Here is a 230686-nt window from a genome sequence, read left to right as displayed (position 1 = left end):
GCGCCAGACCTCGCCCTGGGCACCTGCTCCGATCCGGGCCTCCATGATGTAGGAGCTTCCGAGGTGACGAGGGGCGGGGCTTTGGGACATGAGGGCTCCGTGTCGCTCAAGGACTGTCAGACTTCACAGAGACCTTATCGCGAGATTCACCCCCAAACGGGCCGCTCGGTCAGGAGCCGACCGTGAATCGCGCCGCCCTGGACGCAGGCTTCCATGACCTGAATTCCGGTAGGGGTCACTGGTGACTAGAGTGGAGCCCGTGAGCAAGCAGATGACAACCTCCGACCCGCTGGTGTGGATCGACTGTGAGATGACGGGCCTGAACCTGAGCGCTGACGCGCTGATCGAGGTCGCCGTCGTCGTCACCGACTACGAGCTCAAGCCACTGGCTGAAGGAATCGACGTGCTCATCACACCTCCCGCCGCCGCGCTGGAGCAGATGGACGACTACGTGCGGAACATGCACACCTCCTCAGGCCTGCTCACCGACCTGGAGGACGGTCTGACCATGGAGACGGCCCGCAAGACGGTTCTGGACTACGTGACGTCCCTCGTGCCCGAGCCCCGCACCGCCCAGCTCGCGGGCAACTCGGTGGGCACGGACAAGGCCTTTCTGGCGCGCGACATGCCTGAGCTCATCGAACACCTTCACTACCGGATCGTGGACGTCTCCTCCCTCAAGGAGCTGGCCAAGCGCTGGTACCCCAGGACCTTCTTTCACGCGCCGAAGAAGGCCGGCGGGCACCGTGCGCTGGCGGACATCCTGGAATCCATCGATGAGCTGCGCTACTACCGCGCAGTCCTGTTCCCCGACGGCGAGGGACCGAGCTCGCAGGAGTGCAAGGAGGCAGCCGAGCGCGTCCTGGCCGAACCGACCAGGTGACGAGATCGAGGACGATCGCGGAGCGGCCCCGTGAAGTGACGCAGTGCACCGAGTTCAGTTTGGTGTGCGAGGAGTCAACCGGATACAGTACCGACTCGTTGCGGCTGTGCCGCACATGGTGGCTGTAGCTCAGTCGGCAGAGCGCCTGGTTGTGGTCCAGGAGGTCGCGGGTTCAAACCCCGTCAGCCACCCCATCGACTGAGACCGCCCGGCTGGCACCGGCCTCGGCCTCCCAGTCTGCAGCGAGACCCACTTACGCGCCTCGGGAACGCCCCCGACAGTGAGTGCGTCGACTACGTGACCGCAACGCCCTGAGCAGCAGGTCGCTCGGACGCCCTGACGTTCAGGATGCCTGCCGAGCCGATCCTTGATGCTCTCACAACCTCACGTCTGAGAAAGTCCCTCCCATGCAACGACGCGACTTCCTACTCTCCCTGGCCGCCGGGACGGCCGGCTGCCTCAGCGCCTGCACCGCGGTGCAGTCGGCGCCCCGAGCCGACTCCTCGAGCTCATCCCTGACACAGGCCACGGCCTCGGCACCCACGCCTGCGTCGCAGGCGCCCTCCCCCACACCCTCCCCCACACCGTCACTCAGTCCGCTCCACCTTCAGGACGGACCGCCCCCACTGCCCGCTCCCACGCCGGCGGACTCGCTCATCACCGGGCTGCCGGAGAACGTCGGCAACGTCGTGGCCATCACGGTTGACGACGGCGTCGACTCCTCCGTCGTGGACGCATACCTGGACTTCGCCAAGGACTCGGGAGTCCGCCTGACCTTCTTCGTCACGGGTGTCTACCCGAGCTGGACAGACAACCGGGACAAGCTGAGGCCCCTCGTGGAGTCGGGGCAGGTCCAGCTGGCCAACCACACCTGGACGCACCCGGATCTGACGACGTTGTCAGAGGGAGCGCTCATTGACGAGCTCACCCAGTGCGAGAACCTTCTGCGCAACACCTACGGCGTCACCGGAGCGCCCTTCATCCGTCCTCCCTACGGCAGTCGCAGCTCCTTCACCGACTCGGTCTGCGCAAAAGCGGGCTACACGACAGCGGCCCTGTGGTACGGCTCATTCGGGGACTCCGGGCTGCTGACGGAGGACGTACTTCTCGGTGAGGCTCAGAAGTGGCTGCTCGCGCAGCACATCGTCATCGGTCACGCGAACTTCCCAACCGTCACGCACCTCTATGGTCAGATCATCGACATCCTGCGTCAGCGGTCCCTGCTGACCGCCACGCTCGACGACGTCTACTTCGGCCCCGGGCACAGCCGTCGCGCCTAACGGCTCACAGTGTCCGAGCCTCCTCGACGTCGTAGCACTCCTGCATCCGCGAGGAGTCGATCTCCGGGGTCCGCGGCAGATAGACGATCTCGCATCGCCCTTCAAGCTGCTCGTTGAAGGTGTCGACCCAGTCATCACCGATGACGAACACATCAATGCCGTACTCATCGATGTCCCGGCTCTTCTGCCCCCAGGTCTGCTCGGGAACGACCAGGTCCACGTACCGGATGGCCTCGAGCATCGACTTGCGCTGCTCATAGGAGAAGTAGGCCTGCTTCCCCTTGGACGCGCTGAACTCATCGGTGGACAGAGCGACAATGAGATAGTCACCCATCGCCTTGGCTCGACGCAGCAGCTCGATATGCCCGTAGTGGAGCAGATCGAAGGAGCCGTAGGTGATCACGCGTTTCATCAAGATTGTCCTCGGGTCAGGGCCATCAGTTTTTGTATGAATCACACAAGAACCGATCGCATTGTCGTTGGTTGCGCGTATGGCGGTTGAACGCGCTTGCCGTTAAGTCTAGGCAGTCCCCACCCCCGAAACTCCCCTTGTTATCCCTCCGCAGCAGGTCGCGGACTATGGCGACGATCACCCCTTATCACTTAACCCAATGAATGCGCCGAACTGCGGTCCATCCCTGACCGCGTGGCATCAGCAGCTGAGGCCATCATGTGACCGAACCCAGGTATTCCTTGGTATCACAACGATGACAGGGGGTTTCAGCGTCGTCACAGCGAGCCTTGTACATCACAGTCTGATTGCAGACAAGCGCATCATGGCGGCAGTCGCTTTTCCAGTTCTTCGGCACAACTACCGTTATCAGAAAGCGAATGAAGAAGGCCTATCTCCCGGGCCTCACCCATCCCAGCAGCCTGGAGGTCGCCCGTGGTCGCAGCCGCTCCTGCTCGAGCCTTCACGGCTCGTTCCCGCGCAGCATCAGCCGTCCCGCCACTGACCACGTCCACTCCTTATCTCCCCACCGATTTCTCGGCAGTGCGTCGAGACATGACTTCCTGGACGCTATGGCTCCTCCTGGCGACTCTGATCAGGACACTGCTGTCGACGCATCGAATTCTCTATCCTCGTATGCTGCTGATAGGAATCACGACCGCGGTCCTCATTCAGCTGACGGCGTGGTGCGTGACATGGCGGTACTGGCCATGGGCCTCCACACGAGTGATGCCGTTCATCATCGTCGCAGGGGCGGGATTCGTGGCCGGGTCCTGCTTCCTTGACCTCGTTGCCGGAGTCCACCTGCTGCCGTGGACAGCCAGTGTCAGCGGATCGATCATCGCCGTGGCAGACCAGTGGCGCTACCGACTGCGGTGGCGGGCTCGAGCACAGCGAGCCCTGGAGCCGGCCTCATGACCATCGTGCTCCTGGGCGGGATCGGGGCCACCTCCGTCGTCTCCGCGGCTCTCACTGCCACCGCAATTCCACTTCTGAAAAGGGCACACGTCATCGACGTGCCCGAGGAGAGGTCCCTGCATCACCACCCCGTCCCCCGCGGCGGCGGACTCGCCGTCGTCCTAGCGGTCCTGCTCACCGTCGGGACGACCATCCTCATAGCGATGCAGCGGCTAAGCGCCATCCACGTGATGGCAAGGCTCGATGTTGTCCTCATGGGGCTGACAACGGTACTCGCCTTCGCACTGGTCGGCTTCATCGAGGACCTGTTCTCCCTGTCGGTGAGGACCCGCCTGGCCCTCCAGCTCGCCCTGGGAATGGGACTCGGGCTGATGGCGTGCGGCGCCTTCGAGGCCTCGCGATGGTGGGCACTGGTGGTCTGCATGGGCACAACCGCGTTGGTCAACGCCACGAACTTCATGGATGGCGCCAACGGCCTGGCCTGTGGTCACGCCGTGACAACCTCCCTGTGGTACCTCCTGGTCGCGACGGTGGTTCCGGTTCCCGGACTGGGACTCGTCATGATCGCGGTGGCTGGGGCGAGCCTCGGGTTCCTCCCCTTCAACGCGCCACGGGCCAGGGTGTTTCTCGGCGACTCCGGATCCTACGCGCTGGGCGGGGCATGGGCCTTCGCGGTCACGGCCTGCCTCGCCCAGGACGTGGCGCTGGAAGCGGCGCTCGCACCGCTTCTCGTGTTCCTCACGGACACCGGCTACACCCTGTGGATGCGAGTAAGAGCAGGGCAGCACTGGTACGAGTCGCACAAGCTTCACGTCTACCAGCGCCTGGTCTGCGCGGGCTGGCCGCACTGGGCAGCGGCTCTTCTGGTGACTCTGGCCGCCGTCTCCTGCTCCGCCCTGGCGGCAGGCAGCCTGCTCACCCGTGGTCCGTCCTGGGAGCCGCGGGTTGGCATGGCCACGATCCTGCTCCTCTACCTGAGCATGCCCTCCATCATCGGAGCACCGTCCCCTTTCCCCGCACCGCGCAAGGCGGGGTGAGGACGTGCGGATCCTTCTCCTCATCCACTACTGGGTTCCCGAGGTCGGAGCCCCTCAGCGGCGCTGGAACCGGTTGGCCGATTCCCTGGTCTCGTGAGGTCATGAGCTGGCCGTTCTGGCCCCCGGCCCCCACTACCCGACTGGTCGTCTCCTCAAGGGTGGCAGGCCGTACCTTCCCGGCTCGGTCAGCCGAGACGTCACCGGAGCCATGGTGCACCGCACCGCCTTTCTCCCCTACGACAGCGGATTGCGGGGACGCAGCGTCGATCAGCTGGTCGCTGCTGCCGACTCCGTGCGCCTGGGGGTGAGTCGATTCTGCGGGGCGAACCGCCCCGACGTCGTCCTCGGCTCTGTTCCCGGTCTTCCCACGCTCCCGGCGGCACTCACCGTTGGCAGGGTGCTGCGCCGTCCGGTCGTGATGGAGCTGAGAGACGCCTGGCCAGACCTGCTCATGTCTGCCGAGCAGTGGACGTCTACTACCCGGCCGCCGTCCGTGGCACCGGAAGCGCGCCCGCACCAGAGGGCGAGCCTCGTCGGCCGGGGTGCACGCGTCCTCCTGCCACCGCTGGTGACCCGGCTGGAGCGAGAAGCCGCGGCCGTGGTGACGACGACGGACTCCTTCGCACGGGTCCTGCGCTCCCGCGGGCTGCGCCGTGTGGTCACGGTCCGCAATACCGGCGGTGGCGTTGCCTCAGGCCGAGGACTCGTCGGCAGGAGGGACTCGGACGGCGTCCTCCACGTGCTCTACCTGGGGACGGTGGGGCGCGCACAGGGGCTGGGCTGCGCGGTGGAGGCCGCGTCGATCGCCCGGCGGCGAGGGGCCCGGCTGGTGCTGCGCATCGTCGGCGACGGCGCGCAGTACGGTCAGGTCGCGGCGCTGGCCCGCAGGCTCGGGGCGCCGGTGGAGATGCACGCCGCCGTTCCCTGGAGCCAGGTGGACCGGCACTACGCCTGGGCCGACACGGCCCTGGTCAGCCTGCAGGACTGGCCGGCCATGTCGTTGACGGTTCCGTCCAAGCTCTACGAGATCATGGCTGTGGGGCTGCACGTGAGCGCCTCGGTCGATGGTGAGGCTCGGCGCATCGTGGAGGACGCCGGTTGCGGCGACGTCGCTGCGCCGCAGGATCCAGAGGCGCTGGCCGCCTTGTGGGCGTCGCTGGCCGCAGACCGCAGCCGCCTGCGCGTGACGGGCGGGCAACGGTGGTTGACGGACCACGCCGACGCCGAGGAGATGGCGGACCGCTACGAGGACCTCTTGAAGCAGGTGACCAGTGACTGACGTCCAGATCCTGAGGAACCTGTCGTTGCTGGGCGCATCCGCCGCCCGACAGCTGGTCGAGGACCCGGTGCTCCTGGCCCTGCAGGGGGCGCGTCGGCTGCCGGGGCCCTGGCGTGACCGGGCTGCCCGAGCACTGGCCATCGGGGCAGGAGATCATGAGGTGCGCCGGGCGCTGTCCGAGCTCATGGCCGACAGACACGACTCAGCCAGGCGGGCGCTGAGGCGGGCCTCACCGCGATCGGCCATGGGGATCAGGCTCGCCGCTGAGCTGGCCGTCCAGCTCGGTGGAGCCGAGCTGAGCCGCATCGACGTCGATCGATGGAGCCCGTCGGTGCGTGCACGGGACCTGTGGGCTCGAGGACACCTGAGCGCCGCGATCAGTATCCTCAAGGGTGTTCCGGGCACCGGGGCGCACCGGGCCCGTCTGCGTTCCCAGCTGGCCATGATGAGCCCGGGCTTTCAGCTTCCCCGGTTGACTCCCTCACCCGGTTGGAGAGTCCCCGACCCGGCAGAACCGCTCCGGGTCCTTCATGTGCTGACCAGCTCGCTGCCGCACACCCAGTCCGGCTACACCATGCGCTCGCACGCCATCCTCCGGGCGCAGGCCATGGCCGGCGTCGATGCACGCGCGGTGACGCGCATCGGCTACCCCGTCATCATCGGCAGGCCCACGGCGCAGGAGACCGACGTCGTCGACGGCGTCATCTACCGGCGGATTCTTCCCGCTCGTGCCCAGGCCTGGCCAGCAGCCCGGCTGACACAGATGAGCCGCCTGCTGGCCCGCGAGGTGGAACGCTTCGCCCCACATGTGCTGCACACGACCACCAACTATCTCAATGCCCTGGTCACCCATGCGGTGGCCCGCTCCTACGGGCTGCCCTGGGTCTATGAGATGCGAGGAGTGCTGGAATGCACCTGGGTGGCCGGCAGGCCGTCCTGGCAGGAGGACGAGGCGCTGAGCTCTGAGCGCTTCGCACTGCTGCGCGACAAGGAGACCGAGATGGCCGGGCAGGCCGACGCCGTCGTCGTCCTCTCCCGGGTCCAGGCGGAGGACCTGATCGCCCGCGGCGTCGATTCCGACCGGATCACGGTCGTGCCCAACGCCGTGGACCAGGAGACCCTCACCTCTCCCCGGCTCTCGCCGGCCGATGCGCGGGCGAGGCTCGGTCTGCCCCGCGAGGGTCTGTGGGTGGGGAGCGTCTCCTCGCTGGTCGGCTACGAGGGGTTCGACGTGCTGCTCCGGGCGGTGGCGCGCTGCCGTGACCGAGGGGTCGATCTCCGGTGCGCCATCGTGGGCGACGGTGTCAGCCGCCCCGGACTGGTGGCCCTGGCCGGAGAGCTGGGGCTGGGTGAGTCCGTGTGCGCAGTTCCCGGACGAGTCGATCGTGTATCGGCCCTGGACTGGTACCAGGCCCTGGACGTGTTCTGCGTACCGAGGCTGGATACGCCGGTGTGCCGGCTGGTGACGCCGATCAAGCCGATGACGGCGATGGCGCTGGGACGGCCGGTGGTGGCCTCGGCCCTTCCGGCGCTCAGGGAGCTCACCGCGCCCACGTCGAACCGGTCCTTCCCGGCCGGCGACGTGGAGGCGCTCGCCCGGGTGCTGGCCCAGATGGCAGCCGAGTCAGGCGGGAGACCGACGGAGACCGGGGGCAGCCGCCCGTCCCGGGGGGCGGATCCAGCCTCCTGTCCGACACCGCCGGAGCTGCCCACCTGGGCCGGCAACGCAGTGCGTCAGATCGAGATCTACAAGGAGCTGATATGAGCGAGGCCTCCTGGGCGACGTGGTCGGGCGGGCAGCCGTTCTGGGGAGACAGGTCGGAGGTCATTGTCAGCGTCGTCGAGCTCAGCGAGCTGTCCCCGGTGGGCCGGCGTCCCCCGCTGCCGAGCTATCTGCACCAGCTCTGGCAACGACGCCACTTCATCTGGGCCGATGCCCGGGCCAAGGCGTTGAGCTCCCAGCGAGGCACGTTTCTGGGAAACGCGTGGCTCATCGCCAAGCCGATGCTCGACGCCATCGTCTTCTTCATCGTGTTCGGGCTACTGCTGCAGACGAGCCGCGGTATCGACAACTTCGTCGGTTACCTCATCATCGGAGTCACGTTCTTCCCACCGCTGCAGCGGGCGGTGACCGGCGGCAGCCAGGTGATGGTGGCCGGCAAGAACCTCATTCGGGGTTTCTCCTTCCCTCGAGCCGCCCTGCCCGTGTCGTACACGATTCGCTGCGCGATCGACCTGGTTCCGCCAATGATCGCGGCCCTCGTCCTGGTAGCGGTTCTTCCCCCTCACGCCTGGCCGAGCTGGCACTGGTTGCTCGCTCTCCCGGTCTTCGCTCTCCAGATGCTTCTGATCCTGGGGCTGGTACTCGTCACCTCCCGTATCACGACGACGATCCCGGACATGCGGAACATCTGGCCGTTTCTGACCCGGTTCTGGTTCTACGTCTCGGGTGTCTTCTTCTCCTACGAGCGTTTCATCGACCACCCTGTGGTGCTCAGAGCCATGGATCTCAATCCCGGGTATCTCATGATCACGATGTATCGAGACGCGATCTTGTACCAGCGTGTTCCGCAGGCGCGAATGTGGCTCATTCTCAGCGCGTGGTCACTGGGGCTGACGCTGACTGCCCTTGTGCTCTTCTGGGAGAAGGAGGAGGACTACGGTGCCGAGCGCTGAGAGCAGGCCGCGTAACGGCCGGAGGATGCGCCGCGTGGACGACTCGGAGGCGCCGACGATGGAGCTCCCCGTCATCACGACGGCACCCGATGCCGCCTCCCATCCCGCAGTCATGACCGCGGCGGACAGTGGTGGGGCCGGAATCGGTACGGCGACCGTCGTCGCTGACAACATTCGGGTGCGGTACCGAGTCCCCTCCACCGACGCCGAGGACCTGCGCGGCGCGCCACCGACGCAGAAGGTCCTCCTGGGAATGACGGGACAGAGGCCAAGGGTGAGGGTCGATGCCCTCAAGGGCGTCTCCTTCGTGGCGCGCGCCGGGGAGTCGATCGGGATCCTGGGGAGAAACGGAGCCGGCAAGTCCACCCTGCTTCGCATCATCGCCGGTCTGGAGACACCGACATCGGGGATGGTGAGCGCCCGTTCCACCCCGGTGCTCCTGGGCGTCAGTGCCGCGCTCGTCCCGGACCTGTCAGGGGAGCGGAACGTGCGCCTGGGGTGCCTGGCCATGGGCTTGGAGCCCAGGGAGATCGAGTCGGTCCTGCCGGAAGTGATCGAGCTGGCCGGAATCGGGAAGGCCGTCTACCGCCCCATGAAGACCTATTCCTCGGGCATGGCGTCACGACTTCGTTTTGCGATTGCCGCCGCTGCGAACCCGGACATTCTTCTCATTGATGAGGCGCTGTCCACCGGCGACGCCGCGTTCAAGGAGCGCAGCGAGAACAAGATGACGCAGCTGCGGCGCGGAGCCGGAACGGTCTTCATCGTCAACCACGCCGCGCAGGTCATTGAGGAGATGTGCACCCGGGCGCTGTGGCTCATGGACGGCGAGCTCATCGGGGACGGCCCCGGACCGCAGATCGCCCATGACTACCGATGGTGGTCCTGGAACATCGCCAAGGACAAGCCTGAGAAGGCCGCCAAGATTCTGGCCACGTGCCGGGAGAAGTGGAAACCGGCGGGCGTGCGGATCCAGCGATCAGAAAGTCGCACGCTGCCCTACCGACACGCTCGAGGAGTATGACCATGCATGCTGAGAAGAACAGGTCAACCGGACGAGTCACCGTCTACGGCTCCTGCGTGGCCAGGGACGTGGCCGGCGAGATGGAGAAACGGGGCTGGAGCGTCGAGCGTTACATCGCCCGCCAGTCGCTCATCAGCGCGGGGCGCCCGGCGGATGCCGGCGACCTCAACCTGTCGCTGCTGACGTCGCCGTTCGCCCGACGCTCCTTCCTGTCCGACATGGTGGGTAACCTGGAGGCGCAGCTGACGGCTGTCGCCGCCTGCACCGATCTGCTGCTGTGGGACCTGACCGACGAGCGTCTCGGCGTCCTGGAGACGGCCCCCGGGGCATTTCTGACGCGCTCGACGGAGGCCCTGACGGCCGGTCTCTACGAGGGGCTGACCGCCAGGTTCCTGGAGCTGGGAACGGCGGAGCACCTGCACCTGTGGAGGCCGGCGCTACTGCACTTCCGCGGTCTTCTGGAGCGGCTCGACCTGACGAGCAGGACAGTGCTGATCAACGTGCCATGGGCGACGAGAACCACGTCCGGCGAATCGACGGTCCCGAGCTGGGGACAGACGGCGATGGAGGCCAACTGGGTCATGACCCGCTACCTCGATCTTGTCCGCCAGGAGACCGATGTGCGAGTCCTCAACGTACCCGATGAGCTCGTCGTCGCCGACAACGCGCATCACTGGGGATCGGCCCCCTTCCACTACGTCGGCACCGTGTACTCATGGATCGCCGACGAACTGGAGGTCGCTCGATCACCGCGCAGCCTCGCTCCGGCGCTCTGAGCCCGAGTCCCGTCTGGTCGTCGCGCTCACCCTTTGACGGGGATGTCGGTGATTCGGAAGGGGTTGTTGGGGCGGGTAGGGCGCTTGGCGGGTTCGAGGTCGAGGGTGACGGTGTCCTGTCCGGTGTCGGGCCACACCACCGTCAGGGTGGTGGCGTCGCCGTCACCCAGCTTGTTGTCGGCGGTGATCTCGCTCAGGGGGCGGTGGGTCCCTTGGGCGGTGGCGTAGTCAACCGGGTAGTAGCGCGTCTGGGCGGTCAGCAGGCTCAGCCCCGTGATCGCACCCAGCAGCTTGGTGTCCTCCTCACCACGGGCGCTTCCGGCCAGCTGGGTCGGCTGCAACCAGTCCGAGGGCCCGACATCTGTGCCCCCAGGCCCACCGGTGGCCTGGACCTCGCCGACAAGGTACTTGCCACGGCGGGACACCTCCTTGAGCACGAAGGTCAGCTTGTCGTCCCCGCTGCCGCGTTTCACCGTGACCTCCTCACCACCCTTGGCCACCGGCCCCTCGGCCTTGGGAAGATCACCACCTCCCTGCCCCGCACCGGCAGGCGACTTCGATGAGGTCGACTCGGTGGGCACCAGCGTGATCTCCACACGCCGGTTGAGCTGACGGTTCTCATCGGAGTCGTTAGGCACCCGCGGCTCACCCTCACCCTTGCCCGAGACACTCACCGAGTAGGCCGACATGTTCGTCAGCTGCCCCAGCCGGTCGGCCACGGCCTGAGCCCGACGCTGGGACAGGTCCTGGTTGTGAGCGTCATCAGCGACGTCATCGGTGTGCCCCACGATCGTCACCTGCCCACCCGGATAGGCCGCCAGCTGATCAGCCGCCTTCTTCAGCGTCGTGTCGGCCTGGGCGCTCAGCTCGGCCGAGTCCGAGTCGAACAGCACGTCGGAGGCCAGGTTGATCACCACCGACTTACCCGTCACCCGCGTGTCCAAGGCCCCGTCCACCGCCGCCGTGAAGGTCTCCAAGGCCACCGGATCCGGGGTGCTTTCGGTGTCGTAGGTGTACTCCAGCGCCTTCTTGGCCTCCTCGGACAGCTCGCCGTCACGCACCACCGGCACGCCCTCGAACAGACCCGACTCGGGCACCAGGACGTTGATGGTCTTGGCGTCGACCGGCTTGAACAGGGCGTGCAGCGTGGCGTCGGGCTCCTCCTTCGTCAGCCCGGTGCTCTCGGAGGAGGCCTTGAAGGTCTCCTGGACAGTACCGGCGTCGAAGTCCACCAACCGCACCCCATCAGCACCAGTGAAGCTTCCCGTGCCGCTCCAGGCCAGGTGCACATCGAACTTCTTGCCGTCAGACGACAGGCCGCCGGAGCCCATCTTGTCCAGGTGCACGGCCAGAGGCACCACCATGACGTCGTCGGAGACCACCGCCGGCCCCACCGTGACCTTCAAGGTCGCCCCCACGGTCGTCACCGTCCGAGTCACACCCTGCCCCGAACCACCCGACACCCCCGCAGAACCCGAGCCCGACGGCGACGCCCCAGCCGAGCCCGATCCTGTCCCTGCGCCGCCGGACGCCGCCGAACCCCCGCCCTTGCCACCACCCCGGCCCAGGCATGCGGCCAGCACCGGAACCCCCAGAATCGACCAACCACCCACCAGCAGCACACGCCGAGACACACGCCCCATAACAGCCTCTCCTCCTTGCTCTCCTTCATGGCAGAACCAGCCGCACCCTTCCGCGCCACCCGGCCGCGAAGACGCACCCGATCAGGACAACCACCACACTAGATCACGACACCGCGGCAATACCGGAGATCAGCGGAGACGATCCAGGTGGATGGTCGATTTGAACGGGGCGTCCCGAGTCGCTCAACGCAGTGTCTCCGCCAGGCGGGGTCTCCTGGGCCACAGGGGGATACGGGGGACGTCTCCTCCGGAGTATCGCTGCACCGCCGCGCTTCCGGTGAGCACCCAGCCGACGTCGGTTCCGGCGTAGCGCAAGGGCTTCGCCTGCACGCTGGGCGGCTCATCGGTGTAGAGCTCGATGACCTCACCGTCGCGTACCACGGCGACCTCCGGCAGGCTCTTCCAGAGCAGGAGCCGAGCCCTCGCTGAGGCGCCAAGGTTCCCCCAGGGGCTGCGGATGACCTGCTCGACGTCGAGTCGCTGCGCCAGCTGACGCATCTCGGCGGCATGCGTCTGGCCCAGTCCGGAAGGCTGCGTGGGCATCCTCCCGGCGTCCACGACCCCGAAGTACCAGCCGAGGTCGTACAGAATCGTCTGCTGCGCCCAGGCAGCACCTCCGGCGACGTCGAGAAGAGCGTGGTAGCGCGTGCGTATCTGATCGAGGTAGCGTCCCGGCCGCGACCAGGAGGTCTGAACCGCGGACTCACCTGAGGCCCGCTTGTCATAGTGGTAGACGGCGTCGGGCACGAAGACGATACGACCGGATCCGGCCCGGATGCCTCCCAGGTAGAGGGCGTCCTCGAAGGTGGGAGCCTCACGGTCCTCGGGGAATCTGGCCGCGAGCGCCCGGTCGGAGCGGATGAGGCACTCGTGGACGGAGAGCTGGATGGCCTGCGGCCGGCGCGCGGCATCGACGCGAGCGGTGCCGCTCTGGAACCGGAAGTCCAGGGGGTGCCACGTCCGGCTGCCACCCTGGTGGATGAGGGTACGGCCGCTCAGGAGGAGGTCACCGTGACGCCTGGCGCCCAACAGCCGGGTGAGGAAGTCCGGGGCGAGCCAGTCATCGGGATCGGGGAAGCCGATCCACTGTCCCCGGGCGTGCTCCATCCCCAGGTTGCGGGCTCTGCCCTGTCCACCGTTCTCGGTCTCGACGATCTCGACGTCGAGGTCTGTTCGTCGGGCCCAGGCGCGGCACACTCGGGGCGACTCGTCGCGGGCTCCGTCCAGGACGAGCACGACCTGGAGCCGGCTGTGCGGATAGTCCTGGGCATCGAGTGAGTCGAGGAAGCGCGGCAGGCAGGGGGCCACGCCGTAGACGGGGCTGACGAGGCTGACCCGGGGCGGGCGGTAACGCCCGCGGGACATCCCCGGTATCAGACCGATCATCAGATCATGTCGCGCTGGAGCAGCTTGGTGAGGCGGGCGCAGGCTCCGGCGTCGCGCAGGATAAGGTCCTCGGGAGCGACAAGGCGGCCGGAGACGACATCATCCACTGCCTGATACACCTGCTCCAAGGTGTCGACGCCGATGGCGCCGACGGCCTCGTGGCGGGAGCGGTAGTGGTCCGTGTCCGGCCGGCCGTGGGGGTCCCAGACGATACCGACGCAGCCGGCGAGCATGCCCTCGTCGAGAACGGAGGACCGGTCGGAGACGACGGCCCGTGAGCGGGCCAGCGCCTCGGGGAGCTCTCGTCCCGTGACGGCGGGAACGCCCAGGGCCCTGAACCATTCGGGGGCGTTCAGTACGAGCTTGGGGTGGGCGAAGAGGACGGCCCGGTGTCCTGCCTGGGTCAGGCCCGCCGCCAGCTCGAGCCACGGCCGGTAGAGCGCGTCGAGGAGCCCGACGGCATCCGGGGCCGCCTCCAGGGCTCGCGAGACCTCCGGGTCCCAGGTGGGGGCCAGAAGGATGCGGTCACGTTCCTGTCCCAGGAGCTCGTAGAGGTGGTCGTGGCGCGGAAATCCGGTGAGCCACACCTCACGGTCCGTGAGCGTGTAGGAGGTGTGGTCCGCCGTCAGCCCCGCCTGCTCAGGCGCGGTGGCACACACGACGACGTCCAGGCGGGCGCCGTTGAACCAGCGCCACATGTCTCGCATGGTCACGCCGTGCTGGAGGAAGACGAGGCGCTGATCGGGGCTGGTGCCCGCCCCTGTGAGCCGATGCTTGATGAGGGGGTCACCGATGTCGGACAGGAGGAAGGTCTCCGCCCCGGTCCATGCGGCATCGAAGCCGGGGGCGGTCGGATCAAGGAGGACGAAGCCGTCCTGCGCGAGTCGGTCCCAGTCCGGGCTGGTGCGCTCGATGACGAAGATGTGCCGGACGTTGGGGGCGTGAGTGCGGGCATAGCGGTACAGCGGCTCCGCGTTGTCACCGGCGCTGTTGTGGCGGTCCATGTAGAGCCAGGTGCGGGGCCAGTCGGTCGGAGACGAGGCCGTGTACGGCGATGGCGCCGAGGAGGACACCGAGGCCGGCGCCGAGGACGATAAGGAGGAGGCGGAAGCTGTCGAGGTCGATGACGCGCTGGTCTGCTGCGGCTGCTCCTGCGCGCTGCCGCGGCCGAGGACCCCGGCCAGGCGCCGGCGCAGCCCGGAGGACAATGATCCGTGGCGGCGCTGACCGGGGATCGTCTCAGGCGGCCGGGGGTCGCCCGGGTAAGGAGCCACCGGAAGCTCCTGACTGTTGATGACGGCGGTGATCTCCCCCTTGGGCAACCAGACGATGCGCTCGTGGAGCACCACCTCGTCAAAGTACCGGTGATCGACCATCTTGGTGCTGGTGGGGCCGCTCCAGGCTCCGTCCACCTTCCACTGCTCCGTGGGCGTGGCGCCGGTGTAGAAGTAGGTGACCTTCTGGTCGCTGCGGAACCTACGCCCCGAGAACAGGATCGGTGCCGGCATGGGGCCTGCGGCCATGGCCATCAGGGCTGTGCGGCGCCCTACTGCCAGCGGCGTGGAGCAGTACGCCTCGATCTGAGCGGCGGGAACGCGCTGGGTGACAGCACGCAGTAGTCGGGCCACCTCGGCGCGCTCGGCGGCCGTGAGCCCGGCCGCGGGGTAACGCAGCCCCCGGTCGGCCTCGGTCACCTGGATCAGCCGGTGAGTGATGAGCTGGTAGACCCAGGCGGGAGGGGGACCGTCGGCCTGCAACCACGCGGGGAGAATCGTGCCCAGCAGGTGGCGGTAGTGGTCGATCTCTCCCCAGGCGCCGGGGGGCGGCGAGGCGTGGCGGATGACGGCTGGGCCGTCGTGGAGACCGACCCGGTTGCCGGTGGACACGATATGGGCGATGAGCCCGCTCAGACCGGCGTTCTCGCCGTCACCACCGGCGCCGTCGGCGTCATCGACTCCGCGGAGCGGTCCCGGCCCGCCCCAGTCCGGCAGACCTCGGCGGGGGACGGTGAGTACCACTCCGCTGATGGTCTCGGGGAAGATGTAGGGCTCAGCGGTCAGGTCCGCGCTGCGGCTGCCGTGAGTGAAGCGCCACTGCATCCGGTCGTCCCGGGTGCCGTCGGGACGGATGACGGCGGTCGGTGTCAGAAGGACCCCGACGGCCTCGTCCGGGCCGTGCCGGTCAAGCGAGGCGAGGTAGCCGGGTTCGACCCGATCGCCGGCCCTCAGGAACAGGACCCGGGTTCCGGCGCTCAGTGGCTTGAGAGCCTGGGCCACCGCCGTCGGATCGGGGCACCCGATGGGGACGATCCCGGTTTCGGGCGGGTCCTGCTGAAGGGAGTCGAGCGTGTCCTGACCACCTGCGGAACCGATGATGATGACGTGCAAGGTCTCGGCGCTGCGGGTGTTCATGAGGTGGGTATCTCCATTTCGTGGGGTGGTCCCCAATGACTAATGGTGGACGTCGCAAGCACCTCCGTGTTGGAGATGTCCCAGGTGTGTCCGAAAGTCGTTCCACGCCGTTGGACGAACCCGAACCGGGAGGCCGAATAGATACGAGCCCCGGAACGTACGCAGTCACTGAGGAAACCAGTATCCTCCCCACGGGTTGTATCGGGAAAACTGACGGCGCGTGCCAGGTCCGTACGGGCCACCAGCGTAGGTCCGGAGACGAAGGTCGTATAGCGGTGCTCCCAGTCGGCGAAGCGCAGTACCGTCAGGTCCGGACCGGTCAGGTGCAGGTAGTGGGCGTGCTTGCCGACGACCTCGGCACGGGCGTAGTCGGCTGCGGCGAGGGACTCGAAGAGGTAGTGCCCGCCGTAGAGGTCGTCGTCGTCGATCTTGGCGACGTAGTCGGCATCGACCCGCGTCAGCATGAGGTTGTAGCAGGATCCCAGGGACGTGCCGGTCTCTGCCGTGATCCAGTCGATGTCGAGCCCCAGCTCACGGGCCCGGGACCTGCTGCTGGCACTGGGTGTGAAGCCATGGGTGAGGATGACCGGGGCCATCGTCACCCGCTGCTGACAGGCCAGGGTCTCCAGGACGTGGTCGACCCGCTCCGGACGCATGGTGGCCACGAGCGGTGCGATGGTGGGCCGAGATCGGGCCCGCTCCCCCATGCCGACGGCGCGCAGGACGGTGTCCACACGGTGGCTGTAGGTGTGGTGGGCCCAGATCTCACGCTGCGCCAGGTAGGTCATGTACTCGCCGAGGACCGGGTTGGCCACGAGAGCGCGCACGGTGTGACCGGCCTGCGCACGGTCACCGACCTTGGCCAGGGCGCCCGGGGGCAGGAGGCGGTCGGTGGCGGGCGTCGCCGTGGTCACCACGGGGGTGCCGCAGGCGAGGACCTCGAGGACGCGGCGCGGAAGCATGGAGGGGCTGCTCACCACGGAGCTGACGTTGAGGAAGACGGCGTAGGCGCGGTAGGCGCTGAGCATCTGGGGGTAGCTGAGGCTGCCGCGCACACGGGCGTCCCAGGGCTCCGGGAACTGGTAGGCGTCCTCGCCGTCCAGGTACCGGGAGAAGATGTCCAGTCCGTGGGGCAGCCGGGCCGAGGCGTCGAGAGCACCTCCCAGGATGATGTCCATCTGCTCGCGTCGTTCCGGGTACTTGTGGGCGAAGTAGGTCCCGGCGAAGGCGACGTCCCGCAAGGGGACGGGCATACCCTCGTCATCCAGGAGGCGGATGGGGTTGTGGATCGTGGGCTGGACCGCGAAGGGCAGGACCCCGATGCGGTCGTGCCCCAGGTCGCGCCGGTAGCGCTCAACCACTGCCTCATCGGTGGTGAAGACCCAGTCGAACAGTCGGGCGGTCGCGATGGCCTCGTCGTAGTGGGCGGGGTCCTCCTTGTTCCAGAAGACCGTTGGGATCCCTTGTCCTCGCATCGCCGTGACCATCTCGCTGAGGTGGTCCGAGGGCCCCTGGGGACCGATCACCTGGAAGCGCCAGGCGTCGTCGTTGCCGTGCCAGGCGGACTCCACGAAGAGCAGGTCGATGGGGGTCTCGTCGAGCTGTTCGCACCAGTGGGCGGGGGTCAGGGCGACGGCGCGCCACTCGTAGCGCAGGGCGAGCGCCGTGAACTCGTCGGCGATGACTCCGACGGTTACGTCGTGGCGCGGCCCGGTCTCCTCCGGCGAGGGCAGGGGCCACTGGGGGAAGGTCGTCTGATCCCGGCGCCCGTGAGCCCACCGACGGGGGCGGGACCAGGAGGTGGCTCGACCGCGGCGCAGGTGCTCGCTGAGCCCCTTCAGTCCTGAGTGGCGCAGGTGCCACAGCGCGCGTCGCAGCTCAGGGGCGGGCCGATTCGCGGCTTGCGGGTCGTGGGCGCTCATTTCTCTCCTCCTCGCTCATCCGGGGAGCCGGGCGGCGCCGCTTCCGGTGCCCCGCCGCCCGGCTCCGGGAGGGCACCGGGACCGAGCAGTGCGCTGAGGGTGTCCGCCAACGAGCTCGCATTGTGCTGCTCGACGTCGAAGGTCCCGCGAGCGCAGGAGGGATCAGCCAGGGCGTCACGAATCGCCTGAGCGATGTCCTGGGCGGAGGTTCCGCTCAGGCGCCCGTAGCCGAGGGCGACGAGCTCTCGGTTGCCGGGCAGGTCCGAGGCCACGACCGCGGTCCCCAGGGTCATGGCCTCCAGGAGGGTCACCGGCTGCCCCTCGTGCAAGGAGGGCAGAACGAACAGGTCCGCTCCGCTCAGTACCGGGAAGGGGTTGTCCAGCTGGCCCAGAAGCGCGATGCTCCTGCTGAGCCCCAGGGAGTCGATCTTGGCCCGTAGCGTCCCCTCGAGCACCCCGGACCCGACGATCGCCAGGCCGATGCTCAGGCCGTTGCCGCAGGCTCCGTCCTGCTGGCGCAGGAGCGCGACCGCCTCGATGAGAGTGGCCTGGTTCTTCTCCATCGACATCCGCCCCATGGTGGCCAGGACGATGTCGTGCTCGCTCTTCAGCGCCGTGAAGGCGTCGGGGAGCGGCTCCTCGGCCCCGGTGAGCACCCGCTCGACGTCGAGGAGATTACGGGCTGAGAGCTGACGGCCTGAGAGGTCTGTGCCCAGACCGGCCAGCCCGGCGCGGTTGTGACGGGCCAGTCCCGGACTGACTGCGACGACGGCGTCGATATCACCGTAGAGGGAGAAGACGCGTCTGAGGTTGGGGTACTTGTCCCGGCACTCGTTGTCCATCTGGTTGTGCTGGTAGCACGAGCTGCGGGCCCCGCGGCGCCCCCAGGCGGCGATGAGAGACACCCAGGTCTCGGCGTAGCCGTCGTACTCGATGGCGGCGTCGGGCACGAAGTCCCCCAGGATGCGGCGCGTCTCGCGCTCGTAGTAGGCCCAGTAGGCGTCCCAGAAGCTCTGCGAGGTGTAGACGGGATGACGGGCGAAGTCGTTGATGCAGGAGCGTTCGTGGATCCGCCAGGGAGCCGCTCCGGGTTTGCAGATGACGTGGACGTGGCTGGGCAGTCGGTGGAAGATCCTCTGACGGTCCTCGTTGGCTCGTAGGACTGAGGGCTCGACGATGAGATTGACGGAGTAGCGCGCGGGGTCGAGTGCCTCCAGGAGCGCGAGGAAGGCCGAGGCGATCCCGTTGGGGATCATGGAGGCGTGGAACAGGAGCGTGCGGCGCCGCGGCACGCGCTCGTCGTGGGCGTGATCGACGGCGTGGTCTGTGATCACGGCACGCCGCCCGAGGTCCCCGAGGTCCCCGAGGTCATGGTCGTCGTCGAAGAAGAACCGGGTCAGCCGTGCTGAGGCCAGCCCGTCCTCGTAGGGACAGTATCGGGCCAGAGCCTCCTGGTCCGGGATCCCCTCCCCGTCCAGGGCACGACCGATGGCCGAGGCCAGCTCGCCGCGGTCGTGGCAGGCCAGCCCGGGGACCTCCTCGGGATCCAGGTACAGGCCCCGCTCAGCCCGGTAGTCCTCAAGGTCGTGCATGTAGAGCACGATGGGACGCCTCTGGGGGAGGAAGTCGAAGAGGATCGAGGAGTAGTCGGTGACCAGGACGTCGACGGCGGCCAGCAGCTCGTTGGTGTCGATGTCCTTGGGCACGACGCTGACCGGAAGGTCCACGCCGGCCAGGAGCCTCTCCGAGAGGCGATGCGCCCGGTAGACCACGAGCACGTCCTGTCGGCAGGACATGGCGGCCAGGTCGGCGACCAGGGCCTCGCGGTCCAGCTCCCGCTTGCTGACACCACCGCGCCAGGTGGGGGCGAACAGGATCAGACGACGTTCGTCGTCCTCGGCCATTCCCAGGCGGCCTCTGAGCGCCTTGCGGTCCTGAGGGCTCATGGTCAGTGAGGCGTCCAGCCGGGGGGAGCCGGTGATGATGGTACGGCCCCGGTAGACGTCGAGCAGATCGTGGTCCTCGATGAGAGCCCAGCGGGTGAGCTCATTGGGGGCCATGAGCGTGGTGCTCAGCTGGAAGTTTCGCTGCAGGTTCTCGTAGTCGAGCAGGCCGCCCCTCATGGATCGCCCCAGGGCCTTGAAGGGGGTGCCGTGCCAGGTGTTGAGGTAGCGCTGCTCGGGGCGGCGGACGAAGTAGGGCGCGAAGGAGACGTTGTTGACGAGGTAGCCGGCCGTGGCGAGGTACTGCATGTACTCGGCGCTGTGCAGCGCGACGAAGACGACGTTACGACGTCCCAGCAGGTCTGCCGGGATGGCGCCCAGGTCGTTGACGGCCCAGACGTGGATCAGGTGGGAGTACTCGGGCCGGTCGACCATCCAGCGGAAGACGGCCAGGGGGTGGCAGCCGATGGAGGCGCCGTGGTTGGACTCCCACAGCACCAGGTGGGGGCTGAGTGGGAGCACCTCAAGGGCCTCGGCGTAGCGGATGTTGCGGGCGGCTCCCGCGGTGCGCCCGTAGGCCCGCGGGTCCAGGCCGTCCTTGCAACCGAACTCCTCGGCCTGCTCGAGGATCTCGCAGGCGAGGGACGTCTGCCCGGCGGCCTGCGCCAGCCGGGCCAGGACCAGGCGGCGACTCCGGTCACCCTTGAGGACCAGGGGGAGAACCCGACGGATGGAACGTACCGCCTCGTGCACCGCGGCGGACGAGGCGGACGTCTTCGAACCAGCACCAGGACCGCCCGGAGCGAGCCTCAGCCTGAGATCGATGATGGCGGACTCCACGAGATCCTCCGGACGCTGACGCGGCATGGTCGCGCTCTTGGAGCGGACGAGGCCGAGGAACCCGCCTGCACCACGATGCGGCGACGGGGAGACCGGCTCAGGAACCGGGCCCAGGTAGGCCCAGAAGGACTCGAGCGCCTCGTCGTAGCGCCCCAGCCGGGCCAGGCAGACCCCGCGGCGATAGCTCCACCAGCTGCCGTGGGGACTCTTCAGCGTCTCGAGGGCCTTCAGGTAGGAGAGCTCCGCCGTGACGAGATCACCGGCACGTTCCGAGGCGAGCCCCAGCTTGTAGAGGCGGTGCCCGTTTCCCGGTTCCAGCGAGGTGGCCAGAGCGTGCTGCCCCTGAGCCTTCTGGTACTCGCGCAGACGGTCGAGGCAGTAGGCCAGGTCCGACCGGGACAGGTCCTTTCCCGGGTAGAGCTCGAAGAGCTCGAGCGCGAGCCTCCAGTCACCCCGGGTGCAGGCGAGATGGGCCGGGCCCTTGCTGAGGGCCTTGCCGCCGGCTGCCTTGCAGGCGGCCGAGAACTTGGTGGAGGCGGTGGCCCGGTCGCCGTCGCGGTGAGCGATGAGACCGTGCTCGAACAGCTCCTGCGCGTCGAGCTCTCCGACATCGGCCAAGGCCTTGAGAGTGCACCTGGCCGGGCCGTTCTGGCCGAGATGGAGCTGAGCCTGAAGGATCCTGCGCAACCAGGCGGCGTCGGTCTCGTGCTCGGGCAGGCCGGAGAGCAGGATCTCCAGACGCTGCCACTGCGGGGCGCTCGCGGGCAGGCAGGCGAGCAGGTTCTCCGAGTAGCGCCGATCTCGCACCCCCGAGGAGATGGCGCGTGAGAAGAAGACTGAGGCCGCAGCCGGATCGTCCTGCCGCCTGAGGAGACGCCCGGCACGGTAGGCGGCCTCCCCGCAGGTGGGATCGTGGTCCGCCACCTCGATGTAGGTTCTCAGGGCGTCCTCGAGCCGGTCCTCGCGCTCGGCGATAACCCCCAGACGCAGCCTGGTGACGGCGTCATGGGCGCTCGCCGGCAGCTTCTCATACAGGTGCCTGGCCTCTACCAGGCTGCCTTCCTCATACGCCCTGGCGGCGGCGTAACGCACGAACCTGCTGGCCACCGGCAGCTCCGACCGACCAGAGACGACACGGCCTATCCGTCTGAGGACAGCATCCCTGGTGCTCATAACCGTCCTTGTTCCGCTATGGGTTCCACTATGTCCGCTGTGGGTTCCGCTGCGACTCTCGTTGAGAGCTCAGCGCAGACGCATGTCGTTCTTGATCTGAGTCGTCGAGACCTCAGGAGTACGAGGAAGGTAGACGATCTCGCACAGCCCCTGGAGCTGATCATCGAACTCACCGCTCCAGTCATCACCCATGACGAAGACATCAATGCCGTACATGGCAATATCCTCGGTCTTCTGCCCCCAGGTCAGCTCGGGCACTACGAGGTCGACATATCGAATGGCCTCCAGCATTGACTTGCGCTCCTCATAGGAGAAGTACGCCCGTTTCCCCTTTCCAGCATTGAACTCATCACTGGACAGCGCCACCACCAGAAAGTCACCGAGCGCCCGCGCACGCTTCAGCAGCGCGATATGACCGTAATGGAGCAGGTCATAGGTGCCATAGGTGATCACACGCCTCATGGAGTCACTTCCTGGTCGAATGTCCGGGAGCCGCCCGCCTGATGGGACACGGGGCAAACCGCCATGAGTATTACCTAGCCGTAAGCCGTTATCGAAGGCGTCACAGAAACGATGCGATACTGATATATGGTCGAAATATATGAGGCGATTCTTCGAGGCGCGCCTCCGTCCAGGAAATGTCGCCCATCAGTCCAGGAAACGTGTGATCCACTCTCGAATCCACGCCAGGTTGTCAAGGATCGGTGAGGGATCCACCTCGGGCGGCGCCTTGCGAGCCGTAGCGGCGTCGGCACCGCCCAGGATCCGGGACAGGTGGGAGGCGAGCCGTTCCTGCTCAAGGGCAACGGGACGTCCTGACCTCCGGGGCCAGTCGTCGTACAGGCCTCTTTCGACGTCGCGGTAGTGCTCCAGGTCTGGCGCATAGATCACGGCCGGCTTACCGGTCAGGGCGAAGTCGAAGAAGATGCTCGAGTAGTCCGAGACCAGGACGTCGGCCGCCACCATGAGCTCCTCGACGCTCGGGTACCGACTGACGTCAATCATCCCCTTGCCGGGTCTCGTCCTGTTCATGTGGTGGCTGCGCATGAGGATCACCGTGTCAAGACGGTCGGCCAGAGCCGGAGCGTCCGCCCATATGCTGCTGAGCTGACCATGGCGCCCGCCCCTCACGTCCGCGTGACGCAGGTCCTCGCGCCAGGTCGGGGCCCAGAGGACGGTCCGCCGCTCCTCACCGATACCGAGCTCGCGACGCACCCGCCTTCTCAGGTCCGCACCCCCGAGCATCCTCACGTTTCGGGGGTACTCCCCCACCCGGACCTCTCCGGAGTATCCCAGCGCCCGCTTCAGGCGTTGGCCGGCTTCCTGGTTCTGGGCGAGCAGCAGGTCCCACTGGGGGACCTGGCGGCTCATGAGCCGGCGGTACCGCAGACTGACGGCTCCCGGGGCGGCGTCGTGCAGCAGTCTCTTGACCGGGGTGCCGTGCCACGTCTGGAGCAGGCGCTGCCCCTCGCGCTTCGAGAACCACTGCGGGAGGTGGTCGTTGGTGACGATGACGCGTGAGCCGCGCAGCGCCTCCGTCCACTCCGGTGATCCGACGACGACGGGAACCGCCCCCGCCGGAACCGGGACCGTCCCATCGACCACCGACCACCACAGCGGCACGGTCACGCCGTGAGCGGCCAGGTCCTCGCAGATCGCGGCCGGGTTGTCTCCCCCACGACGTCCACCGAAGGACTCCAGGAAAACTCCCGGTCTTAAATCCGGTGCCTCACGCTCAACCAGGACCCAGCGGCCTCTCGTCGAACGTTCCTGCAGCGTCAGCGGGGGAATGACGGCGAGGGCCACGGACCCGTCTCGACGGGTGATGATCCGGGCGCGGCGCGCGGGGCGACCGGTGACGCCCCCGACGACACCGCGACCCGGCACCACCCGGCTGCCGGCAGGTTCCGGGGCGACGGGCACCTCAGTGGCAGGGCCGTCCACCTCATGCCCTGCCAGGCAGGTGCCCTCAAGGGGGCGGTGCAGTGCTCCCCCGGTCCCGGTCCGCCAGAGCAGTGCGTAGGTACCCAGCTCGACGTCGGGATCGGCCAGGTCGAGCCTGACCGACCACCTGTTCCCCGGTGCCAGGGCGGCGGGCGTCGTCCTGCGGGCGCTGCTGCAGGCCAGGACGATGTCCAGGTCCTCTGGAGCTCCCGCCACCGTTCCGGTCAGCACAAGCGTTGCGTCGGCGGACAGAAGGGCTCCGGTGACAACGACGGCGACCTGCTCCTGCGGTGGCACCGCGCTCCCCCGGTTCCCGGTTTCCGCTGGGGAGACCTCAAGCAGCCCGCGCTCACCGGAGGCGACCAGGCACCGCCCGGACTCCGGCGGCCCCGGGCGTCGCCTGCTCGAGCCGGCCGGTTGCGGCATCCATGCTGAGACCGTTCGTCCCGCCACGCGGGTCACCACTCGGAACCAGGTAGTGCGGTCGGGCCGGACCGTCAACCGCACCGTGATCCCCGATGCGAGGTAGGAGCGCCACGGGTCCCCGGCCTCCAGGTCGGCCCGGGGCGCCTCGCAGCGCTCCACCTCGGTGCGCGCCAGACCCCTTCCGGCCTCGTCGACGGCTTCAATGACCGGAAGGTCGGTCAGGCTCGGATCAACCCCCGGCACCCAGGCGCAGCCGTTCACCTCCAGGGTCCTGGGGCCGACCCAGCGGGCCGTGTCGGTGCTGACGTTCAGCCTGAGGTCGACGTCCCGGATCTCGGTGAGTCGGCCGGGCACCTTGATCTGCCTCACAAGGCACGGGTCGGGGAGCAGCGCACCCTTCTCAAGGGTCAGGGGAACAGAGACGAGGTCCTCAGCTCTCCGGCCGAGCAGCTCCTCAAGCTCCTCGGCCCTGGCCGGCTCGTCTCGGGTGAGGAGCCACAGCGCCACGCGATCGAGCAGCTCGATCGACTCCCAGAGGGGGTCCTCAGCGGCTGGGAGCACGGTCCGCGCGGCGCTCCGGAGCCTGCCGCCGAAGTCAGGGTGCTCCTGCCGCGAGCGCGCAGCCAGGCGCACGAGGTCCCGGCCCAGTCGTCCGACGACCAGGCTCCGGTGCACGGCCGCCGGCGCGCGAACGGTCATCTGCGCCAGGGCGCCCACCTCCTCCAGGAGAGCCTCGGGGGCGGCCTCCAGGCTCGCCCCGACAGCCGCCGACCCGGCACGCCAGGTGTAGACCTCCTGGTCCAGCAGGTCGATACGCCTCCCGGACACAAGCACCGCAAGAGCTCTCACAGCCAGGGACGCCCGGACGGAGCCGGTTGCACCGCCCGCCTTCGACAGCGCCCACAGCCGTGGCGGAGCCATCACCGCGCCGGACACCAGGTCCTCAACCACCTCAGGCACCTGGGCAAGTCGTTGGCCCCTGCGCGGTGCCTTCGGGGCAGCGGCCCGTATCCTCGAGGCGGCTGGAGAGGTCAACGGGCGCGAGCGGGCGACGACGACGTCGGAGCCCGAGAGGTCCAGGGACCGCGTCATCGACTGGTAGGCACCGGCCAGAAGGGCGTCTCCACCGTCGATGATCGTGGCCAGGCGTCCTCGGGCCCGTCTCAGGGCGGCATCCAGGTCGCTGCCCGGGTCTTGGTCCGGGTCGCAGCGCAGGACCCGAACGCGCCGGTCCCTGGCGGCCAGGCGAACCGCGACCTGCTCACCAGCGCTCTCCCGCTCGACGACGACCAGAACCTCCAGGTCCTTGACGCTCTGGTTGAGCACTGAGCGGATCGCCCCTTCCAGGTGGGGACCAGCTCCTGCCGCCCTGACGATGGCACTGACCCGGGGCCGGTGCACCGCGCGCAGGGCCGCACCGATAACACCTGAGTTGGCTCATTTAGTGTCGTGGTGGATGTTGTTGAGGGCTTGGATGAGGTCGGGTGGGAGTGGGGCGGCGGCTGTGAGGGTGTGTCCGGTGATGTTGATGGTGATGGTGCGGTAGCGGCGGGCGGTGGTGATCAGGCGTCTGGTGGTGATCAGGCGTCTGATGGACCAGCCGGTGGTGTTCTCCAGCCATCGGGCCATGGCCAGGGCGGCGGTGACGATGGTCAGGTGGGCCTCGATGGACTGGCGCAGGTGGTGGTAGATGGGGCGTGCTCTCAGGTCGGACTTGGACATGCGGAAGGACTTCTCGATGTTGTACAGGCGGTGGTAGGCACCGATGACCGTCTCGGGGTCGGGGTTGGGCAGGTTGGTGACGTATCCCTTCCACCCGGCCAGGGTCCGGGCCCGTGTCTCCAGGTCGCGGTTGATGCTCCTGGTGGCGCCGGACAGGTGCACGAAGCGGTTGCGTTTGACGGGGATCTTTCCTGCGACGGCTTTCTCGGCCTTGGCGACCTGGGTGTCGATCCCGTGTAGCGTGCGTCGGGCCCTGTCGGCGCTGTAGCGGTAGCAGATGGTCTCGTCACGGCGCTGGTCGCTGGCTCCGGCGGGCCAGGGCTGGGTCAGGGTCAGCCCGTCGGGGACGTCCTGGTCGGGGTGGCTGTCGTGCCAGGAGCTGATCACGTGGGGGACGCGTGAGGTGCGTGAGCCCAGCACGTAAGACAGGCCGGCTGCCTCCAGGGCCTGCTTGTTGGCGGCGCCGATCATCCCGGCGTCGGCGACGACCACCACGTCGTCGAGGTTGTAGGCGTTCATGAAGTCGTTGATCGTCGGGATCATGGTGGCGGTCTCGGCCTTGTTGCCCTCAAAGGCCTCGGCCCGTAGAGGGAACCCGGTCTCGTCGGTGAGCAGCCCTACCGTGATCTGCGGCTCCAGGCGTCTTTCCTTCGAGAAGCCCGGCTCGCGGAAACCGTCGGCCTTGTCGGTCTCGAAGTACAGGGTCGTCACGTCGAACAGGACCAGCGAGGCCCGGTCGATGCGGGCGCGTCCGGCCAGCAGGCGCGACAGGCCCCGGGTGAACTCCTCAGCGGCGTAGCGGGGCAGATGACGCTTGACCGTGGCGTAGGACACCGGCGTCAGACCTGCCTCGGCCAGGACCCGCAGGGAGCCCTGCTTGCTGGTCGGCTCGATCAGCCTGGCGGTAACGAGCTGGCGGAAGACCTCGTCAGCACCACCGAGCCCGTCCAGGCCCACTGCCTTCCAAGCCGCTTCCAGCGTCTCCAGGAGCACTCCCATCCGGTTGGAGGTGATCGGCGCTACGCGCCCGGCCCCAGCCAGCGCCTGCGGTCCCTTTCCCCCGACGTCCGCACCGTTCAGGCCCGGCAGGTCAAGGCCGAGCTGGCCAGCGTTGAGACGCTGCCTGGCGACCTCCTTAAGCGCCGCCAGCTCAGCATCGTCATGGGCTGAGCCGATGTGCTCGATGCTGCGGGCTCCTTTGCGGGAGGAGTACACGATCTGCACCGCACGGGCCCCCGACGCCGTCCTGACCGCGCGAACGTACGGACTCATACCCCCACGTTAGTGCGCACCCCCACCCACGCAACCCGCACAATCCCAACCACAACCACACCCCCAGCGACCCAACCACCCCGCAATGAGCCAAGTCAGGTTCCAGGTGGGGACCAGCTCCTGCCGCCCTGACGATGGCACTGACCCGGGGCCGGTGCACCGCGCGCAGGGCCGCACCGATAACACGTCGCGCACTCACCGCCGGCCTACCCCGTCAGGTGACGATCCTGGTGGCCCCAGAGCCCCGTGGCGTCGATGACGACCCTCCCCTGAAGCAGCCCCGGGTCGAGATCGGCGAACTCCCGGTGACTGACGAGGACCACGACGACGTCGGCCTGCTCAACGGCCTGCCGGCATCCGGTCAGCCGTACGTTGGCGCGCTGCGCCAGAGATGATGGGAGCGTGGTGGCGTGCGGCTCAGCGACCAGGACCCGGGCATGGGTGAATGAGCGGCCACCTGCTCGGTGATCGCCAGGGCCGGGGACTGGCGCAGGTCGTCGACGTCGGCCTTGAAGGTCAGGCCGAGCACCGCCACCGTCGGCGCTACCAGCCCCTCCAGCGCCCGGTGGATGCGCTCGACGTAGTAGGCGGGTCGGGAGTCGTTGACCTGCCTGGCGGTACGGATGAGCCGGGCCTCCTCGGGCGCTGAGGAGACCAGGAACCAGGGATCCACGGCGATGCAGTGGCCGCCCACCCCGGGACCGGGCCTCAGGATGCTGACGCGCGGATGGCGGTTGGCCAGGTCGATGAGCTCCCAGACATCGACACCGACCCTGTCGCAGATGAGGGCCAGCTCATTGGCGAAGGCGATGTTGAGGTCGCGGAAGGAGTTCTCCGCCAGCTTGGCCATCTCGGCGGTGATGACGTCGGTGAGGAGCAGGTCGCCCCGGCAGAAGGTGGCGTACAGGTCCCGGGCCAGTCTCGCGGCCTCGGGGGTCAGGCCGCCGATGACCCGGGAGTTGGTCACCATCTCGGCCATGATGCGGCCCGGCAGCACTCGTTCGGGGCAGTGGGCGACGTGCACCCGGGCGCGTCCGCCACTGCCGTCCAGGGAGAGGTCCGGACGCATCGAGATGATCGCCTCAGCCAGGTCACGAGTGGTGCCCGGCGGGCAGGTCGACTCCAGGACGATGAGCTCTCCCCCGGTGAGGCGAGGGGCGATCTGTCCGATGGCGGCCTCGACCAGGGAGAGATCGGCCGAGTGGTCCTCCCGCGCCGACGGCGTCGGTACCGCGATGACGTAGTTCCGCGCCGACGACATCATCGTCTGGGCACGCAGTCGGCCGGCCTCAACCTGCTCGGCCAGGACGGCGGCGAGCCCGTCCTCGAGGAAGAGGAGCTCCCCGCGGTTGACGGCCTCGACACGTTCCCGGGCACGGTCCACTCCGACGACGTCGAGCCCGGCACGGGCCAGGACGGCCGCCGTCGGCAGACCGATGTACCCCAGTCCGATAACGGCGACGTCGACTACTCCAGCAGCGTCAGTCATGAGTCTTCCGTGAGTCTTCCGTGCATCTGCGCGCGCCCCGGGGGACGAGTCCCCGGTCCGCCCGGCCTTCTGCCGTCAGTTCACCGTGGCGGGAAGCAGCTCGACGGCATCGGGGTGCTCGGCGAGGTAGGCACCCACCCGGTCCTCGGCAAAGGCCTTGAACAGCGGCGCGTCGGCATCGGCGTCGAGCAGGACGATGGACTGACCGTCCGCGGAGGTTCCCGTGCCGGCGGTCGGCGCGGTCATGAACTTGATGTCGTTGCTGTGCAGGTTCCGCGTCCCCAGGGCCAGGGACTGCATCTGGTTGATGGTGAAGGACTCGTCCACGGCGACCGTCCGGGTGGCGGTCTTGAGGAAGGAGTAGAGCTGCGTGGGGCTCGACAGGGTGCCGTTGGACAGGACCCTGCTCACGATGGAACGCATCCAGGTCTGCTGACGCTTGACACGGTCGAAGTCACCGCCTGGGAGGGAGGAGCGCTCGCGGGTGTAGGCCAGGGCCTGAGTGCCGTTGAGAGTCTGCGGCCCGGCTCCGAACTCCTGACCGGCGATCGTCTGAGGCGTCTTGAGGTTGATCCGTACCCCGCCGATGTCGTCGGTCAGGGCGACGAAGGACTCGAAGTTCGCCACCGCGAAGTGATCGATGTGAATACCGGTGAGGTTCTCCACAGTGTGGATCGTCAGCGAGGGGCCGCCGTAGGAGTAGGCGGCGTTGATCTTGCCCTGGCCGTGGCCGGGAATGTCCACCCAGGAGTCGCGGGGGATCGACATGACCGAGACTGTCTTCCGGTCACCGCTGACCTGCAGGATCATGATCGCGTCCGTACGCTGCGCGCCCTCCTCCCACTGGGAGGGGTCGGAGGCGCTGGTACGGGAGTCGGTCCCCAGGACCAGGATGTTGGTGGCGGGTTCCTGGCCGGCCGGCACCGACTGCTGTGGCGCTCTCGTGGCGATACCTGCGAAGGGATTGGCGATGGTCTCGATGCCCGAGGCAATGGAGTGACGCACCCACAGGGCAACGCCTCCGGTGGCCAGGGTGAGGACCAGGAAGATCGCCAGGACGCTGAGAAGGGCGATCCTCCAGCCTCGGCCGGGGCGCCTGCGGGGAGTACCCGTCGGCGCCGCCTCGGCGCTGGATGAGGCCTCGGTATCGCCGTCGGCGCTGTGAGAACTCGGGACGGTGTCAGCGTCCCCCTTCTCGGCCGGGGCGCTTCCAGAATCTGGCAGGTGGGGCTGCATCATGAGGTAACGGCATCACATATTTTCAAAGCGCTTTTCCCGGATCCTCTATCTCCTAAGGATTTCGGGGAAAACTTCATGAAATGAGATGCAATTGAGACTGACGTCATCTCCCTGTCACCGTTGAGAACAGTACTCAGAGTATCTTTCCGTTCGATCAGAAGAATGTTGTCCGATTACTTCACGAGCGGGGAGGCGCAAGCCGGTACATCCACCCGTAGGGGTCCTCGGCGCGACCGGACTGGATGGAGGTGAGCCGGTCATGGATCTGCCGGGTGACCTCGCTGCCCTCGATGCGGGCGTCGAAGCCCTCCCCCTTGAGGTGCCCGAGGGGCACGACGACAGCGGCGGTGCCGCAGGCGAAGACCTCAGAGACACGGCCCGACTCGATGTCCGCGAGGAGCCCCTCCAGACTGATGGTGTCCTCGACGACGCTGCGGCCGGAGTCGCGCAGCATGCGGATGATGGCGCTGCGGGTGGAGCCCTCGAGGATCGTCCCGGTCAGGCGGGGAGTGCGCACAGAGCCGTCGGCGTCGACGACCATGATGTTCATGCCGCCGAGCTCCTCGAGGTTCTTCTGCGAGACGTCGTCAAGGAAGCAGACCTGGTCACAGCCCTGCGCGTAGGCCTCCTGCTGGGGAAGCAGGGAGGAGGCGTAGTTGCCCCCGGTCTTGGCCGCGCCCGTTCCGCCGCGCCCGGCACGGTGGTACTCGGTGGTCACCCAGATGGAGATGGGCTCGAGGCCGTTGGTGAAGTAGGGGCCGGAGGGGGAGGCGATGACGTAGTAGTCGACCACCTTGGAGGGACGCACGCCAAGGAAGGCCTCGGAGGCGAAGGCGAAGGGACGCAGGTAGAGCGACTCGCCCTCGCCCGAGGGCACCCAGGCGACGTCGGCGCGCACCAGGTCCACCAGGGACGCCACGAAGTCCTCCTCCGCCAGCTCGGGCAGGGCCAGACGCCGGGCGGAGGCGTTGAGCCGAGCCGCGTTGTAGCGAGGGCGGAAGGTCCACACCGAGCCGTCGTCGTGCCGGTAGGCCTTGATCCCCTCGAAGATCTCCTGGCCGTAGTGGAGGACGGCGGTGGCCGGGGACAGACTGAGGTCGCCGTAGGGAACGACGCCGTAGTCACCCCACCCCCTGTCCTGGGTCCAACGCGCGTGGGCCATGTGATCGGTGAAGTAGTCGCCGAAGTGGAGACCCGCCAGAATCGCCCTGCGCTCATCCTCCGCGACGGGCGACGGGTTGGCGGTCAGAGGGAAGCGACCGGCGATCGCGTCGGCCTCGGGAACGGGAACCTCCGCGGCGCGGGCCAAGGAGGTGGATGCGAAGTCGGTTGAGGTGGCGTCTGTCTCGGACATAGGCCCACCCTACCGCCGAGGCCACGACCCGGACACAGCCTTCCCACATCCTGGCTCGCAGACGGACCGGCCACCAGGCCTCGGCCACGCGCATCAGTGCGATGGCGTATCCGCCCCCTGCGCCACGGCAGCGGCAATGGCGTCACCGACCTGGCTGGTCGTGCGCTCGGCACCATCACCACGGGCAGCCATGTCGGCCTTGACCCCGGCCTCGACCCGGGCAGCCGCCTCGGGCAGCCCCAGGTGGTCGAGCATGAGACCCACGGCGCTGATCGTGGCGGTCGGGTCGGCCTTGCCCTGTCCAGCGATGTCCGGGGCCGAGCCGTGCACGGGCTCGAACATGGAGGGGAAGGCTCGCTCCGGGTTGATGTTGCCCGATGCCGACAGCCCGATGCCGCCGGTGACCGCACCGGCCTCGTCGGTGAGGATGTCCCCGAAGAGGTTGTCGGTGACGATGACGTCGAAGCGGCCGGGGTCGGTCACCATGTAGATGGTGGCGGCGTCCACGTGGCAGTAGTCGACGGCGACCTCGGGGTACTCGGCGCCGACGGCCTCGACGATGCGGCGCCACAAGCCACCGGCGTGAACGAGCACGTTGTGCTTGTGGACGAGCGTGAGGTGCTTGGCCGCCCTGGCCTGCGCCTTGGCGAAGGCGTAACGGACCAGGCGCTCCACCCCGTAGGCGGTGTTGACACTGACCTCGGTGGCGATCTCGTGCTCCGTGCCCTGGCGCACCACTCCCCCGTTGCCGCAGTACAGGCCTTCGGTTCCCTCTCGCACGACGAGGAAGTCGATGTCGCCGGGATCGGCCAGCGGCGTCGGTACTCCCGGGAAGTAGATCGAGGGACGCAGGTTGACGTAATGGTCCAGGGCGAAGCGCAGGCGCAGAAGCAGGCCGCGCTCGAGGACGCCGGAGGGGACGGACGGATCGCCGACGGCGCCCAGCAGGATGGCGTCATGACCCTTGATCGCCTCAAGGTCCTCATCGGTGAGGGTCTGCCCGGTCCGGTGCCAGCGCTCGGCCCCCAGGTCGAAGGTGGTCGGTTGAATCTCGACCCCGGTCCCCTCCAGCGCCCGGTCAAGAACCTTGAGCCCCTCGGGAACGACCTCCTTGCCGATGCCGTCGCCCGGGATTACTGCCAGCTTGATGGTCTGCGTCATGAGGCCACCTTAGAGCACGGTCACGATATGAGACGAGAGCTCCACATGATGGGAGCCATGCACACTCGCCTTTCGACCGACGGTCGGTTAGTCTTGTTCCAGCCACCCCAAGGAGGAGCCATGCCGCGCATCCATCGTCCCGCTGCGCAACGTCGTGAGGAGATCCTCGACGCCGCGCACACCCTGTTCACCACCAAGGGCTTCCAGCCCACCACCATGGAGGACATCCTGAAGGTCGTGGGCATCGCCAAGGGGACGCTCTACTACCACTTCCCCAGCAAGGAGCAGATTCTCAAGGCTCTTGTCCTGCGCATCGTCGGCCAGGTCGAGCAGCGGGCCCGCGAGATCGCCGTCTCGTCGGCTCCCGCGATGGACAAGCTCGTGGCGATCCTGGGGGCGATGCGGGTCGAGGACACCGAGACCGAGCTCGTCGAGCAGTTCCATGCGCCGGGCAACGCGGAGTTCCACCTGCTGTCCATCACGGCGATGATCGAGCATCTGACGCCGGTCCTGGCCGACGTCGTCGCCCAGGGAGTGAGTGAGGGGGTCTTTACCACGGAGCGGCCCTACGACGCCATCGAGCTGCTCCTGAGCGCCTCCGGAATCCTTCTGGACCATGAGATCATGAACTCCGGCCCGGACGAGCTCGCCCTCCGCCGCGAGAGTCTCATGTGGGCGAGCGAGGTGCTTCTGGGCGCCCGGCCCGGGAGTCTCAACCTCCTGGTAGAGGCAGAGTCGTGAAGCGCGTCGGGCTGCTGGTCCTGGGATCGTTCATCAACTCCCTGGGAACGGGACTGACCGCCTTCGGACTGGCCATCATCATGCTGCGCACCTATGGAACGGCTTCCTCGGTGGCGGCCGTTCAGATGAGCGCCTTCGCTCCCGTCGTCCTCCTGGCGCCCTTGGCCGGGGCTCTGGCGGACCGCTACGACCGCCGCCTCATGATGATCATCGGCGACGCCGGCTCGGTGCTCGGTCTGAGCATCATCCTCTTGGCCCTGTCCTCGCCCCGCCCCTCCCTGGCCTGGGTCTGCGCAGGAGCCGTCCTGTCCTCCTGCCTGGCGGCCCTCACCGAGCCGGCCCTGCGGGCCAGCGTCACCGATCTGGTGACCGAGGAGGACTACGTGCGCTCCTCCGGCCTTCTCCAGCTCGCCTCGGCGGCCAAGTACCTGCTGGCCCCCGCCGCCGCGGGCTTCCTCATGCCCCTCGTCGGCGTGCGGGGACTCGTCCTGCTCGACGCCAGCACCTGCCTCGTCACCGTGGCCTGCACCATCACGGTGCGCCGTGCCCTGGCCGCGGAAGCGCCGCAGCGCGACGCCGTTCAGCAGGGTGATGACCACGATGTCCTGGCGGGGTGGCGAACCATCGTCTCCTCCCGCGGCCTGCGCACGCTCGTGACCCTCATGACCCTGGCCACCCTCGCCATCGGAGTCATCCAGGTCCTCATCAAGCCGATCCTCCTGCCGATCGTGAGCACCTCCGAGATGGGCGTGATCGAGACGGTCTCCGCCACCGGAATGCTCGTGGGAGCGGGACTGGTGACCGCCTGGAAGAGCGCTCAGCCGACGACGCTGCTCGCCGTCGGCCTGGCAGGAACCGGCGCCGCGATGGTTCTGGTGCCGCTGAGGCCGGGCGCCTGGTGGGTGGCCGCCTGCGGATTCCTCACCTTCGCGAGCCTTCCTCTGTCTCAGGCCGGGGCGGAGGTCCTGGTGCGCACCCGGGTCGACAACGCCCGGCAGGCACGGACCTGGGGCACCATCAGCCTGGTCACCCAGATGGGCTACCTGCTGGCCTACCTGTGCTCCGGGGTGCTGGTCGACAGGGTCCTCCAGCCCCTCCTGGCCCCGGGGCAGCCGCTGTCAACCGGTCTCGGAACCATTGTCGGCACCGGCCCGGGACGCGGGGCCGCCCTGCTCGTCGGGCTCATGGGGCTGGTCATGGCCCTGGTGGCCCTCAACGTTCGTCTCCGGCGCCGCCGGCTCGCCTGAGCCGCGGGACAACCGGGACAACGGAGACAGATGGCGGTGCCTCCGACGACCTGAGCCGTCGGAGGCACCGCCTCGAGCAGTCTCAGCGGACCTCAGCGGGCCACGGAGCCCTCGGTGTAGTCCTTGTCAACATCGGCGCGCCAGGCGAACATGGAGCGCACCTCACGGCCGGTGGCCTCGATCGGGTGGGCCTCGCCCTCAGCCCGGAGCTTCTTGAACTCGGGGGCGCCGGCGGCCTGGTCGTCCATGAAGCGCTTGGCGAAGGTCCCGTCCTGAATGTCGGCCAGGACCTCCTTCATGTGCTCCTTGACGTCAGGCGTGATGACGCGCGGGCCGGAGACGTAGTCGCCGTACTCGGCGGTGTCGGAGCAGGACCAGCGCTGCTTGGAGATGCCGCCCTCGTTGATGAGGTCGACGATCAGCTTCATCTCGTGGCAGACCTCGAAGTAGGCCATCTCGGGCTGGTAGCCGGCCTCGACCAGGGTCTCGAACCCGTACTGGATGAGCTTGGAGACACCGCCGCACAGGACGGACTGCTCACCGAAGAGGTCGGTCTCGGTCTCCTCGCGGAAGGTGGTCTTGATGGCTCCGGCTCGCGTGCCGCCAATGGCCTTGGCGTAGGACAGCACGAGGTCCCAGGCGGTGCCGGTGGCGTCCTGCTCCACGCAGACGAGCACGGGGACCCCCCGGCCGGCCTCGAACTCGCGGCGCACGGTGTGGCCGGGGCCCTTGGGGGCCACCATGACGACGTCGATGTCCGCAGCCGGCTTGATGTAGCCGAAGTGGATGTTGAAACCGTGGGAGAACAGCAGGGCGGAACCGGCCTTGATGTTCGGCTCGATCTCCTCGCGGTAGAGGGCGGCCTGGACCTGGTCGGGGGCCAGGACGGTGATGACGTCCGCCCAGGCGACCGCCTCGGCGATCGGCTTGACGGGCAGACCGGCCTCCTCGGCCTTGGCCACCGAGGACGATCCCTCGCGCAGGCCGACAACGACCTCGACGCCGGAGTCGCGCAGGTTCAGAGCGTGAGCGTGCCCCTGGGAACCGTAGCCGATGACGGCGACCTTCTTGGACTGGATGACGGACAGGTCGGCGTCGTCGTCGTAGAACTTCTCAGCTGCCATGATTGCTTCTCACTTCTCCTTGAGTTGATCGGTGATGGATCGTGGGCCGCGCGTGATCGCCACGGCACCGGACTGGACAATCTCTTTGACGCCGTACGGCTGGAGAGCCGTCAGCAGAGCCTTGACCTTGGATTCTGAGCCGATGGTCTCGATGACCACCGACGTGGGGGCGACGTCCACGACGTGGGCGCGGAACAGGTCGACGACCTGGAGCACCGCGGTGCGGTTGGCGTCATCCGCGTGGACCTTGATGAGGTAGAGCTCGCGCTCGACCGAGGTGTCGGGATCCAGCTCAACGATCTTAAGGACGTTGACCAGCTTGTTGAGCTGCTTGGTGACCTGTTCCATGGCCAGCCCCTCGGCGTCGGCAATCACCGTGATGCGCGAGATGTCCTCGTGCTCGGTGGGTCCCACGGCCAAGGAGTGGATGTTGAAGCCTCGACGCGTGAACAGCGCCGACACCCGGGTCAGGACACCGGGCTTGTTCTCCACCAGGACGGACAGCGTGTGCTTCTGGCTCACAGCGCTCACTCCTCTTCCCACACCGGGCTCATGCCGCGGGCGTGCTGGATCTCGTCGTTGGAAACCCCGGCGGCGACCATCGGCCACACCTGGGCGTCCGCGGAGACGATGAAGTCGACGACGACGGGGCGGTCATTGATGGCGTTGGCCTGGGCGATGACCTCGTCCAGGTCCTCCAGGCGCTCGCAGCGCAGCCCCACGGCCCCGTAGGCCTCGGCCATCTTGACGAAGTCGGGGACCCGCGCCGTTCCGGCCCCGGTGTGCAGGTCGGTGTTGGAGTAGCGCTGCCCGTAGAACAGCGTCTGCCACTGACGCACCATGCCCAGCGAGGAGTTGTTGATGACGGCGACCTTGATCGGGATGTTGTTGAGGGTGCAGGTGGCCAGCTCCTGGTTGGTCATCTGGAAGCACCCGTCACCGTCGATGAGCCACACCGGACGGTCGGGACAGGCCTCCTTGGCGCCCATGGCGGCAGGCAGGCCGTAGCCCATGGTGCCCGCGCCGGCGGACGTGAGCCAGGTGTGGGGGCGGCGGAAGGTGAGGTAGTGCGCCGACCACATCTGGTGCTGTCCCACTCCGGTGACCCAGATGGTGTCCTCGGAGGCGGCCCGGTTGAGGTGGGTGATGACCTCCTGGGGCTGCAGCAGCCCGTCGTCGGTATCGGTCCAGTCCGTCGGGTAGGTCGCCTGGATGCGCTCGACCTCTCGGCGCCACGGGGCGATGTCCACCCGTCCCTCAGCGGCGACGTGGTCGCGGAACTCGGCGCTCAGGGCGGGGACGACGTCGGCCAGGTCGCCGACGATCGGGACGTCGGCGGTACGGATCTTGGAGATCTCGGCCGGGTCGACGTCGACGTGGATCACCGAGGCCTTGGTGGCGAAGGTGTCGGGCCTGCCGGTGACCCGGTCGTCGAAGCGGGCGCCCAGGCAGACGACGACATCGGCGCGCTGAAGAGCTCCGACGGCGGCGACGGTGCCGTGCATTCCCGGCATTCGCAGGTTGAGCGGGTGCTCACTGGGCATGACGTCCAGAGCGGTCAGCGTGGTGACGAAGGGAGCCCCGATCAGCTCGATGAGCTCGGAGAGATCCTCGGAGGGCACCTGCGCACGGTTCAGCCCACCGCCAAGATAGAGGACGGGCCGGTCGGCCGCGGCGATCACCTCGGCGGCCTGAGCCAGGCGCCGCTGGTTGGGCCTGCCGGCAAGACGGTAGCCGGGCAGGTCTCGGACCGGCGGCCACACGAACTCCGTGGAGCCCTCCTGGGCGTCCTTGGAGATGTCGATGAGAACGGGACCGGGACGACCGGTGGAGGCGATGTGGAAGGCCTCGGCCACGCGCGGGACGATGTCCTCGGGGCGGGTGATGAGGAAGGAGTGCTTGACAAAGGGCATCGTGGCGCCGACGATGTCGGCCTCCTGGAAGGCATCCGTCCCGATCCCACGACTGGAGACCTGACCAGTGATGGCGAGCACCGGCACCGAGTCCATGTGCGCGTCACCGATGGCGGTGATGAGGTTGGTGGCACCGGGGCCGGACGTCGCCACACAGACTCCGGGCCGACCGGTGACCATGGCGTAGCCCTCAGCGGCGTGACCCGCCCCCTGCTCATGACGCACCAGGACGTGGCGGATCTTCGTCGAGGCAAGCAGCGGATCATAGAAGGGCAGGATGGCGCCACCCGGCATCCCGAAGATGTCTGTGACCCCAAGCTCCTCCAGTGCGCGCACCAGCGCCTGAGCGCCTGTCATGACCTGTTGGTCCTGACGTGCGGGAGCGTCATCGCGTGTCATCGCTCGCTCTCCTTGTCCGTGCTGAGCGTCCGGCGACCTGCCGGGTAATGAACGTTAGATCAGTGGCCGCAGAGAGTCATATTGAGACACCCATGATCTCACATCGTGGAATCACGGACTCGCGGTGCCGCCGGACGACGAGCCTGTTCCCCGCCGTCTTCGGCCGGCGAATCCCGGACCTTGGTACGGCACGAGGTCCTCCGGAGATGACACAATGAGTCTGTTACTCATGACAAACATCCGCTGCGTCACTTTCAGCGGTGAGACGGAAGGCGGCACAGCGACGTGGTCACCACTGTCCTGGACTATCTGCTAGACAACCCGGTTGTCATCGTGCTCCTCATGGTTGGCGCCGGGATGCTCCTCTGGCGCGCCAGGCGCAGAAGCATACGCATCCCGGCGACGGTGCTCCTGGTCTGCAGCACCGCCCTCATGGCCTGGAAAGTGGCACACGCCAATGTCCTGCACCACCTGTCCGGGAACGCGGTTCTCGTCCTGTTCCTGCTGGTAGGTACCGGGATGCTGCTTGGACACGTCAAGATCAAGGGAGTGAGTCTCGGGGCGGCGGCAGTTCTGTTCTGCGGCATCGCGCTGGCCGCCTGGGGAGCGTCCGCCTCGACCCCCATCGAGGTTCCCAGAGAGGTGGGGACCTTGGGGCTTGCGATCTTCACCTTCGCCATCGGCATCCAGTCCGGGCCGAACTTCTTCCACGTCATCCGCACCGCCGGTGGGCCGTTGGCCATCGTTCTGGGTGTACTGGGCGTCGCGTCCCTGGCAGCCGTGGGTGTAGGACGTCTTCTCGGCCTCAAGGCAGCGATGATCGCGGGCGCATTCGCCGGAGCCGTCACAAACACGCCTGCCCTGGCGGCAGCCGGAAACGCCGCAGCGATGGCCGGTGACAAGGCCGGACCGGGAGACGCCACGGTGGCCTACGCCGTCACCTACCTCTACGGCGTCATCGGCATGCTGTTCTTCTGCCTGCTGGCGCTGCGCTACCGCCGCAGCGACAAGGACACCCCTTCCCCGCTCATCAACCGCACCATCCGTGTGGAGCGTGAGGACGGTCCTGTCCTGGGCAACATCGTCGAGACCATCTCGGGGCAGCTACGATTCTCCCGCCTGCGTCGCGGCGAGAAGGGACCGATCACCCGGCCGACGAATGACGACCGCCTGTACAAGGACGACCTCATCACCGTCGTCGGCACTCAGGAGGCCGTCAACCAGGCGATCAGGGCAGTGGGCCACGGCTCGTCGCACTCCCTCATCGAGGACCGTAAGTACCTCGACTTCCGCCGCATCACGGTCTCCGACCCGAAGCTGGCCGGCCGCACCATCGGCGAGCTCGACATCGACCACCGCTTCGGGGCGACGATCTCTCGTGTCCGCCGCGGCGACGTGGACATGGTGGGCACCTCGGACCTCGTCCTCCAGCAGGGTGACCGGGTTCGCGTCGTCGGCCCGACCGGACGCATGAAGGAGATCTCAACCTACTTCGGCGACTCGTCGCGAGGGCTGTCATCCATCAACCCGGTGGCCCTGGGGCTGGGGATGGCCCTGGGCATCTTCATCGGTGAGTGGAAGTTCCTCACGCCTACCGGCGCCACCTTCTCCATCGGGTCGGCGGCCGGCACGCTTCTGGTCGGACTCATTTTCGGCCGTATCGGCCGCATCGGGAACTTCGTGACCGCCATGCCCTTCACTGCGACGGCGGTGCTCTCGGAGTTCGGTCTCCTGGTCTTCCTGGCCCAGGCCGGCACCAAGGCGGGTGGAGAGATTGCGCATGCATTCACCGGCGGTGACTGGTGGAGGATCTTCATCACCGGCTTCGTCGTCACCACCATTGTGGGGCTGGGGATCTACGTCTCCATGCGTTGGGTGGTCAGGATGGGGGGAACTCGCCTGTCCGGCCTCATCGGTGGTGTCCAGACCCAGCCGGCGATTCTGGCCTTCGCCAACGAGCGCACCGGTGCCGACCCTCGGGTGGCCTTGGGGTATGCGATGGTCTATCCCGTGGCGATGATCGTCAAGATCTTCATCGCCCAGATCCTCGGCGGTCTCTGACCTCTCCGACTGAGCCTCACCCGTTTGACAACGTCAATGGTGGCCCGTCGCTGGTATGCAGCGGCGGGCCACCATGACGTCTTGTGGACGCCGAGGACTTCGCGTCAGTCCTCGATCGGCTGCCTCTCCGCCTCGTCCCGATTGCGAGGCAGCGTGATGTGTCCGGAGGTGGCGACATCGTGGCGCCAATTGTGGTCGGTGATGATGCGCGCCAAGGCGAGTCCGACACCAATTGCCGTGATGACGAAGAAGACCTCGGCCAGGTTCGTGGCAGCCTCGCCGACATCGACGCCCTTGTCCACCGACAGCGTGTTGAGTGCGGAGATGGCCCGGTAGAAGGGGACTCCGGGGATCATGATGACGACGGCGGGCACGGAGAGCGCCACCCGCGACAGCGAGGCGCGGGAGACGAAGAGCTGGGCCAGCAGGCCGATCGTCACCGCAGCCAGCCCCACGGAGAGCTGCCACGGCACGTGGAAGACGTCGATGAGAAGAAGCCGCCCGGTGTTGGCCAGAGCCCCGACGACAGCGGCCAGCACGCTGGCCTTAGCGCCCGCATTGAACAGCATCGCGAATCCGTAGGCAGCGATGAAGGAGCAGAAGCAGCGCAGGATGTACAGGGGCGGCCCCCCAAGGGCGGCACCGCTGGCCGTCTCTACATCCCAGCGGAAGATGAAGGTCACCGTCCACACAGCGACGCCTGCCGCCGCCATCACCATGAGGACGTAGGCACTGCGCGACAGCGCCGAGGAGAAGTCCTGACGGAACAGATCCAGCATCGCCGTGACCATGGGGAAACCTGGAATGAGGAACAAGATGGCCGAGATGATGCCGCCCTGGTGGTTCCCGGTCACCACGCCAGCCGCATCGAGTGCAGTAACGATACCCATGTAGGTACCGGATGCGGCGACTCCACAGACGAGCCAGGTGAAGAAGTGCTGGTAGTGCCGTTCGAGCATCTGCCGCCGAATGAGCTGCCCGAGAAAAGCCGCTACGAGCACCGTCAGGCACTCGACCCAACCGCCCTTGTTGAGAAAACAGAATCCTGCGCAGGCCACACCGGAAGCAGCAGCATTGGTGAATACGTTGTACCGAGCATGCATCTTCTCGACCTGCGCCAGCTTGGCCTCGAGGTGCTCAACGGTCTCATGCGCCCGCAGGTCGTGGACGATCCTGCGCAGAGCCTCCAGCCGGTCCACGTTGACGCCGACACGACGCACCTCGCAGGCCTCGGTGCGGAATCGGTTGCCGACGTAGGAGGAGGTGACGATCTCCGTCATCGTCACCGTCGCCTCATGCCGGTCAAGCCCAACCGCGGACGCGGCTCTCGCCATAGAGGACTTAATGCGGTAGGAGCCTGCGCCCGCGGCGAGCATGAGACGCCCAAGATGCAGCACGACGTCGGACTGTTGCATGAGCCGGTCAGCATCGAGGCCCTGCTCATGGCTGCCTGAACGGGAAGGTGGTAGGTCGGTGTCAGTCACGGAGACAATGGTGCACCGTTTCATGCCCCCGTGTCAGATCGTATGTGGATACAACACGGCGTCGGTGCGCAGAACCGAACCAGGCAGTAAACAACGACGCGGGGCTTATGAGATCCGGGATGGATCTCATAAGCCCCGCGGGTGGTGTGTGCTCGGTGGTGTCCTACTCTCCCGCACCCTGGCGGGTGCAGTACCATCGGCGCTGTCAGGCTTAGCTTCCGGGTTCGGGATGGGTCCGGGCGTGTCCCTGTCGCTGTGACCACCGAGACGACTGGTTAGGCAGTGCAGGAACCGTCGCCATACGTGTGTGGTGTGCTCTATTCACGGTTGTGGCTGGCTGCCGGCCGGGTTGGGTTGGTTGTGGACCGTATAGTGGACGCTTCCGCACCTGTGTGCACCCCCCCTTCTCGCCACCAAGGGTTTGATGGTTGTGGTGGGGGTTGTTGTTTGTGTTGGCCTATTAGTACCAGTCAGCTCCAACCGTTACCGGTCTTCCACTTCTGGCCTATCAACCCAGTAGTCTGCTGGGGGCCTACCAAAACAATTGTCTTGTGGAGACCTTATCTTGAAGATGGTTTCCCGCTTAGATGCTTTCAGCGGTTACCCTTCCCGAACGTAGCCAACCAGCCGTGCCCCGGGCGGGACAACTGGCACACCAGAGGTTCGTCCGTCCCGGTCCTCTCGTACTAGGGACAGGCCTTCTCAAGTCTCCTGCGCGCGCAGAGGATAGGGACCGAACTGTCTCACGACGTTCTAAACCCAGCTCGCGTACCGCTTTAATGGGCGAACAGCCCAACCCTTGGGACCTGCTCCAGCCCCAGGATGCGACGAGCCGACATCGAGGTGCCAAACCATGCCGTCGATATGGACTCTTGGGCAGGATCAGCCTGTTATCCCCGGGGTACCTTTTATCCGTTGAGCGACGACCCACCCACACGGGATCGCCGGATCACTAGTTCCTACTTTCGTACCTGCTCGACCCGTCGGTCTCACAGTCAAGCTCCCTTGTGCACTTGCACTCAACACCTGGTTGCCGACCAGGCTGAGGGAACCTTTGAGCGCCTCCGTTACACTTTAGGAGGCAACCGCCCCAGTTAAACTACCCACCAGGCACTGTCCCTAACCCGGATCACGGGCCCAGGTTCAGGCGCACGCCATAACCAGAGTGGTATTTCAAGGACGACTCCACCACCACTGGCGTGACGGCTTCACAGTCTCCCACCTATCCTGCACAAGCTATAGCGGGCGCCAATACCAAGCTGTAGTAAAGGTCCCGGGGTCTTTCCGTCCTTCTGCGCGAAACGAGCATCTTTACTCGTACTGCAATTTCGCCGAGCTCATGGTTGAGACAGCGGGGAAGTCGTTACGCCATTCGTGCAGGTCGGAACTTACCCGACAAGGAATTTCGCTACCTTAGGATGGTTATAGTTACCACCGCCGTTTACTGGGGCTTAAATTCACCACTTCACCCCGAAGGGTTGATGGTTCCTCTTAACCTTCCAGCACCGGGCAGGCGTCAGTCCGTATACATCGCCTTACGGCTTCGCACGGACCTGTGTTTTTAGTAAACAGTCGCTTCCCCCTGGTCTCTGCGACCCACCCCCCTAGCCCGCGACGGGGCTTCAGGGAATCGGGCCCCCCTTCTCCCGAAGTTACGGGGGCATTTTGCCGAGTTCCTTAACCATGATTCACTCGTGCGCCTAGGCATACTCTGCCCGACCACCTGTGTCGGTTTAGGGTACGGGCGGCTGGCACCATCGCGTCGAGGCTTTTCTCGGCACCCCAGGATCACCCTGCTATCCCCCACCAGCGTGGGGTCACCATCACGCCTCACCCTCACCCAACCAAATGGGTCGTCACCCCGGATTTACCTGGAGGACGGGCTGCGCGCTTGAACGGACCAAGCCATCAGGTCCGCCGGGCTACCACTGTGCGTCACCCCTGTTAACACGCTTGCCTACCTGCACGGAGGATCCCCAGACCCCACCACCACAACCCCCACCAGGTCCGAAGACCCGAGTTGAGGGCTTACGTGGTGGCTGGGCGTGGGTTAGCACCCGCGCGTCAGCATGGGCGGTGCTTCGCCGGTACGGGAATATCAACCCGTCATCCATCGACTACGCCTGTCGGCCTCGCCTTAGGTCCCGACTCACCCAGGGCGGACTAGCCTGGCCCTGGAACCCTTGGTCATTCGGCGCTAGGGCTTCTCACCCTAGTATCGCTACTCATGCCTGCATTCTCACTCCCGCACCGTCCACGCCCGGTCACCCAGACGCTTCCCCCGGTGCAGGACGCTCCCCTACCACCCACAGCCCCTGCCACCACACGCGCAACGGCGCACGGTGAAGGGAGCAACGCTGTGGGTCCGCGGCTTCGGCGGTGTACTTGAGCCCCGCTACATTGTCGGCGCACGATCACTTGACCAGTGAGCTATTACGCACTCTTTCAAGGATGGCTGCTTCTAAGCCAACCTCCTGGTTGTCTGCGCGACCGCACATCCTTTCCCACTTAGCACACGCTTAGGGGCCTTAGCCGGCGATCTGGGCTGTTTCCCTCTCGACCACGGAGCTTATCCCCCGCAGTCTCACTGCCACGCTCACACCCTGACGGCATTCGGAGTTTGGTTGACGTCAGTAACCCTGTGGGGCCCATCAGCCACCCAGTAGCTCTACCTCCGCCGGGCAACACGCAACGCTGCACCTAAATGCATTTCGGGGAGAACCAGCTATCACGGAGTTTGATTGGCCTTTCACCCCTACCCACAGCTCATCCCCCCAGTTTTCAACCTAGGTGGGTTCGGTCCTCCACACGCTCTTACACGTGCTTCAACCTGGCCATGGGTAGATCACCCCGCTTCGGGTCCAGAACGCGCCACTACAACAACGCCCTATTCGGACTCGCTCTCGCTACGGCTACCCCACACGGGTTAACCTCGCGACACGCCACTGACTCGCAGGCTCATTCTTCAAAAGGCACGCCACCACCCCCACACACCAAAGCATGCAGAAGGCTCTGACGGCTTGCAAGCGCCCGGTTTCAGGTACTATTTCACTCCCCTCCCGGGGTACTTTTCACCATTCCCTCACGGTACTATCCACTATCGGTCATCAGGAGGTATTCAGGCAGCCAAGTGGTCTTGGCAGATTCACACAGGATTCCACGAGCCCCGTGCTACTCGGGCACCATCCCAGACACGCACCAACCAGTTACACCTACGGGGGTATCACCCACTACGCCACGCCTTCCCAGACGTTTCAGCTACCAGCCAGCACACGCGCCCCGCCTCCGGCAGAAGACGACAGAACAGCCCCACAACCCCGCACACGCAACCCCTGCCGAGTATCACACGCACACGGTTTAACCATCATCCGCTTTCGCTCGCCACTACTCACGGAATATCTTCTCCTACGGGTACTAAGATGTTTCACTTCCCCGCGTCACCCCCCACACCCTATACAATTCAGATGCAGGTGACACGACATAACTCGTGCCGGGTCCCCCCATTCGGAAACCCTCGGATCACAGCCCGCCAGCCGGCTCCCCGAGGAATATCGCAGGCCACCACGTCCTTCATCGGCCCCTGATGCCAAGGCATCCACCGAACGCTCAACAAAAACAAACAACAAGAACCACAACAACACACAAACACACACGACCCACACAAGACCATGCGCATCCACGCGCTTGTCGCAGAAAACACTTACAGTAAGATGCTCGCGTCCACTATACAGTTCACAACCAACCCACCCACACCCACAAGACCCACCAGCAACAAACCAGCAGACCCTACAGGCCAGGCAACCAGGGCGCACTGCCCCAGAACCCCGACAGCATGCCACCCCCACACACACGCACACCAAGCACGCACACGCAGGGGCACCCACCCAGACCAACCAGCCCAGGCAGGCGTGTTCCTTACACCATCATCTTCCCCACGGCACCCAGCACCCCAGCCACCCCCACAAGAACAAAAGGGGTGAAACAAACCAGGACACCAGGGGCGCCGCAAGCACAATCAATCCCTAGAAAGGAGGTGATCCAGCCGCACCTTCCGGTACGGCTACCTTGTTACGACTTCGTCCCAATCACCAGCCCCACCTTCGACCGCTCCCCATAGGGCCACGGGCTTCGGGTGTTGCCGACTTTCATGACGTGACGGGCGGTGTGTACAAGGCCCGAGAACGTATTCACCGCAGCGTTGCTGATCTGCGATTACTAGCGACTCCAACTTCACGGTGTCGAGTTGCAGACACCGATCCGAACTGAGACCGGCTTTAAGGGATTCGCTCCACCTCACAGTATCGCAGCCCTCTGTACCGGCCATTGTAGCATGCGTGAAGCCCAAGACATAAGGGGCATGATGATTTGACGTCATCCCCACCTTCCTCCGAGTTGACCCCGGCAGTCTCCCGCGAGTCCCCACCACAACGTGCTGGCAACACGAGACAAGGGTTGCGCTCGTTGCGGGACTTAACCCAACATCTCACGACACGAGCTGACGACAACCATGCACCACCTGTGAACCAGCCCCCAAAGGAGGAAACCCCGTCTCCAGGACCATCCGGCACATGTCAAGCCTTGGTAAGGTTCTTCGCGTTGCATCGAATTAATCCGCATGCTCCGCCGCTTGTGCGGGCCCCCGTCAATTCCTTTGAGTTTTAGCCTTGCGGCCGTACTCCCCAGGCGGGGCACTTAATGCGTTAGCTACGGCGCGGAAGACCCGGAAAAGGCCCCCCACACCTAGTGCCCAACGTTTACGGCGTGGACTACCAGGGTATCTAATCCTGTTCGCTCCCCACGCTTTCGCTCCTCAGCGTCAGTAACGGCCCAGAGACCCGCCTTCGCCACCGGTGTTCTTCCTGATATCTGCGCATTCCACCGCTACACCAGGAGTTCCAGTCTCCCCTACCGCACTCAAGCCGGCCCGTACCCACCGCAAGCCCCCAGTTAAGCCAGAGGATTTCACGACAGACGCGACCAGCCGCCTACGAGCTCTTTACGCCCAATAATTCCGGACAACGCTCGCGCCCTACGTATTACCGCGGCTGCTGGCACGTAGTTAGCCGGCGCTTCTTATCCAGCTACCGTCAACCCACCCACAAGGAGCAGGCCTGCTTCACTGGCGAAAGAGGTTCACAACCCGAAGGCCTCCATCCCTCACGCGGCGTCGCTGCATCAGGCTTGCGCCCATTGTGCAATATTCCCCACTGCTGCCTCCCGTAGGAGTCTGGGCCGTGTCTCAGTCCCAGTGTGACCGTCCACCCTCTCAGGCCGGCTACCCGTCACCGCCTTGGTAGGCCATCACCCCACCAACAAGCTGATAGGCCGCGAGCCCATCCCCCACCGGAACAAACCTTTCCCAGGCCCACCATGCGACAGACCCAGAATATCCCGTATTAGCCACACTTTCATGCGGTTATCCAGAAGAAGGGGGCAGGTTACTCACGTGTTACTCACCCGTTCGCCACTCATCCAGAACCAGCAAGCTGGCTCCTTCACCGTTCGACTTGCATGTGTTAAGCACGCCGCCAGCGTTCGTCCTGAGCCAGGATCAAACTCTCCAAACAAAACCAACAAAAAAGGCACCCCAAGCCAACCACCAAACAAGGCAGCCAACCAGAACACCAACAGTCAGCACACAGTCCAGAAAACCAGACCAGGCCCAACCCAACCCCCCACACAGAAGAGCCAGGCAAACCAAAACAAAACAAGCCCCAGAAACCACACACAACCACCCAAACCACCCACCACACAAGACAGGCAACCCAGACAACCACGCACAGCCCCCAGGACCCATGGCATAAAAAACATGACACACTATCGAGTTCTCAAACAACACACCCAGCCAGCTCTCACCCAAGCCTGTTGGCTTGACCTTGCTCCGGCGAGCAACTCCGCTACTTTAGGAGATCTGTCGTGTCGATGTCAACCTCGAGAAGATTGACCTCGGTCACATCTGACAGCCTCGCGTCCCAGCGGACTGACTGCCGGAAGACCTTGCAGGAAGCTCGGCCCATTCGGCAGCGGGCTGTACTTTAGGCAGGTCCGCCCCCTGGGCGTCAAACTGAATCTCCATGATCCAGAACACATCAGTTTTCCCTTGTTATCGCAACGCTCTCGTCCTGAGGTCCACGCACCACGGCAGCCACCCTGTCGGGCGTCAGTTTTGACCGGACCGTCCGTGTACTACCATCGACCACTCAGTTCATTGTTCAACTTTCTGGTGATCGACTCCGCTCACCACATGACTCCAAGGAGCACGTCCCGTGCCTGCCTCCATGCGTGGCGCCAAGCGCCCTCGTTCCGGATCCGACATCGTGACCAGTCCTTCGGCCCGCATCGTGCTGGCCATCATGAGGATCGTCGTCGGCTTCTTCTTCCTCTGGGCCTTCCTGGACAAGACCTTCGGCCTCGGGTTCTCCACATCGCCTCAGATGGCCTGGATCAACGGGGGTCAGCCCGCCCAGAGGTTCATCAAGGGAGTGGCGGCCAACAGCCCCTTCGGGAGCGCCTTCACGCTCTTCGCCAACCCGGTAGGAGACTGGCTGTTCATGGCCGGAATGCTCGGCGTCGGCGTCGCCCTCATCCTTGGCATCGGGCTCAAGGTGAGCGCCATCGCGGCCTCGGCACTCATGGTATCCATGTACCTCGCGCTATGGCCCATCGGAACCGGAGGCACTGAGGATGCCGCCACCAACCCCCTGGTCGACCTCCACTGGGTCCTGGCACTGTCCACTGTCCTGTTCGCGCTGACACGCGCCGGCGACACCCTCGGACTGGGGAACTGGTGGGCCCGCCTGGTCGGGGACTCCTGGCTGCGCTGATCCCGCAGAGGTCCCGTTGACCGATTGATCGACGATCACCAACGGACCATGCCCTGGGCGCGACAGGGGGGTGCCCCTATGTGGTGTGTCAAGCGGCGGTGGGTAGTTTCGTGGCTGGTTGGGGGTCGTAGAGTGCGCCGTTGCGGATCATGGCGTGCAGGGTCAGGATGCGGCGGTGGGCCAGGGCGAGGACGGCCTGGTTATGGCGTTTGCCCTGGTTGCGTTTGCGCTGGTAGTAGGCCCGGGAGACGGGGTCGGAGCGCAGTGAGGCGAAGGCGGACAGGAACATGGCGCGCTTGAGCCTCTTGTTGCCGCCGTGGGAGACGTGCTCACCACGGATCGATGAGCCGGAGCGACGTGTGACAGGAGCGAGCCCGGCGTAGGAGGCCAGCTGGGCTCCGGCGTCGAAGGTCTTGCCCAGGGTCTCGGCCAGGAAGACGGCTGCGGTCCTGACCCCGATCCCGGGCATGGAGGTCAGGACCTGGTAAAGAGGGTGGGCCTGCACCAGGGTCTCGACCTGGGCTGCGACATCGGCCCGCTGAGCGTGCAGGGAGATGAGCTGCCTAGCCAGGTGGGGCAGCACCACTGCGGCGGCGTCGGTGCCGGCGACCACCACGGTCTGGTGCTCCAGGGCCGAGACGATCTGGCCGGCCCAGGTGGCGTGCCGCCTGCACCCGTGCTTCTTGAGCCTGGCGTCAATCCTTGCCTTGCCCGCTCGCTTCAGATCGGCTGGAGTGGGCCAGGCGGCGACGACCTCCAAGACGGCGTCGTGCTCCAGCCAGGGCCCCACCACGGCCTCGAGGGCGGGGTGGATCTGGGTGTACAGGCCCCGGATCCGGTTTGCGGTCTGGTTGACCTGGCGGGCCAGGTCCAGGTCGAAGCCAGTCAGCATGCTCAGCGCCGCAGCCTCTTCCTCCGAGGCGCTGACGGCTCTCAGGGTGTGAGGCATGGTCCTGGCTGCGCCGGCGATGACGGCAGCGTCCTTGGCGTCGGTCTTGGCGCTGCCCGGCGTCAGGTCAGCGATGCGGCGCATCGACAGCCCGGGCAGGTAGCCCACGGTGATGCCCATGTCCTGAGCCACCGCCACCGCCAGGGCCCCGATGGTGGCGGGCTGGTCGACCACCACCAGCACCTGCCCCTTTGCCTGCAGGCGCTGGTAGACCTCACGCAGCCGGTCCTCGTCGTTGGGCAGGGCCCTGTCGAGGACCTTCTGCCCGTCCCGGCTCAGGGCCGTGGCCCAGTGCTCGCTCTTGCCGACGTCGATGCCGATGAAGACGTCGATGTCCTCGATATCCATCTCTCCTGCCACCTCTCGCTGCATGGGTGAGGGTCAGCCGGTGGACGACCGGTCCCGCACCCACGTTACGAAAGACCTCACACGCAGCGGGTCGTTCCCCTTATCAGCGGTCACCAGCGCCCGGCTGCCGCGGGTGACAACACCCCCCGGATCATTAGAAGACAGGGGCAAGACATCATGCCCACAGCAGCTGGCCCAGCCCCGGACCACCCGGGACCACCAACAAGGTAACGGGCGTGTGGCACCACCGGCCGGTGGTGCCACACGCCCCCCCTGCTGCATCAGGCGGAGTGTTCTGCCCCTTTACTTACTCACTCTCCGCCTCGGCGAACTTGCGCACCGCCTTGGCCACGGCGTCGGCGACGCGGGTGTCGAAGGCACCGGGGATGATGTACACGGGACTGATCTCGTCGTCGGCGATCACTGAGGCGATGCCGGTGGAGGCGGCCCGCAGCAGCTCGGTGGAGATGTCAGTGATTCCGGTATCCAGCAGGCCGCGGAAAAGTCCGGGGAAGGCCAGCACGTTGTTGATCTGGTTGGGGAAGTCCGAGCGTCCGGTCGCCACGACCGCGGCGTAGTCGGCGGCGCGGATCGGGTCGACCTCGGGAATCGGGTTCGCCATGGCGAAGACGATGGCGCCGTCGTTCATGGCCGCCAGGTCCTCAGGCTCGAGCAGGTTGCCCGACGAGACGCCGATGAAGACGTCGGCACCCTTGAGCCCCTCCTTGAGGGAGCCGGTCACCTGACGCGGGTTGGTGTTCTCCGCGAGCCACTTGCGGTGCTCGTTCATCCCCTCGGTGTCGGCTGCGGACAGGGCCCCGGTGCGCCCGTAACCGACGATGTCGGTAGCGCCGTGAGCCATGAGCAGCTTGGCGATGGCGTTGCCCGCCGCGCCGACGCCGGACAGGACGATGCGCACGTCCTCGATCTTCTTGCCCACGATCTTCAGTGCGTTGATAAGAGCGGCCAGGGTCACGATGGCCGTGCCGTGCTGGTCGTCGTGGAAGACGGGGATGTCGAGCTCCTCGCGCAGACGCGCCTCGATGTCGAAGCACTTGGGCGCCGCGATGTCCTCCAGGTTGATGCCTCCGTAGGCCGGGGCGATGGCCTTGACGATGGAGATGATCTCCTCGGGGTCCTTGGTGTCCAGGGCCACCGGCCAGGCGTCGACGTTGCCGAACTGCTTGAACAGGACGGCCTTGCCCTCCATGACGGGCATGGCGGCCGAGGGACCGATGTCCCCCAGGCCCAGGACCGCGGTGCCGTCGGTGACGACGGCGACGGTGTTCTTCTTGATGGTGAGCATCCGGGCGCGCTCGGGGTGGTCGTAGATGGCCTTGCAGACGCGGGCGACCCCGGGGGTGTAGACGCGTGCCAGGTCGCGACGGTTGTGGATCGGGTACTTGCCGGAGACCTCGATCTTGCCGCCGACGTGGGTCAGGAAGGTGGAGTCGCCGACGTTACGGACGACGACGCCGTCGATCTCCTCGAGCTTGGCGACGAGCTCGTTGCGGTGCTTGGAGTCGCGGGTGTCGGCGGTGAGGTTGACGGTGAGCTTGTCGCCGTCGGCGTCGGCCACGTCGACGCCGGTGACGATGGCACCAGTCGCAGTGGCGGTGTCGACCAGGCGGGCCACCGCCTTCTGGGAGGCGGGCACCTCGAGGTACAGGGCGACGGTGTAACTGGGACTGGGCTGAACCATGGGCACTCCTTGTGGGACTGGCGGGGTCTCGTGATAAGTGCCCTGAGCCTATCCCCCACCGGCCCGCTCTCAGCCGGATGACGGTCCTACAACGACCGCATAATGAGACATCGACTGAGGCGCCACCGCGCTTTCGCAGGCATTCAGGCGCTGATCTGGGAGGGGTATCACACCAGCGAGACATCAGCGCCGCAAGTCCCTCAGGCGCCTCGACGGCGAACGGTCCGGCCCGTTCCCGTTGCCTGCCGCGAACGGGAACGGGCCGGACTTATTCGGCTGCTCCAAACCTCCCTCGTCACGCGGGGCAAGGGGGTAGGTCTCGGCCGAGGATCAGGAAGGCCCGGCTCAGCCCTGGACGCGTTCCATGACCAGCTCACGCACGCGTTTGGCGTCGGCCTGGCCTCGAGTCGCCTTCATGACGGCGCCGACGATGGCGCCGGCCGCCTGGACCTTGCCGCCGCGGATCTTGTCCGCAACGTCCGGGTTCGCTGCCAGGGCCTCGTCCACGGCCGCCAGCAGGGCGGAGTCGTCGGAGACCACCTCCAGCCCGCGAGCGGCGGCCACGGCCTCGGGATCACCCTCCCCGGCCAGGACCCCCTCAAGCACCTGCCGGGCCAGCTTGTCGGTGAGGCGACCGGAGTCCACCAGTCCCTGCAGCTCAGCGATCTGGGCGGGCGTGACGGCCAGGTCCTCCAGGGCGGTCTCCTGCTCCTTGGCGGTGCGGGAGAGCTCACCCATCCACCACTTGCGGGCGGCCTGGCCGGTGGTTCCCGCGGCCGCGGTGGCCTCGATGAGCTCAAGAGCCCCGGCGTTGACGACGTCGCGCATCTCGGTGTCGCTCAGGTTCCACTCAGCCTTGAGCCGACGGCGCTTGGCTGCCGGCATCTCCGGCAGGTCCTCACGAATCTGCTCGACCCACTGACGGCTGGGTGCCACCGGCACGAGGTCCGGTTCGGGGAAGTAGCGGTAGTCGTCGGCGTCGGACTTGACGCGACCGGCGCGGGTGGTGCCGTCGGCCTGGCCGTGGCGAGTCTCCTGGAGAACCTCTCCCCCGGCGGCCAGGATGGCGGCCTGCCGCTGGATCTCGTAGCGGATGACCTGCTCGATACCGCGGAAGGTGTTGACGTTCTTGGTCTCGGTGCGGGTGCCCAACGGCGCGTCGGGCGACTCGCGCAGGGAGACGTTGACGTCGGCGCGCACGTTGCCTCGCTCCATGCGCGCCTCGGAGACGCCCAGGGCCCGGAAGATGTCGCGCAGGGTGCGCACATACGTGGCGGCCACCTGGGGGGCCCTGGCACCGGCGCCCTCGATGGGGCGGGTCACGATCTCCACCAGCGGTACGCCGGCCCGGTTGTAGTCCACCAGGGAGTAGCTGGCACCCTCGATACGGCCGTCGGCGCCCCCGATGTGGGTGTTCTTGCCGGCGTCCTCCTCCATGTGGGCCCGCTCGATCGGGATGGTGAAGAAGGAGCCGTCCTCCAGCTCGATCTCCAGGGCGCCGTCATAGGCGATGGGCTCGTCGGACTGGGAGGTCTGGAAGTCCTTGGCCAGGTCCGGGTAGAAGTAGTTCTTCCGGGCGAAGCGGCAGGACTCGGCGATCTGGCAGCCCAGGGCCAGGCCGATGCGGATGGCGTACTCCACCCCTCGGGCGTTGACCACCGGCAGCGCTCCGGGGAGTCCCACCGAGGTGGGGGTCACCATCGTGTTGGGCTGGGCGCCGAACACGTTGGGGGCGGCGTCGAACATCTTGGTGGTGGTCCCCAGCTCGACGTGCACCTCCAGGCCCAGGACCGGGTCGTAGCGGCGAACGGCCTCGTCGAAGTCCATCAGCGTGTCACTCATCGTGTCTCCTCCAGCTCGGGTGCGCGCGACAGCAGCGGCGCCCCCCATGTCTCCTCCAGCGCGGCCTCCAGGACGGCTCCGGCGCGGTAGAGCCGGTCATCGGCCCGCTGCGGCGCCAGGATCTGGAAGCCCACCGGCAGCCCGTCATCGCTCAGACCCGAGGGCAGGCTCATGCCGGGCACCCCGGCGAGGTTGGCTGGGATCGTGGTCACGTCCAGCTTGTACATCGCCAGCGGGTCGTCCTTCTCCCCGAAGCGGTAGGCCGTCACCGGGGCCGTGGGCGACACGAGGATGTCCGCCTTGTCCCAGGCCGCGGCGAAGTCGCGCTGCACCAGGGTGCGCACCTTCTGAGCCGATCCGTAGTAGGCGTCGTAGTAGCCGGCGGACAGCACGTGCGTGCCCAGGATGATGCGGCGCTTGACCTCGTCTCCGAATCCCGCCCCGCGGGTGGCCGCCATGACGGTCTCGGCGGTGACCGGGCCCGCGGCCGGCTCGACCCGCAGGCCGTAGCGCATCCCGTCGTACCGGGCCAGGTTGGAGGAGGCCTCGGCGGGCATGATGAGGTAGTAGGCGTCCAGCGCGTACTCCAGGTGCGGCAGGGAGACGGTCTCCACCCGTGCACCCGCCGCCTCGAGCAGCTCCAGGGCTGCGTGGAAGGAGGCGACGACGCCGTCGTGGTAGCCCTCGCCGCCGTCGAGCTCGGAGATGACGCCGACCCTCAGGCCGGTCAGGTCCCGCCCCTCCTGGGCGGCCCGCACGACCGCAGCCATGCCGCGCGGCGCATCCGGCAGCGAGGTCGAGTCCAGCGGGTCGTGGGAGGCGATGACGTCGTGCAGGAGCGCGGTGTCCAGCACCGTGCGGGCCATGGGGCCGGGAGTGTCGAGGGAGGAGGCCATGGCGATGACGCCGAAGCGCGAGACCGTCCCGTAGGTGGGCTTGACACCGACCGTGCCGGTGACCGCCGCGGGCTGGCGGATCGAGCCACCGGTGTCGGTGCCGACGGCCACGGGGGCCTCGTAGGCGCCGACGGCGGCCGCGGAGCCGCCCGAGGAGCCTCCGGGAATGCGTCCGAGGTCCCAGGGGTTGGCGGTGCGTCCGAAGGCCGAGTGCTCGGTGGAGCCGCCCATGGCGAACTCATCGAGGTTGGTCTTGCCCAGGATCGGGGTGCGGGCGGCGCGCAGGTTGCGCACGAGGGTGGCGTCGTAGGGCGGCACCCAGCCCTCAAGGATCCGGGAGGCGGCGGTGGTGACCTGCCCCCGAGTGACGATGAGGTCCTTGACGGCCACCGGCACACCGGTCAGCTCGCTGGCCGCCCGCCCCTCCCTGCGGGCGGCGTCGGCGGCGTCGGCCTGGCTCAGCGCGTGCTCGGCATCGACATTGAGGAAGGCTCCCACAGCGCCGTCAACAGCGGCGATGCGGTCCAGGTGGGCCTGGGTGAGCTCGCGGGAGGAGACCTCCCCCGCCGTCAGGGCCGCGGCCTGATCGGCGGCGCTGCTCCTGATGAGGCCGGACAGCCCGGCCATGTCAGTACTACTCATGAGGCGGAGTCCTCCCCCAGGATCTGCGGCACGAGGAACATGGAGTCCTCGGAGGCCGGCGCACCGGCCAGGAGCTCGTCGACATCGAGCGTAGGAGCCGGGACGTCCTCGCGCAGTACGTTGGTCAGGGGCACGGGGTGAGAGGTGGCCGGAAGGTCCGGCGTGACCACGCTGGTGACCCGGGCGAAGGAGGAAGCGACCGCATCCAGCTCCCCGGCCAGCCGCGTCACCTCCTCCTCGCTCAGAGCCACCCGAGCCAGCGCCGCAACCCGTGCGACCTCATCAGTGGAGATAGCAGACATGGTGTGGAGTCTAGCCGGGTCGGGCCGAGCTGCCGTCACATGACGCCGTCACATGACATCGACACTGGAGCCGACACGCAATCGGCAACGGGGACCGATCCCCATGGACGATCCGGGGCCGGGAGGCACACGCTGGACTCCAAACCCCAGGATTCCAGAGGAAACGAAACTGAGACCGGATTCGTGCGATCTCACAGTACTTCATCCCCGAGGATGATTGACATCCCCTCGTTTCACGGATGTCATGGTGGGCACCGGGTTGCTGAGGACCTTGCGGGAGCGCTGCTCCCTGAAGGACCGGGCAGCCCTTGGACCGGATCTCCAGGACGTTGGGTCACAGGAGGTCGGACGGACAACTGGATTCGACCGCGCTCCGCACGATGCGAAGCACCCGGTCGAGGGACGAGGACGCATGAGCAGCAACACTTCCCCCACTGGTGCTCAGCACCAGGGAGAAGCCTCACCGAGCAAGACCACCGTGCTCAGCACACCCTACGGGGAGCCCGCAGGTGTGCGTCGTCAGTCTGTCTTCCAGGCGGCTGCGAACGGCGCGGCACCGCATGCCCGCTCTGCCAGCACCACCTCAAGCGACAACGAGGGCCTGGGCAGTACCGAGGAGATCGAGGTGGTTGCCCCGGACGCGGTCGCTGCACCGGGGACCGACAACGAGCTGCACGACCAGCCCAGCACCGCCGCCACCGATGAGGCCAACAGCACCAGCAGTGCCAGCAGCACCGGCAGCACTGACGGTCTCGAAGACGCCGCTGCAGGTGCGCCGGCCGCCCCGGCGGGTCAGGCCGCCCCGGCGGGTCAGGCCGCCCCGGCCTCCCCCGCCGTCTCCGCCTTCGCAGCACCCACGCAGCCGGACGAGGACTCCTACCTGGACGAGCCCCGACGCCGGCGCCGCTGGCCGCTGGGCGTGGCGGCCGCCGCACTCCTCCTGCTGGGCGTCGTCGGCGCGGGGGGCTACGCCTACGCCGCCCACTACGACGGACGTGCCGTGCCGGGCACGATGGTGGCCGGTACCGATGTCTCCGGTAAGAGCCGCGAGGAGGTGGTGGCCACCGTCGAGGACCTTGCGAACAACGCCAAGGTCGACATCTCCGGGGACGTCACCGCCAGCGCCTCCCTGGCAGACCTGGGAACCACCGTGGATGCCCAGGCCACCGCCGATGCCGTCATGGCACGCGGTGACACGCTCGGTGAGAAGCTCCAGGCCCTGGTCTCCAAGGGAGAGGTCCCGGTGGTCGCCACCACCGACAAGACCACCGTGGACAGCTACGCCACCTCCCTCATCCCCGAGGACCGTGCCAAGGCGCGCAACGCCACCGTGGTCCTCAGCGAGGACGGCACCACCTTCTCCACCACGAGCGCCTCCAAGGGCGCCGCCCTGGACGCGGACGCCCTGGCTCAGGCCGCGCAGAAGGCCGCCACGTCCCTGGACTCGTCATCGGTCTCCCTGACGATGACGAACGCCGACCCGAAGGTCTCCGACGACGATGCCCAGAAGGTTGCCGACAAGGCCAACAGCTGGGTCTCCCAGGACGTCACCATCACCCTGGACGACGACTCCTACACGGCGGACGACACGGACAAGGCATCGTGGATCACGGTGACCAACTCGGCCGACTCCGCCCCCACCATCGCCGTGGACTCCGCGAAGGTCTCCCAGTGGGTCCAGGCGCAGGCCGAGGAGGCCAAGGTCGACCCCGTCAACGGTCAGCGCAATGTCAACGCCAGCGGACAGGTCGTCTCCACCCCGACGGAGGCCAAGGACGGCAAGACCGTCAACAATGCTGACGCGGTCGCCACCTCGATCACTCAGTCCTTCGGCAGCGACAGGGCCTACACCGGCTCCTTCGAGACGACGACGGTCAAGGCGGAGTGGAAGGAGCGCACCATCGCCGACGGCGCGGAGAACCTGCCTTACCAGGCCGCCCCGGGCGAGAAGTGGATCGACCTCAACCTGTCGAGCAAGACGGTGACCGCCTATGAGGGCGCCACCGTCGTGCACGGTCCGGTCTCCATCGTCGACGGCGCCGCCGAGACCCCCACGGTGACCGGCACCTACAAGGTCTACCTGCAGTACGAGTCCCAGACGATGCGGGGCGAGAACGCCGACGGCTCGCCCTACGTCGCCGAGGACGTCCCGTGGGTGAGCTACTTCTACAGCGGCTACGCCTTCCACGGCGCGGCATGGCGCTCGAGCTTCGGCTACTCCGGCTCGCACGGCTGCGTCAACATGCCGGTCTCCGAGGCTCAGTGGATCTACAACTGGGTCGACACGAGCACCGTGGTCCAGAGCCACTACTGATCCGGCACCGGCCGATCCGCAACCGGGGTGGGGCGCCTCCTTCCGAGGAGGCGCCCCACCCCGGTTCATACGTCCTCAGGACACCGCCTGCGGTCCTTCTTCAAGGAGCGTCACGAAGCCGTCCTCGTCGAGGATCGGCAGTCCCAGCTCACGGGCCTTGGCCTCCTTGGACCCCGCCTTGTCCCCGACGACGACGAAGCTCGTCTTCCTCGAGACACTGCCCGAGGCCTTACCTCCTCGCGAGACGATGGCCTCCTTGGCGCTGTCCCGGGTGAATCCCTCCAGGGAGCCGGTGACGACGACGGTCAGCCCCTCCAGGGTCCGCCTCGACTCCTGCTGGCCCGAGCTCTCCTCGCGGGTGCGCACCCCTGCGGCCTCCCAGCGGCTGAGGATCTCGCGGTGCCACTCGACCTCGCGCCACCGCGCCCAGGACTCGGCGATGGCGGGCCCCACGCCGTCGACCTCGGCCAGCTCGGCGACATCAGCCTGGCACAGGGCCTCCAGGGACCTGAAGCGCATGGCCAGGGCCCGGGCCGCGGTCGGGCCGACGTGCCGCACGGACAGGGCCACCAGGATGCGCCACAGGGGCCGGGTGCGGGCGTCCCGGAGCTGGGCGAGCATGGCGGTCGCGTTCTTGCCGGGCACCGTTGCCTTCTTGACCCGGCCGTCAGCGTCATAGGTCTGCTTGGTCCAGAAGAAGCGACTCAGGCGCCAGTCGCCGGTAGGGACCCCGCGGCGGGAGACGGGGCGCCACACGAAGACCTCGCACAGGTCCTCCTCGATCAGGTCGAACAGGGTGGCCTCACCACTGAGCACCGGCGTCTGCTCGGCGATCCCGGCCTCTTCCAGCATCTTCTCGACGGCCTCCACCCGCTGGGAGGCGTGCAGGGCGTCGAGCTCATCGGCCGGCAGGCTGAGCCGTCCGCGCTCCGTCTCCAGGCTCTGGCCCGCCGCGAGCGCGGTCAGGGCCTCGCGGCGTCCGGCGTCGGGCCGGGTGAGGGCGCCGGCGGCCTCGTCGCCCAGGCCCTCGACGTCCAGCGCGCCCCGAGAGCCGATGTGGGCGATCCGCTCGGTGAGCTGGGCGGGGCAGGAGCGGGTGTTGGGGCAGCGCAGGTCGACGTCGCCGTCCTTGGCCGGCGCCAGCTCCGTGCCGCAGGAGGGGCAGTGCGTCGGCATGACGAAGTCTCGCTCGGTGCCGTCGCGCAGGTCGGTGACCGGTCCCAGGATCTCGGGGATGACGTCACCGGCCTTGCGCACGATGACCATGTCCCCGATGCACACCCCCTTGCGCGCCACCTCGGTAGCGTTGTGCAAGGTGGCTCGCGACACCGTCGAGCCGGCGACGAGGACCGGCTCCATCATGCCGAAGGGGGTGACGCGTCCGGTGCGCCCCACCTGGACGGCGATGTCCAGCAGCCGGGTGCGGACCTCCTCGGGCGGGTACTTGTAGGCCGTGGCCCAGCGAGGCACCCGGGAGGTGTGGCCGAGCCGGCGCTGCAGGGAGTGGTCGTCGAGCTTGAAGACGATGCCGTCGATCTCGTGGATGAGGTCGTGGCGGTGAGTGGCGTAGCGCTCGATGTAGGCCTCGCGCTCGGCCCGTCCCCGTACCACGGTGTTGTAGGGGGAGACCGGCAGGCCCCAACCGGCCAGGAGCTCGTACCACTCGTGCTGCCGGGTGGGGAGCTCCTCCCCCGGTGCCGGGGTGATCGCGCCGACCCCGTGGGCGATCATCGCCAGGGGCCGGGAGGCGGTGACGGCGGGGTTCTTCTGGCGCAAGGAGCCGGCGGCCGCGTTGCGGGGGTTGGCGAAGACCTGCAGGAGCGGGGCGCCGTCGGCCTGGCGCTGCACGTTGCGGGTGCGGCGGTCCTCGTTGAAGGCCTCGAACTCCTGGGTGGGGAAGTAGACCTCACCGCGCACCTCGAGCAGGGAGGGGTGGGCGTCGCCGGCCAGGACCAGGGGGACGCTGGCGATGGTGCGCACGTTGCCGGTGACGTCCTCGCCGGTGGTGCCGTCGCCGCGGGTCGCGGCCCGGGTGAGGATCCCGTCCTCGTAGGTCAGGGCCACGGCCAGGCCATCGACCTTGACCTCGGCGGTCATGGCGAGCTCGTCATCGGCGACCCCGGTCTCGGCACTCATGCGCTCGGCCCACTCCTGGACCTCGTCGAGGGAGAAGACGTCCTGCAGGGAGTACATGCGCTCGTGGTGGGGGGCAGGGGCGAAGTCGGTGACGGCGCGCCCGCCCACGCTACGGGTCGGTGACCCGGCGCGGGCCAGAAGGGGGTGGGCCGCCTCCAGGCTCTCCAGCTCCCGGTAGAGGAGGTCGTAGTCGGCGTCGGACAGGGGGCTCTCGGCGTCGATCGCGTTGTAGTAGGCGTCGCGGGCGGCCTCGATGTCACGGACCAGCTCGCCCCAGCGTTCCCGGACGCCGGCGGGGACGGTACTCAGATCCGCCGAGCCCTGCCCACCGGAGGGTGCCGAGGGTGCGGAGGGGGCAGGAGCGGAACCGCGGGGAGCGTCGGTGTCAGTCATGGGGCTATCCTTCCTCAACCGGGCTCGAATCGGTTTCAGGCGTCCCGGACCCGACGACCGCAGGGTGCGCATCCGCTCGGGGTGCTGCCGGGCCTCCGCTGGGTCGGCACGGCGGAATGGCGGTTCTCCCGGGAACCACAGTGACCGGGAGCAGCCGGGAGCAGCGGGGTTGTCCACACCCCGGTTCGCCTGCCTGCGACATCGCGGACCCGACCGGTGATTCTGGGGCGGTGACTGCTACCGCTGAGGTCCTGGACCTCCATCCGCTCCGCCCGGAGTGCGACTCCGCCTCGTTCCGTCCGCACTCAGCGGGAGAGGCCGCGGCGAAGGCAGCTGTCGCCGCCCTGGCCGGGCCGTGGCACCTTGCGGTCCTGGCCGGACCTGATCGTGGCCTGGTGATGGCCGTCAGGGACGGCACCGTCCTGGGACGGGGCGAGGTGCTCAGCGATCCGCTGGTCTCACGCCGTCATCTGCTCCTGAGGCTTCGCGCCGGTCGGGTCCTGGTCCGGGACTGCGGCTCGGCCAACGGTGCCTACCGCTACTGGCACCTGGGCCTGTGGTTGCGCCTGCGCGCTGAGGTCAGGCTGAGGGAGGGGGCGCTGGTGCGTCTGGGAGACAGCGTGCTCGAGCTGCGTCGGCGCCCGGCCGACCTCGTGGTCCCCGCTCCTGCGTCGGCCTCGTCGATGGCCTGGTCGATGGTGGCCTCCCTGGTCTGCGTCCTGGTCATGGCCGGATCGGCGGCGATCGCGTTCACGACGGGCAGCCGTGGCGCGATGGGCATGGTCATGGTGGCACCGATGCTCGCCATGACGATCATGCGCCTGGTGCCGTTCCTGCAACGACGTCGGCAGGGCCGCACCAGGCGCGCCCGCGGGACTCGACGGTTCGGTCGCCGGCGTCGCGGAGGGCACCTGCCCGGATGGAGACACGGCCGGCCGGATCCGGCCACGATGCTGCTGGCCCTGGCGGCACGCTCCAGCATGCTCCAGTCCGCCCAGGGCACCGGGACCGACGGCTCGACGTCGTCCTCCCGTGAGGCCCTGGCCGCCTGGACCGCCGAGCGCCGACGGCGGTGCCTCCTGTCGCTCACCGACGCAGAGAGCCTGGCCCTGGTGGGCAAGGACGCCGGAAACACCCTGAGGTGGTGGTGCGCCCAGCTTCTGGCCCGCGATGAGGTGCGCCTGGCCGAGCTGGACGGTCCACCGAGCGACCTGCCGGGTGGGCGAGCGGCCGGCCGGGACCACGAGCCCGAGAGAGCCGTGAGGACTCTGCGTGGGGTCCGCCTCACCTGGGGTCCGCAGGCGCACCCTCGTACCGCTCAGATGCTGATCTGCCCCGACGACCAGGTCCCACCGCAGGCGCTGAGCACCCGCTCGGACCCGGGCGGGGCGCCGTCGTGCTCACCGACCTGGTGGGACGCGGTTCGCCACCTGTGCCGGTCCAGGATCACCGCGCAGACCGAGGCGTCGTCGCGACTCGACGGCGTTCCCGACCGGGTTGCCCTCAGCGAGGTCGTGGACGACCTCGACGCCTACGAGCTGCGGGCACGGTGGCAGCGGCAGGCCCATGCACCGGCCTGCGGTGCGTCCTCGCTGTCCGCGGTCCTGGGAGTCGGATCGCGGGGACGGGTGAGCGCCGACCTGGTGGCTGACGGCCCGCACGCCCTGCTGGCCGGGACGACGGGATCAGGAAAGTCCGAGCTGCTCATCTCCTGGCTGGTGCAGCTGGCGCTGAGCCACCCGCCGGACCGCCTCACGATGGTCCTTGTCGACTACAAGGGAGGGGCCGCCTTCGGCCCTCTTGCCGGTCTGCCGCACACGGCCGGGGTCCTCACCGACCTGGACCCGGCCGGCACCCAGCGGGCACTGTCCTCCTTGGAGACCGAGGTGCATCGTCGTGAGCGGATCCTGGCCGCGCACGGCGCCAAGGACGTCTCCTCCCTGCCGCCGGGGATCGTCATCCCTCACCTGGTGGTGGCGGTCGACGAGTTCGCCACCCTGGTCGGCGAGCACGCCGAGGTCCTGGAGACGCTGGTGCGCATCGCCGCGCAGGGGCGCAGCCTGGGGATCCACCTCATTCTGGCCACGCAGCGCCCTCAGGGGGCCGTCTCCCCCGCGATCCGAGCCAACACCTCCTTGCGGGTGTGTCTACGCGTGCTCGACACCGCCGACTCCAGAGACGTCCTGGGCCACGACGGCGCCGCCCGGCTCGGTCGCCATCCCGGGCGGGTCCTGGTCAGCGGAGCCGGCGGGGCCGGCAGCTCCAGCGCTGCGGGTCCCGAACCGCAGGACCGCGGTGGTGCGCTCAGCGACCAGGTGCTTCAGGCACCCTGGTGCGGCTCGGCGCACGACGTGGGGGAGATCGTCGACCTCGTCTCGAGTGCCGCCGAGGGACATGCCTCGCCATGGCGTCCATGGGCGCCCGCCCTGCCCGCCGTCGTCGACGAGACCGCGGCGCTCGAGCTGGGTCGGCGCCGGGGTCCTCAGGATCCCGCGGACCGCGGGGCGGGAGGGGCGAAGGACCGCGGAGAACAGATGGCGCCCGACCAGGGTGAGGCGGGAGAACGGATCCTTCTGGCCCTGGCCGACCTGCCCCGCCGGCAGAGCCTGGGGCTGTGGCACTGGCCGGTCACTCGACCGCTGCTGGCGCTCGGGGTACCCGGGTCGGGGCGCTCCACCCTCGTGGTCTCGGCCGCGACGGCGGCGCTGGCCTCAGGACGAGGAGTGCACCTGTGCGGAGTTACTCCCCCGCCCTCAGGCGGCTCCGACGAGGTGGTGGGCGCAGCCGCGGGCCTGCGAAGACTCCTCGCGCACCCCGGGGTGGGCACCGTTACCGGCGCGCAGGATCCCCGGCGCCTGGCCCGGTTGTGGGGCCTCGCGGCCGGTGGGCGCCTGGGTGGGGACCTGCTGTGCCTCGATAACGTCGACGAGCTCATCGCGGCCGTTGACGAGGCGCTGGGCCCCGGCCAGGGCCACGCGCTGCTGGAGACCGTCATCCGGACCGCGTCGGCAACGGGCACGCCCCTGCTGGTGACCGCCCCACTGGTCGCCTCCACCTCCCGGTGGGCCGGATCCGTGGGGCTGAGGCTGGTGCTCGGCGCAGCCACGAGCACCCAGGCCGCGCTGGCCGGTCTTCCACGTGGGGTGGCCACCGGTGGCCTCCCGGGTCGGGGCGTCATCCTTGACGGGGCGGAGACGACCGCCTGCCAGATCGTGCTGCGCGAGGGACCGCCCGCGACCGGGCCCGACCGCGGGCACCGCGGACACGGCGCCGTGCTACGGCTCGAGCCTCTGCCGACGCGCATCACCTGGGCGGAGGTTCCGGACGGCACCTGGGCGGTGGGAGGGGATGCAGCCGCCCCCGTCGCCCTACCGGCGCGCACCAGCGTCCTGGTCGCCGGGCCGCCCGGGTCGGGGCGCTCCACGGCGCTGCGGGCGCTGGCTCGGGCGGTCGGCTCAGCCCCTCTCGTCGTCGACGACCTGGATCTGGCCGACGCATCCACCACCAGTCGGGTGGAGGCCGCGCTGGCACGTTCGGAGACGGTCCTGGCCGCGGCCTCGACGGAGAAGGTCGCCGCCACCTTTCGGGGCGCGATCTCGACGCTGCGCGAGCGCGAGGCGCTCGTCGTGCTGTGGCCCGGTCTACGGCATGCCGATCAGGCCGCGGGAATGTCCTTGAGAGCCGTCACCGATCCGAGGGCGATGACGCTTCCCGGACGCGGCGCGCTGGTCTATCGCGGAACGTGCCTGCCGATTCAGATCGTGCTGCCCCGACCTGAAGGCAATGACATTCCTATTGAACACCCTGTTTAACAGGCATTCTCAATGGCGGAAAGTGGCGTTATCTCAACATCCCAGCACCCTGTGAGGATCACGACAGAGTATCGGCGCAGGTCTCACGATCGAGGTCTTGCCCACCGCTGCCCGTCATGTGAAAGTTGTTCTCAGACGTGGCCGCCATCCCCTCTCAAGCCGGACTGGCGATAGCCGCATGACCGATGACCTTGAAGGGGGCCCTTATGGACTGGCGCAGCCAAGCCGCATGTCTCACCGTCGACCCGGAGCTCTTCTTCCCCGTGGGAAACACCGGCCCCGCCATTGCCCAGATCGCCAAGGCGAAAGAGGTGTGTGGCCGCTGCGAGGTAGTGGACACCTGCCTGAAGTGGGCACTGGAGAACGGCCAGGACGCCGGCGTCTGGGGAGGCATGAGCGAGGACGAGCGCCGCTCCCTCAAGCGTCGCGCGGCTCGCGCTCGCCGGTCATCCTGAAAGCCGACCGACTTCTTCACGCCACGGCGTTCGCACGATTATTCGTGCGAACGCCGTTTTGCTGATTCCGATGTTTGCGATAGCCGGGTATCGGAGAGTCAGGTTTCACTCCTGGCAGCCCTTTGGTTAAGAAGAGCGTGAATGACGACGTCGGTGCCTCCGCCGCTCAGAGGCTGCCAGTCAATGCTTCCCCGTAGCTCCCCGCGCACGAGCGTGGTGACGATCCGTGTTCCCAGACCGGTCATGAGGGTGTCTGGAGCCAGGCCGGCACCGTTGTCCGTGACGTGGACCTCGAGCCGGTCCTCATCTCGGCAGGCCTTCACCGTCACGCGGCCGTCACGCCCGTCGAGCCCGTGCTCGACGGCATTGGTGACCAGCTCGGCCAGCACGGTGGCCAGCGCCTGGGCCGTGTCCGCGTCGACGACGCCGAAAGAGCCCTCCAGCGCGGTACTGACCTGACCGGTGGGCGAGGCCACGACCGCCGCCATGCGCAGGATGGAGGAGAAGACGTCGTCGAAGTCCACGCGCTCATTGACGTTGTGACTCAGGGCGTCGTGAACGGTGGCGATCGTGGTCACCCTCCGTTCGGCCTCGGACAGGGCCTGGCGGGTCTCCTCGTTCGAGGCACGGCGGGCCTGCATGCGCAGCAGCGCCGAGACGGTCTGCAGGTTGTTCTTGACCCGGTGGTGGACCTCGCGGATGGTGGCGTCCTTGTTGAGCAGGACCTGCTCGCGCCGGCGCACCTCGGTGACGTCGCGGACCAGGAGCGCGGCCCCGGAGCGGTATCCGTTGACCGTCAGGGGGATGGAGCGCAGCGAGAGGAACACCCCCTCGACCTCGACCTCGGTGAGCCAGGCCTGCCGCCCCATGAGGACCACGGCCAGGGTCTCGTCCACAGGGGTGCGGGCGGGAATGATCGAGGTGACGGCCTCGGCGAGCTGGATGCCCTCCAGCTCGCCCTCGATACCCAGGCGGTGGAAGCAGGAGCGCCCGTTGGGGCTGACGTAGACGATCCGCCCCTCCTCGTCCAGGCGCAGGACGCCGTCGGCCACGCGGGGGGTACCGTGGCGGATCGTGGTGCCGGCGCCCTGGATGGGGAAGTCACCCGTGGCGGTCATGTGGCACAGGACCTCGGCGATCTCCTCCATCTCCCGCTCGACGATGCGCCCGCCCCGGATGACGCCCACCGAGGTCTCCCGGGTCACGACGGCGATCGGCGTGCCGGCGTGGACGACCGGGATGTACTCCTCCTGGACCGCGGCGGTCCCGGTCCAGTAGGGCTCGGCGGCGTCCTGGATCTGGGCGGTGGACAGCGACTCCATGGCCATGGCCTCGCGCGAGGCCGGCATGCGCCGCCCGATGACGTCCTCAAGATGGACGGTGGTTCCCCCAGAGGGGCGGGCGTGGCCGGCGGCGATGAAACGCCCTGCACGGGTGCGCACCCACAGGACCAGGTCCGAGGTGGAAAGGTCCGCAATCAGCTGCCAGTCGGCCACCAGCTGGTGGATCCAGTCGAGGTCGGCCTCAGCGAGGTCGACTGCGTCTCTGAGGGCGCTAGGCAGAAGATTAGGCACCTCTCAAGGTTATCGGCAGTGAGCGAACCCGGCTCGTTGAGCCGGCTAATTGCCAAGCAGGACACATAGATGGCCACCGTTCACCTCGCCGTCGCGTTACCGTCACCCCACCTCGAATCGTCAGGCCGCCTGGAGTACTCAGGTGCTCCGCGCCGGTGGAACATGGCAGGATCGCGCCATGAGGAAGACCATCACCATCACCTATCCCGCCGACCCGGCACGCACCGCTCGGATGCTGGCCGACCCCGCCTACCAGGAGGAGCGGGTGGCGCGAGCCGGACTCGATGACGCCTCGGTCGACGTCGCCCAGCGCGGTCAGGGATTCGTCTCCACCATATCCGGCAGCGTCCAGCCCTCTCAGCTGCCCTCGGTCGCCTCGCGGTTCGTGCGCTCCGCGGTGTCCTTCACCGTGACCGAGTCCTGGGGCGAGCCGAAGGAGGACGGCTCGCGCTCCGGCGGTTACGACGTGGCGGTCAAGGGCGCCCCGGTCAAGGTCAGCGCCACCTCCACGATGGCTCCGGCCGCGGACAGCACTGAGGGCGCCGACGCCTCCGCCTCGACCCGGGCGACCACGGTCACCGTCGACGTCGACCTCAAGGTCACGGTGCCCCTGGTGGGTAAGACGATCGAGGAGAAGGCGATGAGCATGGTGGGGCGGGTCGTGGCCGACGAGGAGCGCCGCGCCACCGCCTGGCTCGCCGAGCACGACGACGAGCACTGAGGCGCCGCACCGCACGTGCTGGTGAGCTTATTCCCGCGCTGCGCCCTGTCCGCCAGGCGCGCAGCGCTGGCCCGTGCGTGAGCACCGGTGGCGGTTTCCACCCCGATTCATGGCACGATCAGGCCATGAGCACATCAAGCACCCCCGCCTCCCCCGCAACCGCCGGCGCCCCCAGCGCCGTGTGGGCCGAGCGCACGGGCACCCGCCAGTACATTGGCCGCAACTCCGCCGGCGCCGAGGTGCGCATCGGCATGGGACCGGGCGAGTTCTCCCCCGGTGAGCTGATGAAGATCGCGCTGGCGACCTGCAACACCCTCTCGGCTGACCACCGCCTGGCCAAGGCCCTGGGTGAGGACTTCGAGGCCACCGTGGGCTGCTCATCGGTCAAGAACGACGCCGAGGAGCGCTACGAGTCCTTCCAGGTCGAGATCGTCACCGACCTGTCCTCGCTCGACGCCGACCAGCGCGAGCTGCTGAACCAGCGGGTCGCGAGCGCCGTCGACCGTCACTGCACCGTGGGTCACACCATCGAGCACGGCGCTCCCTACACGACGACGATCGTCGACCCCAACGAGGACTGAGCTCTCAGCGCACCTGGCGCTGAGCCAGCTGCCGTGCCTGCTGTCCCCACGACATCTGTCCCCCACGACATCGAATGAGGAGACAACCGTGAACACCTCCCGCTCCGGGCGCTCGACCGCGCTGGAACGCGCCCTGGACAAGGCCATCGCCATCCCGGCGGCCCGCATTGAGGAACGCGTGGCACGGATGCGCCGGGACCGTCCCGGGGCGGACGCCGCCGAGCTCGTCGAGATGGCCGCCTCCCGCTTCCGGCGGGACGCGGGGCTCTCCTCGGGTGCCGTCGGGGCCTCCGCCGCACTGCCGGCGATCAGTACCGGCGCGGCGGCCGCCCTGACGGTGGGGCAGAGCGCCGCCTTCATCGCCTCGGCGGTCACCTACGTACTGACGGTCGCGGAGATCCAAGGGGTCCATGTCGTCGACGCCGAGCGCCGTCGGGCCCTGGTCCTGTCCGCCCTCCTGGGCCGGGAGGGCTCCGAGGCGGTTCAGGGGCAGCTGGGCCTGACCTCGATGTTCTGGGCCGCGCAGGTGCTGATGCAGATGCCGCTGCCGACGGTGAAGTCGATCAATGCCCGCCTCATCAAGCGAGTGGCCAAGCGCTCGGCCGCCAAGGGTGGGGCGCTGGCGCTGGGGCGCCTCATCCCCTTCGGGATCGGGGCCGCCATCGGCTGGTCCGGAGGCCGGGCCCTGGCCAACCAGGTCATTGAGGGGGCGCAGGCCGCGCTCGGGCCCCAGCTCGCCCTGAGCGCTCACGCCGGCCACCTGAACGAGTCCCACGTCGAGGTGATCGACGTATGAGCGGCGTCGGTGCCGCCCAGCAGACGCCGGTGCCCGCCGATGAGGCCGCCCGGTACCCGGCGCTGGCCCGGATGGGCCTCGTCCCCCCGCCGGGAGTCGATGTCGCCTACGAGAACCTGCTGGCTGAGGTCCTGACCAGCGGAAGCCCGAAGTCCGACCGCACCGGCACCGGCACGCGCTCGCTCTTCGCCCGCCAGCTGCGCTACGACCTGGCCCAGGGCTTCCCCCGTATCACCACGAAGTTCGTGGCCATGAAGGCAGTCAAGGGCGAGCTGCTGTGGTTCCTGCGGGGCGGCACGAACGTGCGCTGGCTCCAGGAGCGGGGCATCACGATCTGGGACGAGTGGGCTGACGATGCCGGCGACCTGGGACCGGTCTACGGCTCCCAGTGGCGTTCCTGGCCCACGCGCGACGGGGAGGCCATCGACCAGATCGCCGGGCTCATCGACACCCTGCGCACCGATCCGGACTCACGACGCATGCTAGTGTCCGCCTGGAACGTCTCCGACCTGGGCACGATGGCGCTGGCGCCCTGCCACGCCTTCTTCCAGTGCTACGTGGCCGACGGCCGCCTGAGCCTGCAGATCTACCAGCGCAGCGCGGACCTGTTCCTAGGGGTGCCCTTCAACATCGCCTCCTACGCGCTGCTGACGCACATGCTCGCCCAGCAGGCTCACCTGGAGCCCGGTGAGCTCATCTGGACCGGCGGGGACTGCCACATCTACGACAACCACGTCGACCAGGTCCGCACCCAGCTCTCCCGGGTGCCGAGCGCCCATCCCTTCCCGACGCTGCGCCTGGAGCGAGCCGAGTCCATCGACGCCTACGACATGGATGACATCGACGCCTCCCAGGGCTACGAGCACCATCCCACGATCAAGGCCCCGGTCGCGGTATGAGCGGCCTGGGGATGATCTGGGCCCAGGACGTCACCGGTCTTCTGGGAGCCGACGGCGAGATGCTGTGGCGCGTGCCGGCGGACTTCGCCCACTTCAAGGCCACGACCATGGGCTGCGGGCTGGTCATGGGGCGCACCACCTGGGAGTCCCTGGGGGGCGTACTGCCCGGCCGGCGCAACGTGGTTCTCACCCGCGACCGCACCTGGCAGGCCGAGGGCGCGATCCGCGCCGGCTCGCTGCGTGAGGGGCTCTCGCTCGCGGCGCGGGGCCTGGCCGCGGACCTGGGGCCCGACTCCCGGCAGGGCGCCGCGGCGGACCTGCCGCGGCTGTGGGTCATCGGCGGCGGAAGCGTCTACGAGCAGGCGCTGGCCCAGGGCCTGCCCGACGTGCTCGTCGTCAGCATCCTGGATCTTGATGCGACGTCGCGAGCCCGCGAGCGCGGTCTGCCCGACTCGGCGCTGGTACGCGCACCGGGGATCAGCAGCCAGGAGTGGACCATCGATCCGGCTCTGTCAGATCCGCCGGGCCAGTGGCGGCCGGCCTCCGGGGACGCCAGCTGGCGGGTGGAGACCTGGCGGCACCTGTAGGCGGAGTCCCGTTAGAGCAGCTTCTTGGCCGTGAGCCAGTCGGTGGCGATGGCCTTGGAGCTCAGCCCCTCGCCGGTGGAGCGCTGATTGAGGGCGCGCAGCTCGTCGGGGGTCAGCAGCGCCGAGACCCGGTTGATGGCTGTCACCGCGATGGCCGGCAACGTGGCCGACACCAACGGGGTGACGTTCTGCGGGAGGATGAGCATCCGAGGATCGGACAGGATGACGAGGTCCTGCGTCTGGATGGCGGGGTCCGAGGAGTAGATGTCGGCGACGTCGACGGTGCCGTCGGTGAGTGCCTTGACGGTGAGAGGACCGCCGGAGTCCTCCACCGGCGTGACGGAGGCCTCGACGCCATAGACGCTGTTGAGCCCCTCGGGCCCGTAGGGACGGGTGGTGAACTCCGAGTTCGCGGCGATCGTGACGGGCCGTCCCAGGGAGGTCAGGTCGGCGATGGAGGTCAGTGAGTGGGCCTGGGCGGTAGCCCGGGTGACGGTCAGGGAGTCCTGGTCCGTGGCCTCGGCCGGGGTCAGGACGGTCAGGGAGCGCGGCAGGGTCGTCAGCAGGGTGTTCTGGATCGAGGCGGTGTCGCTGGCGCTGCGGGAGGGGCTGGCTGAGCCGCTGGAGCTGGAGGCACTGGTGGGGCCCGCCGTGCCACTGGTCTTGCTGTAGTACTCCAGCAGGTTGCCGCCGTACTCGGGGATGACGTGGATCCTGCCGGACTCGAGCTCGGGCAGGTAGACCTCGCGCTGGCCGATCTGGTACTCGCGGGTGACGGTCAGGTCGGCCTTCTCCAGCATCTGGGCGTAGAGCTCGGCGATGATCTCGTTGGAGTAGTACTGCTGGCTGCCGATGATGATGGGGCCGCCGGTATAGCCCGCCCCGGTCCGGTCGATGGCGAAGGGGTCCGTGTTGGAGCAGGCGCTGAGCGCGGCCAGGCCTCCCAGTGCGCCGACGCCGGCCAGCAGGCCGCGTCGCGTCAGCGGCCTTGCGGAGCGCGGGCTGGGGTGTGCGGTCATGCTGATTCCTTCCGGTGCTGCCGGGCGCCCGGGGGCGTGACGGCCCGCTGGGCGAGAGCGAAGAGGGCCTCGGAGGCCAGGGCGAGGGCGATGACCAGGAGCGCTGAGGCGAGCATCATGACGTAGTCCTGGGTCTTGAGCCCCAGGAACATGAGTCGGCCCAGGCCGCCGGCGCCGGTGTAGGCGGCCAGGGTGGCGGTGGAGATGACCTGGAGGCTGGCCGAGCGCAGCCCTCCGACGAGGAGCGGTGCCCCCAGGGGAATCTCCACCCGCCGGAGGACCTGGAGCTCGCTCATACCGCTGGCCCGAGCTCCGTCCACGGCCATGACCGAGGCCGCCCGCACGCCGCTCATGGCTCCGGCCAGGACGCTGGGCAGGGCCAGGATGACGAAGGCGATCATGGGCGCCCTCAGGCCGACGCCGAGTGCGAGGCCGAACAGGGTGATGAGGCCGAGGGTGGGCAGGGAGCGGGCCGCGCCGCTGAGGGGCTGCACCCAGGTGCGTCCACGGCCGGTGTGCCCGACCCACCAGCCGGTGGGCACTCCGATGAGGGCGGCGATGAGGACCCCGGCCAGGGAGTACAGGACGTGCTGGGTCAGCAGCGGGCCGATGCCCATGGCGCCGCTCCAGTGGGCGGGGTCGGCGATGTAGGCCAGTGCGGCCAGGACGAACCTCATGCGTCGTCCTCCTGATCCTGGCGGCCGTCATCCCCATGACCGCCGGCTGCGGGAGCCTCGGCCGTCTCGCGCACCTGCCCGACGGCGCCGGCGCGCTTCCAGGTCCATGGCAGGCACAGGCGCCCCAGGACCAGCACGAGCCCGTCCAGGACGAGGGCCAGGGCCGCGGTGGCCACCAGGCCGGTGACGATCTCCGCGGTGATGCCGCGCTGGAACCCGTCGGTGAACAGCCAGCCCAGGCTGCGCACACCGAGCACGGCTCCAACGGTGGTCAGCGAGATCGTCGAGACCGTCACCACGCGCAGGCCGGTGAGGATCGCGGGGCCCGCCAGCGGCAGCTCGACGGTGAGGAAGCACCTGATGCGTCCCATGCCCATGGCGGTGGCGGCGTCCAGGACGCGGGCGTCGACGGCGTCGAGGGCGTCAGCGGTGGCCGGCACCAGGAGCGCCAGCCCGTAGAGGGTCAGGGCCACGATGACGTTGAGCGGGTCCCGGATACCGGTGGCCAGGATGATCGGGAGGATGACGAACAGTGCCAGGGAGGGGACGGCGTAGAGCAGGGAGGACCCGGTCACCAGCACGGCGCGCAGCGGGCGGGAGGTGCGGGCCAGCCTGGCGATGGGGATCGCCAGGACGAAGGCGGCGATGATCGCGGGAACCGCCTGGAGCAGGTGGGCCAGCAGGTGGCCGGCGATGGTGGTCAGGTTGGCCAGGACCCAGCTCATGCCGGCGTCTCCCGGGTCTCCGTCGTCCCCGTCCTCACGTCCCGGGCGCTGGCCGGCTCCAAGGCCGGGCCCGCGGCCAGGCGCCCGACGGCGCGGCCGGCCCGGTCCAGGACGATCCGGGCCTCGGCAACGTCCTCCAGCCGCAGCTGGCGTGCGGCGTCGTCGAGCCCGAGGAAACGGGTCACGAAGTCGTCTGCGGGCTCGGCGAGCAGCTCCGGTCCGCTGCCGCGCTGGGCGACCTGGGCGCCCTCGCGCAGGAGGATGATCTCGTCCCCCAGGGCCAGGGCCTCGTCGACGTCGTGGGTCACGAAGATGATCGTCTTGCCCAGCTCGGCCTGGATCCTGACCATCTCGCGCTGGAGCTCGCGGCGCACCAGGGGGTCAACGGCTCCGAAGGGCTCGTCCATGAGCAGCACCTCCGGGTCGGCGGCCAGGGCCCGGGCCACACCGACCCGTTGGGCCTGGCCGCCGGAGAGCTGGTGGGGGTAGCGCCCGGCCAGGTCGCGGTCGAGGTCGAGCAGCTCCATGAGCTCGAGGGCCCGGAGCCGGGCCTCGCGACGTCCCACACCCTGCAGCCGGGGCACGAGGGTGATGTTGTCGATGACGCGCCGGTGCGGCAGCAGGCCGGCGTTCTGCATGACGTAGCCGATGGAGCGGCGCAGGGCCACGGCGTCGCGGGCGGCGACGTCCTCGTCGTCGATGCGCACCGCACCGCTGGTGGGTTCCACCATGCGGTTGACCATGCGCAGCAGAGTGGTCTTGCCGCAGCCGGAGGAGCCCAGCAGGACGGTCGTGGTACCGGCCTCGATGCAGGCTGAGAAGGAGTCGACGGCGGGGGTGCCGGATCCGGTCCCCCTTCCGGCCGGGTACAGCTTGGTGACGGCATCGAAGGTGATGGTGCTGCTCATAGAAGGTGCCGGTTGTCCTCTCCTGGCCGCGGGCGACACGACCGCATGGCGTCCGGAAACCGTATCAGCCGTCTCCCGCCGATACTTCAGCAGGCAGGCTTTACCAAGAGTATTGGTGCAGGATTGAGAGCAAACACCCAGGTGCCCACCAACTGGCCCCGGGAGGCGCGGGCACGCCGAGCACGATCGGCGGCTCCGCTCCTCCCGAACGACTGGGGGCCTGACCACTTGTCGTGGTCAGGCCCCCTACCCCGCCCTCAGAAGGTCGGGCGCAGGGCGACGTCGTCGGAGTAGTCGGCGGCGACGAGCTCGATGCGGTTGCCCTCGGGGTCGAGCACGGCCGCCTCGTAGTAGCCGTCGCCGGTCTGACGCGGCCCGTCGACGACGGGCACCCCGGCCTCACGCATGTTGGCGGCCAGCCGATCAACGTCCTCGCGCCCCGGCAGGCTGAAGGAGACGTGCGCCCATCCCAGTCCCTCTGCCTCACGGCGCCCTTCGAGCCCCGGGCGGGTCATGATCTCCAGGCGGGCGCGCCGCTCCTCGGAGGGGGTGCCGGCGAAGTGGAGGATGTGGGTGCGCAGCCCGGTCCTCGGGTTCTCGTACAGACCGTTGGCATGACCGTTGAACCAGTGGGAGTAGAAGTCACGGGCGTCGTCGAGGTCGGCGACCCAGATGGCGACGTGGTCGAGGTGCGGCATGATCTTTCCCTTTCTGATGAGTCAGAGGCGCCGTCAACAACCGAACGATCAGCTTACTGGCGACGGCTTTTCTCTGTCGTTTCAACGGTTTGGCTATCACCTTGCCGTTGACCTCAACGATAGAAGAGCATACGATCATTGTCATCGATCGTTATGGAGTAAAACGATCATCTCGGCACCTGTATCTCGAGGAAGAATGACTGACACACCGAACGAGAGGCGTCGCGCCATCCTGAGGGTCCTGAGCCCCACCACGCCCCACAGCGTTCAAGCGCTCTCCCGACTGACCGGAGTCTCGGTGGTGACTATCCGCCGAGACCTGACCGAGCTCGCCCATGAGGGTCTGGTCACTCGGGTCCACGGCGGGGCCCTGCGCGCCCCTCGGCGCGGCGCGGCCCGTCCGGCCGCGATGCGCCGCAGGCAGGACGTGGAGATCAAGCGACGCCTGGCGCAGGCCACTGCCGAGCTCATCGAGGACGGGGAGGCGGTCATCATCGACTCCGGCACCACCTGCGAGATAGTGGCCGAGCAGCTCGCCGGCCGCGACATCCGGGTGCTGTGCCTGTCCCTGGGTGCGGGAGCCGCACTGGCCTCGGTACGCGGCGCGACCGTCACGATCGCGGGCGGCCCGATCGACCCCGAGTCGCTCTCCCTGTTCTCCGCCGAGGCGGTCGATGCCGTACGGGCCTTCCGGGCCGACGTCGCCGTACTGTCGACCTGCGCCGTCTCCGCCCGCGACGGCCTGACCGTCATGGAGTCCGACGACGCCATGGTCAAGCGCGCCATCATGGCCTCCTCCACCCGGCGCATCCTGCCGACCGCGCCGAGCAAGATCACCCAGACCAATACCTACCGTTTCGGCCGCCTCGAGGACCTCGACACGCTGCTGACAACGAGCCAGATCGACCCCGACACCCTCGACGAGCTGCGAGGGGCCGGGGTCGACGTCGTGCTGTGCGACTGAGTGCGGCCAGCCGCCTTGAGGTCGGCTCAGGTGAGAAGCGCCGCAACGGTGAGGATGACGGCCAACAGTGGGAAGGCCCCCTGCTTGGCGGCGGCAGCGCGGTGAGGCGCTGACGCCAGGGCCAGGACGATCGCCGCCGCCAGCATCGCCCCGGTGCCCGCCAGCATCAGGGCGGCGCCGACCGCTACGTGCCCCATGGCAGCCAGGGCCACCCCGACAAGCGCCTGGAGGGCCAGGAAGAGGTTGTAGAAACCCTGGTTGAAGGCGTAGAAGGCGTGCGGCCTGGCCTCCTCGGGGGTGCCGCCGAAGGTCTTGCGAGCCAGATCCCCCTCCCAGGCGATGGACTCCATGTAGAAGATGAGGACGTGGAGAGCGGCGGCCAGGACGGCGAGGACCATAGCGGCAGTCAGCATGAGTGCTCGATTCGTGAGGACGGATGGAAACCGGATCCCTCAACCGGCCTGGCGCCGTCGTTATTCCGCGGGATGGCTCCCGAGGCGCGCCATGCTCAGGAGGCGGCCTGCTGAGTGACCCAGGCGATGAAGTTCTCCTCCCCGGTGCCGGTCAGCTCGGCCATCGTGTGCCCCTGGCCCCAGATGGTCGCGAAGTCGACGCTTCCGGCTCCGGCCTGCTGGAGTGCCAGGGCGAGGTTGACCTCGACGGTGGAGGCGGTGTCGCCCTGGGTGATGCCGGTACGGATGCGCCAGGCCGGGGCGACGGTGGAGGTGCCGTGTCCCTTGGAGTCCTGGGTGAGGTAGTAGAGGGGGTCGTACATCGACACGCGCGTCACCATGTCCGTGCCGACCGAGTCCTTCGTCGCCAGGTCCTTCTCGTAGGCGGAGGCGCCGTAGTCCTCACTCCATCCGCTCAGGGCCGAGTACCTCGACTGGCCCTTGGAGATGACCTCACGGCTGGAGGAGGAGAAGTGCAGCTTGCTCTCCCCCGAGCCCATGACGAGGTTCTCGGTCTGGGCGCGGTCGACGCCGTCGAAGGCTCCCACGTCCTTGGAGGCGTTCTTCTGGGAGGTGACGAAGCCCTCGAGCCCGGTGATCGTCGCGGTGTTCGTGGAGGCGTCGTAGGTGACCCACTGCGTGGAGGCGTTGAGGGAGGCGATGTACTCCTCCACCGTGTTGTAGGTGGTGGTCTCGCTGCTGGACTGACCCTCCGCTCCGCCGCCCGCGGGTGCGCCGCCGGAGGGGGGTGTCCCGCCGTCGCCCGCGTCACTGGGCGCGTCGCCGGAGGGGGCGCCACCGCCGCCGGGCCCCATCCCGGCCATCTCGGTGGACGAGGGCGTGTAGGGGAAGGTGGTGGCCGCCAGGAAGTCGTTGAGAGACTTCTGAATGACCGCCACGAGGTGGTCGTAGTAGGAGCCGGCCAGGTAGGTGCCCTGCGAGGAGGACTCCAGGCTCAGGGGCTTGCCGCTGGAGTCGGTCAGCTTCAGCGCGTTGAGGTAGGTCGGGAAGGCGGCCGCGAGATCCTGGGAGTAGGCCCTCGTCCAGGTGCCCTCGGCCCGGGTGCCGGAGGAGGCGAACTGTCCCATGTTCCACTCGTAGGCGGCGTTGGCGCTGTCCAGGGTGGTGATGGGGCACCAGCACATAGCCCCGGCGACGGCGTCGGACAGGGCCTTGCCGCCGGAGTCGGTGGTGGCGGCGCCCAGGGCGGCCAGGTAGGGGGCGAACAGCCCGCTGTCGCCCGAGGCGCCGGCGACGGCGCTCTGGGCCCCTCCCCCACTGTGCCCGAAGACGTAGACCTTGGCGGCGTCGCCGGGAACGGAGGCCGCGTTGTAGCGCCGGTAGCGCACGGCGGCCTTGAGATCGGTGACGCCCCAGGGCGCGTTGCCGGAGTAGGTCTGGGAGTTGGAGTCCTTGCCGCGCAGGCCCGCGTGGACGTAGATGAAGCCGGCCTCCATGTAGGCCTTGACGGTGTCGTAGGAGTACTCGGTGGGCGGCTTCTGGGCGGAGTAGCCCGGGGTGTTGACCGGGAAGACGGTCGGGGCGGTGGCGGCCGTGAAGCCGCCGACGGCGCCGGAGGCGTTGACGGTGGCGGTGTAGGTGCCGTTGCCGTTGTCGGTTGCGCTGAGGTAGGCGCCAGGCACGTAGATGCCCAGGGTCTCGTAGTCGGAGGCCTGAGGCGTGGCCACGTAGCTCAGGCCCAGCTGGTAGTAGACGTCGCCCGTGGCGTCGTAGCGCCAGGCGGCGTTATCCAGAGCCAGCTTCGGGTCGGTGGGAGCCTGCGACGAGGACGCGGCGGAGGCCTGCGAGGCGGCGCCCCCGGCGGAGCAGGCCCCCAGTCCCAGGAGTCCTGCCGTGGCGGGCAGGGTGGTCAGGATGGTGCGTCGTGGCAGGTTCATGGCATCTCCTCCGGCACGGCGGCTCGCGTGCCTCACTCGGGTGTCGTCGTACACAGCTAGCACATCACTCTAGGGCGAAGAGCGCTCTGGGGCGCGGCTGTGCCGTCTCTGTGAGTACGTGACGCGTTGGAGCCTCGACGTGTCGGCGGACGCGCAGCTCTGGCAGAGCTAGCAGGTCTAGTCGGTGATGAGCTTGAAGGCGATCGCCATGACGATGGCGTTGTAGAAGAAGGCCAGGACCGAGTGGACGGTCACCGTCCAGCGCAGACGGCGGGAGGTGACGTTGACGTCGGAGGTGGCGAAGGTGGTTCCGATGGTCATGGCGAAGTAGACGTAGTCGGTCAGCTCGGGGTCCTTGATTCCGGGGAAGTCGAAGGCCGGGCCGTGGACGTGGTCGAGGCGCTCGTAGTGGCGGGCGTAGCTGAGGTGAAGCAGCGACCAGCCCAGGATCGCCATGAGAACGGTGGTGATGTTGAAAACCGTCCGGGCCAGGGCCAGTGCCTCCTGGCGATCGGTCCCGAGAATCGAGGGAAGATTCGTCACCAGTCCTGCCGGCAGGCTCAGCTCGAGGAGCGCCCCCAGGACTCCCATGAAGGCCGCGACGGCCGGCGTCATCCCCAGCAGGACGATCATCCACCGGCTCAGTCTCAGCGCGGGTGCCTGGGTGTCGTCATCGTCCGGGACGGTGCGACGCCTCCATGCCGCCCCCAGGGCGACGGCGACGTAGACCAGCGCCAGAAGGGTCCAGCCGATCATGGAGTAGAAGGCCATGGCCGTGTCGCCGCCGAAGATCGTCCCTGCCCCCAGGAGGACGAGCAGGGCCTCCACCACGAGGCCCACAGTGCTGGATCGCGTCATGGGCGCAGTCTGCCACGCGAAGGTGGTGGCGCCCCGGCACCACCACCTTCGTACGACGGCGCTGCCGGCCTGATACGGGGGCCGGCAGCGCCGTCGTCGGAAGACACAGCGGTCTGAGGCTCAGTCCTCAGCGGCGCTGGGGTGCGTCATGTCCATGGGCACGACCCACTTGTCGAACTCCTCGGCGGTGACGAAGCCGAGCTCGAGGGCGGACTCGCGCAGGGACAGGCCCTTGTGGTGCGCGTTCTTGGCGATCTTGGAGGCCTTGTCGTAGCCGATGTGGCGGTTGAGGGCGGTGACCTGCATGAGGTTGGTCTCCAGGTTGGCCTCGATCCGCTCGGTGTTGGGCTCGATGCCGTAGGCGCAGTTGGTGTCGAAGGAGACGCAGGCGTCGCCCAGGAGCTGGATGGACTCCAGGACGCACCAGGCCATGACCGGCTTGAAGACGTTGAGCTGGAAGTTGCCCTGGGAGCCCGCGAAGCCGACGGTGGCGTCGTTGCCGAAGACCTTCGTGGCCACCATGGTCATGGCCTCGCACTGGGTGGGGTTGACCTTGCCGGGCATGATGGAGCTGCCGGGCTCGTTCTCCGGGATGATGAGCTCGCCGATGCCGTTACGGGGGCCGGAGGCGTACCAGCGCACGTCGTTGGCGATCTTCATCAGGGCGTCACCCAGGACGCGCAGGGAGCCGGAGACCTGGACCAGGGCGTCGTGGGCTCCCAGGGCGGCGAAGAGGTTGTCCGCCTGGGTGAACTCGATGCCGGTCTCCTCGCTGATCTTGGCCGCGCACAGGGCCCCGAACCTCGGGTGGGCGTTGAGGCCGGTGCCCACGGCGGTCCCGCCGATGGCCAGCTCGCGGGCGCGGGAGTCGGCGTAGCGGATGCCGTCGAGGGCGAAGTCGATCTGGGCGACCCAGCCGCTGATGACCTGGCCCAGGGTGATGGGGGTGGCGTCCTGCAGGTGGGTGCGTCCCACCATGACAACGTCGGCGTAGGCCTTGGCCTTGGCGTCCAGGGTGTCGCGCAGCTGCTGGACGCGCGGGTACATGGCGGCCAGCTCGTTGACGACGGCGATGTGCATGGCCGTGGGGAAGGTGTCGTTGGAGGACTGGCCGCGGTTGACGTGGTCGTTGGGGTGGACCGGGGTCTTGGAGCCCCGTTCACCGCCGGCCAGCTCGATGGCGCGGTTGGAGATGACCTCGTTGGAGTTCATGTTGGACTGGGTGCCCGAGCCGGTCTGGAAGACCACGAGCGGGAACTCCGCGTCCAGGTCGCCGGCGATGACCTCGTCGCCGGCTCTGGCGATGAGGTCGGCGATGTCGGTGGGGAGCTCCCCGAGCTCGGCGTTGGCCAGGGCGGCGGACTTCTTGAGGATGCCGAGGGCCTTGATCATGGGGCGTCCCCACACGAAGGTCTCGCGGCCGATGTCGAAGTTGTGCAGGCTCCGCTCGGTCTGGGCCCCCCAGTATCGGTTGGCGTCCACCTCGATGGTGCCCATGGAGTCGGATTCGGTGCGGGTCGTGACAGCCTGGTCGGGCGTCTTTGCATCAGTTGTCATAGGTGCAAGGTTAGGTGCTCACGGTCGCGGAGGTGCGAGGACAGGTGTCCCAGACGCGTCTCAGATCGCTACCGGCCGACGACGTCGAGCACTCATGGCACCGCTTCAATGGCACCGAAGCTGCTCCAGAGCCGCTCCGATGCCGGCGGCGATCGTCGTGTGCGCGGCGGCCGCGAGGCGGACGACCTCGTCGGGGTCGGTGGGATCCTGCGCGAAGGACAGGTCGGAGACGATGCTCATGCCGGCCACGCGCACGCCGAGCTGGTGCAGGGCGATGGCCTCCATGATGGTGGACATGCCCACGCAGTCCGCGCCAAGGGCCTCCAGCATGCGGGTCTCGGCCATGGTCTGGTACTCCGGGCCTCGTAGGGCGGCGTAGACCCCGGAGCGCTCGGTCACGGCGCCCACGGCCTCGGCGAGCCCGGCGTCCCACACCCCACGCACGTCGACGAAGACCGGGCCGGTCAGGGGCGAGGATCCGGTGAGGTTGAGGTGGTCGGTGATGGTCATGACCTCACCGATCCTCCACCTGCGCAGGCAGCCACCGGCGTTGACCAGGACGGCCGCGCGCACCCCGGCGGCGGCCGCGATCCGGGCCAGGGCGACCACCGGCCCGGGACCGTGTCCCTCGTAGAGGTGGGTGCGCCCCCGGGCCACGAGCACGCGCAGCCGTCCCCCAGCGTCCTGCTCATAGCGGTCGACGACGTAGGAGTCGAGACGGTCCTCATGGCCCGGTGCGACCGGGGTGAGGACTCCGGGCAGGTCGGACAGGGGCAGGCTCGCCGCCGGCTCGCCCCAGGCGGCCAGGGCGTCGGCGGCGCCGGATCCCAGGACCACCAGGAGGTCATGGCCGGGAGTGCCGGTGCGCCGGGTGATCTGATGGGCCCCCTCCAAGGCTGGCCCCGGACCGTCGGGTCCCGCGGAGGCGCGCAGGGCCGTCATGCGCTCAGAACCGATGGCTGCACCGGGAACGGCGGACACGTCGTCGGTCATGAGCGGGCCTCCTGTCGGGCCACTCGACCTCGCCCCAGGGCGAGGTGCCCGAGCAGGCCGATGAGCAGAGCCACCAGCACACCGAGGTTGGCGCCGGCCCAGGCCCCCTCGCGACCACCCAGCGGCCCGAGCAGGTAGCCCTGCCAGGACAGCCAGGAGGCGGCCGAGTTGACCACGAGCCCCCATCCGACGACGGAGCCGGCGGCCACCAGGCCGATCGCCTCCCAGTTGACCGAGCCGTAGACGCCGTCGGGCGTGAAGAGGGCCTCCTCGTCGTAGTCACGGCGGCGCAGGACGACCTCGGCGACCATGACTCCGGCCCAGGCGGCGATGGCCACCCCGAGGGTGGTGAGGAAGCCCTGGAAAGGGCCGAGGAAGTCGTCGGCGCCGAAGATGACGGCGATGGTGCCCACGGTCATGATGGTGGCGTCGATCGAGGTGGCCACGTGCCGGCGCACGGGAAGGCCGGTGGCCAGCAGGGACAGGCCCGATGAGTACAGGTCCATGATGATGCCCCCGGCGAGCCCCAGGATGGCGACGATCGCGAAGGGGACGAGGAACCAGGTGGGCAGGATCGTGGTGAGGGCGCCGATGGGGTCGGCGTTGATGGCCTCCCCGAGGGCGGCGTCGGAGCCCACCAGGAGGATGCCGAAGAAGACCAGGACGACGCACGGCAGCGCCGAGCCCAGCGTCGTCCAGCCGATGACACCGGCCGTCGAGGCCTTGCGGGGCAGGTAGCGGGAGTAGTCGGCGGCGGCGTTGACCCAGCCCAGACCGAAGCCGGTGGCCACCATGACCAGGGCGCCGATGAAGGCCGCAGGGCCACCAGAGGGCAGGGCCAGGAGCGTGCGGAAGCTGATCTGGGGCGCGACGAGCACCAGGTAGATGACCGTCAGGACGCCGGTGGCCCAGGTGATCCAGGTCTGCACCTTCATGATGGCCTCGAAGCCGAGGATGCCGGCGCTGGCCGCCAGGCCAACGGTGAGCAGGAATCCCAGGATCTGGGCGCCGACCTGGTTGTGCCATCCCAGCGCCTGAAGCACCGTTGCCGAGGCCAGGGTGGCCGAGACGCACAGGACGGTCTCCCAGCCCACGGTGAGGACCCAGGACAGGGCGGCGGACAGGCGGTTGCCGTTGTAGCCGAAGGCGGCTCGGGACAGGGCCAGGGTGGGAGCGCTGCCCCGCTTGCCCAGGACGGCGATGACGCCGCACAGGAGGAACGACAGGACGACGCCGACGCTACCGGCCACCACCGCCTGCCAGAAGGACAGGCCGAAGCCGAGGACCCAGGCTCCCCATGACAGTCCCAGGACTGAGATGTTGGCGGCGAACCAGGGCATGAACAGGTCGCTGGGCCGACCTTTTCGATCGGACTCGGCAATGACGTCAAGACCGGCGTTCTCAACGCGGGAGGCGGCAGCGGGGGACTGCGCAGGTGTACTGCTCATGGGTAATCGACCTCGGTGTCGGATTCGAGGCGCCTCCAGGGCGGGGCGCCGAACGGGAGAACGGCCACTGGACGTTGTGAGACGCTCATGAAGGAGTGTAAGGCGCCGCCTGGCCAGCAGCCGCAAGCGCATGCCGCCTCACCCCAAAAATAAGTTGCACTATGCACTGAATTTGATTTCTATAGCAGTTCACATTCATTGTTGAGCAACGTCCCAGCCGGAGGCCTGTAGGGTCGAGGTGTCCGCCACGTCTCCTCCTCAGGAGACCTACCACGGAAAGGAGCTCTCATGAGCGACAACGGAACCTTCGACAGGATCGCCGGCAAGGCCAAGGAGGCCGCAGGCAAGGTGACCGGCAACAAGGAGACGGAGACCGAGGGCAAGCTCCAGAACGTTGAGGGCAAGGTCAAGGAGGCCGCGGAGGACGCCAAGGACGCCGTCAAGGGCGCGGTCAACCGCCTCAAGGGCGACAAGTAGCCAAGTAGCACGGACCGAGAACGGATGGCGCCCGGCCTCCGTGAAGAGGACCGGGCGCCGTTCGGCTCCTGTGATACCGGTTCAGCCGTCTGCAGGAATGAGGGTCGGTGCCACGTTGACCACGCTCTGCGAGGGGTCGGCCTGTCCCCAGGAGTTGTTCCCCCAGGTCCAGGTTCCCTTGTCGACCGTGGCCCACGTGTCGTAGCCGGAGGTGCCGATCTGGCTCACCCCAGTGACCTTGTCGACCTGCACCAGTCCGGACGGGGAGTCTGAGACAGTGCCGTTGACCTGCCCGTAGCGGTTGGAGCCGAAGCACCACACCGTTCCCCCGGTCAGTGCACAGGTGTGCTCGTAGCCCGAGACGAGCTCAGTGGGAACAGCCGGGAGCTTGCCGACCTCAACGGCCTGGTTGACGAGCGCCTCGTCAGTCTTCTTACCGAGCTGACCGACCTCGTTGGCGCCCCAGGCGTAGACGGTGCCCGATTCGTCCACGGCCACGGCGAAGCCCTTCCCCACGCTCAGTGCGGAGATCTTGACCTTCTCAAGCCCGGGCACCGCCGTCGGCGACACGCGCGCGCCCTGGGTGTTGGCCTGAGCGTCGGCGCCCCAGCAGGAGACGCCGGTGCCGTTGGAGGAGCAGACGAAGGATCCGCTGCCGGCACGCAGCGAGGCCGGTTTCGTGGCTGCGGGGGCGGCAGCGGACGGGGTCGAGGCCGCCGACTGCCTCCCGGGCCAGAGCCAGTGCCCACCCAGGGCCCCCGCCACCAGTCCGATGACGAGAACGCCGACCGCGACGACCGGCAGGACCCAGCCGCGGCGCGGAACACCGTCCGAGTACTGGGAACCGCCCTGACTCGACTGCATCTCGGCCACAGCGGGCAGCGGCTGGAGCCGGTAGCCCTGCGGCTGAGGCTGCGTCGGCGTCACTGTCTGCGGTTGGGGCGGCTCGGCGGCCGCTGACTGCGGCGCACCGTAGTCCACGGTCGAGCCGTCGGCGTCATCGCCCCCGTAGCCGTAGGTGCCGTCCGAGGCGAAGACGCTTCCAGGCGCCTCATAAGGAGCCATCAGCTCCTGCGTGGGCGGCTGCTGTGCAGGCGGGTAGCCGGTGAACTGGGGGGAGTATCCGGCGGACGAAGCGATCTGTTCGAGCTGCGCACGCTGCTCGGGCGTCCAGGCATGACCGGCGACAAGAGCCTCCCGAGCACGCTCAGGACTGCCACCGATGAACCACAGCACCCTGTCCCCGTCGAGCATCCGGTCATCCATGGGCCAGACCTCTCCTCAACGTGAAGGACCGATACGCGTCAGTACGCCAGCCTGCGGCGCGCCATGAGCATGGCAGCGCCCGTGGCACCGACCCCCACGGCCATCCAGGCGGCGGTCGTCCCCGCACCGGTCTGCGCGAGGGCAGGGCGGCTGGCACTGGTGGTACCGCCCTGGCGAGGCGCGGCGGCCTGCTCACGCGGAGCGTCGGCGGAGCCCTGGGCAGAGCCTTCGCCGGAGGCGGCGGGAGCGCTCTCGGAGGACTCCGCAGGCGCCTCGCCCTGGGGTGCCTGCTGCTCAGGAGCAGACTCACCCTGGGACTCGGCGGGGTCGCTCTGCTCGCTCTCACCCTGCTCGGCCGGTGCAGCCGGAGCGGCAGGCTTGTTCTGCTGCGCAGCGGCGTTGTCGGCTCCGGGCGTCTGCGGGTCGGCCTTGCCGGCGTCGTCCGCGGGAGCAGGAGCCGGCGCGGGCTCCGGAGCGGGGGCGGGCTTGCCGCCGTTGGGATCGGGGACAGCGGGGGCGGGAGTCTTGGGCTCGGGGTTTGCGGGAGAGTCGGCCTGCGGTGCTGCCTGCTCGGCCGCGGGAGCGGGATCTGACTCTGCGGCGGCCGCACCGACCGGGACGACCGACAGGGCAACGGCCGCGGACGCAGCCATCCACACGCTTCGCTTCATGGGAACTCCTTCAGCGCCGAGAACCGCGGGTTCTCGAGACGGGTCATAGGGCTTGGATGCCGACACCTTACCCGGCGGCACCCCGGTCGTGTCACGTCGCCGACACGGGTACCGCTCCCAGTGTTAGATACCTCACGCTACAGTGGGGTACCGTTGGACCCGCAGACGTCAAACCCGCAGCCCCAGTCCCCTCATCCTCGAGACGGCCCCCTGGGACAGCACCGTGTGGAGCTGCTCGGGAGCCATGGAACCGAGCAGCTCGGGGAACTGCCCGAGCAGCCTCTGGAAGGTCCCGATCTCCTCACCGACGACACGCCTTCCCCACAGCCCCAGGCGGGCGGCCAGCTGGGGGTCGACGGCGATGACCGCCTCCAGCTCGGCGACGGCGTAGGAGCCGATCGGGTCCTGACTGAGCTCATCGATGAGCCCGCCGCGCAGAGGCTCGGCCAACGAGTCGCTCAGCGCCATGCCGAAGTCGATGAGCAGGCCGAAGGCGATATAAGTCTTGAGAAGTCGCTCGGCCCAGTCCAGGGGGCGCAGGCGCTCGTCGAAGTCCCCCAGGACGTCCGTGAAGCGCTCGGCGGCCCCGGCGGCGTCGATGCCGTGCACCGACGCCAGCGCCACGACCCGATCGAAGGACCCGACCTCCCAGGCGCTCATACGCAGCAGGTCGACCCGGGCGGCCATCCGAGGGGCCCGGTCGGCGTCCTTGGCGTAGCGGGTGCAGGCCGCCGTCCTGGAGATGGCGACGACGCCGACGACCGACAGCTCGTGGGGGCCGACCCGCATCGGGGTGGAGGCGCTGGGCTGCGGTGACGGCGTCGGCATCTGGGTCATGGCCCCCATCGTAACCGGGTCCTCGCGCACACGAGGCGACCGCGACCCGACTCCGTGACATCAGACACGCCCGTGGCACGTTCTCTTACCCGGGGGCGCCATCGGGACGTTTTCCCGCTACGCTGACGGCGTCCACGGTTGCCCGGTCGTCAGATGGACTCAGATATGACTCGCGATCGGCTGCCACACCCGACGGCGCCACCGCCCACGCAGCGCACCTGAGCCGTGCGCGCGAGCGACAGCCGCGCCGGACCGGAACAACCTGACCAGAAGACAAGGAACCTCGTGAGCAACGAGCAGCACGGGGCCGACGCCGTCGAGCCCAGCAACAACTCCACAGACGAGCAGACCACCACCACCGACGGCGCCGACGCCAGCCCCAGCGCCCCTGTCTCCGCGTCCGGCATCATCGAGACGGCAGGTGCCCACGCCCCCGTCCTGGACGAGGCCACCCCCGACATCACCGACGAGGGCGACCAGACCGACCTGACCCGCAAGACCTTCGCCGACTTCGGAGTCGAGCCCGAGATCTGCGAGGCCCTGGCCGCCAAGGGCATCACCCACCCCTTCCCCATCCAGGCCCTTACCCTGCCGGTGGCCCTGGAGGGCCAGGACATCATCGGTCAGGCCAAGACCGGTACCGGCAAGACCCTGGGCTTCGGCATCCCCCTGCTCATGGACACCCTGGGCCCCGGGGAGGAGGGCTGGGACGAGGACCCCGCCTCCGGCAGCCCGCAGGGCCTGGTCATCCTGCCCACCCGCGAGCTCGCCAAGCAGGTCGCCGAAGAGCTGGCCACCGCCGCCGCCAAGCGCACCGTGCGCATCGTCCAGGTCTACGGCGGACGCGCCTACGAGCCCCAGATCGAGGACCTTCAGCGGGGCGCCGAAGTGGTCGTGGGAACGCCCGGTCGCCTCATCGACCTCATGGACCGCGGTGTGCTGGACCTGGCCCACGTGACCACCGTCGTCCTGGACGAGGCCGATGAGATGCTGGACCTGGGCTTCCTGCCGGACGTGGAGAAGATCCTGGCCCGTACTCGCCCCGACCGGCACACGATGCTGTTCAGCGCCACGATGCCCGGCGCCGTGGTCGCCCTGGCTCGCCGCTACATGACCCGCCCCACCCACATCCGCGCCCAGGACCCGGGTGATGAGGGCATGACCGTTCAGACGGTCCAGCAGGTCGTCTACCGCACCCACTCGATGAACAAGGTGGAGGTCGTCGCCCGGATCCTGCAGGCCCAGGGACGTGGGCGCACGATCATCTTCGCCCGCACCAAGCGCACGGCGGCCCGGGTGGCCGACGACCTGCGCGCGCGCGGCTTCGCCACCGCCGCCCTCCACGGGGACCTCGGGCAAGGGGCCCGCGAGCAGGCCCTGCGTGCCTTCCGCAACGGCAAGGTGGACGTGCTCGTGGCCACTGACGTGGCAGCCCGCGGTATCGACGTCGACGACGTCACCCACGTCATCAACTACCAGTGCCCCGAGGACGAGAAGATCTACGTCCACCGCATCGGGCGCACCGGCCGCGCCGGCAACTCCGGCACGGCGGTCACCTTCGTGGACTGGGACGACGTGCCGCGCTGGCGGATCATCGCCAAGGCCCTGGGGCTGCCCATCGAGGAGCCGGTGGAGACCTACCACACCAGCGAGCACCTCTTCTCCGACCTGTCGATCCCTCAGAAGGTCACCGGTCGCCTCCCCCGTCACAAGCGCACCCTGGAGGGCCTGGACGCCGAGGAGATCGAGGACCTGGGCGAGACCGGCAGACGCGGTCGCAAGCAGTCCGGCCGACAGGGCGGACGCGGTGGAGGCGACGACCACGGCCGACGGGGCCGCGGCGGCAGGGACACCAAGCGCGGTGAGCGCTCGCGCTCCCGACGCTCGGCCGACGGCGAGGCGAAGCCCCGGCGCAAGCGCACCCGCAAGCGCACTCGCGGCGGCCGTCCCATCGGCGGGCCGGCTGACGGGTCCGCCGGCGAGTAGGCTCTGCTCTCCCAGGCTTCTCCCGGGATTCTCCCGGGCTAGAGGCGGGTCTCCAGGAAGGCGAAGACTCCGTCGGCCATGATCTGGACCGCGATCGCCGCCAGGAGCAGCCCCATGACCCGGGTGAGGATCCGGATGCCGGAGGTGCCCAGCACCCGGTTGAGACCCAGGGAGAAGCGCAGCGCGATCCAGACGACGATATGCGTGCCGATGATCGCCGCCGTCACGGAGACCCATCCGGCCACGCCGCCACCGGTGGCGTCCACGGCGACCATCGCCGCGACGATCGCCCCGGGGCCCGCCAGGAGGGGCGTCCCCAGGGGGACGAGGGCCGCGTTGGAGGTGACGGCGTCGGGATCGGGGCTCTCATCGGCCTTGTCCGTCAGCAGCTCGAGGGCCACCAGGAGCAGGAGCAGCCCGCCGGCCACCTGGAGCGAGGGCACCGAGATGCCCAGGAACTTGAGGATGTAGCGGCCGAAGACCGCGAAGAGAAGGATGACGCCGAAGGAGACGACCGTGGCCTGGCGAGCGGAGGCGGCGCGCTCAGCCGGGTTCTGCCGGGAGGTCAGCGACAGGAAGATCGGGATGGCTCCCAGGGGGTCCTGAATGACCAGGAGCGTCATGAAGGTCGTGGCGAAGACCGTGGGCTCGAAGACGGACTGCAGCATGGTGGCTTTCTATCACCGGAGTCGCCAGGAGTCAGGGCGTGACGAGGTCGAGGGCGCCCTCGTCGAGGATCCGCTCCAGAAGCCCTGGTGGCATGAGGTTCTCCCCCAGGCGGTTGGGCTTACCCGTGCCGTGGTAGTCCGAGGCACCCGACAGCCCCAGGCCCAGGCGCTGAGCCAGAACGCGGACCTGCTCGCGCTGCTCGGGACCCTGGTCGCGGTGGTCGAGCTCCAGGGCGGCCAGCCCGGCCTCGGCCATCTCGGCGAAGACCTCATCGGGCACGAGGTAGCGCTGGCGCGAGGAGGCCCGAGGATGAGCGGCCACCGGGACCCCGCCGGCCGCTCGGACCAGCCGGCAGGCCTCGACCGGATCCAGCGCCCAGTGAATGACGTAGTAGGGGGAGTCAGTGGCCAGCGGTCCGGCGAAGGCCTCATTGCGGTCGGGGAAGGACCCGGCCGCCACCAGGGCGTCGGCGATGTGGGGCCTGCCGATCGTGTGGGAGTCGGAGGAGTGGGCGACGACGTCCTCCCAGGTGATCGGGTAGTCCTCGCTGAGGCGCTCGACCATCCGCTGGGCGCGGGTGTCCCGGGAGGTGCGGGCATGGGCGAAGGCCTCGTTCAGGGCGGGGTCGTCAGCCCGGTGCAGGTAGGACAGCAGGTGGAGGGTGACACCGCCGGCGGCGCAGGAGATCTCGGTGCCGCGCAGCAGGGCGACACCGGTTGCCGGTACGGCCGAGGCCGCCTCGTCCCAGCTGGCCGTCGTGTCGTGGTCGGTCAGCCCGATGACGTCAAGGCCGGCACCGGCCGCTTGGGCCATGAGCTCGGCGGGTGAGTCCGTGCCGTCGGAGCAGGCCGAGTGGGTGTGGGGGTCAATACGCACCGGGACAGTGTAGGGATGCGCGAGAGGGGAGGCGTGACAGACTGGACGGCATGAGTGAGCCGAGCCGCAGTATCCGCAGTATGAGTACCGCACCGCGCACCGGGGACACTGAGGACGCCGACGACGCACCGGTCCGCTTCGGGGTGATCGGGGCCGGTTTCATCGCCGGATGGTTCGCCGAGGCGGTCTCCCGGGAGCCTGCCGCACGCATCGTGGCCGTCACCTCCGCACGCCGCGAGCGCGCCGCCGCCTTCGCCGAGGAGCACGCGGTCCCTCACGCCCACGCCTCCTTGGAGGAGATGCTCGCGGCCCACGGATCCGGCTCCGAGGCGCCGATCGACGTCGTCTACGTGGGCTCACCCAACTCCTTGCACGCGAGCCAGACGATCACGGCGCTGGAGGCCGGTTTCCACGTACTGGTGGAGAAGCCCTTCGCCCTGACCCTCGCGCAGGCCGAGGCGATGGTGGAGGCAGCCGGGCGGGCCGACCGCTTCCTCATGGAGGGGTGGCTGTCCGCCTTCGAGCCGGGCGTGGCACGGGTGCGCGAGACGCTGCCGAGGCTGGGGCGGCTGCACCGGGTACTGCTGTCCAAGGAGCAGTTCTCCTCGCGGATGGAGACCTACCGGGCCGGCTCGCTGCCGCCGGCCTTCGACCCGGCCCTGGGCGGAGGCTCCCTCATGGACCTGGGCATCTACCCGGTCAACCTGGCCATCCACCTGTTCGGGGAGCCCGACCGGGTGACGGCCACGGGGGAGCTGCTGGACTCAGGCGCCGACGTACGGGGCACGGTCATCCTGTCCTACGACTCCGGTGAGCACGCCGGGCTGGAGGTCGTCTGCCTGCACTCCAAGACCTCTCCGGGGACGAAGTCGACCTTCACCTCGGATCGGGACGTGCTGAGTATCGATGACTGCCAGTGGCCCCGGCGCATCGAGCTGCGCGGTCCGGCCGCGACCAGGAGCTCGGACGAGGGGGTGCGGGCGCGCGAGGACCTGTCGGTCGAGCGCAGCGCTCAGCTGCCCGGCCACCAGCTCGCCTACGAGCTGGCCGAGGTGTGCCGCCTGGTGCGCGCCGGAGCGCGAGAGTCCGAGCTGCACCCCCTGGGGCACTCGGTGGCCGCGGTCAGGGTCCTGGAGGAGGCCCGCCGCCAGGTAGGGGTGCGCTTCCCGGCCGACGAACGGCACTGACCTCACCGAACTGACCTCATCGAGCGCCCTCAGACGCCCGGCGGCCTCTCCCAGGCACGGGCAGGGGCTCGACGGTGGGATGATGCCGCTATGACATCGACCTCCCCTGCAGACGACAGCCTCAACGACACCTCCGCGTCCGCCTCCTCCGAGGAGGCCCCCCAGTCCCTGGCGGCGCGCGGATCCAACCGGTCCCGCCAGCCCGACAACCAGGCCTTCAGGGACTTCATCGGCTCGGGCTGGGGCCCCCGCCCCGAGGGGCTGCCCGCACGCAGCGAGGCGGCCCCGTGGGCGGCTGCCCGCCGGGAGGCCCTCGGACGGCTCTTCCCCGGCGAGCGCCTGGTGCTGCCCGCCGGCGCGCTCAAGGTGCGCAACAACGACTGCGACTACCGCTTCCGGCCGCACAGCGCCTTCGCCCATCTGGCCGGGACGGGCACGGACTTCGAGCCCGACGCCGTCCTCGTCCTGGAGCCCCTCACCTCACCCGTCTCACCCGTCCAGGACACACCCTCGGCGGAACCGGACGATGCCGCCCCCACCCACGAGGCGGTCCTGTACTTCCGCCCCCGGGCCTCGCGCTCCAGCCAGGAGTTCTACGGCGACCCCCGCTACGGCGAGCTGTGGGTGGGGGTGCGCCCGTCCTTGGAGGAGGTCGAGTCGGCCACCGGTATGCGCTGCGCCCACATCGACTCCCTGCCCGATGCCCTGGCCAAGGACGCCGGCCCCGACGCGGTGCAGCTGCGCGTCGTCGCCGAGGCCGATGAGGCCGTCACCGCCCTAGTGACCACCACGCGCCAGAAGGTCGGGCTGGAGACCGGCCAGGCCGCCGCCGAGGTCGACGCCGGCCTGGCCGAGGCCGCCAGCGAGCTGCGCCTGACCAAGGACCCCTGGGAGATCGACCAGCTGCGCGCCGCCGTGGCCGCCACCAAGGAGGGCTTCGACGACCTCATCCGCTCCATCCCGCGGGCCCGCGGCCACTGGCGCGGCGAGCGGGTCCTGGAAGGCGCCTTCGGCGCCAAGGCGCGCGAGGAGGGCAACGGCCTGGGCTACGACACGATCGCCGCAGCGGGCAACCACGCCAACACGCTGCACTGGATCAACAACGACGGCGCCGTCGAGCCCGGCCAGCTGGTCCTGGTCGACGCCGGCGTGGAGGTCGACTCCCTCTACACCGCCGACGTCACCCGCACGATCCCGGTCGACGGCCGCTTCACCGAGGCCCAGCGCAGGATCTACCAGGCGGTGCTCGACGCCGCCGACGCCGCCTTCGAGCGGGCCGGCACCCCGGGCTGCCGCTTCAAGGACGTCCACGCCGCCGCCATGGAGGTGATCGCCGCCCGCCTGGAGGAGTGGGGGATGCTGCCCGAGGGGGTCAGCGCCGCCGACTCGCTGGCGCCCGAGGGCCAGTACCACCGGCGCTGGATGGTCCACGGGACCAGCCACCACCTGGGCCTGGACGTCCACGACTGCGCCCAGGCGCGCCGCGAGATGTACATGGAGGCCGAGCTCAGGCCGGGCATGTGCTTCACCATCGAGCCGGGCCTGTACTTCCGCGACGACGACCTGCTGGTGCCCGCCGAGATGCGCGGCACCGGTGTGCGCATCGAGGACGATGTCGTCGTGCGTGAGGACGGCAGCGTCGAGCGGCTGACCCAGGACGTGCCCCGCACCGTGGAGGAGGTCGAGGCCTGGGTGAGCGGACTCATCGCCTGAGCGCCTCCCCGCAGGTGGGCCAACACCCCTTGCGCATCATCGGCATCCATGAATAGCATCGTCATATGACGATGAAACATGGACTACTTCCCGAGGACCGCCCGCAGGACCACGGCGCCGTGCACGAGGCCTCCACCGTGGCCTCCCTGCTCGACGTCCTGGGGGACGCCACCCGTCTGGCGATCCTGCGTCACCTTCACGGCGGCGAGCACCGGGTGGTGGAGCTGACCGAGCACCTGGGCCTGGCCCAGTCGACCGTCTCCCAGCACCTGGCGATCCTGCGCAGCGCGGGTCTCATCTCCAGCCACTCCCACGGACGGGCCAACGTCAGCAGGATCGAGAATCCCGAGGCCATCGAGCAGGTCCTGGCCGCGGCCGAGTCCCTGGCCGACATCATCGCCTCCGGCTCCTCAGCCCCCTCCGGCCAGGACAGCCGGGACAGTCAGGACAGCCAGGACAGCCAAGCCAAGGAGCCGCTGTGAGCACCCCGGACAGCCACGACCACGACGACCACTCCCCCACCCCTGAGCACGCCCACGAGCACACTCACGGGCACTCGCACAACCACGGCGCGGGGGCCTCGCGAGGCCGGCTGCTGGTCGCCCTGTGCCTGTCGGCCACCGTCCTGGTGGCCGAGATCGTCACGGCGCTGCTGACCGGCTCGCTGGCCCTGCTGGCCGACGCCGGGCACATGCTCACCGACGTCGTCGGCCTGGTCATGGCCCTAACGGCCGCGCACCTGTCCACGCGGCCGGCCACGGACCGCTCCACCTGGGGCATGCGCCGCGCCGAGGTCATCGGGGCCGCGCTCCAGGCGGGCATGCTGGCCGTCGTCGGCCTCTTCGTGGCCTTCAAGGCGGTTCACAACCTGCTGATCGCCCCGCAGGTCGAGGCCTCCGGCATGCTCGTCATGGGCGTCATCGGGCTGGCCGCCAACGTCATCGCGCTGCTGGTCCTCTCCGGCGGGCGCCGTGGCGAGGGGCACGGCGAGAACCTCAACATGAGGGCCGCCTTCCTGGAGGTCCTCAACGACGCCCTGGGCTCCGTGGGCGTCATCATCGCGGCCGCGGTGGTGGCCCGCACCGGCTGGACCCGGGCCGACGCCGTGGCCTCCCTCCTCATCGCCGTCCTCATCCTGCCCCGGGCCGTGGCGCTGCTGCGCTCGGCCCTGGCCGTCCTCATGGACTTCACGCCCAAGGAGCTGGACCTGGCGCAGGTGCGCACCCACATGCTCGGCGTCGACCACGTCGAGGAGGTCCACGACCTGCACGCCTGGACGGTCTCCTCAGGGATGCCGGTGCTGACCGCGCACGTCGTCGTGCGCGACGAGTGCCTGCGCGACGGTCACACCGAGGAGATCCTCGATCGGCTCCAGGGCTGCGTGGCCGAGCACTTCCCGGTCAAGATCCAGCACGCGACCCTCCAGCTCGAGCCCGTCTCTCACCTCGAGCACGAGGTCGCCTACTGCTAGCGCGGGGCTCAGCCGCGGCGGTAGCGCCTGCGGGTCGGCTCGGGAACGTGCGCCGGCTCCCCGCCCTCCAGGTGCTCCCGGGCGAAGGCGAGCGCACTGGCGAGCCCCTCCAGGCGCTGGGCGGCCGTCATGGACCTGGTGGTCACCTCGACGACCACCTGTCCGCCGACGTCCTCGAAGCCGGTGGCCACCAGGTGCTTGAGGACCCCGGCGCAGTCCTGGTTTCCCTGCCCGGGCAGCAGGTGGTCATCCAGGGGGCCGGGAACGCCGTCGGTCAGATGCAGGTGGCGCAGGGTGGGTCCCAGGGAACGGGCCATGGCCAGGGCGTCGGATCCGGAGGTGGCGGCGTGGGAGATGTCCAGCGTCACCGACTTGTAGCCCTGCCCCACCGGGTCCCAGGTGGGCGAGTAGGCCTGGAAGTCGCGCGTGGAGTGGGCGTGCCGGGGCCTCCAGGTGAACATGTTCTCCACCGCCAGGTGGATGCCGGTGGTGGCCTCGCGCTGGGCGACCCCGGCGATGAAGGAGCGCGCGTAGCGGGTCTGCCAGAAGAACGGCGGGTGAAGCACCACCGTGGGCGCCTCGAGGTAGTGGGCCAGCTCGATGGAGCGGTCCACCTTGTCCCACGGGTCCGCGCCGAAGACCCCGCGGGTCACCAGCAGCGTGGGGGCGTGGACCGCCAGCACCGGCTGGTCGAACTTCTCCACCAGGGCCGCCAGACGGGTGGCGTCCTGAGAGGCCTTCTCGCTCCAGACCATGACCTCGATGCCGTCGTAGCCCAGCTCCTGGGCGATCGCGAAGGTGTCGGGAACGCTGCCGGGAACCACGCAGGCAGTCGACAGCCCCACCGGAATACTCATCGCCGAAATCCCTTGCCCCTCAGTCCTCGTCGGTCCTCGTCAGTCCTCATCGGTCGTTGTCGCCGGAGCCGGCGTCGCCACCGGGGCCCCGCGACGACGTCGAGTCACCTGGTTCCTCCTGATCCTCCCGGCGCGAGGGGCGCCGGAACGGGTCGTAGTCCTCGGGGACGGCAGGAGTGCTCGTCAGCGGCTCCGAGGCCGGTCCGGGAGTCATGTCGGAGGCGGTGCTGTCGGGCTGCGGCAGCCGCACCCCGAAGCGGGGCTGCTCGTCGGGGCGGGAGCCGAAGGCCGTCGGCCCGGAGGTCGTCTCCCGGGCCCGACGACGCTCCTGGGACCGGCGCTGGGCCTCTCCCCCGCGCGTGAGGTTGCCCGGGACATCGGTCAGCGCCTGGGCCGCCTCACGGGCCTCACGGGCGGCGATGATCGAGTAGCGCGAGGCCACGACCTGGCTGATCGAGGTGAAGTCGCGCCGTCCACGCGTCAGGGCGTAGCTGAAGAGCTGGAAGACGATGCCCCACAGCACCCCCAGCAGGACACAGGCCCAGAAGCTGAGCCGGGGCCCGCTGCTGCCGGCCACCGACATGATGAGACCGAAGAACACCCCGATCCACAGGCCGCTCATGGCCCCCGACATCGCCGCACGCCCCCAGCTCATGCGCCCGGTGATGCGCTCGACCTGCCGCAGGTCGGTACCGATGATCGCCAGGTGCTGGACCGGGAAGCCCTGGTCGGACAGGGCGTCGACGGCCCTTTGCGCCTCGGGGTAGGTCGCGAAGGAGGCCACCTCCTCACCCTGGGGCATGACACCACCGCTGGGCGAGGACAGGGAGGACAGCGGGCTCGGATTGGCACTCATGGGGGCTATCGTCGCACGCGCGGGCACGCGGTACAGACCCATCGGCAGGCATTCACGCCTCAGGCGCATAGGCTTGGCTTGTGGAGAACACCAGGACGCGCACGACCAGCAGGGTCTTTGTGGCCCGCCTCATCGGCACCTCCGTCTTCGACCCCCTGGGCGACGCGGTGGGCAAGGTCCATGACGTCGTCGTCCTGCTGCAGATGCGCGGGGAGCCGCGGGCGGTCGGGTTCGTCACCGAGGTCTCCAGCCGGCGCCGCGTCTTCCTGCCCCTGTCCCGGGTCACCGCGATCGAGCCCGGCGCCGTCATCACCACGGGGCTGATGAACATCCGCCGCTTCACCCAGCGCCATGTGGAGACCCTCGTCGTCGGCGAGCTGCTGGACCGTGTGGTCACGATGCGTGACGGCTCCGGCAACGTCACCGTGCGGGACGTGGCCATCGAGCGCGACCGCGGTATGGACTGGAAGGTGACCCGCCTGTTCGTCCAGCGGGCCGCCACCGGGCCGCTGGGCCTGCGACGCGGGGAGACCTTCACGGTGCGCCCCGACGAGGTCACGGGCCTGGCCGCCAGCGCCGACCAGCAGGGGGCCACCGCGCTGCTGGCCACCCTGGAGGACCTCAAGGCCGCCGACCTGGCCGACGTCATGCGCGACCTGCCCCAGGACAGCCAGATGCGCGTGGCCGCCGAGCTGACCGACGAGCGCCTGGCCGATGTCCTCGAGGAGCTCGGCAACGAGGACGCCGTCGCGCTGCTGTCGCGCCTGGAGGCCGGGCGCGCCGCGGACGTCCTGGACGCCATGCAGCCCGACGACGCCGCCGACCTGGTGGCCGACCTCCCCCAGCTCAAGGCCACCGAGCTCCTGGGCCTCATGGAGCCCGAGGAGGCCGAGGACGTGCGCCGCCTCATGGCCTACGACGACTACACCGCCGGCGGCCTCATGACCACCGAGCCGATCATCCTGCCCCCCGAGGCGACGGTGGCGACCTTCCTGGCCCAGTCCCGCAAGGCCGAGATCCCCCCGGCCCTGGCCGCCATCGGCTTCGTGTGCCGCCCTCCCCTGGAGTCGCCAACCGGCAAGTTCGTGGGCGTGGTCCACTTCCAGCGGGCGCTGCGCGAGCGGCCTCAGCGGCTGGTCGGCTCGATCGTGGACACCGACGTCGACTCAGTGCGCGCCGAGGACTCCATCGGCACCGTCACCCGCCTGCTGGCCACCTACAACCTGACCGCGCTGCCGGTGCTCGACGACGCCGGGCGCCTGCTGGGCGCCGTCAGCGTCGACGACGTCCTGGACCACCTCATGCCCGACGACTGGCGCGTGGCCGACGAGGCCGTCACCGACGAGACGATCGAGAGGGGCGCCAATGCCTGACCAGCTCGACCAGCCGCTGCCCGACAACCGCCTTCGGTGGCTGCGCAGGACCCACCCGGCACGGGCCTCCCGCTCGGACGGGTTCGGGCGCTTCGCCGAGGCGACCGCCCGTTTCATGGGATCGCCCCAGTTCGTGCTCTACATGTCGATCTTCGTCTTCGTGTGGATCGTCGCCAACCTCCTGCTGGCCAAGACGCAGGGCGAGAAGGCCGCCTGGGACCCCTACCCCTTCATCCTGCTCAACCTGGCCTTCTCCACCCAGGCCTCCTACTCGGCACCCCTCATCATGCTGGCCCAGAACCGGCAGGACGACCGCGACCGCGTCACCGCCGAGCAGGACCGCCAGCGCGCCCAGCGCAACCTGGAGGACACCGAGTTCCTCACCCGGGAGATCGCCGCCCTGCGCCTGGCCATGAACGACGTCGCCACCCGCGACTTCGTGCGCAGCGAACTGCGCGACATGCTCAGCGAGATCCTCGCCGAGGAGCGCCTAACCCGTGAGGAGATTACCGAGATCGCGGAGTTCCAGGAGGGCACCGACGGCGAGCCCGGCGCCCAGCCCGGTCAGCACGTGTCGCACTGAGCGCCGCCCGCCCGACTCACGTGGGACGTGCCACCTGTTGAGGCTCCAAGCGCCGCCTCTAGGATGGGGCCATGCCGCTACCGACTCATGACGCCGTCATGGAGGCGCTGGACAAGGTCATCGACCCCGAGCTGCGCCGCCCCGTCACCGACCTGGGAATGGTCTCCTCCGTTGACATCGCCGAGGACGGCGTCGTCAGCGTCGAGGTGCTGCTGACCGTGGCCGGGTGCCCCCTGAAGGACACGATCACCGCCGACACCCAGCGGGAGGTCGGCTCCGTCGAGGGCGTCACCGGGGTCGAGGTGAGCCTGGGGGTCATGAACGACGAGCAGAAGGCCGAGCTGCGCCGCCGCCTGCGCGGAGGAGCCGCCGAGCCGGTGGTGCCCTTCACCCAGCCGGGCAACCTCACCAGGGTCTACGCCGTCACCTCCGGCAAGGGCGGGGTCGGCAAGTCCTCGGTGACGGCGAACCTGGCAGCCGCCATGGCCGCACAGGGCCTGAGCGTGGGCGTCGTCGACGCCGACATCTACGGCTTCTCCATCCCCCGCATGCTGGGCGTGGACCGGGTCCCCACCCAGCTCGACGGCATGATCGTGCCGCCCGTGGCCCACGGGGTGAAGGTCATCTCGATCGGCATGTTCGTCGAGGACAAGCAGCCGGTGGTCTGGCGCGGCCCCATGCTGCACCGCGCCGTCCAGCAGTTCCTCTCCGACGTCTTCTGGGGCGACCTGGACGTCCTCCTGCTGGACCTGCCGCCAGGGACCGGCGACGTGACCATCTCGGTGGCCCAGCTGCTGCCCAATGCGGAGATCCTCGTGGTCACGACCCCGCAGACGGCCGCCGCCGAGGTGGCCGAGCGCACCGGCCTCATCGCCGCCCAGACCCACCAGAGGGTGGTCGGCGTCATCGAGAACATGTCCTACATGCCCCAGCCCGACGGCTCGCGCCTGGAGATCTTCGGCTCCGGCGGGGGCACGATCGTCAGCGCGTCCCTGAGCGAGACCCTTGGCTACGAGGTGCCGCTGCTGGCCCAGCTGCCGCTGGACATCCGCCTGCGCGAGGGCTCCGACACCGGTCACCCGGCCACCGTGGCCGACGACGGCAGGCCCGCCGCCGACGCCCCCGCGGCCCTGGAGCTGTCCGCCGTCGCCCAGCGCCTGAGCCACCGCGCCCGCGGCCTGGCCGGCAAGAGCCTGGGAGTGACCCCGGCCTGATCTGATTTCTCGCCGAGACCGACATTTTTCGCGTAGCCGGGCGGTATTTCCGTCCGGCTACGCGAGTTCTGACCGGCTCGGTGGGTTAGAAGTCGACGGCGACGCGTGCGGCCTCGGCACGGGTGCGGGCGGCGGCGTTGGCGGCGCGCACGATGTCACGCGGGGAGAGCGGACGCACCCGGTTGGCGTGGTCATCGACCTGGTCATCGACTGCCTCGGATGCCTCCTCCGACTGCTCGGGATCGGCGCTCGGCTCGGCGAGACTGGCCGGGACCTCCACCGGGACGTCCCCCGGGGCGTCCGCCGGCTCGGGCACCGGCTCCACCTCATCCGGCTGCTCGGCCCGCTCAGCCGGCTCCGGCTGCTCAGTCTCGACGGCCTCAGGCTCAGTGGGAGAGTCTGCCTGTGACTCTGCCTGATCGTCGGGCTCAGCCGGCTCCGGCTCAGCCTCGGCCTCGACGCTGTCCGTCTTCTGGAGCACCCCCTGCGGCGGAGCGGAGTTCTCAGACGTCTCGGTGCTCTCAGAGGTCTCAGGGCTATCGGAGTCTTCCGCCGGCTTCGCGGTGCTCTCAGCAGGCTGGGCGGCGTCGGCGGCGTCCTTCTCTGTGTCCTGCGCAGCGTCCTTGTCCTTCGCAGCGAGCTGCTCGGCCCGCTTGGCCTCGATCTGCTTGCTCAGCGAGTTGGCCCGGTCCTGCTTGACGACGTCGTTGACGGCCTTGGCGGCGTCGTCGGAGATCTCCTTGGCGGCCGAGCCGACGGACCGGAAGGGGTGGGCGAGGTCCTCGCGGATGGCGTCGATGTCCTCCCCCAGGGCGTCGCGCACGATCTTGCGCGGGTCGTACTGGCGCGGGTCGAGGCTGGACAGGTCCAGGTCGGCCATCTCGGGGCCGACCTCCTCGGCGATCTGGCTGCGCGCGTTGTCCAGGAACACCCTGAGCTGACGCACCAGCTGCGTGAGCTTGCGGGTGTACTCGGGCAAGCGCTGCGGCCCGACCACGACCACCGCCACCAGGACGATGACGAGGAACTCAGATCCAGAAATGCCGAACACGCCGCCCAGTATAGGGAGTCCTCCCACACCGACTGCGCACCAGTTCGCCTACCGGCGGACTCACCCGGGCCCCCTCCCTTCCCCCTATCCGGCCGAACACCTGGAACAATGTGGATCGAGGGGCCGCGCCTGGCGCCCCGCAGCAGAAGAAAGGCTCACAGTGAGTGCGGACAAGACGCTGAGCTGGTCCTACACGGAGGACTTCACCGCGGAGGACGAGGCCACGGCCCAGGCCCGTATACGCGGGCTCGAGCTCGGCATCACCCCGGTGTCCTCGGGGACCGGTGCGGCGCTGCGGATGCTGGCCGCCTCGGTGGGCGCCAAGTCCGTGGCCGAGGTGGGCACCGGCACCGGCGTCTCAGGTCTGTGGCTGCTCGGCGGCATGGGCTCCGACGGGGTCCTCACCACGATCGACGTCGAGCCCGAGCTCCAGCGCGAGGCCCGCCGCGCCTTCGACGGCGCCGGCTACCCCTCATCGCGCACCCGCATCATCCAGGGGCGGGCCTCCGACGTCATGCCCCGGATGGCGGCCCGCTCCTACGACATGGTGGTGCTCGACGTCGCCCCGGAGGAGGCGATCCTCCTGGCCTCCAACGCGCTGCGGATGCTGCGCCGGGGCGGGGTCCTGGCCGTCACCCGGGCCCTGTGGAACGACCACGTGGCCGACCCGGCGCGCCGCGACGTCACCACGGTGGCCGCTCGCGAGCTCGGCAAGGCGCTGCGCGCCTCCCGGGCCCTGCTGACGACGCTGCTCCCGGTCGGCGACGGACTGCTCGTCTCCGTGCGCCAGACCTGAGTCGCGCACTGTCAGGCCGGACGGGGAAGGCAGCGCAGAGAAGAAGGGTCGGACCCGTCATGGGTCCGACCCTCTCTCATAGGCTGGACGGCCCGGTCGCCGACTCCTCAACGCCGAGGACCGAGCAGACCGGTCTGTACCCAGACCGCCTGGATCGATCAGATCTTGGCGTTGGCCAGGGCCTCTCCAAGCTCCTTGACCTCGTCGGCCGTGATCTCGAGGACAAGCCGACCGCCGCCTTCAAGCGGAACCCGCATGATAATGGCGCGGCCTTCCTTGACGACTTCGAGAGGGCCGTCTCCGGTCCGGGGCTTCATGGCAGCCATGTGCTCACCTTTCGTCAGTGCTGCGCGGGCACATCGCCGCGCGACCTGTCATATTCTACGACATTCAAGGTGCAACGTTCGAGGATGCGTCTGCCATGACGCGATTCACGCCCCGTTCTGCCCGTTACGGAGCCGGCGGGCGGCGCCCACCACGTAGTCCACCGCCTCCTCGGCGCCGTCGACGACATGAAGCAGATCGGGGTCGGCCGGAGAGATCATGCCCCGCCCGATCATGGTGGTGCGCACCCACTCAAGCAGCCCGCCCCAGTAGCCGCTGTCCACCAGCACGATGGGGAAGGATGAGATCTTCTGGGTCTGGACCAGGGTGAGGGCCTCGAAGAGCTCGTCGAGGGTGCCCATGCCGCCGGGCATGACGACGAAGCCGTCGGAGTATTTGACGAACATGGTCTTGCGGGCGAAGAAGTAGCGGAAGTTGACCCCGAGGTCGACGTAGTCGTTCATGCCCTGCTCGTGGGGCAGCTCGATGCCCAGGCCCACCGAGGTGCCGCCCGCCTCGTGGCACCCGCGGTTGGCGGCCTCCATCATGCCGGGGCCGCCGCCGGTGATGACGGCGTAGCCGGCGCGAGCCAGCCCGGCCCCGACCTCCTGCGCCACCCGGTAGGTGGGGTCCTCGGGCTTGGTGCGGGCCGAGCCGAAGACGCTGATGGCCGGCCCCAGCTCGGCCAGGGCACCGAAACCCTCAACGAACTCGGCCTGGATGCGCATGACCCGCCACGGGTCGGCGTGGAGCCAGTCGGCGTCGGCGGCGCTGCTCAGCAGCCGCGCGTCGGTGGTCTGGGTGGGGATCTGGGTGCCGCGCAGCACCACTGGCCCCTTGCGGTAGGACTCGCGTGTACTCATGCGGCCATGATTCCTTAAACCGGCCGTGAGGGAGAAGAGACCGGCCGCCTCGGGAGTGGCGGGCGGTGACTACGGGGCGGTGAGTACGAGCGACCTCCGTCTTCAGGCCAGCCAGTCGCGCAGGACGGAGGTGACGGCGTCGATCTGCTCGACCGGGCAGTGCTCGTCGTCGGTGTGGCAGAGCATCGGGTCTCCGGGCCCGAGGTTGACCGCGGGGACCCCGACCGCGGAGAAGCGGGCGACGTCGGTCCACCCGTACTTGGGACCGACCCCTCCCCCACGGGCGCGCACGGCGGCGACGAGCTCGGCGGCCAGCGGCGAGTCCAGGCCGGGGCGGGCCGCCGGCGAGAGGTCGTCGACGACGACGTCGACCCGCCCGGTGCCCGCGGTGATGACGGGAAGCTCGGTGTCGTCTGCACTGTCCGAGACGCCTGCGCTGTCTGGGCCGTCAGCGCCGCCGGCCCCACCGGCCCCGTCGACGGGCAGCCCGGCCAGGATGCGCAGGGCACGGGCAAGAGCCTGCTCGGCACTCAGGTCGGGGGCGAAGCGGTAGTTGACGCCGATGCGGCAGCGGTCCGGGACCGTGTTGGTGGCGACGCCGGCCTCGATGGTCACCACTGAGAAGCTCTCCCGGTAGGTCAGCCCCTCGACCTCGACCTCGCGCACCGGAGCCCCCGCGGCGCGATCGATGATGGGGGCGGCGGCGTGGACGGCGTTGACGCCGCGCCAGGCGCGCCCGGAGTGGGCGGCGGTGCCGTGGACGGTGAGGTAGACGCGCAGGGTGCCGTTGCAGCCGCCCTCGATCTGGGCGCCGGTGGGCTCGCCCAGGACGGCGAAGTCGGCCTCCAGCCAGTCGGGGTGGGCCTGGAGAGTCAGGCCCAGGCCGTTGAGGTCGCTGGTGACCTCCTCGTTGTCGTAGAAGACCCAGGTGACGTCGCGGCGCGGCGCGCTCAGGGTGGCGGCCAGGTGGAGGGCGGCGGCCACCCCGCCCTTCATGTCCACGCTGCCACGTCCCCAGATGACCTCGGCCCCCTCGCGGTGCTCAAGGCGCCCGGGAACGTTGTCGGTGTGCAGGGAGACGGGGACCGTGTCGAGGTGGCCGGCGATGACGACCCGCTCAGGGCGGCCCAGGTGGGTGCGGGCGACGACGGTGTTGCCGTGGCGCAGGACCTCCAGGTGCTCCAGCCCGCCCAGGGCGGCCTCGACGGCGTCGGCCAACGGGGCCTCGGCGCCCGAGACGCTGCGGATGCCCACCAGGGCCAGGGTCAGCTCGGCGGGGCTCGCGGCGCCCGGCCCCGTCAGCGGGGGCAGGGTGACCGTAGCGGGATGAATCGGGGTGGGTTCCGGTGAGGTCGAGGACGTCGTCGCGGAGGTCATGGTCCGAGGCTACTGGAGCTGCTGGAGCCGGTGGAGACGAAGACGGCTCGGCGGTCCTCCCTCCTCCTTTCGCCTTTCTCTCCGCCTTCGGTCCACTGACCGAGCATCAGACATCTCACACCTCGTGAGAGTCTCGATAAATATTTGATCTTCAATTCAATTCGCCTAATTCAACGTGTGGCCTGGAAACGAGCCCGACCGGATTCTCCTTGTGTCTGGAAACACCCGTGAGGAGAGTCATTGTGAGCGCTTTCAGCACTTTTGTCGCGGTACCGTCACAGATATGACCCGAGGCCCCGTAGACGTATACGACGACGCTGCCGTGAACGCCTGGATCCAGGATGATCCGGATCCTGTCACCCGCGCCGAGCTCACTGATCTCCTGGCTGCCGCTCGTTCTGAGGGCGAGCGGGCCGAGTCAGCGCGGGCGACCCTCGGTGACGCCTTCAGCGGCACGCTCGTCTTCGGTACAGCCGGTTTGCGCGGCCGCCTGGGCGGCGGCCCCAACCGGATGAACCGGGTCGTCGTCATTCGGGCTGCTGCGGGTCTGTCCGCTTACCTCAAGGACCGTCTCGGCGAGGGTTTCAGCGTCGTCATCGGTTACGACGCCCGTCACAACTCCGAGCAGTTCGCCCGCGATACGGCCGCGGTGGTCACGGGCGCGGGCGGGCGAGCGATTCTCTTCGAGTCGCCCTGCCCCACCCCGGTCCTCGCCTTCGCGCTGCGGCACCTGGAGGCCGACGCCGGGGTCATGGTGACCGCCTCGCACAACCCGCCGCAGGACAATGGCTACAAGGTCTACCTGGGCGGACGGGCCGTGACCGACTCGGGTCAGGGAGCCCAGATCGTTCCTCCCTACGACACTCAGATCGCGGCGGCGATCGACGCCGTCGGTCCGGTCGAGTCCGTGCCCCGCCCGCAGTCGGGGTGGGAGACGATCGACCCGGCTATTCGTGAGGAGTATGTCGAGCGGGCCGCTCAGGCGGCCCGGATGAAGGCCCCCGCCCCGGTGAGGATCGTGCTGACGGCGATGCACGGCGTGGGTGGGGCCACCTGCCGTGAGGTGCTTGCCCGGGTCGGGTTCACCGACGTCGTCGAAGTGGCTGAGCAGTTCGAACCCGATCCCGACTTCCCGACGGTCGCCTTCCCCAACCCGGAGGAGCCCGGGGCCCTGGACCTGGCGCTGGACAAGGCCCGGGAGGTGGACGCGGATCTGGTGATCGCCAACGACCCCGATGCCGACCGCTGCTCGGCCGCCGTCCCGGACGAGGACGCTCCCGGCGGCTGGCGCCAGCTGACCGGAGACGAGGTCGGCGCGCTCCTGGGCGAGCAGGCCGCCGAGCTGGCTGCGTTCGCCGGCAACGGGGTCCTGGCCTGCTCCGTGGTCTCCTCGCGGTTGCTGCGCCGGATCGCCCAGTCCCACGGGCTGGGGTTCCGCCGCACCCTGACGGGGTTCAAGTGGATCAGCCGGGAACCGGGCCTGGTCTTCGGTTATGAGGAGGCGCTGGGCTACTGCGTGGATCCTGCCGCGGTGCGGGACAAGGACGGCATCTCCGCCTCGGTGAGGTTGGCGGTGCTGACCTCCGTGCTCAAGCAGCAGGGGCGGACGCTGCAGGACCTGCTCGACCGGTTGGCCCGTGAGCACGGCCTGCACGCCACGAGCCCGCTGAGCATGCGGGTCGAGGACCTCGGCATCATCACCGAGACCATGGAGCGCCTGCGTTCGGGCGGGGCCCCGGCCAAGCTCGCCGGTTCCCCGGTCACCACGACGGTGGACCTGCTCGACGGCGTCTCGGACGGCAACGGCGGCACGCTGCCCCCCACGAACGGGCTGGTGTGGGTGACGGCCTCGGACGACCGCGTCGTCGTGCGCCCCTCGGGGACCGAGCCCAAGCTCAAGTGCTACTGCGAGGTGATCCTGCCGGTGGGTGACGCCTCGGTGGCCGAGGTGCGCGAGGCGGCCGCCGAGCGTCTGGAGGCCATCAAGGCAGACCTGCGTGGTGTACTGGGGATCGCCGCCTGAGCCGGCCCCGATCTGCGCGCCCTCCAGCGCATCATCCGGTTGATCATCCGTTGATGAGGACCTCAAGGCTGCGTCGGTAGGCGCTGGGGCTCAGTCCACAGGCGGCCCTGAAGGCGCCCGCCAGGTGGGACTGGTCGGCGAAGCCGAGATCGGCGGCGATGGTGGCCAGGTCGGCGTCGGGGCGCGCTGTGAGCGCCAGAACCACTTCCTGGAGCCTGATGCGGTGCCCCACCCATCTCGGCCCGCGTGCCAGGGTGGCGCGCAGGCAGCGTTGGATCGTGCGCTCGCTGACGTGCAAGGCCGCGGGCAGGGAGTCGCCTGTGCGTCGGTGAAGTCGGGAGCGCAGCTCGTCGACCACCCGGTTGGCCAGCAGGCCGCTCTCCGAGGGCGGGTGGTGGGCCAGTCGTGCTCGGATCGCCTCATCGGCGGCCCGGGCGCGGGCCTGGGGCGTGGGGTGGGCTGCGACCCCGCGCATGAGTGCGTGCAGTCCAGCGTCCAGCTCCTCGGTCAGGGGAAGCGCGGTGTTGGCCAGGCGCTGGGGCGACAGGGCGCCGAGGACAGCGAGTCCCGCGGGTCGCAGCCGTATGGCGAAGACCCTCCCACGGCCGTGGATCGTGCGGTGCCAGGCGCGGGCCTGGACCCCGGTGATCACCAGGGGCGCGGGCACATCTCCCTCCTCCACCGTCAGGGTCACGGCCGGGGCGTCGATGATCCGCTGGTCCACGCTCTGGTCGCCCAGGTTCCATGAGACGTGCCAGTACTGGTCGACGACGTCGGCCACCGCGGGATCGGGCGCCACCCAGTGCGCGTGGTAGCGGGTGAGGTTGTCCGGTGCCAGCACCCCGGTGCGCTCCTGCGGACGGATCGGGAACTCCCGTGGGCCACAGTCCAGATCGGCTGACATGACTCCCAGTGTGGCACGCGCCCGTGCCTCGCAGCCGCCGTCGCGCCATCCACCGCAACCTGTCGCCTTTCTTCTATACCGCCCCTGCCGGCCCCTTTAGCGTTCTGGCCATGAGCAGCACCAACTACACCGAGACATTCATCCGGGTTGCTGAGGACTGTCCGGCACAGGACGCGCAGGAGCCTCCTGCCGGCCCGGCGGGCAAACCGCCGACGATCGCTCTCCTCCAGTACCGGCTCCTCAGTGAGCGCCCCTACGAGCTGACCTCCGACGACCTGCTGTTCGAGGTGCACGCTATCCGGCGGGGCATCGAGCCCCCGGAGCGGGCCGCCCAGCGGGAGGCCTTCTTCGCCAAGCCCCAGGCCTGCCTGCGCTCCTCGCCGCTGGCCAAGCGCTACGGCTGGGGCTTCCACCATGATGGCCAGGGCCGGGTGGCGCTGGTCCCTCTCGGCTCGACGCGCTACCAGGAGCTTTCGGAGGACTCCTCACTCACTCAGCTCAGAGCCATGCGCTCGCGCCGCGCCTCCTGAGGCTGGCTGTGCTCGACGGCGACGACCGTGCCGCGCGCGGCGCCGTCGCGCACCTCAGCGTCACCGCCTGAGCCGGCGCCGTCCGCACGACCCACTCCTGGAACGCCCCCACGGCGAGCCCCAGCGCGCAGCGCGATGGCCGGTACTGGGGCGGCGAGGACTCCAGAGCGCCGCCAAGGAGAGGATCTACTGCACGAGCCCCGGGCCCCACTGGCTAAGGGCTCACCGCACTGCACGGGACTCGGGGTCTCGTGGAGTATACCCGCACCTCCTCCAATAGCCCCCAAACCTCGTGCAGCCCCCGAACCACCCCAGTAAACCGCCGTCATGACAACGAAATCGGAGACTTTAAACCCAAAGTTCCCGCGAGAATCCCGGGTCTGCCCCAGAATCGTCCGCCCCCGGTCCCAAGTACTGATTCTCAGACGATCGTCAGAGGTTGAGCGAGCAGGCCCCAGGCAGCACGCTGCGAGTGGGACGCTGGTTCCGCCAAGGGTGAGCCCCTACCCGCCGAACACGATCTGGACCGCACGAGAGGACGGCGTCTGATTCCACCCGGATTCAGCGACCCGATGAGGCCCTTCCACCCGAGCACTTCCAGCCGGGTGCTAAGGACTCAACGCAGGACCGGGATCCTGGCCCGGATCCTGCTCATCGCGGCCCAGTGGGCGACGGCGGAGACGAGGTAGACCAGCCCCGAGGCAACGGCGATGACACCGCCGGCGGACAGGCTCAGCCTGACGGCGACCAGCAACCCCGCCAGAGCGATGGCCGCCCCGAGGAGCGGGGCCGCCACCAGCAGTCGGCGCATGGTGGAGGTCCACGGAGCCAGAGCGGCCGCGGGGGCGGCGATGAGCGCGATGGGCAGGATCGTGCCGACAGCCGGCACCAGCATGACGATGGTCAGCGTGATCATGAGCATGACGGTGGCCTCGGCCCAGGCGGGACGCAGGCCACTGGCGCGGTAGCCCAGCGGATCGAAGCTGTAGAAGGTGAGGAACCGCCCGGCCACGAGGAGTACGAGCACCATCAGTACCAGGACGACGCCGACGGCGATGACGTCCACGCGGCTGACGTTGAGGACGGATCCGGCCAGGAAGGAGTCCACCTTGAGGGGCAGCGGCGAGAACCACTTGGAGAGGAAGTAGCCCAGGGCGAATCCGAAGGTGAGGACGACTCCGGCCGCCGACTGCGACGTCATGCCCGGTATCTGCGAGAGCCGCCGCATGAGCCAGATCATCGGCAGGCACATGAGACCGGCCCCCACGAGCACCAGGGTGGACAGGAGGGTGAAGTCGGCGCGCTGGCCGAGGAGTGCCTGCGAGATCCATGCGGCCACGACGACGCCGACGATCGCGCCGGGGAAGGTCGCGTGGGTGAGCGACTCGGTGAAGAAGATCCTGCGGTGGACCAGCGCGATCGCTCCCACCAGACCGGCCAGCAGCCCCATGAGGACGACCTCGATGATGGGCAGCAGGAGGATGTCGAGACCGATGCTCATACTCGGCTCCCTTCGGCGACCGAGGCCTCGGAGTCCCGCGCAGACCGGGCTCGCCGCAGCGCCCCACGCAGCCGCTCACGTGCGGCGGTGACGCCGACGGCGAGGAGGAGGATCGCGGCCATGACCAGGGCCACGGCGGCCTGCGGGGAGACCGGCTTGTCGAGGGTCGCGGGCAGGACCATGAGCAGCATGCCGAGGTAGCCACCGCCCACGCCGACGGCGATGGCGACGAGGACCATGGTGCGCACCCGGGAGGCGAGGATGCGCGCCGTCGCTCCGGGGATGACGAGGTAGCCGATGACGAGGAGGGTGCCCACCGCCGTCGAGGCCGAGACGACCGCCGCCGCGATGGCGGTGTTGAGGGCCAGGTCGAGTGCGAGGAGCCGCAGCCCCGAGGCGCGGGCGCCGGTGCGGTCGAAGGCGTAGGCGACCTGCTCCTTCCAGGTGGCCACGATGAGCACGAGCGCGACGGCGCACACGATGAGGGCTTGGGCCAGGCGCTCATCGGTGACCTCCAGGAGGCGACCGAACATGAGGGCCTCGAGCTGGCCGGACATGTCGCCCTTGGCCAGGGAGAGGATGAGCCCGACGGAGAAGAAGCTGGTGAGCACGACGGCGGTGCCGGCCTCTGAGGCCTCGCCCCGACGTGCCCGGTGGGAGACGAGCGTCAGGACCAGGGCCGCGGCGACAGCCACGACGGAGGCGGCCGGGATGATGGCATTGATCCCCCAGTAGACGGCGCCGGCGACGATCCCGGGGAAGACGGCGTGGACCATGGCCTCGGCGCTGAACTCGGCGCTGCGCAGGTTGATGATGACGCCGATGACGCCGGCCACGACGCCCAGGAGCACCACCATGACCAGGGGCCGGAAGAGGAAGGGGGCATCGGCCAGGGACGCCAGGCCCGGGACGTTCACGGCCGCCAGGCGCAGCTGTTCGAGTGCTTGGCTGAAGAGCGTCATGAAGCCGTTCACTGGGACTCCCCCGCATCGGCCGCGGAGCGCAGGCCCAGCAGCCGGGTGGTGCCGTGGCCGCCGTAGGCCTCATCGATGTATCGGGCCACGAGGACCTCGTCGCGGGGCCCGAAGGCGACCTGACGCCCGGCCAGGAGCGCCGCCTGCTCGCAGGTCTCCTGGGCCAGGACGAGGTCGTGGGTGGAGATGATCAGGGAGATGTCCTGGGTCTTGAGGTCGGTGATGATGGACAGCAGGGCCTCGCGGTTGGGCTGGTCCAGGCCGTTGAAGGGCTCGTCGAGGAGGATGAGGCGGGGCCGGGCGGCCACGCAGCGGGCCACGAGGACGCGCTGCTGCTGGCCGCCGGACAGGGTGCCGAAGCGGCGTTCGGCGCGGTCGGCCAGGCCGACGCTCTCAAGGGCCTCCAGGGCCCGACGACGGGTCTGCGCGCCGGGGCGCCGCAGGATGCCGAGCTGGGAGTACATGCCCATCTGCACCACCTCCCGCACGGTGACGGGGAAGGTGGGGTCGAGGTCGCTGACCTGGGGGACGTATCCGACAGACCCCCGTGGGGCTCGCCCCGGCGCCGCCCCGTTGACCCGCACCCGTCCGGCGCTGATGGTCACCATGCCGAGCAGGGCCCGCATGAGGGTGGTCTTGCCCGAGCCGTTGGGGCCGACGAGGGCGAGGGCCTGCCCGGCCGGGAGCTGGCCGTCGACGCCGGTGAGCACGGTGGAGGGGCCGTAGGAGAAGGAGGCCTCCTCCAGGGTGACGACCGGATCGGTCGAGGCGGGTGCGGGATCGTGGGAGTCTGTCATGCGGGGTCTCACTTGACGTCGGATGCCTTGGGGGTCCACTGGGCGAGGTCGGCGGGAATCTCGGTGACCGTGCCGCCCCACGCCTTGGTGAGGTTGGAGACGTTGTGGAGGATGGAGCCGATGTAGGTCTCGCCGTCGGAGCCGGGGGTGCCCAGGGAGTCGCCGTAGAGGGCCTCGTCGCCGATGACGGCCTTGACCCCGGCGACCTCGGCGACCTTCTGGACGGACTTGGGGTTGTTGGAGTTCTCGGCGAAGATGGCCACGGCGCCGGAGGCCTTGACCTTGTCCGCGGTCTCCTGGATCTTGTCCGCGGTGGCGTCCTGCTGGGCGTTGAAGTCGGACAGGGCCGCACCCTCGAACTTCACGCCGAACTCGTTGCTGAAGTAGCCGAAGGCGTCGTGGCTGGTGAACAGGACCCGCTTGTCCTGAGGCACTGAGTTCAGCGAGCTGGCCGCCCACTCGTCGAGCTTCTTGAGCCTGGCGACGTAGGCGTCCACGTGGCTGTGGAACACACTGGCCTGGTCGGGTGCGGCCTTCTCCAGGGCGGCGCCGATGTTGGTGACCTGGACGATGGCGTTCTTCGGGGAGGTCCACACGTGCGGGTCGAAGCGGAACTCGGGCTCGCTCTCCCCCTCCTCCGCGGGGAAGGGCCACTTGGCGACCTCGACCTTGGCACTGCCCCGGTCGACCTTGTAGGGCTTGTCCTCCTCCTTCTTCTGCTGGGCGGCGAGATCGTCGACGTCGGCTGCTCCGGCGACACCGGAGGTCACCACCATGGTGCCCTTGAAGCCGGTGGAGTCGACGGCGGAGTCCAGGAAGTGCTCCAGGTCAACCCCGGAGATGAAGAAGAGGTCCGCCTCGGACAGGGCCTTGGACTGGGCCGTGGTCATGTCGTGCTCGTGCGCGGAGGCGTTGGGGGCCAGCAGGCAGGTGAGCTTGAGGCGGGACGTGGCCTTGGCAGCGTCGGCGCCGAAGTGCTGGGTCTTGCCGTCCGCACCGGTGCGGTCGAAGGAGAGCTCGCTGGAGGCATCCGAGGTGGCGAGCTGGGTGATGTAGTCGCAGATCTGGGTGGTGGAGGCCACCGCCTTGACCGTTCCCGGCGCCTCGGCGGAGGTCGAGCCGCCTCCGCAGGCAGCCAGAGCCGGGAGGGACAGGGTGAGGCAGGCGAGTGCCGCGACGCTGCGGCGACTCATGCTGGGGATGGGTCTCATGGCGCCGAGTATAGTTTCGGGTACCCGAAACTTTGCAAGTTGAGGCGACCTTTCCTCGCACGTACGAGTGCGGGCCCGGCAGTGCTGTCGCCAGATGCCGGGCCCGTCAGGGGTTCTCAGTCGCGCAGGAGCCGCTCAGTCGTCCAGTCCCTCCAGAACGGCGGTAGAGGCGGACAGTCCCAGGCGGCTGGCTCCGGCCTCGACCATGGCGAGGGCGTCTGCGGCGGTGCGGATGCCGCCGGAGGCCTTGACGCCGAGGCGGTCGCCCACGGTGGCGCGCATGAGGGCGACGGCGTGGGTGGAGGCGCCGCCGGCGGGGTGGAAGCCGGTGGAGGTCTTGACGAAGTCGGCTCCGGCGGCCTCAGCGGCGCGGCAGGTGGCGACGATCGCCTCGTCAGTGAGGGCGGCGGACTCAATGATGACCTTGAGGACGGCGCCCGGGCAGGCCTCGCGCACGCCGCGGATATCGGCCTCGACGCCGTCGAGGTCACCCTCCTTGACGAGGCGGAGGTTGACGACCATATCGATCTCCTCGGCCCCCTTGGCGACGGCGTCGGCGGCCTCGGCGGCCTTGACGGCGGTGGCGTGAGCGCCGGAGGGGAAGCCGCAGACGGTGGCCAGGTGCAGGCCGTCCGGCAGGTCCAGCGGGAGCAGGCTCGGGGAGACGCACACGCTGTAGGTGCCCAGGGCTGCGGCCTCGGCGATGAGTGCCTCGACCTGGGCGGCGGTGGCCTCGGGCTTGAGGAGGGTGTGGTCGATGAGGCAGGCGATCCGGGCGCGCGTGGTCATGGGCTTCCTTCCTGGTGGAGCGGTCACGACATCATGGCCCGGTCGCCCTCATCGGGGCAAAGTCGGGGTGATCAGTTCTCGGGCGCGATGACGGCCAGGATGCGGGGCCAGCCGCCGAGCTCGCGGGGGCCGGGGCGGTGCGGATCGCGCGGGGCGGTCAGGTCGAGGGCTCGCACGGATCCGCTGGAGGGCTCGTAGATGTGCACGCTTCTCTCACCGGGGTCGTCCTGCTCGATGACCTGCCAGGGCAGGGCCAGGACGTAGTGGCGGGGCACGGCCGGGGTCCGGGCCAGGGCGGAGCGCAGCCGTGATCCCGCAGATCCGACAGATCCCGCACCGGGCTCAGCCACCGTGTCATTGTCGAGGACGAGCGGGCCGCCGGTGACCAGGATGACCGGGAGCCCGCCGGCCAGCACCTTGCGGATCGAGGCGACCTCACTCCCCCAGGCGGGGCCGTGGTCGCTCACCCACCTCACCGCGTAGACGCGACGCTCACGGCCCGGAACGCAGGTGCTCACAATCTCGGTGATCTGCCGGGCCACGGACCAGGGGGTGGAACCGAGCGCCTTCGGCCAGGGCACGGGACCCAGGCCGCTGCGGTTCATGGCCCGCTGGATCCGCAGCTGGTGACGGGACAGGAGACGGGCCAGACGCCTGCCCTCCCGGCCGGGCTCCGAGGACACGGCCTCCTCCCAGCTGAGCTCATCGGTCAGGGCCCGACGCTCTCCTGGGGCCAGGAGCAGGCGGGCGGCCAGAAGACAGGTGGCACCGCAGGTCGTGCCATCGGCCTGGGTCAGGGTGACGGCCTGGCCCGCCCGGGTCAGGCGTCCCACGCGCAGCCGGGAGCTGACGGCCCTGGCGACGATGGCCGGCTCTACCTGCTGGGGCGTGGTCATCCGATTCGCTCCAGGACGACGCCGCGCTCACGGCGGGCGACGGCGTCGGCCGCCTGAGGGGAACCGGCCTGAGAGATGACGATGCCGCCCGCGAGCGCCTCCCGGGCACGCTCGAAGCGCTCGGGGGTGGCGGTGTGCAGGGTGAGCAGCGGCTGCCCGGCGCGCACCGGGTCCCCGGGCTTGGCGTGCATGGTGACGCCGGCGACGGCCTGGACCGGGTCCTCCTTGCGGGCGCGTCCGGCTCCCAGGCGCCAGGCGGCGACCCCGACGGCGAGGGCGTCCAGGGTGGTCAGGACGCCGTCGGCCGGGGCGGTGACGGTCTCGGTCTCCGGCGCCTGCGGCAGGGGCGCCTGCGGGTCCCCTCCCTGGCGGCGGACCATGTCGCGCCAGACGTCCATGGCACGGCCGTCGGCCAGGGCGGCGCGGGCCTGGTCCTCCCCCACGGGGCTGCCGGCGGCGTCGCACATCTCCAGGGCCAGGGCGACGGTGAGGTCGACGACGTCGGCCGGTCCCCCTCCGGCGAGCACCTCGAGGGACTCGGCGACCTCGAGGGCGTTGCCGGCGGTGAGCCCGAGCGGGGTGGACATGTCGGTGAGCAGGGCGCGGGTGGTCACACCGGCGTCGGTGCCCAGGGCCACCATGGTGGAGGCGAGCTCGCGAGCCTGGTCGATCTCCTTCATGAAGGCGCCCGAGCCGACCTTGACGTCCAGGACGAGGGCGCCGGTGCCCTCGGCGATCTTCTTGGACATGATCGAGGAGGCGATGAGGGGCACGCAGGAGACGGTGGCGGTGGTGTCGCGCAGGGCGTAGAGGCGCTTGTCGGCGGGGGCCAGGCCCGCTCCGGCGGCGCAGATGACGGCTCCGGGGCCGCCGGCGTCGAGCATGGCCAGGATCTCCTCGCCAGTGAGATCGGCCCGCCAGCCGGGGATGGACTCCATCTTGTCCAGGGTGCCACCGGTGTGCCCGAGCCCGCGCCCGGACAGCTGGGGGACGCTCACGCCGAAGACGGCCACGAGCGGCGCCAGCGGCAGGGTGATCTTGTCCCCCACTCCCCCGGTGGAGTGCTTGTCCGCCGTCGGACGGGTCAGGCCGGAGAAGTCCATGCGCTGCCCGGAGGCGATCATGGCGCCGGTCCAGCGGGCGGTCTCGGCCCGGCTCATGCCGCGCAGGTAGATGGCCATGGCCAGGGCGCTCATCTGCTCCTCGGCCACGACGCCGCGGGTGTAGGCGTCCACGACCCAGTCGATCTGGGCGTCGCTCAGGGCGGCGCCGTCGCGCTTGGCGGCGATGACGTCGACGGCGTCGAAGGGCTCGACGGCCTGCGGTGCGGCGGGGGCGCTCGTGGAGGGGGCGGTCACGGGTTCTCCTCATCTCGGCTCATCGTCTGCTCGTCAGCCCTGCTGGCCGACGACGCGTTCGACGTCGGCGGCGCCGAAGCGGTCGGGCAGGACCTCGTCGATGGTCATCATCCCCGAGGGCATGGCCAGCACCATACCGTCGGCGGCGTGCTCGCTCAGGAGCTGGCGGCAGCGTCCGCACGGTGCGCAGGCCCGGCCGTCGGCGTCCACGCAGGCGAAGGCGACGAGGCGGCCGCCCCCGGTGCGGACGAGCTCGGAGACGAGCCCGCACTCGGCGCACAGGGTGACGCCGTAGCCGGCGTTCTCCACGTTGCAGCCCGAGACGAGGCGACCGTCGTCGACCAGGGCGGCGGCGCCGACCTTGAATCGGGAGTAGGGGGCGTAGGCGCGGGTCATGGCCTCGACGGCGAGGGCGTTGAGCGCCCGCCAGTCGGCGTCGCTCAGGTCTGCGGCTCTCAGGGCATCGGTCCTTGTCACTGGTCTGCTCTCCGGGTTGCGGCGGGGCCGGTCACGGGTAGGGCACCCCCTCGGCGGCGGGCGCGCGCACCTTGCCCACGAATCCGGCCACCGCCAGGATCGTGACGATGTAAGGGATCATGGAGATGATGTCCGGGGACACCGAGCTGCCGATGACCGGCAGGGTCTGGGCCACGGAGGTGGCGAAGCCGAAGAGCAGCGCCGCCCCCAGGGACCCCAGGGGCCGCCAGGCTCCCAGGATCATGGCGGCCAGGGCGATGTAGCCGTTGCCGGCGGTCATGTCGTTGTCGAAGGACAGGCCCGAGCCGACGGTGAAGAAGGCGCCGCCCAGTCCCGCCAGCGCCCCGGCCAGGGCGAGGTTGACCACGCGGGTGCGCATGACCTTGATGCCGACGGTGTCGGCGGCCTTGGGGTGCTCCCCGCAGGCCCGCAGCCGCAGTCCCCAGCGGGAGCGGAAGAGCATGTAGGACAGGATCGCCACGACCACGTACATGAGGTAGACGAGGATCGTCTGCCGGAAGAGGACCGGCCCGATGATCGGGATCCGGGACAGGACCGGCACCGCCAGGGTGGGCAGGCGCAGGGCCCGGTTGAGGCTGGGGCTGGAGGACAGGAAGGTGGAGAACAGGAAGCCGGTCAGTCCTGAGACCAGCACGTTGAGGACGACGCCGACGACGATCTGGTTGACCCGGTAGCGCAGGCCGAACAGGGCCAGCAGGAGTGCCACGAGGACCCCGGCCACGGGTGCGGCCACCAGTCCCATCCACGGGTTGGAGCAGGCCGAGGCGACGACGGCGCCCAGGAAGGCCCCGCCCAGGAGCTGGCCCTCGATGGCGATGTTGATGGTGCCCGAGCGCTCCCCAATGATCCCGGCGAGCGAGCCGTAGACGAGCGGGACGCTCAGTCCCAGCGCTGAGGACAGGATGGTCACCAGGGGGATAACGCCGCTGCGCCCGGCGCCGGCCCAGGCCAGGAAGGCGATGACGAATCCGGTGCCGATGACGGCGGTGGCCCAGGTGGGGACCCGGCGGCGGCCTCTGGCCCGCACGAGGGCGACGGCGGTGGCTGCGGCGACGATCCCGGCGGCGGTGAGGATGACCAGCCGTGCACTGAGCGTAGAGTCCTCGAGCTGGAGGAAGTCGGAGGCGACGGTGAGTCTGAAGGTGGTCGTGCCGTGGGCGCCCAGTGCCATGAGCCCCTGGAGGAGGAGCACGACGACGCCGGTGACCGGGATCTTGAGGTTCATGGGCTCGACGGCCGCGGGTGCGGGAGCGTTCGAGGCGGCGGCAGCGTTGGACGCGGCGGGAGCGGTTGCGGCGGTCATGGCTCAGGCCTCCTTCGCGGTGGGAGCGGCCAAGGGCGTGGCCGGGACGGAGGCGGGAGAGGAGTCGGCGCCGCCCCGGTGCGCCTGGCGCTCCGGCAGCCGGAAGACGGCCCGGACCAGGGGCGGTGCGGCGATGAACAGCACGATCGTGGACTGCAGGACCAGGACGATCTTGATGTGGGTGCCCGGGGCTGCCTGCATGGCGGTGCCGCCGGCGCGCAGGGCTCCGAACAGCAGCCCGGCCAGCACGGTTCCGAGCGGTCGGGAGCGCCCCAGGAGCGCCACCGTGATGGCGTCGAAGCCGATGGTCCCGACGACGGACTCGTCCATGCTCTTCTGGGTGCCCAGGACCGGGGCGGTGGCGGCCAGCCCGCACAGGGCGCCGGAGATCATCATGACCAGGCTCGTCACCCAGGGGACGCTCATTCCGGCGGTGCGGGCGGCGTCGGCGTTCAGGCCCGTGGCCCGCAGCTGGAAGCCGAGGCGGGAGCGCTCCATGAGCCACCAGACGGCCACGGCGACCAGCAGGGCCAGGAGGAATCCGGCGTGGAGGCGGAAGGAGCCGCCGGCGAGCGAGGGGTACTGGGCGGTGTCGGCCACGGCCAGCGACTTGCGGTTGCCGGTCTCCCCCTCCCCGTTGAAGGCCTTGAGGCTGAGCACCTGGGAGAGCAGGTGGGCGGCGATGGAGTTGAGCATGATCGTCACGATGACCTCGTTGGCCCCGGTGCGGGCCTTGAGGACGCCGGCGATGCCGCCCCAGACCAGCCCTCCCAGGGCCGCGCCGACGACGGCCAGGAGCAGGTGGGCCACCGGTGGCAGGTTCCAGGCGATACCCACGTAGCAGGCCGTGATCGCCCCGAGGATCATCTGGCCCTGACCGCCGATGTTGAACAGGCCGGCGCGGAAGGCCACGGCCATGCCGAGCCCGGCGATGATGAGCGGGGTGGCGTTGGTGAGGGTGTCGGTGATGGGGCGGATCATCCGCACGGTGGTGGTGGCCCGCCAGTCGAGGACCGAGCCGCGCAGCAGCGAGCTGTAGGCCTCGCTCAGGGTCGACCCCGCGGCATGGAGGAAGTCTGCGGGGCGGTTCAGGAGGTATCCGGCGGTGTAGCGCACCTCGGGGTCGGCCGCCAGGATGAGGATCGAGGACAGGACGAGGGCGGAGACGATCGCGAGCAGCCCGACGACGGCCGGTGAGGAGGCGACCTGCCGCAGCAGGGCTGACTGGCCGGCGGACTGGCTGCTCGTGTAGCCGGCGGACTGGTCGCCGGGCGGGTCTGCGGGCGCTGACGAGGGTGCGGGGCCGGAACCGGTGCTGGGGGTGCTCATCGTTGCTGCTCCTGAGGATCGAGGGCCTGCTCGGTGGGGGTGCCGGCCATCATGAGGCCCAGGGCGTCGCGGGCGGTGTCGGCGGGGACGGTGCCGACGATCCGCCCGCGGTACATGACGGCGATCCGGTCGGCCAGGGCGTAGATCTCGTCGAGCTCGGAGGAGATGATGACGACGGCGGTGCCGGTGTCGCGCTCGGCGACGATGCGCTGGTGGACGAACTCGATGGAGCCGACGTCCAGGCCGCGGGTGGGCTGGGAGGCGACGAGGACCTTGAGGGGGCGGGAGAGCTCGCGGGCAAGGATCGCCTTCTGCTGGTTGCCTCCCGAGAGGGTCGAGATGGCGTCCCCGACGTCGGTGACGCGCACGTCGAACTCCTCACGCATCCGGTGGGCGGCCTGGCGCACGCGCGTGGGCGACAGCGACGGGCCCCGGCCCAGGGCGGGGTCGTCGTAGCGGTCCAGCACCATGTTCTCGGCCACGGAGAGCTCGGCGACCATGCCGTCGGTGGAGCGGTCCTCGGGGACGAAGCCGAGTCCCGAGCGCAGCCGGCGGCGCACGCCGTGGCGGGTGACGTCCTGGCCGTCGAAGGCGATGGTGCCGGTGGTCGGCGAGCGCAGCCCGAGGATGACCTCGCTCAGCTCGGTCTGACCGTTGCCCTGCACGCCCGCGATGGCGAGGATCTCGCCGGCGTGCACGTGCAGGTCGACGTCGTCGAGCAGGACGGTGCCGTCCTCGACGAGGCTCACGCCGCTGAGGGTGAGCGCCTCCTGGCCGGTGTCGGCTGGCGGCTTGTCCACGGTGAGGGAGACGTCGTGGCCGACCATGAGCCCGGCGAGCTCGGAGGCCGAGGCGGTGGGCTCGGCGGTGCCGACGACGCGGCCGCGGCGGATGACGGTGATGGTGTCGGCGACCTCGCGGATCTCGCGCAGCTTGTGGGTGATGAAGACGATCGAGGTGCCGGAGTCCTTGAGCTCGCGCATGATGGCGATGAGCTCGTCGGTCTCCTGCGGGGTGAGCACGGCGGTGGGCTCGTCGAGGATGAGGACCTTGGCGTCCCTGGCCAGGGCCTTGATGATCTCCACGCGCTGCTGGACGCCCACGGGCAGGTCCTCGATGAGGGCGCCGGGGTCGACGTCGAATCCGAAGCGGCGGGAGATCTCGGTGACCTTGGCGGCCGCCGCACCGGCGTCGATGACTCCCATCGGCCCGACCGGCTCGTACCCCAGGACGACGGACTCGGCCACGGTGAAGACGGGCACGAGCATGAAGTGCTGGTGGACCATGCCGATGCCGGCGGCCACGGCGTCGCCCGGCCCGGAGAAGACCACGGGCTCGTCGTCGATGAGGACCTGGCCGGCGTCTGGCTGGTAGAGGCCGTAGAGGACGTTCATGAGCGTGGACTTGCCCGCGCCGTTCTCGCCCAGGAGGGCGTGGATCTGGCCGGGCTCGACGGTCAGGTCGATGTGGTCGTTGGCCACGAGCGGCCCGAAGGCCTTCGTGATCCCGCGCAGCTCAAGATTCACAACAGGCTCGCTTCCAGGGGACCTTCCAGGGGGTATTCCAGGGGACACGGAGGGCGGTGGCGGCCCAGGGCCGGGAACCAGCAGGGGTGCTCATGAGGGGTCGTAGGGGGTCGAGACGTCGAGGGTTCCGTCGATGATCTGGGTGCGCAGCTCCTCGATCCGGGCCTTGACCGGCTCGGGCACCCGGGAGTCGAAGTCGTGGAAGGGGGCGGCGGCCACTCCCTGGTTCCTCAGGGTGCCGATGTAGGGCTCGGCGGAGAACCTGCCCTCGGAGGCGTCCTTGACGGTATCGAACACCGAGTTGCCGATCTCCTTGACCACGGAGGTCATGATGATGCTGCCGTCACTGGTGGAGGTGTAGCCGTCGGAGTCGACCCAGATGACGGCGTTGGAGCCGCCGGCGTCGTTGCTCTGCCTGACGGTGGACAGGGTGCCCTGGCCGACGGGGCCGGCCACGGGCATGATGATGTCGGCGCCCTGGGAGATGAACTGCTCGGTGATGGCCTGGCCCTTGGCGGCGTCGGAGAAGTTGCCGACGAAGGAGCCGCCCTTGCCGGTGGTGGTGTCCCAGCCCTTGACCTGGACGGCGGAGCCGGTGTCCTCGTTGTAGCGGGCCACGCCCTTGGCGAAGCCGTCCATGAAGATCTGGACGGTGGGCAGCGGCTTGCCGCCGTAGGTGCCCACCACCCCGGTGCGGGAGGTGCCGGCGGCGGCGTAGCCGGCCAGGTAGGCGGCCTCAGCGGTCTTGAACAGCAGGGGCTTGGCGTTGGGCAGGGTGGCGCTCTGGCCGTCGGCGCCGATAAAGGAGGCGTCGATGAGGGCGAACTGGATGTCGGGGTTGGCCTTGGCCGACTCGGTCAGGTCGGCGGCGATGTTGAAGCCGACGCCGATGACGAGCTTGCAGTTCTGCTGGATGAGTGCGTAGATGTTGGTGGCGTAGTCGGCCGAGTTCTCCGACTGCACGGCGATGGTCTTGACCCCCAGCTCCTTGCCGGCCCGGTCCAGGCCCTTCTTGCCGGACTCGTTGAAGGAGTGGTCGTCGAAGCCTCCCTCGTCGGAGAGCATGCAGGCGGTGAAGTCCTTGGCGCCCTCGAGGTTGCGGGTGGGGCGCTGCGCCGGCGGTGTCCCGCAGGCGGCCAGGACCAGGGCCGCAGTCGCACCGAGCGTCATCGCGGAGCAGGCCTTCTTCATGGAAACCTCCGTGGTTCTCGCGTGCGACGGGTGACGCATCCGGTTTCCAAGGATAGGGGAAAGCGCATGATTCTCACACCGTGCTATCCACCAGGCTCGGCTCACGATCATCTCGGTTTCACCGCGCGGGCCCGGCGCCGGGAGAATCTCTTCTTCCGGCACCGGGCCCCTGAGGGGTCCCAACGACCTGGAGGCTCTCAGCGCAGTGCCCGGCAGTTCCCGCTAGAGCAGATCCTCGCGCCCGGCCGCCTTGAGGGCGTCGACGACGCCCTTGACGTCCTGGGCGTGCTCGGGCGTGGTGACCAGGAGGGCGTCGGGGGTGTCGACGACGACGGTGCCCGGTACGCCCAGCAGCACCACCGTGCGTCGGCTCGTGGAGGCGATGAGGGCGCCGTCGGAGCCGATCACCCGGACCTCCGGGCGGAGGGCCTCGGAGGCTGAGTCGTCAGAGTCGTTAGCACTGTCAGCATCATCCGCACTGTCGACGCCGTCGAGCACCCCGGCCCCGGCAGCCGGCCCCTCGGTGCGGGGCGCGATGAGCTCGGTCAGGGCGTCGAAGCCGCCGACGTCGTTCCATCCCATGGACACGGGCACCGTGGCCACTCCCCCGGCGGCGGCCACCGGCTCGGCGATGGCGTGGTCGATGGCGATCTTCTCCAGGGCGGGCCAGCGCTCGGCCAGGACCTCCTCGCGCTCGGGGGTGTCCCAGGCGGCGGCGATGGCCTCGATGCCGGCTGCCAGCTGCGGTCTGAGGTCAGCCAGGTGGTCCAGGAGCACGCCCGCTCGGACCACGAACATGCCGGCGTTCCAGCGGTAGTCGCCGGTGGCCAGGTAGGCGGCGGCAGTAGCGGCGTCGGGCTTCTCGGTGAAGCCCACGACCTTGCGCCCGTCGGGGGCGCCGGGCACGTCGGTCGGCTCCCCGGCGTGGATGTAGCCGAAGGCGGTCGAGGGACCGGTGGCCTCGATCCCGATGGTGACCACCCAGCCCTGCTCGGCCAGCAGGGCGGCCTGACGGACGGCGTCGGCGAAGGCGGCCCGGTCGGCCACCGTGTGGTCGGCGGCGAAGGAGCCGACGACGGCGTCGCGTCCGTGGCGACGGGCGATGACGGCGGCGGCCAGGCCGATCGCGGCCATGGAGTCGCGTGGGGAGGGCTCGGCCAAGAGGTTGTCTCGCGGGATCCGCGGGAGCTGGTCGGCGACGGCGGCGAGGTTGGCGACGCCGGTGACGATGGTGGTCGTCGCGGTCAGCGGTGCCAGGCGCTCGACGGTGTCCTGCAGGAGGCTGTGGCCGGCACCGGTGAGATCGAGGAGGAACTTGGGGCGGTGGCGCCGGCTGAGCGGCCACAGGCGGGTGCCCGCGCCCCCGGCGGGGATGATGGCGTGGATGGCCGGCGCGGAGCCGCCGGAATTACCAGGAGGGTTACCAGGAGTGTCAGTCACCGCCACAGGCTATCGTCCCAGTCGGCGCTCCGAGCGCCGGCAGCACCACACGACACCAGTTTCACATACAAGTGAACACGTGCTATGTTGTGGACACTCAGAAGGACCGCATACCACGAAAGGAGCAGGCGATGACGGCCACCACACTTGCCCGCACCACCGAGCAGATCACCATCCCCTCACAGACCGCACATGACGCACGAGTCGCATCGGCCCAACACGAAGCCACCATCGTCCTGCGAACCGCAGGCGGACACGACACCCCCCTCCCCTCGTCACTGCAAGACATAATCTTCCGCGCCCTGCAAATCATCGGCGAAGGAGGCTCCGTCAGTATCGGACAGATACCAGAAGAACTGACGAGCACAGCAGCAGCCGACCTCCTGGGAGTCTCGCGCCCCACCCTTCTACGATGGAGCCGCGAAGGCAAGATCAACTCCTTTAAAGTAGGGACGCACACACGCTTCCATCTCTCGGACGTCATGAAGCTGCACAATCAGCGGGAGTCCGAGCGCCGCAAGGCATTCGAGGAACTGCGAGCCCTTGACGCCGAAGATGACTTCAAGTTCTTCAACAACTGAAACATCCACACCATAGGGGATCTGTCCACTCAAAAAGAATGGACAGATCCCCCGCACACTTGCTACGATACACCAAATGAAGACGCAGCGAGTTTTTGTGGACGCAAATATCCTTTTCAGTAAGACTTTAATGGACTGGCTTTTCTTGTTGCGCCGAGACAATTCAGGAATGTTTCAACTCATCAGCACTCACGACGTTTTCAGTGAGGTGCTCTACAATATGCGAAAAGAGAACCCTGGAGCGCCGGGATGGCTGATAAGTAGACGCTATCACATCATGAAAGACAATATGGACGACATTGTGGAAGACTTCCCAAGTGGTCTAGATTTTTCAGGTACCGACGAACGCGACTATCACGTGCATGCTGCAGCCACGTCACGGGGTGCAGACTTTATTCTCACACAAAACAAACTTTCTGATTTCACCTCAGATCCAGATAATGAAGTATATGAGATCATTACCCCTGACGATTTCTACACACTCGTAGCGGATTCCAACCCCTCCTGCCTTCTGCCCATAGTAAAGGAACAACTGAGCTACTGGCGGACGAAGCCAAACCAACGACAGTTAGACGACGCCCTTCTTCATGCCGGCTGCGCCACGTTCTCAGGGCGCATCAATAAAGTTCTACGTCAGCTCGCAATGCTACCGTGACTGCCTTACCCCACAAAGAGGCCCAGATCATTCTTCAGGGGATCGGCACCGGGGGGACGTAGTCGGGGTGCGCCGTCGGGTCCGCCTCGAGACTGCCGGTGATGGACTGACGGGGCCAGGCCAGGGTCTCGGGCACGGAGAGCGTCACGTAGTTGGGGCGCTCGCGGGCGTGGACCTCGTCGGGGTGGTCGACGTCGCGGGGAAGCGGTGGGTTGGCCATCCAGGCCGCCATGAGCAGCACGACCCGGCTGGTCAGGTGCAGCCAGAAGACGAGCACGGCGATGGCGGCGAAGGAGGCCAGCAGCGGATTGCGCGTCACCGACCCGACCGCGCCGGTTCCCAGCTGGCGCAGCACGCCCAGCGCCAGGGCCCCGAGCATGCACCCCAGTACCAGGTCGCGCCAGGGCGGGCGGATCCCGCAGATGGTGATGAGGAGCCCCAGGATGCCGGCGTCGACGAGGAAGGACAGCAGGAGCGTCGTCAGCCAGGCCCCGGTCCCGGTCAGTGACTCCGGCAGCCCCAGGGCCCGCCCGACACTGCCCGACAGCGTCGTCGTCACCACCGAGGCGACGGCGGTCACCAGCACCCCGGCCACGATGACGAGGAACCCGGCGATGTTCGCCAGCTGCCCCACAAGCGGCCGCATCGTGGGGTTGACCAGGCCGAACATGGCGCGCAGCGCGATCTTGAGGGTGCCCATGAGGCTGATGACCGAGTAGACGAGCGCACCGGCCGCCACCACCGAGCCCAGGTTGAGCGCGGAGGTGAGGGTGAGCTGGTCGACGGAGATCAGCCCCTGGCCGTCGCCGGAGTCGATGACGCCGGGCAGCAGGGAGTTGATCGAGTGGACGACGGCCGCGCGGAAGGCGGGACGGTTGCCGAGCATCGCCATGAGCAGGCTCATGCCGATGACGAGCACCGCGAAGATCGAGAACATGCCGGTGTAGGCGATCCCGCCGGCCATGAGCGCGCCGCGCGCCGTGCCGTAACGAGTCAGAGTGCGCCCGACCCTCGTGCGCCGACCGGCCGCCAGCAGCGCCTTGAGGCGTTCGATCACACCGGCACCACCGGCGTCGTCGGGTTCGCCGGCGCCGCGGGCGCCCCGTCCTCAGCGGAGACGTCGGCGGCCCCGGAGGCCAGCGAGCCCCCGAAGGCGAAGGCGGCCGCCACCTCCCAGCCCTGCCCCTGCCGGGCGGACCGGCCGAGGTGGCGGTAGAGGTGGAGCTTGGTGACGGTGAAGTCCATGGTCAGCCCCGCCCCCTTCCGGGCGGCCGTGTCGAGCCCCTCGTCGGCAACCTCGTGGGCCAGGGTCACGTGCGGATGGAAGGGGAAGCTCAGCGACCGGGCCAGGGGGCCACGACGGTCTCGAACCCGCGCCTGGAGGCTGTCGCACTCCTCGGCGCCGCTGCGCAGGCCGAGGTAGACCACCGGGCTGACGGGCCGGAAGGTGCCGACCTCATCGATGCGCACGTCGAAGGGCCGGGTCCCGGCGGCCACGTTGCGCAGGTGCCGCATGACCTCGTCGAGCGAGTCGACATCGACGGCCGTGGGCGGCAGCAGGGTGATGTGAGGAGGGACGACCTCGGCCAGGGGGTCCCCGGCGGCCTCCCGCACCGCCCGCACCTGAGCGGCGTAGTGGGAGGGCAGGGCGATGGCCACACCGATGACGCACTGGTGCGCGTCTGGTGCGGGGATCTGCATGGCTCCTGGGCTCCTACGGGACGGTTGGCTGATACGGGGTCGCAGGTCAGGACGAGCGGATGTCCTGAGGGTTACCTGAACACATTACCGCGCCGCACCCCCCACGTCCCAGCCGGGAGGCGCCGCGCGAGCGGGATAAGTCTGCCATGACCGACCGAGTGGCTGAAATGTGAACTACCACTACCCCTCCTGCTACCCCTCCTGCGCAACTCTGCGCGGTTCTGTGCGGGAACGTGCGGACATGGTGTTTTCGCCGTCGAGGTCTGGCAGACTGGCCCTATGCAGCCCGGCCCCTCAGCCTCCGCCGTCGGATCCTCCCGTCCGGCCCCGATGCTCGCCCGCCAGCGCCAGGAGCACATCCTGGAGCGGGTGGCGGCCACCGGCGGCGTCCGCGTGGCCGACGTCGTCGAGGAGCTGGGGATCTCGGAGATGACCGTGCGCCGCGACATCACCGAGCTCGTCGCCCAGGGGCTGGTTGAGCGCGTTCACGGCGGTGCGGTGGCGGCCGGTCCCACCACCCTGGAGCCCCGCTTCACCGCCAAGTCCACCCTCAACCTGGACGCCAAGCGCCGCATCGGGCAGGCCGCGGCCAGCATGGTGCGCCCCGGGGACTCCCTGGCGCTGTCGGCCGGCACCACCACCCTGGCGCTCGCCCAGGCCCTGACCGAGCTGGAGCACTTCCCCACCCTGACCGTCATCACGAACTCGCTGCCGGCCGCGCAGGTGCTCTTCGACGCGGCCGACGCCGCCCGCGCCGAGAACCGCGACGCCCCCACGGTGGTGGTCACCGGGGGCGAGCGCACGCCGTCGAACGCCCTGGTGGGACTGGTGGCCGTCGACGCGCTGCGCACGATGCGCGTGGAGTGGGTCTTCCTGGGCGCCCACGGCTTCACCCCCGAGGCCGGGCTCATGACCCCCAACCTTCTGGAAGCCTCCGCCAACCAGGCACTCGTCGCCGCCGGGCGCACGGTGGTGGCCACGCTGGACTCCTCCAAGTGGGGGGTCCTGGGGCTGCGCTCGTTCTGCGCCACCCGGGACATCGGGGTCCTGGTGACCGACGCCGAGCCCGACGCCGAGACCCTCGACGCCCTCCAGCAGGCCGGCACCCGGCTGACCATCGCCGCCTGACCCCAGCCGCTCCCGCCGATCCGCCCACTGACCGAGCACATCAGAACAACCCACTACAGGAGACCACGATGACCAACGATGCTCCCGTCTTCGCCCCTGCCATGAGCCCGAAGGAGGGCGCCGAGGCCGCGACCGCCCTGTTCCGCGAGACCTTCGAGGCCGAGCCCGACGGCGTCTGGTACGCACCCGGACGCGTCAACATCATCGGCGAGCACACCGACTACAACGGCGGCCTGGCCCTGCCCATCGCCCTGCCCCACCGGGCACACCTGGCACTGCGGCGTCGCGACGACCGCGTCGTACGCCTGGTCTCCCCCCAGACCCGGGAGGAGGTCGACGTCATGGACCTCGACACGATCGGCCCCAAGGGGACCCCCGGCGAGGTGGCGCACTGGGCGGCCTACATCGCCGGCGTCGCCTGGGCCCTGGAGCGCGACGGGTTCGAGAACCTGCCCGGCTTCGACGCCGCCCTCGTCTCCTGCGTCCCCCTGGGCGGGGGGCTGTCCTCCTCGGCGGCCCTGGAGTGCTCGGCGGCCGTCGCCATCGACGAGGTCGCGGACCTGGGACTGGCCGGGACCCCCGAGGAGCCCAACGACGCCGGACGCGCCCGCCTGGTGACCAACTGCGTGCGCACCGAGAACGAGATGGCCGGAGCCCCCACCGGTGGCATGGACCAGTCGGCCTCCCTGCGCTGCCGTGAGGGCCATGCCCTGGAGCTGGACTGCCGCGACGGCTCGGTGGCCCACGTCCCCTTCGACCTGGCCGCCGAGAACCTGGCCCTGCTGGTCATCGACACCAAGGCCAAGCACTCCCTGGACGACGGCCAGTACGGCGCCAGGCGAGCCGCCTGCGAGCGCGCGGCTCAGATCCTGGGCGTCGACCTCCTGGCCGACATCGCGATCGAGGACCTGCCGGACGCCCTGGAGCGGCTGAGCCGGGACTCGGAGCCCGCGGACGCCGAGGAGCTGGTCAAGCGCACCCGCCACGTGGTCACCGAGATCGACCGCACCCGCAAGCTGGTCGAGCTCCTGCAGGACGGACGGCCCCTGCGCGGCGAGAAGCTCGCCGAGGCGGGCCGGCTCATGGACGCCTCGCACGAGTCACTGCGCGTGGACTACGAGTGCACCTGCCCCGAGCTGGACGTGGCCGTGGAGGCGGCCCGCGCCGCCGGAGCCCACGGGGCGCGCATGACCGGTGGCGGGTTCGGGGGCTCGGCGATCGCCCTGGTGGACGCCGACGCCGTCCACGAGGTGGCCGCCGCCGTGGCCCGCGCCTACGAGCGCGAGGGCTTCAACCCGCCGGCCTTCCTGGACGCGGTCCCCTCCGCCCCGGCCGGTCGACTCGCCTGAGCAGCGCGCACCACTGACTCGCGTACCTGACGGTACTCAGCCCTCTCCAACCTCGGTTGGAGAGGGCTTTCAGCGATCATCCTCCAGGATGAGGTCGGACGAACGCCCCTGCCGTAATCTCTGACCGTATTAATCCGGATCCCGGGCTCCCCACCCGGCTCCGATTCCGTTGTCATCATGGAGGACGCTGTGAAGCGCTTCGTCTGGCCCGCCCTCAAGACCCTCATCGCGGTGATCGTCGCCGTCGCCCTGGTGAAGATCGCCTTCTTCCCCTCGCAGAACGACAGCGCGACCGCCGACATCTCCCCCGGCTACGCCGCCAACGTCAAGACCGTCGCCGTCACCACCGGCAACATCTCCAACACGGTCGAGGTCAAGGGCCGTATCGTCCAGGACGCCGCGGTCGACGTCCAGGCCGACCTGGCCGGAGTGGTGGACTCGGTCGCCGTGGAGAAGGACACCCAGGTCAACGCCGGCGAGCCGCTGCTCTACATCAAGCACTCCGAGCCTCAGAGCCCGGTGACCCGGACCGACGAGGACGGCAACGTCACCCAGACACCGGTGGCGGACAAGGTCACCTGGTCCACGATCTACGCGCCCGTCAGCGGCACCGTGACCCCCAAGGTCATCAGGCAGCAGGAGACCGGCGTCGGCGTCGTCGTGGCCACGATCGCCCCCTCGACGTACTCGGCCACCGGCACCGTCAGCGCCTCCCAGCAGTACCGGCTGACCAACGCCCCCACCGCAGCGACTCTGACGCTCGAGGGCGGCCCGGCCCCCTTCCAGTGCAACAACCTCAAGGTCGGCACCAAGTCCCCCACCTCCACGACCACCGGTGGGGACGGCTCGACGACGACCACCTCCGGGGACGGCACCAGCGTGGAGATGCGCTGCTCGGTGCCCGGCGACCAGAAGGTCTTCGCCGGCATGCCCGCCACCATCAGCGTCGACGCCGGCAGCGCCTCCGACACCCTGTTGGTGCCGGTCACCGCCGTGGAGGGCAAGGTCGGCTCGGGCTTCGTGTGGCTGGTCCCCGAGTCCGGGGACACCTCCCAGGCGGTCAGGACCGCCGTGACCCTGGGAATCACGGACGGCACGAACATCCAGGTGACCGCCGGGCTCAAGGCGGACCAGAAGATCCTCCAGTTCGTCCCCAACAAGGACACGCGCCGCACCGGGACTCCGGACACCTGCGAGTCGGACAACTCCGCCTGCTACGACGCCAACGGCAAGGAAATCCTGTGAGCGCCCTGCTGGAGCTGCGGGAGATCACCCGCACCTTCACCGTCCCCGACTCCGACCCGCTGGAGATCCTCACCGGCGTCGACCTGAGCGTCTCCCCCGGCGAGCACGTGGCCATCGTGGGGCGCTCGGGAACGGGTAAGTCCACGCTGCTCAACATCTTGGGGCTCATCGACAGGCCGACGTCGGGCCACTACACGCTCTCCGGGACCGACACCTCCCGGCTCGGGGAGAGCCGCCGCGCCCACCTGCGGGGCCGGACCTTCGGCTTCGTCTTCCAGTCCTTCAACCTCATTCCGGGACTGAGCACCACCGAGAACGTGGCCGCCCCGCTCCTGTACGACACCGGCAGGGCCTTCTGGACCCGCAGCGCGCGGGCCGCCGAGCTGCTGGAGGCCGTGGGCCTGGGAGACCGGGTCGGCTCGCCCGTCGGGCGCCTGTCGGGCGGCGAGCAGCAGCGGGTGGCCATCGCACGGGCCCTGTCCCGCCGGCCCAGCGTCATCCTGGCCGACGAGCCCACCGGCGCCCTCGACGTCGACACCGGCAACTCGGTCATGACGCTCCTGGAGCGCCAGTGCGCCGAGAACGGCGCCGCCCTCATCATCATCACCCACGACCTGGCCGTGGCCGGCCGCGCCCACACCCAGTACCGGCTCGACCACGGCACGCTCACCCCGATCTCTGTCACGCGCCGACAGATCGGCAGCCTGGAGGAGTTCGGTGAGGTCGTCGCGCCTCAGTCCTCCCCCAGCCCGACCGTCCCCACCAGCCACCAAGGAGCCTCATGAACGGCATTCTCACCGGATTCTTCGGTGCCATCGTCGAGGCCTGGGCCCAGCTGCGCATCGGCAAGCTGCGGGTTCTGCTGTCCCTGGTGGGCGTGGCGGCGGCGGTGGCCGCCATGACCTTCGTCATCGCCCTGGGCCAGGTCTCCGTCAGCGCCATCAACAAGGTGGGTGAGAAGTACACCGGCCGGCAGGGCACGGTGACGATCAACGTCAACCCCACCGGCAAGGGCCTGAGCCAGGCGGTCCAGGCCGACGACGCCCCCGAGGCGAGCGCGGACGCGAGCGCCGGCAGCGGTGCAAGCGGCAGCGGGGGCTCAGCGGGGTCGGGCTCCTCGGGAGGCTCGACGGGCGGCACCGGCGGCCAGGGGACGAGCACCACGACCAGCGCAGCCACCTCCGCGAGGATCTCGGGGGCGATGAGCAGCTTCGTCGAGCGCTACGACGTCGCCTCCTGGGCAACGACCTACACCTCCAACGTCCGCTTCTCCTTCCCCGACGGGGCCCGGTCCGTCTCCACCCAGACCGTGAGCCTGAGCTACGGGCTCCTGCACCACAAGACCGTGGCCCAGGGCCGCTGGTTCACCGCGCAGGACGAGGACGACCTCTCCCCGAGCCTGGTGGTCACCCAGGGCTTCCTCGACCAGATGGGGATCAAGCAGTTCACGGGACCGGTCACCATCACCTCCTTCTCCCCCGTGCAGACGTCCTTCACGATCGTCGGCGTGCTGGAGCCGGAGAACCTCTCCCTCCTCGGCTGCACCGGTGACCCCGAGCAGGACAAGGACCTGCCGTGCACCCAGCCCGTCAGCGCCTTCGCCCTCAACACCCCCTACGAGAGCTGGCTGCCCAAGGACGCCGATCGGCCCTCCCCCACGCTGGAGGTCTGGGCCGGCAAGAGCGGCGCCAAGGAGGTGGCGAACCTGGCCAAGAAGGACCTGGACGCCCGCTTCGGCCAGGGCTCGACCCAGACCTCGGACAACCTCCAGGGCAGTAACCTGAACTCCAGCGCGGACACCTTCACCAAGGTGGTCACGGCCGCCGGCGTCTTCGTCATGCTGCTGGGCGCCCTGAGCCTGGTCAACATCTCCCTGGTGACGGTGCGCCAGCGCATCCACGAGATCGGGGTGCGACGATCCTTCGGGGCCACGAGCCGGCGCATCTTCTTCTCCATCATGCTGGAGTCGGTGGTGGCCACGGTGGTCGCCGGCGTCGTCGGCATCGGGATCGCGATCGTGGGGATGCGCATCATGCCGCTGAGCGCCTTCCTGGGCATCCCGGTGACCACGACCCCGCCCTTCCCCATGATGGCAGCCGTCATCGGCCTCATCGCCGCCACGGCCGTGGGCGCCCTGGCGGGCATCATCCCGGCGATCGTGGCCACCCGCATCCGGCCGATCGACGCGATCCGCTACTGACGGACCGGCGGGGGCCGGGAGCGCTCAGGCTCCCGGCCCCCGCCGTCTGTCAGAGATCAGTGCTGGTCAGCTGTACTCGATGACGAGTGGAGCATGATCGGACCAGCGCGAGGCGTAGTCGGGGGCGCGGTCCACCGCCACGCTGCGGGCACGCTCGGCCAGGTCGGGGGTGATGACCTGGTAGTCGATCCTCCAGCCGGCATTGTTGTCGAATGCCTTGCCGCGCTGGGACCACCACGTGTAGGGCCCCTGCTCCTCGGGCCCCACGAGGTGACGCGAGGCGTCCACCCAGCCGGTGGAGAACCAGCCCTCCAGGTGGGCGATCTCCTCGTCCATGACACCGGCGATCTTGTTGTGGTTGGGCTTCCAGTTCTTGATGTCGCGCTCGGAGCGCACCACGTTGAGGTCCCCGGCCATGAGGACCTGGGGCCCGCCGTCGCGGCTGGCGGCCAGGAGGTCGGCCATGCGGGCGTCGACGAGCTCGAGGTGGGCGTACTTCTGGTCCATCTTCTCGGTGCCGAGCTGACCGGAGTGGAGGTAGGCGGAGACGACGGTGAGCCGCTCGACGCCGTCGAGGCCGGTGAGCGTCAGGTCGGCCTCGAGCCAGCGGCCGGAGTCGACGTCGGGCTCCTCGGTACCGGGCGCGGCCACACCGTAGCGCAGCTCGCCGAGAGCGGCGGGGCCGCCGTCGCGCACGGCGATGCCCACGCCGGCGCGCCCCTTGATGCGGCAGGGCCAGATGGCGGCCTCGTAGCCGGGCAGGAGGTCGGCAGCGATCTGCTCGTCGGCGCGGACCTCCTGGAGCAGAAGGACGTCGGGGGCGGAGGCGGTGAGCCACTCCCCCATGCCTTTGCGGGCTGCGGCACGAATGCCGTTGACGTTGACGGTGGCGATACGCATGGCGGCAAGACTACGCGGTCGGCCCCGGGCCTGAGACGATAGGGCCATGAACGACGCCGGAACGAAGGTGAGAACCGTTCACGTGCTGGTCCACGGCACCGTCCAGGGGGTGGGCTTCCGCTACCACTGCGCCTACACCGCCCAGGAGCTGGGCGTGGTGGGCCAGGTCCGCAACCTGCCCGACGGCGACGTCGAGGTCCTGGCCCAGGGTGAGCCCGACGCGGTGGCCCGGCTGATATCGTGGCTGAGACAGGGACCACGGTGGGCCTCGGTGAGGTCGGTAACTGTCACCGACCTGCGCGCCGGTCGCCTGGAGAACCGTCGGTTCGAGATCGCCGGATGAGAGGAGCAGGCCATGACCGCCGAGGACGATTCAGAGTCCCGTAGCCGGCGCCGAATCTGCTTGTGGCTGATCGTCGTCGTCATCGCCGCGATCTTCCCCGTTCTGGCTCAGACATCGATTCTGGCCCGCTTCGCCACCGTCCTGTGGCTGGCCTCAATGCCGTTGTGCGTCCTGGGCTGCGCCATGCTGGCCAGGGAGGCGGCACTGCGCCACGCCTCCAAGCAGGACCGGGACGACTGAGCCACCACCAGCAGCTGACACCGACAAGCACTGACGGGGCGAGTGAAGAGAGCTTCACTCGCCCCGTCAGGCGTGCGGGCGCGATGGGACGCGACCCAGACTGTCGGTGCCGGGGACTCAGTCGGCCTCGGAGCCGGCCAGGCGACGGCGACGCATCATGAGCGCCACGCCACCGCCGGCCAGAAGCAGCAGGGCGACAACCCCCAGGAAGAGGGCCTGGGTTCCGGTCAGGGGCAGACCGGCCACTGCGCTCTTCGTTCCCGCGGTGGGCGAGGCGGCGCTGTAGTCGGTGACGCCCGGCTTGCCCTGGCCAGGAGGAGTGGTCGAGCCGTTGCCGGCCCCGTTCGACCCGTTGGAGCCGTTGGACCCGTTCGAGCCGTTGCCGGACCCGGGGATGTCGCAGGTGCCGGCCTTGGCGGTGCAGGGCTCAGTGATCTGCTTGTCGGTGAAGCCCAGCCCCTGGGTGCGCAGCAGGACGGTGGAGTCGAGCTGGCCGTCCTGGGCGTCGGCGATGGCCACGCGCACGTGCACCGTCTGCCCCGAAGTCACCGCGGCCTGGCAGGGAAGGGCCGAGGTGTAGCCGTTGAACTCCACCGGGATCTGGCCGGGCGTGTGACCCGAGACGTTGGCGGTGTAGTAGTCGGCGTTCGAGGACTCATTGATCGTGGAGGCGCTCACTGCGGTCTGGGTGCCGGGCACGTAGGCGCACTCGGTGCCGTTGACCTGGATGCTCAGCGGGTCCTTGTAGCCGCGGGACTGCCAGGAGGCCGGAGTGCCCTCGGTGGCGCCGGCGTACTCCTCGGAGCCGAGGCTGTAGTAGAGGACGACGTTGGAGCTGGTGGCGGTCACGTCGAACTCCAGGACGGCTTCGTCGTAGACGTCGGTGCCGGCCACCTGGCCCAGGCCCGCCGGGTCCTCGACGGCCCCGAAGTCACCGGTGGTGTCGAGGGCGTCGTTGGGGCCCAGGACCGCGGAGCGGGTGAAGTCGACGTCGGAGTCGGCGGTGGGGTCGGGGTCGATGAGCGAGCCGGTGGACAGGGCGACGCCCTCGGTGATGGCGTTGCCGTCGCCCGGCAGGCCCTTGACGGTGCCGACCTGGACGTCCTTACCGGAGACGGACGCGTTGGTCACGGTCGCGTTCGGACCGGCGATCATCTGGGCCAGGGACTGGGGGCTCACCGTGGAGGCGTCACGCAGGGAGGTGGTGGACTGCCCCGCGGTGTTCGACGTCGGGGCGGCCACCGCCGTACCGGCGGCACCGAGGGCGAGCGCAGCCAGAAAAGCGGTTGTTGGTGCGGTTAACCGTCGCAGACGGATGGGAAGGATACTCACAGGATCTCCGTTAGACACGGGGCCGCCCGGCATCGGGCGACCACCTGAACCGACAGGCTCGGGAGACCAGGCAGCTCACGGAGAACGTATTCAAGACTAACCGGCCAGTAACCGGGAGTCATGTGGGGTATATCACCGGCAACGCCTGAAACCTCAATAATCCCTGGAAGTGCGGGGTATGCGTCTTTCGTAGGAGGTCCACGGAATTGAATGGACGGCCCAAAGGCCTGTGCCCCGAACTTCGAGTTCCCCTAAGGTAGGGAGTGGGAGATCAAGAATATCGGCTCACGGCGCACTGACACCCTTATCCCTCATGAGTAAGGACAGTACGGACAATGACCGTGACACACACTTCGTTCCGCGCTCGTCGCAGACGACTGGCCGCGGCGCTGGCGCTCGGACTCCTGGTGGCCGGGACCGGAACCACCGCGCTGGCAGACGAGACCCCCTCCCCCGAAGCCAGCGCCTCCGCCGAGGCCTCCCCCGAGGCGGGCGCCGACCAGAACGCCGCCGCTGCCGATCAGGGGCAGGCGGGTCAGGCCGACCAGAACGCCGCCGCCGATCAGGGCGCCGCCGCCCAGGACGCGAACGGATTCAAGGCCGACAACCCCGGCTGGGCCAACGCCACCAAGCACACCGGTGCGGCCCACGGGGTCGAGGAGGACTACACCGCCAAGTGGACCCGCGCCGACGCGATGCAGATCCAGCGGGTCTCCGACCCCAACGCGGCGTCGGGCACCAACTCGATGCCCGAGCAGACCACGATGCCGGAGATCTCCAACGGCTTCCCGGCCACGAGTGACGACGTGTGGGTGTGGGACACCTGGACGCTGACCGATGACGCCGCCCACCAGATCTCCTACAACGGCTGGGAGATCGCCTTCTCCCTGGTGGCCGACCGGCACGCCGGCTACACCTTCGACGACCGTCACACCCACGCGCGCCTGGGCTTCTTCTACCGCAAGGCGGGCACGCAGACCTCGTCGGCCGACGGCGCGAACAGCTCCAACGGCGGCTGGATCTACGGCGGCCACGTCTTCCCCGACGGCGCCTCCGGCTCGATCTTCGAGGACCAGAGCTTCACGGCCCAGACCGAGTGGTCCGGATCGGCCCGCCTCATGGAGGGCAACAAGATCCGCATGTTCTACACCTCGGTGGCCTTCTACAACACCACCACCGGCGGCAGCGGTGACGGCGGAGGCCAGGCCGACAACAACAACGGCACCTCCAAGCCCTACGACCCGCGGATCGTGCAGTCCGAGGGACGCATCTACGCCGACGAGAACGGTGTGTGGCTCACCGGTTTCCGCACCCAGCACCAGCTGCTCGTGCCGGACGGCAAGTACTACCAGACCCGCGAGCAGAACCCGGGCGTGAACTTCCGCGACCCCTTCACCTTCCGCGACCAGAACGCCCCCTCCGACCCCACCGAGTACATGGTCTTCGAGGGCAACTCGGCCTACGTGCGTGAGCAGCAGTACGTCGACGCCGCGGCCAAGGCCGGCCAGAACACCACCCTGGCCACCTGCACCGAGGAGGACCTGGGCTACGAGAAGGGCGATCCCAAGGCCGAGACGGTCGAGTCGGTCAACCAGCGCGGCGCCTACTACCAGCTGGCCAACGTGGGTCTGGCCCGGGCCAAGAACAAGGCGATGACCGAGTGGGAGTACCTGCCGCCGCTGCTGAGTGGTAACTGTGTCAACGACCAGACCGAGCGGCCTCAGATCTACTTCCAGGACGGCAAGTACTACCTGTTCACGATCTCGCACCGGGAGACCTACGCCGACGGCCTCCAGGGCCCCGAGGGCGTCTACGGGTTCGTGGGCGACGGGCTGCGATCGGACTACAAGCCGCTCAACCAGGGCACCGGTATCGCGCTGGGCAACCCGATCAACCTCAACTTCAACCCGGGCAAGCCGTACTCGCCCGACTGGAACCAGAGCCCGTACACCTTCCAGTCGTACTCGCACTACGTGATGCCGGGCGGCCTGGTGACGTCGTTCATCGACTCCATCGGCGGCAACCATGACAACAACCCGGTGCGCGGAGGATCACTGGCTCCGACGGTGAAGATCAACATCTCCGGGGACACCACCTCGGTGGACCGTACCTACGGGACCAACGGTCTGGGAGGGTTCGGGGACGTCCCCTCGGACCGGGCCCGTACCAACGGCGGTGACACCCGCCCGCAGCGCCTGAGGTAGGCCAGGCGGACCGGGCGCCACTGCTCAGAGCGACCCGAGAACGCCGCCCAGATGATGGTGGGGGCCGTCGGAACACTGGTTCCGGCGGCCCCCACCCGTCGTCGGGTCTGCCTCTGCTGCGCGCATCAGCGCGGCTGCGCACCTACACGGCGGCCGACAGCGGGGTGAGGCTGCCCGAGGTGATCGTGGCCGTGCCCGTGGCGCCCAGGACGATCTCCTGGCAGCCGGGGTCGGTGAAGACCAGGAGGCTGCCGACCGTGGCGCCGTCGTCGACGAAGACCTCGAGGCTGGAGCGGTCGAGGTAGAGGTGCAGGCGCACCGTCGAGCCGGTGGGGTGGTAGGCGACCTCGCGGCGCAGGGCGAAGTCGGTGGTGGTGCCCTCGTCCTTGCCGTCGATCTGCTTCAGCCCGCCGTTGGTGCGGTCCAGGTAGAAGGTGCCGGCCGAGACGTTGACGCCGACGCGCACCTCCTGGAGAGCGCCGTCGACCTCCCCTCGGGCCAGGCCCAGCCAGGCCTCGGAGGCCTTGGAGACGTCCAGGGTCAGGTCGATCTCGACCGTGCGGCCCTTGCCCAGGTCCGTCACCGCGGAGCCGGTGCTGCCTGTGGCGGCGAGGCCGCCGAGGTCGGTCGCCTTGCCGCGCAGCGCGTCGAGCTCGGGGACGGGCTTCTGGACGAGGGTGCGCTTACCGTCGGCAGTGGTCAGGGACAGCTCGCGCGGGATGCTCATCTCACCGTGCCAGTCCCCGGTGGGAAGCGAGTAGGGGTAGTTCCAGTTGCCCAGCCAGGCCATCCACACGCGGCGGCCCTCGATGTGCTCGAAGCTCTGGGCGGCGTAGAAGTCCTGGCCGGCGTCGGTGAAACGGGTCTCGCGGTCCTCGGGGAAGAAGACGGATCCGTCGAAGTCGCCGATGAAGTACTGGGCGGTGGAGCCGGCCGTCTCCTCGTTGGCGCCCACCGAGAGGGTCATGACCCAGCGGGTCCTGCCATCGCTGGTGTCGGTCAGGGGGAAGAGGTCGGGGCACTCCCACACGGCGGCGTGCGAGCCGATGTCCTGGCCGAAGTCGCTGGCATGGCTCCAGGTCTTCAGGTCGGTGGAGCGGTACAGGGAGACGTGGTCACCGGCCGAGACGATCATGACCCAGGCCTTGGAGTCCTCGTGCCAGAAGACCTTGGGGTCGCGGAAGTCCTTGCGCCCGTCGTTGGGGATGACGGGGTTGCCGGAGAAGCGCTCCCAGGAGCGGCCCCGGTCGGTGGAGTAGGCCAGGGACTGGGCCTCACCGTCCTCGGTGGAGGTGTAGACGGCCACCATGCCGCCGCCCTTGACCAGGCCGGAGGTGTCGGCGCCGTCGACGACGCAGCTGCCGGACATGGCCAGGCCCTGCGAGTCGTGCTCCAGGGCCGTGCCCATGCGCTTCCAGTGCACCATGTCCGTGCTGACGGCGTGGCCCCAGGTGCCGTCCTGCTGGTGGAAGAGGTGGTACTCGCCCTCGTAGAGGACCAGGCCGTTGGGGTCGGCGAGGTTCCCCCTGGCTGGGCTGTAGTGGTAGGCGGGGCGGTAGGCGGCCGAGGCCTCCGAGTCCGTGGAGGTGGGGCTCGGAGTGCTTCTGCGCCCCGACGAGCAGCGCACCAGGATCGCTCCCCCCACGACGAGGGCACCAGCGCCGGCCGCGCCCAGCAGCAGGGTCCGACGCCGCAGGCCGGACCGGCCGGGCTCGTCAGGGGACGCACCCGGCTGAGTCGGCTCGGACTGCGGGGAGTCGGCCGACTCAGCCGAGTGACTGCGCTGGTGGGGCTGGGAGGGGCTGGCGCCGTGGGACTCGTCCGTCATGGCCTCAAGGTTATCGGCCGGTCAGGCGAGCGGCGACACGCCTCAGAGCGAGCGCTCCGCGGTCTCGACCACGTTGGCCAGCAGCAGGGCCCGGGTCATGGGGCCCACGCCGCCGGGGTTGGGTGAGAGCCAGGAGGCGACCTCGTCGACGCCGTCGGCGACGTCACCGGCGATGCGGCCCTTACCGGTGGCGGGGTCGACGACGCGCGAGACGCCCACGTCCAGGACGATCGCCCCGGGGGCCACCATCTCCGCGGTGATGATGCCGGGGCTGCCGGCCGCCGAGATGACGACATCGGCCCGGCGCACGTGGTCGGCCAGGTCCGTGGTGCCGGTGTGGCAGATGTCGACGGTGGCGTTGACGTCCTTGCGGCCCAGGAGCAGGCCGATGGAGCGGCCCACCGTGACTCCGCGGCCGACGACGCACACGTTGCGACCGGCCAGGTCGATGCCGTGGCGCTCCATGAGCTCGATGCAGCCGCGCGGCGTGCAGGGCAGGGGTGAGTCGATGGGCCCCGAGGCCCGCAGCACCAGGCGCCCCAGGTTGGTGGGGTGCAGGCCGTCGGCGTCCTTGGCCGGGTCGACGCGCTCCAGGATGGCGTTGGTGTCAATGCCGGCCGGCAGCGGGAGCTGGACGATGTAGCCGGTGCAGGCGGGGTCGGCGTTGAGGCGGTCGACGGCGGCGGCCACCTCGGCCTGGGTGGCGGTGGCCGGCAGGTCCTCACGGATGGAGACGATGCCGACCTCGGCGCAGTCGGAGTGCTTGCCGGCCACGTACTTGACGCTGCCGGGGTCCTCCCCCACCAGGACGGTGCCCAGGCCGGGGACGACGCCGCGCTCGCGCAGCGCCGCCACCCGGCCGGCGAGCTCGGCCTTGAGAGCGGCGGCCGTGGCCTTGCCGTCCAGGACCCGGGCGGGTCCTCCCCAGGGGGCCCTCACTGGGCCAGCCCCGGGTAGAGGGGGAAGGCGTCGGTCAGGGCGCGCACGCGACCGCGCAGGGCCGCCAGGGTCTCGTCGTCGGCGGTGCCGGCGGCGCCGTGGATGAGGGTGGCGGCGATGATGTCGGCGACCTCGGTGAACTCGGCGTCACCGAAGCCGCGGGTGGCCAGGGCGGGGGTGCCGATGCGCAGGCCGGAGGTCACGCGCGGGGGGCGCGGGTCGAAGGGGACGGCGTTGCGGTTGACCGTGATGCCTGCGGTGTGGAGGAGGTCCTCGGCCTGCTGGCCGTCCAGGGAGGAGTCGCGCAGGTCGACCAGCACCAGGTGGACGTCGGTGCCGCCGGTGACGAGGCTGACGCCGGCCGCGCGCACGTCGTCGGCCCCGAGGCGCTCGGCGATGATGGCGGCGCCGCGCACGGTGCGCTCCTGGCGCTCACGGAACTCCTCGGTGCCGGCGATCTTCATGGCCACGGCCTTGGCGGCGATGACGTGCATGAGGGGACCGCCCTGCTGGCCGGGGAAGACGGCGGAGTTGAGCTTCTTGCCCCACTGCTCGGCGCGGCTGGACAGCAGCATGCCCGAGCGGGGTCCGCCCAGGGTCTTGTGGACGGTGGTGGACACGACGTCGGCGTGCGGGACGGGGTTGGGGTGCAGGCCCGCGGCCACGAGCCCGGCGAAGTGGGCCATGTCCACCCACAGGGCGGCACCGACCTCGTCGGCGATGGCGCGGAAGGCCGCGAAGTCGAGGTGGCGGGGGTAGGCGGACCAGCCGGCGATGATGACCGTGGGGCGCTCGCGCAGGGCGGCCTCGCGCACCTGGTCCATCTCGATGCGCATGGTGGTCTCGTCCACGCCGTAGGCGGTGGCGTTGTAGTTCTTGCCGGAGAAGTTGATCTTCATGCCGTGGGTGAGGTGGCCGCCGTGGGCCAGGGACAGGCCCAGGAGGGTGTCACCGGGGGTGGCCAGGGCGTGGAGGACGGCGGCGTTGGCCTGGGCACCGGAGTGGGGCTGGACGTTGGCCCACTCGGCGTCGAAGACGGCCTTGGCGCGCTCGATGGCCAGGGACTCGGCGACGTCGACGACCTCGCAGCCGCCGTAGTAGCGGCGTCCGGGGTAGCCCTCGGCGTACTTGTTGGTCAGGACCGAGCCCTGGCACTCCAGGACGGCCCGGGGAACGAAGTTCTCCGAGGCGATCATCTCCAGGGTCTCGCGCTGGCGGGCGAGCTCTCCGGTGAGGACCTCTGCGATATCGGGGTCGAGCTCGGCCAGCGGCTGGTTCAGGGACGGGGTGACGGCTTGCGCGGTCATGTCTCTCCTCAGGTGTGGGGCGCACGCTGCGACGTAGCCGGCTCAGGTGCGCGCACTGGTGGGCGATCCGTGGCCCAGGCGGGCGACCCCGGAGTCGTGTTCGTGCCGCTCCCCGGTGGTGATCCACCCGGCGCCAGTCGCGACGGGCATAGCCTATCGCGCCGGGCCGGGGCCGCGTCACACGAGTCTCCCGCCTCGGGACCGAACGGTCAGCTCTCCGGGCTCCCCTGGCCGAACCAGTCGCTCAGACCGTCGTCGGCGCCGATCCAGGCCAGGGCCTGGGCCATCTCCTCGGGGCGCAGGAGGATGCGGGCGAAGGCGCGCCGCACCTGCTCGCGCATGTCCTCGTCCCCGACGCCGGTGACCACGAGGTGACAGCGGGGCTCGCCCGAGGCACCGCCGTCGATCCCGCCACCGACGCCGACGACGTCGCCTGACGGACCGGTCGGGACCTCCGCCCAGGTTCCGGCGTCGCCGACGCTGAGGGCGCCTCCGACGACCTCCCAGGTGCAGACCCGGCCGGGGCGGCTGGGCAGCCAGAAGCAGCCGCGGGCGCACAGGCCCTGGCCGGCGAGGTCGACGACGAGGGCCCGCAGACGTCCGGGGTGGAAGGGCAGGGCGGCGCTGAGGTCGAGGGTCCACACGCCGTGGTCGTCGGGGCCGCCCCAGGCGCTGGTGGTGGCCGGGTGGATGCGGCTCAGGGAGGCGCGGACGTCGTGCGTGAGACCGGTGAGGGCCTCCAGGAGGGGCGCGTCGAGGCCGGGGAGCAGCAGCGCGTCGTGGGGGCGCAGGTGCTCGATGAGGTCGGCCCCGGCGGGGTCCTCGTCGCGCCCCAGGGCCAGGACGACGTCGGCGTAGCCGAGGTTGGCCAGGTGGACGGCGCCGGCGCAGCGGCAGTCACCGGGGAAGGCCGTCAGCAGGCGGTGCTCGAGGAGCTCGTCGCAGGCGGTGGTGGCGTCCAGGACGTGGGCGGCCCCGGCCAGTCTCACTTCGGTGCCGGTCAGGTCCTCGGCCAGATGAGGCAGGAGGTGGGCGAGCTCGATGGCCGCCGGCAGGAGGATGACGGTGGTGCCGCCCGGGTCCTGGGCCGCCCGGTCCTCGGCGACGGCAACCAGCACCTCGCGCAGGGAGCAGGTGGGGCAGGTCAGAGGCATGGGGACGTCGAGACGGACCGGGTCGTCGTCGAATCCGTCGGCCGAGCTGTGGCTGACGAGGCGGACGAAGTCGTCGTCACCGCCGTCGTCACCGCCGTCGTTACCGTCGTCCTCATCGCCGTCGTCGCCGAAGTGGAGACCGGCGCGGATGACGACGGCGCCCTGGCCGGCCAGGGAGAGGTCGACCAGGTCCAGCAGGGCGGGGTCGACGGCGCCGATGACGGCCAGGGCGTGCCGGTGGTCGGCTTCGGTCTGGTCGTCGGGGCGGTCGAAGAGGTCGGCGGCGAGGTCATCCGAGGGATCGATCACGTGGTCCTCCAGCAGAGTTGACGAGATTGAGAATCATTATTATATCATGCTCGTCATGACCACCTACTGCCAAGTCACGGGAGCCCGGCCGGTCTTCGGCCGGTCCGTCTCCCACTCGCACCAGCGCACTCCCCGGCGCCGGAACCCCAATCTGCAGCGCAAGCGCTACTGGGTGCCGTCACTGGGACGCACCGTGCGCCTGACGGTGTCCGCCAAGGGCATCCGCACGATCGACAAGCTGGGCATCGACGTCGTCGTGGCCCAGATGCTCGCCCGCGGGGAGAAGCTGTCATGAGCGGAGCCAAGGGCGGCAAGGACCTGCGGCCGATCATCAAGATGGTCTCCACCGCGGGGACGGGCCACACGTACGTCACCCGCAAGAACCGCCGCAACACCCCCGACCGGCTGGTGCTGCGCAAGTTCGATCCGGTGGTGCGCCGGCACGTGGAGTACAAGGAGTCGCGCTGATGGCCAAGAAGTCCAAGATCGCCGCCGAGCTGAGGCGCCAGGACGTGGTGGCGCGCTACGCCGAGCGCCGGGCCGAGCTCAAGCGCGCCTCGGTCAACCCTCACCTGAGCCAGGCCGAGCGCGATGAGGCGATGGCGGCGCTGCACGCGCTGCCCCGGGACGCCTCCCCCACCCGCCTGCGGCGGCGCGACGCGGTGGACGGGCGCCCGCGCGGACACCTGCGCGTCACCGGGACCTCCCGGGTGCGTTTCCGCGAGATGGCGCTGCGCGGTGAGCTTCCGGGCATCGTCAAGTCCTCCTGGTAGCCATCCCGCCCGCCGCCCAACCACTCACGCACAGTTCAAGGAGCTTCCATGCGCCCTGGGATCCACCCCAGCTACCAGCCCATCGTCTTTCGCGACAAGTCCGCTGACTTCGCCTTCCTGACCCGCTCGACCCTGACGTCGTCGGAGACCATCGAGTGGGAGGATGGCAACACCTACCCAGTCTACGACGTCGAGGTCTCCAGCGCCTCGCACCCGTTCTGGACCGGCCAGGGCAAGATCCTGGACACGGCCGGCCGGGTGGAGAAGTTCGAGCGTCGCTACGGCAAGCGCACGCGCTAGCCCCGCAGGCACGGCGGCCCCACCGCCGCAGTGCCCCACGTCCACTCGCAACACAGAAGGAAGGAGAGGAACCACCCATGAAGGTTCGCGCCTCGATCCGGTCCCTGGCCAAGCAGCCGGGGTCCAAGGTGGTCCGACGCCGCGGTCACACCTACGTCATCAATAAGAAGAACCCCCGTCTCAAGGCCCGTCAGGGCTGACGGCCAGGTCCACCTCCGCAAGGGGCGGGATGCGCGACAACGCGCATCCCGCCCCTTCCTTTCCTCAGCATCGACCCCAGTCGCCGAAGAATGGCGGCACTTCAATCACAATCAGCCTCACCCTGCAACGACGCGGGAAACCGATGAGGCGGAAGCACCTGTGAACCTCACCGCCAACTAACCGGAAATATTCACGTAACACGTAAGGCGTTGCCTATAAGCGTCCGTCACACGCGGACAAGCTCGCGCTTATGCGCCCGCTCCGAACCGTCTCTGGGAGAGTCCCGATGCACCTCACCCCGCGTGAGCAGGAGAAGCTACTCATCGTCGTCGCCGCAGACCTGGCACGAAGACGCAAGGACAGAGGGATCCGGCTCAACCACCCCGAGGCAGTCGCGTACATCACCGCTGAGATCCTCGAAGGAGCTCGAGAGGGGCGCACAGTCACGGATCTCATGGCCTACGGGACCACCCTGCTGACCTACGACGACGTCATGGAGGGAGTCCCGGAGATGATCCGCGCGGTCCAGGTGGAGGCGACCTTCCCCGACGGAACCAAGCTCGTCTCCGTCCACGACCCGATTCGCAGGAGGCTGCCATGATCCCGGGAGAGTACCGGCTCGCGAGCGGCACCATCACCATCAACGAGGGTCGCCCCACCCTCACCCTCGACGTCCTCAACACCGGGGACCGTCCCATTCAGGTCGGTTCGCACTTCCACTTCGCCGAGGTCAACTCCGCACTGTCCTTCGACCGACAGGCCGCTCGCGGTTTCCGCCTCGACATTCCGGCCGGAACCGCCGTTCGCTTCGAGCCGGGCGACTCCAGACCAGTCCACCTGGTGGCGCTGGCGGGAGCACGAAGGGTCTTCGGGCTGGCAGGCGAGACGAACGGCCCCGTCCAGGGCTGAGAGCACAGGAGCACATCATGAGCAAGGAACTCAGCCGTCGGGAGCACGCCGCTCTGTACGGCCCCACCACTGGGGACGCCGTCCGCCTGGCCGATACCGGCCTCTTCGCCCAGATCGAGCGGGACCTGACCCACCGTGGCGACGAGGCCGTCTTCGGAGGCGGCAAGGTCATCCGCGACGGCATGGGCCACAACGGCCAGCGCACGCGAGACGAGGACATCCCCGACACCGTCATCACCAACGCGATCATCATCGACCACACCGGGGTCTACAAGGCCGACGTCGCCATCCGCGACGGCGTCATCAGCGCTATCGGCGCCGCGGGCAACCCGGACATCATGGACGACGTCGATATCGTCATCGGCACCTCCACGGAGGTGATCGCCGGCGAGCACCGCATCCTGACGGCCGGAGGCATCGACTCCCATATTCACTTCATCTCCCCCACCCAGGTCGCCACCGCCCTGGCCTCGGGCGTGACCACCATGATCGGAGGAGGGACAGGACCCGCCGACGGCACCAACGCCACCACGATCACTCCCGGGGCGTGGAACCTGGCCCGTATGCTCCAGGCGGTCGAGGACTTCCCCATGAATATCGGCCTGCTGGGCAAGGGCCACGCCTCGGCCCGGGAGCCTCTGGCCGAGCAGCTGCGCGCCGGTGCGGTCGGCTTCAAGATCCACGAGGACTGGGGTGCCACGCACGCCGTTATCGACGAGGCGCTCAAGGTCGCCGACGAGTTCGACGTGCAGGTCGCCATCCACACTGACACGCTCAACGAGTGCGGTTTCGTCGAGGACACCCGCCGCGCGATCGGCGGACGGGTCATCCATACCTTCCACACCGAGGGCGCCGGCGGTGGCCACGCCCCCGACATCATCACCCTGGCGCAGGACCCCAACATCCTGCCGTCCTCGACCAACCCGACGCTGCCCTTCACGCGCAACACCGCTGAGGAGCACCTCGACATGCTCATGGTGTGCCACCACCTCAACCCCGCCATCCCGGAGGACGTCGCCTTCGCGGACTCGCGCATCCGCCCGGAGACGATCGCGGCCGAGGACGTTCTGCACGACCTGGGCGTGTTCTCGATGACGTCGTCGGACTCCCAGGCCATGGGGCGCGTCGGTGAGGTCATCATCCGCACCTGGCAGGTGGCCGACCAGATGAAGAAGGCGCGCGGCAAGCTCGCCGGGGACCCGGAGGACGGCGACAACCTGCGCATCAAGCGCTACGTGTCGAAGTACACGATCAACCCGGCCCGAGCCAACGGGATCGCCGAGGTCGTGGGCAGCGTGGAGGTGGGCAAGTGGGCCGACCTGGTGCTGTGGGATCCCGCCTTCTTCGGGGTCAAGCCGTCTCTGATCCTCAAGGGGGGTCAGATCGCCTCCGCGGTCATGGGCGACGCCAACGCCTCGATCCCCACCCCCGAGCCCACGCTCATGCGCACCATGTTCGGCGGCCACGGAGCGGCACCGGCGTCGAACTCGATCACCTTCATGTCCCAGGCGGCCATCGATGCGGGAGTGCCCCAGAGCCTGGGGCTGCGCAAGAAGGTCTGTCCGGCCCGCGGGGTCAGGCGGCTGACGAAGGTGGACATGGCCTTCAACGACGCCACTCCGGCGCTCACCGTCGATCCCGAGACCTACGAGGTCACCGTCGACGGCGAGAAGGTCACCTGCGAGCCCGCCGAGGTCCTCGCCATGGCCCAGCGCTACTTCCTCTTCTGACCACTCATCCTGGAGCCTTCATGATTATCGAGTCCATCTCAGGCAATATCCACGACCTGCCCGGCGAGGACCTGGAGGACGTGCACGTTGAGAGCGTGGTCCTCCCCCTGGCCGACCTCACGAAACGCATCCAACGAGTGCGCTCGGACCACGGCACCGAACTCGGTATCCGGCTCGCGCCGGGCGCGCCGGACCTGCGCGAGGGAGACATTCTGCTTCGCAACGAGCGCGGAATCGTCGTCGTGCGCCTGGAGCCCACCGACGTCCTGGTCATCGCGCCCGCCACGGTGCGCGAGATGGGAGTCGTCGCCCACAACCTGGGCAACCGGCACCTGCCTGCCCAGTTCTTCGGACCCGCTGAGCCCTTCCCGGGGCTTGAGGGGCATGACGGCGTCATGGTCATCCAGTACGACCACACCGCCGAGCACTACCTGGAGCACCTGGGGGTGCGTCACGCGCGGATGGAGCGGTCCATGCCCGTCCCCTTCCGCCATGCCGAGCACACCCACTGACCCCTGCGCCCCGGAGTGGGGAGAGCCCGCGTGCTGGCAGCTGCCGCTGGCCCAGCTGTGCGACTCCGCGCTGCCCACGGGTGCCTTCTCCCACTCCTTCGGGCTGGAGACCTACATCTGCGAGGGTGTCGTCGACGACGAGGCCTCCTTCGTGTCCTGGCTGCGCGCGCTCGTGTCCACCCAGCTGACCTTCTCCGAGGGGCTGGGGCTGCGGCTGGCCTTCGAGGCAGTGGTGGCGGACGACTGGGAGGCGATCGCGCACCTCGACGAGCTCCTCGTGGCTCAGGCGGTGCCGATCCAGGTGCGCCGGGCCGGGGTGACGATGGGGCGGCGTCTGCTCACCATCTCCCGCCTGGCCCTGGAAGGCACCGACGGCGACAGGCTGCTGAGCCGCTACGCGGCACTCGTGGACACGGAAGGCTGCCGCACCCACCCCGCCATCGTGCTGGCGATCGCCGGCTACGCGCTGGCGGCGCCGCCGGCGGCGGTCACGATGGCCTACCTCCAGTCCAGCGTCATCTCACTGACGCAGAACGCCGTACGAGCCATCCCCCTGGGGCAGGACGCCGGTCAGCGCGCCATCGCCTCGGTGCGCGACGACGTCCGCGCCGCGGTCAGGCGGATCGGGGACCTCGACGAGACGGATCTGGGGGCCGCCGCACCCGGGATCGAGATCAGCCAGATGCGGCACGAGCGCCAGCGCGCCCGCATGTTCATGTCCTGAAAAACCTTCCTGAAGAGCTATTGAGGAGATTCTCATGTCAGCAGCAACCAGCCAGGAGCACGCGGATGCGCCCGGGCAGCCGGCGCCCCGCTCCCACCCCGGCCCGGTCCGTATCGGAGTGGGTGGTCCGGTGGGGGCGGGCAAGACCCAGCTCATCGAGCGCATCACCCGGGCCATGAGCCGGGAGGTCTCCATGGCCGCCGTCACCAATGACATCTACACGATCGAGGACGCCAAGATCCTCGCCGCTCAGGGGGTCCTGCCGGTGGACCGCATCATCGGGCTGGAGACCGGGGGCTGCCCGCACACGGCCATCCGTGAGGACACCTCCATGAACGAGGCGGCGATCGCCGAGCTGGTGGAGCGCCACCCCGACCTGGAGGTGGTGTTCGTGGAGTCGGGAGGCGACAACCTCTCGGCCACCTTCTCCCCCGAGCTGGTCGACTTCTCCATCTACGTCATCGACGTCGCCCAGGGCGAGAAGATTCCCCGCAAGGCCGGTCAGGGGATGATTAAGTCCGACCTGTTCGTCATCAACAAGACGGACCTGGCCCCTCACGTCGGCGCCGACCTGGCGGTCATGGAGGCCGACTCCAAGGTGTTCCGGGGTGACAAGCCCTTCTGCTTCACCAATCTCAAGACCGATGAGGGCCTGGAGCAGGTCATCGAGTGGATCCACCACGACGTGCTCATGACGGACCTGGAGCCGTGAGCACCACCGGCGAGCTGCACCTGCGGATCGCCCGGGGCGGGGACCGGAGTATCGCCGTCGACCAGTACCACCGGGGAGCACTGAGGGTTTTCCGCCCGCTGTACCTCGATGAGACCGGGCAGGTGACCTACTACGTGGTCAATCCCGGAGGCGGGTACCTGGACGGCGACTCCTATCTCACCGAGGTCGAGGTCCTCCAGGGGGCCTCGGCGGTGCTGACGACCCAGGCGGCCACGAAGATCTACCGCACCCCCACCTGCCCGGTCCGCCAGGACACCCGGGTGAGCCTGGGGCCCCGGGCCGTGCTGGAGCTCGTTCCCGACCAGGTCATCGCCTACCGGGAGTCCTCCTACCGGCAGACCACCCTGGTTGAGATGGACCCGACGGCGACCTTCATGTCCCTGGAGGTCCTCACCCCCGGATGGGCCCCGGACGGTTCGGCCTTCGGCTACGACTGCCTGCGGATGCGCACTGACATCCGTGTCGGTGGCCGGTACGCCGTCGTCGACAACCTGCGCCTGGTCCCCGGTGAGGCCGGGCTGGCGGGTCTGGGAGGCCTGGAGGGGCACAGCCACCTGGCCTCCTTCACGGCGCTCGACGCCCGGGTCGATGCCGCCCTGGTCAATGAGGTGGCCCAGATGCTGGAGGTCGACGACGTGCGCGGCGCAGTGACGCGGGTGCAGGGACCCGGCTTCATCGCCCGGGCGCTGGGCGATGACACGACCCGTCTGACCGCTCTCATGCTCGACATCAGCGAGCTTCTGCGCGGCCGGTGGTTCGGCGCGCCGAGGCTCAACCTGCGCAAGTACTAGCAACAGCCCGCTCGCCTGGGCGGCGGGCACCTCCCGATGTCTCTATCGATCGGAGCCCCTCATGCCTGAGTCACCTGTTCACCAGTCCCACCGCCCGGCTGACGGACCGGGTACCTCGGCCGTCCCGTCGATCGTCTCCTCCGGCGTGGGCGCGCTGGGGCGCGGGGTGGGGCAGATCTTCCTCCAGCCCCGGGCGCTCACCGGACTGCTCATCGTGGCCGGCGTCGCCGTCTACTCACCGCTCATGGCCTTGCAGGTGGTCCTCGGGACGACGGTGTCGACGGTGGCGGCCAGGATGCTGGATCTGCGTGTCCGTGACGGACTCCAGGGCTACAACGGGGCGCTGGTGGGAGCAGCGGCATGGGCCGCTATGGGGGTTTTCTGGCCGGCGACGCTGGTCACCGTGGTCGGGGCGGCGGCGTGCCCCGCGGTCCACCGCGCGCTGGAGCGCGCACTCGCCCCGGTCGGGCTCCCGGCGCTCACGGCTCCTTTCTGCATCGTCTCCGGCCTGCTGACGGCTCTGCTCAGGGCGATCGATGCGCCGATGGTTCCCGATCCGGCGCCGGTCAGTGGGGCGACGGCGTGGCTGGTCCCGGAGGCGGTGCTGACGGGAGAGTCCCAGGTGGTGCTCGTCGATTCCTGGGTGGGCGGGGCGCTGATCCTGGCCGGGCTGTTCATCGCCGGGTGGAGAGTCGGGGCGGCGGCGCTGCTGGGCAGCGTCGTCGGGACGGCAGCGACGCTGGCGCTCGTTCCCGCCGGTCAGGCGGCGCACGGGCTGGGCGGATACTCTCCGTGCCTGACGGCGATCGCGATCGGCGTCGTCCTTCTGCCTCCCGGGAGGCGGGCCTGGGTGCTGGCGGTGGTGGGATCGGTGCTGACCGTCGTCGTGGACCGGGTTTTCACGGCGATCCCGGTGCCGACCTACACCTGGCCCTTCATCGTGACCACCTGGCTGATGCTCGCCGTCGTCAAGTGGCGCGAGCGCCGACTAGGCTGAGGCCATGGCTCATTCCACGGCGCAACCCGACTCCGCCGCCCACCTGGTCCTGTCCCTGTCCTGCCCCGACCGCCCGGGGATTGTCCATGCGGTCACCGGCACGCTGGCGCGCCGCGGCGGGAACATCACCGAGTCCAAGCAGTTCGGGGACTCCTCCACGGGCCTGTTCTTCATGCGGGTCCAGGTGCTCACCACCGTGCCGCGCGTGGAGCTGGAGAAGGACCTGGCTGAGCTGGCCGGCGAGTACGAGATGGAGTGGAGCCTCGATGAGGTGGGGAGGGCGATGCGCACCCTCATCATGGTCTCCAAGGAGGGGCACTGCCTGACCGACCTGCTCTTCCGGGCCCGCAGCCAGGGGCTGCCGGTCGACGTCGTCGGCGTGGTGGGCAATCACGAGACGCTGCGGGACGTCGCCGAGTTCTACGGGGTGCCCTTCCACCACATCCCGGTCACCAAGGAGACCAAGGAGGCCGCCGAGGCCGAGCTGCTGGGACTGGTGGACTCCCTTAATGTCGAGCTGGTGGTGCTGGCCCGCTACATGCAGATCCTCTCCCCCGCCCTGTGCGAGCGACTGCACGGGGGCGTCATCAACATCCACCACTCGTTCCTGCCGTCCTTCAAGGGGGCGCGCCCCTACGCCCAGGCGCACGAGCGCGGGGTCAAGCTCATCGGGGCGACGGCGCACTACGTGACGGCGGACCTCGATGAGGGCCCGATCATTGAGCAGGACGTGACGCGGGCCGGTCATGAGGACTCGGTGTCCGTGCTGCAGGCCAAGGGGCAGGACGTCGAGCGCCGGGTGCTGGCGCAGGCCGTGCGCTGGCACACCGAGCACCGGGTGCTGCTCAACGGGCACCGCACCGTCGTCTTCGCCTGAGCGCGCTACCGACCTGCTGGAGAAGCCCAAGAAGGCGCGCCGGATCCGAGCATTCTCGGGTCGTGAGGCGAGAGCGCCGAGCCAGCCGGAGCAGGAGATCTCTCGGACGGGCTCCGGCGACCCGTGGGATGTTGTTTCGGCGGTGTGATGGTTGGTGGATTCATGCGAGGTCAGGTGGCGCGGATTCATCTGAGGTGGACGCTGCCGCGACTGCGAGCCAAGGTGTTTCGCTCAGGTGGCACATGGCCACCTCAGATGGACGATTCAGCGATCTCCGGCAGCAGTTCGGGGCGATCGGATTGAGCCAGGCTTGATCCGCGCCGGCTCACGTAGCCGGATGCGAGCGGACCTGCACGTGCACGGCCGCCCCCGAAGGCACAGGACGCGCCAGCAGCCGAGCCGTCAGGTTGAGGTTGTCGCCCGGTCCGTAGGGTGCTGTTCTGGGTTTTCCACAGGCTTCGAGGACGCTCTGGTGGTGGGCGTGTTTGCGCAGGTAGAGTCGATATGCCGCCCGGCCGGACAGGAGTGCTCGGTGGGTGGTTTGGTGGAGTTGTTTCGGTGGCGAGGAGGCTTCCGCGATGAGTACGTCCCTACGGCCCCCTGCGTCTACGGATGCGCAACGATCAGTATCTGGTTGTAGCCGGCCTGGTGCCCGCCTCGAGCGGAGCCGGGCGGCGGCTGGGCTGGCGGCGGTGTGTGTGCTGGCCCTGGGGTTGACGGCCTGCTCGTTGAAGGACGCTAAGGCGGAGACGAGCGTGAGCGCCAGTGCCAGCGCCTCGGCGGCCGTCGCCCGTGCCGAGAAGGGCATCGCCGACGCCAACGCCTCCGCAACCGCCTCACGCGAGGCCGCCCTGACCCCCGAGCTGCGAGCCAAACGCGACGCCGCCCTGGCCGAACCGCCACCCGTCAAGCCTTCCAACATGAACGAGGAAAGCGACATGGGCGCCATAGCCAGCGTCTACTACTTCCTCGACCTCTATCGCTACGCCTACATCACCGGAAACACCAACGAAGTTGAAGCCATGAGCGAAGATCAATGCAAATTCTGCCGCTCAACAATCGACAACGCGACGAATCTGCACAACGCAGGAGGATGGAACGACAAATGGGAGCAAGAGGTTACTAACATCAGGTACTACGAAAAACTTGAAGGATACGACTTCAATAGGGTTGAAGTTTCCGTGAGTCATCAAACGATTACGTCTCACCCAGGGGGAGGGGCAGCTACTGAAACGTCAAGCCCGACCAAGAACGAGGTACTTGACTTTGCTGTGCGCTACACAAATGGTCGCTGGCTGATCGGCGGAGTAAGGGTTGAGCAAAATTGAGTCGTTGCACCACTACTTTAATCATCATTTTAACCTCCACCTTTCTAATGACTGCCGGAAGCGACTCCTTGGCATTACCTTCTGAAACCAAAGGAAGTTACAGTGCCGAAAACCAGGACAATACCCCAACTGTTCGCGGAGAAAAAAGCGAGACTATCACACAGGAAAGCCCATCAGATTCTGGTGAACCAGCGGCGCCGCCTCATCCGACCGTGACAGCGTCGGATCCGTCGATGTGGGAAGACCAGCCCCACCGGGACTGCAGCCCAAAGCCGGGCAAAGGCCTGCAAGAAGCCATGGGATGCGAGTTCGGGCGGAAAGCGACCGGACCACAAGACAACACTCCCGATACCGGCAACAGCAGCGAACCCCGCACGGTCACGATCACCAACCGCCAGGCCGCCACCCTCATCGCCCAGGGCTCGGGCATCACCCGCCAGCCCCCAGGACCCAAGGTCGTCATCTCCAAGGCCTTCATCGTCTACACCAACCCCACCACGCGCCACCAGACCACCACCATCCTGGGCACCACCATCGACGTCGAGTTCACCCCCACCTCCTACACCTGGAGCTGGGGAGACGCCACCACCACAACCACCACCGACCCCGGAGCCCCCTACCCCCACCAGACCGTCACCCACCACTACCAGCACACCGCCACAGCCGTCACCACCACCCTGACCACCACCTGGACCACCCGCTACCGCCCCACCGGAGACACCACCTGGCACACCATCGAAGGCACCATCACCACCACCGAGACCTCCACCCCCTACGACCTCGTCCGCATCACCTCCTACCTCACCGACGACGCCGAAGAAGCCCAAGGCCACTAACCCTCATCCCCAGCGCACGCGGTCGGAAGTGGGTTCTCCTAGGGTTGGGCGGGATTTGGGTACTCATCCCCAGCGCACGCGGTCGGAAGGTAGGCCGCCCGCTCGCTCCGCGAGTGCGGTGTCACTGTGGGCGACTTTTAGGAGCACCCCTGGCCGATGACCGTCGCGCTCTGGAACGTATGCCCAGGTCAGAGCAGTACAGGATCGGGCACGTCAGCCGATCAACGCCCCAAAAGTCGCCAATCGTGACACCGAGGCCTCACAGCACACCGCCGAGACCTTCAGTGAGCCCGCCCAGTTGCCAGCGCACGCGGTCGTACCTTAAGCCGCCAGGTCGTACCCTTACCCCACTGTGTTGTCTCATGACTTCAGAGAGTTTCGGATGTCGTGACATCCGAGACACTGTTTGAGGGGCTTGCCGGGGGTCGTACAGTACGCACAACCCCTGACCGGTTCAGCTCCGCCCCTGCGGAGTAGGTCGACTCGGGGCGGGAGGGGGCTGGGGCCGGAGCTGGCGTTAAACCATGACCTCCGGGCCCCTGTACACGAGCCGGAAGGCGCCCGTGCAGGGGAAAGTACAGCCGACCCCGGGGTGCGAGTCTGGCTCCGCCACCACGACCCCGCAGAGTCGATCAGTCCCACGGCTCGGTGTCCACGGTGCTGACATCAACGACCTCGCCGTCAATGCACGCAGCGAGGATCGTTGGAATGCTGCGGTTTCTTCCCGGCGCGCATCGCCGATGCAGGGTTGATGTCAGCACCGTGGACACCGACACCCCGTCACGCCTCGTCCCTTCGGCACCACCCTCGCCTCCAGGACCACCAGCCCGCCCCGGGGTCCCGCCCAAGCAAGTTGTCTCAGAAGTGAGGAGACAGCACAATACCCTTAACCCACGAACTCGCGGGCTAACCTACGAACTCGACAGTCGGAGACAGGCGTCGCAGGCACGTGACATAGGACGTGACGTAGCGAATCGCAGCCCTTCGCTGGTCAAGTCTTTTGGTGTGGTGTTGCTTTGGTGCAACTGTTGATGGTCGTCATGTTGCGACTGGAGCTGGTGAGGCTGTGTGTTCGATGCATGGTTCTCCCGATGGGTCCAGGTCCGACGCGTAGCCTGGCGGCATGACGATTGCAGAGGTACTCATCGACGCACTGTCCAGATCCCGCGAGCGCTTCGACCGCGCCCTTGCCGACGTCACGCTGGAGCAGGCCAATACTCCCCCGGTCCCAGACATCGCTCCGCGCACGAACTCCTTGACCTGGCTGGCCTGGCACACGGCCCGCGAGATCGACCTCCAGATCTCGCTCATGGCAGGCCAGGAGTTCGTCTGGTTCACCGGCGGCCACCGGGAGCGCTTCGCCCTCCCCCTGCCCGACGACACCCAGGACTGGCGCCACACGCCTGAGGAGGCCGCCCAGGTCGTCGTCGGCGAACTCTCCGTCCTGACCGCCTATCTCGATGACGCCTACGCCATGGCGTACGGCTACATGCGATCCCTGGCGCCGGAAAGGCTCAACGACGTCATCGACAGCTCCTGGGACCCGCCCGTCACCCGGGGCGCGCGCCTGGTCTCGATCATCGACGACGCCGCCCAGCACTCCGGCCAGGCCGTCTACACCCGCCGCCTCCTGGGCCTGCCCGGCTAGGCGCAACCCGCCCGGCACCACACGTTCGCCCCGACCTGGTGGTTCAGGTCGGGGCGAACGGCTCCCACATGACAAGAGACTGCTGGGCCCGTGCGGGCCGGTGGTGTGGGAGGATCAGGCAGCGGGCTTCACCGCCTCGCCGCGGCGCAGCACGGTGACGGGCAGCAGGTCGGCATCGGTGACGACGACGTCGGCCCACAGGCCCGCCCGCAGCGCTCCCACGGACGAGTCGCCGAGGATCTGCGCGCCCTGGACGCTGGCGGCGTAGACGGCGTCGACCAGGTCGACTCCCCCCTGCCAGGTGGTGCGCACGACATCGATGAGGTGGGAGGTCCCCCCGGCGATCGCGCCGCCCTCGGTGAGGCGGGCGACGCCGTCGGCCACGGTGACCGGCTGGGAGCCGAGCACGTAGTCGCCGTCGGCCATGCCGGCCGCGGCCATGGCGTCGGTGACCAGGACGACGTTGTCGCGCCCCAGGGTCTCGAACATGTCCAGGACGATGGCGGGGTTGAGGTGCACGCCGTCGCCGATCATCTCCAGGACGCACTCACCGCGCTGGGCGGCCGCCAGGAACTCGGGCACGGGGCCGGGCGTGCGGTGGTGCATGGGGCGCATGCCGTTGAACAGGTGGGTGGCGGTGGAGCGCGGGGCGCGGACCGGCTTGCCGGCCTCGAGGCGCTCGGCGATGCGGGCGGCGGCGTCGGCCAGGGCGGCGCGCACGGGGGCTGCCTCGGAGTCGGTGTGCCCGAAGGAGGGCAGGGCTCCGCCCTCGATGAGGGCCGCGTTGACGCCGTCGTCGCCGGTGATGCAGGGTTTCTCCGGGGCGATCGTCATGGTGACGACGTGCCCACCGCCGAGCTCGATGAGCTCGCGGGTCAGGGCGGCGTCGGGGTCGATGATGTAGGTGGGGTCCTGGGCGCCGCAGCGCTCAACCGAGACGAAGGGGCCCTCGAAGTGGATGCCGGCGAGCTCGCCGTCCTCGCACAGCCCGGCCAGGACCCGGGTGCGCGTGCGCAGGACGTCGGGAGCGGCCGTCACACAGGAGGCCACCAGCGAGGTGGTGCCGAAGCGGCGGTGCTCGAGCACGGAGGCCATCGCCTGCTCGGCGGTCTCGGCGTTGGGGAAGGACTCGCCGCCGCCGCCGTGGCAGTGGACGTCCACCAGTCCCGGCAGGAGGTAGCCACCCTCGGGTGCGGCCTGCGCCTGCTCGACGACGTCTCCGAAGCCGGCCCGGGCGGCCTGGTCAACGGGTCCGACCCACGCGATATGGGCTCCCGACAGGACGACCGCCCCATCGTCGATGATGTGGTCGGGGGTGACGACGCGCCCCCGAAGTGCGCGGACCTGCATGGCTTCGTTGCTCATGAGTCGGATTCTGTCACTACTCCAGACATCAGACAACCTCGTTCGAGGCGTCTTCTCCCCCACACTACGCGGACGGAAAGCCGGTTCCGCTCTGCTCACCCGGCCAGGTGCTGCTCCATACGGGTGACGGCCCGGTTGACGTCGCGCTCCACGCGGGCCGATGGCGCTGCCCCGCCCTTCCACAGCAGCCCCTCGCCGACCGGGCGCACGGCGACGAGACGGCCGCGGTCCACCAGGATCGGGCGGAACATGCCGTTGCTCGCCGGGCAGATGAGGCGTTCGCCGTCGTCATCGGTGAGGCAGGAGCGGTCCTTGTAGCCCACGTGCAGCTCGTCGAAGGAGCCCAGGAAGTGCGTGGCCTGCGCGGCGGCGCGGTGGGCGGACAGGAGGTCGGGCAGGTCGGCGCGCATGTAGAGCAGGCCGGCCTTCGGGGCCGACTCGCCGGGGCCGAGCGCCCGCAGGGCTCCGCGCGCCCCGCCCTCGACGACCGCTCGCACAAGCGGAACGCGGGTACCGGCCGGATCGCCGGTGCCATCGGTCGACGCCGCGGCCTGCTCCTCCCCCAGCTCGACGGCGTCCTCCAGGGCGCGGGCGGCCTGCGTCTTGGGCAGCGTGGTCCAGCGGGCCAGGTCCTCGGCGCTGACCGGGCCGTGGCCGGCGGCGTAACGGTGGGCGATGTGCGCGCAGGCGGCGCGGTGGCCGGTCCCGCCGTGGGCAACACCTGCGCCGGCGGGCCCGGAGTCGGCGTCGGGCAGGTGGCGCGCGTCCATGACGAGGTGCTCGTTGCCGGACCGCGGGCCCTGGACGAGGATTCCCTCGCGCTGGAGACGCACCAGGAGGTGGCGGCGCCGGTAAACAGAGACGTCCTCTCCGCGGAAGGCCTCCATGAGGCCGGCCTCCTGCCAGGCCGCCAGCAGTACCGAGCGCATCAGCGGGCCTTGGTCATCGATGAGGCCCAAGGCCACCTCGGCGGCGCGCTCGCACAGGGCGGCATCGACACCGTAGTCGGCCTCGCTGCGCCGGACCCAGGCGTCGGTGCGGTGCATAAGGGCGGCCCGCAGCCAGTGGTGGTCGGCGGCGGTGGTGATGTGGACGGTGCCGCGCATGGGCCAGGAGCGCACGAGGTCGCCTCGCGCGAAGGCGGCCTCGACGTCGGCCGGGGTGGCCTCGGGGGCGCGCGCGAGCAGGGCGTGCGGGACGGCGGAGACCTGCTGGCCCTGGATGGCGAGGCGGTGAGCCACCGCCTGGACGACGTCGGGCGCGGCGGTGGCCGTCACGAGGCCCTGGGAGATGATGCGGGCCAGGCTCACCTCGCGCGGCAGTGGCGGGGACGGCTCGCGGGCGGCGGTCATGGTTGTTTCCCTTTAGAAGAGGCGGGAGGTGGGGTCGTCCATGCCGCGCATGGCGTCGTAGTCGAGGGTGACGCAGCGGATGCCGCGGTCCTCGGCGAGCACGCGGGCCTGGGGCTTGATCGTCTGAGCGGCGAAGATGCCCTGGACGGGGGTCAGCAGCGGGTCGCGGTCGAGGAGCTCGAGGTAGCGGGTGAGCTGCTCGACGCCGTCGATCCCGCCGACGCGCTTGATCTCCACGGCCACGGAGCGCCCCTCGGGGTCCTTGGCCATGATGTCGACCGGGCCGATCGCGGTGGGGAACTCGCGGCGCACGAGGCGGTAACCGGCGCCCAGCACCTCGATCTGCTCGGCCAGGAGCTCCTGGAGGTGGGCCTCGACGCCGTCCTTGGTCAGGCCAGGGTCCACGCCGAGCTCGTGGCTGACGTCAGAGATGGTCTCGAAGACGCGGATGACGAGGCGGTCGTCGGTCTTGGTGGCGCGCACCTCCCAGACCTCGCGCACGCCGTCGGCGGCAGCCTCCTCGTCGGGCTCGGTGACGGCGAGGCGGGCCGGGGCGCTCATCCAGTTCAGGGGCTTGTAGGAGCCGCCGTCGGAGTGGACGAGGACCGAGCCGTCGGCCTTGAGCATGAGAACGCGGGTGGCCCGGGGCAGGTGGGCATCCAGGCGGCCGGAGTAGTCAACGGAGCAGGAGGCAATGACGAGGCGCACCCGCCCACCCTAGCGGGGACGCAGCCGAGGCGGCGCGACGCCGGGGCGGGCCCACCTGAGCATCGCGTCACCCGGAAGGCATCGCGTGCCATTTTACGTTGCCTTGTCCTCGCACTGCTTCAAGAAACCGCGCGATTCTAAGGACGTCCCGAGCCGGGGCAGCCAAGATCGTCTCCTGTCCACTCGGTGCGCACTCCCGGTTCCGGGCACCCGCGGGGACGGACCTGAAGCTTCAGAACTTGTTTGTCAGGCGTGCCCCGGGGCCAGGGGGCCGTAGTACCAGGAGGCCGTGACCCCGCCGTCGATGAGGATGTCGGAGCCAGTGATGTAGCCGCCGTCGGGCCCCATGAGCAGGGCCGCCAGAGAGGCGATCTCGTCAGGAGTTCCGGCCCTGCCCACCGGCGAGAGCTCCACCATGCGCCGGTAGCCGGCACCGCGCGGGCCGGCGAGCTCGTCGCGGGCCAATGGGGTGATGACGATGCCGGGACTGATGGAGTTGACGCGCCCGCCGCGCTCGGCCAGATCCACGGTGGAGGCGGAGGTGTCCTCACCAGTGCAGCAGACCCACGTATCAAGGAGACCGGCGGTGCCAGGCTCCCCCGCCGATAAATTGTCTATGGGGCACGCCCGTCACGACGACCTGGATTGACTGGCAGTTCCGTCAAGTCATCCCCGCCCAAGGGGCCTACTGCACGAGGTCCGGGTCCTAGTGCACGGGGGTAGCCACACTGCACGAGGCCCCAACCCTCATGCAGTAGACCCACACCTTCGCCAGTAGGACCCAAGGCTCGTGGAGTGCGGGCGGCGGGCCTCATCAACCGGCACTCAGTACAGGCTGGGCTGCTCGGGAGCGGCGGACTCCACCCAGGCGATCAGCGCCGAGTGCGACTCCTCCATCATGGCCAGGTCGAAGCCCTCGGGACTGCGAGTGGCATCCACGCAGTGGACCTCGACGACGCGCCCCTGCTCCCGGCGGCGCCGTACCTCGGAGAGCTCCAGGTTCAAGCGGCTCCATGAGCGCGACGGCCTGGTGGAGAAGGACACGAGGCGGTACCACTCCAGGGAGTCGAGCCGGAAGGAGGCGACCCCGCTCAGCCAGCGCTGCGCCCCACGTGGACGCAGGGCGCACTCGAAGGAGCCGACCTGTCCGGCCAGATAGCGCAAGCGGGCCAGAAACCCACCGATCAGCAGCACGAGGACGATGACGACGATCGCCACGACCATCCACACGTGCTGCCCCATGCCTCAGGCCTCCGCGTCCTGCTTCACATGGTCGGCAGCGATCGTGATGACGTCGTGGTCCACAGAGCAGAAGCCGCCGGACACCTCGACCCTGCGCATCTCGCCGTCGACGGGACTCAGGCGCACCGGCCCGGACCCCAGGACCGCCACGAGGGGTTGGCGGCCGGGCAGAACGCCCAGCTCCCCGTTGATCAGGGGCACGGAGACCTGCGTCGCCTCACCGGTCCAGGCCTCGCCCGCCGGCGAGACCACCTCAACGTGTAAGGCCATGTCCCCCTCCTTTCCTGCGCCCGGTTCTACCCGGATCCTAACGACTCAGGCGTTGAGCTCGGCGGCGCGACGCTCGAGGTCCTCGATGCCACCGATGTTAAAGAAGGCCTGCTCCGGCAGGTGGTCGTAGTCACCGTCGCAGATACGCCGGAAGGCCTCGATGGTCTCCGACAGCGGCACGGTGGAGCCGGCCACGCCGGTGAACTTCTCCGCCATGTAGGTGTTCTGGGACAGGAACTGCTCGATGCGGCGGGCGCGAGCCACCGTCACCTTGTCCTCCTCGCCGAGCTCGTCGACACCGAGGATCGCGATGATGTCCTGGAGCTCCTTGTTCTTCTGGAGGATGGACTTCACGCGGGTGGCGACGTCGTAGTGCTCCTGGCCCACGTATCCGGGAGCCAGCAGGCGCGAGGTGGAGGTCAGCGGGTCCACGGCCGGGTAGATGCCTCGCGAGGCGATCTCACGGCTGAGCTCGGTGGTGGCGTCCAGGTGGGCGAAGGTCGTGGCCGGTGCCGGGTCGGTGTAGTCGTCGGCGGGCACGTAGATCGCCTGCAGGGAGGTGATGGAGTGGCCGCCGGCGGAGGTGATGCGCTCCTGGAGCTGGCCCATCTCGTCGGCCAGGTTGGGCTGGTAGCCCACGGCCGAGGGCATGCGGCCCAGCAGCGTGGAGACCTCGGAGCCGGCCTGGGTGAAGCGGAAGATGTTGTCGATGAACAGCAGCACGTCCTGGTGCTGGACGTCGCGGAAGTACTCGGCCATGGTCAGGGCGGACAGGGCCACGCGCAGACGCGTGCCCGGCGGCTCGTCCATCTGACCGAAGACCAGCGCGGTCTTGTCGAACACACCGGCCTCGTCCATCTCGACGATGAGGTCGTTGCCCTCACGAGTGCGCTCCCCCACCCCGGCGAACACGGAGACACCGCCGTGGTTCTGGGCCACGCGCTGGATCATCTCCTGGATAAGGACGGTCTTGCCCACGCCCGCGCCGCCGAACAGGCCGATCTTGCCGCCCTGGACGTAGGGGGTGAGCAGGTCGATGACCTTGATGCCGGTCTCGAACATCTGCTCCTTGGACTCAAGCTGGTCGAAGGCCGGGGGCTGGCGGTGGATGGGCCAGCGCTCGGTGATCTCCAGCTGCTCGCCGTCGGCGAGGTTGAGGACGTCGCCGGTGACGTTGAAGACGTGGCCCTTGGTCACGTCGCCCACGGGCACGGAGATCGGCGCGCCGGTGTCGCGCACCAGCGAGCCGCGCACCAGGCCGTCGGTGGGCTTGAGCGAGATCGTGCGAACGATGTTGTCACCCAGGTGCTGGGCGACCTCCAGGGTGATCTCGTGGGGCTCCTCGCCGGCGCTGGTGGCCTGGACGGTAACCTTGAGGGCGTTGTACATCGCCGGGATCGCATCAGGCGGGAACTCGACGTCGACGACGGCGCCGATGATGCGGGTGATGCGTCCCGTCCCGGGGGTGGTGGTGTCAGCCATGTGCGTTCTTCCGTATCTTCCAGAGCTGAGAGGGGGTCCTGCTCGGTGAGGTGAGTCTGTATGGGGTCTCGACGACGTCGGGTGCTGCGCGGTTCTGCTGGGCCTGCCTGGCTCTCTACTCGGCCCCCAGGGCGTCGGCACCCGAGACGATCTCGGTGATCTCCTGGGTGATGTCGCCCTGGCGCGCCGCGTTGGCCAGGCGGGTGTAGGTGATGATGAGGTCCTCGGCGTTGTCCGTGGCCGTGTGCATGGCCTGCTGGCGGCTGGCCAGCTCGGAGGCGGCCGACTGCAGCAGGGCGTTGCGGATGCGGCTGCCCATGTAGCGGGTCAGGAGCGCGTCGAGCACCTCGCCGCGGCTCGGCTCGAACTCGTAGAGCGGCATGGAGCCGCCGTTCTTGGCCGCCAGCTCCTTCTCCAGGGCCTCGTTGCCGGCCTCGTCGAGCTCACCGGCCCCGGCGACGTCGACCACCTTGAGCGGCAGCATCCGGCGCACCTCGGGAACCTGGGAGACCATCGAGACGTAGCGGGTGAAGACGATGTGGACCTCGGCCACCCCGCCGGCCTCGGGCGGCTGGAGGAAGTAGTCCAGCAGGGTGGTGGCCACCTCATCGATGGCCACGTCGCTGGGACGGTCGGACTGCCCGGTCCAGGAGAACTCGATCGGTGTGCCCCGGAAGCTGAAGTAGCTGTGGGCGCGCCGGCCGAAGGTGAAGATGACCGGCTCCTTGCCGTCCTTGACCAGCTCCTCGATGAGGCGGCCGGTCTCGCGCAGGATGGTGGCCGAGTAGGCGCCGGCCATACCGCGGTCGGAGGTGACCACCAGGATGGCCACGCGGTTGGTGTCCGTGCGCTCCTGGGTGATGGGGTGGTCCAGCCTGGCGTAGGAGCCCAGGGCGGCCACCGCCTGGCTCAGGGCGTGGTCGTAGGGCGAGGCCTCCTGCGCGTTGCGGCGCGCCTGCCCGATCCGGGACGAGGCGATGAGCTCCATCGCCCGGAACACCTTCTGGAGGGTCTGGGTCGATCGAATGCGCTGCTTGTAGACGCGCTGGTTACCTGCCACGTCAGCCCCTCTTGACCACGAGCTGCTCGGTGGTCCTCTCGGCGGCGGGCTCCTCCTCGGGGGCGGCGACCTGGGCGTCGAACAGCTGCTCGCCGGAGGCGAAGGTGCGCCGGAAGGCCTCGACAGCCTCGACGAGAGCCTGCTCGGTGTCCTCCTCCAGCTGACCGGTGGACTCGATGGTGTCCAGGATGTCGGTGTTGCGCCGCAGGTAGTCCAGGAAGGCGGCCTCGAAGGGCAGGACGTCGGCGACGTCGAGGTCGTCGAGGTAGCCCTTGGTGCCGGCCCAGACGCTGGCTACCTGCTCGGCCACCGGGTAGGGCGTGTACTGGGGCTGCTTGAGCAGCTCCATGAGGCGCTCACCGCGGGTGAGCTGGGCGCGGGTGGCGGCGTCCAGGTCGGAGGCGAACATGGCGAAGGCCTGCATGGAGCGGTACTGGGCCAGCGTGATCTTGAGGGTTCCGGCGACCTTCTTCATGGCCTTGACCTGGGCGGCGCCGCCCACGCGGGACACGGAGATGCCGACGTCGACGGCGGGGCGCTGGTCGGCGTTGAACAGGTCAGACTGGAGGAAGATCTGCCCGTCGGTGATGGAGATGACGTTGGTGGGGATGTAGGCCGAGACGTCGTTGGCCTTGGTCTCGATGATCGGCAGGCCGGTCATGGAGCCGGCCCCCAGGTCGTCGGAGAGCTTGGAGCAGCGCTCCAGCAGGCGCGAGTGCAGGTAGAAGACGTCACCGGGGTAGGCCTCGCGGCCCGGCGGACGGCGCAGCAGCAGGGAGACGGCGCGGTAGGCCTCGGCCTGCTTGGACAGGTCGTCGAAGACGATGAGGACGTGCTTGCCCTGGTACATCCAGTGCTGGCCGATGGCCGAGCCCGTGTAGGGCGAGAGGTACTTGAAGCCGGCCGGGTCGGAGGCCGGGGAGGCCACGATCGTGGTGTACTCCAGGGCGCCGCGCTCCTCCAGGGTGGCGCGCACGGAGGCGATGGTGGAGCCCTTCTGGCCGGTGGCCACGTAGATGCAGCGCACCTGCTTGTCCGGGTCCCCGGTCTCCCAGGCTGCCTTCTGGTTGAGGATCGTGTCCAGGGCGATGGCGGTCTTGCCGGTCTGGCGGTCGCCGATGATGAGCTGGCGCTGGCCGCGGCCGATCGGGATCATCGAGTCGATGGCCTTGAGCCCGGTCTGGAGGGGCTCGTGGACGGACTTGCGGGACATGACGCCGGGGGCCTGGAGCTCCAGGGCGCGGCGGCCCTCGGCCTCGATCTCGCCCAGGCCGTCGATGGGCCGGCCCAGCGGGTCGACGACGCGGCCCAGGTAGGCGTCGCCCACGGGCACGGAGAGGACCTCGCCGGTGCGGCGCACGACCTGGCCCTCGTCGATGCCGTCGAAGGAGCCCAGGACGACGACACCGATGCTGCGCTCCTCGAGGTTCATGGCCAGGCCGGCGGTGCCGTCCTCGAAGGTGAGCAGCTCGTTGGCCATGACGCCGGGCAGGCCCTCGACGTGCGCGATGCCGTCAGCGGCGAAGACGACGTGCCCGACCTCCTCGGCCGCGACCTCGGCGGGCTTGTAGGACTCGGCGAACTCGTTCAGGGCCGAGCGGATCTCCTCGGGCCTGATGGTCAGCTCTGCCATCTCGTCTCCTTGCTGGTTGCGTTCTGGGGGCCGGCGGCGCGAGGCGTGCGCGGCGTCGGCGCGGGGTGGGTGGTGAAGTTGTGGTCTCCGGTGCGGGACCGGCTCGCAGCGGGTGCGGCTGCGTGGTGGGAGCTATCCGGCCAGGCGGGTGCGCAGCTCGGCGACGGCGCCGCGCACGGTGTGGTCCAGGACGTGGTTGCGGATCATGACGCGCGCCCCGCCGATGACCTCGGGATCGACCTCGCAGTTGAGGTCGATGCGGGTGCCCAGGCGGCGCTCCAGGATGGTGCGCAGGCGCTCCTCCTGGGCCGTGGTCATGGGGATGGCCGTCACGACGTCGGCGATGGCTCGGTGGCGCATGGCGGCGGCCAGCTCGACGACGCGGCGCAGGTTGTGCAGCGGCCCGCCCTCGGCGCGGTGGCGCACGCACCAGCGCACCAGGCTCATGGCCGGGGCGCTGATGTGGGGGCCGAAGACGGACTCGGCCAGGCGGACCCGGGCCTCGGTGTGGGTACGCCGGGAGGGTGCCAGGCCCTCGCGCAGCTCGCGGTTGTCGGCCACCTGCTCGTGGACCTCGAAGAGCTGCTGCTCGATCTCGCTGGTGGTGCCGTCGACGTGGGCGCCGGCCAGGATCGCCTCGATGCCCAGGTCGTGGAGGGCGGAGATGAGGTCGACCGGCTTGGACCAGCGGCCTCGGACCATGGCGCTGAGCAGGTCGACGACGCGCTCGTCCGCGCTTCCGGCGAAGAGCCGGCGAGCCAGGGCCGCCTTGTCCTCGGGCTCGCGGCCCGGGTCGGTCAGCGGGCCGGACAGCGAGTGGACGGCGACCTGGTGGGCCAGGGCGAGGATCTGCCGCCCGAGCTCCTGGCCCTCGACGCCCGCCGCCGTGAGCACCGGGCTCCAGGCCTGGCTCACGGTCTCGCGGGTGGCAGCGGTCCCGGTTCTCACTGCTTCTCCTCCGCGGCGGACTCGGAGGCGGAGCCGGTGGTGACGGCCGCGTCAACGCCCTCGACGGGCGGCATGTCCTCGAGCTCGTCGAGGAAGCGGTCGATGACGCGCTCGGACAGGGCCGTGTCCTTGAGCTGCTCGCCGACGATGCGCTCGGCCAGGGTGGAGGCGAGCATGCCGACGTCGGTGCGCAGGGAGATCTGAGCGGCCTGCTTGTCCGCCAGGATCTGGCGCTGGGCGCCCTCCAGGACGCCGGCGGCCTCGGCCTGGGCGTCGGTGCGGGCCTGGGCGATGATGTCCTTGGCCTCGCTCTGGGCGTTGTCGCGGATGCGGGCGGCCTCGCGGCGGGCCTCGTCCACCAGCCGGGCGGCGCGCTTCTCGGCGTCGGCCTGGTCCTGCTTGGCCTTGTCAGCCAGGTCGAGGCCCTCCTGGATGCGCTGGGCGCGCTCGTCCAGGACGGCGTAGAGCCGGGGCAGGGCGTAGCGGCCCACCACCAGAAGGATGAGCAGGAGGACGACCGCCGCCCAGAAGATCTCGTAGAGCGGGGGCAGGATGAAGGCCGTGCCTCCCCCCTGCCCGCCCTCGGCAGCCAGGGGAAGCATCAGCGAACGACGAGCGGCAGGACGAAGCCGATGAGGCCCAGGGCCTCGACCATGCCCGCGCCGATGATCATGTTGGTGAACAGGCGTCCGGCCACCTCGGGCTGACGGGCCGTGGCCTCCTGGGTCTTGCCGACCAGCAGGCCGATGCCGATGCCCGGGCCGAGCGTGGCCAGGCCGTAGCCGACGTATGCGAGCGCGGTGAGGGACATATGCGGTTCCTTCTTTCTGGCGCCGGGTGGCGCAGGTGGGGTCGATGGGTCGTGAAGAGTCTGAGCAGTCCGGGACGAGGCGTCGGCAGCGTCTAGTGGGCCTCGATGGAGAGCTTGATGTAGACGGCGCTGAGGATCGTGAAGATGTAGGCCTGCAGGACCGCGACGAAGACCTCGAACAGGGTCACCACGATCATGGCGGCGCCGGTCAGGAGGCTGATCGTCGAGGAGGCCTGCAGGTGCAGCAGCAGGCTGGTGGTGCCGAAGAAGGTCATGCCGAGCAGCAGGTGCCCGGAGACCATGTTGCACAGCAGACGCAGGGTGAGCGTCACCGGCCGCACGATGAAGTTCGAGAGGAACTCGATGGGGGTGATGAGCAGGTACATCGGCTTGGGCAGACCAGGCGGGAAGAGCTGGGAGGCGAAGAAGTGCCCGGCCCCCTGCTCCCTGATCCCGGCGCCGATGAAGGTGACGTAGGTCAGGGCCGCGAACACCATGGGCACGGCCACCACGGAGGAGGCGGCGATGTTGAGCCCCGGGATGATGCCGGAGAGGTTCATCGCGAGCACCCCCAGGAAGAGGGTGCCCAGCAGCGGCGCGAAGCGGCGCCCGTTCTTGTTGCCCAGGAGCATGAGGGCGACGTTGCTGCGCACGAAGTCGGCGACGATCTCCAGCAGCGCCTGGCCGCGCCCGGGGACCATCCGGAACTTGCGCGCGGCGGCCACCCCCAGGGTCAGGCACAGGGCCGCCCCCATGACGACGCGCACGAAGGTGAGCCGGTTGAACTCCAGGAGGGTGCCCTGACCGAAGATCGCCTCGGGGAAGAAGTCCTCGACGCTGGGCGAGTGAGGGTGCTGGGTGAAGGCGGGCACGGCGGTCAGCGCGATGACCGCGACCAGGAGGACCAGGAGCACCCAGTACCACAGCGGTTTGACGAACGGCTTGGCGTCAGCCGTCCGCGGCGCGGCAGCGTCGTCGGCTGCTGCGCCGTTCTCGGTGACGGTGTTGGTGGACAGGAGATCCTCCCGATGTCTCTCACGCTTCGAGGTCTGTCCTCACAGGCCTGCTAACCACTGGCAATGCTAGCGCCTAGGGATGTTTCAACGAAGCGAACCGGCCGGCCTCCTGCCGGCGCACCGCACTCGCCGCTTCCCCTGACGAGCCTGCACCTCGGTCAGGACCGGTCCGTCGAGTCGCCCCGCATCGGCTCCACGGCAAGGATTCGTGCCTGTGCCAGCACTGTGGCCTCGGTGAGCATGCCCACCAGGATCGCGGCGATGAGTGAGAGCCCAATCACTCTGGTGTCGAGTCCCAGGGCCCGTCCTCCCAGGAGCGCCACGGCCAGGATCGCGACCTTTCCCAGGTATCCGCCCGCCATCCAGGCGATGAGGGCCCCCATGTCGGAGCGGACCATGCGGTCCAGGAACCACCAGGTCGCAGCCAGAAGCACCGTCGTCGAGCCCACTGCGGCCGGCAGCGTGCCCAGCGGTTGGGTCACGGCGCCGCGGGAGCCGCCGATGAGGCACCACAGGGCCTCACCGACCGTGAGGACCACGGCGGCCACGGTCAGGATCCGGCGCAGGCGGGCGGAGGCCTCGCGCAGGCTGCGGGCGTTGGCGCCGCCCGACTCGCTCACGTCACTCACTGCTGTGTCCCCTCCGCTGGTCTGGGCGATGCCGCCGCGGCGGCCCCGTGCGGCGCCTGCCCCTCGGCCGGGCGCGTCACCTCACCGGTTCCCGACACGTTGCGGGAGATGACGATCCGCTGCTCCTGGCGGTCCTGGCGGCGCCGCAGCGCCGAGCGCAGTCCGTGGCGCACCCCGGGCATGAGGTCGACGGTGACGACGAAGGCGAACAGGACCGCGATGGCGGCTCCGACCATCACCCAGGGCAGGGGGAAGAAGGCCATGGCGGCCACGGGGAAGGAGGCGACGGCGGCCCACAGGTACATGACCAGCACGGCGCGGCGGTGGGAGTGCCCAGCCGCCAGGAGCCGGTGGTGCATGTGCATACGGTCGGGATGGGTGGGGCTGAGCCCCTTGCGGGTGCGGCGCACGATCGCCATGAGCATGTCGGTCAAGGGCAGCAGGAGGATGGCCAGCGGCAGGAGGATCGGCATGAAGGCGGGCAGGGCGCGTGAGCCGTCGAAGCTGCCGGGGTCGATCTGGCCGGTGACGATGATGGTGGAGGCGGCCGAGACCAGGCCCAGCTGCATCGCCCCGGAGTCGCCCATGAAGATGGTGGCCGGGTTGAAGTTGTGGGGCAGGAAGCCCAGGCACACACCGATGAGCGCGGCCACGATCGTGGCGGCCAGGGAGCTGTAGGAGCCCGGGCTCGTGGCTCGCGTGAGGACGTAGGTGTAGAGGAAGAAGGCGGTCGACCCGATCCCGATGATGCCGGCGGCCAGCCCGTCGAGCCCGTCGACGAAGTTGACGGCGTTGATGGCGGCCACGACGACGATGACGGTGGAGATCAGGGACAGGCGCGAGGAGCCGATCGTCAGCCCCGCCACGGGGAAGGTGAGGAGCTGGACCCCCTGCCAGGCCATGACGCCGGCGGCCAGGATCTGGCCGGCGAGCTTGGTCATCCAGTCCAGCTCCCACAGGTCGTCGACGACGCCGAGCAGGCACACGAGCCCCGCTCCCAGGACCACGGCCCAGGCGCTGGAGTCGATGACGTCGGAGAGGTAGGGGATCTGGGAGGCCACGGAGATCGCGGAGAACAGGCCGAAGAACATGGCCACCCCGCCCAGGCGCGGGATGGGGGTGGAGTGGACGTCGCGGGCCCTCACGGGGGTGAGCGCGTTGCCCACCAGGGCGACGTGCCGGATGATCGGCACGGCCACGTAGGTGGTCACGGTGGCGATGGCCATGACCAGCAGGTAGACCCTCACGCGCCCACCTCCGTCCTGTCGTGCGCTGCGCCTGCCCGTCCGGCCGGGGCGATGCCGGTCACCCGTGCCAGGTCCGCGGGCGTGAGAGCCCCCTGGCGCAGGACGCGGGGAGCGCGGGCGTGCGCTCCGGCGAGGGTGACGATGGTAGAGGGAACCGGGCCGGGGGTGGCCCCGCCGTCGAGCAGGAGGATGTCCTCGCCCCCGACGGCGCCGGGGGCCCGGACCCGTCCGGGGAAGGCGGCCCGGGCGGAGGCGGCGTCGGGGGCGGGCGGTGCTCCGGTGGGGTTGGCGGAGGTCACCGCGAGCGGGCCGCTGCGGCGCAGGAGGTCCAGGGCGAGCTCGTGGTCGGGCATGCGCACCGCGATGGTGCCGCCGGTCTCCCCCAGGTCCCAGGTCAGGGACTCGTCGGCGTCAAGGATGAGGGTCAGCGGCCCGGGCCAGAAGGCATCCATGAGGGCGCGGGCGGCACCGGGCACGTCGGTGACGACGCCGGCCAGGTCGGCGGGGTCGGCCACGAGCACCGGAGGGGGCATCTGGCGTCCGCGCCCCTTGGCGGCCAGCAGCCGCTCGACCACCCCGGCATCGGCGGCGTCGCAGCCGATGCCGTAGACGGTGTCCGTGGGCAGGATGACGAGCCCGCCTGCACGCAGGTGCTCGCAGGCCGGTTGGATGGGGTCGGGGTGGGGATGAGCGGTGCTCGCGGAGGGCTGCGGGGGGTGGCTCACGTCCCGCATCCTGCCACGGATCGATCCGGTGGCGGGACAGTGCGGCGGTGTGGGCCGGGCCGCGATGCCGGACCGTCACCTGCTACCGCCGTCCATCACCCGCGGGTCCCCCGACTCGGCCCGCTCCAGACGATGCGGCTAGACGATGCGGCGGGCCACGGCCCAGCGGGTGAGCTCGTTGCGGTTGGACAGCTGGAGCTTGCGCAGGACCGCGGAGACATGGGTCTCGACAGTCTTGACCGAGATGAACAGCTCGGAGGCGCACTCCTTGTAGGTGTAGCCGCGGGCGATGAGCCGCATGACCTCCCGCTCGCGCGCCGAGAGGCGGTCGAGCTCGGTGTCGGCCACGGCCACCTCCCCCGTCCCCGCCCCGAAGGCGTCCAGGACGAAGCCGGCCAGGCGCGGGGAGAAGGCCGCGTCCCCGGCGGCCACACGCCGCACGGCCTGGGCCAGGTCCTCGGTGGAGATGGCCTTGGTGACGTAGCCGCGGGCGCCGGCCCTGATGACGCCGACGACGTCGTCGCTGGCGTCAGAGACGCTCAGGGCCAGGAAGCGCGTCTCGGGCACGTCGTGGCAGGAGACGACGACCTCGGCCCCTCCCCCGCCGTTACCGCCGGGCAGGTGGACGTCGAGCAGCACGACGTCGGGCCTCAGTGCGTGAACGGCGGCGATGGCGCCCTCGACGTCGTCGGCCTCGGCGATGACGTCCAGGTCGGGGGCGTGAGCGGTCAGCTCGGAACGGACCCCGGAGCGGACCAGGGCGTGGTCGTCGACGACCAGGACCCGCAGGGGCGCGGTCGCCGAGGCGGGCGGGCGGTTGTCTGATGGGGTTGCTGCGGGGGTGTCAGCCATGGGGTCTTCCTGGTCGTGACGGCGATGGGGTGTGATGGGGACAACGATAGACAGCAGGGGCGCCTCAGGCCGGCAGGGACAGGGCGACCTCCGTGCCGGTGGCCATGCGACGCACCCGGGCGCTGCCGCCGTGGCGCTCCATGCGGGCGATGATGGACTCGCGCACGCCGTGGCGGTCCTCGGCGATGGCGTCGAGGTCGAATCCGGGGCCGTGGTCGCGCACGAACACCTCGAGGCGCTGGTCGCCGGCCTCGACGTAGAGGGAGACCGGCGGGGCCCCGTGGCGCACGGCGTTGGACAGGGCCTCGCGGGTGGCGGCGACGATGACCTCGGTGTCGCGGTCGGGGGCGCGGTCGCCGACGCACACGGTATCGACGGCCACGCCGTGGCGGTCCTCGATCTCGCCGGCCAGGTCGGTGAAGGCGTCGGCCACGGAGGTGCCCGGGGCCGGGCGGTCGGTGTAGAGCCAGGCGCGCAGCTCGCGCTCCTGGGAGCGGGCCAGGCGGGCGACGGTCTCGGGCTCCTCGGCGCGCCTGCGGATGAGGGTGAGGGTCTGCAGGACGGAGTCGTGCAGGTGGGCGGCGATGTCGGCGCGCTCGGCCTCGCGGATCTCGGCGGCGCGGGTGTCGGCCAGGGCCCGGTTGGTCCGCAGCCACAGGGGCGCCAGGACCACGCCGATCCCGGCCACGAGCGCCCCGCCGGTGACGAGCCCGGAGATGAGCTTGTAGGGGGAGCTGTCCGCGACCACCCACACCAGGATGCCGACGACGGCCAGGCACACCCCTCCCGCGACCCGCACGATGGCGCCCAGGTTGCGGTCGGGGCCGACGAGGTTGTCCATCTGGGACCAGGCCAGTGCCGCCCCCGCGATGATGACGATGACGATTCCCACCGCACCGACCCGGTCCAGCAGCCCGAAGCGCCAGGAGGCCAGGAAGAGGGCCGCCAGGAGCAGGGAGCCGCCGTCGATGACCGTCTGCGACAGGCCGGGGAGGGCGCCGGTGCCGTGGCCTTCGGCGCCACCGTCCGCGGGACGGGTGGCCAGGCGGGACCGGGAGACCGGAGAGGCCGAGTCGGGTCCCGCCGGGGCGCTCTCCCCGGGCAGGGTCGCCCACAGCAGGGCGTAGAGGAAGGCGCCCGCACCGCCGCCGAGCCCGAGGACGGCCATCGCCGCGCGAACGTAGCGCACGGGGATGCCCAGGTGGACGCTCAGCCCCGCACAGACCCCGGCGATGCGGGCGGGCCTGCGCAGCCGGACGGCGTCCTCGGGCAGATCGGCCGGGGCCGGCCCCAGGTGGTGGGGCAGGCGTCGCAGAGGGGGGCGCTGCGGGGGCGGCGGGGGATTCCACGGTCGCCCCGGACCCGCGGGTGCGGTCCCGGGCTGCGCGCCCCACTGCTGAGCTGTCGTCATGGCACCATCGTGGCACGTCAGGGTCCCCGACCCGGCTGTCCCCCGGAGGATTCGGGGGACAATCGGGGATCATTCAGGGGGTCCCCTGATCGTGGGGAGGGGCGCCGACGCGAAGAATTGACGGCATGAACGACACGCCCACTCCCCCGTCAGACGGCAGCTCCGCCGCCGACTCCTCATTCCCAGGATTCCCCGGTTCCGCCAGCAGCAACGGCACTGCTGGACCTCAGCCCGGCCCCGCGCCCTCCCACCAGCAGTACGGCTCGCCTCGACCCGATCCCGAGGGCGGCGCGACCCACCGCTTCTTCGACTCCCTGCGCGGCTCGGGCCTCATGCGCGCCAACGACCGCTGGATCGCCGGGGTGGCCGGCGGCGTCGCCTACCGCTTCGGCCTGGACCCCATCCTGGTGCGCTGCGTGTGGGTGGTGCTCTCGATCTTCTCAGGCGTCGGGCTGGTCCTGTACGGCGTGGCCTGGGCGCTCCTGCCCGAGGAGTCCGACGGGCGCATCCACCTGGAGGAGGCCCTGGCCGGGCGCTTCAACGCCGGCCTGGCGGGCGCCATCGGCACCACGATCGTCGGCATGTCGACGATCGACAACGGCTTCATCCCCGGCTGGTACGTCAATCTGTGGGGCATTCCGGGCATCGCCGCCCCCGTCTGGTCACTCTTCTGGCTGGGGCTGACCATCCTGGCCGTCATCTTCGCCGTCCGCTTCGTCCAGAACCGTCGCAGCAGCAGGAGCGCGCCTCAGGGCCCCCAGAGTCCCCAGAGCCCCCAGGGACCGCAACCCTGGCAGACCACCTGGAACAGCAGCACCGCGCAGGCACCGGGGACCCAACCCCGTGACCAGAGCGGTCAGGCGGGCACCGCCCCGGCGGCCGGCCCGTCGGCGGCCTCGGACTCCTCCCGAGCACCCGGCTCCGGCGCCTCGGCCTTCAGCCGGCCCCCGAGCGGTCCGGCCTGGCAGAACCGCTCCTACCGGCAGTACCAGCCCTACCAGTCGGCGCCCGTGCCGGTCCGCCCGCCGCGCCCGCGCCGTCCCGGCCCCGGCTCCTCGATCTCCCTGGCGGTGCTGGGCCTGGGGCTCCTGACCGGAGCGGGCATCTGGTACGGCACAGCGACCCACCGCATCGGCCTGCTCCAGGGTCAGTTCGTCCTCATCGGCACCCTGGTCGCGCTCCTGGGCGCAGGCATCCTCCTCAGTGGCCTGCGCCGTCGTAGCGGCGGTTGGATGACGGTACTGGGTTGGCCGGTCCTGTTCGTCATGGCGATCCCGGCTCTCGTGATCGCCTCGGTCACGCCCACGAGCCTGACCCGCATGCCCTTCGGAACCATCACGAACGCGTCCACCTACGACTCGAGCACGGTGACCTGGAAGGAGCTGACGTCATCGGCCAGCAACGGCGGCGTCACCTACAGCAAGGACGTCGGCAACCTCACCCTGGACCTGCGCGGCGTGCCCGCCGATGAGGTCGGCAGGATCTCCACGATCAACGCCCACCTCGACGTCGGACGCCTGATCATCAGGACCGACGGCAACCAGCGGGTGACGGTCAAGACCGACGTCGACATGGGCGGGGTCGAGTCGCGGGTCTCCCGGGCCTGGAGCATCGACGGCAGGCAGATGGAGAAGGACGACGAGAGCCCGACCACCTATGACGTGAACGGCGCAACCGTTCCCACCTACAGGAGCTCCCGAGGCGGTCTGAACGTCACGTCCACCTTGACCTCCCCGTCCCCCTCCAGTGACGAGGACGGCCGGCCGACCATCACGGTCAACGCCTCGGTGGACACCGGGACGATCGAGGTCGAGGAGCGCAGCGGCGCCGTCTCCTGGTACGGCAACGCCGAGGAGCCCGTGTGGATCGTGAGCTTCTGGTACGACGAGAAAGGGGAGGCCCACTACGGCACCCTCCCGGTTCCGGGCATGAGCCACCAGGCCGTCACGGCCGACGACGCCGAGGCCTGCATCCGCACGGCCCACGAGAGCGAGGACAAGGACAATCGCAGCGAGGGCGTCACCTGGCGCAACCTGTCCGAGCTCACCTCCAAGGAGCGCGGTTCCTACGACGCCTGCGTGCAGAAGGCCCTGTCCAGGCAGCCCGCGGCCCAGCCGAGCGCGAGTCCCTCAGGAACGGCCACGCCGGCACCGTCCCCGGCTCCGGCTGAGCAGCAGCCTCCCGCCGACGCCCCGGCGGACGCCGGCTGATCGGCCCGACCACCCGTGCACCCGCACTCGCTCCAGACACCCAGACCTCTTCCGGGCACTGCCCGGACCTCACGCAAGGAGACTCCCATGAGCACCTCGTCCGCGACCTCGCCAGACGACACGAGCACAGAAGCCACAGACACCACCGACAGCACCGCTGAGGGCACCACTGAGAACCCCACGGCGCCCCTCCCGGCCTCGGGAGACACCCAGCACCTGACTCAACCGCTGACGCAACCGTTGACGCAACCGTTGACTCAGCCCCTGACTCAGCCGCTTCCCACCTCCGACGCCGTCGCCACCGACGTCCTGAGCACCGGGGAGGCACCGGGCGGCAGCAACCCGAACACCCCCTCGGATGACACCGAGACCGAGGCGATGGCGGCCACTGACGTCATCACCTCTCCGGCCTCGAGCCCGGCCTCGAACCAGGACGGCTTCTCCACCGCCTTCGATGCCGCCCCCTTCGGTCAGGACGGCAGGAACCGCGGCGAGTCAGCGGACTCGGCACCCGCGTCGTCGGCATCCGACTCGGTGTGGAGCGCAGGGACGGTGGCCGGCAAGGACCAGCAGCCGCAGGCGCCCAGCGACATCAGGGGCTCCACGCTCCTGTGGGGAGCGTTCCTGCTCCTGGTGGGCGGGCTGCTCATCGCAGCGGGTCTGGGGTTGCGCTTCGACTTCACGACGACGGCCATCGTCTGCCTGGCGGGGCTGGGGGCCCTGCTCGTCGTCGCCGCTCTCATTCCCAAACGACGCCGCAGCATCAAGCCCTGATCCAGGCGGTCCGACCACCACTGCCACTCACGACCACCGCGCGCGGACGCACCTGAGAGCTCGCCGACCATCCCTCACGGGTGGGCACGCGATCCCTCGGGTGCGTCCGCGCGGGTATACCCTAGTACGAGAAACTTACCGTCTCCACGATTTTTTGCCAGACCGATGAGAGCGAGGATCACTGATGGCTGAGACCGCGTTCTCCGTGCTCATGATCCTGCTCCTGGGCGCGGCGGGGATATTGCTCCTGGTCACCGGACGCAGGATGTCTCAGCGCAAACTCCCGCCGAACTCGTGGGCCGGGGTGCGGTACGCAGTGGCCCTCCAGTCCGAGGAGAACTGGTATGAGATGCAGGCCCGGTGCGCGACAGCCACCATGGGACTGGGAGTGGTCTTCATCGACTCGGCTCTCCTGTTCGCCATTCAGGCGGCCCTGCCCGAGGCGATCTCGATCCTGATCCCCATGGCCGTCATGTTCATTCAGATGGTTGCCGGGGTCGCGCTGATTCATGTTCAAGCCCGCAGGTGCCGAACACACCTTCTAAGAAATGCGAACTGAACCCATCTAGACAACCGACGTCAGATAAATTCGAGAAGGATGCACCTTTCGAGGGATCACCAGCGACGTCTTCCTTACAAAATCAAGACCCCAAGGACCTAAGACGCTTTCTCCCGGCCCTCGAACAAGAATTTTTCCGTAGACCACAACGACCCCGACCATGGACCCTCAGTCGTAGCGTGAATCCAATCAGAATAATCGACGCATTTTTTTAAACAGAAACACCCTCCGGAGCATCTCACGTCGGTCGCGACACCTTTCCTAACGGTCCATATTTTGAGACCAGCCTGGCCATCAATCCGGAGGCGAGATACCGTTCAGCTACCCCCATTTTGATTCATTTCAATTCCCTTCTACCGCACGCAAGGAATCGCTATGCGCAAACTCATTCGTCGCCATCGCCTCACCACCATGCTGGGCGGAGCAGTGATCACTGGATCATGCGCGTTGACAGGATGCTCTTCCGGAGGCAGTACGGCAGGGGCGCCCGCAAGCAGTTCCGCGACACAGTCGATCAGCGCTTCCCCAACTCCCACAGCCAAGAACGTGACAGTGTCACCCGAATCCGTCTCAGATACGGAACTGGGTTACATAGTCACCGAAGTCACCCCCGAGATGACGGACGAGAAGCTTCCGATCCTCAAGGCGTCCGTTGCCTATGACCAAGCATTCTGGCGTCTCAACATCACCGGAAAGTCCGCTGACAACCCCGACTCACTTGCGATCGACAAGGCCCGGGACGACCTCATCGAGAATCCAGAATTTCCGAGGAGAGTGCACCGCACAGCACCCATCAAGGTGTCGATTGACATCGTGGAATTTGAAGCCAATAAACGCGACCTGGCTCAGGTGACCACCTGTCTTGACCTGAACGAGAGCAAGGCTGTCAACACCAAGGGTGAGGACGTCACCATGTCGACAGATATAGGAAAGTATAGAGTCGAAACGACGCTGGTTCTCAATGACGACAAAAAATGGGTGGTGAAGCAGCAACGTACCGCCGACGCAGGGGGTCGGCAAAGTTGGTGGGTGGGGGTGTCTGAGCCGTTTTGACGGGGGTGGTGTGTCGCTAGGACGGGGGCGCGGGCCCCGCAGGGACGATGAGTGGTGTCTAGTCATCCCTTCGTCCTGGGAGCCCGCGCCGATGTCATCTTCCACCACGACCGCCTTGTCGCGCCGGCCCCTGGTCCAGGTTCTCAGGAACGTGGCTGATCCCAGGGACCGTCGGGGCGTGCGTCATAACCTGTCTACGGTCCTGTCCCTGGCCGTGACCGGGGTGCTGGCCGGCTGTCGCAGCCTGACGGCGATATGGGAGCGCACCACCGACCTGACCGGCGCCGACCTGGAGGCCCTGGGACTAGCGGCGGGCCAGGCCCTGCCCTCAGAGTCGACCATCCGCCGAGTCCTGCAGGACCTGGACCCCGCTGACGTTGACGCCCACCTGAGGTCATGGTTGTGCACGCGTACCGGCACCATCAACGGCCGCACAGTGATCGCCGTGGACGGCAAGACCATGCGCGGCGCCCGCACCAGCAAGGACCCAGCGCCGCACCTCCTGGCCGCCTTGGACCACGCCACCGGCGCCGTACCGACCCAGCAGCGGGTGGCAGGCAAGTCCAACGAGATCCCCGCGCTCAGGGAGCTTCTCGAACCCTTGGACCTGGAAGGGGTGGTGGTGAGCGCCGATGCGATGCACACCCAGACAGGCACAGCCCGGTGGATCACCCGGCGTGGTGGTCACTACGTGCTGACGGTCAAGGGCAACCAGAAGACCCTTCGCAAGACGCTCAAGGCGCTGCCCTGGAAGAGTGTCCCGTCCGTCTCAAGCGTCGATGCCGGTCACGGTCGGCGGGTGCGGCGCACTGCCAAGGCGATTGAGGCTCCCGCCTGGGTGGACTTCCCCGGGGCTGCGCAGGTGGTCCAGCTCCGACGCACCAGGACCATCAAGAGCAGGAAGCATGTTGAGGTGGTCTACCTGATCTGCTCCCTCCCTATGACCGATGCCCAGCCCGAGGTCGTCGCGGCCTGGGTCCAAGGGCGCTGGGGAATCGAGAACCGACTTCACTGGGTCAGGGACGTGGTCTTCGATGAGGACCGCCACCAGCTGCGCATCGGCAACGGCCCACAGGTCATGGCCACCCTGCGTAACCTGGCCATCAGCCTCATCCGACTCTTCCACGGCACCGGCACCTCCATCGCCAGCACCACCAGATCCCTGTCACGACAACCCAAACGAGCCATCAGACTACTCACCCAAACCCCCACCTAAACCGACTTTGCCGACCCCCTGACCGCCGACGTGGGGACGTGCGGCAATAACACCTCCTCAGCCAGCCCCTCGACCGCGACCCAGCAGTCAACTGCTGAAGCCACCTCCAGTCACACAGGCAGCTGATACCACAGCATTGTCGTCAGACGAGGTGACCTGGTCGAAGCCGAGCCTGTTATCGAAGCATGGCGTCTCCCGGTCATCAGCCCTGGTAGACGATCTTGGCCTTGACGTCGTCGACGGCCTCCTCGCCCAGGTAGTGGCGCACGATCTCCAGGCCGAAGTCGATGGCGGTGCCCATGCCGCGGGAGGTGATGACAGGACCGTCGGTCACCACGGCCGCCTGGCTGACCCGTGCCCCGTGGTCGGCCAGGACACCGACGAATCCGGGGTTCGACGTCGCCTGGCGCCCCTCGAGCAGGCCCAGCTCGGCCAGGATCGAGGGGGCGGCGCAGATGGCGGCCACCGGCCGTCCGGCGCGGACCCGCTCGGTGACCTCGGCCATGAGCGGCTCGACCGCCTTGAGGTTGGGGGTGCCGGGGATGCCGCCGGGCAGGACGAGCATGTCGTAGTCGGCGAGGTCCGCCTCAGCCAGAGTGAGGTCGCAGGTGACCACGATGTTGTGGGAGGAGGTGACGGTCCGCTCGGAGGTCACGGAGATCATCGTCGTCGGGATGCCGGCGCGGAAGAGGATGTCCACAGTCGCCAGTGCCTCAACCTCCTCCAGTCCCGGAGCGATGAGGACGGCGACGGACTTGTCGGTCCTCTGATCGGTGGGCGCGTGGAATGCGGGCATGTCTCCTCCAGGAAGGTCGTCTCAGCTTGTGCGGCTGCCGCCATCACCCTACGCGCCCACGGCGCCGGCCGTGAAGGCAACGGCTCGGGGCACGGAATCAGCGCTGACGCAGGAGGTGCTGCTCGGCGCGCTCCAGGATCGGGCGGGCGGTCTCGGGCGCGTAGACGCTCAGGCCCCCATCGGAGACGGGCAGCTCGACTCCGCCGTCGTCGCCGATGGTAACCGGCTCGTGCCCGCCCAGGACGCAGACCCACTGCTCACCGGCGTGACGGGCTCCGACGTGGAGTCGCTTGGCTCCGGCGCGGCGGTCGGACAGGACGACGGTGAGCCCGGAACCGGGGTGGGCGTCGTCGCCCTCGCGTGCGAAGCCGACGACGTCGGGCTCATCGAGGGCGTCGTGCTGGGGGCCGTGGGCCAGGGCGCGCCGCATGGTCATGAGCAGTGGCAGCTCGGTGACGGCCGGCAGGTCGCCGGTCTCGGGCGTGCCGAACAGGTCTCCCCAGAAGACGCAGGGGGTTCCGGCCTCACGCAGGAGGATGAGGGCGTAGGCCGAGGGCTTGAACCACGACTCGATGGTGGAGGCCAGCGACTGGCCCGGCTGGGTGTCGTGGTTCTCCACGAAGGTGACGGCGCGCGCGGGGTCGGTGGCCACGAGGGTGCCCTCGAAGAGGCGGGACAGGTCGACGTCGCCGTTGGAGGCGGAGGCGGCGTGCAGGTGGAAGTGGAGGGGGACGTCGAACAGGCTCGTGAAGGGGACGGCCTCCAGGTAGCCCTCCAGGTCGGCGACGTCGCGGGACCAGTACTCGCCCACGGCCGGCAGGTCGCGTCCGGTGGCGCGGCGCAGCTCGGGCAGCCAGCGGGCGAAGAAGTCGGCGCCGACGTGCTTGAGGGCGTCCAGGCGCAGGCCGTCGACGCCGGTGGTCTCCACGTACCAGCGTCCCCAGCGGTCCATCTCGGCGCTGACGGCGGGGTCGGTGACGTGGACGTCGGAGCCCATGAGGTAGTCGTAGTTGCCGAGCTCGTCGGTGACGTTCTCGTTCCACTGCTTGCCCTCGAAGAGCCACACGCCCTGCTGGTGGCGAGCCTCGTCCCAGTCGGTGCCGTGGAAGCAGGTCCAGTCCCAGGTGAAGTCCGAGTAGGCGCCAGCGCGTCCCGGGAAGGTGTAGCGGGTCCAGGCGGTGATCTCCTCGGGCTCGCCGATGGGGCGCAGGCGGTCGTGAGGGTCGACCGGGGTGGCGCGCACGACCTCGGTGTCGTCGCCGCCCATGCGGTGGTTGAGGACGATGTCGGCCACGACGCTGATGCCCGCGGCGTGCATCGCCTCGATGGCGGCCAGGTAGTCCTCCTTGGTGCCGTACTTCGTGGGGACGGTGCCCTTCTGGTCGAACTCGCCCAGGTCGTAGGTGTCGTAGACGCCGTAGCCGACGTCCTCCACACCGGCCTGTCCCTTGTATGCGGGCGGCAGCCAGGCCGAGCTGACCCCGCAGTCGGCCAGAAGGGCGGCGTTGTCGGCCAGGACGCGCCAGTGGGTCGAGTCGGCAGGCAGGTCCCAGGCGAAGGCCTGCAGCAGGAGGGGGTTGGCGACGTCGTCCGAGTGGGTGGGGCGGGGCTGGGCGTGGTTCTCGGTCACGGCACCGATGCTGCCAGCCCACCCCCGGCGGCGAAAGCCGAACGCGCAGCCGAAAGGTGCGCTCGCCTCCGGCCGGGGACATTCGACGCCGTCGGGGACAGATTTTCTGTCCCCGCACGTGCAGGATGTCCCCGGCCAGGAAAATGTGCACCCCCCTCTGATACCACTTTGGTATCACCTGGTACTCTTGGCGCATGGCGATGACACTGCGCTTGAGCAAGGAGGATGAGCGTCTTCTGACACTCCTGGCACAGGAGGACGGGATCAGCCGTCAGGAGGCGACGATCCGGGCGATCCACGAGGTGGCCGCACGCCGCGGACATGAGCAGCGGGTTAAAGCGGCTTCCGCCCGCGTCCGCAGCCGGTACGCCGACGTCCTGGAACGCCTCGGCCGCTGATCGGTCGCCGGCCAACCGCAGATGGTCGAGTACCTGACACTCGAGGACGCCCTCTCGCTCATCGAGGATCTCGCCGTGGGACCGGTCCGGGACCTCGGCCTGCTCGACTCGGCGCTGCACCGGCCTGCGGCCGCTCTCTGGGGACGCGACGCCTACACCACGATCGACGAGAAGGCTGCGGCCCTGCTCGACTCCCTGGTCCGCAATCATCCGCTGATAGACGGCAACAAGCGGTTGGGATGGTTGGCCACGCTGGTCTTTCTCGATGTCAACGGCCACTGGATCGAGGCTCCCGACGACGACGCCTACCAGCTGGTGATCGCCGTCGCGGCTGGAGAGCCATCACTGGAGGAGATCACCGAGACGCTCTCACGATGGCACGCTCACGACTCGGAGTAGATACTCGCAGTGGATCAGGCGGGAAGGAGCAGGGCGGCGACGTCGTCGAGCTGGGCGGCGATCTCGGTGAAGTCCCGATCCAGGTCGAGGGTGCGCACGTGGAAGCGGTGCCCGTTCTCGGTCCAGGTCTCGCGGATCGGCGGGTCGACGGTGGTCTGGGCGTAGAGCAGCATGCCCTCGACCTCGCGCCCGCTCTGGCGGGGGTCGCTGGTCTCGTGCATGACGTAGCTGTAGATCTGGTTGCGGTTGGCCGGGGACAGGATCTGCCTGTCGAAACGGGACCCGAGGATCCGCCCGTAGCACTTGGTGTCGATGATGAGGGTCCGCGTCGCCCCGGTCAGGACGATGTCCGTGTGCAGTCCCGGCAGGAAGACCGGGGCGTCCTCGATGCCGCCGCTCACCCACGGCGCCCCGGCGCGCAGGCGGGGATGATGGCGCCGGAAGTAGGCCAGGACGAAGCGCTCGTACAGGGCGCTCAGCTCCTGGGGGTCGAGGAGGTCCGCAAGACTGACTGCGCCGTCGTCGTCACTGAGCAGCCGCTGGTCCAGGACGAGCCGGCACACCCCCATGAGCAGCCGGTAGGAGCGGTTACCGCGATGGAAGCGCAGCGTCTCCCAGCGAAGACGCTCCAGCTCGCCCACGCTCATCAGCTCGACGCCCCCCATGACGAGCAGCGTGGACTTCAGCCTGGTCCTGCGGGCCGGGGTGATGCGGCCGTGCAGGATCAGGCGCAGGGCGGCGGTCTTGAGGAGCCGGTTCATGAGGGTGTTGTCGGTGCGCTCGTCGTAGCCGCAGCGCACGAGCCCCCTGCAACGGGCCTGTAGCCGCATGGTGGCGGCGGGGTCGATGCGTCCCCGCACGAGGGCCAGGTCCTCGGTGAAGGGCTCGTAGTCCCGCTCGAAGCCGCGTCGGCGCTGGTTGTCGAGCCCCTCGGCGAGGACGGCGGCGAGCAGGTCGTGGACATGGTCGAAGTCCTCGGCCGCCAGGCGCCGGTGCTCGCCGGTCTCCAGCGCAGTGAAGGCGTAGGCGAGCATGTAGTAGACGTTCTTGAGCAGCACGGTGCTGGGACCCTCGGGGTGGGGCCGGCCGGACTCCCCGCTGGCTACCCGGCCGGGGAATGCGGTGGCCGTCACAGCAGGACGCTCTCCAGCTGGTGAATGCTCTCCTCCATGGCGGCCCGGTTGTCGAACCAGTACTCGCGCACCAGCGGTTCGAGCTCGTAGCGCACCACTGAGGCGATGTCGCTGTCCATGCTGGACTCGGCACCCTCAGTGCTCCCGGGCCCTTCCGAGCTTCTGGTCGGCAGGCACAGGTAGGAGTGGCCGATCTGGAACCCGGGACCGAGGGCCTCGTCCTCAACGATCCGCCGGTTGAGGCGATGTACGACGTCGACCAGGGCCTCCAGCCTCGGGCTGCCCACGGTGGCGATGTGCCGGAGGAAGGCGGGGTGGTCGAGGGCCGGTCTCATCTCGAAGAAGGCGAAGCGGCGCCGTAGCGCGTAGTCGATGAGGGCGAGTCCCCGGTCGGCGGTATTCATCATGCCGATGAGGTGGAGCCGCTCCGGGACGGCCAGCAGCTCCCCGGAGACCGGCAGGCGCAGCGCATCGCCGCGGTGCTCGGCCTCGATGAGCATGAGCAGCTCGCCGAAGGCCTTGGAGATGTTGGCGCGGTTGATCTCGTCGATGATGAAGACGTAGTCCCGGCCCGGGTCGGCGGCGGCGCGCCGGCAGAACCTGGCGAACACGCCCTCGGCGGCCGCGAACCCGCCCTCGCTCGTGGGCCGCAGCCCGACGACGACGTCCTCGTAGGCGGTCGACTGGTGGAACTGCACCATCTCCACCCGCGAGTCGTCCACCTGCCCCATGAGCGCATAGGCCAGGCGCTTGGCCGCGAAGGTCTTCCCCGTACCGGGAGCGCCCTGAAGGATGAGGTTCTTCTTGCGCCGCAGCAGCCCGAGCATCTGCTCCAGGTCCTCGGGGTCGAGAAAGACCTCTTCCAGGAAGTCGACACTGGTATAGCCCTCGACCGCCTCATCAAGATCGTCTTCCTCGTGCTGGTCGTCTACGACTGAAGGCGAATGCGTCTCCTCGATCCCGATGAGTGCGTTGAGCTGGTCCGGCGTGTACTTCGTGTTCTCGGTGAGACGGTGCAGCATCAGTCTGCCGACTCGCTGTTCGAGCGGCCAGGAACCGACGTGCGTCCACTCGACGTCGCGCACCGCCCGGAAGGATGAGCGGTCCTCGTCATAGCGGTAGTCGGAGCGAACCACTCCGCGTCCTACGATCTCGTTGAAGCCACGGCGGACAAAGATAACGTCACCCGGTCTCATGACATGGACGTAGTCCCACACCGAGTCCGCAGCCTTACGCGGACGACCGCCCCAGTCCCCGTAGTGGTCGTAGAGCGCCTCCAAGAGCGTCTCCTTGTCGGGGAAAAGAGACAGGTCACCGATCCGGTCCCAGTTGAGAGCCATGATCCCAGCGGTTCGGAACTCATCCCATCTGACCGCGCCCTCACCCGGGGTGTAGAGCCAGTGCTGACAATCATGCTCCTCGGCGCCCGGGGTCTGGATGGCGTCCGGGGACGGTGCCAGCTCCTTGCGCTCCCTGAACAGCGACTCGAGCTGGGCCGGGTTGTAGCTCGTGTTCTCCGTGACGCGTTGCAGGGTCACGGCGCCAACCCGACGATCGAGCGTCCAGGAGCCGATATGCGTCCACTCGACGTCGTGCACGCAGCGGTAGGAGGACCGGACGTCGTCGTAGCGGAACCCGGAGCGGACGACGCCGCGTCCGATGATCTCGGTCGGAGTGCGCCGGGCGTAGATGACGTCGCCGGGACGGATGGTGTGGACGAAGTCCCGGATCATTCTCGCCGCGCCCCTCGGACGCCCTCCCCAGTCTCCGTAGCTGGACTCCAGCGCCTCAAGAATCGCCTCCTCGTTCGGGTAGCTCGCGGGGTCGCCGATCCGGTCCCAGTTGAGAGCCATGATTCCGGCCGCCTGAAACTCCTCCCACTTCCCGGCGCCCTCACCGGGGACGTAGAGCCAGTACCGGCGCTCCCGTTCCTCAACCGTCTCAGGCACGTCCTCGGCCGACGTCGTCACCGGCTCACTCATGGTTCCTCCTCATCACCCGTGCTCGCGGCGCTGCGAGCACGTCCAGGGAGAATAGTAGTGCCACCGTCGGCCATCGGTACCGGCCGGGTGCGGCCGCCTCCGGCCGGGGACATGCCACGCGTATGGGTGCACATTCTTCTGGCCGGGGACATGTCACGCGTGCGGGTGCAGAATTTCTGTCCCCGACGGCGTCGAATGTCCCCGGCCGGAAGAATGCGCTCAGGCCGGCGCGCGCAGTACCACGATGCGCTCGGAGAGCCGCCCCACCAGCGGCAACCGCACCAGGGGCGCGAGCACAGGGTTGTAGCGTGCAATGGTGTCGGTGAAGGGGACGTCGTGGAGCAGCGTGAAGCCGGGAGCGACCGTGCGCTGAAACTCAGCGGCGCTGGAGCAGCCGTAGGTGTATCGCGCCCCCGCGTCCTCCACCGAGCGCTCTCGACCGTACTTCTGGAACAGGCGGGCCATGACCTCGATGAGAACCGTCGCGCCGGGCAGCCTCGCAGCGATGATGTCCAACAAGGAGCGCACCTCGTCCTGCTCGAGGTACATGCTCAGTCCCTCAATGATGACGAGCACGTCGCCGCTCGTCCTGCCGCCGGCCTTGTCCTCTCCTAGCCGGTCGGGCCAGTCGGGGTCGAGGGCGGAGGCGGCGATCGTGTGGTGGCGCTCGCCGTCATCGAGCAGCCGGCGCCGCAGCTCGATGACGTCGGGCAGGTCGAGGTCGTACCAGGTGACGAGCCCATCGTCGAGGCGCTGGAAGCGGGTGTCGAGCCCGCAGGCGATGTTGACCACCGTGCAGCCAGGGTGGGTGGCGAGGTAGCCGGCGACGAGCGGGTCGAGGGTGAGGGTGCGCAGCACGACGCCGTCGGCCATGAGCCGGTCCTGGCTCGCCATGGTGAAGTCGTAGTCGATCCGGGAGACGAGCTCGACGGCGGCGGGATCCGTGAAGCGCGGCCGGTCGGAGAGCGTGTGCTGCGCCCTAGCGTGGAGGGTCAGCAGCATCGTCTTGCTGACCCCGTTCAGGTCTGCTGTCTCGTATGCGCTCATACGGTCAATTCTGTGACTCCGACGCCGCAGCTCGCTACCACCGTCACGATATCTCTCGCCGCCCCTCGATGCCCGACGTCGACCTGCACAGCTCGGCAGCGGTTCAGTACCGGTGGATGCCGCAGGCCTCCTTGATGCGGCGGATCCTGGGCGGCAGGTCCTCACGGTCGTAGAAGCGCAGGGCCGACGTCGTCAGCCCCGTGGCCTGCGAGGCCTCACCAATGCCGTAGGTGCGTTCCTGGTCGGCGGCCACCGGCATCACCATGACGTCCTCCTGTTCGTCTCCTCGGCGAGCGGATCCGTGCAGCACCTCACTCACCCGGCGCTTGATCTGAAGCGCACTTCATATCCGAGGGTAGTAACAACGGCCCACGGGGAGGAAGCCACCCCGGCATCCACCCCACCGCCCGTCTCACCGCCTACCTCAGGAGAACATCGTGTCCGACTCTTCCGCCTCACCCACCACATCGAACGCTCCCCTGCCCCGCATCGCCCTGGGAACCTGGTCCTGGGGATCGGGCGCCGCCGGAGGCGACCAGGTCTTCGGCAACCACCTCACGAACGACGACCTCAAGCAGGTGTTCGACGCCGCCATGAGCCAGGGCCTGCGCCTGTGGGACACGGCGCTCGTCTACGGCATGGGCGCCTCCGAGCGCGCACTCGGCACCCTCATCGCCGACGTCCCGCGCCAGGACGTCATCATCTCCACCAAGTTCACTCCGCAGATCGCCGGAGACGGGGCCGACCCGGTCGCCGACGAGCTGGCGCAGTCCGAGCAGAACCTCGGCACCACCGAGATCGACCTCTACTGGATCCACAACCCCGGCGACGTCGAGCGGTGGACCCCGCTGGTGGCCCGGCTGGCCGCGGAGGGCAAGGTCGGGCGCGTGGGCGTCTCGAACCACAACCTCGCCCAGATCAAGCGGGTTGAGGAGATCCTGTCCGCCAAGGGCGTCCGCCTCTCCGCCATCCAGAACCACTACTCGCTCCTGTACCGCTCGAGCGAGGACGCGGGCCTCCTGGACTACTGCCATGACAACGGCATCGACTTCTTCGCCTACATGACCCTGGAGCAGGGAGCCCTGTCCGGCAAGTACGACGCCGACCACCTCATGCCGGCCGACTCCCAGCGCGGCCGCACCTACAACCCGCTGCTGCCCAGGCTCGGAGCCCTGCTGGAGACGCTGCGCGCCATCGCCGCGGCCCACGACGTCGCCCCCGCCCAGGTCAGCGTCGCCTGGGCCATCGCCAAGGGAACCATCCCGATCATCGGCGTCACCACGCCGACCCAGGTCGACGACGCCGCCAAGGCCGTCAACCTGACGCTGAGCACAGAGGAGGTCGCCAGGCTGGAGGAGGCCGCCCAGGCCTCCGGCGTCGACACCCGGGGCTCGTGGGAGAGCCCGATGGCCTGAGGACTGCACCCCAACCTGCGCGGGCCCTCCGGTGTAGTCGTGCGGTGTGCGGCTCAGTCCTCCTCCAGGACGCCGTTCCACGCCAGGAAGTCGGTGGTGCGGCGCATGGCCTCCTCCCAGTTGGCGTCCCCGAACCCGTGGGCGGCGCCGGGGATGGTGACGAGCTCGGCGTCAGGCAGGGCGCGCACGGCGGCCCGGGAGACCTCGATGGGCACGGAGCGGTCCTGCTCCCCGTGGACGATGAGGACGGGGCGGCGATAGGTGGCCAGCTCGGCCCCGACCTCCAGGTTCCAGCCGTCGACGGCGTAGGCGCGCCCCAGCCGGGTACCCGCCCAGTCGAACTCCTCGGGCACGGCCGCCAGGGTGCGGAAAGCGGCGCGCAGGTTCTCCCCCAGCCGCAGGGCCGGGTACCACAGGGCCAGGGCGGCGATCCGCTGCGGGTGCCGGGCGGCCGCGAGCGCCGCGACCGCCCCTCCCAGGCTCAGCCCGAACAGGGCGACCCGGGAGGCGTCCACCTCCGGCCAGGCGCAGGCTGTGGTGAGGACTGCCTCGAGGTCGGCCAGCTCAGTGAGGGCCGACATCGCGGTGGCCTGGCCCTGGCTGGCGCTGCCGCCGCCCCCGCGGAAGTCGAAGCAGACGGCGACCGCACCTGCTGCGGCGAAGCGCCGTGCCATGGGGGCGACGCGGGTGTGGGAGCCCTCCATGCCGTGGCAGCAGATGACCAGGGGCGCGGGCACCGACGCCGCCGCGGATGGGACGTAGGCCAGTCCCCCGATCCTCTGCCCCTGGGCGGTGAAGGTGACCTGCCGTGAGAGGTAGGGCTGCGTCGTCGTCACGTGTTCTCCTTGCCGTCTGGGGCGGGCGGAAGGCGCCCGGCCCGGCAGCCATGGTAGAGCCATGGGAGAGGCACAGGAGAGCCACGGTGGACGGGCCGCCGGGGCGGGGCCGTCTCTCGCGCGAGGACGCGGTCGGAGCAGACCCTCAGATGGCGCTGTAGCCGCCGTCGACGAGGATGGGCGATCCGACGACGTAGCCGGAGGCCTTCGAGGCCAGGAACAGGATGGCGGTGTCGAGCTCGCCCTCCTTGCCGAAGCGGTCCAGCGGGATCATGGCGCGGAAGGCCGATCCGGTGTCCTCGGCGTCCAGGACGTCGGTGGTCAGCTCGGAGTAGAAGTAGCCGGGACACAGGGCGTTGACGGTGATGCCGTACTTGGCCCACTCGGCCGCCAGGGCGCGGGTGAGGTTGACGGCGCCGCCCTTGGCGGCGTGGTAGGCAGCCATGCCGGCGACGTTGGAGCCGACCATGCCGTACATGGAGGCGACGTTGATGATGCGTCCGTAGCCGGCGGGGATCATGGCCTTCTTCGCCGCGGCGCGCGAGACGCGGAAGATGCCGTACAGGTCGATGTCCACCTCGGTGTCGAACTGCTCGTCGGTCAGGTCCTCGGCGGGGCCGAAGCTGCCGGTTCCGGCGTTGTTGACCACGATGTCGAGGCGGCCGAAGGTCTCCAGGGCGGCATCGACGGCGGCTTCAACGCTGACGGTGTCGCGCACGTCGCAGTGCAGGGCCAGGGTCTTGACCCCGAACTCGTCGGCGATCTCCTTGGCAACGGCCTCGACGCGCTCGACACGGCGGGCCACCGCGACGATATTGGCTCCGGCGCTGGCCAGCGCCTTGGCCATCTGGATGCCGATGCCTGACGAGCAGCCGGTCACGAGAGCCACCTGCCCGGTCAGGTCGAAGTAGTTGCGGTCCATGGTCGTCTCTCTTCCTTGAGTCATTCTTGAGTCGTTCCCGGGCCGGTTGGCCCAGAGGTATGGGCGCCAGGGCTGAGCACCCCGGCGATCAAGAAACTACGAGGAAGAGAGTTGTTAGTACATATGATGAATCCGGTGTTGACCTGAGCGAGATGACGTCGAGTCGAGAAAGTGCTGCCCGTCACACCATGTCATCTCGTCGACAGGCCCGGAATCAGCCGGCGCCTCTCAGCGGTAGGCCTCTGAGGAGGCGTTCGCGTCGTACTTGGCCACCAGGACGAGACCGGACAGGGTGTAGGGGCCACCGATGTAGGGCATAACCTGAACCAGCGCGGCGGCCACCTTCTGCCGGGAGGACCCGGCCTTGATGGCCCCGGCCACGTGCGGGCGCAGCTGGGTGGCTGCGCCGATGGCGGCGATGGCCACGAGGCTGACGAGCTCGCGCTGGGCGACGTCGAGCCCGCCGCGGGTGGCGAAGTCGCCGAATGCCCAGGAGGTCAGCAGGTGGGGCACGAACTCATCGAAGGGCTCGGGCAGGGCGGAGAAGACCTCCCTAACCTCGTTGCCGTACAGCGGGGTCTGGATGGCGGCACCCGCCTGCTCCCGGGCACTGGGGTCGGTGGCGTCAACAGTGCCGGCGTTCTCCAGGGGCAGGGAGATGCCGTGCGCCTCGAAGACCTCGTTGGCCACACCGATGGCGTTGAGGGTCTTGGGGAATCCGATGTAGGGGGCGCACTGGTAGATGGTCTCGCGCAGCTGCAGGGGGCTGGCGCCGATGTTGAGGGCGGCACCCACGTGGGCCTTGAGCTGCGGGAGGGTCTGCATGGCGGTCAGGACGGTGACGGTGAGCAGCTCGCGCTCGACGTCGGTGAGGACGCCCGTGGAGAAGGCCTCGTCGAAGATCCCGTTCTGGAGGATGTCGAACAGCTCGGGGTCCGTGGGGTGCGGTTGGGGCTCCACCCCGAACAGCCTGGTGAAGGTCTCGCGTGCCTGGGGTGTCAGCGCCATGGAGGGCTCCTTACGATGTGCGGGCGGCTTGTCCTGAGCATGTCACGTCTACCGCCCGGGCAACAGACCCCAGCACCCCTACTCAGAACACAGCGTCTCAGCTGCGCTGGACGAGCACAGAAACCCAGTCCTGCCGAGTATCGAAGATCCGATCCACCCGGATGAAGTGATCCTCAATGCCGTAAACAGCGAGCAAGTGGCCTGCCACAACATAGCGGCCCTCTGTTGGAATACCAACAACGACGTCCAGCCTGCTCCCGGACGACGGAAAGCTCCGAACCCCTTCAACCGCCTCAAGCAAGGCATCTACCTGCTGGAATGCCAATTCCGGGTCACCGGAAGCCTCCACCGTGAAGTCCCATGCCTCATCAAGATCGATAAGAGCATCAGCGGAGTAGACGACCTCAGCACTCATTAGCCGATGCCCGTCGTGCGACAAAGTGCGCACGCACGTCTGCAGCGCTGATCCACCCTTGCTCCTCACCAGAGATCCGGCCGATCTCAACCTCTCGAATCAGACGATGACCAGCCTTGATGCGGTCGTAATCCTTCATGTCGAGAAGGACATATCTACCATGACCATTCTTGGTGAGGAAAACAGGTGAGTCCTCCGCAACGTCCTTGAGAACCTCCGTGTAGCTCCTCAGATCGGACACTGGCTTGATCGTCGGCATGACACCCTCCTGCTGTCGAATTCTTCGATTAATTGTACAGCATGAGGATCAAGATGCCGGGCTCACGGCAAGCCTCCGGGCCATGCGGATGACGCGGGCGGCCTGCGTCTCGAGCTCGGTGCGCGTCAGGCTCACGGCGTCGTCGGACTGCTCGGGCCGGCCGGCCGCCCCGAGGTTCTCACTCCCCCGGCGCAGGGCGGCCAGGAGGTTCTGGCGGTCCGGCTCGCCTCCGGGCATGAAGAGCTCGTTACCGGCCTTGACGGTGGCGGCGGCGGTGGCACGCGGGTGCTTCATGTCGCTGTGGGTCATGCCGTCGACGACCCAGTCGGTCATGACCAGGCCGTCGAAGCCCCACTCCTGACGCAGGATGACCTCGAGCAGCTGGGCGGACTCGGAGGTGTGGACGCCGTTGATGAGGTTGTAGGAGGTCATGACGGCGGCGGGACGGGCCCGACGCACGCAGATCTCAAAGGGGCGCAGGTAGTGGTCCCGCAGGGCGCGCGGGCTGACCCGGCTGTTGGAGTTGAGACGGTTGGTCTCCTGGTTGTTGCAGGCCAGGTGCTTGATGGTCACGCCCCGCCCGGGGTGGGACTGGACGCCTCGGGTGATGGCGGCGGCGATGCGCCCGGCCAGCAGCGGGTCCTCGGAGAGGTACTCGAAGTTGCGTCCGCACAGGACGGATCGGTGCAGGTTGAAGGCCGGGGCGAGCCAGAGGTGGACGCTGAAGCGCTCCATCTCGGCCCCCACGACGTCGCCGAGCCGCTCGGCCAGCACCGGGTTCCAGGACTGGGCGAGCGCGGTGCCGATGGGGATGGCCGTGGCGTACTGCTCGCGGATCTCAGCGGGTTCGCGGGGCTCGGGCTCGTCCGCGATGCCCAGGACCTCGCGTCCGGCGTCGTCCATGAGCTCGAGGAAGGTGGCCGGCAGGCTGGAGTCACCCAGGGAGAAGGAACCCTCGGCGTCGACGCCGTAGGTGGGGGCCAGGCGCAGGCCGGCGGGCCCGTCGGCCATGATGATGCTGGGCACCCCGGCGATGCGGGTGGTTGACTGGCCCGCCGCGCCGACGACGGTGGTGGAGGCCGCCCCGATGATGGAGCCTGACTCCTCGCCGCTGCGGTAGTCGCCCAGGACGGTGTGGATGAGCTCGTCGTCGGACAGGGTCCGGGCCAGGGCGAGTGCCTCGTCGAGGTCGGCGGCGCTGGCGGGCTCAGCGCGGTCGGGCAGGCGCAGGCGGGCCGGGTCGACGGCGAGCACCGGCAGGTCTGCCGGGATGTCGAGGGCCGCCGGGGTCTCGGGCCTCCAGTCGGTGAAGCCGGGCTCGCCCAGGTCTCCGGTCAGGCGGCGCACGATCGCGTCCTCGCCGAGCCCGACGACGGCGACGGGGCTCAGGTGCCGGCTGGAGGTCCCCACCCGCAGCAGGTAGCGACCGGCCTCCAGGACGGTGGCGTGGGCGGCCTCGTCGTAGGAGGCCAGGTCGGTCAGGTCGACGTCCACGGTGACGCGCGCCGTCTCCCTCGGGGCGATCTGACCGGTCTTGGTAAAGCCGGCCAGCGCCTGGAGCGGCTGGTCGAGGCGGCCGGGCGGAACAGCGGCATATACCTGGACGGTCTCCTTGCCGGGATGGGAACCGGTATTGGTGACGTCGACGTCGATGCTCACGCGCGCCCCGTCGAGGCTCACCTGGTGGGTGCGGAGGTCGAAGGTCGTGTAGCCCAGACCGAACCCGAAGGGGAAGAGCGGTTCCTTGCCGATCGAGTCGTAGAAACGGTAGCCGACGTAGACGCCCTCTCGGTAGCGGGTGTCGTCGGGGTCGCCGAAGTCGCCGATCTGCTCGGCCTCGTCCCAGGCGGCCCAGGTGGTGGCCAGCTTGCCGGAAGGGTAGGCCCGCCCCAGGAGGACGTCGGTGAAGGCGTCGCCGATGGTCGCGCCGAGCTGGGAGAGCAGGAGGATGTTGGTGACGTCCCCCAGCGTACTGAGGTCGACGACGCCGCCCACGTTGAGGACGAGCAGGAAGCGCTCGAAGCGCTTGCTCAGGGCGCGGATGTCACGGATCTCGGAGGCGGTGAGCCTGAGGTCGCCGGCGTCGGGGGTACGGTCACTGCCCTCGCCGGAGGTGCGGGCCAGGACGTAGACAGCCGTCTGGGGGTCGACGTCGGTCTCGACGTCGAGGGGGATCTCGTGCTCGGGCTCGGCCATGACCGAGCCCATGCCGATCATGATGGCGGGCACGTCTCGTTCGGCGGCCTCGGCCCTGATACCGGCGATGAAGTCCTGGTGGGCCTGGTCGTGGACGCGGTCGTAGGCGTCCAGCCAGGGCTTGGTCACGACGGTGAAACCGGCCGCCTCCAGGCCCTCCTCGATGGTGGTGACGTGGCGGGAGTTGACGTCGCCGCTGCCGGTGCCGCCCTTGACGGTGCGGCGGGCGCCGGAGCCGAACAGGGCGATCTCGCCGGGTCCTGCCAGGGGGAAGGCGCCGTCGGAGCGCAGCAGCACCATGCACTCGGGCGCCAGGGCGCGGACGATATCGAGGTGGTCGGTCTCGTAGGTTTCCATGCCGCATTGTCTCCTTGTCAGGGCTGGCGCCGGAGGCGAGGCTGGGGATCCGGGTATGCCTCTCCGCACTGAGCGGAAGGGCAGGGTCTGCCCCGTCATCGCGGGGCTCCACGACCTACGATAGACGCCGAGGGCACCGGATTCGGAGGCGTTGCTACACGACGTCCGGCGCCCGGTGACGTGGAGGAATGATGATGAGCCGCAAGTCCCGGAAGACCGGTCGGAGCACGACCCTGAAGACCGCCCTCGGCATCGCGGGCACGAGCCTGGCGCTGGGAGCCTTCAGCGCCTACTCGCGCAAACGCTACCGGCGCTCGGCCGCGGCGACCCTCGCGGAGTACGGCACCCGGCCGGTCAAGATGGCGTACACCCACATGTCGATCACTAACCGGATCGCTCGCCTGGCCAGCCGTCCCGAGCCCCGCCGCGCCGTCGCCTTCCCCGCCTGGGGCCGCATCTTCTACGACCTTCAGCGGCGCGAGGACGAGGGGATGCCCGTCTACTACGTCCGTGGGCGCACGCCGTCGAACACGATCGTCATCTACCTCCACGGCGGTGGGTACATCCAGACGGCGGCCTCGGCGCACGCCTGGCTCGTGGACCATCTCGCCCGCAGGACGGGGGCGGAGTTCATCATGCCGCTCTACCCGCTGACGCCCCACCACACGTGGAAGGAGGCGCACCGGCTGGTGCTGGACCTCTACCGGCGCACGGTCGCCGAGAACCCGGGCAAGCGGATCATCCTCATGGGTGACAGCGCCGGTGGGGGCCTGGCGGCGGTCATCGCCCTGTCCCTGGCCGAGGCCGGCGACGCCCAGCCCGACGAGCTCGCGCTTATCTCACCCTGGGTCGACATCACCAACGCCAACCCGGATATCTCCGACTACGTCGACGCCGACCCGCTCATGGCGCCTGAGCCCCTCGCCGAGATCGGCCGGTCCTGGGCAGGCGAGACCCCGTTGACGGACTGGCACCTCTCCCCCATCTACGGTGAGCTGTCGGGCCTGCGGAAGGTGACGACCTTCGTGGGGACCCGGGAGATCTTCCTGCCGGACAACGCGCTCTTCCACGCCAAGCTCCTGGAGGCCGGGGTCGACTCGACGCTGCACGTCGGCGAGAGCCTCAACCACGTCTACCCGATGTTCCCCACCCCCGAGGGCCACCGGGCCCGCCGCGACCTGGCCCGCCTCATCACCGGGGAGCTGGCCTGACCGCGCTCGATTACCGCCACTGGCGGTAAAGTATGGCGGTAATCGCCGTCACACGGGACGTGCGACGATGTCAGATGGACCGAGCACGCACAAGGGAGACCAGATGGCCTACGAGCCACCGCTGACCTAACTGCCGACTGAGAGCATGAGGCTTACTCGCGGAGCCTGTCGTGGTGGTTGCCAGTAGGAACAGCGGCCCGTTACGGCCTCGGTAAGGCGGCTGGTGTCCACCAGGGACGACTTTGAGACCCGGTCTGCTCTCACCTCCGAGCCGAAAAGGCTCTGACCTGCGCAAACGCAAACACGCCACCTGAACCGTTCAGTCAAAGTCGTCCCAGACGGACACATTCAGCATGCGAGTCCCACCGCACGCCACCTTCACAACTTCTCCGGGAACCAACGATCAACCCAGATACCCGTCGACGTTTCTATCCTCAGCAGGGGTTTCGGTGAGGACGCCGTGGCGATGTGACGCCTGCTCACATCCAGCCATCTGAGCCGGCACGGATCAAGCCCAGCTCAACCTGACCACGGCTCAGCTCCTGCGGTTTCGGGACATACACCTCAGATGGCGACATATCACCTGAGCGCAACACCCCGATCAGCGACTGAAGGGCCGCACCAAGGTACTCAGCTCGTCACAGACTCCCGCAACACGCCCCAGGGACGACCGGCACCCATCACCACTGACTGCCGAACAGCTCGCCGCGATCTCGCCCGTCCCGTCACCGGGGAGCCCACCGCTTGAGGGTTGGTAGGACGACAGCCAGGTAGGAGACGGCTTCGTCCTGAGAGATGCCGATCCCCTCAGCCACATAAGGGGCAGTGTGCTCAATGAAGGCATCGAGCGACTCCTCTCCGGCGAAGGACCCGTCCGGATAGCACCAGGTGCAGTACTCCTCCGACTTCGTGCCATCGGACTCGGCGCCATAATCCGCATCCTTACCCAAGGGGAGAGCGCAGCTCTGACAGCACGGCTCCGGAGGCATCTCCAGAAGCCGTGTGACCGGAACATCGAGCGCACCGGCGAGGAGCTTGCACATGTCGACGCCCGGAGTCGTGACTCCGGTCTCCCACCTCGAGACGGCTTGGCGGGTGACAAGGACCTTGCCCGCCAGGTCGCTCTGAGTCATCCCTTGAGCCTCCCGGGCTGCGCTAATGACCTCTCCGATACTCATGCTGATCCCTTTCTTTTTCGTGGCCCTCTGCACAGCCATCTTCATCAGGAAACCACGGCCCGACCCCGGCGTCGAGCAACATGTTGTTGCGCCGATATCACTGGGCCTCAACGCTCGCCGTCCGAAAGCAAAATCGGCAGCGGCCGCAGGCTGATGCCCAGGTCGAGATCGCCGTCGACGACCCCGGCCTCCACCTCGGAGTCGGTGAGCATCTGAGAGGTCAGCACCTGTCCGGGGAACCGCTCCGTCATGAGGGCGGTCAGGCGCCACAGCGGCGCCGGGGCCACAGTGTCCACACGCAGGGCGCGGATTCGGCGGGCGACGTCGCTCCTCGCCTTCGTCATCGCTGCCGGCTCACTGCCGCGGTGACTCATGCGGCTGCCCCCACACCCTACGACGACAACCTCATGACCTCATACAGCTAGTAGGGAATTTGCAGGTGCTGTAGTGAGGAGTTTGCAGGACTCGAAGTGAGGAATCTGCAGAACCAGGGAGAGTCATCCCCCGCCGCTGGCTTGGCAGGAGACGCCTGTACAGAACACCGGTCGAACTCGTCGCTTGAGGGGCAGCGGCTACCGTTGCCCTTGGCCCGGCTGCGTCGAAAGGACACTCATGATTCTGTTCGTCAACGCCTCCTCCAAGCGCGACGGCAACACGACCGCCATGGCAGACAGGCTTCTGGCAGGAACCGGCTACGAGACGCTCCACCTCATCGACTACGCCATCCACTCTCGCGGCTCATCGCTGCCCGGGATCAGTGGCCCCGGGTCTGGGAGCGCGTGTGCGCGGCGGACGTGCTCGTGTGGGGCACTCCGGTCTACTGGCACGGCATGACCGGTGCCCTCAAGACCCTCATCGAGCGGATGAACGACGAGCCCGCCGAGCATATCGCCGGGACTCCCCTGGCCTTCTTCTTCCAGGGCTCCGGGCCCGGCCCGGCCGTCACCGAGGTCATGCACACGACGATCGAACGGCTCACTGACGTATACCGGATGCCGCTGCTCGGCATCGCCGACGGCGCCCACAGCATCCCGGCCCTGCGTCAGCGAATCGTCGGGCCCTTCTTCGCCGAGAACCTGTGACCATCCCGGGCTTGCCTACAAGGTCGGTCCGCCGTGAGCGCATGGTCACGGTAGCGGGCGGGCAACGTCTCCTGGCGCTGAAGCATCTCAACGACGGCGAAGAATGCACTCAGGTCAAGACCACGCTTCTTCGCTCGCTTAAGGTCCTTCTTGCACTTGTTCGAGATGACGATCTCGAGCATCACAGATCCAGGTCTTTGCGCAGGTCAGCAACACTGCGATAGCGCTTGGCGGTACCTGCGGCGATAGCCGCGTCGGCCTCTTCGTAGGCACGGCGCGCCTCAGCACTCATGCCGTAAGGGCGAGAGGTGTCGAAGGGGAAGCCCTGGAAGTCATTGAACGCACGCACGAACATACGTACGGCGTTGGAGGGGGTCGTCCCCATCCGATGAGCGAGCTCAACGAACAGGCGCTTGTCCTCGGCGTCGATCTTGACGTTGAGATTCTCCATAGCAGTCGACATCGCGTCCTCCTCCCTCCAGGTGAGGGTAACACGAAGTATCACAATGAGACACGGCGACGCCGATACGTCAACGGGCCCCTCTACCCGGCCTGGGCGGAGCGGTAGTACATGACCGCGACCTGGGTGCGGTTGCGCAGGCCCAGCTTGGCCAGGATCGAGCTGATGTGGTTGCGCACCGTGCCCTCGCTCATGAACAGCCGCGCCGCCGTCTCGGCGTTGTCCAGCCCCTCGGCCACGGCCTCGACCACCTCGTACTCGCGGTCGGTCAGGGCCGCGAAGGCGGTCCTCCGCAGGTTCCCACGGCTACCACCCGGCTGCTCCTGACCCTGCTGACTCGACCGGGCGCTCAGCCCCATGGTGGCGCTGCGCTCAAGCACCTCCCCCTCCAGCACGCACACCCCGGCCATGACCGAGCGCAGCGCCGGGGCCACCTGGGCGACGTCCTGCTTGATGAGGTAGCCGCGCGACCCCATCTTGAGGGCCCGCACGATGTACTCCTCGTCGGAGAAGGTGGTGAGGAAGACGATGCGCGCTCCTGCGTCCTCGGCCAGGATCTGCTCGGCCGCGCTGAGCCCGTCGCCTCCGGGCATCTGGATGTCCATGAGGAGGATGTCGGGGTCCAGCTCCCGGTACCGCTCGATGGCCTCCGGCCCCGAGCCGCCCAGGCCGACGACGTCGACGTCGTCCTCGACCGACAGGATCGTGGACAGGGACTGGGCGACGAGGGCGTCGTCGTCGACGATGAGGACCTTCATGATGTTCCTTCCCTGTCTGCCTGGTTCCTGGGGATCGTGGCGAAGACCGTGAACCGCGGCCGCGGCGTGATCCGGACCCTGCCGCCCAGGGCCTCGACCCGCTCGGTCATGGAGCGCAGGCCCATGCCCGAGCTCGCGCCACCATCGACGGCCGGCTCACCCTCGGCGGGGACGATGCCGTCATTGTCGACCGTGACCTGCCAGAACGCAGGGTAGTCGGTGACCGTCACGCGGGCCGAGCGGGCCCGACCGTGGCGGGCGGCGTTGGTGAGGGCCTCGCGCACGACGGCGACGACGCAGCGCGCCACGGCCGGCGGCGGCTCGACGTCGGTGGAGCAGTCGATGCTCACGGCGTCAATGCCGCACCGTGAGCCCAGCAGGTTGAGGGAGGTGGCCAGCTCCTCGCCCTCGTCGGACAGGGCGTGGACGGAGCGGCGCATGGAGGCCAGGGCCTCATCGAGGCCCGCATCCAGGGAGGCGAGGTCGGCGACGACGCCCGGCTCGCCCCGGTGGGTGACCTGCAGGGCCTTGACCTGCAGCAGGAGGCGGGTGAGCAGGTGCCCGACGCCGTCGTGGATCTCCCGGGCGATCCTGGTGCGCTCGGACAGGGCGGCGGCGCGCAGCTCGTGGTCCTGGGCCTGGAGCAGCTGGGCGTTCGTGTCCTGCAGGGTCAGGACCTTCTCACGCAGGTCGTCTCGCACGGTGTGCAGGCTCCTGCGCGTCTCCTCCTCCTGTGCGGTGCGCAGCGCCAGGAGGGCCGCGAGCGCGCAGACGAGCAGAGCCAGGGCCACCGCGGGTGCTCCCAGCGCCCGCCTTCCCAGGACCACCAGGAAGGGCACACAGCTGATGACCGCCGCTACCCGCTGCCTCCGGGACCCGACGGCGGCGAGGCGGGACAGGGCGTAGGCGACCAGCGGGGCCCCGGGCACGGAGGCCGTCGTGAGGGTTCCGAGCAGGAGGTAGGCGGCCGGGACGGCGACGACCCAGCGGTGCTGATCGGTGAGCGTGCTCAGTGCTCCGACGGTCACGGCCGCGAGCAGCCAGACCACACCGGCCGCGTCCGCCTCCCCGGCGAGCAGGGCCAGCAGGAGGCAGCCGCACAGGATCACGCCTTTGTCGACCAGGACCTTCACGCCTCGATTATCGACGATCGCGGCAGCACATGAAGCCGGCAAGCCGCTTCGGTGACCCTGCTTGCAAGTCTCATGACAGAAGTCATGGCTGCCCGTCCAGGTCATGACAGCGGGCACTTCTGAGCCGGCTGCTCCCGCAGGAGCATGGGAGTCATGAGCCGGCAGACACCGGCGGACGAGAAGAGGAGCCACGATGACAGTGAAGGACAAGGACGGGGACACCGGCCAGGCCGTGGAGGTCGAGTCCCTGGTCAAGCGCTACGGGGAGCTCGTCGCGGTCGACGGGCTGTCGCTGAGGATCCCGCGCGGGCAGGTGCTGGGGCTGCTCGGCCCCAACGGCTCGGGCAAGACGACGACGATCAGCTGCATCCTCCAGCTGCTCACCTATGACAAGGGCTCGATCCGCGTCTTCGGTGAGCCAATGACTCCCACCGCCTACGGGCTCAAGCGCCGTATCGGCGTGGTGCCCCAGGACGTGGCCGTCTTCGATGAGCTGACCGTGGCGGAGAACGTCAACGCCTTCTGCGCCCTCTACGTGCGCGACCGCGCCGAGCGGCGCCGCCTGGTGGCCGAGGCGATCGCCTTCGTGGGCCTGGAGAAATTCGTGAGGTTCAAGCCCAGGAAGCTCTCCGGCGGCCTGCTGCGCCGCCTCAACATCGCCTGCGGGATCGCCCACGGCCCCGACCTCATCATCCTCGACGAGCCCACGGTCGCCGTCGACCCGCAGAGCCGGAGCGCCATCCTGGACGGCATCAAGCGGCTCAACGAGCGCGGCGCCACGATCATCTACACGAGCCACTACATGGAGGAGGTGGAGCAGCTGTGCGACCGGATCGTCATCATGGACTCCGGCCGGCAGGTGGCGGCCGGGACCTCCGATGAGCTCAAGGCGATGATCGGCATCGGCGAGCGGATCCGGGTCGGGATCGTCGACCCCGTCCCCCTGGGCGAGGAGGTCCTGGAGACGCTGCGGCGCCTGGAGCACGTGCGCACGGTGACCTATCGGGAGGGAGAGGTCACCGTCGAGTGCTCCTCCGGTTCGCACAACCTCTCCGACGTCATGCGGGCGCTGGACGAGGCGGGAGTGACCTGCGGCCGTGTGACCTCAGAGCCCCCGACCCTCAACGACGTCTTCCTGGAGATCACCGGGCGGGCCCTACGCGACGAGGCGGCCTGAGATGCTGACCGTCTTCTCCTACCAGGTGCTCCGGCTCCTGCGCGATCGGGTCCTGCTCGTGTGGACGCTCGGCTTCCCGGTCGTCCTGTCCCTCATCTTCATGGCGATGTTCTCCAACCTGGACAAGGCCTACGAGGCCACGCCCATGAGCTTCGGCGTCGTCCAGGACGAGGCCTACCGGGAGGCTCCCGGGCTGGACGCCGTCGTCGAGCAGATCTCCTCCGACGACGCCGACCCCCACCTCATCACCAAGGTCACCCACCCGACCGCCTCCGAGGCCGAGGCCGCCGCGAAGCGGGGGGACACCAACGGCTACCTGGCCGTCGAGGACGGCGAGCCCGTGCTGCACGTGACCCAGAAGGGCAACGAGGCCGAGACGACCCGGGTCCTGCGGGTGGTCATGGACTCCTACACTCAGAGGCGGGCCGAGCACGAGGTCATCCTCAAGGCCGGGACGCCTCCGGAGCAGGTGGCCGCGCTCCAGGCCGAGCGCTCCTTCACCCGCTCGATCTCGGTGACGCCGGCCCCGGTCAAGCCCGAGACGCAGTACTACTTCTCACTGCTGGCCTTCGCCTGCGGCATGGGGGCGACCGTCGCGCTGGTCGCGGTCCAGGGCATCATGGCCACCTCACCACTGGGGGCGCGGCACACCATGGCGGGTCTGCCGCGGTGGAAGGTCCTCACGGCCACGCTCGCGGCCTCCTGGGTGTGCGTCCTGGGCTGCCTGCTCGTCGCCTTCGTCTTCATGGCCACGGTGGTGGGCGTGGACTTCGGCCCTCACGTGCTCCTGTGCCTGGTGGCGATCGGGGTGTGCAGCCTCATGTCCAGTGCCGCCGGCGCCGCCCTGGGGACGATCGGGCGCCTGGGCGTCGGTCCACTCTCCGGGATCAGCTCCCTGCTGTCGCTGTTCACCGGCCTGTACGGGCCCGCGGCCCAGTCACTGGCCACCAGTGTGGAGCGCAACGTCCCGCTGCTGGCGCAGGCCAACCCCCTGTGGCAGGCGGCCCGCTGCTTCTACGGGCTGCTCTACTACGACTCCCTGACGCCCTTCGCCCGCAGCTGCGCGGCCCTGCTGGGCATGACCTGCCTGTTCCTGACCATTGCCCTGATCCGTGCCCGGAGGATGAACCATGAGCACCTTTAAGACGTGTCTGAGAATCGTGGCCGCCCACCGGGCCTACGTCCTCATCTACCTGGTGGTGATGTCCCTGTTCGGTCTGCTGACCGGGGTGGCCCGGTCCGAGGACTACTCCAGCCAGGTCACGAAAGCTACGGCCAGCGTGGCCGTCATTGACCGCGACGACTCCGCGGTCTCCCACGGGATCAGGGACTACGTCGAGTCCGTCGGCAAGGTTCAGCCGCTTGAGGACTCCAGGCAGGACATCCAGGACGCCATCGCGCAGAACCGCGTCAACTACGTCCTCATCATCCCCGCCGGCTACGGGCAAGACCTTCAGCAGGCCGCACGCCAGGGCGCCGAGCCTCCCCGGATGGACACGGTCATCAGCTACGAGTCGGCCTCGGGGGCGCTGATGGACGTGCGCACTGGCTCCTACACGAGGCAGGTCGCCGACTACCTGTCGACGCTCACCGACGACCCGGCACGCGCCGTCGCCCTGGCCAAGGACACGATGGACCACTCCGCCGCGGCCGAGCGGATCGCCCAGGACACGACTCCCCTGCCACACAACCTCGTCGTCTACGCCAGGTTCTCCTTCTACCCGCTCCTGGCCTTCGCAATCGTCACCATCTCGACGCTCATGACGTCGCTGGGGCGCCGCGCGGTCCGCTCCCGCCTCGACGCCGCCCCGGTCAGCGGCAGGACCCGAAACCTCGGGCTGCTGGGGGCGTGCCTCATCGCCGGCGCCGTCGGGTGGCTGTGGATCTTCGGTCTGGGGGTCGCGGCCTTCGGGGCCGACGCCGTGACGACCTCGGCTCCGCTCCTGGGCGTGGTCGGGGCGGCCCTGGGCGCCTACATGCTCGTGGCGGTCTCGGTGGGGTTCCTCATGGGGCAGATCGGCCTGGGCCAGAACGCGGCCAACGCCATCGCCAATATCGGCGGCATGGCGCTGTCCTTCCTGGCCGGAGCCTGGGTTCCCGTCGAGTGGCTGCCCGACGCCGTCGCCCAAGTCGCCAGGCTCACGCCCGGGTACTGGGCGGACCAGGCGATCTCCGGGGCCTACACCGCCACCTCGATGTCCGCGGATGTCATCGGCTCCCTGCTCGTCAACTGCGGGATCTGCGCCCTGTTCGCCGTCGCGATCTTCGCCGTCGCCATGGCCGTGGGCCGCAGCCGGGCGAGGTCATCGCTGTGAGGCGTCCTGCCCGGTCGACGTCACCCGATCGGTCGTCGAGCCGGGCAGCACGCCCTCCCCGGGGCGGGCCAGCGGGCCCACGAGCTCGTGGGCCCGGTAGGGCTCCTCGAGGAAGGCGACCTCCTCCTCGGTGAGCCTCAGGTCGAGGGCCCGCACGGCGTCGTCGAGGCGGCTCGGACGCGAGCAGCCGACGATGGGGGCGGCCACGCCCTTGGCCCACAGCCAGGCCAAGGCGACGTCGGACATGGGCGCCCCGTGACGCTCGGCGACAGAGGCGACGCGCTCGATGATGGGCATGTCGGTCTCGCGCTCGATGGCCGCGCGCGACAGGTGCCCCTCGTTGAAGTAGACCTTGGAGGCCAGCACCACGTCCTCGCGCCTGACACCGAGGTTCTTCAGCGAGGTCCCGATGAACTCCTCGCTCGTGCCGTAGGCGTAGACGTTGGCGGTGTCGATGAAGTTGACGCCCTTCTCCAGGGCTCGGGCGATGACGGCCTGGGTGGCCTCCTGGTCGATGACCCACTGGTGGAAGTCCGGGAAGACCTTGCCGAAGCTCATCCCTCCGACGCACAGCCTGGGGATGGTGATGTCCGTGGTGCCGAGCTGGGTGTACTCCATCATCTGTCCTTTCAGGATCGAGCGGCTCCCGGCTGCCGACGACGGCATCGACGGCAGCCGCGACCGCACCTCGTGGAGGCCCGCGGGAGACGACAGGAGAGGACCGGCCTCACCGCAGCCTCACCGGGCGCTCGTTTTCGACGCTACCACGGCCTGCTCCGCACGATCCCGGCCCTGGGTGGCCCTGTCAGGCCCCGGCAGGTCCCACCAGGACCCTGCCGGTTCAGGTGAGCTCGCCGGCCAGGAGGTCCAGGCCCACGCTGCCCAGGCCGATGCCGCAGTTGTGGAAGGCCCGCAGGTCGAGCTCCTCCCCCGCCGCTCGGGCCCGGTGCCGGGCCCGGGAGCGTCCCTCCAGCCACACCCGCTCGCCGAGCACGTAGGACAGGCCCTGGGCCGGCCATCCCAGCTGCTTGTCCACCTCGAACTGGATGAAGCCCTCCCCCAGGACCGTATGGGCGCGCAGCACCGCCTCGACCGTGGGCCGGTCCCACTGTGCGCTGCCGCTGGCGCCGGGCAGGGAGGCGATCTCGTCCGGTACCGGGAGCCAGGAGTGGACGCCGAGGTCGATCAGGATCCTCACGATCCGCCAGCGCCTCGCCGCCAGCCAGCCGAAGCGGTCGGCCGGCTCGCTCAGCAGCCCGGTCTCGAGCGCGAGCCTCTCGGCGTACAGGGCCCAGCCCTCGTTGCATCCGGGGACCTTCCCCAGGTGCCGCTGCCAGGTGGTCAGGGAGTCATCGAGGCTCTGGGCGCCGGAGTGGGCGTGGTGCCCAGGAACCGACTCGTGCAGGACCGTCGTGCGCTCCGCCCAGGGCCAGACCGTCTCATCACCGGCGGCGAAGGAGCGCAGGACCCTGCCGGGAAGCCCGCGGACGGGGTCGGGCTCCTCGTAGTGGACACCGCCGCCAGGAGCATCGAGCAGGACCCCCGGGCGGCCCAGGTCGCCGGGCACGTCGAGCAGGCGGCCGACGACGGTGTCCCAGGCTTCGTCAGCCACCTCCTTGGCCCAGCGCGGGAAGTCCTCGGGGCTCATCCCGGTGCCGGGATCGGCGCGCAGGTGGGCGTCGAGGTCGGTGGCTCGGGCTCCGGGCCCGAGGACCTCGGCGGCCAGGGCGTCCTGGGCGGCGACGACGTCGGCCAGCTCCTGGCGCGCCCACTGGTAGACCTCGGCGGCGTCGAAGGAGGTGCCAAGCATGCGCCGCACCCAGCGGGCGTGGCGCTGTAGCCCCACGCCCTCGCGCGGTGAGGTGAGCCGGGACAGCTCACGGCGCAGGTAGACGCCCAGGTCGGCGGCGGCCCGGGCGGCGTCGGCGGCGGCGCTGTGAAGGTCTCGTGCCAGGGCGTCCTCCGGCGCGGTGGGGTAGCCGCCCAGGTCGCCGTGGGCTCGGGAGGTCATGAGGCGCGCCAGCTCGTCGGTCTGCCGGGCGACGGCCTCGACCTGGCCGCGGGGAGGCGTGACGCCCTGGGCGGCGCTGGACGCCAGGGAGTCTCGAATGCCCGCGAGGGCTCGGGGCGCGGCGCGGTACCTGGCGGTCAGGCCCGCCCAGTCCGGCGCGGCCCGGCCCGGACCGCCAGGCCCGGATGGCAGGGCGGTGAGCCGGCGGTTCACGCGTTGGAAGGCCGAGGTGAGGATGTTGAGCTCGGCGCCCTGGTCACCGGAGTCAATGAGCTCGATGGAGGTCTCCAGGCGGTCGAGCAGGTGGGCGCGCAGGACCCGCACCGCCCGGGGCGCTGCGTCCCACGGGTCGCCGTTCCGAGAGGCGCTGGTCCGGGGAGCAGCGTTGTGCGTGTCATCGTCTCCGGCGTCGTCGCCCCTGGCTCCGGGTGCACTCGCGGACCGGGGCGCCTCGACCTCGCGAACGAGCTGGCGCAGCCTGCGCTCGACGACGCTCCTCTCAGCCAGAGCCTCGGGGCCGACCTCCGGCAGGAGCGCACGGCTGGGCAGGCCGGTGGCCTCGGCCGCCACAGGGTCCTGCGCGGCCAGGAGGCGGGCGTAGTCGTCGGCCAGGTCGATCAGCCGGGTGCTCGCCGATCCCCAGGCGTCCCCGGCCTCCCGGGAGCGCACGCTCACACCTCCGGGTGGCGGGCGGCGCGGGCGCTGCGCTCGCGCCACTCGGCCAGGGTCGCGGCGGGTCCGGCCTCCTCGGTGGGTGGCTCGGAGGCGGCCAGGCCCTCGACCCGGTCGGGGCGGAACTCGCGTCCGCGGGCCACCACCAGGCGCAGGTCGTGCAGGACGGCCAGGTCCTGGCGCGGGTCCCCGGCCACGGCGATGAGGTCGGCCTCGAAGCCGGGGGCCAGCACCCCGGTGACGCCGGCGCGTCCGATGGCGGCGGCGGCCCGGGAGGTGGCGGCCAGCAGCACCTCGGTGCGGGGCAGTCCCACGGCCTCCAGGGCCCTCAGCCCACCGACGTAGGCGCGCTGCGGGGAGGCGGGGATGCCGGCGTCGTGGCCGGCGACGATCCGCACCCCGTGCTCCCACAGCTGGCGGGCGGGCGGGGCGAAGGCGGGGTCGGCCGCGATGATGCCGGGCAGGCCCGCCACGATCGTGCAGTCGACGTAGACGCCTGCGCGCGCCATCTCGTCGGCCAGGTGGGGGTCGAACTCGGTGCGCCCGGCCGCCGAGACGAAGGAGGCGTGGGCGATGTAGTCCACCCCGGCGCGCACGGCCCGCTCGATGCCCTGGGTGCCGTGGGCGTGGGCGGCCGTCCACCTGCCCAGGCGGTGCGCCTCGTCGAACAGGACCCGCAGCTCCTCGGTGGTGAACTGGGCGAACCAGGGGGCGGAGCCTCCGGTCATGAAGCCGCCGGTGGCCATCACCTTGATCGTGTCGGCCCCCATGAGGTGGTGGTGGCGGACCTGGTGGCGGATCTCGTCCAGGGAGTCGGCGGCGCCACCGGCGTGGTGGGCGTGCCCGCCGGTGGTGGTGATCTGCGGCCCGGAGGCGATGATTCGAGGCCCGCGCAGGTCTCCGGCGTCGACGGCGTCGCGCAGGGCGACGTCAACGTAGTGGCGCGCCCCGAGGGACTGGACGCTGGTGACGCCCTCGCTGAGCAGCTCGCGCGCGGCGCGGGCGGCGTTGAGGGTCAGGCGGGCAACCTCGTGCGGCCCGTAGTCGGGGTACTCGACGTCGGTGTCGGAGGTGGGCAGGTGGTCGTGGGTCTCGATGAGCCCGGGCATGAGAGTGGCTCCGGGCAGGTCCACTCGCCTGATCTCACGGGGGTCGACGTCGGGAAGGAGCTCGCTCAGGCGGCCCTCGAGCTCGGCCGAGGTCCCGACGGCCAGGATGTCCCGTCCTCGCAGGAGGACGGCCCCGCCCCGGCCGGCCACGAGAGCCTCGGCCTCCTCCGCCTCGCTGTGGATGTCGGACTGGATGCCGACGGTCTCGAGGCTGCCCTCGGCCTGGCCGCGCCGGCCGGTGAGGACCCGGTCGGCGCTCACCAAGGCGGCCGAGCGTCCATCGAGGCGCTCACCGCCGTCGGTGGGAGGGGTGGTCCAGTGGGCGGCTCCTCCGGCGGGGGCAGCGGACGCAGTGGGCTCGGCGGGCTCGGTGGGCTGATCGGTCATGGCGGGTCCTCGGTCGGGGTACGGTGGGCTCGGCCGGGCGGGCCGTTCCCGTCTTTCAGGGGGCTTCTCGGGCAGCGTCGTTAAAGGCTGTTACAGACTGTCACAGATACTGTCCCAGATCCTTGCCCGTCTTCTCCCGGGACGAGTGGCCCGAAGGGCCTCAGAGCCCGGTGATCCGGCCGGCGCGTCGGGCCTCGGTCCATCCGCGCAGCTGCTCCCAGCTGCCGGCTCCGCCGGGCCCGGAGAACAGGGGTGAGCCGCCCAGGTGCTCGCGGTTCGCGGGGGCGTTCCAGCGCTCGGTGGGGTTGCCGTCGACCGGTTTGCCGTCCCCGGGCTCGCCGAAGGCGCTGCGCCAGGTGCCGTCCTTGCGCGGCAGGATCCCGTTGGCACGGTCCTCGCGCTGCGTGGCGAATCCGGGGGTGGCGTGCAGGTCGCGGGCGTAGGCCCACAGGTTCGGGAAGTCAGTGATCCGCGCCGCCGCACCCAGCTCAGCCGGGAACGACGGCCGATAACCCTGATCAAACGACGCCAACGTGACAAACAACCGCACATCGGAGCCCGTCAACCTCTCCCCGAACAGGTACCGACGAGAAGCCAACCGAAAGTCCAGCTCCGCAAGCCTGGCCTCCCACACCCCCTTCGCCACCCTGGCAGCCCCCAGAGAACCAGCGAACAACACCTTGTACGGACCATTATTCACATCATCAAACAGCTGCTGATTCAACGCATCAATCTCATCACGCAGATCCACCGGATACAGATCCACAGCCCCCACCGAATGCAACGACCGCCACACCGTCTCCCACTCATAAGACAGCAGGTAGCCATCTGAGCTGATGCGTCGGTCGGTGAGAGAGTCGTAGACGGCTGGCGGCACGACCGGGCCTGTAGCAGTGCCGGCAGCGCCGTCGTCGGTCCACTCGATCGCCACGTGCTGATCGAGACCGGTCAGGCGCAGGACGATGGCCTGCAGGCGGGACCAGTCGTCGGCGGCGGAGGCAAGTAGCCGGTAGCGACCGGAGGCCACAGGGAGGTCGGCCTGTCCGAAGACGCCGGTGACGTCATCGGAGCGGTCCAGCTCGCGGGTGTAGACGAGCAGCCGTTGCCCGGAGTCGACGACGAGGTCCTCGCGCTCGGGGCGGCGCCGGTAACCGAGGTGCTCGTACATGCGGTGGGCGCCGTGCATCTGGGGGCCGGAGTGAATGGCGATGCGCTCGGCTCCACGGTCTCGGGCCAGGTCCTCGACGTGCTCCACGAGGGTGCGAGCGACGCCGCGGCCCGCAGCGGCCGGGTCGACGCCGAGGCGGCCGAAGGACTGCTCCACCGCGCCGTCGGGTCCGGTGTGCGTGTCCCTCGGGACGAAGACGGCGCCGAGGATCGCCTCGCCGTCGACCGCCAGGAGGAGGTCCTCCCCGCCGGTCTGCCCGCCGTGACCGTCGGGGCGGGAGCGGGCCACGTGCCCCTCGATGTCCAGGAGCATGGACCGGTAGGCGGAGGTGATCCAGAAGCGGGACTCGTAGGCCCGCAGCAACAGGGCGCGTACGGCGTCGTAGTCGGCCGGCTCGGCGAGCCGCACCCTCACAGGGCTGCCAGCGCTGCCAGAGCTACCAGGGCCGCCGGTGCTGCCGATGTTGTCAGTGCTCATCGTGTCCCCGCCTCAGGCGGCCTCGGCCGCGGGCAGGGAGGGCAGGGCCTCAAGCAGCCGGCGCGTGTAGGGGTGGGCGGGCCGGGTGAAGACGGTGTCGACGTCACCGGACTCGACCACCTGGCCGTCCTTCATGACCAGGACGTCGTCGGCGAGGTGGTGGACGACGCCCAGGTCGTGGCTGATGAAGATGATGGCGGCCCCGGTGCGGGCGCGGACCTCGACCAGCAGGTCGAGGATCTGGGCCTGGATGGACACGTCGAGGGCGGAGACGGGCTCGTCGGCGATGAGGATGTCGGGCTCGGTGACCAGGGCGCGGGCTATGGCGACGCGCTGACGCTGCCCGCCGGAGAGCGCCAGCGGGCTGGCGTCGAGACGTTCCAGGGGCAGCCCCACGAGCTCGGCGACCTCGCGCACCCGTTCGGCGACCTGGGCGCGGCCGGGGCGGCGCCGGCCGGCGGCCGGGGAGCGCAGCGGCTCGGCGATAACGTCGCGCACGCTGTAGCGCGGGTCGAAGGAGGAGATCGGGTCCTGGTTGATGATCTGGATGCGGTGGCGCCGGGTGCGACGGCGGCGGTCCGGCAGCGGGGACCAGGGCTCGGCGTCGAGGGCGATGGTGCCGGTGTCGGGCTCGGTGAGCGCGATGAGCAGGCGGGCCAGGGTCGACTTGCCGGACCCGGACTCGCCGACGACGCCGAGGGTCTGGCCGGGGCGGACCTCGACGTCGACACCGCCGACGGCGCGGCGCACCGTGCCGCCGGGGCCGGGGTAGTCCTTGACGAGGTCGCGGGCGGCGAGCAGGGGCTCGGCGTCGGCGCTCTCGGAGAGGTTCTGGCGCTGCGGGGCGCGCGCATCGGTGGCCAGGAGCCGCCCGCGGGAGGCGGCTGACGGGACGGCGGCCAGGAGCCGGCGCGTGTAGGCGTGGCGGGGGCTGGTCAGGACGGCCTGGGAGGGGCCGGACTCGACGACCTCCCCGTCCTTCATCACCAGGATCCGGTCGCAGACCTGCCCGACGACGGCCAGGTCGTGGCTGATGAGCAGCAGGGCGGAGCCGGTGGCGCGGCGGGCCGCCAGGACGTCGAGGACCTGGGCCTGGACGGTGACGTCGAGGGCCGTGGTGGGCTCGTCGGCGATGATGAGGTCGGGGCGTCCGGCGATAGCGGAGGCGATGAGGGCGCGTTGGCGCAGACCGCCGGAGAGCTCGTGGGGGTACTGGTCGACTCGCAGGTCGGCCTCGGGGATGCCCACCTCCTCCAGCAGGGCGATGGCCTGCTCCCGCTCGGCGGCCGCCAGGGCGCGTCCGGACAGGGGGCGCTCGCCCGTGGCCCGGCGCTCGGTGTTGACGACGTCGGCCAGGCGCAGAGCCTCGGCGATCTCCTTGCCGATGGTGCGCAGCGGGTCGAGTGAGGTGAGGGCGTCCTGGAGGATGAGCCCGATGCGTCGGCCGCGGATGGTGCGCCACTGGGCGTCGGTCAGGTCGGTGGCGTCCTGCCCGGCAACCTCCAGGCGGGTGGCGGAGATCTGAGGATCTCCCCCGGTCAGGCCGATGAGGGTGCGGGCGGTGACGGACTTGCCGGACCCGGACTCCCCCACGATGCCGACGGCCTCTCCGGGGGCGATGGTCAGGTCCAGGCCGCGCACGGCCCGCACCTCGTGCCCGCCATCGGCGCCGGGCCGGTGGAAGGTGACGGTGAGGTTCTCGACCTCGATGAGGCGGCTCTCGGCGTCGGTGGAGGCCGTGGGCGCAGGGGTGGTGGTGGGGGCGCTCATGCGCTCCTCCTCTCGTAGCGGCGCTTGATGGCGCGGCCCAGGATGTTGGCGCTGATGACGGTGGCGGTCAGGACGAGGCCGGGGAGGATCCCGGTCCAGGGGGCGAGCATGAGGAAGTCGCGGGAGTCGGCCAGGATGGCGCCCCACTCGGGTGTGGGCGGCTGCGGTCCGAGCCCGAGGAAGGACAGGGAGGCGGCGCCGATGATCGCTCCGCCCAGCTCGATGGTGGCGACGACGGGGACGACCCCCAGAGCGTTGGGCAGGACGTGGCGCAGGACGAGCCGTCCGGGGGTCAGGCCGAAGGTGCGGGCCTGGGCGACGTAGTCGGAGCGGATGACCCGGTGGGTCTGGGCGCGCACCACCCGGGCGTAGGTGGGGATCGTGGCGATGCCCAGGGTGATGGCGAGGTTGACGATGCCGGTGCCGGTGATGCCGATGACGACCAGGGCCAGGAGGATCGCGGGGAAGGATGCCAGGACGTCGATGAGGCGCGCCAGGGCCGTATCCAGCCAGCGCGGGGAGATGCCCGCCAGCAGCCCGATGACCAGGCCGAAGGTGACGGCGACGGCGGTGGCGACGAGCCCGATGGTCAGGGAGTAGCGGGCGCCGTGAATGACACGGGCCAGGAGGTCGCGCCCGAGGTAGTCGGTGCCCAGCAGGTGCTCGGCCGACGGCGGCTCGTTGAACTGGAGGGCGTCGATGGCCAGCGGGTCGGTGCGGGTGAACAGGCCCGGGGCGATGGCTGCCAGGACGACCGCTCCGAAGACGATGGCGGCGACGACCGTGGTGACGCGGGGGCGGCGTGAGACGTGCAGTGCGCGTCTGAGCTGGACGAGGCGGGTGAGGACTCCGCCCAGGCCGGTGCCGGCGGCTCTGGAGGACAGGCGGAAGGAGGTCGATTCGTTGGTGGTGCTGGTCATGAGGGACTCCTGAGGCGAGGACGCAGGGATGCTGAGGCGGCGTCGAGGTTCCGAGCGGGGCGGGCCCGCCTCAGGAACGGGCCTGGCGCAGACGCGGGTCGAGGGCGAGGGCGGCCAGGTCGACGAGGGTGGAGGCGATGACGAAGACAAGGCTGGCGAAGAAGGCCACGCCCAGGACCACGGGCATGTCCTGGCTCTGGACGGCGCTGACGGCGATGTGTCCCAGGCCGGGGCGGCCGAAGACCTCCTCGGTGATGGCGGCGCCTCCCAGGAGTCCACCGACGATGAGCCCTCCGATGGTGACGGCCGGCAGGGAGGCGTGGCGCAGGGCGTGGACCCGTTTGGTGCGGGCCAGGGAGGCTCCTCGGGAGCGGGCGGTCAGGACGTAGGGGCGCTCCAGCTCGCCGTCGAGGTCCTCGCGGAGCACCTGGGTGAGGTAGGCGCCCTGTGGGATCCCGATGGCCAGGGCCGGCAGGACCAGGGAGCTCAGGCCGTTGTTCCCGACGACGGGGAACCAGTGCAGCCGGAAGGAGAAGACGGTCAGCAGGATGAGGCCGAGCCAGAAACTGGGAACGGACAGGACCGCGAGCTCCGCACTGCCCACGACGGTGCGGGCGGTGCCGCGCCTTCCCGCGAGCCACAGGGACAGGCTCAGGGACACGACGACGGCGATCGCCAGGGCCGCTCCGGCCAGCTGGAGGGTAGCGCCGATCTGGGAGGTGAAGATGTCGAGGACCGGCTTGTGCTGGGTGTAGCTGGTGCCGAAGTTGCCGCGCAGGATGCCGGCGAGGTAGCTGAAGTACTGGACGATGACCGGGCGGTCCAGGCCCCATTCGGCGATGACCTTAGCGCGCAGCTCGGCGTCGTCGCGGTCCTGGCCCAGGAGGGTGTCGACGATGTCGCCGGGGGCCAGGTGCAGGCCGATGAAGGTGATGGTGACGGCGATCCAGACGACGAAGGCGCCTTGGATGAGGCGGGTGAGGGCGAATCGCGCGGTGGCGCGGCGCCTGGCGGAGCGGACGGCGCGAGCCTCGTCGGAGTCGCGGGTGGTAGTGGGGGCCGCAGTGGAGGTCGCGGTGGCGGGGAGGGTTGAAGAGGCGGCAGACACAGGAGTTCCTTCGGTCCCGGTTCGGTGGCCGCGCGCTACGGACGTCGCTGCGCTCACGGCCCTGGGAGGGGGTGAGGACGTCCGCACAGGTGGACTGCTAGCCGGCCCGGGGCGTGCCCGACGTGCAAGCGTCGGGTCGCGATCATGCGGGGGCTGCCAGGAGTACGGACGCCCTACGGCATACAGCGACAACAACACGCCATGACCTGCTGGTTCATGGCATGTGAGGGGGCGAAGGACGAGGAGGGCGCAGCGGCGCGCTCAGTCCGCGCGGTGCGTACGACGAGCGGCAGCGCGGTGGCGCGGCGTCCGGTGCTCGTCATGGTGTGTCCTTCGGGGTGTGCGACCGCGGCCCAGTGCCGGCGGCGCGTTCGGCGCAATCATATGCGGACCATCACCGAAGTCTGTCAATGTCGCTGCCGTCACAGTCCATTCCTTGGACAGGCAGCGGGATAGCCGATGAGGACAGCCGGACGGCGTCTACCACGAGCGGCGTCGGGGCCGGCCACCAGACGGCGGCAGGCCCCGACATCACGATATACGGCTTCAGACCGACATCGCTTTCGGCGCTACTTCACGGCGACGAAGACCTTGTCAGCGAGCAGTCCGGGACGAACCGCCAGAACTCCGTCCTGCGCGCGGTCGACAGGAACGGCCCGGACAACGTTTCCGGTGACGCTCGCACCGTTGTACAGCGTCGTCAGGGAGTCGAGGGCGTCCGGGGCGACGGCCATCGAGTCGGTTCCGTCAATGGTCACACCGTCCGGCGTCACATAGTCGACCGAGACGAATGCCGGAGACTCTCCACCGGCCTCGTTGCCGACGTAGGTGGCGGTGTAGTTGATGAGGACATACTCTTTTCCGTCGGCAGGCGGATCGTTGAACTCGTTGGCCGCAGCCACCGCGTCATTGGCGTTGAACGTGACCGAGTTGATGACGACCTTCCAGTCCTTGCTGGAGATCTCGGTTCCCAGCGGATAGGGATTCTCTCGGGCCATCCCCTGTGCCGACAATCCCGCTCCTCCGGCATCCGATGACGTTCCACCGGGGGCCACCGACGCCGAGACGGCGCTGGTGGAGGAGACGGCATCATCGATCGCGTTCCCCAGGAATGCGAGGAAGACGATGACGCCGACGATCGTGCCGACCACCGAGACGATCACCGCCGTGATCGCGGGCCAAGACGCCTTGCCCTTCTGGAAGAGGCCCACCAGCCCCAGGATGAAGGAGACCGGCAGGAGGATCCAGCCAACAATGAGGGCACCGGGGATGCAGGCGAAGATGAACCCGACCACCGCCATGACGAGGGCGACGATTCCGACTGTATTGCGTTCCTTCTTCACGGGTACTGGCGCCTGCTGCATCGGCATAGGCACTTGACCTTGCGGCGGGTACGGCTGGGATGGATACGACTGGGGAGGGCATGACATTGTGGCTCCTGTTATCCGACAAGACGTCGACATGAGACAGACTTGAGACAAACGAGTGCAGCGACATCTACTGCATCGTCCATCGTAGTCAGCGCAGCACTGTCACCGAATACCCACATCCGAAAAACAGCCGATTCTAACGTTTCAAAATAGCCACATACCTACCGAGTAAAAATCATTCACATCGTAACCATTCCCAGCATCGGAAGACACTCCCTTAGAGCTTACCCAGCAGCTTGCGCTTGGCTTCGAAGTACTCGCTATCGTCAAGGATGTTTTCCTCGCGCAACATGGCCAATTCTCGCAAACGTCCCGCGATGTCCTCAGAAGACATCATCGGAGAACTCACCTCCCGAGAAACCTCAACCTGCCCAGATGGCAGAGCAGGGGTGCTCGCGATCGACGGCCCACGTCCGAGGGCAGTCAGAACCGAATTTCCTGCCCGTTCGAGAACCTCACCAACACTTTCATGATCCCTCCTCGGCATCATCATGCCTGTCGTCGGATGCTTCGCCTGATTGGTCAGCACATGGATTCTCTGGTCGGTTGTAATCGTCAGAACAGCCTTTGCGGACATGATCTTGGCAACCGCACCAGCACCGGCGACCGCAACGCCAGCGCTGGCAGCAGCGACACCAACACCAGCGGTTACCGCCATCCCCATAGGACTGCGTTTAGCGATCATAGACACCGCCTTTATAGCGGTGCCGGCCATAGCAGCCGAAGGCATTTTCGGTAAACCAGCCGCCCCCACCATACCAGTCGAGCCAGAGCTTCCACTGTCGGGACGTTCGAAGGAAATAGAGATCAGATTTTCATACGGGTCTGAGTCTTCAATTTGACATAAGTATCCTTCGTCACCGGGGCCAGCCACCCGAACATAACCATTCTCATAAATCTCGACCGTCGACGTACCGAACTCCCCACTTGTAACCCGCCATCCGAGCATGTTCAGCCTGTCGGAGTCTCGCCTGCCTCTCAAGTTCTTCACGCTCCCGACGCGCCTTCGCTCCTGCAGTCAGCCTCCCGATCGCCGCCTCCTTCTGCTCAGCAGCAGCATTCCTGACGGCTTGCCCCAGCGCATTGAACAATCCAGGCACCTTCGCAGGCTGAGCGACCGGAGTGCCTACTTCACCGTAACCAACCGGACGAACCTCCAGCTGGGCCGAGGAGACATCCTGCGCGTAGACACCCCACGCATTGCCGTCCCACCATCGTTGACGCCCAGAACCATCGTCATACCAACCCGCCGGGGCAGACATTCCCACACCTCCATTGAGTGCACCTGATCAGCGCGATCGTAGCACCGCCACCACCCCCTGAAGACACAGAACTTTAACGACTATTCACTCCTTTAAAAAGCTCATACTTTTGTCTCCACCGAGTACCAAAAGTTGCAAACCAATATAGACCTTGCAGTGATTTTATAATGTCCTGAAACATGGGGTGCCGCTTGTGTCAGGACGTCAGTGACAGTGAGGACTTCCTGCGGCCGCGGCTATATCACTGACGTCGCCTGACGGGACGCGTATCGTCCCGTCAGATCCTGACCTCAGCCAGCATCTTCTGACGCTGTTCGAGGGTCAGCCTGTCCACCCCGGAGAAGGGGATCCACCGGAAGCGCTTCATCCCCGTCTTCCGACACAACCCCACGGAAAGGGCCTTGACCAGTGGCTTGCCGAACAGGTACTTGTAGGCGGCCACTGGGGTACCCATGGTCGTGATTGCCACGACCTCGGTTCCCGGCAGACGGGTGCGCATCCCGAACCTGCCTTCCCCGGCCGTGTAGAGGATGTCCTTGGCATAGACCTTGTCGATGAAGCCCTTGGTGGAGGCGGGCATGAGCTCCCACCACACGGGGAAGATGAGGATGAGCCGATCCGCGGCAGCGAGACGGCGCTGATAGTCGGCCACACGCTCATCCATGGGCACGCCTTTGCGCCAGTTGGCCAGGTCCTGGGCAGACATGACCGGGTTGAAGCCGTCGGCGGCGAGGTCGATGACATCGACGCTCTCGCCGCGGGCCTCGAGCTTGTTGCGCACGCTCTTGTACAGAGCTGCGCTGAAGGATCGGTTATGGGGCTCGTTCTCACTGGCCTGGCAGCCGTAGGGGTGGTCGAAGACGATGAGATTGTGCATATCTGCTCCTCAGGACGCCGAGTTCGGTAGCACCTGAACGGTATGGAGGCGGAGACCTCCGGGACAGGTACAGTCACCGTGTCGACGACGTGTTATGTGACAGATGAGCGGCAGTGTCACAGTGAGGAAGGCCATGGATCTGCGTAAGGAACGCACTCTCACGCTTCTGAGCAGCTCCCTTCTCGGTCTGCTCAGGGAAAAGCCCTACTCGCAGATCTCCGTGAGCGAGATCTGCGAGCGCGCCATGGTGCGACGCGCAACCTTCTACCGCCATTTCGCGGACAAGGAGGAGCTGCTGACCTATCTGTTCCGCCAGCAACGCGCCCTTATCCAGGAGCGGACCATGGGCGAGGCCCTCGACGTCCCCCTGGCCGAGTACTGCCAGGTCATGACGCGCCGGCTTGTGGGACTCATCAGCGCGAACTGGCCGCTCCTGCAGCTCCATCAGCAGGACAGGGCCTTCGAGACGGTCGTCGAGGTGCTCGTGGTTGAGCTGGCACAGGAGTTCGCCCACCGCATCGTGCAGACCGCGAGCGCCGCACGCGCCGCCAACGTCGGAGGCAGCCAGGACTGCGGCAACGACGACGTCGATGTGCTGGCGCACTTCTACGCCTCAGGTCTGCTCGGGGCCGTCCGCTGGTGGGTCACTGAGGATCCGGATCACGACGAGGAGCGCCTCATGGGCACATTCAGCGCGATCACGGAACGCCTTTTCCCCTCCTTCCCAGCGGACGACGTCGCTGACGCCTCGACCGACGGATCATCATCGGCCCATGAGTGAGGTCGTGTCGCGAGAAGAGATACCAAGCTAATGCGCGCCGGTGCCCCGCCCCAGACGCCTCACTCCCACTCGATGGTGCCCGGGGGCTTGCTCGTGCAGTCGAGCACCACCCGGTTGACCTCCGGCACGGAGTTGGTGATCCGGTTGGAGATGCGGGCCAGGACGTCGTAGGGCAGGCGGGTCCAGTCCGCCGTCATGGCGTCCTCGCTGCTGACCGGCCGCAGGACGATGGGGTGGCCGTAGGTGCGCCCGTCGCCCTGGACGCCCACGGATCGCACGTCGGCCAGCAGCACCACCGGGCACTGCCAGATCTCGCCGTCGAGCCCGGCGGCGGTGAGCTCCTCACGGGCGATGGCGTCGGCGGCCCGCAGCACGCGCAGGTTCTCGGCCGTCACCTCACCGATGACGCGAATGCCCAGCCCCGGCCCGGGGAAGGGCTGGCGGGCGACGATCTTCTCCGGCACGCCCAGCTCGCGGCCGATGGCGCGCACCTCGTCCTTGAACAGCTCGCGCAGCGGCTCGATGAGCTCGAAGTCGAGGTCCTCGGGCAGGCCGCCCACGTTGTGGTGGCTCTTGATGTTGGCGGCGCCCTCCCCGCCCCCGGACTCGACGACGTCGGGGTAGAGGGTCCCCTGGACCAGGAAGCGGATCTCCCCGCCCTGAGCGCCCACGGCCTCGACGACGCGGCGCTGGGCGGCCTCGAAGGAGCGGATGAACTCCCGGCCGATGATCTTGCGCTTGGCCTCCGGCTCGGTGACGCCGGCGAGGGCGCTCAGGAAACGCTCGGTCTCGTCGACCGTGATGACGCGGATGCCCATGCCCTCGGCGTAGTCGTGCTCCACCTGCTCGCGCTCGCCGGCGCGCAGCAGGCCGTGGTCGACGAAGATGCAGGTGAGCTGGTCCCCGATGGCGCGGTGGACGAGGGCGGCGGCCACGGAGGAGTCCACTCCCCCGCTCAGGCCGCAGATGACGTGGGCGTCGCCCACCTGCTCGCGGATGCGGGCCACCTGCTCGTCAATGATGTTGTCCGGCGTCCAGGTGGCCGGCAGCCCGGCCTCCTTGTGCAGGAAGTTGACCAGCGCGGCCTGCCCGTGCTCGGAGTGGAGCACCTCGGGGTGCCACTGCAGCCCGTAGAGGCGGCGCTGCGGGTTCTCGAAGGCGGCCACCGGGGTCTGGGAGGTGGAGGCGGTGACGGTGAAGCCCTCGGGGGCGGCCTGGACCGCGTCACCGTGGCTCATCCACACCACCTGGTCGTCGGGGGTACCGTCGAACAGGCAGGAGCCCTCCTCCACGCGGGCGGGGGTGTGCCCGTACTCGCGGGTGCCGGTGCGTCCGACGGTTCCACCCAGGGCCTGGGCCATGGCCTGGAAGCCGTAGCAGATCCCCAGGACCGGGACCCCGGCGTCGAAGACGGCCGGGTCAACGGACGGGGCGCCGTCGGCGTAGACCGACGACGGTCCGCCGGAGAGGATGATGGCCGAGGGCTGCTTGTCCAGCATGGCCACGGCGTCCATGGAGTGGGGCACGATCTCGGAGTAGACGCCGGCCTCGCGCACGCGGCGGGCGATGAGCTGGGCGTACTGGGCGCCGAAGTCCACCACGAGGACAGGGCCGACGGCGCTGGGGGAGGTCTGGCTGGTCGTCACCTGGACAGGATAGCCGGGGCGGTGGCCGAACGCCTTTCTCCCCGCTGCCCAGCGGCGCTTCGGGCTCCGACGTCGGCACAGGAGGACTAGACCAGCGACCCGTCTCACCCTGCTGCAACGCGGGTCACGTTCCCAGATCAAACTCGTCGTGGCACAGGATCCACCTGCGACTCCGGGTCACCTCCGGGCACCCACAAGTCCCAGCATGGCGCCGTTTCCACCCAGAGGGCCTCGCAACCGAACCGTGACCCCTCCAGTCGTCACCTGTGATTCAGCAGTCGTCGACGCCGCGCAGATCACCATCCTTTGTCTAGACAATTGGGTGGGGCCTTCCTAGAGTTCTACTCGACGGAGAAACATCCGTCCGGCCCACGGGCTGCACACCGTCGTGCAGGGACGCACGACTGGTAGTCAGGCGGACCTGCTCGACACACATCGAGAGGAACACTCACATGACTGCTACCACCACCGAGCGCCCCACCCAGACCGTCGAGACCACCGCTGCGGCCACCACCACCCAGGCGACCTCCACCAACACGCAGGCCGAGGCCAACCGCCTCACCTTCGCCGTTGCCATGATCGCCGTCATGGTCGCGGTCATGGTCATGGCCGTCGTCGGCGCCGTCACCGGCATCCCGACCATCATGTTCGCCGCCTCCGTCCTGGCCGCGATCACCATGGGCGTGGGCATCTACACCGGCGTCAACCTCCTTGAGGCCCGCTGAGCGTAGACGACTCCGACGAGCTCGCCTGAGCTCACCACCGGGTCCGGACCACGCACCACGAGCAACGCACATCCCGGATCCAGCCCGGAAGGGCATAGAACAACGAGGCTGCGCGGCCAAGGAAGCCCGCGCAGCCATGGCAACCCGAGGGGCACCGCACCGGCGGCGCCCCTCTTCTCGTGCCCGAGGCGCAGCAACTCCTGGAAGCCATCTCGGCCGCCGGGCCCGGACTGCGCCAGGAGTGCGCCGACATCATGGGCGCTCGAGGCCGCCCCGAGCCCACCGGCACCGCGACGGCAACCGGCGGCTACCACCTGCCGACCGCCCACGTCATCCACACCGTCGGCCCGATCGTGCAGGGCGAGCCGACGACAGAGCAGGAGGCGCTCCTGGCCTCCTCATACCGGTCCTGCCTGCGCGCCGCTGAGGATCTGGGCGCCTCCAGCATCGCGCTGTGCTGCATCTCCACCGGCGTCTTCGGCTACCCCAAGGCCGAGGCCGCCACCGTTGCGGTACGCACCGTCCGCGACCTCCTCCCCCACTGCCAGTCACTCACAAAGGTGGTCTTCAATGTCTTCGACCCGACCGACGAATCGATCTACCGCAGCCTCCTGGGCCCCGACCGCTGAACGCTCGGAGGCGATCCGGCATCTGGCCGATGCCGCCGAGCGGGCCGACGCCGTCGTGGTCGGGGCCGGGTCGGGGCTGTCAACCGCGGCGGGCCTGACCTACTCGGGTCCCCGCTTCCAGCGTCTCTTCCCGGACTTCATCGACGCGTTCGGCCTCACCGACATGTACTCCTCGGGCTTCTACCCGTTCCCGACGCCGGAGCACCGGTGGGCCTACTGGTCCCGGCACATCATGGCCGACCGCTACAGCGAGCCCGTTCTTCCGCTCTACCAGGACCTGAGGGAGATCCTGGACGGATTGGGAAGCACGGACTACTTCGTCATCACCACCAATGTGGACCACGCCTTCGCCCGCAACGGCTTCGACGAGTCACGCCTGTTCGCCACCCAGGGCGACTACGGGTTGTGGCAGTGCTCGGTCCCCTGCCATGACGGGACGTGGTCCAACGAGTCGGCCGTGCGCGAGATGGCGGCCCGGCAGCGGGACCTGCGCATCCCTTCGTCCCTGCTGCCCGTGTGCCCCAGGTGTGGGGAGCCCGCGGCCATGAACCTGCGGGTGGACGCCACCTTCGTGGAGGACTCACACTGGCATGCCGCGGCCGAGCGCTACCGCCGGTTCCTGTCGCGCCATGAGACCGGCCGGGTCCTCTACCTGGAGATCGGGGTGGGGTGGAACACGCCCTCGCTTATCAAGTTCCCGTTCTGGCAGCGGACCTACGCCAACGCGTCGGTCACCTTCGCCACCCTCAACCTGGAGACGGAGATTCCCCGTCAGATCGCGGAGCGCTCCATCGCCGTCAGCGGCGACATCGCCGCCAGCATCGAGACGTGGAAAGCGCTGACGCAGAGCTGAGGCAGCGATGCCCGAGATGTCCAAATCTGTAGCAAAGGCCGCCCCAAGGCTCCAACCACCAAAAGAAAACCGCACGATTCTGCGGTTCTTCCTGCGGCCCGGAGGACTGACATACTCCTTTGTTACAGATTTGGACACGCAGCACCTTCCGCCTCGGTTTCAAAGCACGCATCGCGCCTCCCGCTCAAGCCGGCAAGGCCCGAGCGGGAGGCGCAAGAGTGAGAGCTGCGGGAGCCCCAACGGTCAGGGCTCACCGCTTGGGACTACAGCGACATGTCGACGACGGCGCGCCCCTGGATCTCGCGGTTGCGCAGGGCGGCGTAGCCGGCGCCGGCCTCCTCGAGCGGCAGGCGGCGCGAGACGACGTCGCGGTAGTTGATGACGCCCTTGTCGGCCAGGTCAACGACGGCAGGCAGGTCCTGGCGGGTGCGCGCCCCGTAGGAACCGAGGATCGACTGCGAGCGGCGCACGGTGCGGTTGATCTCCACCCCGGCGGTCTGCACGCCGGCGCCCAGGCCGATCGGGACCATGCGGCCGCCGTCGGCCAGGACGTCCAGGGCCGTGGTCCAGGTGGCGGGGATGCCCAGCGCCTCGAAGGAGACGTCGACGCCCTTGCCGCCGGTGAGCCGGAAGACCTCCTCGCGGGCGTCCTGGGTGACGGAGTTGACCACGGCGGTGGCCCCGTAGTCGAGCATGGGGGCGAGCTTGTCGTCGTCGACGTCGATGGCGATGACCTGGCTGGCGCCGAAGGCGCGGGCGATCTGGACGATGTTGGTGCCCACGCCGCCGGTGGCGACCACGGCGACGGTCTCCCCGTAGCGCAGGTCGGCGCCGCGGCGTACGGCCCCGTAGCCGGTCATGACGGCGCAGCCCAGGATGGCGGCCGGCACCATGTCGATGGTCTCGGGCACGGGGGCCACGGCGGTGGAGGGCACGACGGCGTACTCGGCCAGCCCGCCCATGGAGTACATGGCCACCGGCTCGCCATCGAGGGTGGCCAGGCGGGTGGTGCCGTCGTAGAGGACGCCCTTGAGGCGGTTGAGGTCGAAGAAGGGTCCGCACAGCTCGTCGCGGCCCGAGGCGCAGGCGTCGCACTGGCCGCAGGGCATGAGGAAGCCGCCGGCGACCTTCTGCCCGACCTCCAGCCCGGTGTGCTCGTTGCCGGGGCCGAGCTCCACGATGGTGCCGGAGACCTCGTGTCCGAGCACCGCCGGCAGCGGGAAGGCGATGGCGCCCCCGATGACGTGGAGGTCGGAGTGGCACAGCCCGCAGGCGGCCACCTTGATGAGGACCTCGCCACTCTTGGGGCGGGGAGTGCGCAGGGTCTCGATCTCAAGGCCGACCTCGTGGTCCCGCAGGACCGCGGCTCTCATGGTCTCAGGGATGGACCCTGTGATGGACTCGGTTGTCTCTGAGGTCTGGACTGCCTCGTTGCTCGTCATGCTCAGCTGCCTCTCTGTCGGGTGTCGACGACGTCGGGCCGTCGGGCGGCCTCGTCCGGCCACGCCCACACTCTACGATATTTGTCCTGACAAACCATAGGTCTGAAGTCGGATGCGCGGGTGCCGGCCCCGAGCGGCGCCCCACACTCGCGAGGAGGCCTTCAGACCTTCAGCTCGCGCGGCAGCCGCAGGAGCACGACGACGACGCTCACCAGTGACAGCGCGAAGGCCGCCCAGTACAGGACGGGCGCCCCAAGGCGGACCACGACGAGCAGCGCCGCGATGAGGACACCGGCGCGCGCCAGGGCTCCTCCGGTCGCCGAGGCTCGTCGCTGAGCCTCAACCAGCCACGGCGGGATCCGCGGGTCGATCGCACCCTGGCAGGCGGGCAGGACCAGCACCGACTGGCTGGCCACGAGGACCGTCAGTGAGACGACGATCGTCCAGGCACCCGCGCCTCCCCCGAGGGTCAGTCCGGCGACGAGGAAGGTCGCCCCCAGAACGGCGACGACGGCGCCCAGCACGACGCGCAGGAAGCGCAGCTGCTCGACCCGGGTGACCAGCGCCAGGGCGAGGAGCGCCAGCCCTACCCAGGTCACGGCACTGACGGCGAGAGCGAGCGAGCCGAGTCCGAGCTCGGCCACGATCAGCGGGGCCAGGACCAGGGCCGCGGCCCCCAGCGGCGCCTCCTGGGCCAGGATGAGGACGGCGCCGGTCAGGACGGCGGCGCGCACCTCGGGCACCCGCAGCTCGGCGGGGGTCAGGGCCTGCTGCTCGGCCATCATCTCGGCGTCCAGACGGGTCCAGTCGATGGCCACGGAGGCCTCCAGGGTCCCGTGCAGGCGGCGCAGCGCCTCGAAGGCCTCAACGTCGCGGTCCTGCCTCACGAGCCAGACCGGGCTCTCGGGCAGACGCAGGGCGCAGACCAGGTAGATGAGCGCGGCGACGGCGACTACCGCCCAGGCGGTGGTCACTCGCGCCGGGCTCCACCACGCCAGCAGTACCACCACGCCGGCCCCGGCGGGTCCGAGCGCCATGGCCTGCGGCATGAGGCGCTTGTGCCCGCGCAGGGACAGCTCGTGGCAGACCAGCGGCGCGACGACGAGCACCCCGCCCGCGGCCAGTCCCGCAAGCCCGGCTCCGACGAGGGAGGAGAGGCCGTCGAGTCCGGCAGCGAGCCCTGCCCCAATCGCGGCCAGCAGGGCCGTGGCCAGCCCGGTCGGCCTGCGGCCGGCGTGCCGGGCGAGGGGTCTGGCGGCGACGGTTCCCAGCACCATGGCGACGCCGACGACGCACACCAACGGCAGGGCGTCGTCGCGGGCGCCCGCGACGGCGACGGCCAGCGCCCCCTCGAGGGCTCCCAGGAACAGACCTGCCGCCCATGCGTACAGGCGGAGGCGAACCGGGGCGGGCGGCGCACTGCGCGGCGGATGCGGGTTCATGGACCAGTCACCGTGTACGTCATGGGCGGCATATGGGTTGGAAGATCTGCTCAGAGGTCTACTCAGGGATCGGCGCCGGCAGGCGCTGATGATCTCGGTCGGGAACTGCGACAGTGTGTCAGAACCGGGCGGTCGGCTTCAATTCGTTCCGCTCGGATCCGCCAGGGCTGTGGTCAACCAACCGGTCAACCAACCGGACAGCCAACTGGCCAGTCATCTGGTCGGCCATCGCGTCTGTCACCTGGCGTGTCACGCTGTCACGGCTCCCGGGCGAGCGATCAGCTGTACTCCTTCTCGAAACGGGCCTCGAGCTCCTCCAGGGAGTGGTACTTCGTCTCGGGCACGAACCTCATGTAGAAGATCAGCGAGAAGACGTTGAACAGGCAGAAGATGAGGTAGGTCAGCGATCCGCCGAGCTTCTCCATCATGACGGGGAAGACCGCGGCGACGATGGCGTTGGCGATCCACAGGGTGCCCACGGCCAGCCCCATGGCCGTGCCACGGACCTTGGCGGGATAGATCTCCGCGATGAGGACCCAGGTGACCGTCCCGGACTGCTTGGCGAACACGAACAGCGAGACGATGAGCAGCACCAGGTAGGGGGCGAAGGTGGGGGCGCCCTTGATGTTGCCGTCGGCGTCCTGGTAGGGCTGGATGAGGAAGTAGAACACCGCGGCCAGGAGCCCCAGGGAGACCACGATGCTGGCCTCCTGGTAGATGCCCACGTGCCGGCGCGCGAACTTGGTGACCAGCCACAGGCCGACGGCCGAGCCGACGAAGGAGACGAAGCCGGAGACGACGTTGAGGGAGATCGCGTCACTCATGGGCAGGCCGGCGGCCGAGAGCACCTTGGGCGTGTAGTACATGGCCGTGTTGATACCGGTGAGCTGGTCGGCCAGGCCCAGGATGATGCCGATGAACAGCAGGTGCCGGGTCCACTTGACGCCCATGATCTGCGCCAGGCCCCACTTCTCCTGGTTGGCCTCCTTACGCTGGATCTCCAGCATCTCGTCGACCTCTTCGGCGATGGAGCCGTCCTTGGACTCGTCGCGCACCCGCTTGAGGGAGCCGATGGCCTCGGCGATACGCAGGTTGGCGACGTACCAGCGCGAGGACTCCGGCATGAGGCGGATGCCGAACCACAGGGCCACAGCGGGCAGGGTGGCCAGCACGAGCATGTAGCGCCAGGTCATCCCGTTGCCGGACTCGACCATGACGTTGTTCAGGTGCTGCACGGTCTCCCAGGCGACTGTCTCACCGGCCTTGGCGACGACCTCTCCGGAGCTGTTGACGACGTCGTTGGCAACGGTGACCTCCGGGCCTCCGTGCATGCGAGCGAGGACTGCGTTCATGGAGAAGGCGAGGAACTGGCCGAAGACGATCATCATCTGGTCGACGGCCACGAGGGTGCCGCGGATGCGCTTGGGGGCCGTCTCACCGAGGAAGACGGGAACGATCGCCGAGGCGCCACCGACGGCGAAGCCCAGCACGATCCGGAAGAAGTAGAGGACCCAGATGTTCGGGGAGAGGGTGCACCCCAGGGCCCCGACGAAGAAGACCAGGGCCAGGAGCATGATGTTGTGCCGGCGCCCGTACTTGTCGGAGAGCTTGCCGCCCACCGAGGCGCCCAGGGCGGCGCCCAGGCAGAGCAGGCCGCCGATCCATCCCTCCTCCCAGGAGGTGATCTGCAGGCCGTTGGCGCCGTGCGGGAGGTACATGTAGGGCAGGGCGCCTGAGATGACGCCGGTGTCGTAGCCGAAGAGCAGCGATCCGAGGGTGGCGACCAGGGCAATGAGCCCCAGCGAGCGCTTCGGCCCCGAGGCAGGAGTCTGGTCGACCAGCTCCTGGATCTTCTCCGGCGTGTACTGCGCCGCAGAATTCGATGGTGTGGACATGGAAGGAACTCCTTGGGTCGTCCGCCGTCGTTGGCGGAGGCGAAAGCGGGCGCTGCTGAATGGACCGGGAGTCCCGATCCGCCGACTGCCGCCCCGCAGCGCAGGAGCGGCGGCCGGCAGCATGTGCGGTCCTCACTGTAGACAGTGCGGACCGATGAGGGTCAGCCGAGCTCTTTGTGGAGCCGGGCCAGCACTCGGCGGTTGATGTCGTCGGCGTGCTCGTGCCAGCCGAAGACGCACACGGAGAGCACGCCGTCGAAGTCGATGTCCCGCAGTGTGGAGAAGACGGCGTCCCAGTCGACCTCGCCGTTGCCGACCTCATTGTGCTGGTGGACAGTGACGTCCGCGCCGGGAGGGTTGACGATGTAGCGGTTGCCGTCGTTGGCGCGGTGGTTGAAGCCGTCGGCGATGTGGACCTCACGCAGCTTTCCGGCCTCGTGGGCGGTGCGGATCATGCGCTCGACGTCACCTGCGCCGTCGGAGAGGTGGAAGGCGTGCGGGCAGCAGAACTCGTAGCCGAGCCAGTCCTTGTTGACCGCGCGCACCAGGTTCAGGGCGGGGTCGTGCAGCTCGACGAAGTCGTAGGGGTGGGCCTCCATGTTGAGGCGGATGCCGTAGCGCTCGAAGTCGGGAATGAGCTCCTCGATGGAGCGGAACCACTGCTCCTCGCTGCGGCGGGCCTGGTTGCGGTCCCCGGAGAACTCCGAGGTGATCTCCCGGACGTCGATCTGGTCGGCGAGCTCGAGCAGCCGGCGCCAGTTGGACACCTGGGCGCGCCGCTCCTCCTCATCGGGTGAGGACCAGTTGAAGACGGGGTTGAGGGTGCGCACCTTGACGCCCGTCTCCTTCTGAGCCCTGTTGAGCTCGGCGACGAAGGCGTCGTCGGCGGCGGGACGGTGGTGCCAGAAGTGGAAGTCCGCGTTGGGCGAGAGCTCGACGTACTCGAAGCCCAGCTCGGCTGCCTTGTCGAGGGTCCGCACCGTGGACATGGTGCGGTAGTACATGTTCGGGTCAAGGGCGATGTCTACCAAGGAGGTCTCCTCTCGGGGGCCGACGGCCATGTCGACACCCCCATAATGTCATGACAATAGCGTCGGGGGAAGTGGTTGAGAGCGGTCGTTTTCGATCCTTTCGACGGCGCGACAGGTTTATGCCGTCCTGCCAACGAAAAGTCGTTGCCCCGGGAGGCGGGGCCGAGTGCCTCCCGGGACGAGTGCGGTGGATTGGTCCCGCCGCCGCCCGCCCGGCGCAGGGCCGGGGCGCCGGCGAACACGCAGCAATCGCCAGCGTCTCGGCCGTCAACCAGGGCCGGGGCGGACGACGACGGGAGGCTGGTCAGGCGTAGAAGGCGGGCTTGGCGATCATCTCGACGTCGACCTGGCGGCCGCCGTCCTCCAGGGAGGCCAGGCCGGCGTCGACCACGCAGGTGGCGGCGTAGCCGTCCCAGGCCGTGGACCCGGTGTGCTCATCGCGCTCGACGGCGCGGATCCACTGCTGGACCTCCTGGTTGAAGGCATCGTGGAAGCGGTCGATGTGGCTGCGGCAGATCGGGTTGCGGTTGCCGTAGGAGTCCCGGGTGATGACCGTGTTCTGGTCGCTGAGGCGGATGGTGCCGGCCTCCATGACCAGCTCGCACTCGATGGAGTAGCCGAACTGGATGTTGACGTTGATCTCGTCGTCGATGAGCACGCCCGAGGCGGTCCTGGCCACGAGGACGAGCGGGTCCTGGAGGTGGTCGAAGCGATGAGAGGTGGAGCGGGGCGCGTCCACGCGCACCGAGACGATCTCGTCGTCCAGCAGGTAGCGACAGATGTCGATCTCGTGGATCGCGGTGTCGTCGATCATGTTGCGGGTGGTGTAGTTCTCCGGGACCGAGGGGTTGCGGTGGCGGCAGTGGACGAGCGTGGCGTAGCCCAGCTCCCCGCTCTCCAGGGCAGCGCGCATCTCCTGGTAGCCGGCGTCGAAGCGCCGCATGAAGCCGACCGTGACCAGCTTCTTGCCGGCCTTCTGCTCGGCCTCCATGATGGCGATGCAGTCCTCGGGGGTGGTGGCCAGGGGCTTCTCGCACAGGACGTACTTGCCGGCCTCGACGGCGGCGATGACGTCGGGGGCGTGGACCTTGCCGAAGGTGGCGATGAGGACGGCGTCGACGTCGGGGTCGGCGATGAGCTCGGCACCGCTGCCGTAGGCCTTGGCGCCCAGGGGTTCGGCCACGGCCTTGGCGCCCTCGAGGTTGAGGTCGGCCACGGCGACGATCCTGCCGCCGGCCAGCTCGTTCTCGATGCGCTCGACATGGGCGCGGCCCATGCCGCCGGCGCCGATAAGTCCGATGCGTACAGTCATGATGTGTCTCCTCGTTGAGCGTGAGCGATTGGTGAGTCAGTGAGAGTCAGTGGTGAGTGAGTGCGCGAGTGAGCGACGGGTTGAGCGGTTGGAGCGCCCTCAGGCCAGGCCCAGGCCGCACTCGGCCAGGTACGTGCGCATGTTGATGGCGTTCTGCTTGGGGAAGGAGGGGTCGCAGGGGTAGCAGTCCTGCTCGCAGATCGCGTAGATGGGCTTGTCCAGGGCCGCCAGGGCGTCGACGAACTCGTGCATCTCGGGCAGGCCGGCCGGCGGGCAGACCGAGGCGCCCTTGGTGACGGCCTCGCCGAAGGGCCAGTCCTTCTCGTGGGCCTCGCGGGTGATGTCCTCGTCGAAGGCCTTGATGTGGACGTAGGTGATGCGCTCGGGGTACTTCCTGCACAGCTCGACCGGGTCGCCGCCGCCGTAGACGACGTGCCCGGAGTCCAGACACAGGTTGACGTAGGTCGGGTCGGTGGCGTCGAAGATGCGGGCGATCTCCTCGGGCGTCTCGATGTGGGAGTCGCCGTGGGGGTGGAGGACCATCTTGAGGCCGTACTCGTCCAGGAGCATCTGGCCCAGGGCGTTGGCGTGCTCGATGTAGAGCTTCCAGGCGTCGTCGGACAGGACGCGGTCGTCGGTCCACTCCCAGGTCTTGTCGTCACGGTAGAGCGGGGGCAGGTGGACGATGTACTCGGCGCCGACGGCGGCGTGGGTCTCGGCGATGGCGCGGAAGGTCTTGAGCGTGGTCTCCCAGGCGTCCTGCTTGTGCAGGATGCCCCAGCCGGTGCCGGCCACCACCCGCATGCCGAACTCGTCGCACCACTTCTGGAGCTCCTTGGGGTCGGTCGGGAAGTAGCCGAAGGGGCCGGTCTCGATGACCTCGAAGCCCGCCTCGGCCATCTCCTCCCAGGCCTGACGGGGGTCCATCTGCTTGGGGTCCTCGGGGAACCAGACGCCCCACTGGTCGGGGCAGACGCCGATGGTGAGCTGGGAGTACTTGGGGTCGCTGGTGTTGACGGCTTTGGACATCGTTGTCTCCTTGGTGAGGCGATTTCCGAATCGTTTCGGATGTGACATCCACCGTACACCCCCACCAGCCGGAAACCTAGGACTTTGTTCTAACAATGATGTCTGATCTTCAGCGAGCGACAGGACTCCCGGCCCGTTGCCCTCCTCTCCTATCCCCTCGCCTCACCCCCTCGCCTCACCCCCTCGCCTCACCCTCTCGCCTCATCCCCTCGCCTCACCTCCTCGCCTCACCCCCGCGCCCCTGACCTCAGCCCTTCAAACCCGCGCGGACGCACCTTGGAGCCCGCGGACTCATCCCACAGGATCAGTCCTCGAGACCTAGGGTGCGTCCGCGGCGATCAGATGGCGATCGGATGCGGAGCGGCCGCTCTCACTCCTCGCGCTGGAAGGACATGGTCGCGGCGTAGGTCTTCTCCGAGGGCCAGCGGCTGGTGACCGCCTTGGCCCGGGTGTAGAACCGCACGCCCTCGGGGCCGTGGATGTGGGTGTCGCCCAGGAGCGACTCCTTCCATCCGCCGAAGGAGTAGTAGGCCACCGGCGTGGGGATCGGCACGTTGATGCCGACCATGCCGGCCTCGACGTCGAGCTCGAAGCGGCGGGCCACGCCGCCGTCGTTGGTGAAGATGGCCGCGCCGTTGCCGAAGGGCGAGGAGTTGACCTGCTTGATGGCCTCCTCGTAGGTGTCGGCGTGGACGATCGCGAGCACCGGCCCGAAGACCTCCTCGGTGTAGAGCGAGGACTCCAGGGGGACGTTGTCCACGATGGTCGGGCCGAGGAAGTGGCCCTTCTCGTGGCCGGGGATCACCAGCGGGCGTCCGTCGAGGACGATCTCGGCGCCCCGGGACTCGGCGTCGTCGATGAGGCCGGTGATGAACTCCTTGGACTTGGCGTCGATGACCGGGCCCATCTCGACGCCCTCGTCCATGCCGTAGCCGACCTTGATCTTCTCGGCGTGGGCCTTGACGCGGCGAGCCAGGTCCGGGCCGCAGCCACCCACGGCCACGACGACGGGCAGGGCCATGCAGCGCTCGCCGGCGGCACCGAAGGCGGCGGCGGAGATGTGCTGGGCGGCGAAGTCCAGATCGGAGTCGGGCATGACGATGGCATGGTTGTTCGCCCCGCCCAGGGCCTGGACGCGCTTGCCGTGGGTGACGCCGGTGTTCTGCACGATGTGGGCCACCGGGGTGGAGCCCACGAAGGAGATGGCGTCGATGCCGGGGTGCTCGAGGACCTTGGAGACCATGGTGCGGTTGCCGGAGACGACGTTGAAGACGCCGTCGGGCAGGCCGGCCTCCTTGTAGAGCTCGGCCGTCAGCAGCGCCGCCGAGGGCGTGGCCGAGGCCGGCTTGAGGATGAAGGCGTTGCCGGTGGCGATGGCGATGGGGTGCATCCACATGGGCACCATGGCCGGGAAGTTGAAGGGGCAGATGCCGGCGACGACGCCGACCGGCTGGCGCAGGGTGTGGATGTCCACGCCGGTGGAGATGTCGGAGGAGTACTCGCCCTTGAGGGCCACGTTGATGGCGGTGGCGAAGTCGAGGGTCTCGCGACCGCGCTGGATCTCGCCGACGGCGTCGGAGTAGTTCTTGCCGTGCTCGGCCACGATCATCCTGGCCATCTCGTCCTGGTGGTCCAGAACCAGCTGACGCATGCGGAACATGATCGCCGTGCGCTTGGCCAGGGAGACCTTGGCCCACTCCCTCTGGGCGCGGCGGGCGACCTCGACGGCGTGGTCGAGATCGGCGTCGGAGGCCTGCAGCAGCTCCGCCTCGACCTCGCCGGTTCCCGGGTTCTCGACGGCGAAGCGGCCGATCGGAGTGCCCTCGTAGGGCTTTCCGTCGATCCAGTGCGCAATCGTTCTCATCGTTATCGACTCCTGATTGTCGGTTTCGCGGGCCCGTCCCCGCCTATGGGGTCGGCCGGGCACAACCCCGACCAAGGTCTCAGTGGGGACCGGTCGGGCACCCAGCGCCTTGCATGTACCCCCACCCTAACGTCCTAGGCGGCTGTTCACGTCATTTTGTCAGAACAAAATGGGGGCGTTGACCACATCGTGATCTTTCCCGGGCCCCGTCGGCGCTCCCGAAGCCCACCCGGCGCCCCACCGCCGAGGCTGATCGGACGCCTCTCAAGCACCTGCCGGACGCCGGCCTCACACCAGCCAGGACGCACGGCGGGGCCCACGGCCGTGATCGCCGTGGGCCCCGCCGACGCGGTGGCGCAGGAGCTGCGCGCCGATCCGCGCCCTACCTGTGATCCCGCCAGGTAGTGCTCCTAGAGGTAGTGGCGCTGCGGCTTGCGGTCGCGCTGGTAGTCCTCATAGGCGCGCTGGGTGGACTCCAGGGCGGAGACGCCGGAGACCGGGACGTCCCACCAGCTCGACCCGGGCGGGTTGGGGCCGTAGAGGTCGGTCTCGATGTGGATCATCGTGGGACGGTCGGAGGCCTCGGCCTTGCGGTAGGCCTCCTTGAACTCCTCGATGGTGTGGACCTCGAGGACGTCCAGCCCCCAGGAGCGGGCGTTGGCGGCGATGTCGACGCCGTCGATGACCTGCTCGTCGGCCAGGTGGCTGCCCTCGCCGCGCTGGCGGTACTTGGTGCCGAAGCGCTGGGAGCCGCGGGACTCCGACAGGGCACCGATGGAGCAGAAGCCGTAGTTCTGCAGCAGGACGTAGATGACCTTGATGTTCTCCTGGACCACGGTGGCCAGCTCCATGGGGAGCATCTGGTAGGTGCCGTCACCCACGATGGAGACCACCTCGGCGTCGGGCCGGGCGAGCTTGACGCCCATCGCGGCGGGGACCTCGTAGCCCATGCAGGAGAAGGCGTACTCCACGTGGTACTGCAGCGGGCTGCGGGCCTGCCACAGGGCCTGGAGGTCACCGGGCATGGAGCCGGCGGCGTTGATGACGACGTCCTCCTCCCCCATGAGCTCGTTGAGGGCTCCGAAGACCTCGGTCTGGGCGGGCAGCGGCCCGTGGTCCAGGTGGTAGCAGCGCTCGGTGGCCTTGAGCCAGGCCTCCTTCTCGCGGGTGATCTCCTCGGAGTAGGACTCCTCGACGTGGTAGTCGGCGAGCGCCTCGGTCAGGGCGGCCAGGGCCTCGCGGGCGTCGGCCACCACCATCTCGGCGCTCTCCTTGGCGGCGTCGAAGGGGGTGACGTTGATGTTCACGAACTTCACGTCGGGGTTCTTGAACTGGGTCTTGGAGGCCGTGGTGAAGTCGGAGTAGCGCGTGCCCACACCGATGATGAGGTCGGCCTTGTCGGCGATGTGGTTGCCGGAGTCGCCGCCGGTGGATCCCACGCCGCCCACCGCGCTGGGGTGGTCGAAGTTGATGGCGCCCTTGCCGGCCTGGGTGTCGCCCACCGGGATGCCGGTGGCGGTGGCCAGGGCCCGCAGCTCCTCGCTGGCGCCGGAGTAGATGGCGCCTCCGCCGGCGATGATGAGGGGGCGCTTGGCGGCCTTGATGAGGGCGACGGCGCGCTCAAGGGCGGCGGGCTCGGGCACCGGGCGGCGCACGTGCCACACGCGCTTGCGGAAGAACTCCACGGGCCAGTCGAAGACCTCGGCCTGGACGTCCTGGGGCATGGCGATGGTCACCGCGCCGGTCTCGGCGGGGTCGGTGAGCACGCGCATGGCGTTGAGCAGCGAGGGGATGAGCTGCTCGGGCCGGTTGATGCGGTCGAAGAAGCGGGAGACGGGACGGAAGGCGTCGTTGACGCTCACGTCCAGGCTGGTGGGGTCCTCCAGCTGCTGGAGCACGGGGTCGGGGACGCGGGTGGCGAACTGGTCGGAGGGGAACAGCAGCACCGGCAGGCGGTTGGTGGTGGCCAGGGCGGCGCCGGTGACCATGTTGAGCGAGCCCGGACCGATCGAGGCCGTGCACATGTAGGTCTGGAGGCGGTTGGTGGTCTTGGCGAAGGCGGCGGCCGCGTGCACCTGCCCCTGCTCGTTGCGGGGCATGATGTAGGGCATCTCCTGCTCGCCGTCGGCGCGGGCGATCTCGTTCTGCAGGAGGGCCTGACCGATGCCGGCCACGTTGCCGTGACCGAAGATGCCGAAGGCACCGGCGATGAGGCGCTGCTCGACGCCGTCGCGCTCGGAGTACTGGTTGGACAGGAAACGGATGGTGGCCTGGGCGACCGTCAGACGGATCGTGCCGGCGTAGGCTTCGTTGCTCATCGTGGCTCTTCTCTGTTCTTCTCTGCTCTTGTGAGGTGGTGGGCGGGGTGATCGGGCGGGGCGGCTAGCTGTTCATGGGGGTCATGGGCAGGCGCGGGTCGACCTGCTGACCCTCCCAGGTCTGGCGCACCCAGGTGTGGTGGGGGTCGTCGGTCATGAGCCACACGGAGTCCTCGGCGGGGCCGGCCATGACGTTGAGGTAGTAGAGGTCGTAGCCGGGGGCGGCCACGGAGGGGCCGTGGTAGCCGTAGGGCATGACGACGACGTCGCCGCCGCGGACCTCGGTGCACACGTCGATGTCGTGGCCGGGTGAGGGGTAGATGCGCTGGAGCGCGAAGCCCTCCGCGTCGCCCTCGCCGGAGCGGACCTCGTAGTAGTAGATCTCCTCCAGGACGCGCTCGACCTCGGTGTGCTCGTCGTGCTTGTGAGGCGGGTAGGAGGACCAGTTGCCGCCGGGGGTGAGGACCTCGCAGGCCAGCAGGTGGGAGGTCTCGACGTCGTTGCCCAGCGCGTAGTTGTTGACCTGCCGCGAGGAGGGGCCGGCACCGCGCAGCCCGGTGCCGACCTCGGAGCGCGGGCAGTAGCGCAGCGGCTTGTCGGTGGTGGCCTTGGCGCCGGGCAGGGCGATGCGGGCGCCGCCGGCGCTGGTGAGGGTCACCTCGGTGCGGCGGGGAACGTAGACGTAGTCGGTGATGTCGGTGAAGACCGAGTCGCGTCCGGCCACCTCGAAGCGCTCGCCGTCGGCCTGAACGCTGCATCCCCCGGACAGGGGCAGGACGAGGTACTCGTGCTCGCCTGCGGGCACGGTCAGGCTGCCTCCGGGGGCGAGCGCCACCACACGCAAGGAGGACCACTCCCAGCCGGCCCGCTCGGGGGTCAGGTCCAGCTCGTAGCTGTCGTGGGCGAGCTCGCCGGCGCGGATGACGTAGCGGGACTGGCCCGTCGTGTCGGGCTGGACGGGGTGGTCGGTGTGACCCATGGCGGTGCTCCTTCGGCTCCTGGGTGGTACTCGTGCGGATTGTCTCGTATCTGCGGCCCGGTCGGGGCCGGTTGACGGGGCGTGGGGCCCCGTCCTCGGAATGCGTCAGGTGCTCACAGCAGGGCGACGGCGGCGTCGACGGCGCCCTCGACGTCGTCGTTGCGGGGGTAGAGCAGGGACCGGCCCACGACCAGCCCCCTGACGTTGGGCAGCTCGAGGGCCGCCTTCCAGGAGGCCCGGGTGGCCTCGGGGTCGGCGGAGACCTCACCTCCCAGGATGAGGCTGGGCAGGGAGGTGGAGGCCATGACGCGCCTCATCGAGGCGGGCTCGCTGACACAGGGCAGCTTGAGCCAGGTGTGCGCCGAGCTGCGCCCCAGCGCCTGGGCGATGCAGATGGAGCGGATAACCGCCTCCTCACTGAGGTCGTTGACGATGCGCCCGTCCTGCCGGCGGGAGATGAAGGGCTCGATCATGGCGTTCAGCCCGCGCCCCGACAGGGAGTCGATGGCCTTGGCGCTGGCCTGGAGGGTGGCCGCGGTGGCGGGGTCGGCGTAGTCGATGCGGGTGAGCATCTTGCCGCCGTCGAGGTGGGAGGCCTCGATGCCCTCGGCGTCATAGGCGCCGAAGCGGTCGTCCATCTCGAAGGAGGCACCCTGGAGACCGATGCGGTTCATGGAGCCCCAGACGAGCTTGCCGTCCAGTGCACCCAGGAGCGCCAGGTCCTCGATGATCTCGGCGGTCCCGAGGAAGCCGTTGACGCCGGGACGGGACAGCGCCGTCACACAGCGCTGGAGGAGGTCCTCCCGGTCGGCCATGGCCAGGGGCCGCTCGCCGGCGCCCAGGGCCCCGCGGGCGGGGTGGTCGCAGGCGATGACCATGAGGCGTCCGGCCTCGGCCAGGTCGGCGCGGGGGCGCTGGGCCAGGACCCGACCGATGCGGCCGGGGTCGGTGGCCCGGACCTCGGTGACGGCGTCCGTCAGCGGGCGGGTCCCGGAGACTGCGGCGGAGGGGGCAGCTCCAGATCCAGTGGTGGATCCAGCGGCAGGAGCGGGTGTCGAGCTCATCAGGGTCTCCTCACAGGTCCGTCAGGCCCGGGGCGACCTCGTCGCGGCGGGCGCGCATGAGCTCGAGCAGCTCGGGCTCGGTGGGCATGGCGGTGGAGCACTCCAGGCGCGAGGAGACGATGGCTCCGGCGGTGGA

At 69.0% G+C, this 230686-nt stretch carries 206 protein-coding genes, 1 tRNA gene, 3 rRNA genes, 1 pseudogene and 1 riboswitch (2 of these 212 only partly in view); of the genes and pseudogenes, 79 read left to right on the top strand and 132 right to left on the bottom strand.

Annotated features, from left to right (window positions below; genetic code table 11):
- Positions 1–90 carry the start of a serine/threonine-protein kinase gene (locus EL340_RS01310; RefSeq protein WP_126413091.1) on the bottom strand. The gene continues 2487 nt to the left of window position 1, outside the view, so the window shows 90 of its 2577 coding nt (coding positions 1–90); its start codon is at positions 88–90; the stop codon falls past the left edge of the window.
- Positions 91–271: 181 nt separating this feature from the next.
- Here EL340_RS01310 and orn point away from each other — a divergent pair, with 181 nt between their 5' ends.
- The 3 genes from orn (at position 272) to EL340_RS01295 (ending at position 2163) form a co-directional block, all read left to right on the top strand.
- Positions 272–883, top strand: coding sequence for an oligoribonuclease (gene orn, locus EL340_RS01305; RefSeq protein ID WP_126415248.1), 612 nt, complete (start codon positions 272–274; stop codon positions 881–883).
- A 118-nt stretch (positions 884–1001) separates the two neighbouring features.
- A tRNA-His gene (locus EL340_RS01300) sits at positions 1002–1077 on the top strand.
- 213 nt (positions 1078–1290) lie between these two features.
- Positions 1291–2163, top strand: coding sequence for a polysaccharide deacetylase family protein (locus EL340_RS01295; protein WP_126413090.1), 873 nt, complete (start codon positions 1291–1293; stop codon positions 2161–2163).
- 4 nt (positions 2164–2167) lie between these two features.
- Here the strand turns inward: EL340_RS01295 and tagD (EL340_RS01290) are convergent, their stop codons facing one another.
- Positions 2168–2575, bottom strand: a complete 408-nt coding sequence (gene tagD, locus EL340_RS01290) for a glycerol-3-phosphate cytidylyltransferase (RefSeq protein WP_126413089.1) — start codon at positions 2573–2575, stop codon at positions 2168–2170.
- Positions 2576–3343: 768 nt separating this feature from the next.
- Here tagD (EL340_RS01290) and EL340_RS15225 point away from each other — a divergent pair.
- From EL340_RS15225 to EL340_RS01255, 7 genes are all read left to right on the top strand, one after another.
- On the top strand, positions 3344–3532 hold the full coding sequence (locus EL340_RS15225; protein WP_232023166.1) for a hypothetical protein: 189 nt from the start codon (positions 3344–3346) through the stop codon (positions 3530–3532).
- Entirely contained in the window at positions 3529–4569 is a 1041-nt protein-coding gene (locus EL340_RS01280) for an MraY family glycosyltransferase (protein ID WP_126413087.1), read from the top strand. Before EL340_RS15225 ends, EL340_RS01280 begins: the two co-directional genes overlap by 4 nt.
- A 208-nt stretch (positions 4570–4777) precedes the next feature.
- Entirely contained in the window at positions 4778–5848 is a 1071-nt protein-coding gene (locus EL340_RS01275) for a glycosyltransferase (protein ID WP_232023165.1), read from the top strand.
- The gene (locus EL340_RS01270; protein WP_126413086.1) at positions 5841–7613 is read left to right on the top strand and encodes a glycosyltransferase; all 1773 of its coding nucleotides are present in this window, start codon (positions 5841–5843) and stop codon (positions 7611–7613) included. Before EL340_RS01275 ends, EL340_RS01270 begins: the two co-directional genes overlap by 8 nt.
- Positions 7610–8524: an ABC transporter permease gene (locus EL340_RS01265; RefSeq protein ID WP_126413085.1), complete on the top strand. Its 915-nt coding sequence runs from the start codon at positions 7610–7612 to the stop codon at positions 8522–8524. Before EL340_RS01270 ends, EL340_RS01265 begins: the two co-directional genes overlap by 4 nt.
- Before the next feature lie 58 nt (positions 8525–8582).
- Positions 8583–9548 carry an ABC transporter ATP-binding protein gene (locus tag EL340_RS01260; RefSeq protein ID WP_309340725.1) on the top strand — a complete coding sequence of 322 codons (966 nt, stop codon included), beginning with the start codon at positions 8583–8585 and terminating at the stop codon, positions 9546–9548.
- The gene (locus EL340_RS01255; RefSeq protein ID WP_408608555.1) at positions 9545–10324 is read left to right on the top strand and encodes a DUF6270 domain-containing protein; all 780 of its coding nucleotides are present in this window, start codon (positions 9545–9547) and stop codon (positions 10322–10324) included. The genes EL340_RS01260 and EL340_RS01255 overlap by 4 nt, the downstream gene beginning before the upstream one ends.
- Positions 10325–10350: 26 nt before the next feature.
- Here EL340_RS01255 and EL340_RS01250 read toward each other — a convergent pair whose 3' ends face one another.
- The 12 genes and pseudogenes from EL340_RS01250 to EL340_RS01195 all read right to left on the bottom strand — a co-directional run bounded on the left by EL340_RS01250 (position 10351) and on the right by EL340_RS01195 (position 32249).
- A complete protein-coding gene (locus tag EL340_RS01250) occupies positions 10351–11742 on the bottom strand; it encodes an OmpA family protein (RefSeq protein ID WP_126413083.1) in 1392 nt (463 codons plus the stop codon).
- A gap of 408 nt (positions 11743–12150) precedes the next feature.
- Entirely contained in the window at positions 12151–13332 is a 1182-nt protein-coding gene (locus EL340_RS01245) for a glycosyltransferase family 2 protein (RefSeq protein WP_232023164.1), read from the bottom strand.
- Positions 13333–13352: 20 nt separating this feature from the next.
- Positions 13353–15764, bottom strand: a complete 2412-nt coding sequence (locus tag EL340_RS01240; RefSeq protein ID WP_126413081.1) for a CDP-glycerol glycerophosphotransferase family protein — start codon at positions 15762–15764, stop codon at positions 13353–13355.
- Positions 15761–17686, bottom strand: a complete 1926-nt coding sequence (locus tag EL340_RS01235; protein ID WP_126413080.1) for a CgeB family protein — start codon at positions 17684–17686, stop codon at positions 15761–15763. Before EL340_RS01235 ends, EL340_RS01240 begins: the two co-directional genes overlap by 4 nt.
- Positions 17683–21576, bottom strand: coding sequence for a CDP-glycerol glycerophosphotransferase family protein (locus tag EL340_RS01230; protein WP_232023163.1), 3894 nt, complete (start codon positions 21574–21576; stop codon positions 17683–17685). The genes EL340_RS01235 and EL340_RS01230 overlap by 4 nt, the downstream gene beginning before the upstream one ends.
- 135 nt (positions 21577–21711) lie before the next feature.
- Positions 21712–22104: a glycerol-3-phosphate cytidylyltransferase gene (gene tagD, locus EL340_RS01225; protein ID WP_126413078.1), complete on the bottom strand. Its 393-nt coding sequence runs from the start codon at positions 22102–22104 to the stop codon at positions 21712–21714.
- A 186-nt stretch (positions 22105–22290) separates the two neighbouring features.
- Positions 22291–25413 carry a bifunctional glycosyltransferase/CDP-glycerol:glycerophosphate glycerophosphotransferase gene (locus tag EL340_RS01220; RefSeq protein ID WP_269471641.1) on the bottom strand — a complete coding sequence of 1041 codons (3123 nt, stop codon included), beginning with the start codon at positions 25411–25413 and terminating at the stop codon, positions 22291–22293.
- A gap of 36 nt (positions 25414–25449) precedes the next feature.
- Entirely contained in the window at positions 25450–27006 is a 1557-nt protein-coding gene (locus EL340_RS01215; RefSeq protein WP_126413076.1) for an IS1634 family transposase, read from the bottom strand.
- A gap of 206 nt (positions 27007–27212) precedes the next feature.
- A pseudogene (gene wecC / locus EL340_RS01210) lies at positions 27213–28495 on the bottom strand (UDP-N-acetyl-D-mannosamine dehydrogenase).
- 75 nt (positions 28496–28570) lie between these two features.
- Positions 28571–29734, bottom strand: coding sequence for an LCP family protein (locus tag EL340_RS01205; RefSeq protein ID WP_126413075.1), 1164 nt, complete (start codon positions 29732–29734; stop codon positions 28571–28573).
- 178 nt (positions 29735–29912) lie between these two features.
- A complete protein-coding gene (locus EL340_RS01200; RefSeq protein ID WP_126413074.1) occupies positions 29913–31088 on the bottom strand; it encodes a branched-chain amino acid aminotransferase in 1176 nt (391 codons plus the stop codon).
- 93 nt (positions 31089–31181) lie between these two features.
- Positions 31182–32249, bottom strand: a complete 1068-nt coding sequence (locus EL340_RS01195; RefSeq protein WP_126413073.1) for a 3-isopropylmalate dehydrogenase — start codon at positions 32247–32249, stop codon at positions 31182–31184.
- A 120-nt stretch (positions 32250–32369) separates the two neighbouring features.
- Here EL340_RS01195 and EL340_RS01190 point away from each other — a divergent pair, with 120 nt between their 5' ends.
- Together EL340_RS01190 and EL340_RS01185 are read left to right on the top strand one after the other, a co-directional pair.
- Positions 32370–32990 (top strand): TetR/AcrR family transcriptional regulator, encoded by a 621-nt coding sequence (locus tag EL340_RS01190; protein WP_126413072.1) that lies wholly within the window; start codon positions 32370–32372, stop codon positions 32988–32990.
- On the top strand, positions 32987–34237 hold the full coding sequence (locus EL340_RS01185; RefSeq protein WP_126413071.1) for an MFS transporter: 1251 nt from the start codon (positions 32987–32989) through the stop codon (positions 34235–34237). The genes EL340_RS01190 and EL340_RS01185 overlap by 4 nt, the downstream gene beginning before the upstream one ends.
- 92 nt (positions 34238–34329) lie before the next feature.
- Here the strand turns inward: EL340_RS01185 and ilvC are convergent, their stop codons facing one another.
- Genes ilvC through EL340_RS01170 form a run of 3 tightly spaced genes read right to left on the bottom strand, consistent with a single transcriptional unit; the run spans position 34330 to position 37673 of the window.
- Positions 34330–35361, bottom strand: a complete 1032-nt coding sequence (gene ilvC, locus EL340_RS01180) for a ketol-acid reductoisomerase (RefSeq protein WP_126413070.1) — start codon at positions 35359–35361, stop codon at positions 34330–34332.
- Positions 35362–35370: 9 nt separating this feature from the next.
- Positions 35371–35883 (bottom strand): acetolactate synthase small subunit, encoded by a 513-nt coding sequence (gene ilvN / locus EL340_RS01175; protein ID WP_126413069.1) that lies wholly within the window; start codon positions 35881–35883, stop codon positions 35371–35373.
- 5 nt (positions 35884–35888) lie between these two features.
- Positions 35889–37673 (bottom strand): acetolactate synthase large subunit, encoded by a 1785-nt coding sequence (locus EL340_RS01170; protein WP_126413068.1) that lies wholly within the window; start codon positions 37671–37673, stop codon positions 35889–35891.
- Between the two features lie 432 nt (positions 37674–38105).
- Here EL340_RS01170 and EL340_RS01165 point away from each other — a divergent pair, with 432 nt between their 5' ends.
- Positions 38106–39734, top strand: coding sequence for an aspartate:alanine exchanger family transporter (locus EL340_RS01165; RefSeq protein WP_126415246.1), 1629 nt, complete (start codon positions 38106–38108; stop codon positions 39732–39734).
- 104 nt (positions 39735–39838) lie between these two features.
- Here the strand turns inward: EL340_RS01165 and EL340_RS01160 are convergent, their stop codons facing one another.
- The 4 genes from EL340_RS01160 to EL340_RS01145 form a co-directional block, all read right to left on the bottom strand.
- Positions 39839–41218, bottom strand: coding sequence for a threonine/serine exporter family protein (locus EL340_RS01160; RefSeq protein ID WP_126413067.1), 1380 nt, complete (start codon positions 41216–41218; stop codon positions 39839–39841).
- 150 nt (positions 41219–41368) lie between these two features.
- Positions 41369–41485 (bottom strand): 5S ribosomal RNA (rrf, locus tag EL340_RS01155).
- A 172-nt stretch (positions 41486–41657) separates the two neighbouring features.
- Positions 41658–44843, bottom strand: a 23S ribosomal RNA gene (locus EL340_RS01150).
- A 401-nt stretch (positions 44844–45244) separates the two neighbouring features.
- Positions 45245–46785: ribosomal RNA gene (locus EL340_RS01145) — 16S ribosomal RNA — on the bottom strand.
- Together the 16S, 23S and 5S rRNA genes form the textbook arrangement of a ribosomal RNA operon.
- 699 nt (positions 46786–47484) lie before the next feature.
- On the opposite strand from EL340_RS01145, the gene EL340_RS01140 reads away from it, so the two are divergent.
- Complete coding sequence (locus tag EL340_RS01140) at positions 47485–48042, top strand: DoxX family protein (protein WP_126413066.1); 558 nt, start codon at positions 47485–47487, stop codon at positions 48040–48042.
- An 88-nt stretch (positions 48043–48130) separates the two neighbouring features.
- Here EL340_RS01140 and EL340_RS01135 read toward each other — a convergent pair whose 3' ends face one another.
- The 5 genes from EL340_RS01135 to gatC all read right to left on the bottom strand — a co-directional run bounded on the left by EL340_RS01135 (position 48131) and on the right by gatC (position 54723).
- Positions 48131–49339, bottom strand: a complete 1209-nt coding sequence (locus tag EL340_RS01135; protein WP_126413232.1) for an IS110 family RNA-guided transposase — start codon at positions 49337–49339, stop codon at positions 48131–48133.
- A 307-nt stretch (positions 49340–49646) separates the two neighbouring features.
- Positions 49647–51041 (bottom strand): NAD(P)-dependent malic enzyme, encoded by a 1395-nt coding sequence (locus EL340_RS01130; RefSeq protein ID WP_126413065.1) that lies wholly within the window; start codon positions 51039–51041, stop codon positions 49647–49649.
- A gap of 345 nt (positions 51042–51386) precedes the next feature.
- Positions 51387–52883, bottom strand: a complete 1497-nt coding sequence (gene gatB, locus EL340_RS01125; protein ID WP_126413064.1) for an Asp-tRNA(Asn)/Glu-tRNA(Gln) amidotransferase subunit GatB — start codon at positions 52881–52883, stop codon at positions 51387–51389.
- A complete protein-coding gene (gene gatA / locus EL340_RS01120; RefSeq protein WP_126413063.1) occupies positions 52880–54421 on the bottom strand; it encodes an Asp-tRNA(Asn)/Glu-tRNA(Gln) amidotransferase subunit GatA in 1542 nt (513 codons plus the stop codon). The genes gatB and gatA overlap by 4 nt, the downstream gene beginning before the upstream one ends.
- Positions 54418–54723 carry an Asp-tRNA(Asn)/Glu-tRNA(Gln) amidotransferase subunit GatC gene (gene gatC / locus EL340_RS01115; RefSeq protein WP_075248934.1) on the bottom strand — a complete coding sequence of 102 codons (306 nt, stop codon included), beginning with the start codon at positions 54721–54723 and terminating at the stop codon, positions 54418–54420. Before gatC ends, gatA begins: the two co-directional genes overlap by 4 nt.
- A 412-nt stretch (positions 54724–55135) precedes the next feature.
- On the opposite strand from gatC, the gene EL340_RS01110 reads away from it, so the two are divergent.
- Positions 55136–57037, top strand: coding sequence for a L,D-transpeptidase (locus EL340_RS01110; RefSeq protein ID WP_164719325.1), 1902 nt, complete (start codon positions 55136–55138; stop codon positions 57035–57037).
- A 75-nt stretch (positions 57038–57112) separates the two neighbouring features.
- Here the strand turns inward: EL340_RS01110 and ligA are convergent, their stop codons facing one another.
- Positions 57113–59566 carry an NAD-dependent DNA ligase LigA gene (gene ligA, locus EL340_RS01105; RefSeq protein ID WP_126413062.1) on the bottom strand — a complete coding sequence of 818 codons (2454 nt, stop codon included), beginning with the start codon at positions 59564–59566 and terminating at the stop codon, positions 57113–57115.
- A 116-nt stretch (positions 59567–59682) separates the two neighbouring features.
- Here ligA and EL340_RS01100 point away from each other — a divergent pair, with 116 nt between their 5' ends.
- Positions 59683–63378 (top strand): FtsK/SpoIIIE domain-containing protein, encoded by a 3696-nt coding sequence (locus EL340_RS01100; RefSeq protein ID WP_126413061.1) that lies wholly within the window; start codon positions 59683–59685, stop codon positions 63376–63378.
- Between the two features lie 206 nt (positions 63379–63584).
- Positions 63585–63833 carry a WhiB family transcriptional regulator gene (locus EL340_RS01095; RefSeq protein WP_003779481.1) on the top strand — a complete coding sequence of 83 codons (249 nt, stop codon included), beginning with the start codon at positions 63585–63587 and terminating at the stop codon, positions 63831–63833.
- Between the two features lie 98 nt (positions 63834–63931).
- Here EL340_RS01095 and EL340_RS01090 read toward each other — a convergent pair whose 3' ends face one another.
- Positions 63932–65407, bottom strand: coding sequence for a sensor histidine kinase (locus EL340_RS01090; RefSeq protein ID WP_126413060.1), 1476 nt, complete (start codon positions 65405–65407; stop codon positions 63932–63934).
- A 178-nt stretch (positions 65408–65585) separates the two neighbouring features.
- Between EL340_RS01090 and EL340_RS01085 the strand changes: the two genes are divergently transcribed.
- The 5 genes from EL340_RS01085 (at position 65586) to EL340_RS01065 (ending at position 68991) form a co-directional block, all read left to right on the top strand.
- A complete protein-coding gene (locus EL340_RS01085; RefSeq protein WP_126413059.1) occupies positions 65586–66128 on the top strand; it encodes a DUF2505 domain-containing protein in 543 nt (180 codons plus the stop codon).
- A 125-nt stretch (positions 66129–66253) separates the two neighbouring features.
- A complete protein-coding gene (locus EL340_RS01080; RefSeq protein WP_126413058.1) occupies positions 66254–66709 on the top strand; it encodes an OsmC family protein in 456 nt (151 codons plus the stop codon).
- Between the two features lie 88 nt (positions 66710–66797).
- Positions 66798–67505, top strand: a complete 708-nt coding sequence (locus EL340_RS01075) for a hypothetical protein (RefSeq protein ID WP_126413057.1) — start codon at positions 66798–66800, stop codon at positions 67503–67505.
- The gene (locus tag EL340_RS01070) at positions 67502–68404 is read left to right on the top strand and encodes a thymidylate synthase (protein ID WP_126413056.1); all 903 of its coding nucleotides are present in this window, start codon (positions 67502–67504) and stop codon (positions 68402–68404) included. The genes EL340_RS01075 and EL340_RS01070 overlap by 4 nt, the downstream gene beginning before the upstream one ends.
- Positions 68401–68991 carry a dihydrofolate reductase gene (locus EL340_RS01065; protein ID WP_126413055.1) on the top strand — a complete coding sequence of 197 codons (591 nt, stop codon included), beginning with the start codon at positions 68401–68403 and terminating at the stop codon, positions 68989–68991. Before EL340_RS01070 ends, EL340_RS01065 begins: the two co-directional genes overlap by 4 nt.
- Before the next feature lie 11 nt (positions 68992–69002).
- Here the strand turns inward: EL340_RS01065 and EL340_RS01060 are convergent, their stop codons facing one another.
- The 5 genes from EL340_RS01060 to EL340_RS01040 all read right to left on the bottom strand — a co-directional run bounded on the left by EL340_RS01060 (position 69003) and on the right by EL340_RS01040 (position 73018).
- Positions 69003–70010 carry an ABC transporter substrate-binding protein gene (locus tag EL340_RS01060; protein ID WP_126413054.1) on the bottom strand — a complete coding sequence of 336 codons (1008 nt, stop codon included), beginning with the start codon at positions 70008–70010 and terminating at the stop codon, positions 69003–69005.
- Positions 70007–70687: an ABC transporter permease gene (locus EL340_RS01055; RefSeq protein WP_126413053.1), complete on the bottom strand. Its 681-nt coding sequence runs from the start codon at positions 70685–70687 to the stop codon at positions 70007–70009. Before EL340_RS01055 ends, EL340_RS01060 begins: the two co-directional genes overlap by 4 nt.
- Complete coding sequence (locus EL340_RS01050) at positions 70684–71412, bottom strand: ABC transporter permease (RefSeq protein WP_126413052.1); 729 nt, start codon at positions 71410–71412, stop codon at positions 70684–70686. Before EL340_RS01050 ends, EL340_RS01055 begins: the two co-directional genes overlap by 4 nt.
- Positions 71409–72320, bottom strand: coding sequence for an ABC transporter ATP-binding protein (locus tag EL340_RS01045; RefSeq protein ID WP_232023158.1), 912 nt, complete (start codon positions 72318–72320; stop codon positions 71409–71411). Before EL340_RS01045 ends, EL340_RS01050 begins: the two co-directional genes overlap by 4 nt.
- A gap of 257 nt (positions 72321–72577) precedes the next feature.
- A complete protein-coding gene (locus tag EL340_RS01040; RefSeq protein WP_126413051.1) occupies positions 72578–73018 on the bottom strand; it encodes a VOC family protein in 441 nt (146 codons plus the stop codon).
- Positions 73019–73214: 196 nt separating this feature from the next.
- Between EL340_RS01040 and EL340_RS01035 the strand changes: the two genes are divergently transcribed.
- Entirely contained in the window at positions 73215–73982 is a 768-nt protein-coding gene (locus EL340_RS01035; RefSeq protein ID WP_126413050.1) for a DeoR/GlpR family DNA-binding transcription regulator, read from the top strand.
- 26 nt (positions 73983–74008) lie between these two features.
- Here the strand turns inward: EL340_RS01035 and EL340_RS01030 are convergent, their stop codons facing one another.
- From EL340_RS01030 to EL340_RS01005, 6 genes are all read right to left on the bottom strand, one after another.
- Positions 74009–74395, bottom strand: a complete 387-nt coding sequence (locus EL340_RS01030; RefSeq protein ID WP_126413049.1) for a DUF1304 family protein — start codon at positions 74393–74395, stop codon at positions 74009–74011.
- Positions 74396–74490: 95 nt separating this feature from the next.
- Positions 74491–76332, bottom strand: a complete 1842-nt coding sequence (locus EL340_RS01025; RefSeq protein ID WP_126413048.1) for a subtype A tannase — start codon at positions 76330–76332, stop codon at positions 74491–74493.
- Between the two features lie 177 nt (positions 76333–76509).
- Entirely contained in the window at positions 76510–77190 is a 681-nt protein-coding gene (locus EL340_RS01020) for a DUF1345 domain-containing protein (protein WP_232023157.1), read from the bottom strand.
- Positions 77191–77310: 120 nt separating this feature from the next.
- Positions 77311–78747, bottom strand: a complete 1437-nt coding sequence (fumC, locus tag EL340_RS01015; protein WP_126413047.1) for a class II fumarate hydratase — start codon at positions 78745–78747, stop codon at positions 77311–77313.
- Positions 78748–78852: 105 nt separating this feature from the next.
- On the bottom strand, positions 78853–79689 hold the full coding sequence (locus EL340_RS01010) for a purine-nucleoside phosphorylase (protein WP_408608592.1): 837 nt from the start codon (positions 79687–79689) through the stop codon (positions 78853–78855).
- 47 nt (positions 79690–79736) lie between these two features.
- Complete coding sequence (locus EL340_RS01005) at positions 79737–81188, bottom strand: purine-cytosine permease family protein (protein WP_126413045.1); 1452 nt, start codon at positions 81186–81188, stop codon at positions 79737–79739.
- A 288-nt stretch (positions 81189–81476) separates the two neighbouring features.
- On the opposite strand from EL340_RS01005, the gene EL340_RS01000 reads away from it, so the two are divergent.
- On the top strand, positions 81477–81665 hold the full coding sequence (locus EL340_RS01000; protein ID WP_126413044.1) for a CsbD family protein: 189 nt from the start codon (positions 81477–81479) through the stop codon (positions 81663–81665).
- Positions 81666–81746: 81 nt separating this feature from the next.
- Here the strand turns inward: EL340_RS01000 and EL340_RS00995 are convergent, their stop codons facing one another.
- From EL340_RS00995 to EL340_RS00985, 3 genes are all read right to left on the bottom strand, one after another.
- On the bottom strand, positions 81747–82931 hold the full coding sequence (locus EL340_RS00995) for an RCC1 domain-containing protein (protein ID WP_126413043.1): 1185 nt from the start codon (positions 82929–82931) through the stop codon (positions 81747–81749).
- Positions 82932–82969: 38 nt separating this feature from the next.
- Entirely contained in the window at positions 82970–83602 is a 633-nt protein-coding gene (locus EL340_RS00990) for a prolipoprotein diacylglyceryl transferase (protein ID WP_126413042.1), read from the bottom strand.
- 168 nt (positions 83603–83770) lie between these two features.
- Positions 83771–84448 (bottom strand): ferritin-like fold-containing protein, encoded by a 678-nt coding sequence (locus EL340_RS00985; RefSeq protein WP_126413041.1) that lies wholly within the window; start codon positions 84446–84448, stop codon positions 83771–83773.
- Between the two features lie 276 nt (positions 84449–84724).
- Between EL340_RS00985 and EL340_RS00980 the strand changes: the two genes are divergently transcribed.
- Positions 84725–86425, top strand: coding sequence for a DEAD/DEAH box helicase (locus EL340_RS00980; protein WP_126413040.1), 1701 nt, complete (start codon positions 84725–84727; stop codon positions 86423–86425).
- A gap of 38 nt (positions 86426–86463) precedes the next feature.
- Here EL340_RS00980 and EL340_RS00975 read toward each other — a convergent pair whose 3' ends face one another.
- Together EL340_RS00975 and EL340_RS00970 are read right to left on the bottom strand one after the other, a co-directional pair.
- Positions 86464–87093 carry a MarC family protein gene (locus EL340_RS00975; protein WP_126413039.1) on the bottom strand — a complete coding sequence of 210 codons (630 nt, stop codon included), beginning with the start codon at positions 87091–87093 and terminating at the stop codon, positions 86464–86466.
- A gap of 31 nt (positions 87094–87124) precedes the next feature.
- Positions 87125–87970 (bottom strand): PHP domain-containing protein, encoded by an 846-nt coding sequence (locus EL340_RS00970; RefSeq protein WP_126413038.1) that lies wholly within the window; start codon positions 87968–87970, stop codon positions 87125–87127.
- Between the two features lie 80 nt (positions 87971–88050).
- On the opposite strand from EL340_RS00970, the gene EL340_RS00965 reads away from it, so the two are divergent.
- The 4 genes from EL340_RS00965 (at position 88051) to EL340_RS00950 (ending at position 92341) form a co-directional block, all read left to right on the top strand.
- Positions 88051–89157, top strand: a complete 1107-nt coding sequence (locus tag EL340_RS00965; protein ID WP_232023328.1) for a Gfo/Idh/MocA family protein — start codon at positions 88051–88053, stop codon at positions 89155–89157.
- 90 nt (positions 89158–89247) lie between these two features.
- Positions 89248–90870, top strand: coding sequence for an aminopeptidase P family protein (locus EL340_RS00960; protein ID WP_126413036.1), 1623 nt, complete (start codon positions 89248–89250; stop codon positions 90868–90870).
- A gap of 65 nt (positions 90871–90935) precedes the next feature.
- Positions 90936–91352: an ArsR/SmtB family transcription factor gene (locus EL340_RS00955; protein ID WP_126413035.1), complete on the top strand. Its 417-nt coding sequence runs from the start codon at positions 90936–90938 to the stop codon at positions 91350–91352.
- Positions 91349–92341: a cation diffusion facilitator family transporter gene (locus tag EL340_RS00950; RefSeq protein WP_126413034.1), complete on the top strand. Its 993-nt coding sequence runs from the start codon at positions 91349–91351 to the stop codon at positions 92339–92341. Before EL340_RS00955 ends, EL340_RS00950 begins: the two co-directional genes overlap by 4 nt.
- 8 nt (positions 92342–92349) lie before the next feature.
- Here the strand turns inward: EL340_RS00950 and EL340_RS00945 are convergent, their stop codons facing one another.
- Together EL340_RS00945 and EL340_RS00940 are read right to left on the bottom strand one after the other, a co-directional pair.
- Positions 92350–93198 carry a sugar phosphate isomerase/epimerase family protein gene (locus EL340_RS00945; protein WP_126413033.1) on the bottom strand — a complete coding sequence of 283 codons (849 nt, stop codon included), beginning with the start codon at positions 93196–93198 and terminating at the stop codon, positions 92350–92352.
- Positions 93199–93244: 46 nt separating this feature from the next.
- On the bottom strand, positions 93245–94054 hold the full coding sequence (locus EL340_RS00940; RefSeq protein ID WP_126413032.1) for a YflT domain-containing protein: 810 nt from the start codon (positions 94052–94054) through the stop codon (positions 93245–93247).
- Positions 94055–94134: 80 nt separating this feature from the next.
- Between EL340_RS00940 and EL340_RS00935 the strand changes: the two genes are divergently transcribed.
- From EL340_RS00935 to EL340_RS00925, 3 genes are all read left to right on the top strand, one after another.
- Positions 94135–95427 carry a magnesium transporter MgtE N-terminal domain-containing protein gene (locus EL340_RS00935; protein ID WP_126413031.1) on the top strand — a complete coding sequence of 431 codons (1293 nt, stop codon included), beginning with the start codon at positions 94135–94137 and terminating at the stop codon, positions 95425–95427.
- On the top strand, positions 95420–96010 hold the full coding sequence (locus EL340_RS00930; RefSeq protein WP_126413030.1) for a DUF1003 domain-containing protein: 591 nt from the start codon (positions 95420–95422) through the stop codon (positions 96008–96010). The genes EL340_RS00935 and EL340_RS00930 overlap by 8 nt, the downstream gene beginning before the upstream one ends.
- A gap of 71 nt (positions 96011–96081) precedes the next feature.
- Positions 96082–97224 carry an Mrp/NBP35 family ATP-binding protein gene (locus EL340_RS00925; RefSeq protein ID WP_126413029.1) on the top strand — a complete coding sequence of 381 codons (1143 nt, stop codon included), beginning with the start codon at positions 96082–96084 and terminating at the stop codon, positions 97222–97224.
- A gap of 85 nt (positions 97225–97309) precedes the next feature.
- Here the strand turns inward: EL340_RS00925 and EL340_RS00920 are convergent, their stop codons facing one another.
- Entirely contained in the window at positions 97310–98275 is a 966-nt protein-coding gene (locus EL340_RS00920) for a twin-arginine translocase TatA/TatE family subunit (protein WP_126413028.1), read from the bottom strand.
- Between the two features lie 160 nt (positions 98276–98435).
- On the opposite strand from EL340_RS00920, the gene EL340_RS00915 reads away from it, so the two are divergent.
- Entirely contained in the window at positions 98436–99071 is a 636-nt protein-coding gene (locus EL340_RS00915) for an O-methyltransferase (protein ID WP_009403872.1), read from the top strand.
- 158 nt (positions 99072–99229) lie between these two features.
- Here EL340_RS00915 and EL340_RS00910 read toward each other — a convergent pair whose 3' ends face one another.
- The 3 genes from EL340_RS00910 to dapE form a co-directional block, all read right to left on the bottom strand.
- Positions 99230–99397, bottom strand: coding sequence for a DUF3117 domain-containing protein (locus EL340_RS00910; RefSeq protein ID WP_003782053.1), 168 nt, complete (start codon positions 99395–99397; stop codon positions 99230–99232).
- 105 nt (positions 99398–99502) lie between these two features.
- Positions 99503–100258 carry an LOG family protein gene (locus EL340_RS00905; protein WP_126413027.1) on the bottom strand — a complete coding sequence of 252 codons (756 nt, stop codon included), beginning with the start codon at positions 100256–100258 and terminating at the stop codon, positions 99503–99505.
- 102 nt (positions 100259–100360) lie between these two features.
- Entirely contained in the window at positions 100361–101635 is a 1275-nt protein-coding gene (gene dapE, locus EL340_RS00900) for a succinyl-diaminopimelate desuccinylase (protein WP_126413026.1), read from the bottom strand.
- Positions 101636–101918: 283 nt separating this feature from the next.
- Between dapE and EL340_RS00895 the strand changes: the two genes are divergently transcribed.
- The gene (locus EL340_RS00895) at positions 101919–103658 is read left to right on the top strand and encodes a phospho-sugar mutase (RefSeq protein WP_126413025.1); all 1740 of its coding nucleotides are present in this window, start codon (positions 101919–101921) and stop codon (positions 103656–103658) included.
- A gap of 43 nt (positions 103659–103701) precedes the next feature.
- Here the strand turns inward: EL340_RS00895 and EL340_RS00890 are convergent, their stop codons facing one another.
- Complete coding sequence (locus EL340_RS00890) at positions 103702–104562, bottom strand: AraC family transcriptional regulator (RefSeq protein ID WP_164719324.1); 861 nt, start codon at positions 104560–104562, stop codon at positions 103702–103704.
- 110 nt (positions 104563–104672) lie between these two features.
- On the opposite strand from EL340_RS00890, the gene EL340_RS00885 reads away from it, so the two are divergent.
- Positions 104673–105092 carry a DUF6157 family protein gene (locus EL340_RS00885; RefSeq protein WP_126413024.1) on the top strand — a complete coding sequence of 140 codons (420 nt, stop codon included), beginning with the start codon at positions 104673–104675 and terminating at the stop codon, positions 105090–105092.
- Positions 105093–105708: 616 nt separating this feature from the next.
- Here the strand turns inward: EL340_RS00885 and EL340_RS00880 are convergent.
- The 13 genes from EL340_RS00880 to EL340_RS00820 all read right to left on the bottom strand — a co-directional run bounded on the left by EL340_RS00880 (position 105709) and on the right by EL340_RS00820 (position 119911).
- Positions 105709–106593 (bottom strand): metal ABC transporter permease, encoded by an 885-nt coding sequence (locus tag EL340_RS00880; RefSeq protein ID WP_126413023.1) that lies wholly within the window; start codon positions 106591–106593, stop codon positions 105709–105711.
- Positions 106590–107567: a metal ABC transporter permease gene (locus EL340_RS00875; RefSeq protein ID WP_232023156.1), complete on the bottom strand. Its 978-nt coding sequence runs from the start codon at positions 107565–107567 to the stop codon at positions 106590–106592. The genes EL340_RS00880 and EL340_RS00875 overlap by 4 nt, the downstream gene beginning before the upstream one ends.
- Entirely contained in the window at positions 107564–108364 is an 801-nt protein-coding gene (locus EL340_RS00870; RefSeq protein ID WP_126413021.1) for a metal ABC transporter ATP-binding protein, read from the bottom strand. The genes EL340_RS00875 and EL340_RS00870 overlap by 4 nt, the downstream gene beginning before the upstream one ends.
- 8 nt (positions 108365–108372) lie before the next feature.
- The gene (locus tag EL340_RS00865) at positions 108373–109557 is read right to left on the bottom strand and encodes a metal ABC transporter substrate-binding protein (RefSeq protein ID WP_126415242.1); all 1185 of its coding nucleotides are present in this window, start codon (positions 109555–109557) and stop codon (positions 108373–108375) included.
- Between the two features lie 153 nt (positions 109558–109710).
- A complete protein-coding gene (deoC, locus tag EL340_RS00860) occupies positions 109711–110364 on the bottom strand; it encodes a deoxyribose-phosphate aldolase (RefSeq protein ID WP_126413020.1) in 654 nt (217 codons plus the stop codon).
- A gap of 71 nt (positions 110365–110435) precedes the next feature.
- A complete protein-coding gene (locus EL340_RS00855) occupies positions 110436–111260 on the bottom strand; it encodes a hypothetical protein (protein WP_126413019.1) in 825 nt (274 codons plus the stop codon).
- Entirely contained in the window at positions 111257–112618 is a 1362-nt protein-coding gene (locus tag EL340_RS00850) for a thymidine phosphorylase (RefSeq protein WP_126413018.1), read from the bottom strand. Before EL340_RS00850 ends, EL340_RS00855 begins: the two co-directional genes overlap by 4 nt.
- 33 nt (positions 112619–112651) lie before the next feature.
- Positions 112652–113095: a cytidine deaminase gene (locus EL340_RS00845; protein ID WP_269471640.1), complete on the bottom strand. Its 444-nt coding sequence runs from the start codon at positions 113093–113095 to the stop codon at positions 112652–112654.
- A 31-nt stretch (positions 113096–113126) separates the two neighbouring features.
- The gene (locus tag EL340_RS00840) at positions 113127–114419 is read right to left on the bottom strand and encodes an ABC transporter permease (RefSeq protein ID WP_126413017.1); all 1293 of its coding nucleotides are present in this window, start codon (positions 114417–114419) and stop codon (positions 113127–113129) included.
- 3 nt (positions 114420–114422) lie between these two features.
- Entirely contained in the window at positions 114423–115748 is a 1326-nt protein-coding gene (locus EL340_RS00835) for an ABC transporter permease (protein WP_126413016.1), read from the bottom strand.
- Positions 115745–117274 carry an ABC transporter ATP-binding protein gene (locus tag EL340_RS00830; RefSeq protein WP_126413015.1) on the bottom strand — a complete coding sequence of 510 codons (1530 nt, stop codon included), beginning with the start codon at positions 117272–117274 and terminating at the stop codon, positions 115745–115747. The genes EL340_RS00835 and EL340_RS00830 overlap by 4 nt, the downstream gene beginning before the upstream one ends.
- Before the next feature lie 90 nt (positions 117275–117364).
- Positions 117365–118465, bottom strand: a complete 1101-nt coding sequence (locus EL340_RS00825; RefSeq protein ID WP_126413014.1) for a BMP family lipoprotein — start codon at positions 118463–118465, stop codon at positions 117365–117367.
- Between the two features lie 222 nt (positions 118466–118687).
- Positions 118688–119911, bottom strand: a complete 1224-nt coding sequence (locus tag EL340_RS00820) for a mannose-1-phosphate guanylyltransferase (protein WP_126413013.1) — start codon at positions 119909–119911, stop codon at positions 118688–118690.
- 125 nt (positions 119912–120036) lie between these two features.
- On the opposite strand from EL340_RS00820, the gene EL340_RS00815 reads away from it, so the two are divergent.
- Positions 120037–120486 (top strand): helix-turn-helix domain-containing protein, encoded by a 450-nt coding sequence (locus tag EL340_RS00815; RefSeq protein WP_126413012.1) that lies wholly within the window; start codon positions 120037–120039, stop codon positions 120484–120486.
- A 76-nt stretch (positions 120487–120562) separates the two neighbouring features.
- The gene (locus EL340_RS00810; RefSeq protein ID WP_126413011.1) at positions 120563–121141 is read left to right on the top strand and encodes a PIN domain-containing protein; all 579 of its coding nucleotides are present in this window, start codon (positions 120563–120565) and stop codon (positions 121139–121141) included.
- 34 nt (positions 121142–121175) lie between these two features.
- On the opposite strand, the gene EL340_RS00805 is transcribed toward EL340_RS00810, so the two are convergent.
- Both EL340_RS00805 and EL340_RS00800 read right to left on the bottom strand, forming a co-directional pair.
- Positions 121176–122198, bottom strand: coding sequence for a YihY/virulence factor BrkB family protein (locus EL340_RS00805; RefSeq protein ID WP_126413010.1), 1023 nt, complete (start codon positions 122196–122198; stop codon positions 121176–121178).
- Entirely contained in the window at positions 122195–122842 is a 648-nt protein-coding gene (locus EL340_RS00800; RefSeq protein ID WP_126413009.1) for a 2'-5' RNA ligase family protein, read from the bottom strand. Before EL340_RS00800 ends, EL340_RS00805 begins: the two co-directional genes overlap by 4 nt.
- Positions 122843–123172: 330 nt before the next feature.
- On the opposite strand from EL340_RS00800, the gene EL340_RS00795 reads away from it, so the two are divergent.
- The 5 genes from EL340_RS00795 (at position 123173) to EL340_RS00775 (ending at position 128764) form a co-directional block, all read left to right on the top strand.
- The gene (locus tag EL340_RS00795) at positions 123173–123970 is read left to right on the top strand and encodes a DeoR/GlpR family DNA-binding transcription regulator (RefSeq protein ID WP_126415240.1); all 798 of its coding nucleotides are present in this window, start codon (positions 123173–123175) and stop codon (positions 123968–123970) included.
- Positions 123971–124038: 68 nt separating this feature from the next.
- A complete protein-coding gene (gene galK, locus EL340_RS00790) occupies positions 124039–125319 on the top strand; it encodes a galactokinase (RefSeq protein ID WP_126413008.1) in 1281 nt (426 codons plus the stop codon).
- A 177-nt stretch (positions 125320–125496) separates the two neighbouring features.
- Positions 125497–126564, top strand: coding sequence for a permuted SH3 domain-containing protein (locus EL340_RS00785; RefSeq protein WP_126413007.1), 1068 nt, complete (start codon positions 125497–125499; stop codon positions 126562–126564).
- Positions 126561–127349 (top strand): ABC transporter ATP-binding protein, encoded by a 789-nt coding sequence (locus EL340_RS00780; RefSeq protein ID WP_126413006.1) that lies wholly within the window; start codon positions 126561–126563, stop codon positions 127347–127349. Before EL340_RS00785 ends, EL340_RS00780 begins: the two co-directional genes overlap by 4 nt.
- A complete protein-coding gene (locus EL340_RS00775; protein ID WP_126413005.1) occupies positions 127346–128764 on the top strand; it encodes an ABC transporter permease in 1419 nt (472 codons plus the stop codon). The genes EL340_RS00780 and EL340_RS00775 overlap by 4 nt, the downstream gene beginning before the upstream one ends.
- A gap of 66 nt (positions 128765–128830) precedes the next feature.
- Here the strand turns inward: EL340_RS00775 and EL340_RS00770 are convergent, their stop codons facing one another.
- Positions 128831–129664 (bottom strand): exodeoxyribonuclease III, encoded by an 834-nt coding sequence (locus tag EL340_RS00770; RefSeq protein ID WP_126413004.1) that lies wholly within the window; start codon positions 129662–129664, stop codon positions 128831–128833.
- 46 nt (positions 129665–129710) lie between these two features.
- On the opposite strand from EL340_RS00770, the gene yccX reads away from it, so the two are divergent.
- The gene (gene yccX, locus EL340_RS00765) at positions 129711–130007 is read left to right on the top strand and encodes an acylphosphatase (protein WP_126413003.1); all 297 of its coding nucleotides are present in this window, start codon (positions 129711–129713) and stop codon (positions 130005–130007) included.
- 12 nt (positions 130008–130019) lie between these two features.
- Complete coding sequence (locus tag EL340_RS00760) at positions 130020–130247, top strand: hypothetical protein (protein WP_126413002.1); 228 nt, start codon at positions 130020–130022, stop codon at positions 130245–130247.
- Positions 130248–130364: 117 nt separating this feature from the next.
- Here EL340_RS00760 and EL340_RS00755 read toward each other — a convergent pair whose 3' ends face one another.
- Complete coding sequence (locus tag EL340_RS00755; protein WP_126413001.1) at positions 130365–131579, bottom strand: choice-of-anchor L domain-containing protein; 1215 nt, start codon at positions 131577–131579, stop codon at positions 130365–130367.
- A gap of 335 nt (positions 131580–131914) precedes the next feature.
- Here EL340_RS00755 and EL340_RS00750 point away from each other — a divergent pair, with 335 nt between their 5' ends.
- The gene (locus EL340_RS00750) at positions 131915–133783 is read left to right on the top strand and encodes a glycoside hydrolase family 68 protein (protein WP_126413000.1); all 1869 of its coding nucleotides are present in this window, start codon (positions 131915–131917) and stop codon (positions 133781–133783) included.
- 142 nt (positions 133784–133925) lie between these two features.
- On the opposite strand, the gene EL340_RS00745 is transcribed toward EL340_RS00750, so the two are convergent.
- From EL340_RS00745 to EL340_RS00730, 4 genes are all read right to left on the bottom strand, one after another.
- Positions 133926–135611: a glycoside hydrolase family 32 protein gene (locus EL340_RS00745; protein WP_126412999.1), complete on the bottom strand. Its 1686-nt coding sequence runs from the start codon at positions 135609–135611 to the stop codon at positions 133926–133928.
- A gap of 42 nt (positions 135612–135653) precedes the next feature.
- Complete coding sequence (locus tag EL340_RS00740) at positions 135654–136550, bottom strand: bifunctional methylenetetrahydrofolate dehydrogenase/methenyltetrahydrofolate cyclohydrolase (protein ID WP_126412998.1); 897 nt, start codon at positions 136548–136550, stop codon at positions 135654–135656.
- On the bottom strand, positions 136547–137857 hold the full coding sequence (gene glyA, locus EL340_RS00735; protein WP_021607082.1) for a serine hydroxymethyltransferase: 1311 nt from the start codon (positions 137855–137857) through the stop codon (positions 136547–136549). Before glyA ends, EL340_RS00740 begins: the two co-directional genes overlap by 4 nt.
- 65 nt (positions 137858–137922) lie before the next feature.
- A riboswitch (ZMP/ZTP riboswitch) is annotated at positions 137923–138008 on the bottom strand.
- Between the two features lie 58 nt (positions 138009–138066).
- A complete protein-coding gene (locus EL340_RS00730; RefSeq protein WP_126412997.1) occupies positions 138067–139320 on the bottom strand; it encodes a GTP-binding protein in 1254 nt (417 codons plus the stop codon).
- Positions 139321–139375: 55 nt separating this feature from the next.
- On the opposite strand from EL340_RS00730, the gene rpmB reads away from it, so the two are divergent.
- From rpmB to EL340_RS00645, 17 genes are all read left to right on the top strand, one after another.
- On the top strand, positions 139376–139615 hold the full coding sequence (gene rpmB / locus EL340_RS00725) for a 50S ribosomal protein L28 (RefSeq protein ID WP_164719323.1): 240 nt from the start codon (positions 139376–139378) through the stop codon (positions 139613–139615).
- Positions 139612–139788 (top strand): 50S ribosomal protein L33, encoded by a 177-nt coding sequence (gene rpmG, locus EL340_RS00720; protein ID WP_003782014.1) that lies wholly within the window; start codon positions 139612–139614, stop codon positions 139786–139788. The genes rpmB and rpmG overlap by 4 nt, the downstream gene beginning before the upstream one ends.
- A complete protein-coding gene (gene rpsN, locus EL340_RS00715) occupies positions 139788–140093 on the top strand; it encodes a 30S ribosomal protein S14 (RefSeq protein ID WP_126412995.1) in 306 nt (101 codons plus the stop codon). The genes rpmG and rpsN overlap by 1 nt, the downstream gene beginning before the upstream one ends.
- A gap of 48 nt (positions 140094–140141) precedes the next feature.
- Positions 140142–140393, top strand: coding sequence for a type B 50S ribosomal protein L31 (locus EL340_RS00710; protein WP_003782049.1), 252 nt, complete (start codon positions 140142–140144; stop codon positions 140391–140393).
- Between the two features lie 77 nt (positions 140394–140470).
- On the top strand, positions 140471–140593 hold the full coding sequence (gene ykgO, locus EL340_RS00705; protein WP_003782012.1) for a type B 50S ribosomal protein L36: 123 nt from the start codon (positions 140471–140473) through the stop codon (positions 140591–140593).
- Between the two features lie 287 nt (positions 140594–140880).
- Positions 140881–141195 (top strand): urease subunit gamma, encoded by a 315-nt coding sequence (locus EL340_RS00700; RefSeq protein WP_003782040.1) that lies wholly within the window; start codon positions 140881–140883, stop codon positions 141193–141195.
- Complete coding sequence (locus tag EL340_RS00695; protein ID WP_003781975.1) at positions 141192–141503, top strand: urease subunit beta; 312 nt, start codon at positions 141192–141194, stop codon at positions 141501–141503. Before EL340_RS00700 ends, EL340_RS00695 begins: the two co-directional genes overlap by 4 nt.
- A gap of 17 nt (positions 141504–141520) precedes the next feature.
- Positions 141521–143233 (top strand): urease subunit alpha, encoded by a 1713-nt coding sequence (ureC, locus tag EL340_RS00690; protein ID WP_126412994.1) that lies wholly within the window; start codon positions 141521–141523, stop codon positions 143231–143233.
- Positions 143234–143253: 20 nt separating this feature from the next.
- Positions 143254–143745: an urease accessory protein UreE gene (gene ureE, locus EL340_RS00685; RefSeq protein ID WP_075406708.1), complete on the top strand. Its 492-nt coding sequence runs from the start codon at positions 143254–143256 to the stop codon at positions 143743–143745.
- Positions 143726–144469, top strand: coding sequence for an urease accessory protein UreF (locus tag EL340_RS00680; RefSeq protein ID WP_126412993.1), 744 nt, complete (start codon positions 143726–143728; stop codon positions 144467–144469). The genes ureE and EL340_RS00680 overlap by 20 nt, the downstream gene beginning before the upstream one ends.
- Before the next feature lie 34 nt (positions 144470–144503).
- Entirely contained in the window at positions 144504–145181 is a 678-nt protein-coding gene (gene ureG / locus EL340_RS00675; protein ID WP_197722329.1) for an urease accessory protein UreG, read from the top strand.
- Positions 145178–145993 (top strand): urease accessory protein UreD, encoded by an 816-nt coding sequence (locus EL340_RS00670; RefSeq protein WP_126412992.1) that lies wholly within the window; start codon positions 145178–145180, stop codon positions 145991–145993. Before ureG ends, EL340_RS00670 begins: the two co-directional genes overlap by 4 nt.
- Positions 145994–146054: 61 nt before the next feature.
- A complete protein-coding gene (locus EL340_RS00665; protein WP_126412991.1) occupies positions 146055–146990 on the top strand; it encodes an urea transporter in 936 nt (311 codons plus the stop codon).
- A 4-nt stretch (positions 146991–146994) separates the two neighbouring features.
- Positions 146995–147867 (top strand): formyltetrahydrofolate deformylase, encoded by an 873-nt coding sequence (gene purU / locus EL340_RS00660; protein WP_075249785.1) that lies wholly within the window; start codon positions 146995–146997, stop codon positions 147865–147867.
- A gap of 536 nt (positions 147868–148403) precedes the next feature.
- Complete coding sequence (locus tag EL340_RS00655; RefSeq protein ID WP_408608554.1) at positions 148404–149195, top strand: DUF6318 family protein; 792 nt, start codon at positions 148404–148406, stop codon at positions 149193–149195.
- A 47-nt stretch (positions 149196–149242) separates the two neighbouring features.
- Complete coding sequence (locus EL340_RS00650) at positions 149243–150031, top strand: zinc transporter (protein WP_408608591.1); 789 nt, start codon at positions 149243–149245, stop codon at positions 150029–150031.
- Between the two features lie 1123 nt (positions 150032–151154).
- On the top strand, positions 151155–151679 hold the full coding sequence (locus EL340_RS00645; protein ID WP_126412989.1) for a DinB family protein: 525 nt from the start codon (positions 151155–151157) through the stop codon (positions 151677–151679).
- A 114-nt stretch (positions 151680–151793) separates the two neighbouring features.
- Here EL340_RS00645 and EL340_RS00640 read toward each other — a convergent pair whose 3' ends face one another.
- From EL340_RS00640 to EL340_RS00555, 18 genes are all read right to left on the bottom strand, one after another.
- Complete coding sequence (locus EL340_RS00640) at positions 151794–153029, bottom strand: N-acetylglucosamine-6-phosphate deacetylase (RefSeq protein ID WP_197722364.1); 1236 nt, start codon at positions 153027–153029, stop codon at positions 151794–151796.
- A gap of 110 nt (positions 153030–153139) precedes the next feature.
- Positions 153140–154396 carry a DNA glycosylase AlkZ-like family protein gene (locus tag EL340_RS00635; protein WP_126412987.1) on the bottom strand — a complete coding sequence of 419 codons (1257 nt, stop codon included), beginning with the start codon at positions 154394–154396 and terminating at the stop codon, positions 153140–153142.
- Between the two features lie 12 nt (positions 154397–154408).
- A complete protein-coding gene (gene nucS, locus EL340_RS00630) occupies positions 154409–155104 on the bottom strand; it encodes an endonuclease NucS (protein ID WP_126412986.1) in 696 nt (231 codons plus the stop codon).
- 246 nt (positions 155105–155350) lie between these two features.
- Positions 155351–155632, bottom strand: a complete 282-nt coding sequence (locus tag EL340_RS00625; protein WP_197722328.1) for an SDR family oxidoreductase — start codon at positions 155630–155632, stop codon at positions 155351–155353.
- A gap of 297 nt (positions 155633–155929) precedes the next feature.
- Positions 155930–156346 carry a DUF2550 family protein gene (locus EL340_RS00620; protein ID WP_126412985.1) on the bottom strand — a complete coding sequence of 139 codons (417 nt, stop codon included), beginning with the start codon at positions 156344–156346 and terminating at the stop codon, positions 155930–155932.
- 3 nt (positions 156347–156349) lie between these two features.
- On the bottom strand, positions 156350–156616 hold the full coding sequence (locus EL340_RS00615; RefSeq protein ID WP_126412984.1) for a F0F1 ATP synthase subunit delta/epsilon: 267 nt from the start codon (positions 156614–156616) through the stop codon (positions 156350–156352).
- 45 nt (positions 156617–156661) lie between these two features.
- Positions 156662–158098, bottom strand: a complete 1437-nt coding sequence (atpD, locus tag EL340_RS00610) for a F0F1 ATP synthase subunit beta (protein WP_126412983.1) — start codon at positions 158096–158098, stop codon at positions 156662–156664.
- 115 nt (positions 158099–158213) lie between these two features.
- The gene (locus tag EL340_RS00605) at positions 158214–159158 is read right to left on the bottom strand and encodes a F0F1 ATP synthase subunit gamma (protein ID WP_126412982.1); all 945 of its coding nucleotides are present in this window, start codon (positions 159156–159158) and stop codon (positions 158214–158216) included.
- Between the two features lies 1 nt (position 159159).
- The gene (gene atpA, locus EL340_RS00600; RefSeq protein WP_126412981.1) at positions 159160–160791 is read right to left on the bottom strand and encodes a F0F1 ATP synthase subunit alpha; all 1632 of its coding nucleotides are present in this window, start codon (positions 160789–160791) and stop codon (positions 159160–159162) included.
- 132 nt (positions 160792–160923) lie between these two features.
- Entirely contained in the window at positions 160924–161739 is an 816-nt protein-coding gene (locus EL340_RS00595; RefSeq protein WP_126412980.1) for a F0F1 ATP synthase subunit delta, read from the bottom strand.
- Entirely contained in the window at positions 161736–162341 is a 606-nt protein-coding gene (locus EL340_RS00590) for a F0F1 ATP synthase subunit B (protein ID WP_126412979.1), read from the bottom strand. Before EL340_RS00590 ends, EL340_RS00595 begins: the two co-directional genes overlap by 4 nt.
- On the bottom strand, positions 162341–162550 hold the full coding sequence (gene atpE, locus EL340_RS00585) for an ATP synthase F0 subunit C (RefSeq protein ID WP_126412978.1): 210 nt from the start codon (positions 162548–162550) through the stop codon (positions 162341–162343). Before atpE ends, EL340_RS00590 begins: the two co-directional genes overlap by 1 nt.
- Before the next feature lie 92 nt (positions 162551–162642).
- Complete coding sequence (gene atpB, locus EL340_RS00580) at positions 162643–163464, bottom strand: F0F1 ATP synthase subunit A (RefSeq protein WP_126412977.1); 822 nt, start codon at positions 163462–163464, stop codon at positions 162643–162645.
- 260 nt (positions 163465–163724) lie between these two features.
- Entirely contained in the window at positions 163725–164195 is a 471-nt protein-coding gene (locus tag EL340_RS00575) for a pseudouridine synthase (protein WP_309340256.1), read from the bottom strand.
- Positions 164192–165442, bottom strand: coding sequence for an MraY family glycosyltransferase (locus EL340_RS00570; RefSeq protein ID WP_126412976.1), 1251 nt, complete (start codon positions 165440–165442; stop codon positions 164192–164194). Before EL340_RS00570 ends, EL340_RS00575 begins: the two co-directional genes overlap by 4 nt.
- On the bottom strand, positions 165439–166176 hold the full coding sequence (locus EL340_RS00565; RefSeq protein ID WP_126412975.1) for an L-threonylcarbamoyladenylate synthase: 738 nt from the start codon (positions 166174–166176) through the stop codon (positions 165439–165441). Before EL340_RS00565 ends, EL340_RS00570 begins: the two co-directional genes overlap by 4 nt.
- A 129-nt stretch (positions 166177–166305) precedes the next feature.
- A complete protein-coding gene (locus EL340_RS00560) occupies positions 166306–167019 on the bottom strand; it encodes a response regulator (RefSeq protein WP_126412974.1) in 714 nt (237 codons plus the stop codon).
- 64 nt (positions 167020–167083) lie between these two features.
- Positions 167084–168430, bottom strand: coding sequence for an ATP-binding protein (locus tag EL340_RS00555; RefSeq protein WP_232023151.1), 1347 nt, complete (start codon positions 168428–168430; stop codon positions 167084–167086).
- A gap of 125 nt (positions 168431–168555) precedes the next feature.
- On the opposite strand from EL340_RS00555, the gene EL340_RS00550 reads away from it, so the two are divergent.
- The 5 genes from EL340_RS00550 (at position 168556) to EL340_RS00530 (ending at position 174242) form a co-directional block, all read left to right on the top strand.
- Positions 168556–170640, top strand: a complete 2085-nt coding sequence (locus EL340_RS00550; RefSeq protein ID WP_126412973.1) for a PspC domain-containing protein — start codon at positions 168556–168558, stop codon at positions 170638–170640.
- A gap of 87 nt (positions 170641–170727) precedes the next feature.
- Positions 170728–171414 carry a hypothetical protein gene (locus tag EL340_RS00545; protein ID WP_126412972.1) on the top strand — a complete coding sequence of 229 codons (687 nt, stop codon included), beginning with the start codon at positions 170728–170730 and terminating at the stop codon, positions 171412–171414.
- Between the two features lie 184 nt (positions 171415–171598).
- Positions 171599–171973, top strand: coding sequence for an SdpI family protein (locus EL340_RS00540; protein ID WP_126412971.1), 375 nt, complete (start codon positions 171599–171601; stop codon positions 171971–171973).
- A gap of 375 nt (positions 171974–172348) precedes the next feature.
- The gene (locus tag EL340_RS00535; RefSeq protein ID WP_126412970.1) at positions 172349–173026 is read left to right on the top strand and encodes a hypothetical protein; all 678 of its coding nucleotides are present in this window, start codon (positions 172349–172351) and stop codon (positions 173024–173026) included.
- Positions 173027–173117: 91 nt separating this feature from the next.
- Entirely contained in the window at positions 173118–174242 is a 1125-nt protein-coding gene (locus EL340_RS00530) for an ISAs1 family transposase (RefSeq protein ID WP_126412969.1), read from the top strand.
- Positions 174243–174444: 202 nt separating this feature from the next.
- On the opposite strand, the gene EL340_RS00525 is transcribed toward EL340_RS00530, so the two are convergent.
- Together EL340_RS00525 and EL340_RS00520 are read right to left on the bottom strand one after the other, a co-directional pair.
- Positions 174445–175038, bottom strand: coding sequence for a DJ-1 family glyoxalase III (locus EL340_RS00525; protein WP_126412968.1), 594 nt, complete (start codon positions 175036–175038; stop codon positions 174445–174447).
- A 97-nt stretch (positions 175039–175135) separates the two neighbouring features.
- Positions 175136–176668 carry an alpha-amylase gene (locus EL340_RS00520; protein ID WP_126412967.1) on the bottom strand — a complete coding sequence of 511 codons (1533 nt, stop codon included), beginning with the start codon at positions 176666–176668 and terminating at the stop codon, positions 175136–175138.
- A 194-nt stretch (positions 176669–176862) separates the two neighbouring features.
- On the opposite strand from EL340_RS00520, the gene EL340_RS00515 reads away from it, so the two are divergent.
- Together EL340_RS00515 and EL340_RS00510 are read left to right on the top strand one after the other, a co-directional pair.
- Positions 176863–177066 carry a CopG family transcriptional regulator gene (locus EL340_RS00515; protein ID WP_126412966.1) on the top strand — a complete coding sequence of 68 codons (204 nt, stop codon included), beginning with the start codon at positions 176863–176865 and terminating at the stop codon, positions 177064–177066.
- A 21-nt stretch (positions 177067–177087) separates the two neighbouring features.
- A complete protein-coding gene (locus EL340_RS00510; protein WP_126412965.1) occupies positions 177088–177465 on the top strand; it encodes a type II toxin-antitoxin system death-on-curing family toxin in 378 nt (125 codons plus the stop codon).
- A 14-nt stretch (positions 177466–177479) separates the two neighbouring features.
- On the opposite strand, the gene EL340_RS00505 is transcribed toward EL340_RS00510, so the two are convergent.
- The 4 genes from EL340_RS00505 to EL340_RS00490 all read right to left on the bottom strand — a co-directional run bounded on the left by EL340_RS00505 (position 177480) and on the right by EL340_RS00490 (position 181946).
- Entirely contained in the window at positions 177480–178598 is a 1119-nt protein-coding gene (locus tag EL340_RS00505; protein WP_197722327.1) for a 5-methylcytosine restriction system specificity protein McrC, read from the bottom strand.
- The gene (locus tag EL340_RS00500) at positions 178595–180580 is read right to left on the bottom strand and encodes a DUF8426 domain-containing protein (RefSeq protein WP_126412964.1); all 1986 of its coding nucleotides are present in this window, start codon (positions 180578–180580) and stop codon (positions 178595–178597) included. Before EL340_RS00500 ends, EL340_RS00505 begins: the two co-directional genes overlap by 4 nt.
- Before the next feature lie 219 nt (positions 180581–180799).
- Complete coding sequence (locus EL340_RS00495; RefSeq protein ID WP_126412963.1) at positions 180800–181627, bottom strand: class I SAM-dependent methyltransferase; 828 nt, start codon at positions 181625–181627, stop codon at positions 180800–180802.
- Between the two features lie 103 nt (positions 181628–181730).
- Entirely contained in the window at positions 181731–181946 is a 216-nt protein-coding gene (locus tag EL340_RS00490; RefSeq protein WP_232023149.1) for a MerR family DNA-binding transcriptional regulator, read from the bottom strand.
- 118 nt (positions 181947–182064) lie between these two features.
- Between EL340_RS00490 and EL340_RS00485 the strand changes: the two genes are divergently transcribed.
- Entirely contained in the window at positions 182065–183042 is a 978-nt protein-coding gene (locus EL340_RS00485; protein ID WP_197722326.1) for an aldo/keto reductase, read from the top strand.
- 53 nt (positions 183043–183095) lie between these two features.
- On the opposite strand, the gene EL340_RS00480 is transcribed toward EL340_RS00485, so the two are convergent.
- The 6 genes from EL340_RS00480 to EL340_RS00455 form a co-directional block, all read right to left on the bottom strand.
- The gene (locus EL340_RS00480) at positions 183096–183878 is read right to left on the bottom strand and encodes an alpha/beta hydrolase family protein (protein ID WP_126412962.1); all 783 of its coding nucleotides are present in this window, start codon (positions 183876–183878) and stop codon (positions 183096–183098) included.
- A gap of 145 nt (positions 183879–184023) precedes the next feature.
- On the bottom strand, positions 184024–184800 hold the full coding sequence (locus EL340_RS00475; protein WP_232023148.1) for an SDR family NAD(P)-dependent oxidoreductase: 777 nt from the start codon (positions 184798–184800) through the stop codon (positions 184024–184026).
- Positions 184801–185028: 228 nt separating this feature from the next.
- Entirely contained in the window at positions 185029–185808 is a 780-nt protein-coding gene (locus EL340_RS00470; protein ID WP_126412960.1) for a carboxymuconolactone decarboxylase family protein, read from the bottom strand.
- A 97-nt stretch (positions 185809–185905) separates the two neighbouring features.
- The gene (locus EL340_RS00465) at positions 185906–186223 is read right to left on the bottom strand and encodes a type II toxin-antitoxin system RelE/ParE family toxin (protein WP_126412959.1); all 318 of its coding nucleotides are present in this window, start codon (positions 186221–186223) and stop codon (positions 185906–185908) included.
- Positions 186213–186482, bottom strand: a complete 270-nt coding sequence (locus EL340_RS00460) for a type II toxin-antitoxin system prevent-host-death family antitoxin (protein WP_126412958.1) — start codon at positions 186480–186482, stop codon at positions 186213–186215. Before EL340_RS00460 ends, EL340_RS00465 begins: the two co-directional genes overlap by 11 nt.
- Positions 186483–186530: 48 nt before the next feature.
- Positions 186531–189035 (bottom strand): glycoside hydrolase family 3 protein, encoded by a 2505-nt coding sequence (locus tag EL340_RS00455; protein ID WP_197722325.1) that lies wholly within the window; start codon positions 189033–189035, stop codon positions 186531–186533.
- A 194-nt stretch (positions 189036–189229) separates the two neighbouring features.
- Between EL340_RS00455 and EL340_RS00450 the strand changes: the two genes are divergently transcribed.
- Positions 189230–190246, top strand: a complete 1017-nt coding sequence (locus EL340_RS00450) for an alpha/beta hydrolase fold domain-containing protein (protein ID WP_126412957.1) — start codon at positions 189230–189232, stop codon at positions 190244–190246.
- Between the two features lie 725 nt (positions 190247–190971).
- Here EL340_RS00450 and EL340_RS00445 read toward each other — a convergent pair.
- Positions 190972–191469 carry a zinc ribbon domain-containing protein gene (locus EL340_RS00445; RefSeq protein WP_232023147.1) on the bottom strand — a complete coding sequence of 166 codons (498 nt, stop codon included), beginning with the start codon at positions 191467–191469 and terminating at the stop codon, positions 190972–190974.
- A gap of 62 nt (positions 191470–191531) precedes the next feature.
- Positions 191532–191798: a hypothetical protein gene (locus tag EL340_RS00440; RefSeq protein WP_197722324.1), complete on the bottom strand. Its 267-nt coding sequence runs from the start codon at positions 191796–191798 to the stop codon at positions 191532–191534.
- A gap of 96 nt (positions 191799–191894) precedes the next feature.
- Between EL340_RS00440 and EL340_RS15700 the strand changes: the two genes are divergently transcribed.
- On the top strand, positions 191895–192506 hold the full coding sequence (locus EL340_RS15700) for a flavodoxin family protein (RefSeq protein WP_269471639.1): 612 nt from the start codon (positions 191895–191897) through the stop codon (positions 192504–192506).
- Here the strand turns inward: EL340_RS15700 and EL340_RS00430 are convergent.
- The 4 genes from EL340_RS00430 to EL340_RS00415 all read right to left on the bottom strand — a co-directional run bounded on the left by EL340_RS00430 (position 192467) and on the right by EL340_RS00415 (position 194857).
- On the bottom strand, positions 192467–192688 hold the full coding sequence (locus tag EL340_RS00430) for a type II toxin-antitoxin system RelE/ParE family toxin (RefSeq protein ID WP_232023145.1): 222 nt from the start codon (positions 192686–192688) through the stop codon (positions 192467–192469). The two genes, EL340_RS15700 and EL340_RS00430, sit on opposite strands and share 40 nt — an antisense overlap.
- The gene (locus tag EL340_RS00425) at positions 192688–192969 is read right to left on the bottom strand and encodes a type II toxin-antitoxin system RelB/DinJ family antitoxin (RefSeq protein WP_126412955.1); all 282 of its coding nucleotides are present in this window, start codon (positions 192967–192969) and stop codon (positions 192688–192690) included. Before EL340_RS00425 ends, EL340_RS00430 begins: the two co-directional genes overlap by 1 nt.
- An 80-nt stretch (positions 192970–193049) precedes the next feature.
- Positions 193050–193724: a response regulator gene (locus tag EL340_RS00420; RefSeq protein ID WP_126412954.1), complete on the bottom strand. Its 675-nt coding sequence runs from the start codon at positions 193722–193724 to the stop codon at positions 193050–193052.
- Positions 193721–194857 (bottom strand): sensor histidine kinase, encoded by a 1137-nt coding sequence (locus tag EL340_RS00415; RefSeq protein ID WP_232023144.1) that lies wholly within the window; start codon positions 194855–194857, stop codon positions 193721–193723. Before EL340_RS00415 ends, EL340_RS00420 begins: the two co-directional genes overlap by 4 nt.
- 193 nt (positions 194858–195050) lie before the next feature.
- On the opposite strand from EL340_RS00415, the gene EL340_RS00410 reads away from it, so the two are divergent.
- The 3 genes from EL340_RS00410 to EL340_RS00400 are packed head-to-tail and all read left to right on the top strand — an operon-like array spanning position 195051 to position 198349.
- A complete protein-coding gene (locus tag EL340_RS00410) occupies positions 195051–196034 on the top strand; it encodes an ABC transporter ATP-binding protein (protein ID WP_126412952.1) in 984 nt (327 codons plus the stop codon).
- Position 196035: 1 nt separating this feature from the next.
- On the top strand, positions 196036–197178 hold the full coding sequence (locus EL340_RS00405; protein WP_126412951.1) for an ABC transporter permease: 1143 nt from the start codon (positions 196036–196038) through the stop codon (positions 197176–197178).
- Positions 197165–198349, top strand: a complete 1185-nt coding sequence (locus EL340_RS00400) for an ABC transporter permease (RefSeq protein WP_164719321.1) — start codon at positions 197165–197167, stop codon at positions 198347–198349. Before EL340_RS00405 ends, EL340_RS00400 begins: the two co-directional genes overlap by 14 nt.
- Here the strand turns inward: EL340_RS00400 and EL340_RS00395 are convergent.
- The 12 genes from EL340_RS00395 to EL340_RS00350 form a co-directional block, all read right to left on the bottom strand.
- Positions 198338–198970, bottom strand: a complete 633-nt coding sequence (locus EL340_RS00395; protein ID WP_126412950.1) for an aldo/keto reductase — start codon at positions 198968–198970, stop codon at positions 198338–198340. The two genes, EL340_RS00400 and EL340_RS00395, sit on opposite strands and share 12 nt — an antisense overlap.
- Before the next feature lie 220 nt (positions 198971–199190).
- On the bottom strand, positions 199191–201029 hold the full coding sequence (locus EL340_RS00390) for a DUF885 domain-containing protein (RefSeq protein WP_126412949.1): 1839 nt from the start codon (positions 201027–201029) through the stop codon (positions 199191–199193).
- A gap of 2 nt (positions 201030–201031) precedes the next feature.
- A complete protein-coding gene (locus EL340_RS00385) occupies positions 201032–202528 on the bottom strand; it encodes an amidohydrolase family protein (RefSeq protein WP_126412948.1) in 1497 nt (498 codons plus the stop codon).
- A gap of 160 nt (positions 202529–202688) precedes the next feature.
- Complete coding sequence (locus EL340_RS00380) at positions 202689–204173, bottom strand: GNAT family N-acetyltransferase (protein ID WP_126412947.1); 1485 nt, start codon at positions 204171–204173, stop codon at positions 202689–202691.
- 12 nt (positions 204174–204185) lie between these two features.
- Entirely contained in the window at positions 204186–205943 is a 1758-nt protein-coding gene (locus tag EL340_RS00375; protein WP_126412946.1) for a dipeptide ABC transporter ATP-binding protein, read from the bottom strand.
- Positions 205940–206863, bottom strand: a complete 924-nt coding sequence (locus tag EL340_RS00370; protein WP_126412945.1) for an ABC transporter permease — start codon at positions 206861–206863, stop codon at positions 205940–205942. Before EL340_RS00370 ends, EL340_RS00375 begins: the two co-directional genes overlap by 4 nt.
- Positions 206864–206933: 70 nt before the next feature.
- Complete coding sequence (locus EL340_RS00365) at positions 206934–207971, bottom strand: ABC transporter permease (RefSeq protein WP_126412944.1); 1038 nt, start codon at positions 207969–207971, stop codon at positions 206934–206936.
- 173 nt (positions 207972–208144) lie between these two features.
- A complete protein-coding gene (locus EL340_RS14850) occupies positions 208145–208294 on the bottom strand; it encodes a hypothetical protein (RefSeq protein WP_164719320.1) in 150 nt (49 codons plus the stop codon).
- 246 nt (positions 208295–208540) lie between these two features.
- The gene (locus EL340_RS00360; RefSeq protein WP_232023143.1) at positions 208541–209341 is read right to left on the bottom strand and encodes a DUF4352 domain-containing protein; all 801 of its coding nucleotides are present in this window, start codon (positions 209339–209341) and stop codon (positions 208541–208543) included.
- A gap of 277 nt (positions 209342–209618) precedes the next feature.
- Positions 209619–210392, bottom strand: coding sequence for a hypothetical protein (locus EL340_RS00355; protein WP_232023334.1), 774 nt, complete (start codon positions 210390–210392; stop codon positions 209619–209621).
- A complete protein-coding gene (locus EL340_RS15215; RefSeq protein WP_232023325.1) occupies positions 210292–210663 on the bottom strand; it encodes a DUF2510 domain-containing protein in 372 nt (123 codons plus the stop codon). The genes EL340_RS00355 and EL340_RS15215 overlap by 101 nt, the downstream gene beginning before the upstream one ends.
- A 277-nt stretch (positions 210664–210940) precedes the next feature.
- Positions 210941–211540, bottom strand: coding sequence for an NAD(P)H-dependent oxidoreductase (locus tag EL340_RS00350; protein ID WP_126412942.1), 600 nt, complete (start codon positions 211538–211540; stop codon positions 210941–210943).
- Positions 211541–211673: 133 nt separating this feature from the next.
- Here EL340_RS00350 and EL340_RS00345 point away from each other — a divergent pair, with 133 nt between their 5' ends.
- Positions 211674–212321, top strand: a complete 648-nt coding sequence (locus EL340_RS00345; RefSeq protein WP_164719319.1) for a TetR/AcrR family transcriptional regulator — start codon at positions 211674–211676, stop codon at positions 212319–212321.
- A gap of 59 nt (positions 212322–212380) precedes the next feature.
- Here EL340_RS00345 and guaA read toward each other — a convergent pair whose 3' ends face one another.
- A complete protein-coding gene (gene guaA, locus EL340_RS00340) occupies positions 212381–213967 on the bottom strand; it encodes a glutamine-hydrolyzing GMP synthase (RefSeq protein WP_126412940.1) in 1587 nt (528 codons plus the stop codon).
- Positions 213968–214419: 452 nt separating this feature from the next.
- Between guaA and EL340_RS00335 the strand changes: the two genes are divergently transcribed.
- From EL340_RS00335 to EL340_RS00325, 3 genes are all read left to right on the top strand, one after another.
- The gene (locus EL340_RS00335) at positions 214420–214692 is read left to right on the top strand and encodes a hypothetical protein (protein ID WP_126412939.1); all 273 of its coding nucleotides are present in this window, start codon (positions 214420–214422) and stop codon (positions 214690–214692) included.
- 179 nt (positions 214693–214871) lie between these two features.
- Complete coding sequence (locus EL340_RS00330; protein ID WP_232023142.1) at positions 214872–215321, top strand: macro domain-containing protein; 450 nt, start codon at positions 214872–214874, stop codon at positions 215319–215321.
- A complete protein-coding gene (locus EL340_RS00325; protein ID WP_126412938.1) occupies positions 215263–216174 on the top strand; it encodes an SIR2 family NAD-dependent protein deacylase in 912 nt (303 codons plus the stop codon). The genes EL340_RS00330 and EL340_RS00325 overlap by 59 nt, the downstream gene beginning before the upstream one ends.
- Positions 216175–216437: 263 nt before the next feature.
- On the opposite strand, the gene EL340_RS00320 is transcribed toward EL340_RS00325, so the two are convergent.
- The 11 genes from EL340_RS00320 to iolC form a co-directional block, all read right to left on the bottom strand.
- Complete coding sequence (locus EL340_RS00320) at positions 216438–217616, bottom strand: zinc-binding dehydrogenase (RefSeq protein ID WP_126412937.1); 1179 nt, start codon at positions 217614–217616, stop codon at positions 216438–216440.
- 161 nt (positions 217617–217777) lie between these two features.
- Positions 217778–219058 carry an MFS transporter gene (locus EL340_RS00315; RefSeq protein ID WP_126412936.1) on the bottom strand — a complete coding sequence of 427 codons (1281 nt, stop codon included), beginning with the start codon at positions 219056–219058 and terminating at the stop codon, positions 217778–217780.
- A gap of 278 nt (positions 219059–219336) precedes the next feature.
- Entirely contained in the window at positions 219337–220953 is a 1617-nt protein-coding gene (locus tag EL340_RS00310; RefSeq protein ID WP_126412935.1) for an MFS transporter, read from the bottom strand.
- A gap of 161 nt (positions 220954–221114) precedes the next feature.
- Positions 221115–221984: a sugar phosphate isomerase/epimerase family protein gene (locus EL340_RS00305; protein WP_126412934.1), complete on the bottom strand. Its 870-nt coding sequence runs from the start codon at positions 221982–221984 to the stop codon at positions 221115–221117.
- A gap of 304 nt (positions 221985–222288) precedes the next feature.
- Positions 222289–223296, bottom strand: a complete 1008-nt coding sequence (locus tag EL340_RS00300) for a Gfo/Idh/MocA family protein (protein WP_126412933.1) — start codon at positions 223294–223296, stop codon at positions 222289–222291.
- A gap of 99 nt (positions 223297–223395) precedes the next feature.
- Positions 223396–224325, bottom strand: a complete 930-nt coding sequence (locus EL340_RS00295) for a sugar phosphate isomerase/epimerase family protein (protein WP_126412932.1) — start codon at positions 224323–224325, stop codon at positions 223396–223398.
- A gap of 370 nt (positions 224326–224695) precedes the next feature.
- Positions 224696–226189 carry a CoA-acylating methylmalonate-semialdehyde dehydrogenase gene (locus EL340_RS00290; RefSeq protein WP_126412931.1) on the bottom strand — a complete coding sequence of 498 codons (1494 nt, stop codon included), beginning with the start codon at positions 226187–226189 and terminating at the stop codon, positions 224696–224698.
- A gap of 410 nt (positions 226190–226599) precedes the next feature.
- Positions 226600–228507: a 3D-(3,5/4)-trihydroxycyclohexane-1,2-dione acylhydrolase (decyclizing) gene (gene iolD, locus EL340_RS00285; protein WP_126412930.1), complete on the bottom strand. Its 1908-nt coding sequence runs from the start codon at positions 228505–228507 to the stop codon at positions 226600–226602.
- Positions 228508–228571: 64 nt separating this feature from the next.
- A complete protein-coding gene (gene iolB, locus EL340_RS00280) occupies positions 228572–229486 on the bottom strand; it encodes a 5-deoxy-glucuronate isomerase (protein ID WP_126412929.1) in 915 nt (304 codons plus the stop codon).
- A gap of 113 nt (positions 229487–229599) precedes the next feature.
- Positions 229600–230550 carry a Cgl0159 family (beta/alpha)8-fold protein gene (locus EL340_RS00275; RefSeq protein WP_126412928.1) on the bottom strand — a complete coding sequence of 317 codons (951 nt, stop codon included), beginning with the start codon at positions 230548–230550 and terminating at the stop codon, positions 229600–229602.
- 10 nt (positions 230551–230560) lie between these two features.
- A protein-coding gene (gene iolC / locus EL340_RS00270) for a 5-dehydro-2-deoxygluconokinase (protein WP_408608590.1) crosses the window boundary here: on the bottom strand, positions 230561–230686 show its final stretch. It continues 903 nt past the right edge of the window; only the last 126 of its 1029 coding nucleotides appear in the window; the start codon falls outside the window, past its right edge; the stop codon is at positions 230561–230563.

The sequence above is a fragment of the Actinomyces viscosus genome, from assembly GCF_900637975.1.
Lineage (GTDB): Bacteria > Actinomycetota > Actinomycetes > Actinomycetales > Actinomycetaceae > Actinomyces > Actinomyces viscosus.
The sequence above is the reverse complement of the archived record's forward strand: the minus strand, read 5'-3'. Positions and strand labels throughout refer to the sequence as shown.

Bases quoted from the DNA above. Each gene is read 5' to 3' on its own strand.
- EL340_RS00565 (WP_126412975.1), bottom strand. From the start codon at position 166,176: ATGCGGGACGTGAGCCACCCCCCGCAGCCCTCCGCGAGCACCGCTCAT.
- EL340_RS00710 (WP_003782049.1), top strand. From the start codon at position 140,142: ATGCGCCCTGGGATCCACCCCAGCTACCAGCCCATCGTCTTTCGCGAC.
- EL340_RS01110 (WP_164719325.1), top strand. From the start codon at position 55,136: ATGAGCAGCAACACTTCCCCCACTGGTGCTCAGCACCAGGGAGAAGCC.
- EL340_RS00425 (WP_126412955.1), bottom strand. From the start codon at position 192,969: ATGTCGACTGCTATGGAGAATCTCAACGTCAAGATCGACGCCGAGGAC.
- EL340_RS00510 (WP_126412965.1), top strand. From the start codon at position 177,088: ATGGTCGAGTACCTGACACTCGAGGACGCCCTCTCGCTCATCGAGGAT.
- EL340_RS01255 (WP_408608555.1), top strand. From the start codon at position 9,545: ATGACCATGCATGCTGAGAAGAACAGGTCAACCGGACGAGTCACCGTC.
- EL340_RS00975 (WP_126413039.1), bottom strand. From the start codon at position 87,093: ATGCTGCAGTCCGTCTTCGAGCCCACGGTCTTCGCCACGACCTTCATG.
- EL340_RS01065 (WP_126413055.1), top strand. From the start codon at position 68,401: ATGAGCGGCCTGGGGATGATCTGGGCCCAGGACGTCACCGGTCTTCTG.
- EL340_RS00385 (WP_126412948.1), bottom strand. From the start codon at position 202,528: ATGACCGATCAGCCCACCGAGCCCGCCGAGCCCACTGCGTCCGCTGCC.
- EL340_RS01035 (WP_126413050.1), top strand. From the start codon at position 73,215: ATGACTGACACACCGAACGAGAGGCGTCGCGCCATCCTGAGGGTCCTG.
- EL340_RS01215 (WP_126413076.1), bottom strand. From the start codon at position 27,006: ATGAGTCCGTACGTTCGCGCGGTCAGGACGGCGTCGGGGGCCCGTGCG.
- EL340_RS00360 (WP_232023143.1), bottom strand. From the start codon at position 209,341: ATGCCGATGCAGCAGGCGCCAGTACCCGTGAAGAAGGAACGCAATACA.
- EL340_RS00315 (WP_126412936.1), bottom strand. From the start codon at position 219,058: ATGAACCCGCATCCGCCGCGCAGTGCGCCGCCCGCCCCGGTTCGCCTC.
- EL340_RS00760 (WP_126413002.1), top strand. From the start codon at position 130,020: ATGACCGCCGAGGACGATTCAGAGTCCCGTAGCCGGCGCCGAATCTGC.
- EL340_RS00810 (WP_126413011.1), top strand. From the start codon at position 120,563: ATGAAGACGCAGCGAGTTTTTGTGGACGCAAATATCCTTTTCAGTAAG.
- EL340_RS14850 (WP_164719320.1), bottom strand. From the start codon at position 208,294: ATGACGAGCACCGGACGCCGCGCCACCGCGCTGCCGCTCGTCGTACGC.
- EL340_RS01135 (WP_126413232.1), bottom strand. From the start codon at position 49,339: ATGGATATCGAGGACATCGACGTCTTCATCGGCATCGACGTCGGCAAG.
- EL340_RS01080 (WP_126413058.1), top strand. From the start codon at position 66,254: ATGAGCACATCAAGCACCCCCGCCTCCCCCGCAACCGCCGGCGCCCCC.
- EL340_RS00965 (WP_232023328.1), top strand. From the start codon at position 88,051: ATGAGTACCGCACCGCGCACCGGGGACACTGAGGACGCCGACGACGCA.
- EL340_RS01000 (WP_126413044.1), top strand. From the start codon at position 81,477: ATGAGCGACAACGGAACCTTCGACAGGATCGCCGGCAAGGCCAAGGAG.
- rpmB (WP_164719323.1), top strand. From the start codon at position 139,376: ATGACCACCTACTGCCAAGTCACGGGAGCCCGGCCGGTCTTCGGCCGG.
- gatA (WP_126413063.1), bottom strand. From the start codon at position 54,421: ATGAGTAGTACTGACATGGCCGGGCTGTCCGGCCTCATCAGGAGCAGC.
- EL340_RS00430 (WP_232023145.1), bottom strand. From the start codon at position 192,688: ATGCTCGAGATCGTCATCTCGAACAAGTGCAAGAAGGACCTTAAGCGA.
- EL340_RS00515 (WP_126412966.1), top strand. From the start codon at position 176,863: ATGGCGATGACACTGCGCTTGAGCAAGGAGGATGAGCGTCTTCTGACA.
- EL340_RS00880 (WP_126413023.1), bottom strand. From the start codon at position 106,593: ATGAGCATCGGTCTCGACATCCTCCTGCTGCCCATCATCGAGGTCGTC.
- EL340_RS00800 (WP_126413009.1), bottom strand. From the start codon at position 122,842: ATGCAGATCCCCGCACCAGACGCGCACCAGTGCGTCATCGGTGTGGCC.
- EL340_RS00615 (WP_126412984.1), bottom strand. From the start codon at position 156,616: ATGGCCTTACACGTTGAGGTGGTCTCGCCGGCGGGCGAGGCCTGGACC.
- EL340_RS00475 (WP_232023148.1), bottom strand. From the start codon at position 184,800: ATGGACCGCAACTACTTCGACCTGACCGGGCAGGTGGCTCTCGTGACC.
- EL340_RS00560 (WP_126412974.1), bottom strand. From the start codon at position 167,019: ATGGCTGACACCCCCGCAGCAACCCCATCAGACAACCGCCCGCCCGCC.
- EL340_RS00785 (WP_126413007.1), top strand. From the start codon at position 125,497: ATGGAGGACGCTGTGAAGCGCTTCGTCTGGCCCGCCCTCAAGACCCTC.
- EL340_RS00700 (WP_003782040.1), top strand. From the start codon at position 140,881: ATGCACCTCACCCCGCGTGAGCAGGAGAAGCTACTCATCGTCGTCGCC.
- iolD (WP_126412930.1), bottom strand. From the start codon at position 228,507: ATGAGCAACGAAGCCTACGCCGGCACGATCCGTCTGACGGTCGCCCAG.
- purU (WP_075249785.1), top strand. From the start codon at position 146,995: ATGGCTCATTCCACGGCGCAACCCGACTCCGCCGCCCACCTGGTCCTG.
- EL340_RS01095 (WP_003779481.1), top strand. From the start codon at position 63,585: ATGGACTGGCGCAGCCAAGCCGCATGTCTCACCGTCGACCCGGAGCTC.
- EL340_RS01060 (WP_126413054.1), bottom strand. From the start codon at position 70,010: ATGACCGCACACCCCAGCCCGCGCTCCGCAAGGCCGCTGACGCGACGC.
- EL340_RS00640 (WP_197722364.1), bottom strand. From the start codon at position 153,029: ATGCAGGTCCGCGCACTTCGGGGGCGCGTCGTCACCCCCGACCACATC.
- EL340_RS00665 (WP_126412991.1), top strand. From the start codon at position 146,055: ATGCCTGAGTCACCTGTTCACCAGTCCCACCGCCCGGCTGACGGACCG.
- EL340_RS00645 (WP_126412989.1), top strand. From the start codon at position 151,155: ATGACGATTGCAGAGGTACTCATCGACGCACTGTCCAGATCCCGCGAG.
- EL340_RS01280 (WP_126413087.1), top strand. From the start codon at position 3,529: ATGACCATCGTGCTCCTGGGCGGGATCGGGGCCACCTCCGTCGTCTCC.
- yccX (WP_126413003.1), top strand. From the start codon at position 129,711: ATGAACGACGCCGGAACGAAGGTGAGAACCGTTCACGTGCTGGTCCAC.
- EL340_RS01235 (WP_126413080.1), bottom strand. From the start codon at position 17,686: ATGAGCGCCCACGACCCGCAAGCCGCGAATCGGCCCGCCCCTGAGCTG.
- EL340_RS00890 (WP_164719324.1), bottom strand. From the start codon at position 104,562: ATGTCAGCCGATCTGGACTGTGGCCCACGGGAGTTCCCGATCCGTCCG.
- EL340_RS01275 (WP_232023165.1), top strand. From the start codon at position 4,778: ATGGTGCACCGCACCGCCTTTCTCCCCTACGACAGCGGATTGCGGGGA.
- EL340_RS01130 (WP_126413065.1), bottom strand. From the start codon at position 51,041: ATGGTTCAGCCCAGTCCCAGTTACACCGTCGCCCTGTACCTCGAGGTG.
- EL340_RS00895 (WP_126413025.1), top strand. From the start codon at position 101,919: ATGACCCGAGGCCCCGTAGACGTATACGACGACGCTGCCGTGAACGCC.
- EL340_RS00770 (WP_126413004.1), bottom strand. From the start codon at position 129,664: ATGCGTATCGCCACCGTCAACGTCAACGGCATTCGTGCCGCAGCCCGC.
- EL340_RS00455 (WP_197722325.1), bottom strand. From the start codon at position 189,035: ATGGAAACCTACGAGACCGACCACCTCGATATCGTCCGCGCCCTGGCG.
- EL340_RS00745 (WP_126412999.1), bottom strand. From the start codon at position 135,611: ATGACGGACGAGTCCCACGGCGCCAGCCCCTCCCAGCCCCACCAGCGC.
- tagD (WP_126413089.1), bottom strand. From the start codon at position 2,575: ATGAAACGCGTGATCACCTACGGCTCCTTCGATCTGCTCCACTACGGG.
- EL340_RS00650 (WP_408608591.1), top strand. From the start codon at position 149,243: ATGACTGCCGGAAGCGACTCCTTGGCATTACCTTCTGAAACCAAAGGA.
- ykgO (WP_003782012.1), top strand. From the start codon at position 140,471: ATGAAGGTTCGCGCCTCGATCCGGTCCCTGGCCAAGCAGCCGGGGTCC.
- EL340_RS00835 (WP_126413016.1), bottom strand. From the start codon at position 115,748: ATGAGCACCCCCAGCACCGGTTCCGGCCCCGCACCCTCGTCAGCGCCC.
- EL340_RS00525 (WP_126412968.1), bottom strand. From the start codon at position 175,038: ATGCCCGCATTCCACGCGCCCACCGATCAGAGGACCGACAAGTCCGTC.
- EL340_RS01165 (WP_126415246.1), top strand. From the start codon at position 38,106: ATGGCCTGGAAAGTGGCACACGCCAATGTCCTGCACCACCTGTCCGGG.
- EL340_RS00310 (WP_126412935.1), bottom strand. From the start codon at position 220,953: ATGTCCACACCATCGAATTCTGCGGCGCAGTACACGCCGGAGAAGATC.
- EL340_RS00545 (WP_126412972.1), top strand. From the start codon at position 170,728: ATGAGCACCTCGTCCGCGACCTCGCCAGACGACACGAGCACAGAAGCC.
- iolB (WP_126412929.1), bottom strand. From the start codon at position 229,486: ATGGGTCACACCGACCACCCCGTCCAGCCCGACACGACGGGCCAGTCC.
- EL340_RS01240 (WP_126413081.1), bottom strand. From the start codon at position 15,764: ATGAACACCCGCAGCGCCGAGACCTTGCACGTCATCATCATCGGTTCC.
- EL340_RS00555 (WP_232023151.1), bottom strand. From the start codon at position 168,430: ATGACGACAGCTCAGCAGTGGGGCGCGCAGCCCGGGACCGCACCCGCG.
- EL340_RS01265 (WP_126413085.1), top strand. From the start codon at position 7,610: ATGAGCGAGGCCTCCTGGGCGACGTGGTCGGGCGGGCAGCCGTTCTGG.
- EL340_RS00410 (WP_126412952.1), top strand. From the start codon at position 195,051: ATGACAGTGAAGGACAAGGACGGGGACACCGGCCAGGCCGTGGAGGTC.
- EL340_RS00400 (WP_164719321.1), top strand. From the start codon at position 197,165: ATGAGCACCTTTAAGACGTGTCTGAGAATCGTGGCCGCCCACCGGGCC.
- EL340_RS00905 (WP_126413027.1), bottom strand. From the start codon at position 100,258: ATGAGTACACGCGAGTCCTACCGCAAGGGGCCAGTGGTGCTGCGCGGC.
- EL340_RS00325 (WP_126412938.1), top strand. From the start codon at position 215,263: ATGTCTTCGACCCGACCGACGAATCGATCTACCGCAGCCTCCTGGGCC.
- EL340_RS01245 (WP_232023164.1), bottom strand. From the start codon at position 13,332: ATGTCCCGCGGGCGTTACCGCCCGCCCCGGGTCAGCCTCGTCAGCCCC.
- rpmG (WP_003782014.1), top strand. From the start codon at position 139,612: ATGAGCGGAGCCAAGGGCGGCAAGGACCTGCGGCCGATCATCAAGATG.
- EL340_RS00940 (WP_126413032.1), bottom strand. From the start codon at position 94,054: ATGAGTGCCAATCCGAGCCCGCTGTCCTCCCTGTCCTCGCCCAGCGGT.
- ureG (WP_197722329.1), top strand. From the start codon at position 144,504: ATGTCAGCAGCAACCAGCCAGGAGCACGCGGATGCGCCCGGGCAGCCG.
- EL340_RS00405 (WP_126412951.1), top strand. From the start codon at position 196,036: ATGCTGACCGTCTTCTCCTACCAGGTGCTCCGGCTCCTGCGCGATCGG.
- EL340_RS01190 (WP_126413072.1), top strand. From the start codon at position 32,370: ATGCCGCGCATCCATCGTCCCGCTGCGCAACGTCGTGAGGAGATCCTC.
- EL340_RS00870 (WP_126413021.1), bottom strand. From the start codon at position 108,364: ATGACAGACTCCCACGATCCCGCACCCGCCTCGACCGATCCGGTCGTC.
- ligA (WP_126413062.1), bottom strand. From the start codon at position 59,566: ATGACTGACACCGACGCTCCCCGCGGTTCCGCTCCTGCCCCCTCCGCA.
- EL340_RS00775 (WP_126413005.1), top strand. From the start codon at position 127,346: ATGAACGGCATTCTCACCGGATTCTTCGGTGCCATCGTCGAGGCCTGG.
- gatC (WP_075248934.1), bottom strand. From the start codon at position 54,723: ATGTCTGCTATCTCCACTGATGAGGTCGCACGGGTTGCGGCGCTGGCT.
- ureE (WP_075406708.1), top strand. From the start codon at position 143,254: ATGATTATCGAGTCCATCTCAGGCAATATCCACGACCTGCCCGGCGAG.
- EL340_RS00885 (WP_126413024.1), top strand. From the start codon at position 104,673: ATGAGCAGCACCAACTACACCGAGACATTCATCCGGGTTGCTGAGGAC.
- atpA (WP_126412981.1), bottom strand. From the start codon at position 160,791: ATGGCAGAGCTGACCATCAGGCCCGAGGAGATCCGCTCGGCCCTGAAC.
- EL340_RS00345 (WP_164719319.1), top strand. From the start codon at position 211,674: ATGGATCTGCGTAAGGAACGCACTCTCACGCTTCTGAGCAGCTCCCTT.
- EL340_RS00925 (WP_126413029.1), top strand. From the start codon at position 96,082: ATGCCGCTACCGACTCATGACGCCGTCATGGAGGCGCTGGACAAGGTC.
- EL340_RS00300 (WP_126412933.1), bottom strand. From the start codon at position 223,296: ATGACTGTACGCATCGGACTTATCGGCGCCGGCGGCATGGGCCGCGCC.
- EL340_RS00995 (WP_126413043.1), bottom strand. From the start codon at position 82,931: ATGGATGACCGGATGCTCGACGGGGACAGGGTGCTGTGGTTCATCGGT.
- EL340_RS01005 (WP_126413045.1), bottom strand. From the start codon at position 81,188: ATGAGCAGTACACCTGCGCAGTCCCCCGCTGCCGCCTCCCGCGTTGAG.
- EL340_RS00370 (WP_126412945.1), bottom strand. From the start codon at position 206,863: ATGACCAGCACCACCAACGAATCGACCTCCTTCCGCCTGTCCTCCAGA.
- EL340_RS01205 (WP_126413075.1), bottom strand. From the start codon at position 29,734: ATGATGCAGCCCCACCTGCCAGATTCTGGAAGCGCCCCGGCCGAGAAG.
- EL340_RS01025 (WP_126413048.1), bottom strand. From the start codon at position 76,332: ATGAACCTGCCACGACGCACCATCCTGACCACCCTGCCCGCCACGGCA.
- EL340_RS01260 (WP_309340725.1), top strand. From the start codon at position 8,583: ATGGAGCTCCCCGTCATCACGACGGCACCCGATGCCGCCTCCCATCCC.
- rpsN (WP_126412995.1), top strand. From the start codon at position 139,788: ATGGCCAAGAAGTCCAAGATCGCCGCCGAGCTGAGGCGCCAGGACGTG.
- EL340_RS00470 (WP_126412960.1), bottom strand. From the start codon at position 185,808: ATGGCGCTGACACCCCAGGCACGCGAGACCTTCACCAGGCTGTTCGGG.
- EL340_RS00395 (WP_126412950.1), bottom strand. From the start codon at position 198,970: ATGATGGAGTACACCCAGCTCGGCACCACGGACATCACCATCCCCAGG.
- EL340_RS01020 (WP_232023157.1), bottom strand. From the start codon at position 77,190: ATGACGCGATCCAGCACTGTGGGCCTCGTGGTGGAGGCCCTGCTCGTC.
- EL340_RS00420 (WP_126412954.1), bottom strand. From the start codon at position 193,724: ATGAAGGTCCTCATCGTCGACGACGACGCCCTCGTCGCCCAGTCCCTG.
- EL340_RS00795 (WP_126415240.1), top strand. From the start codon at position 123,173: ATGCTCGCCCGCCAGCGCCAGGAGCACATCCTGGAGCGGGTGGCGGCC.
- EL340_RS00910 (WP_003782053.1), bottom strand. From the start codon at position 99,397: ATGGCTGCCATGAAGCCCCGGACCGGAGACGGCCCTCTCGAAGTCGTC.
- EL340_RS00335 (WP_126412939.1), top strand. From the start codon at position 214,420: ATGACTGCTACCACCACCGAGCGCCCCACCCAGACCGTCGAGACCACC.
- EL340_RS00350 (WP_126412942.1), bottom strand. From the start codon at position 211,540: ATGCACAATCTCATCGTCTTCGACCACCCCTACGGCTGCCAGGCCAGT.
- EL340_RS00445 (WP_232023147.1), bottom strand. From the start codon at position 191,469: ATGAAGATGGCTGTGCAGAGGGCCACGAAAAAGAAAGGGATCAGCATG.
- EL340_RS00540 (WP_126412971.1), top strand. From the start codon at position 171,599: ATGGCTGAGACCGCGTTCTCCGTGCTCATGATCCTGCTCCTGGGCGCG.
- EL340_RS01070 (WP_126413056.1), top strand. From the start codon at position 67,502: ATGAGCGGCGTCGGTGCCGCCCAGCAGACGCCGGTGCCCGCCGATGAG.
- EL340_RS15225 (WP_232023166.1), top strand. From the start codon at position 3,344: ATGCCGTTCATCATCGTCGCAGGGGCGGGATTCGTGGCCGGGTCCTGC.
- EL340_RS01200 (WP_126413074.1), bottom strand. From the start codon at position 31,088: ATGTCCGAGACAGACGCCACCTCAACCGACTTCGCATCCACCTCCTTG.
- glyA (WP_021607082.1), bottom strand. From the start codon at position 137,857: ATGACCGCGCAAGCCGTCACCCCGTCCCTGAACCAGCCGCTGGCCGAG.
- EL340_RS00680 (WP_126412993.1), top strand. From the start codon at position 143,726: ATGCCGAGCACACCCACTGACCCCTGCGCCCCGGAGTGGGGAGAGCCC.
- EL340_RS00380 (WP_126412947.1), bottom strand. From the start codon at position 204,173: ATGAGCACTGACAACATCGGCAGCACCGGCGGCCCTGGTAGCTCTGGC.
- EL340_RS00930 (WP_126413030.1), top strand. From the start codon at position 95,420: ATGCCTGACCAGCTCGACCAGCCGCTGCCCGACAACCGCCTTCGGTGG.
- EL340_RS00825 (WP_126413014.1), bottom strand. From the start codon at position 118,465: ATGAAGAAGGCCTGCTCCGCGATGACGCTCGGTGCGACTGCGGCCCTG.
- EL340_RS00530 (WP_126412969.1), top strand. From the start codon at position 173,118: ATGTCATCTTCCACCACGACCGCCTTGTCGCGCCGGCCCCTGGTCCAG.
- EL340_RS00495 (WP_126412963.1), bottom strand. From the start codon at position 181,627: ATGAGCGCATACGAGACAGCAGACCTGAACGGGGTCAGCAAGACGATG.
- EL340_RS01050 (WP_126413052.1), bottom strand. From the start codon at position 71,412: ATGAGCTGGGTCCTGGCCAACCTGACCACCATCGCCGGCCACCTGCTG.
- EL340_RS01170 (WP_126413068.1), bottom strand. From the start codon at position 37,673: ATGACACGCGATGACGCTCCCGCACGTCAGGACCAACAGGTCATGACA.
- EL340_RS00750 (WP_126413000.1), top strand. From the start codon at position 131,915: ATGACCGTGACACACACTTCGTTCCGCGCTCGTCGCAGACGACTGGCC.
- EL340_RS00535 (WP_126412970.1), top strand. From the start codon at position 172,349: ATGCGCAAACTCATTCGTCGCCATCGCCTCACCACCATGCTGGGCGGA.
- EL340_RS00590 (WP_126412979.1), bottom strand. From the start codon at position 162,341: ATGCTTCCCCTGGCTGCCGAGGGCGGGCAGGGGGGAGGCACGGCCTTC.
- EL340_RS00855 (WP_126413019.1), bottom strand. From the start codon at position 111,260: ATGACCACGCCCCAGCAGGTAGAGCCGGCCATCGTCGCCAGGGCCGTC.
- EL340_RS01085 (WP_126413059.1), top strand. From the start codon at position 65,586: ATGAGGAAGACCATCACCATCACCTATCCCGCCGACCCGGCACGCACC.
- fumC (WP_126413047.1), bottom strand. From the start codon at position 78,747: ATGACAACTGATGCAAAGACGCCCGACCAGGCTGTCACGACCCGCACC.
- EL340_RS01195 (WP_126413073.1), bottom strand. From the start codon at position 32,249: ATGACGCAGACCATCAAGCTGGCAGTAATCCCGGGCGACGGCATCGGC.
- EL340_RS00550 (WP_126412973.1), top strand. From the start codon at position 168,556: ATGAACGACACGCCCACTCCCCCGTCAGACGGCAGCTCCGCCGCCGAC.
- EL340_RS01010 (WP_408608592.1), bottom strand. From the start codon at position 79,689: ATGACGGCCCTGCGCGCCTCCGCGGGACCCGACGGTCCGGGGCCAGCC.
- EL340_RS00635 (WP_126412987.1), bottom strand. From the start codon at position 154,396: ATGACCGCCGCCCGCGAGCCGTCCCCGCCACTGCCGCGCGAGGTGAGC.
- EL340_RS01040 (WP_126413051.1), bottom strand. From the start codon at position 73,018: ATGCCGCACCTCGACCACGTCGCCATCTGGGTCGCCGACCTCGACGAC.
- dapE (WP_126413026.1), bottom strand. From the start codon at position 101,635: ATGACCTCCGCGACGACGTCCTCGACCTCACCGGAACCCACCCCGATT.
- tagD (WP_126413078.1), bottom strand. From the start codon at position 22,104: ATGAGGCGTGTGATCACCTATGGCACCTATGACCTGCTCCATTACGGT.
- EL340_RS00465 (WP_126412959.1), bottom strand. From the start codon at position 186,223: ATGAGTGCTGAGGTCGTCTACTCCGCTGATGCTCTTATCGATCTTGAT.
- EL340_RS00865 (WP_126415242.1), bottom strand. From the start codon at position 109,557: ATGAGTCGCCGCAGCGTCGCGGCACTCGCCTGCCTCACCCTGTCCCTC.
- EL340_RS01030 (WP_126413049.1), bottom strand. From the start codon at position 74,395: ATGCTGACTGCCGCTATGGTCCTCGCCGTCCTGGCCGCCGCTCTCCAC.
- EL340_RS01055 (WP_126413053.1), bottom strand. From the start codon at position 70,687: ATGAGGTTCGTCCTGGCCGCACTGGCCTACATCGCCGACCCCGCCCAC.
- EL340_RS00955 (WP_126413035.1), top strand. From the start codon at position 90,936: ATGACGATGAAACATGGACTACTTCCCGAGGACCGCCCGCAGGACCAC.
- EL340_RS00290 (WP_126412931.1), bottom strand. From the start codon at position 226,189: ATGAGAACGATTGCGCACTGGATCGACGGAAAGCCCTACGAGGGCACT.
- gatB (WP_126413064.1), bottom strand. From the start codon at position 52,883: ATGAGTGACACGCTGATGGACTTCGACGAGGCCGTTCGCCGCTACGAC.
- EL340_RS00450 (WP_126412957.1), top strand. From the start codon at position 189,230: ATGAGCCGCAAGTCCCGGAAGACCGGTCGGAGCACGACCCTGAAGACC.
- EL340_RS00815 (WP_126413012.1), top strand. From the start codon at position 120,037: ATGACGGCCACCACACTTGCCCGCACCACCGAGCAGATCACCATCCCC.
- orn (WP_126415248.1), top strand. From the start codon at position 272: ATGACAACCTCCGACCCGCTGGTGTGGATCGACTGTGAGATGACGGGC.
- galK (WP_126413008.1), top strand. From the start codon at position 124,039: ATGACCAACGATGCTCCCGTCTTCGCCCCTGCCATGAGCCCGAAGGAG.
- EL340_RS00695 (WP_003781975.1), top strand. From the start codon at position 141,192: ATGATCCCGGGAGAGTACCGGCTCGCGAGCGGCACCATCACCATCAAC.
- EL340_RS00960 (WP_126413036.1), top strand. From the start codon at position 89,248: ATGACATCGACCTCCCCTGCAGACGACAGCCTCAACGACACCTCCGCG.
- EL340_RS01295 (WP_126413090.1), top strand. From the start codon at position 1,291: ATGCAACGACGCGACTTCCTACTCTCCCTGGCCGCCGGGACGGCCGGC.
- EL340_RS00275 (WP_126412928.1), bottom strand. From the start codon at position 230,550: ATGAGCTCGACACCCGCTCCTGCCGCTGGATCCACCACTGGATCTGGA.
- EL340_RS01100 (WP_126413061.1), top strand. From the start codon at position 59,683: ATGGCGGTTCTCCCGGGAACCACAGTGACCGGGAGCAGCCGGGAGCAG.
- EL340_RS00500 (WP_126412964.1), bottom strand. From the start codon at position 180,580: ATGAGTGAGCCGGTGACGACGTCGGCCGAGGACGTGCCTGAGACGGTT.
- ureC (WP_126412994.1), top strand. From the start codon at position 141,521: ATGAGCAAGGAACTCAGCCGTCGGGAGCACGCCGCTCTGTACGGCCCC.
- EL340_RS00945 (WP_126413033.1), bottom strand. From the start codon at position 93,198: ATGAGTATTCCGGTGGGGCTGTCGACTGCCTGCGTGGTTCCCGGCAGC.
- EL340_RS00440 (WP_197722324.1), bottom strand. From the start codon at position 191,798: ATGAGTCACCGCGGCAGTGAGCCGGCAGCGATGACGAAGGCGAGGAGC.
- EL340_RS00985 (WP_126413041.1), bottom strand. From the start codon at position 84,448: ATGGGGGCCATGACCCAGATGCCGACGCCGTCACCGCAGCCCAGCGCC.
- EL340_RS00990 (WP_126413042.1), bottom strand. From the start codon at position 83,602: ATGAAGCGAAGCGTGTGGATGGCTGCGTCCGCGGCCGTTGCCCTGTCG.
- EL340_RS00375 (WP_126412946.1), bottom strand. From the start codon at position 205,943: ATGAGCGCCCCCACCACCACCCCTGCGCCCACGGCCTCCACCGACGCC.
- deoC (WP_126413020.1), bottom strand. From the start codon at position 110,364: ATGACCACGCGCGCCCGGATCGCCTGCCTCATCGACCACACCCTCCTC.
- atpE (WP_126412978.1), bottom strand. From the start codon at position 162,550: ATGTCCCTCACCGCGCTCGCATACGTCGGCTACGGCCTGGCCACGCTC.
- EL340_RS00295 (WP_126412932.1), bottom strand. From the start codon at position 224,325: ATGTCCAAAGCCGTCAACACCAGCGACCCCAAGTACTCCCAGCTCACC.
- EL340_RS00320 (WP_126412937.1), bottom strand. From the start codon at position 217,616: ATGACGAGCAACGAGGCAGTCCAGACCTCAGAGACAACCGAGTCCATC.
- EL340_RS00460 (WP_126412958.1), bottom strand. From the start codon at position 186,482: ATGCCGACGATCAAGCCAGTGTCCGATCTGAGGAGCTACACGGAGGTT.
- atpD (WP_126412983.1), bottom strand. From the start codon at position 158,098: ATGGCTGACACCACCACCCCCGGGACGGGACGCATCACCCGCATCATC.
- EL340_RS01045 (WP_232023158.1), bottom strand. From the start codon at position 72,320: ATGAGCAGCACCATCACCTTCGATGCCGTCACCAAGCTGTACCCGGCC.
- EL340_RS00620 (WP_126412985.1), bottom strand. From the start codon at position 156,346: ATGGGGCAGCACGTGTGGATGGTCGTGGCGATCGTCGTCATCGTCCTC.
- ilvC (WP_126413070.1), bottom strand. From the start codon at position 35,361: ATGGCAGCTGAGAAGTTCTACGACGACGACGCCGACCTGTCCGTCATC.
- EL340_RS15215 (WP_232023325.1), bottom strand. From the start codon at position 210,663: ATGTCTGCCCCGGCGGGTTGGTATGACGATGGTTCTGGGCGTCAACGA.
- EL340_RS00840 (WP_126413017.1), bottom strand. From the start codon at position 114,419: ATGACCGCCGCAACCGCTCCCGCCGCGTCCAACGCTGCCGCCGCCTCG.